Source organism: Amycolatopsis sp. NPDC098790 (assembly GCF_044759945.1).
GTDB lineage: Bacteria > Actinomycetota > Actinomycetes > Mycobacteriales > Pseudonocardiaceae > Amycolatopsis.
Genome location: NZ_JBIWAI010000007.1, coordinates 394592 through 593488, shown reverse-complemented (window position 1 = coordinate 593488; position 198897 = coordinate 394592). Strand labels below are relative to the sequence as shown.

Annotated in this window: 191 protein-coding genes (1 of these 191 running past the window's edge); 105 read left to right on the top strand and 86 right to left on the bottom strand. The window is 70.7% G+C overall.

The genetic code is table 11. The features are described 5' to 3' along the window. The coding region (locus tag ACIQWX_RS43580) for a cyclic nucleotide-binding domain-containing protein (RefSeq protein WP_400884323.1) at positions 1-722 on the bottom strand (722 nt) is incomplete at its 3' end. A 404-nt stretch (positions 723-1126) separates the two neighbouring features. Between ACIQWX_RS43580 and ACIQWX_RS43575 the strand changes: the two genes are divergently transcribed. The 3 genes from ACIQWX_RS43575 to ACIQWX_RS43565 all read left to right on the top strand — a co-directional run bounded on the left by ACIQWX_RS43575 (position 1127) and on the right by ACIQWX_RS43565 (position 4878). Next, positions 1127-1891, top strand: coding sequence for a hypothetical protein (locus ACIQWX_RS43575; RefSeq protein WP_400884321.1), 765 nt, complete (start codon positions 1127-1129; stop codon positions 1889-1891). Beyond that, positions 1888-3135 (top strand): DUF6923 family protein, encoded by a 1248-nt coding sequence (locus tag ACIQWX_RS43570; protein WP_400884319.1) that lies wholly within the window; start codon positions 1888-1890, stop codon positions 3133-3135. Before ACIQWX_RS43575 ends, ACIQWX_RS43570 begins: the two co-directional genes overlap by 4 nt. 180 nt (positions 3136-3315) lie before the next feature. Further along, positions 3316-4878: an esterase-like activity of phytase family protein gene (locus tag ACIQWX_RS43565; RefSeq protein WP_400884317.1), complete on the top strand. Its 1563-nt coding sequence runs from the start codon at positions 3316-3318 to the stop codon at positions 4876-4878. Here the strand turns inward: ACIQWX_RS43565 and ACIQWX_RS43560 are convergent. Then, positions 4875-5891, bottom strand: a complete 1017-nt coding sequence (locus ACIQWX_RS43560) for an autoinducer 2 ABC transporter substrate-binding protein (RefSeq protein WP_400884315.1) — start codon at positions 5889-5891, stop codon at positions 4875-4877. The two genes, ACIQWX_RS43565 and ACIQWX_RS43560, sit on opposite strands and share 4 nt — an antisense overlap. 252 nt (positions 5892-6143) lie before the next feature. On the opposite strand from ACIQWX_RS43560, the gene ACIQWX_RS43555 reads away from it, so the two are divergent. Next, complete coding sequence (locus ACIQWX_RS43555; protein ID WP_400884314.1) at positions 6144-6596, top strand: DUF4396 domain-containing protein; 453 nt, start codon at positions 6144-6146, stop codon at positions 6594-6596. 27 nt (positions 6597-6623) lie between these two features. Here ACIQWX_RS43555 and ACIQWX_RS43550 read toward each other — a convergent pair whose 3' ends face one another. The 4 genes from ACIQWX_RS43550 to ACIQWX_RS43535 all read right to left on the bottom strand — a co-directional run bounded on the left by ACIQWX_RS43550 (position 6624) and on the right by ACIQWX_RS43535 (position 13727). Continuing rightward, on the bottom strand, positions 6624-7859 hold the full coding sequence (locus tag ACIQWX_RS43550) for a glucuronyl hydrolase (protein WP_400884312.1): 1236 nt from the start codon (positions 7857-7859) through the stop codon (positions 6624-6626). A 104-nt stretch (positions 7860-7963) separates the two neighbouring features. Beyond that, positions 7964-9352: an FAD-binding oxidoreductase gene (locus ACIQWX_RS43545; RefSeq protein ID WP_400884310.1), complete on the bottom strand. Its 1389-nt coding sequence runs from the start codon at positions 9350-9352 to the stop codon at positions 7964-7966. Positions 9353-9524: 172 nt separating this feature from the next. Beyond that, entirely contained in the window at positions 9525-10739 is a 1215-nt protein-coding gene (locus ACIQWX_RS43540) for a hypothetical protein (RefSeq protein ID WP_400884308.1), read from the bottom strand. 108 nt (positions 10740-10847) lie between these two features. Beyond that, positions 10848-13727: a BTAD domain-containing putative transcriptional regulator gene (locus tag ACIQWX_RS43535; protein WP_400884306.1), complete on the bottom strand. Its 2880-nt coding sequence runs from the start codon at positions 13725-13727 to the stop codon at positions 10848-10850. Positions 13728-13839: 112 nt separating this feature from the next. Here ACIQWX_RS43535 and ACIQWX_RS43530 point away from each other — a divergent pair, with 112 nt between their 5' ends. The 4 genes from ACIQWX_RS43530 to ACIQWX_RS43515 all read left to right on the top strand — a co-directional run bounded on the left by ACIQWX_RS43530 (position 13840) and on the right by ACIQWX_RS43515 (position 18532). Beyond that, positions 13840-14496 carry a hypothetical protein gene (locus tag ACIQWX_RS43530; protein WP_400884304.1) on the top strand — a complete coding sequence of 219 codons (657 nt, stop codon included), beginning with the start codon at positions 13840-13842 and terminating at the stop codon, positions 14494-14496. 31 nt (positions 14497-14527) lie between these two features. After that, entirely contained in the window at positions 14528-16099 is a 1572-nt protein-coding gene (locus ACIQWX_RS43525) for an alkaline phosphatase D family protein (RefSeq protein WP_400884302.1), read from the top strand. 24 nt (positions 16100-16123) lie between these two features. After that, positions 16124-16750 (top strand): TetR family transcriptional regulator, encoded by a 627-nt coding sequence (locus tag ACIQWX_RS43520; RefSeq protein ID WP_400884300.1) that lies wholly within the window; start codon positions 16124-16126, stop codon positions 16748-16750. Between the two features lie 300 nt (positions 16751-17050). Continuing rightward, positions 17051-18532, top strand: a complete 1482-nt coding sequence (locus tag ACIQWX_RS43515) for a glycoside hydrolase family 28 protein (protein WP_400884299.1) — start codon at positions 17051-17053, stop codon at positions 18530-18532. Between the two features lie 55 nt (positions 18533-18587). On the opposite strand, the gene ACIQWX_RS43510 is transcribed toward ACIQWX_RS43515, so the two are convergent. Then, positions 18588-19760: a glycoside hydrolase family 105 protein gene (locus ACIQWX_RS43510; RefSeq protein ID WP_400884298.1), complete on the bottom strand. Its 1173-nt coding sequence runs from the start codon at positions 19758-19760 to the stop codon at positions 18588-18590. 395 nt (positions 19761-20155) lie between these two features. Here ACIQWX_RS43510 and ACIQWX_RS43505 point away from each other — a divergent pair, with 395 nt between their 5' ends. Then, positions 20156-21928 (top strand): discoidin domain-containing protein, encoded by a 1773-nt coding sequence (locus ACIQWX_RS43505; RefSeq protein WP_400884296.1) that lies wholly within the window; start codon positions 20156-20158, stop codon positions 21926-21928. Here the strand turns inward: ACIQWX_RS43505 and ACIQWX_RS43500 are convergent. Next, on the bottom strand, positions 21907-23139 hold the full coding sequence (locus ACIQWX_RS43500; protein ID WP_400884294.1) for an MGH1-like glycoside hydrolase domain-containing protein: 1233 nt from the start codon (positions 23137-23139) through the stop codon (positions 21907-21909). The two genes, ACIQWX_RS43505 and ACIQWX_RS43500, sit on opposite strands and share 22 nt — an antisense overlap. A 58-nt stretch (positions 23140-23197) precedes the next feature. Here ACIQWX_RS43500 and ACIQWX_RS43495 point away from each other — a divergent pair, with 58 nt between their 5' ends. Together ACIQWX_RS43495 and ACIQWX_RS43490 are read left to right on the top strand one after the other, a co-directional pair. Beyond that, positions 23198-24334: an ROK family protein gene (locus ACIQWX_RS43495; RefSeq protein WP_400884293.1), complete on the top strand. Its 1137-nt coding sequence runs from the start codon at positions 23198-23200 to the stop codon at positions 24332-24334. A 303-nt stretch (positions 24335-24637) separates the two neighbouring features. After that, positions 24638-26569, top strand: a complete 1932-nt coding sequence (locus ACIQWX_RS43490; protein ID WP_400884291.1) for a protease pro-enzyme activation domain-containing protein — start codon at positions 24638-24640, stop codon at positions 26567-26569. A gap of 58 nt (positions 26570-26627) precedes the next feature. Here the strand turns inward: ACIQWX_RS43490 and ACIQWX_RS43485 are convergent, their stop codons facing one another. Beyond that, on the bottom strand, positions 26628-28169 hold the full coding sequence (locus ACIQWX_RS43485; protein WP_400884361.1) for a sensor histidine kinase: 1542 nt from the start codon (positions 28167-28169) through the stop codon (positions 26628-26630). Positions 28170-28317: 148 nt separating this feature from the next. Between ACIQWX_RS43485 and ACIQWX_RS43480 the strand changes: the two genes are divergently transcribed. From ACIQWX_RS43480 to ACIQWX_RS43470, 3 genes are read left to right on the top strand one after another with little or no spacing between them, the layout of a single operon-like run. Continuing rightward, positions 28318-29679, top strand: coding sequence for a purine-cytosine permease family protein (locus ACIQWX_RS43480; RefSeq protein WP_400884290.1), 1362 nt, complete (start codon positions 28318-28320; stop codon positions 29677-29679). Between the two features lie 44 nt (positions 29680-29723). Then, positions 29724-30395 carry an SDR family NAD(P)-dependent oxidoreductase gene (locus ACIQWX_RS43475; protein ID WP_400884289.1) on the top strand — a complete coding sequence of 224 codons (672 nt, stop codon included), beginning with the start codon at positions 29724-29726 and terminating at the stop codon, positions 30393-30395. Then, positions 30392-31378 (top strand): S-adenosylmethionine:tRNA ribosyltransferase-isomerase, encoded by a 987-nt coding sequence (locus tag ACIQWX_RS43470; RefSeq protein WP_400884287.1) that lies wholly within the window; start codon positions 30392-30394, stop codon positions 31376-31378. The genes ACIQWX_RS43475 and ACIQWX_RS43470 overlap by 4 nt, the downstream gene beginning before the upstream one ends. Before the next feature lie 912 nt (positions 31379-32290). On the opposite strand, the gene ACIQWX_RS43465 is transcribed toward ACIQWX_RS43470, so the two are convergent. Both ACIQWX_RS43465 and ACIQWX_RS43460 read right to left on the bottom strand, forming a co-directional pair. Continuing rightward, on the bottom strand, positions 32291-32674 hold the full coding sequence (locus ACIQWX_RS43465; RefSeq protein ID WP_400884285.1) for a hypothetical protein: 384 nt from the start codon (positions 32672-32674) through the stop codon (positions 32291-32293). A 27-nt stretch (positions 32675-32701) separates the two neighbouring features. Next, positions 32702-33112 (bottom strand): hypothetical protein, encoded by a 411-nt coding sequence (locus ACIQWX_RS43460; RefSeq protein ID WP_400884284.1) that lies wholly within the window; start codon positions 33110-33112, stop codon positions 32702-32704. A gap of 183 nt (positions 33113-33295) precedes the next feature. Between ACIQWX_RS43460 and ACIQWX_RS43455 the strand changes: the two genes are divergently transcribed. The 6 genes from ACIQWX_RS43455 (at position 33296) to ACIQWX_RS43430 (ending at position 38800) form a co-directional block, all read left to right on the top strand. After that, a complete protein-coding gene (locus tag ACIQWX_RS43455; protein WP_400884282.1) occupies positions 33296-34357 on the top strand; it encodes an ABC transporter substrate-binding protein in 1062 nt (353 codons plus the stop codon). A 13-nt stretch (positions 34358-34370) separates the two neighbouring features. Next, on the top strand, positions 34371-35162 hold the full coding sequence (locus ACIQWX_RS43450) for an ABC transporter ATP-binding protein (protein ID WP_400884280.1): 792 nt from the start codon (positions 34371-34373) through the stop codon (positions 35160-35162). Continuing rightward, positions 35149-36033 carry an ABC transporter permease gene (locus ACIQWX_RS43445; protein WP_400884279.1) on the top strand — a complete coding sequence of 295 codons (885 nt, stop codon included), beginning with the start codon at positions 35149-35151 and terminating at the stop codon, positions 36031-36033. The genes ACIQWX_RS43450 and ACIQWX_RS43445 overlap by 14 nt, the downstream gene beginning before the upstream one ends. Before the next feature lie 548 nt (positions 36034-36581). Then, the gene (locus ACIQWX_RS43440; protein WP_400884277.1) at positions 36582-36947 is read left to right on the top strand and encodes a DUF1761 domain-containing protein; all 366 of its coding nucleotides are present in this window, start codon (positions 36582-36584) and stop codon (positions 36945-36947) included. After that, complete coding sequence (locus tag ACIQWX_RS43435) at positions 36944-37759, top strand: SMP-30/gluconolactonase/LRE family protein (RefSeq protein ID WP_400884276.1); 816 nt, start codon at positions 36944-36946, stop codon at positions 37757-37759. The genes ACIQWX_RS43440 and ACIQWX_RS43435 overlap by 4 nt, the downstream gene beginning before the upstream one ends. Positions 37760-37858: 99 nt before the next feature. After that, entirely contained in the window at positions 37859-38800 is a 942-nt protein-coding gene (locus ACIQWX_RS43430) for an acyl-ACP desaturase (RefSeq protein WP_400884275.1), read from the top strand. Between the two features lie 148 nt (positions 38801-38948). On the opposite strand, the gene ACIQWX_RS43425 is transcribed toward ACIQWX_RS43430, so the two are convergent. Next, positions 38949-40514, bottom strand: coding sequence for a DEAD/DEAH box helicase (locus ACIQWX_RS43425; RefSeq protein WP_400884273.1), 1566 nt, complete (start codon positions 40512-40514; stop codon positions 38949-38951). Between the two features lie 235 nt (positions 40515-40749). Between ACIQWX_RS43425 and ACIQWX_RS43420 the strand changes: the two genes are divergently transcribed. The 5 genes from ACIQWX_RS43420 to ACIQWX_RS43400 are packed head-to-tail and all read left to right on the top strand — an operon-like array spanning position 40750 to position 44728. Beyond that, positions 40750-42456: an acyl-CoA dehydrogenase gene (locus ACIQWX_RS43420; protein WP_400884272.1), complete on the top strand. Its 1707-nt coding sequence runs from the start codon at positions 40750-40752 to the stop codon at positions 42454-42456. Then, on the top strand, positions 42456-42902 hold the full coding sequence (locus ACIQWX_RS43415; RefSeq protein ID WP_400884270.1) for a nitroreductase family deazaflavin-dependent oxidoreductase: 447 nt from the start codon (positions 42456-42458) through the stop codon (positions 42900-42902). Before ACIQWX_RS43420 ends, ACIQWX_RS43415 begins: the two co-directional genes overlap by 1 nt. Further along, complete coding sequence (locus ACIQWX_RS43410; RefSeq protein ID WP_400884269.1) at positions 42899-43669, top strand: 2-keto-4-pentenoate hydratase; 771 nt, start codon at positions 42899-42901, stop codon at positions 43667-43669. Before ACIQWX_RS43415 ends, ACIQWX_RS43410 begins: the two co-directional genes overlap by 4 nt. A 29-nt stretch (positions 43670-43698) precedes the next feature. Beyond that, on the top strand, positions 43699-44310 hold the full coding sequence (locus tag ACIQWX_RS43405; protein WP_400884267.1) for a VOC family protein: 612 nt from the start codon (positions 43699-43701) through the stop codon (positions 44308-44310). Between the two features lie 4 nt (positions 44311-44314). Then, entirely contained in the window at positions 44315-44728 is a 414-nt protein-coding gene (locus ACIQWX_RS43400; protein WP_400884265.1) for a hypothetical protein, read from the top strand. Here the strand turns inward: ACIQWX_RS43400 and ACIQWX_RS43395 are convergent. After that, positions 44664-45608, bottom strand: coding sequence for a helix-turn-helix domain-containing protein (locus ACIQWX_RS43395; protein ID WP_400884264.1), 945 nt, complete (start codon positions 45606-45608; stop codon positions 44664-44666). The two genes, ACIQWX_RS43400 and ACIQWX_RS43395, sit on opposite strands and share 65 nt — an antisense overlap. A gap of 117 nt (positions 45609-45725) precedes the next feature. Between ACIQWX_RS43395 and ACIQWX_RS43390 the strand changes: the two genes are divergently transcribed. Continuing rightward, entirely contained in the window at positions 45726-47180 is a 1455-nt protein-coding gene (locus ACIQWX_RS43390) for a benzaldehyde dehydrogenase (RefSeq protein ID WP_400884263.1), read from the top strand. 353 nt (positions 47181-47533) lie between these two features. Here the strand turns inward: ACIQWX_RS43390 and ACIQWX_RS43385 are convergent, their stop codons facing one another. Further along, complete coding sequence (locus ACIQWX_RS43385) at positions 47534-49918, bottom strand: Tex family protein (protein ID WP_400884261.1); 2385 nt, start codon at positions 49916-49918, stop codon at positions 47534-47536. 145 nt (positions 49919-50063) lie between these two features. Here ACIQWX_RS43385 and ACIQWX_RS43380 point away from each other — a divergent pair, with 145 nt between their 5' ends. Beyond that, entirely contained in the window at positions 50064-51539 is a 1476-nt protein-coding gene (locus ACIQWX_RS43380) for a chitinase (RefSeq protein ID WP_400884259.1), read from the top strand. A 55-nt stretch (positions 51540-51594) separates the two neighbouring features. On the opposite strand, the gene ACIQWX_RS43375 is transcribed toward ACIQWX_RS43380, so the two are convergent. The 3 genes from ACIQWX_RS43375 to ACIQWX_RS43365 form a co-directional block, all read right to left on the bottom strand. Next, on the bottom strand, positions 51595-53253 hold the full coding sequence (locus tag ACIQWX_RS43375) for a GMC family oxidoreductase N-terminal domain-containing protein (RefSeq protein ID WP_400884257.1): 1659 nt from the start codon (positions 53251-53253) through the stop codon (positions 51595-51597). After that, on the bottom strand, positions 53253-54713 hold the full coding sequence (locus ACIQWX_RS43370; protein WP_400884255.1) for a flavin-containing monooxygenase: 1461 nt from the start codon (positions 54711-54713) through the stop codon (positions 53253-53255). Before ACIQWX_RS43370 ends, ACIQWX_RS43375 begins: the two co-directional genes overlap by 1 nt. Positions 54714-54788: 75 nt before the next feature. Beyond that, the gene (locus ACIQWX_RS43365; protein WP_400884253.1) at positions 54789-55883 is read right to left on the bottom strand and encodes a winged helix DNA-binding domain-containing protein; all 1095 of its coding nucleotides are present in this window, start codon (positions 55881-55883) and stop codon (positions 54789-54791) included. Positions 55884-55962: 79 nt separating this feature from the next. Between ACIQWX_RS43365 and ACIQWX_RS43360 the strand changes: the two genes are divergently transcribed. Next, on the top strand, positions 55963-57018 hold the full coding sequence (locus tag ACIQWX_RS43360; RefSeq protein ID WP_400884251.1) for an AraC family transcriptional regulator: 1056 nt from the start codon (positions 55963-55965) through the stop codon (positions 57016-57018). Here ACIQWX_RS43360 and ACIQWX_RS43355 read toward each other — a convergent pair. Continuing rightward, positions 56939-57610 carry a TetR/AcrR family transcriptional regulator gene (locus ACIQWX_RS43355; RefSeq protein WP_400884249.1) on the bottom strand — a complete coding sequence of 224 codons (672 nt, stop codon included), beginning with the start codon at positions 57608-57610 and terminating at the stop codon, positions 56939-56941. The two genes, ACIQWX_RS43360 and ACIQWX_RS43355, sit on opposite strands and share 80 nt — an antisense overlap. Before the next feature lie 171 nt (positions 57611-57781). Between ACIQWX_RS43355 and ACIQWX_RS43350 the strand changes: the two genes are divergently transcribed. Further along, positions 57782-58093: a hypothetical protein gene (locus tag ACIQWX_RS43350; RefSeq protein ID WP_086675235.1), complete on the top strand. Its 312-nt coding sequence runs from the start codon at positions 57782-57784 to the stop codon at positions 58091-58093. A gap of 9 nt (positions 58094-58102) precedes the next feature. Next, positions 58103-59344 carry a pentapeptide repeat-containing protein gene (locus tag ACIQWX_RS43345; RefSeq protein ID WP_400884247.1) on the top strand — a complete coding sequence of 414 codons (1242 nt, stop codon included), beginning with the start codon at positions 58103-58105 and terminating at the stop codon, positions 59342-59344. On the opposite strand, the gene ACIQWX_RS43340 is transcribed toward ACIQWX_RS43345, so the two are convergent. The 3 genes from ACIQWX_RS43340 to paaI are packed head-to-tail and all read right to left on the bottom strand — an operon-like array spanning position 59333 to position 61619. Further along, on the bottom strand, positions 59333-59932 hold the full coding sequence (locus ACIQWX_RS43340) for a TetR/AcrR family transcriptional regulator (protein ID WP_400884245.1): 600 nt from the start codon (positions 59930-59932) through the stop codon (positions 59333-59335). The two genes, ACIQWX_RS43345 and ACIQWX_RS43340, sit on opposite strands and share 12 nt — an antisense overlap. Next, positions 59929-61206 carry a phenylacetate--CoA ligase PaaK gene (gene paaK / locus ACIQWX_RS43335; protein WP_400884243.1) on the bottom strand — a complete coding sequence of 426 codons (1278 nt, stop codon included), beginning with the start codon at positions 61204-61206 and terminating at the stop codon, positions 59929-59931. Before paaK ends, ACIQWX_RS43340 begins: the two co-directional genes overlap by 4 nt. 2 nt (positions 61207-61208) lie before the next feature. After that, the gene (paaI, locus tag ACIQWX_RS43330; RefSeq protein ID WP_400884241.1) at positions 61209-61619 is read right to left on the bottom strand and encodes a hydroxyphenylacetyl-CoA thioesterase PaaI; all 411 of its coding nucleotides are present in this window, start codon (positions 61617-61619) and stop codon (positions 61209-61211) included. 166 nt (positions 61620-61785) lie between these two features. Here paaI and paaZ point away from each other — a divergent pair, with 166 nt between their 5' ends. From paaZ to paaE, 6 genes are read left to right on the top strand one after another with little or no spacing between them, the layout of a single operon-like run. Continuing rightward, on the top strand, positions 61786-63816 hold the full coding sequence (gene paaZ / locus ACIQWX_RS43325) for a phenylacetic acid degradation bifunctional protein PaaZ (RefSeq protein WP_400884239.1): 2031 nt from the start codon (positions 61786-61788) through the stop codon (positions 63814-63816). Continuing rightward, positions 63813-64745: a 1,2-phenylacetyl-CoA epoxidase subunit PaaA gene (paaA, locus tag ACIQWX_RS43320; protein ID WP_400884237.1), complete on the top strand. Its 933-nt coding sequence runs from the start codon at positions 63813-63815 to the stop codon at positions 64743-64745. The genes paaZ and paaA overlap by 4 nt, the downstream gene beginning before the upstream one ends. A gap of 38 nt (positions 64746-64783) precedes the next feature. Then, positions 64784-65098, top strand: coding sequence for a 1,2-phenylacetyl-CoA epoxidase subunit PaaB (gene paaB / locus ACIQWX_RS43315; protein ID WP_400884359.1), 315 nt, complete (start codon positions 64784-64786; stop codon positions 65096-65098). Further along, the gene (gene paaC, locus ACIQWX_RS43310; RefSeq protein ID WP_400884235.1) at positions 65095-65952 is read left to right on the top strand and encodes a 1,2-phenylacetyl-CoA epoxidase subunit PaaC; all 858 of its coding nucleotides are present in this window, start codon (positions 65095-65097) and stop codon (positions 65950-65952) included. Before paaB ends, paaC begins: the two co-directional genes overlap by 4 nt. After that, entirely contained in the window at positions 65946-66434 is a 489-nt protein-coding gene (paaD, locus tag ACIQWX_RS43305; RefSeq protein ID WP_400884233.1) for a 1,2-phenylacetyl-CoA epoxidase subunit PaaD, read from the top strand. The genes paaC and paaD overlap by 7 nt, the downstream gene beginning before the upstream one ends. A 1-nt stretch (position 66435) precedes the next feature. Next, positions 66436-67485, top strand: coding sequence for a 1,2-phenylacetyl-CoA epoxidase subunit PaaE (gene paaE, locus ACIQWX_RS43300; RefSeq protein ID WP_400884230.1), 1050 nt, complete (start codon positions 66436-66438; stop codon positions 67483-67485). On the opposite strand, the gene ACIQWX_RS43295 is transcribed toward paaE, so the two are convergent. From ACIQWX_RS43295 to ccrA, 4 genes are all read right to left on the bottom strand, one after another. Then, positions 67486-68601, bottom strand: a complete 1116-nt coding sequence (locus ACIQWX_RS43295; protein WP_400884228.1) for an adenylate/guanylate cyclase domain-containing protein — start codon at positions 68599-68601, stop codon at positions 67486-67488. Between the two features lie 4 nt (positions 68602-68605). Beyond that, complete coding sequence (locus ACIQWX_RS43290) at positions 68606-69058, bottom strand: universal stress protein (protein ID WP_400884226.1); 453 nt, start codon at positions 69056-69058, stop codon at positions 68606-68608. 93 nt (positions 69059-69151) lie between these two features. Beyond that, positions 69152-70327 (bottom strand): chromosome segregation protein, encoded by a 1176-nt coding sequence (locus tag ACIQWX_RS43285; RefSeq protein WP_400884358.1) that lies wholly within the window; start codon positions 70325-70327, stop codon positions 69152-69154. Between the two features lie 173 nt (positions 70328-70500). Beyond that, the gene (gene ccrA / locus ACIQWX_RS43280; RefSeq protein WP_400884224.1) at positions 70501-71841 is read right to left on the bottom strand and encodes a crotonyl-CoA carboxylase/reductase; all 1341 of its coding nucleotides are present in this window, start codon (positions 71839-71841) and stop codon (positions 70501-70503) included. A gap of 204 nt (positions 71842-72045) precedes the next feature. On the opposite strand from ccrA, the gene ACIQWX_RS43275 reads away from it, so the two are divergent. Together ACIQWX_RS43275 and ACIQWX_RS43270 are read left to right on the top strand one after the other, a co-directional pair. Beyond that, positions 72046-72414 (top strand): SPW repeat protein, encoded by a 369-nt coding sequence (locus tag ACIQWX_RS43275; RefSeq protein ID WP_400884222.1) that lies wholly within the window; start codon positions 72046-72048, stop codon positions 72412-72414. Positions 72415-72431: 17 nt separating this feature from the next. After that, complete coding sequence (locus ACIQWX_RS43270) at positions 72432-73001, top strand: TetR/AcrR family transcriptional regulator (protein ID WP_400884220.1); 570 nt, start codon at positions 72432-72434, stop codon at positions 72999-73001. Between the two features lie 69 nt (positions 73002-73070). Here the strand turns inward: ACIQWX_RS43270 and mce are convergent, their stop codons facing one another. Next, positions 73071-73526 (bottom strand): methylmalonyl-CoA epimerase, encoded by a 456-nt coding sequence (mce, locus tag ACIQWX_RS43265; RefSeq protein ID WP_400884218.1) that lies wholly within the window; start codon positions 73524-73526, stop codon positions 73071-73073. Between the two features lie 137 nt (positions 73527-73663). Between mce and ACIQWX_RS43260 the strand changes: the two genes are divergently transcribed. The 3 genes from ACIQWX_RS43260 (at position 73664) to ACIQWX_RS43250 (ending at position 76948) form a co-directional block, all read left to right on the top strand. After that, positions 73664-74851, top strand: coding sequence for an acetyl-CoA C-acetyltransferase (locus ACIQWX_RS43260; RefSeq protein WP_400884216.1), 1188 nt, complete (start codon positions 73664-73666; stop codon positions 74849-74851). Beyond that, positions 74852-75817: a methylmalonyl Co-A mutase-associated GTPase MeaB gene (gene meaB / locus ACIQWX_RS43255; protein WP_400884214.1), complete on the top strand. Its 966-nt coding sequence runs from the start codon at positions 74852-74854 to the stop codon at positions 75815-75817. 405 nt (positions 75818-76222) lie between these two features. Then, positions 76223-76948: a peptidylprolyl isomerase gene (locus tag ACIQWX_RS43250; RefSeq protein WP_400884212.1), complete on the top strand. Its 726-nt coding sequence runs from the start codon at positions 76223-76225 to the stop codon at positions 76946-76948. Positions 76949-76998: 50 nt separating this feature from the next. Here the strand turns inward: ACIQWX_RS43250 and ACIQWX_RS43245 are convergent, their stop codons facing one another. Then, positions 76999-78369 carry a PLP-dependent aminotransferase family protein gene (locus ACIQWX_RS43245; RefSeq protein ID WP_400884210.1) on the bottom strand — a complete coding sequence of 457 codons (1371 nt, stop codon included), beginning with the start codon at positions 78367-78369 and terminating at the stop codon, positions 76999-77001. 46 nt (positions 78370-78415) lie between these two features. On the opposite strand from ACIQWX_RS43245, the gene ACIQWX_RS43240 reads away from it, so the two are divergent. Together ACIQWX_RS43240 and ACIQWX_RS43235 are read left to right on the top strand one after the other, a co-directional pair. Further along, positions 78416-78877 carry a carboxymuconolactone decarboxylase family protein gene (locus ACIQWX_RS43240; RefSeq protein ID WP_400884208.1) on the top strand — a complete coding sequence of 154 codons (462 nt, stop codon included), beginning with the start codon at positions 78416-78418 and terminating at the stop codon, positions 78875-78877. Beyond that, positions 78874-79611 (top strand): isocitrate lyase/phosphoenolpyruvate mutase family protein, encoded by a 738-nt coding sequence (locus ACIQWX_RS43235; protein WP_400884206.1) that lies wholly within the window; start codon positions 78874-78876, stop codon positions 79609-79611. The genes ACIQWX_RS43240 and ACIQWX_RS43235 overlap by 4 nt, the downstream gene beginning before the upstream one ends. Positions 79612-79675: 64 nt before the next feature. Here ACIQWX_RS43235 and ACIQWX_RS43230 read toward each other — a convergent pair whose 3' ends face one another. From ACIQWX_RS43230 to ACIQWX_RS43175, 12 genes are all read right to left on the bottom strand, one after another. Continuing rightward, positions 79676-81286: a cation acetate symporter gene (locus tag ACIQWX_RS43230; protein ID WP_400884204.1), complete on the bottom strand. Its 1611-nt coding sequence runs from the start codon at positions 81284-81286 to the stop codon at positions 79676-79678. Then, on the bottom strand, positions 81283-81633 hold the full coding sequence (locus ACIQWX_RS43225; RefSeq protein WP_400884202.1) for a DUF485 domain-containing protein: 351 nt from the start codon (positions 81631-81633) through the stop codon (positions 81283-81285). Before ACIQWX_RS43225 ends, ACIQWX_RS43230 begins: the two co-directional genes overlap by 4 nt. A gap of 70 nt (positions 81634-81703) precedes the next feature. After that, entirely contained in the window at positions 81704-83428 is a 1725-nt protein-coding gene (locus ACIQWX_RS43220) for a cation acetate symporter (protein WP_400884200.1), read from the bottom strand. After that, positions 83428-83778, bottom strand: coding sequence for a hypothetical protein (locus ACIQWX_RS43215; protein ID WP_400884198.1), 351 nt, complete (start codon positions 83776-83778; stop codon positions 83428-83430). The genes ACIQWX_RS43220 and ACIQWX_RS43215 overlap by 1 nt, the downstream gene beginning before the upstream one ends. Next, complete coding sequence (locus tag ACIQWX_RS43210) at positions 83775-84527, bottom strand: LytR/AlgR family response regulator transcription factor (RefSeq protein WP_400884196.1); 753 nt, start codon at positions 84525-84527, stop codon at positions 83775-83777. Before ACIQWX_RS43210 ends, ACIQWX_RS43215 begins: the two co-directional genes overlap by 4 nt. Beyond that, complete coding sequence (locus ACIQWX_RS43205) at positions 84524-85570, bottom strand: sensor histidine kinase (protein ID WP_400884357.1); 1047 nt, start codon at positions 85568-85570, stop codon at positions 84524-84526. The genes ACIQWX_RS43210 and ACIQWX_RS43205 overlap by 4 nt, the downstream gene beginning before the upstream one ends. A gap of 51 nt (positions 85571-85621) precedes the next feature. Then, the gene (locus ACIQWX_RS43200) at positions 85622-86317 is read right to left on the bottom strand and encodes a hypothetical protein (RefSeq protein ID WP_400884194.1); all 696 of its coding nucleotides are present in this window, start codon (positions 86315-86317) and stop codon (positions 85622-85624) included. 200 nt (positions 86318-86517) lie between these two features. Continuing rightward, positions 86518-87516, bottom strand: coding sequence for an ABC transporter substrate-binding protein (locus ACIQWX_RS43195; RefSeq protein WP_400884193.1), 999 nt, complete (start codon positions 87514-87516; stop codon positions 86518-86520). 27 nt (positions 87517-87543) lie between these two features. After that, entirely contained in the window at positions 87544-88587 is a 1044-nt protein-coding gene (locus tag ACIQWX_RS43190) for an ABC transporter permease (RefSeq protein ID WP_400884192.1), read from the bottom strand. Then, positions 88584-89348, bottom strand: coding sequence for an ATP-binding cassette domain-containing protein (locus ACIQWX_RS43185; RefSeq protein WP_400884191.1), 765 nt, complete (start codon positions 89346-89348; stop codon positions 88584-88586). Before ACIQWX_RS43185 ends, ACIQWX_RS43190 begins: the two co-directional genes overlap by 4 nt. Then, complete coding sequence (locus tag ACIQWX_RS43180) at positions 89345-90382, bottom strand: class I mannose-6-phosphate isomerase (protein WP_400884189.1); 1038 nt, start codon at positions 90380-90382, stop codon at positions 89345-89347. The genes ACIQWX_RS43185 and ACIQWX_RS43180 overlap by 4 nt, the downstream gene beginning before the upstream one ends. Further along, positions 90379-91362 carry a LacI family DNA-binding transcriptional regulator gene (locus tag ACIQWX_RS43175; RefSeq protein WP_086673103.1) on the bottom strand — a complete coding sequence of 328 codons (984 nt, stop codon included), beginning with the start codon at positions 91360-91362 and terminating at the stop codon, positions 90379-90381. The genes ACIQWX_RS43180 and ACIQWX_RS43175 overlap by 4 nt, the downstream gene beginning before the upstream one ends. A gap of 304 nt (positions 91363-91666) precedes the next feature. On the opposite strand from ACIQWX_RS43175, the gene ACIQWX_RS43170 reads away from it, so the two are divergent. The 3 genes from ACIQWX_RS43170 to ACIQWX_RS43160 all read left to right on the top strand — a co-directional run bounded on the left by ACIQWX_RS43170 (position 91667) and on the right by ACIQWX_RS43160 (position 98020). Continuing rightward, a complete protein-coding gene (locus ACIQWX_RS43170) occupies positions 91667-94891 on the top strand; it encodes a GH92 family glycosyl hydrolase (protein ID WP_400884355.1) in 3225 nt (1074 codons plus the stop codon). A gap of 68 nt (positions 94892-94959) precedes the next feature. Beyond that, on the top strand, positions 94960-97347 hold the full coding sequence (locus ACIQWX_RS43165; RefSeq protein ID WP_400884187.1) for a GH92 family glycosyl hydrolase: 2388 nt from the start codon (positions 94960-94962) through the stop codon (positions 97345-97347). 307 nt (positions 97348-97654) lie between these two features. Then, positions 97655-98020 (top strand): DUF3817 domain-containing protein, encoded by a 366-nt coding sequence (locus ACIQWX_RS43160; protein WP_323337431.1) that lies wholly within the window; start codon positions 97655-97657, stop codon positions 98018-98020. 45 nt (positions 98021-98065) lie between these two features. Here the strand turns inward: ACIQWX_RS43160 and ACIQWX_RS43155 are convergent, their stop codons facing one another. Then, positions 98066-98566 (bottom strand): MarR family winged helix-turn-helix transcriptional regulator, encoded by a 501-nt coding sequence (locus ACIQWX_RS43155; protein WP_400884185.1) that lies wholly within the window; start codon positions 98564-98566, stop codon positions 98066-98068. A gap of 78 nt (positions 98567-98644) precedes the next feature. Here ACIQWX_RS43155 and ACIQWX_RS43150 point away from each other — a divergent pair, with 78 nt between their 5' ends. Continuing rightward, positions 98645-98950, top strand: coding sequence for an MTH1187 family thiamine-binding protein (locus ACIQWX_RS43150; protein ID WP_400884184.1), 306 nt, complete (start codon positions 98645-98647; stop codon positions 98948-98950). Positions 98951-98993: 43 nt separating this feature from the next. Here ACIQWX_RS43150 and ACIQWX_RS43145 read toward each other — a convergent pair whose 3' ends face one another. Further along, on the bottom strand, positions 98994-99401 hold the full coding sequence (locus tag ACIQWX_RS43145; RefSeq protein WP_400884182.1) for a hypothetical protein: 408 nt from the start codon (positions 99399-99401) through the stop codon (positions 98994-98996). A 94-nt stretch (positions 99402-99495) separates the two neighbouring features. Between ACIQWX_RS43145 and ACIQWX_RS43140 the strand changes: the two genes are divergently transcribed. Then, entirely contained in the window at positions 99496-100470 is a 975-nt protein-coding gene (locus ACIQWX_RS43140; RefSeq protein ID WP_400884180.1) for a tetratricopeptide repeat protein, read from the top strand. A gap of 44 nt (positions 100471-100514) precedes the next feature. On the opposite strand, the gene ACIQWX_RS43135 is transcribed toward ACIQWX_RS43140, so the two are convergent. Next, the gene (locus ACIQWX_RS43135; RefSeq protein ID WP_400884178.1) at positions 100515-101156 is read right to left on the bottom strand and encodes a class I SAM-dependent methyltransferase; all 642 of its coding nucleotides are present in this window, start codon (positions 101154-101156) and stop codon (positions 100515-100517) included. Positions 101157-101174: 18 nt separating this feature from the next. Continuing rightward, entirely contained in the window at positions 101175-102608 is a 1434-nt protein-coding gene (locus ACIQWX_RS43130; RefSeq protein ID WP_400884354.1) for a neutral zinc metallopeptidase, read from the bottom strand. Between the two features lie 130 nt (positions 102609-102738). On the opposite strand from ACIQWX_RS43130, the gene glgP reads away from it, so the two are divergent. Beyond that, positions 102739-105267 carry an alpha-glucan family phosphorylase gene (gene glgP, locus ACIQWX_RS43125; RefSeq protein ID WP_400884176.1) on the top strand — a complete coding sequence of 843 codons (2529 nt, stop codon included), beginning with the start codon at positions 102739-102741 and terminating at the stop codon, positions 105265-105267. A 35-nt stretch (positions 105268-105302) separates the two neighbouring features. Here glgP and ACIQWX_RS43120 read toward each other — a convergent pair whose 3' ends face one another. Further along, positions 105303-105485, bottom strand: coding sequence for a hypothetical protein (locus ACIQWX_RS43120; RefSeq protein ID WP_400884174.1), 183 nt, complete (start codon positions 105483-105485; stop codon positions 105303-105305). Between the two features lie 308 nt (positions 105486-105793). Here ACIQWX_RS43120 and ACIQWX_RS43115 point away from each other — a divergent pair, with 308 nt between their 5' ends. From ACIQWX_RS43115 to ACIQWX_RS43100, 4 genes are all read left to right on the top strand, one after another. Then, positions 105794-106651 (top strand): hypothetical protein, encoded by an 858-nt coding sequence (locus ACIQWX_RS43115; RefSeq protein ID WP_400884172.1) that lies wholly within the window; start codon positions 105794-105796, stop codon positions 106649-106651. Between the two features lie 19 nt (positions 106652-106670). Beyond that, a complete protein-coding gene (locus ACIQWX_RS43110; protein ID WP_400884171.1) occupies positions 106671-106982 on the top strand; it encodes a hypothetical protein in 312 nt (103 codons plus the stop codon). A gap of 11 nt (positions 106983-106993) precedes the next feature. Continuing rightward, complete coding sequence (locus tag ACIQWX_RS43105; protein ID WP_400884170.1) at positions 106994-107536, top strand: putative T7SS-secreted protein; 543 nt, start codon at positions 106994-106996, stop codon at positions 107534-107536. Positions 107537-107599: 63 nt separating this feature from the next. After that, positions 107600-108586 carry an LLM class F420-dependent oxidoreductase gene (locus ACIQWX_RS43100; protein WP_400884168.1) on the top strand — a complete coding sequence of 329 codons (987 nt, stop codon included), beginning with the start codon at positions 107600-107602 and terminating at the stop codon, positions 108584-108586. A gap of 142 nt (positions 108587-108728) precedes the next feature. Here the strand turns inward: ACIQWX_RS43100 and ACIQWX_RS43095 are convergent, their stop codons facing one another. Further along, entirely contained in the window at positions 108729-109124 is a 396-nt protein-coding gene (locus ACIQWX_RS43095) for a rhodanese-like domain-containing protein (protein WP_400884167.1), read from the bottom strand. Beyond that, positions 109121-109666: a cysteine dioxygenase gene (locus ACIQWX_RS43090; RefSeq protein WP_400884166.1), complete on the bottom strand. Its 546-nt coding sequence runs from the start codon at positions 109664-109666 to the stop codon at positions 109121-109123. Before ACIQWX_RS43090 ends, ACIQWX_RS43095 begins: the two co-directional genes overlap by 4 nt. A 312-nt stretch (positions 109667-109978) precedes the next feature. Between ACIQWX_RS43090 and ACIQWX_RS43085 the strand changes: the two genes are divergently transcribed. From ACIQWX_RS43085 to ACIQWX_RS43055, 7 genes are all read left to right on the top strand, one after another. Further along, complete coding sequence (locus tag ACIQWX_RS43085; RefSeq protein ID WP_400884164.1) at positions 109979-110800, top strand: ABC transporter ATP-binding protein; 822 nt, start codon at positions 109979-109981, stop codon at positions 110798-110800. A 55-nt stretch (positions 110801-110855) separates the two neighbouring features. Beyond that, complete coding sequence (locus ACIQWX_RS43080) at positions 110856-111635, top strand: enoyl-CoA hydratase/isomerase family protein (protein ID WP_400884162.1); 780 nt, start codon at positions 110856-110858, stop codon at positions 111633-111635. Between the two features lie 4 nt (positions 111636-111639). After that, positions 111640-112605 carry a class I SAM-dependent methyltransferase gene (locus ACIQWX_RS43075; RefSeq protein ID WP_354808154.1) on the top strand — a complete coding sequence of 322 codons (966 nt, stop codon included), beginning with the start codon at positions 111640-111642 and terminating at the stop codon, positions 112603-112605. Between the two features lies 1 nt (position 112606). Then, on the top strand, positions 112607-113767 hold the full coding sequence (locus tag ACIQWX_RS43070; protein WP_400884160.1) for a class I SAM-dependent methyltransferase: 1161 nt from the start codon (positions 112607-112609) through the stop codon (positions 113765-113767). Positions 113768-113849: 82 nt separating this feature from the next. Further along, a complete protein-coding gene (locus tag ACIQWX_RS43065) occupies positions 113850-114614 on the top strand; it encodes an HAD family acid phosphatase (RefSeq protein ID WP_400884158.1) in 765 nt (254 codons plus the stop codon). Between the two features lie 62 nt (positions 114615-114676). Next, on the top strand, positions 114677-115057 hold the full coding sequence (locus ACIQWX_RS43060; RefSeq protein WP_400884156.1) for a DUF427 domain-containing protein: 381 nt from the start codon (positions 114677-114679) through the stop codon (positions 115055-115057). A gap of 1 nt (position 115058) precedes the next feature. Beyond that, positions 115059-115904, top strand: a complete 846-nt coding sequence (locus tag ACIQWX_RS43055) for a LysR family transcriptional regulator (RefSeq protein WP_400884352.1) — start codon at positions 115059-115061, stop codon at positions 115902-115904. A gap of 1 nt (position 115905) precedes the next feature. Here ACIQWX_RS43055 and ACIQWX_RS43050 read toward each other — a convergent pair whose 3' ends face one another. Then, a complete protein-coding gene (locus ACIQWX_RS43050; RefSeq protein ID WP_400884155.1) occupies positions 115906-116568 on the bottom strand; it encodes a YdcF family protein in 663 nt (220 codons plus the stop codon). Between the two features lie 10 nt (positions 116569-116578). After that, positions 116579-117346, bottom strand: coding sequence for a GntR family transcriptional regulator (locus ACIQWX_RS43045; RefSeq protein ID WP_400884153.1), 768 nt, complete (start codon positions 117344-117346; stop codon positions 116579-116581). A 140-nt stretch (positions 117347-117486) separates the two neighbouring features. Here ACIQWX_RS43045 and ACIQWX_RS43040 point away from each other — a divergent pair, with 140 nt between their 5' ends. Both ACIQWX_RS43040 and ACIQWX_RS43035 read left to right on the top strand, forming a co-directional pair. After that, positions 117487-117765 carry a hypothetical protein gene (locus ACIQWX_RS43040; RefSeq protein ID WP_400884151.1) on the top strand — a complete coding sequence of 93 codons (279 nt, stop codon included), beginning with the start codon at positions 117487-117489 and terminating at the stop codon, positions 117763-117765. Next, entirely contained in the window at positions 117762-118028 is a 267-nt protein-coding gene (locus ACIQWX_RS43035; RefSeq protein WP_400884351.1) for an AMED_5909 family protein, read from the top strand. Before ACIQWX_RS43040 ends, ACIQWX_RS43035 begins: the two co-directional genes overlap by 4 nt. A gap of 62 nt (positions 118029-118090) precedes the next feature. On the opposite strand, the gene ACIQWX_RS43030 is transcribed toward ACIQWX_RS43035, so the two are convergent. After that, on the bottom strand, positions 118091-118906 hold the full coding sequence (locus tag ACIQWX_RS43030) for a chitinase (RefSeq protein ID WP_400884149.1): 816 nt from the start codon (positions 118904-118906) through the stop codon (positions 118091-118093). A 285-nt stretch (positions 118907-119191) separates the two neighbouring features. On the opposite strand from ACIQWX_RS43030, the gene ACIQWX_RS43025 reads away from it, so the two are divergent. Beyond that, on the top strand, positions 119192-119722 hold the full coding sequence (locus ACIQWX_RS43025) for a GNAT family N-acetyltransferase (protein ID WP_400884148.1): 531 nt from the start codon (positions 119192-119194) through the stop codon (positions 119720-119722). 411 nt (positions 119723-120133) lie between these two features. Here the strand turns inward: ACIQWX_RS43025 and ACIQWX_RS43020 are convergent, their stop codons facing one another. Genes ACIQWX_RS43020 through ACIQWX_RS43010 form a run of 3 tightly spaced genes read right to left on the bottom strand, consistent with a single transcriptional unit; the run spans position 120134 to position 122630 of the window. Then, positions 120134-121573 carry an FAD-dependent monooxygenase gene (locus ACIQWX_RS43020; RefSeq protein ID WP_400884147.1) on the bottom strand — a complete coding sequence of 480 codons (1440 nt, stop codon included), beginning with the start codon at positions 121571-121573 and terminating at the stop codon, positions 120134-120136. A gap of 11 nt (positions 121574-121584) precedes the next feature. Then, on the bottom strand, positions 121585-122160 hold the full coding sequence (locus tag ACIQWX_RS43015) for a PadR family transcriptional regulator (protein WP_400884145.1): 576 nt from the start codon (positions 122158-122160) through the stop codon (positions 121585-121587). A 41-nt stretch (positions 122161-122201) separates the two neighbouring features. After that, positions 122202-122630 carry a MarR family winged helix-turn-helix transcriptional regulator gene (locus ACIQWX_RS43010; RefSeq protein ID WP_400884143.1) on the bottom strand — a complete coding sequence of 143 codons (429 nt, stop codon included), beginning with the start codon at positions 122628-122630 and terminating at the stop codon, positions 122202-122204. A gap of 41 nt (positions 122631-122671) precedes the next feature. On the opposite strand from ACIQWX_RS43010, the gene ACIQWX_RS43005 reads away from it, so the two are divergent. After that, positions 122672-123010, top strand: a complete 339-nt coding sequence (locus tag ACIQWX_RS43005) for an antibiotic biosynthesis monooxygenase family protein (protein WP_400884142.1) — start codon at positions 122672-122674, stop codon at positions 123008-123010. A 2-nt stretch (positions 123011-123012) separates the two neighbouring features. On the opposite strand, the gene ACIQWX_RS43000 is transcribed toward ACIQWX_RS43005, so the two are convergent. The 3 genes from ACIQWX_RS43000 to ACIQWX_RS42990 are packed head-to-tail and all read right to left on the bottom strand — an operon-like array spanning position 123013 to position 125470. Beyond that, positions 123013-123807 (bottom strand): hypothetical protein, encoded by a 795-nt coding sequence (locus ACIQWX_RS43000; protein ID WP_400884141.1) that lies wholly within the window; start codon positions 123805-123807, stop codon positions 123013-123015. Between the two features lie 59 nt (positions 123808-123866). Beyond that, a complete protein-coding gene (locus ACIQWX_RS42995) occupies positions 123867-125075 on the bottom strand; it encodes an RNA polymerase sigma factor (RefSeq protein WP_400884139.1) in 1209 nt (402 codons plus the stop codon). After that, positions 125075-125470: a YciI family protein gene (locus ACIQWX_RS42990; RefSeq protein ID WP_400884138.1), complete on the bottom strand. Its 396-nt coding sequence runs from the start codon at positions 125468-125470 to the stop codon at positions 125075-125077. The genes ACIQWX_RS42995 and ACIQWX_RS42990 overlap by 1 nt, the downstream gene beginning before the upstream one ends. A 111-nt stretch (positions 125471-125581) precedes the next feature. Here ACIQWX_RS42990 and ACIQWX_RS42985 point away from each other — a divergent pair, with 111 nt between their 5' ends. Next, positions 125582-126733: an MFS transporter gene (locus ACIQWX_RS42985; protein WP_400884137.1), complete on the top strand. Its 1152-nt coding sequence runs from the start codon at positions 125582-125584 to the stop codon at positions 126731-126733. On the opposite strand, the gene ACIQWX_RS42980 is transcribed toward ACIQWX_RS42985, so the two are convergent. Next, complete coding sequence (locus ACIQWX_RS42980) at positions 126723-127517, bottom strand: helix-turn-helix transcriptional regulator (protein WP_400884136.1); 795 nt, start codon at positions 127515-127517, stop codon at positions 126723-126725. The genes ACIQWX_RS42985 and ACIQWX_RS42980 overlap by 11 nt on opposite strands. Positions 127518-127595: 78 nt before the next feature. Between ACIQWX_RS42980 and ACIQWX_RS42975 the strand changes: the two genes are divergently transcribed. Beyond that, positions 127596-128447 (top strand): NAD(P)H-binding protein, encoded by an 852-nt coding sequence (locus tag ACIQWX_RS42975; protein ID WP_400884134.1) that lies wholly within the window; start codon positions 127596-127598, stop codon positions 128445-128447. Here ACIQWX_RS42975 and ACIQWX_RS42970 read toward each other — a convergent pair. Then, the gene (locus tag ACIQWX_RS42970; protein WP_400884133.1) at positions 128437-129069 is read right to left on the bottom strand and encodes a winged helix-turn-helix transcriptional regulator; all 633 of its coding nucleotides are present in this window, start codon (positions 129067-129069) and stop codon (positions 128437-128439) included. The genes ACIQWX_RS42975 and ACIQWX_RS42970 overlap by 11 nt on opposite strands. 60 nt (positions 129070-129129) lie before the next feature. Here ACIQWX_RS42970 and ACIQWX_RS42965 point away from each other — a divergent pair, with 60 nt between their 5' ends. After that, positions 129130-129498, top strand: coding sequence for a VOC family protein (locus ACIQWX_RS42965; protein WP_400884131.1), 369 nt, complete (start codon positions 129130-129132; stop codon positions 129496-129498). A gap of 1 nt (position 129499) precedes the next feature. Here the strand turns inward: ACIQWX_RS42965 and ACIQWX_RS42960 are convergent, their stop codons facing one another. Next, a complete protein-coding gene (locus ACIQWX_RS42960) occupies positions 129500-129871 on the bottom strand; it encodes a winged helix-turn-helix transcriptional regulator (RefSeq protein WP_400884130.1) in 372 nt (123 codons plus the stop codon). Positions 129872-129969: 98 nt separating this feature from the next. Between ACIQWX_RS42960 and ACIQWX_RS42955 the strand changes: the two genes are divergently transcribed. Then, complete coding sequence (locus tag ACIQWX_RS42955) at positions 129970-130803, top strand: alpha/beta fold hydrolase (protein ID WP_400884128.1); 834 nt, start codon at positions 129970-129972, stop codon at positions 130801-130803. A gap of 64 nt (positions 130804-130867) precedes the next feature. On the opposite strand, the gene ACIQWX_RS42950 is transcribed toward ACIQWX_RS42955, so the two are convergent. The 6 genes from ACIQWX_RS42950 to ACIQWX_RS42925 all read right to left on the bottom strand — a co-directional run bounded on the left by ACIQWX_RS42950 (position 130868) and on the right by ACIQWX_RS42925 (position 135331). After that, positions 130868-132007: an RNA polymerase sigma factor gene (locus ACIQWX_RS42950; RefSeq protein WP_400884127.1), complete on the bottom strand. Its 1140-nt coding sequence runs from the start codon at positions 132005-132007 to the stop codon at positions 130868-130870. 2 nt (positions 132008-132009) lie between these two features. Continuing rightward, positions 132010-132204 (bottom strand): hypothetical protein, encoded by a 195-nt coding sequence (locus ACIQWX_RS42945; protein ID WP_400884125.1) that lies wholly within the window; start codon positions 132202-132204, stop codon positions 132010-132012. A gap of 11 nt (positions 132205-132215) precedes the next feature. After that, positions 132216-132713 carry a pyridoxamine 5'-phosphate oxidase family protein gene (locus ACIQWX_RS42940; protein ID WP_400884123.1) on the bottom strand — a complete coding sequence of 166 codons (498 nt, stop codon included), beginning with the start codon at positions 132711-132713 and terminating at the stop codon, positions 132216-132218. Between the two features lie 4 nt (positions 132714-132717). Next, entirely contained in the window at positions 132718-133125 is a 408-nt protein-coding gene (locus ACIQWX_RS42935) for a YciI family protein (protein WP_400884121.1), read from the bottom strand. Between the two features lie 98 nt (positions 133126-133223). Beyond that, positions 133224-134372 (bottom strand): NlpC/P60 family protein, encoded by a 1149-nt coding sequence (locus ACIQWX_RS42930; protein WP_400884119.1) that lies wholly within the window; start codon positions 134370-134372, stop codon positions 133224-133226. Beyond that, on the bottom strand, positions 134369-135331 hold the full coding sequence (locus ACIQWX_RS42925) for a nucleoside hydrolase (RefSeq protein WP_400884118.1): 963 nt from the start codon (positions 135329-135331) through the stop codon (positions 134369-134371). Before ACIQWX_RS42925 ends, ACIQWX_RS42930 begins: the two co-directional genes overlap by 4 nt. Positions 135332-135384: 53 nt before the next feature. On the opposite strand from ACIQWX_RS42925, the gene ACIQWX_RS42920 reads away from it, so the two are divergent. Then, complete coding sequence (locus tag ACIQWX_RS42920; protein WP_400884116.1) at positions 135385-136137, top strand: acyltransferase; 753 nt, start codon at positions 135385-135387, stop codon at positions 136135-136137. Between the two features lie 79 nt (positions 136138-136216). Here the strand turns inward: ACIQWX_RS42920 and ACIQWX_RS42915 are convergent, their stop codons facing one another. Then, entirely contained in the window at positions 136217-137542 is a 1326-nt protein-coding gene (locus ACIQWX_RS42915) for an APC family permease (protein WP_400884115.1), read from the bottom strand. Next, positions 137539-138414 (bottom strand): carbon-nitrogen hydrolase family protein, encoded by an 876-nt coding sequence (locus ACIQWX_RS42910; protein ID WP_400884113.1) that lies wholly within the window; start codon positions 138412-138414, stop codon positions 137539-137541. The genes ACIQWX_RS42915 and ACIQWX_RS42910 overlap by 4 nt, the downstream gene beginning before the upstream one ends. A 75-nt stretch (positions 138415-138489) precedes the next feature. Between ACIQWX_RS42910 and ACIQWX_RS42905 the strand changes: the two genes are divergently transcribed. Together ACIQWX_RS42905 and ACIQWX_RS42900 are read left to right on the top strand one after the other, a co-directional pair. Beyond that, the gene (locus ACIQWX_RS42905; RefSeq protein ID WP_400884111.1) at positions 138490-139194 is read left to right on the top strand and encodes a FadR/GntR family transcriptional regulator; all 705 of its coding nucleotides are present in this window, start codon (positions 138490-138492) and stop codon (positions 139192-139194) included. 600 nt (positions 139195-139794) lie between these two features. Continuing rightward, positions 139795-141168, top strand: coding sequence for an alpha/beta fold hydrolase (locus tag ACIQWX_RS42900; protein ID WP_400884109.1), 1374 nt, complete (start codon positions 139795-139797; stop codon positions 141166-141168). A gap of 1 nt (position 141169) precedes the next feature. On the opposite strand, the gene ACIQWX_RS42895 is transcribed toward ACIQWX_RS42900, so the two are convergent. Both ACIQWX_RS42895 and ilvA read right to left on the bottom strand, forming a co-directional pair. Beyond that, positions 141170-141736 (bottom strand): NADAR family protein, encoded by a 567-nt coding sequence (locus tag ACIQWX_RS42895; protein WP_400884108.1) that lies wholly within the window; start codon positions 141734-141736, stop codon positions 141170-141172. Positions 141737-141756: 20 nt separating this feature from the next. Then, positions 141757-143013 carry a threonine ammonia-lyase IlvA gene (gene ilvA / locus ACIQWX_RS42890; protein WP_400884106.1) on the bottom strand — a complete coding sequence of 419 codons (1257 nt, stop codon included), beginning with the start codon at positions 143011-143013 and terminating at the stop codon, positions 141757-141759. Positions 143014-143102: 89 nt separating this feature from the next. Between ilvA and ACIQWX_RS42885 the strand changes: the two genes are divergently transcribed. Both ACIQWX_RS42885 and ACIQWX_RS42880 read left to right on the top strand, forming a co-directional pair. Continuing rightward, positions 143103-143588, top strand: coding sequence for a SigE family RNA polymerase sigma factor (locus tag ACIQWX_RS42885; RefSeq protein ID WP_400884104.1), 486 nt, complete (start codon positions 143103-143105; stop codon positions 143586-143588). After that, positions 143585-144571, top strand: a complete 987-nt coding sequence (locus ACIQWX_RS42880) for a hypothetical protein (RefSeq protein ID WP_400884102.1) — start codon at positions 143585-143587, stop codon at positions 144569-144571. The genes ACIQWX_RS42885 and ACIQWX_RS42880 overlap by 4 nt, the downstream gene beginning before the upstream one ends. On the opposite strand, the gene ACIQWX_RS42875 is transcribed toward ACIQWX_RS42880, so the two are convergent. Beyond that, the gene (locus ACIQWX_RS42875; protein ID WP_400884100.1) at positions 144561-145985 is read right to left on the bottom strand and encodes a short-chain fatty acyl-CoA regulator family protein; all 1425 of its coding nucleotides are present in this window, start codon (positions 145983-145985) and stop codon (positions 144561-144563) included. The genes ACIQWX_RS42880 and ACIQWX_RS42875 overlap by 11 nt on opposite strands. A 228-nt stretch (positions 145986-146213) precedes the next feature. On the opposite strand from ACIQWX_RS42875, the gene aceA reads away from it, so the two are divergent. Both aceA and aceB read left to right on the top strand, forming a co-directional pair. Beyond that, entirely contained in the window at positions 146214-147494 is a 1281-nt protein-coding gene (gene aceA, locus ACIQWX_RS42870; protein ID WP_400884098.1) for an isocitrate lyase, read from the top strand. Positions 147495-147588: 94 nt separating this feature from the next. After that, complete coding sequence (aceB, locus tag ACIQWX_RS42865; RefSeq protein ID WP_400884096.1) at positions 147589-149196, top strand: malate synthase A; 1608 nt, start codon at positions 147589-147591, stop codon at positions 149194-149196. Positions 149197-149352: 156 nt separating this feature from the next. On the opposite strand, the gene ACIQWX_RS42860 is transcribed toward aceB, so the two are convergent. Further along, on the bottom strand, positions 149353-152895 hold the full coding sequence (locus tag ACIQWX_RS42860; RefSeq protein ID WP_400884094.1) for a S8 family peptidase: 3543 nt from the start codon (positions 152893-152895) through the stop codon (positions 149353-149355). Between the two features lie 137 nt (positions 152896-153032). On the opposite strand from ACIQWX_RS42860, the gene ACIQWX_RS42855 reads away from it, so the two are divergent. Then, positions 153033-153524 carry a SigE family RNA polymerase sigma factor gene (locus ACIQWX_RS42855; RefSeq protein ID WP_400884093.1) on the top strand — a complete coding sequence of 164 codons (492 nt, stop codon included), beginning with the start codon at positions 153033-153035 and terminating at the stop codon, positions 153522-153524. Between the two features lie 11 nt (positions 153525-153535). Then, on the top strand, positions 153536-154393 hold the full coding sequence (locus tag ACIQWX_RS42850) for a hypothetical protein (protein WP_400884092.1): 858 nt from the start codon (positions 153536-153538) through the stop codon (positions 154391-154393). On the opposite strand, the gene ACIQWX_RS42845 is transcribed toward ACIQWX_RS42850, so the two are convergent. Next, a complete protein-coding gene (locus ACIQWX_RS42845; RefSeq protein WP_400884090.1) occupies positions 154384-154914 on the bottom strand; it encodes a TetR/AcrR family transcriptional regulator in 531 nt (176 codons plus the stop codon). The two genes, ACIQWX_RS42850 and ACIQWX_RS42845, sit on opposite strands and share 10 nt — an antisense overlap. Positions 154915-154996: 82 nt before the next feature. Here ACIQWX_RS42845 and ACIQWX_RS42840 point away from each other — a divergent pair, with 82 nt between their 5' ends. The 3 genes from ACIQWX_RS42840 (at position 154997) to ACIQWX_RS42830 (ending at position 156540) form a co-directional block, all read left to right on the top strand. Further along, positions 154997-155455 carry a nuclear transport factor 2 family protein gene (locus tag ACIQWX_RS42840; RefSeq protein WP_400884089.1) on the top strand — a complete coding sequence of 153 codons (459 nt, stop codon included), beginning with the start codon at positions 154997-154999 and terminating at the stop codon, positions 155453-155455. 57 nt (positions 155456-155512) lie between these two features. Further along, entirely contained in the window at positions 155513-156292 is a 780-nt protein-coding gene (locus ACIQWX_RS42835; protein WP_400884087.1) for a class I SAM-dependent methyltransferase, read from the top strand. Between the two features lie 119 nt (positions 156293-156411). Further along, positions 156412-156540 (top strand): hypothetical protein, encoded by a 129-nt coding sequence (locus ACIQWX_RS42830; protein ID WP_400884086.1) that lies wholly within the window; start codon positions 156412-156414, stop codon positions 156538-156540. A gap of 59 nt (positions 156541-156599) precedes the next feature. On the opposite strand, the gene ACIQWX_RS42825 is transcribed toward ACIQWX_RS42830, so the two are convergent. Then, a complete protein-coding gene (locus ACIQWX_RS42825) occupies positions 156600-157877 on the bottom strand; it encodes a glycosyltransferase family 4 protein (protein ID WP_400884085.1) in 1278 nt (425 codons plus the stop codon). A gap of 125 nt (positions 157878-158002) precedes the next feature. On the opposite strand from ACIQWX_RS42825, the gene ACIQWX_RS42820 reads away from it, so the two are divergent. After that, positions 158003-159766: a glycoside hydrolase family 2 protein gene (locus ACIQWX_RS42820; protein WP_400884083.1), complete on the top strand. Its 1764-nt coding sequence runs from the start codon at positions 158003-158005 to the stop codon at positions 159764-159766. A gap of 25 nt (positions 159767-159791) precedes the next feature. On the opposite strand, the gene ACIQWX_RS42815 is transcribed toward ACIQWX_RS42820, so the two are convergent. Further along, positions 159792-160907, bottom strand: coding sequence for an ROK family protein (locus tag ACIQWX_RS42815; protein WP_400884082.1), 1116 nt, complete (start codon positions 160905-160907; stop codon positions 159792-159794). Between the two features lie 89 nt (positions 160908-160996). Between ACIQWX_RS42815 and ACIQWX_RS42810 the strand changes: the two genes are divergently transcribed. Continuing rightward, complete coding sequence (locus ACIQWX_RS42810; RefSeq protein ID WP_400884080.1) at positions 160997-162226, top strand: YbiU family protein; 1230 nt, start codon at positions 160997-160999, stop codon at positions 162224-162226. A gap of 39 nt (positions 162227-162265) precedes the next feature. On the opposite strand, the gene ACIQWX_RS42805 is transcribed toward ACIQWX_RS42810, so the two are convergent. Genes ACIQWX_RS42805 through ACIQWX_RS42795 form a run of 3 tightly spaced genes read right to left on the bottom strand, consistent with a single transcriptional unit; the run spans position 162266 to position 165040 of the window. After that, the gene (locus ACIQWX_RS42805; RefSeq protein ID WP_400884079.1) at positions 162266-162754 is read right to left on the bottom strand and encodes a glutathione peroxidase; all 489 of its coding nucleotides are present in this window, start codon (positions 162752-162754) and stop codon (positions 162266-162268) included. Between the two features lie 10 nt (positions 162755-162764). Next, positions 162765-164270 carry a 1,4-alpha-glucan branching protein domain-containing protein gene (locus ACIQWX_RS42800; RefSeq protein WP_400884077.1) on the bottom strand — a complete coding sequence of 502 codons (1506 nt, stop codon included), beginning with the start codon at positions 164268-164270 and terminating at the stop codon, positions 162765-162767. Then, positions 164267-165040 carry a methyltransferase domain-containing protein gene (locus ACIQWX_RS42795; protein WP_400884075.1) on the bottom strand — a complete coding sequence of 258 codons (774 nt, stop codon included), beginning with the start codon at positions 165038-165040 and terminating at the stop codon, positions 164267-164269. Before ACIQWX_RS42795 ends, ACIQWX_RS42800 begins: the two co-directional genes overlap by 4 nt. Before the next feature lie 53 nt (positions 165041-165093). On the opposite strand from ACIQWX_RS42795, the gene ACIQWX_RS42790 reads away from it, so the two are divergent. Further along, entirely contained in the window at positions 165094-165519 is a 426-nt protein-coding gene (locus ACIQWX_RS42790; protein WP_400884073.1) for a hypothetical protein, read from the top strand. On the opposite strand, the gene ACIQWX_RS42785 is transcribed toward ACIQWX_RS42790, so the two are convergent. Next, positions 165497-166342 (bottom strand): DegV family protein, encoded by an 846-nt coding sequence (locus ACIQWX_RS42785; protein WP_400884072.1) that lies wholly within the window; start codon positions 166340-166342, stop codon positions 165497-165499. The two genes, ACIQWX_RS42790 and ACIQWX_RS42785, sit on opposite strands and share 23 nt — an antisense overlap. Before the next feature lie 243 nt (positions 166343-166585). On the opposite strand from ACIQWX_RS42785, the gene ACIQWX_RS42780 reads away from it, so the two are divergent. The 4 genes from ACIQWX_RS42780 to ACIQWX_RS42765 all read left to right on the top strand — a co-directional run bounded on the left by ACIQWX_RS42780 (position 166586) and on the right by ACIQWX_RS42765 (position 170180). Next, positions 166586-167371: an electron transfer flavoprotein subunit beta/FixA family protein gene (locus ACIQWX_RS42780; protein WP_400884071.1), complete on the top strand. Its 786-nt coding sequence runs from the start codon at positions 166586-166588 to the stop codon at positions 167369-167371. 28 nt (positions 167372-167399) lie between these two features. Beyond that, entirely contained in the window at positions 167400-168359 is a 960-nt protein-coding gene (locus tag ACIQWX_RS42775) for an electron transfer flavoprotein subunit alpha/FixB family protein (protein ID WP_400884069.1), read from the top strand. Positions 168360-168516: 157 nt separating this feature from the next. Then, entirely contained in the window at positions 168517-169299 is a 783-nt protein-coding gene (locus ACIQWX_RS42770; protein WP_400884067.1) for a GNAT family N-acetyltransferase, read from the top strand. Continuing rightward, complete coding sequence (locus ACIQWX_RS42765; RefSeq protein ID WP_400884065.1) at positions 169296-170180, top strand: lysophospholipid acyltransferase family protein; 885 nt, start codon at positions 169296-169298, stop codon at positions 170178-170180. Before ACIQWX_RS42770 ends, ACIQWX_RS42765 begins: the two co-directional genes overlap by 4 nt. A 403-nt stretch (positions 170181-170583) precedes the next feature. Here the strand turns inward: ACIQWX_RS42765 and ACIQWX_RS42760 are convergent, their stop codons facing one another. Further along, positions 170584-171486: an NADP-dependent oxidoreductase gene (locus ACIQWX_RS42760; protein ID WP_400884064.1), complete on the bottom strand. Its 903-nt coding sequence runs from the start codon at positions 171484-171486 to the stop codon at positions 170584-170586. Positions 171487-171635: 149 nt separating this feature from the next. Between ACIQWX_RS42760 and ACIQWX_RS42755 the strand changes: the two genes are divergently transcribed. The 4 genes from ACIQWX_RS42755 (at position 171636) to mnmA (ending at position 176688) form a co-directional block, all read left to right on the top strand. Continuing rightward, a complete protein-coding gene (locus ACIQWX_RS42755) occupies positions 171636-172919 on the top strand; it encodes a LuxR C-terminal-related transcriptional regulator (RefSeq protein ID WP_400884062.1) in 1284 nt (427 codons plus the stop codon). Between the two features lie 44 nt (positions 172920-172963). Beyond that, complete coding sequence (locus ACIQWX_RS42750) at positions 172964-174331, top strand: MFS transporter (RefSeq protein ID WP_400884061.1); 1368 nt, start codon at positions 172964-172966, stop codon at positions 174329-174331. A 64-nt stretch (positions 174332-174395) separates the two neighbouring features. Next, positions 174396-175592: a cysteine desulfurase family protein gene (locus ACIQWX_RS42745; RefSeq protein ID WP_400884059.1), complete on the top strand. Its 1197-nt coding sequence runs from the start codon at positions 174396-174398 to the stop codon at positions 175590-175592. Positions 175593-175596: 4 nt separating this feature from the next. After that, the gene (gene mnmA, locus ACIQWX_RS42740) at positions 175597-176688 is read left to right on the top strand and encodes a tRNA 2-thiouridine(34) synthase MnmA (protein WP_400884057.1); all 1092 of its coding nucleotides are present in this window, start codon (positions 175597-175599) and stop codon (positions 176686-176688) included. Positions 176689-176695: 7 nt separating this feature from the next. Here mnmA and ACIQWX_RS42735 read toward each other — a convergent pair whose 3' ends face one another. The 5 genes from ACIQWX_RS42735 to ACIQWX_RS42715 form a co-directional block, all read right to left on the bottom strand. Continuing rightward, the gene (locus tag ACIQWX_RS42735) at positions 176696-177976 is read right to left on the bottom strand and encodes a DUF222 domain-containing protein (RefSeq protein WP_400884055.1); all 1281 of its coding nucleotides are present in this window, start codon (positions 177974-177976) and stop codon (positions 176696-176698) included. Positions 177977-178204: 228 nt separating this feature from the next. Beyond that, positions 178205-178657, bottom strand: coding sequence for a GNAT family N-acetyltransferase (locus tag ACIQWX_RS42730; RefSeq protein ID WP_400884054.1), 453 nt, complete (start codon positions 178655-178657; stop codon positions 178205-178207). Between the two features lie 10 nt (positions 178658-178667). Beyond that, a complete protein-coding gene (locus ACIQWX_RS42725; RefSeq protein ID WP_400884052.1) occupies positions 178668-179069 on the bottom strand; it encodes a GNAT family N-acetyltransferase in 402 nt (133 codons plus the stop codon). Positions 179070-179148: 79 nt separating this feature from the next. Continuing rightward, positions 179149-180192, bottom strand: coding sequence for an MBL fold metallo-hydrolase (locus ACIQWX_RS42720; protein WP_400884050.1), 1044 nt, complete (start codon positions 180190-180192; stop codon positions 179149-179151). Between the two features lie 104 nt (positions 180193-180296). Then, the gene (locus tag ACIQWX_RS42715; RefSeq protein WP_400884048.1) at positions 180297-181121 is read right to left on the bottom strand and encodes a phospholipid scramblase-related protein; all 825 of its coding nucleotides are present in this window, start codon (positions 181119-181121) and stop codon (positions 180297-180299) included. A gap of 134 nt (positions 181122-181255) precedes the next feature. Here ACIQWX_RS42715 and ACIQWX_RS42710 point away from each other — a divergent pair, with 134 nt between their 5' ends. The 4 genes from ACIQWX_RS42710 to ACIQWX_RS42695 all read left to right on the top strand — a co-directional run bounded on the left by ACIQWX_RS42710 (position 181256) and on the right by ACIQWX_RS42695 (position 185734). After that, a complete protein-coding gene (locus ACIQWX_RS42710; RefSeq protein WP_400884046.1) occupies positions 181256-182293 on the top strand; it encodes a methionine synthase in 1038 nt (345 codons plus the stop codon). Positions 182294-182377: 84 nt separating this feature from the next. After that, the gene (locus ACIQWX_RS42705) at positions 182378-183076 is read left to right on the top strand and encodes a hypothetical protein (RefSeq protein ID WP_400884044.1); all 699 of its coding nucleotides are present in this window, start codon (positions 182378-182380) and stop codon (positions 183074-183076) included. 11 nt (positions 183077-183087) lie between these two features. After that, positions 183088-185247, top strand: coding sequence for an NAD-dependent DNA ligase LigA (gene ligA, locus ACIQWX_RS42700; protein ID WP_400884043.1), 2160 nt, complete (start codon positions 183088-183090; stop codon positions 185245-185247). Beyond that, positions 185240-185734, top strand: a complete 495-nt coding sequence (locus ACIQWX_RS42695) for a GNAT family N-acetyltransferase (protein WP_400884041.1) — start codon at positions 185240-185242, stop codon at positions 185732-185734. The genes ligA and ACIQWX_RS42695 overlap by 8 nt, the downstream gene beginning before the upstream one ends. 31 nt (positions 185735-185765) lie before the next feature. On the opposite strand, the gene ACIQWX_RS42690 is transcribed toward ACIQWX_RS42695, so the two are convergent. Next, positions 185766-186419, bottom strand: coding sequence for an amino acid-binding protein (locus tag ACIQWX_RS42690; RefSeq protein ID WP_167379908.1), 654 nt, complete (start codon positions 186417-186419; stop codon positions 185766-185768). Positions 186420-186654: 235 nt separating this feature from the next. Here ACIQWX_RS42690 and gatC point away from each other — a divergent pair, with 235 nt between their 5' ends. From gatC to ACIQWX_RS42650, 8 genes are all read left to right on the top strand, one after another. Continuing rightward, on the top strand, positions 186655-186954 hold the full coding sequence (gene gatC, locus ACIQWX_RS42685; protein WP_400884039.1) for an Asp-tRNA(Asn)/Glu-tRNA(Gln) amidotransferase subunit GatC: 300 nt from the start codon (positions 186655-186657) through the stop codon (positions 186952-186954). Next, positions 186951-188468, top strand: a complete 1518-nt coding sequence (gene gatA, locus ACIQWX_RS42680) for an Asp-tRNA(Asn)/Glu-tRNA(Gln) amidotransferase subunit GatA (RefSeq protein ID WP_400884037.1) — start codon at positions 186951-186953, stop codon at positions 188466-188468. Before gatC ends, gatA begins: the two co-directional genes overlap by 4 nt. Next, the gene (gene gatB / locus ACIQWX_RS42675) at positions 188465-189970 is read left to right on the top strand and encodes an Asp-tRNA(Asn)/Glu-tRNA(Gln) amidotransferase subunit GatB (protein ID WP_400884035.1); all 1506 of its coding nucleotides are present in this window, start codon (positions 188465-188467) and stop codon (positions 189968-189970) included. The genes gatA and gatB overlap by 4 nt, the downstream gene beginning before the upstream one ends. Positions 189971-189973: 3 nt before the next feature. Then, positions 189974-190504 (top strand): hypothetical protein, encoded by a 531-nt coding sequence (locus tag ACIQWX_RS42670; RefSeq protein ID WP_400884033.1) that lies wholly within the window; start codon positions 189974-189976, stop codon positions 190502-190504. Between the two features lie 497 nt (positions 190505-191001). Then, positions 191002-192075, top strand: a complete 1074-nt coding sequence (locus tag ACIQWX_RS42665) for a Gfo/Idh/MocA family protein (protein ID WP_400884031.1) — start codon at positions 191002-191004, stop codon at positions 192073-192075. Beyond that, a complete protein-coding gene (locus ACIQWX_RS42660; protein ID WP_400884030.1) occupies positions 192072-192992 on the top strand; it encodes a PmoA family protein in 921 nt (306 codons plus the stop codon). The genes ACIQWX_RS42665 and ACIQWX_RS42660 overlap by 4 nt, the downstream gene beginning before the upstream one ends. Further along, complete coding sequence (locus tag ACIQWX_RS42655) at positions 192989-193705, top strand: cupin (protein ID WP_400884028.1); 717 nt, start codon at positions 192989-192991, stop codon at positions 193703-193705. The genes ACIQWX_RS42660 and ACIQWX_RS42655 overlap by 4 nt, the downstream gene beginning before the upstream one ends. Then, the gene (locus ACIQWX_RS42650; RefSeq protein WP_400884027.1) at positions 193702-194844 is read left to right on the top strand and encodes a Gfo/Idh/MocA family protein; all 1143 of its coding nucleotides are present in this window, start codon (positions 193702-193704) and stop codon (positions 194842-194844) included. The genes ACIQWX_RS42655 and ACIQWX_RS42650 overlap by 4 nt, the downstream gene beginning before the upstream one ends. A gap of 33 nt (positions 194845-194877) precedes the next feature. Here ACIQWX_RS42650 and ACIQWX_RS42645 read toward each other — a convergent pair whose 3' ends face one another. Further along, on the bottom strand, positions 194878-196086 hold the full coding sequence (locus ACIQWX_RS42645; protein ID WP_400884026.1) for a PQQ-dependent sugar dehydrogenase: 1209 nt from the start codon (positions 196084-196086) through the stop codon (positions 194878-194880). Positions 196087-196151: 65 nt separating this feature from the next. Between ACIQWX_RS42645 and ACIQWX_RS42640 the strand changes: the two genes are divergently transcribed. After that, positions 196152-197060 (top strand): 2-hydroxyacid dehydrogenase, encoded by a 909-nt coding sequence (locus ACIQWX_RS42640; RefSeq protein WP_400884024.1) that lies wholly within the window; start codon positions 196152-196154, stop codon positions 197058-197060. Between the two features lie 37 nt (positions 197061-197097). Further along, a complete protein-coding gene (locus ACIQWX_RS42635; protein ID WP_400884022.1) occupies positions 197098-197673 on the top strand; it encodes a DoxX family membrane protein in 576 nt (191 codons plus the stop codon). Positions 197674-198308: 635 nt separating this feature from the next. Here ACIQWX_RS42635 and ilvD read toward each other — a convergent pair. Then, a protein-coding gene (gene ilvD, locus ACIQWX_RS42630; RefSeq protein ID WP_400884020.1) for a dihydroxy-acid dehydratase crosses the window boundary here: on the bottom strand, positions 198309-198897 show its 3' portion. It continues 1256 nt past the right edge of the window; only the last 589 of its 1845 coding nucleotides appear in the window; its start codon lies beyond the right edge, outside the window; its stop codon occupies positions 198309-198311.

The window sequence follows — 198897 nt, the reverse complement described above, 5'->3', positions numbered from 1 at the left end:
GTGCCGGGCAGGGTGGGTTCGCCGTCGTGGCCGGAGGCGAGGGAGATTTCGGCTTCGCCGTGGTCGTTGCGGGCGTTCGAGCCGCCGGCGACGAAGGCGTCCAGGTGGGCTTGCAGGGTGTCGGAGCGGGAGAGGACGTCGTCGAAGGCGTCGCGGGGCAGGGACAGGACGGTGCAGGTGGTGACGGCTTTGGCGGTGAATTCCCAGATCCCGTCGGAGCGGATCAACGTCGTTTCGCCGAAGTAGTCGCCGTCGGCGAGGGTGCCCAGGACGGTCTGGTCGCCGTAGGCGCCGGTGCCGACTTTGGTGATCTTGCCGTGGGCGATGAGGAAGACCTGGTCGGCTTGGGAGCCGAATTCGACGAGGGCGTCGCCGGGGTCGTATTCGTGCTGGGTGAAGCGGGCGGCGAGTTCGGTGAGGACGTCTTCGTCGTCGTAGCCGCGCAGGGGGGCGAGTTCGCCGAGTTCGGGTGGGATGACGCGGACCTCGGCGCCGGTGGTGGTGAAGGTGACGCGGCCGTCGCCGACGGAGTAGGAGAGGCGGCGGTTGACGCGGTAGGCGCCGCCGGACACTTCGACCCAGGGCAGCACTTTGAGCAGCCAGCGGGAGGAGATGCCCTGCATCTGGGGGACCGACTTGGTCGTGGTGGCCAGGGTCCGGGCCGCGGCCCGGCCGAGGCTCTGCGGTGCCTGGTCGGTGTCCACCGGGTCGGTGACGGTCACAGCGAAAACCACCCCATCATTCGGAAGCCGAGATTGCCCGGGACTTGGCAACGAAGAATCAACATAGCAACGGCGTCCGCGCGCACAATGACACGATCGGGTCCCGCGGGAGAATCACCTGTTCGACCTTCGGCCATTTCGGACACCGCGTTCGCGCTGACCGTCACCCGCGGTTCGCAGACGTCACCCGGTAGAGAAGTTGCCCTGCTCGTAAGGGGATCGATGGTCGCTCCGGGGAGCGGTGCCGGCCGTCGGACCACCGTCGAACTGGGCCGAACCGGCGATAACCGCGACGCGGGTGAGGCCACTCGGATGAATCGAACAATACCCGGTTGTCCGGCCGGAAATGGGTGCACTAACTTGACCTTCCCGGCGGTGAATGCCCCGGCGTGGAAAGGACGTGGATGAACATCTTCGTGGCCGGCGGGCTCTGGGTGGCCGGCGCGGCCCTCGTCGGGGGCGTGATCGCGTACCTGGTCCGCCGGTTCGGCTGGGACGAGGGGCGGCCCGACAACAACGACGCGGCGGGCCAGGTGTTCACCATCGTCGGCGGGCTGCACGCGGTGCTGGTCGCGTTCGTGCTCATCTCGCTGTTCGACTCGGTCGGTTCGGCGACCCAGGACGCGCAGACCGAAGCGGACAGCCTGGTCGCGGCGACGTGGGCGGCCGACGCCCTGCCCGCCGAGACCAAGGACCGCGTGCACCAGCTCGCCGTCGCCTACGCGCGGACCGTCGAACAGCAGGAATGGCCGCGGCTGGCCGACGGCGGCGAGATCGCCGCCACGGGCTGGACGCAGCTGGACCAGATGCGCCAGGCCGTCGCGGCCGCCGAAGTCGACGGCGACTGGGCGATCGACCGCAAGACCGAGGCGAGCAACCAGCTCTGGTCGGTCTACCAAGCCCGCACGCAGCGGCTGAACAGCGCCGGTGGCGGCGGGGTCGGCGCGGTCGTCTGGTTCGCGCTGATCCTCGGCAGCCTGATCACCGCGATCCTGCTGCCCAACCTGTTCGGCGGCACGCGGCTGGCGGCGCACGTCATCATCGTTTCGACGCTGGCCGGCACGATCACGTTGCTGCTGTTCGCGATCTACCAGCTGCAGAACCCGTTCAGCGGCGGCGCGAAGGTGCCGCCGGAGGCGTTCACCGGCGCGCTGGACCGGCTGGCTTGACCGGCACGCGGGCCCGCTGGGCGGCGATGCTCGGCGCGGCGGCGGCGGTCTCGGCGGTGCTGGCGGCCACGGGCTGGCTGGCACCGTCACGGCAGCCGGCCGCCCAGGAGCCGCGCGGCTGCACGATCCTGCAGGCCGAGAACGAACGCGACGGCGCGCCGACGACGTTGCGGCTGCTGTCCCTGCCCGACGGGACCACGAAACGCTTGACCCAGGCCGGGTACTGGATCAACGCGATGGGGTATTCGGCGTCGCAGGACGTCGTCTACGGCGTCGCCGACGGAACGCGCCGGGGCCGCTACGACCACGGCGCGCACGCGGTGCGGATCGACGCGTCGGGCGAGGTGACGGACCTCGGCGTGGTCGGCCGCGCGGGCGCGCAGCGTCCGGTGTGGAGCCAGGTGACGGGTGCGACGGCGGGCGCGATCGCCGGGAACCGCTGGTACGTCCGGCAGGACAGCGATCTGTACACAGTGGACGTCGACCCGGCGTCGGCGGACTACGTGCGGGTGACTCACCGGACCCCGCTGCGGCCGGTGTCGCTCGCGGTGGGCGTGGACGACTTCGCGTACGACCCGGCTTCCGGTCTGCTGTACGGGGTGTCGACGACTTCGCTCGGCGACAGTTCGGTGGTGACGGTGAACCCGGCGACGGGGAAGGTCGTGGTGGTGCCGGACCTGCGGTTCCCGCGCGGGGGAGCGTACGGGTCGGTGGTGCTGACGCCGGACGTGATCTACGCGACGGCCAACCGGGCGGGCCGCCGGAGCGTGACGTACGAGCTGCCCCGGGACGGCTCGGGCCCGGCGGTCGAGGTGTCGACCGGACCGGCGCTGGTCAGCGGCGACGCGGCGGGGTGCTTCGTCGAGCCGCCCCCACCGCCGCCTCCCACGACCAGCTCGGAGACGCCGACTCCGACCACCACGCCGCCGCCGTCCACCTCGAGCACACCGCCGCCGGAGCCGCCACCGCCGTCGCAGCCGCCGCCGGTGGAGCAACCCGCGGTGGTCGCCCCGACCCCGACACCCACGCCGGAGGCGGCTCCGGTCCCGGCGCCGAAGGTCGTGGAGCCGCCACCGCCGTCCGCACCGCCGTCGAAGAAGCGTGTGCAGCCGACGGAGGAACCGGAGCCGGTGGTCCAGGACACGGGCGTGCGGACGCAGGAGAAACGCCGCTGGGGCTTGACGGCGCTGATCCTGGTCCTGGGTGGCGGCGCGGCAATGGCCCACGGCCGCCGGCACCGCTGACCCAGACTCGTCGTGAGTGAGAAACAGGGTTAGAACCCTGTTTCTCACTCACGACCAGCCGCGGCAGACCTGCCCGCGCAACCGTTAACGTCCCGGACTCCTCGAAGCCGTCCACCGTCCACTTCGGGCACGGAGACTCCTCCTCCGGCGCGGTCCACGTGCCGGAGGAGGAGAAACGGGATGAAGCGGGTAACGATCGCCCTGGTCGCCGGGGTGCTGGCGCTGCCACTGGCCGCCGGGCCGGCGGCGGCTCACGACCGGGGGCCGCGGGCGAAGGACGACCACCTTCGCGCCCACGCCGGGCGAACCCTGACCGCGGACGTGCTCCGCAACGACCGCGGCACCGCCGTCGTCCGGCACACCGCCGCCGCGCACGGGACCGTCGACCTCGACGCCGCCGGCAACCTCCGCTACACCCCGGCCCCGGGCTTCACCGGCCGGGATTCGTTCACCTACACCGTTTCCGACGCCGTGAAGCTCTACCCGACGAATCTCGAGCCGCTCGCCACCATCGGCGGCGTGGCGATCAAGGGCGGCGCGTACGGCTCCGCGCTCACCCCGGTCCCCGGCGAACGCGACGAGTTCTACGGCCTCACCGACCGCGGCCCCAACGTCGACGCGCCCGACGGCGGCAAGATCGAACCGCTGCCCGCCTTCACCCCGGCCATCGGGAAGTTCCGGCTCCGCGACGGGAAAGCCGTGCTGGAGAAGACCATCCCGCTGCGCGCCGCCGACGGCACCCCGTACAACGGCCAGGTCAGCCCGCTCGCCGACACCGGCGAGAAGATCGTCGACCTGAACGGCAACGTCCTGCCGAAGTCCGCGAACGGCTACGACTCCGAAGGCCTCGTCGCCCAGCGCGACGGCACCTTCTGGGTCTCCGACGAGTACGGCCCGTTCATCACCCACTTCGGCCGTGACGGCCGCGCGATCGAGCGTCTCTCGCCCTACGACGGCTCGCTGCCGGCCGAGCTCAAGTACCGCGTGCCGAACAAGGGCATGGAAGGCCTCGCGCTGACCCCCGACGGCCGGACGCTCGTCGGCGTCATGCAGTCCGCGCTGCAGCAGCCCGACCTGACGAAGAAGCCGGGCAACGTCACCACGCTGCGGATCGTCACCGTCGACCTGCGCACGCGCGCCACCCACGAGTACCTCTACCTGCTCGACGACCCGGACACCACGGGCACGGCGGTCAGCGAGATCACCGCGCTCTCGGCGACGCGCTTCCTCGTCGACGAACGCGACGGCAAGGCGGAACCGGGCGCGTACAAGAAGCTGTACGAGATCGACCTGACCGGCGCCACCGACGTCGGCCCACGCGCCGCGGGCTACGACGCCGTCAAGGGCGGCGTGCTGGTCGGCGGCAAGAGCATCGACGCCTACGTCGGCAAGGACACCACGGCCGAGGCGACGACGGCCCTCGCCGCCGCCGGGATCAAGCCGGTGGGCAAGAAGCTGTACCTGGACCTCGGCGCCCTCGTCACCGGCCTCGACCCGACCGGCGGCTTCTTCGGGCACGACAAGGTCGAAGGCGTCGCGACGACCGACGGCGGCCGCACGCTCGTGATCAGCAACGACAACGACTTCGGCATCGACGGCGTCACGAACGCGGCCCCGCCGTACGCGCTGCACCCGAAGACGCTGCCGGACGGCCGTCAGGACGACGGCGAGTACCTCGCGGTCGACACGACCAAGCTCCCGGCGGCGACGAGCACCGCGACGGTGACGATCGACGTGCGCTAGTACTTGAACTGGTCGACGTTGTCGGCGGTGATGAGCAGCGGATCGCCCAGCAGGACGGTCTTCGACGCGGCGTCGTACTTCACCGCCGGCAACTCCAGGCTCACCTTGTTGACCGGCTGGAGCGGCTTGCCGTCGGCGACCTGCTTGGCCGTCCACGCGGTCAGGTAGCCCAGCGACTCGACGTTCCACAGCACCGACTGCGAGCACGAGCCGTCGAGCAGGTACGGCTTGATCGCCTGCGGCGTACCGACGCCGACGGTGAACACCTGCCCGATCTTCTGCTGCTCGCGCACAGCCCTCGCGACGCCGGGCGCGGACGTCGTGCACTCGCCGACCAGTCCGGTGAGCGACGGGTGGCGGACCATCAGCTCCTTGGCGAGCTCCGTCGCGGTGTTCTCGTCCTCGCCCGCGTACAGCGTCTCGACGAGCCGGGCGTCCGGGTAGTGCTCGGCCGCGTACTCCTTCTGCACCGCGATCCAGGCGTTGAGGTTCGCCGCGGCCGGCCCGCACGAGACGATCGCGTACTCGCCGGTGCCGCCGGTCCGCTTCAACAGCGCGTCGGTGAGCGCGGCGCCGATGCCCTCGGCGCTGGCCTGGTTGACGAACACCTCACGCTGCGTGCCCGGCGCGTCGGTGTCCGAGGTGAGCACGTGGATGCCCTTCGCGCGCGCCTCGGCGATCACCGGCGCGAGCGCGGCGGGGTCGTTCGGCGCGACGACGATGACGTCGACCTTCTTGGCGATCAGATCGCGCACGATGCCGACCTGGGCATCGGGGTCGACGGTCTTCGGGCCGACCGAGGACCACTGCACGCCCAGCTGCTTCGCCGCTTCGAGGCCACCGGTGTTCATGGCCTGGAAGTAGGGGATGCCGTCGACCTTCGGCACGAAGGCGATCCGCGTCGGCGCCGACGCGGGTGCGCTGCCCAGCTGTTCCGAGCAGCCCCCGAGCGCGAGCGCCGCACCCAGCAGCAGCGTCGCGACCAGCCGGAACGTCTTCGTCGGCCCTCGCATCCCCACCCATTCCTCAGGACTTTCGATCGGTCTGCGCACGGTGGAGACCAAGGGGGAAGGTAGGGCCCCGGGTAACGCTGGTCAACGGGATGTGCGCAAAGGGTTACGGAAGTGAGTTCTACCTTGTGGATTCCTGGCGGAAGTTAGCTGGTCCGGCGGTAGCGGCTACCCACGGTGACGCACGGTTCGTCGTTCCGTGTCTGTGGCGCGCGAGACACGCGCCAGATACCCCGCAGGGGTATAGTCGCCGGCATGAGCGAACAGCACGGAGCTTCGTGGGCGACGGCGATCCAGGCGACCCTGCACTGCCTGACCGGCTGTGCGATCGGGGAAGTCCTCGGCATGGTGCTCGGCACGGCGTTCGGCCTGCACAACGCGGCGACCGTCGTCCTGTCGATCGTCCTCGCGTTCGTCTTCGGCTACGGCCTGACCATGCGGGGCGTGCTGACGTCGGGGCTGGCCCTCGCGGCCGCCTTCAAGGTCGCGCTGGCCGCGGACACCGTGTCGATCGCCGTCATGGAACTGATCGACAACACGGTCGTCGTGGCGATCCCCGGGGCGATGGACGCCGGGCTGGCCAGTTTCCTTTTCTGGCTGGCGCTGGTCCTGTCGCTGGCGATCGCGTTCGTCGTCACCGTGCCGGTGAACAAGTGGATGATCGGGCGCGGCCTCGGCCACGCGAAGGTGCACGCGCACCACCACTAGGGGAGGTGGCGGCCTCCCCTCGGTGGGTCAGACGCTCGACAGGTCGACGGCCCGGTCGACCTTCGACCGGTCGAGCACCCGCAGGATGCCTTCCAGCAGGTAGTAGTCGGCGTAGGGGAGCGACACCTCGATGCCGTCCTCGGCCGGCCGGTTGCGGGTGCAGCGCGCGACGCTCGCCTCGGCCCGCGCCGACTTCGCCGTCAGGCACGTCTGCGAGATCGCCGAGAGGATCCGCAGCGCGGCGTCGCGGTACTGCGCGCGGTGCGTGATCTCCGCGAGGTCGAGCAGGCCGCACGCCATGATGACCCCGGCGGACGCGTCCTTGATGTCGTTCGGTGCCTGCGGCGCGAAGTAATCCCACACCGGCACGTGGTCCGACGTCAGGTGCGACAACGCGAAGTCCGCCAGGCGCCGGGCCGTGGTCAGGAACTCCTTGTCGCCGGTGCGGCGGTGGATGGTCGTGAAGCCGTAGATACCCCACGCCTGCCCGCGCGACCAGCACGACGTCGGGCTGTAGCCCTGCACCGTGTTCGGCCCGATCGGCGCGCCGGTGACCGGGTCGAAGTCGAAGACGTGCGGGGTCGACCCGTCCGGGCGGAGGAACGCGCGCTGTGCGGTCTTCGCGTGCGCCACGGCGATCTCGAGGTACTGCGGATCCTGAGTCTGCTTGCTCGCGAACGCCAGCAGGTCGAGGTTCATCATCGTGTCCATGATGACCCGGCCCGCGTTGTTCGGGTCGCTCAGCGCACCCCAGGCGCGGATGAACTTCCCGGCCGGGTTGTACCGCTTGATCAGCGACGACGCGGCCTGCACCGCGCCCGCCTTCCACTTCTCGTCGCCGGTGAGCCGGTACGCGGTCACCCACGACGGGTAGAAGAGGAAACCGAGGTCGTGCGTGCTGGTGTCGTTCTGGCGCGGCGCGAGCTTTTCCGCGGACGCCAGCGCGAGCGTCTTGAATTGCTCGTCACCGCTGTGCAGCCAGGCCAGCCACAACTGGCCGGGCCAGAATCCGCCGACCCAGTCGCCATTCTGCGAATAGGTCCATTTTTCGAACTTCGTACCGACCGGGAACGCGGTGACGCCGGGCGCCACCGCGCGGAGCTTGGCGACCGCGTAATCGGCCGCTTGGCGGAGCGTCCGGGCGACCGATGCCTGGTCGGAGGCGTCGAGGGGGGCCGCCGAGGCGACCGTGGAAGTGCTGGCGCTCGCCGCCACCGCGGCACCGGCCGCGGTGGTCAGCAGGGTTCTCCGGGTAACGCTCACAGGTGACCGCCATTCCGTGTGGGGAAATGCTCCGGGTTCCCGGAAGTTTTCCACAACGGACTGGCGCTTGTACACCCGGCGGATAGTCGTTCAAGGTTGTGAATTCATGTCCCGGTGGGCGGGATATTCGCATTGTGGTGGAACACGTTTCCGGGGTCGTACGCCGTCTTGATCCGCCGCAGCCGCGCGTACTTCTCCGCGCCGTACGACGTCCGGACGCGGTCCTGCTCGTACTCCGCCATGAAGTTGACGTACCCGCCGGTGTTGCCCGAGTGCGGCACCAGCGCCGACCAGAACGCCCGCGTCCACGCGCGGTCCGCGGCGTGCAGCTGCGCGGTCGGCGCGACCGCAGCGATCCCGAACACGAAACCGTCCTCGCGGGCGCCGCCGAACGCCGTCGCGTCGTCGGCCACCGCGGAGAACGCGCCCCGGACCGGGAACACCGGCACCAGCGACAGCGGCGACGACTTCCCGGGCAGGTGCGCGGCGACGACGTCGAGCACGTCGTCGGAAAGCTCGTTGAGGTACAACGACTTCTCGTACGCGTAGAGCCCGCGCGGCGCACCGTCGTCGAGCATCTTCTGCAGCTCGGTGTACGGGATCGGGGTGACCAGCTCGAAGAGCGCGGGCCGCCCGTCCCGGATCCGCGCGACGAGCTCGGCGTGCCGCTCCGGGCCGTCGAACCCGGCGACCATCAGCGCCACCCCGGGCGCGCCGTGGTGCTCGGCCGGCACGAAGGGCGCCGGCGGGGCGTTCAGGCCGGCGAGCATCGCTCCGGTGCCGTCGGGCAGCGAGGCCAGGACGTCGCGCGCGAACCGCAGCGCCGCCGGGGCGTCGTCGAGGGGCCAGAAGAACATGCCCAGCTCGACCAGCGGCCCGACCGGGTGCAGCCGGAACTCGAACTCGGTGACGACGCCGAAGTTGCCGCCGCCGCCCCGCAGCGCCCAGAAGAGGTCCGGGTGCTCGGTTTCGGACGCGCGCAGAACCCGGCCATCCGCGGTGACGACCTCGGCCGAGAGCAGGTTGTCGATCGAAAGCCCGTGCCGGGAGGTCAGCCAGCCGAACCCGCCGCCGAGGGTGAGCCCGCCGACGCCGGTGTCGCTGACCGTGCCGCCCGGGGTCGCCAGGCCGTGCTCCTGGGTCGCCGCGTCGAGCTCGGCCCAGGTCGCGCCGCCGCCGACGCGGGCCGTGCGGGCGCCGGTGTCGACCTCGATGGTGCGCAGCGCGCCGAGGTCGATCAGCAGGGCGCCGTCCGCCACGGCCGCGCCGCCGAAGTTGTGCCCGCCACCGCGGACGGTGACGTCCAGGCCGGTTTCGCGGGCGTGGGCCAGTGCCGCCGCGACGTCGTCGGGGCCGGCGACGCGGACGATCAGCGCGGGCCGCCGGTCGATCTCGCCGTTCCAGACGCGGCGCGCCTCTTCGTAGCCGTCGTCGCCGTCGTGCCGCACGGTGCCCCGGATGCGCTGGCCGAACGTATCGCTGATCGTCGTCATCGGCCCAGTGTCACCGGGCGTGGCGGCCGGCGGCGGGGCTGCCCGCGCGGCCTTCGGGGCGGCACCGGACGCGCGAAAGGGCGAAGGCCCGGCGGGGGACGCCGGGCCTTCGCGGAGTCGCGGGATGAGGGCAGTCAACCACGCGACGCTGGGGGCTCGCTCGAGCCGCGGTTCAGCAGTGCGGCGCGACGGGTGCGTCGGAGCCGGTCTGCAGGTAGGTGTCGGACACGTAGTGGCCGGGGCCGATCCGGTCCCAGATGGTGCTGGTGCCGAACGTGCCGGTGACGCTGTCACCGTCCACATAGCACTCGATGGTCACCTTGGCGTAGTTCGCCGCGAGCCCCTTGATGGCGGCCGAGGTGCTGGCGCTCGCCCGGACGTTCATCGGGTCGCCGGCGGTCTTCACCGTGCCGGTCGGGCCGGTGCCGGTCCACAGGTAGGTGACGTTCACGTAGCCGTTGTCCGACATGCCGAGGCCGTCCCAGAACACGCCGTCGGCGAGGTCGATGCCCGCCGGGTTCTGCACCGTGCGGCCGGAGTCGTCCTTCTTGTTGTTGTAGCCCTGCAGGTACGCGGCCTGCGCTTCGGGCGTGCCCTGCGGCAGGTCCTTGAACTCCGAGCGGACCGACGCCGGGTTCCAGTAGTCGTCGCGCTCGTTCCACGGGCCGATCTCCCACACCGGCGCGTACTCGCACTTGCTGCCGTCGGTGCGGCACACCTTCGCGGTGTAGTTGCCGGTGCCCTTGGGGGACACGGACTTCCCGGAGGGGAAGGAGACGAAGTGGTCGTGGCTCGTGATGACGTGGCCGTTGGCGGTGGTGCCGCCGACGAGGCCCTCGCGGGTGCCGTAGACCTTGTACGTCAACGCGGTCGTGGCGGCGAGCGCGTTCACCTGCGCGGTGCTGGCCGCGCTCAGCGAGAGGCCGCGGACGGACGGGCGGACGCCATCGGTGTCGCTGTGCAGGCCGACGCGCACCTGCACGGAGCTGACGCTGGTCTTGAACGCGGTCCCGGCGGGCGTCCACTCGGTCCAGTCGTCGGCGCCGGTGCGGCCGCGGACGTCGACCTCGACCGAGGTGCCCTTCGGCGTATCGGCGGTCAGCTGCGCGTCGACGCGGTTCGCCGGCGTGCCGAGCGCGTGCTCGGCGGTGACGAGGCTGCCTTCGCTGCCCGCGAAGACCCGCGCGGTTCTGTGCCACGCGGCGTCGGCCAGGGTCAGCGTCCCGCCCGCGCCGACGACGTTGACGTCATCGCTGTCCACAGTGGACAGGTTGGCGGTCCAGCTGGAGCTGGTCGCGGCCTGGGCGGGTGCTCCGGCCAGCGCCGTCACCGCCCCGGCGGCCAGGACCGCCGCGGTCACGCGGCCGGCCTTCTTGATCCGGATCATCCCCGGTTCTCCTCTCGCACTCGTTCACTCGAACGTGGCGAAAGACTGACTGGGTGGCGTACATGATCCGTACAAGCAGGACGCGGTGCCCTTGTGCGAGCGCTCAGCTCAGGCCGAAAGCTCCCGCCAGATGGCCAAAGCCCGCTCCGAGTAGTCCCGGGACCGCTCCGGTTGCGAAAGCGCCCGGTGCAGCTCACCGAGCAGCTGCGAGACCTCGGCCTCCGACCGCCGGTCCCCGTTGCGCCGGTGCACGGACAACGAGTTCACCAGCAGCAGCTGCGCGTGCGCGAAGTCCCCGCTGTGCAGGCACAGCTCCCCGAGGTTCTGGTTGGCGTACCCCACGCAGTGGTCGTCACCCAGCTCGGTGAAGATCGCGATCGCCTGGTCGACGTGCTCGCGGGCCGCGGCCAGGTTGCCCTGGTGCTGGAACAGCAACCCCAGCCTCTTGTACGCGTGGGCCTCGCGGTGGCGGTCGCCGATCGCCGCCGACAGCTCCAGTGCGTCGGTGAACCAGCGCTTCGCCGCCGCGTAGCAGCCTCGCGACATCCAGACCGCTCCCGCGCCCAGGCGCGCCACCGCTTCGCCGTTCGGGTCGCCTTCCTCCGCGAACAGCTTCAGCGCCTCGTGGCAGTGATCGAGCGCCAAGCCGTCTTCGCCGTCGATGCGCAGGATCGTGGCCAGCCCGGTCAACGCGATCGCCACGCCCTGGGCGTCGCCGACCCGCTCGAACAGCGCCTTCGACTCCTCGAACGCCACCCGCGATTCGGCGTATTCGTCCTGGTAGAGCAGGTACTGGCCGAGGTTGCGCTGGACGATCGCCTCCGCGCGCAGCGATCCGGTCCGGCGGGCTGCCTCCAACGCGATCGTGTGCGTGCTGTGCCAGTCGTCCTGATGCCCACGCAGGTCGAAGTACGGCGTCAACGCCGACGCCAGCTGCCACGCGAGGTCGTCGAAGCCGTGCGAAGCGGCCAGCGAAACCGCCGCGACACTCGTGTTCCGCTCGGCCGCGAACCACGCCGCCGGGTCGTCCGGCAGCACGTCGGCCGGTACCTCCGGACGCGGCAGCTCGTCGTCGCAGTACATCCCGAAGAAGTGCAACGGCATCCGGCGCGCGGCTTCCAGGGCCAGCGCCAGGTACCCCTCCAGAACCCGCCGAAGCCCGGCGCGCGTCTTCGCCGCGTCACTCTGCTCCGCCAGCTCCACCGCGTACACGCGCAAGAGATCGTGCAGCCGGTACCGCGGCTGCCCGGCCGAATCCGAGCCGACCAGCTCGACGAGGTGCCCGTCGACCAGCACGTCGAGGACGTCTTCGGCGTCCCGGCGGCCCAGCACCGCCGCGACCGCCCACGGCGGGAACTGGACCGGCCCCAGCAGGCCGAGCCCGCGGAACGCCGTCGCCGCCGACATCGGCAGCAGGTCGTACGACAGCGTCACGCTCGCGCGGACGGCGAGGTCGCCGACGCGCAGTTCGTCGAGCCGCCGGTGCTCGTCGCGCAGGCGGTCGGCCAGCAGCCGCAGCGTCCAGCCCGGCCGGTGCGTCAGCTTCGCGCCCGCCACCCGGATCGCCAGCGGCAGGTGCCCGCACTGGCGCAGGATCGCCGCCGCGCTCTCGGGTTCGGCCGCCACCCGCCCGGCGCCGACGATGCCCTCCAGCAGCCGCGCGCCTTCGTCCTCCGGCAGCAGGTCGACGTCGACCGGCGTCGCCCCGGCGAGCCCGGGCAGCCGGATCCGGCTGGTCACCAGCACCGCGCACGCCCCGGCGCCCGGCAGCAGCGGACGCACCTGGGCGGCGCTGCCGGCGTCGTCGAGCACGACGCACATCCGCCGCCCGGCCAGCCGCGACCGCAGCAGCGCCGAGCGTTCCGCCGGTTCGCGCGGCAGGCCGGCGTCCGGGATGCCCAGCGCCCGCAGCAGTTCGGCGAGCACGCCCATCGGCGCGCGCGGCGACGACGACGTCCCGGCCAGGTCGACGTGCAGCTGCCCGTCGGGGAAGTCGTCGCGGACCGCGTGCGCGACCCGCACGGCGACCGCCGACTTCCCGACGCCGGGCGCGCCGGAGAGCACGACGACGGCGGGCGTGCCCGAGTCCGCGCGCTCGCGCAGCAGGCCGACGACTTCGCGCAGCACGTCGTCGCGGCCGGTGAAGTCCGGCAGGTCCAGCGGCAGCTGGCAGACCGGGACGAACTCCGCCGGACGTGCGGCGGGAGCCGGTTCGGACACCAGGGTCGCCCGCAGTTCGCGCAGCCGCGCGCCCGGTTCGGCGTCGAGCTCTTCGCGCAGGACGCGCTCGGCGGATTCGTACGCCTCGACGGCGTCCGCGGTCCGCCCGGCCGCGCGCAACGCGACGATCAGCTGCGCCCACAGCTCTTCGCGCAGCGGGTGCTCGGTGACCAGCCCGCGCAGCTCCGCGACGGCCTCACCGCAGCGGCCGAGGTCGATCCGCGCCCGCAGGCGCTGTTCCTGCACGGACAGGCGGAGCTCAGCGAGCCGGGCGACGGTCGCGCCCCAGCTGTGGTCGTGCGGCAGTCCTTCGAGGACTTCGCCGCGCCACAGCGCGTCGGCCCGGTCGAGCAGCTTGAGAGCGCTCTCGGCGTCGGCGCGGTCGAGCGCTTCCTGCGCTTCGCCCGCCAAGGCCGTGAAGGCGAGGTGGTCCAGTTCTTCCGGCGACGCGGTCAGCAGGTAGCCGGACGCGCGGCTGCTGATCCGGTCGCCCAGGCCGGGGTCGATCTCGGCGAACCGTCTTCGCAGCGAATGGACGTACGTGCGGATGTTCGCCGCGGCCGACCGCGGTGCCGACTCCGGCCACAGCACCTCGACCAGCACGTCGGCGGACACGACGACGTTCGGCTGCAGCGCCAGCGCGGCCAGCAGCAGCCGGGGCTTCGGCCCGCCGAGCGGGATCACCCGCCCGGAAGCGGTGACCTCCAGCGGTCCGAGGACGCGGATGGTAAGCGAGGTGGCCTCAACCTGCCCGATGAGTTCCCCCATAACCGGATGCTATGGCCCGTTCGACCCCACGGGCTAGATCCATTCGGAGTGTCTGCCCGGGCTGGTCGGCGCTTTGTACGAGTCGTGTACGAGCCCCGGTCACGCTCCCGCCATGAAGCGTTCGAACCTCCGGCGTATGGCCGGCTTAGGGGTCGTGCTCGCGACGGCCGGCGCGCTCGCGGTGGGCGGCGCGCTCGAGGCGTCGGCTGCCGCGACCGGCACCGTCAAGACCGCCGGTGACCCCCTCAACGTCCGCCGGGCGCCCACCGCGAGCGCCACGGCCGTCAAGACCGTCGCGAACGGCGCGTCCGTGACCATCGACTGCCAGACCAACGGTGCTTCGGTGACCGGGACCTACGGCACGAGCACGTTGTGGGACTACGTGCCCGCGCTCGGCGGGTACATCTCGGACACCTACGTCTACACCGGCTCCGACCAGCGGATCGCGCCCGACTGCGGGGTCGGCTCGGGCAGCGGCCAGTGCGCGGACGCGTGCGCGGGGGAGGGCCAGTACCGCTCGTCCGACTCGCACTTCCTGGTCTACGACACCAACGCCGACGGCTACTCCGCCGTCGTCGCGTACTGGCTCAAGGGCGGCGCCGGGCCGTTCTACGTCTGGAACTCCACCGGTGAGGGCACGAAGGTCGACAAGGCCGTGAGCGTCCCGCACGGCGGCTGGGTCTTCTACAAGGTCTGCGTCGCCAACTACACGACCGCCAAGCCGGACCTGAAGTCCTGCAGCGACGGCATCACCGACTTCGCGGCCTGACCGCGTCTCCCTTCCCGAAAGGCTTTCCGACATGGTTGACCTCAACCGGCGCAAGGTGCTGCTCGGCGGGCTCGCCGCGGTCACCGCCACCGCGGCGTCGGCCGCGCTACCGTCCTGGGCGAACGCCCGCACCACCGCGGCCGCTCCTGCCATCCACGACCCCTTCCAGCTCGGCGTCGCCTCCGGCGATCCGCTCCCCGACAGCGTGGTGCTGTGGACGAGACTCGCGCCGGCGCCGCTCAACCCGGACGGCTTCGGCGGCATGCCGGACGCGACCTACGCGGTCGACTGGGAGATCGCGAACGACGAGGCGTTCACCTCGATCGTCCAGACCGGCCAGGCGAGCGCGGTCCGCGCGGCCGCGCACAGCGTCCACATCGAACCGGTGGGCCTGCAGCCCGCGCGGGAGTACTTCTACCGCTTCAAGACCGGCGGCTACATCTCGCCGGTCGGCCGGACGCGCACCGCGCCCGCCGCCGGGGCCGCGGTCAACCAGCTCAAGTACTGCTTCAGCTCCTGCCAGCACTGGGAGGAGGGCTACTACCACGCGTACAAGGGCATCGTGGCCGACGACCCGGACCTGGTGCTGTTCCTCGGCGACTACATCTACGAGAAGAAGTCGGGCCGCACGGCGAAGGAGCGCAACCCGCGCAGCCTGGCCTTCACCGAGGACGTGACGACGCTGGCGCAGTACCGCGCCCGGCACGCCCAGCACAAGACCGACGCCGACCTGCAGGCCGCGCACGCGATCGCGCCGTGGATCGTGGTGTTCGACGACCACGAAGTGATGAACAACTGGAACGGCACCACTTCGCCGGCCACCGCCGCGCGCAAGGCCGCCGGGTTCCAGGCCTTCTACGAGAACACCCCGATCCGCTCGACGGCGAAGCCGAACGGCTCGTCGATCCAGCTGTACCGCCAGTTCGTCTGGGGCAACCTGGCCCGCTTCCACATGCTCGACACGCGCCAGTACCGCAGCGCCCAGGTCGCCGACCCCTCCGGCGACGCCGGGCCGGCCTGCACGGACATGCGCAGCACCTCGCGCAGCATCCTCGGCAGCACCGAGGAAGCCTGGCTGCTCAAGCAGTTCGAAGCGCACCCGACCACGTGGGACTTCCTCGGCCAGCAGGTCTTCTTCGCCACGCGCGACGGCGACGGCAACAAGGCCACCTGCGAAAGCCCCGACTCCTGGCAGGGCTACGAGGCCTCCCGAAACCGGATCCAGCAGGGCTGGGTCGACCGCAAGGTCGCCAACCCGGTCGTGCTCACCGGCGACGTCCACCGGCACTGGGCGGCCGACCTGCGGCTGGACTACTTCGACCACAGCGACCCGGTCATCGGCTCCGAGCTGGTCACGACGTCGGTCACGAGCAACAGCGACACCGCGAGCCCGCCGAGCTCGACCTGGTACGCGAACAACCCGCACGTCAAGTACTGCAAGGGCGAGCGCGGCTACGTCCGCGTCACGACCACGCCGTCGCAGACGCGGGCGGACTTCATGACGACGTCCGACACCAGCGTGTACGACCCCGCGTCGGTGGTGATCAAGAACGATCGCAGCTACGTAGTGCAAGCGGGGAAGCCCGGGCTCCAGCAGGTCTGAAGCGGTTCCGCTACGCTGCGTGACGTGACCGAAGAACTGGGCCTGCGGGAGCGCAAGAAGCTCCGCACGCGGGCGGCGATCTCGACGGCGGCGATCGCGCTCTTCCTGGAGCGCGGGTTCGACGCCGTCGGGGTCGCCGAGGTGGCTCGGGTGGCCGAAGTGTCCAAACGGACCCTCTTCGCCTACTTCCCGTCCAAGGAGGACCTGGTGCTGCACCGGTTCGCCGACCACGAGACCGACGCGGCGGACGTCGTCCGCGCGCGCCGGGCGGGGCAGGGTGCGCTGTCGGCCCTGCGGGAGGCGTTCCTGCGGGGACTCGAAGAGCGGTCGCCGATCACGGGCCTCTGCGACGAGCCCGCGGTGCTCGAGGTGTTCCGGCTGGTGACCGGCACGCCGGCGCTGGTCGCGCGGCTGGCGGAGTTCACCTCCGCCGGGGAAGCGGCGCTGGCCGCCGCGCTCGCCGACGCCGGCGTCCCGCCGCTCGACGCCGCGCTGGCCGCGGCGCAGATCGCGGCGGTCCGCCGGACCCTCGCGACGGCGAACATGGACGCGGTCGCCGCCGGCGTCCCGGCCGCCCGGCGGCACCCGGAGGCCGTCGCGGCGGCCGAACGGGCGTTCCACCTGCTGACGTCCGGCCTAGGGTTCGCCTGAGCCGCCCGGATCATGCCGAATTCATGGTCCGGACCATGACGAATGCACGTTTTCGCCGGGCCCGGCGAAGGTAGACTGCGAAAATCCCGAAAGGACGCCGGCGCCGGCCCCGGTGTCCCCACCGCTTTCCGTCCACACGAACACCGGGGGGACCCGCGTCCGACTGGGGGTGGCGCGGGTCCCCCGGGCCTCGCGGAAACGGTTTTCCGGCGATCTTGACACCCCGCTCGCGGCGCTCGTAGGCTGAGTGCTCCGCCGTCATGCCGAGCTTTCCTCGAATCCATGACAAGGCGGTTCCCCGTGAAAAGATTCCTGCTGATCTCGTGCGCGGTGGCGGGACTGGTGGTGGCCGGCGCCGGCGTCACCACGGCCGCACCCGGCGGCGTTTACGACGTCAAGGACTACGGTGCCAAGGGAAACGGGTCGGCGAACGATTCCGGCGCCGTCGACAAGGCGATCACGGCCGCGAACGCGGCGGGCGGCGGCACGGTCCGGTTCACCGCGGGCACCTACAAGTCGGCCAACACCGTCCACCTGAAGAGCAACGTGACGATCCAGCTCGACGCGGGCGCGACGATCACGGGGTCGAGCGCGGACAGTTACGACAAGCCCGAGTCCAACCCGAACGACGACTACCAGGACTACGGCCACAGCCATTTCCACAACGCGATGTTCTTCGGCGACAAGCTGACGAACATCGCGTTCACCGGCGCCGGCACGATCGACGGCGGCGGCAACCTCATCACCGGCAACCCGAAGTCCGGCGAGGCCGACAAGATCCTGTCGCTCACCCGGTGTGACGGGCTCACGCTGTCCGGGATCAAGCTGCGCCGCGGCGGGCACTTCGCGGCGCTGATCAACGGGTGCACCAACGTCGTCTCCGACCACCTGACGATCGACACGGCGAGCGACCGCGACGGCTGGAACATCATCAGCACGACGAACGTCACGATCACCAACGCGACCATCGCGGCGAACGACGACGCCCTCGTGTTCAAGAGCGATTACGCGCTCGGGGCGAAACTGCCGAACGGGAACGTGACGGTGACCGGAGCGAAACTGTCGGCGGTGTGCTGCAACGCACTGATGTTCGGGTCCGAGACCTGCGGTGACTTCACCGGTTACCAGTTCTCGGACATCACGATCACCGGTGCGCACAAATCGGGTCTCGGCATCGTTTCGATGGACGGCGCGAAGATTTCCGACGTGCACTACCGCGACATCACGATGTCCGGCACGTACTCGCCGATCATGATGAAGATCGGCACGCGCAAGCGGTGCGGGAACAAGCCGGGGGTCGGCTCGATCAGCGGCATCACCTTCGACAACGTCACCGGCACGCACACGGGCACGAACTTCAGCCCGACGATCTGGGGCGCGGACAGCGGTCACCGCGTCTCCGACGTGACGTTCACCGGCGTCCACCTGACCGTCCCGGGCGGCAACGGCACGATGGGCACGGGCGTGCCGAGCAACGACGCGACCGACTACAACCCGAAGAGCATCGGCACGCGGCCGTCGTACGGCTGGTACCTGCACTACGCGTCGGGCATCAAGTTCGTCGACAGCTCGGTCGAATTCGGAAAGGACGACGGCCGCCCGGCGAGCATCGTGAACAACAGCTCGGACATCACGTTCGACCGCTTCACGGCGGAGAAGGGCAGCAAGAGCCCGTTCGACGTCGGCTTCCAGACGGTGGCGGGCTACTGCGTCAAGGACTCGGCGACGACGTCGGGTTCGGCCCTGCGGGTCAACACGTCGGGGTCCAGCTCGAACTGCTGACACGAAGGGGCCCCGGCTCGCGAGCCGGGGCCCCTCCTGCGGCGCGCCTGCGTGGTCAGTGCGAATACTGCTCGTTCATGATCAGGAACGCGCCCAAGCCGTGGAAGTCGTTCGTCTTGCGGGCCCGGGCGTAGTAGTAGGACAGGTCGCCGACGTTCGTGCCCTCGCCGATGTCGGTGATGTTCGTCAGCCCGTCCGAGCCGACGGACACCTTCTTCAGCACGCCGGCGTACCCCTTGTCCGCCACCGCTTGGTACGACGACGGCAGGTAGCCGCGTTGCACGCCGCGGGCCATCGTGAACGTGTACATCGACGACGCCGACGTCTCCAGCCAGTTCTTCGAGTCGCCGCCGCGGTCGACGACCTGGTACCAGCGGCCGGTCGACGCGTCCTGGTAGCGCTGGTAGCCCGCGGCCAGGAACCGCACGATCTCGATCAGCGCGGGCCGTCGCGGGTGGTTCGCCGGGAGCACCTCGAGGATGTCGATCGCCGCCATCCCGAACCAGCCGATCGCGCGTGCCCAGTGGTACTTCGAGTGGTGGCCGGCGCCGGAGGCCCACGACTCGGAGCCGTCCTCGTCGTAGGCGTGGTACAGCAGGCCTTTCGCCGGTTCCCGCAGGTGGCTGAAGTAGACGACGAGGTTCTTCGCCGACTCCTCGAAGCAGTAGCCGCCGTCGTCGAACGCCGCGCCGTAGAGCGCGAGGAACGGCTGGGCCATGTAGACGCCGTCGCCCCACAGCTGGCCGACCTTGCTCGTGGCGTGGAACATGCCGCCGTCGGACGTCCGGGGGTAGGCGGGGAAGCGCTTGCGCAGCTGGTCGGCCGCCGTCTTGTACTTCTTGCGGCCCGTCTCGGCGAACAGCAGCGGCAGCATCTGGCACGAGCGCATCGAGTCGAGGTTGGTGAAGCTGTTGGAGATCCCGCTGTCGGTGATGAAGCGGTCGTACCAAGCGACGATGTAGTCGAGGTACTTCTCCTCGCCGGTGCGCTTGTAGAAGAGGTACTGGCCGTAGAGGTACAGCCCGAGGGTGTAGCCCCAGCCGCCGATCTTGTCCGGCGTGTAGCGCTTCATCGTCGAGTCGATGACGGCGCGGGACCAGTCCGGCGGCGCCTCGCCGATCGGGACGGCCGCGCGCGCGACGGGACCCGTCGCGGCGAGGGCGCCCAGTGCGCCCAGGGTGCCGGCCAGGACCGCGCGCCGGGTCGGGCGCGGGGGGTGCTCGGACATGCGACGTCCTTTCGTGCACGGGCCCCGGTGAGCGGGCAGTTCCACGGGGGCACCTCCGTCGAAGGTGCCCCCGCGGAGAAGGTGGCCGGGATGCCGATCCGCCGTCCGTCGGCATCCCGACCGGCTCTGGGGGTGGGGCGCGGCGTGCTGCCCTGGTCGCCGGAGCGGTGGGGGAGAGCGAAAGCGCTCTCAGGGGGAAACATCTACTCGCCCCCGGGACGTCGAGTCAAGAGAGATCGGATCTCTCGTTTCATATATCAGATATTTAACCCGATCGGCCGTAGTGGTGATGTACCGGCCGCTGGGACTGCGGGAAAAGGTCGGATCTCAGTATTGACCGGGCCTTCGAACCAGGAGTACACCACCGGGTGGACCAGACCACTTGGAGGTCGCTGATGTCAGCCCGTTCCCTGCGCCGCGTCTTCGCCGCTTGTGCTTCGCTGCTGGTCGTCGCCGGGCTCCTCGCGGCGCCGGCGGCGGCCGATCTGCGGAAACCTTCCCAGCAGTGGTTGCGCGACAGCCAGGCGGGCCTGTTCCTGCACTGGGGCATGCGCACGTCACCCGGCTACACCAGTTGCAGCGCCTGGGAAAAGGCGATCACCGACGGCGGGTGGAGTCCCGCCTACTGGGTCACCGAGGCCAAGAAGCTGCACGCGTCCTACCTCGTGCTGGCGTCGTTCCACAGCCGGCTCGGCTACTCGCGGGCGTGGCCGTCGAAGATCCCGGGCAGCTGCACCACCAAGCGGGACTTCCTCGGCGAGCTGGTCGCGGCGGCGAAAGCCCAGGGGCTCAAGGTCATCCTGTACATGACCAACGACGCCCAGTGGCACGACGAGGGCGGCCACGAGTGGCTGGACTCGGCCGGCTACTCGAAGTACAAGGGCAAGACCGTGGACCTCGACAGCCAGGACGGCTTCGGCCAGTTCAGCTACGACAACTTCTTCGAGGTCATGAAGAACTACCCGGACCTCGGCGGGTTCTGGATCGACAACGACAACGCGTACTGGGAGTCCCACGACCTGTACCGGCAGATCTACCAGCAGCGGCCGGACTACTTGCTGAGCAACAACAACGAAGACACGCCGATCATGGACACGATCAGCAACGAGCAGAAGACCGGCATGACCCCGGCGTACGACTACCCGCAGGCGACGTACACGGCGATGCCCCGGCTCACCGAGGCGTGCTTCAAGCTTCCCGACACCGGCTCGTGGTGGTACGGCGGCTCCAACTCGGCGGTGAACAAGGCGCTCAACATCGGACGTCTGGTGACGAACTCGGGGTCGTCGATCAAGTCCCTGATGGCCGAAACGGCGATGGTGAACGGGAAGTTCCCGTCGAACCAGGAGGCGTTCAACAACTTCGCCGCGGGATTCCTCGGTGGGATCTGGGAGTCGCTCGGCGGCACGGAAGGAGCCGGCTACATGTACGGCGGCATGCAGCCGGGTTTCTGGAACGACGGCGGCCACGGCGTCATCACGATCAAGGGTGCGACGCAGTACGTGCACGTCCTGACCAAGCCGTCAGGCAGCACGCTGAAGATCCGCGACAACGGTTACCGCGTCTCGAAGGTGACGAACTTGCGCACGGGTGCGGCGATCTCGTTCAGTCAGGGCAGCGGCAACCTGACCTTGACGGGACTGTCCGGATGGGACACCTACGACACGGTCTTCAAGGTCGAGGCGGCCGGCCGCACGGGTGTGTACGACCCGAAGACCGTGACGCTCAAGGCGAGCGCGTCCGCAAGTGGCCATAGTGGACAGTCGGCAAGCGACGGCGACTACCTGACGTACTTCGACAACAACAAGACCTTGCCGGTGAACCTGGACTACGACCTCGGGTCGGCGAAGAAGGTCCAGTACCTCGGCCTGAACCAGCGTGAGGACTCGGTCAGCTACGCCCGGTCGGACGGCGAGCAGTCAGCGCGGATCAAGGCGTACAAGGTGTACGTGTCGGCCGACGGCAAGAACTGGGGAAGCGCGGTGAAGTCCGGGACGCTCCCGAGCCACCGAGGAGTCCAGTTCGTCGACCTGACCACGGTGACGGCTCGCTACGTCCGCTTGCAGGTGACGAGCACGTACGCGGCATCGAGCGACAGCACGCGGTACAAGCGCCTGCGGATCGACGAGACGTGGGTGGGTTCGGACTACGCCACCGCGGCGGGCTGAGCCAGCAGGTCCAGCGTCAGCGCCGCGGTCCAGCCGAACGACCGGGCACCGTGCCCGGCACCGGTCAGCGGGTCCACGTACTCGGCGAAGTCCGTCCGCAGCGCGGTTTCGACGAGGTCGGCTCCCAGCCGCGATGCCAGGGCGTGTTCGCCGTGGTGCAGCAGCCCTTGCCGGACGAGCCAGCCGACGTTCGCCCACGACGGGCCGCGCCAGTAGCGGCCCGGGTCGAACGTCGGCGCGGTCAGGTCGTGGCTCGGGACGCCGTGCACGCGCCCGAGCCGGAAGCGCGGCCCGGTGGCCGTCGCCAGCAGGGCCGGGGCGACGGCCAGGTCGGGCAGCAGCAGCGGCAGCAGGCCAGCGCACGTGTACTCCGGCAATCGCGCGCCGGTGCGGACGTCGCGGGCGAAGAAGAAGTCGTTGTCCCACAACGTTTCCTGCATGGCCTTCGCCACGCGCGCGGCGGACTCGCGGTGCGTGGCGGCGGCTGCGGGCAGATCCAGCGTGTCGGCGATTTCGGCCAGCGCCAGCTCGGCGTCGGCCAGCAGCGCGTTGAAGCCCGGGTCCTCGACGGCGAACTCGCCGAAGCCCGTGTAGCCGCGGTCCCGGTAGTCCGTCGCGAGCCGGACGTACCGGCCGTAGTCCTCGTCGCTCGGCCGGTCCGCGGCGGCGCCGTGTTCGAGGTCGCGGCGGACGAACCCGGTCGACGGCGTGACGCGCGAGAGCGGCCCGTCCCAGGCCGGGCTGTTGTCCATTCCGGACTCCCACGGGTGCACGATCGCCGCGAGCCCGCGCCCGCCGGCGTCCCGGTGCGTTCGCAGGTACTCGTGCCAGGCCCGCAGTTTCGGGTACAGCGTGGCGAGAAAGGTGCGATCGGGCTCGGCCGCGTGCACGGCGAGCACGGCCCGCGCGTGCACCGGCGGCTGAATGAGCCCCGACGTCCGCCCGGCGCGCCAGAACGCGGGGCCGGGGAAGTAGGCGTCGGCCGGGGTGTCGGGGTTGAAGAGGATGTGCGGGACGCGGCCGTCGCGCCACTGCGCGGAGAAGAGGGTGAGCAGCTCGCGCCGGGCCCGGGCAGGTGCGGAGTGGCGCAGGCCGATCGCGATGAACGCCGAGTCCCAGCTCCACTGGTGCGGGTAGAGCGAGCGCGAAGGCACGGTCGACGAGCCGAGCCAGTTGCCGTCCAGGACCGCCGCGGCTCGTGTTACGTCCATATGTCCAATCTATCTCCGACTTGTGTATTGTCAATGGACAAAAGTGCGGGAGGGCAGGATGTCGGCGAGTGCGGGTGAGCTGCTGCAGCTGGTCCGAAGCGAGCGGGCGACCACCCGGAAAGCGCTCCTGACCAGCACGGGCCTGTCCCGCACGACGCTCACGGCCCGGCTGGACCAGCTCCTCGGCGCGGGCTTGCTGACCGAAGGCGGCTACGAGGATTCGACGGGCGGCCGCCCGGCAAGGCAGCTCCGGTTCGACGACGGGCACGCGGTGGTCCTGGCGGCAAGCATCGACACGATGCACGCGGAGGCGGCGGTGACCGACCTGGCGGGCCGCCGGCTGGCCCACCGCGCGGGCGAGTTGCGGGTCGCCGATGGTCCGGAAGTGGTGCTCGGGCGGACCGCGGAGTGGTTCGAAGCGATGCTCGCCGAGGTCGGACGGCCGGTGTGCGGCATCGGCATCTCCGTACCAGGCCCGGTAGAACCCGGCCGAACCCACGTCAACCAACCCCCGATCATGCCCGGCTGGGACGGCTACCCCATCGACACCCACCTCCGAGCGCACATCGACGCCCCGGTCCTGGTCGACAACGACGCCAACCTGATGGCCCTCGGCGAGCATCGCGCCCACCACCCGGACTGCGCCGCGCTCGTCGTCGTCAAAGCCTCCACCGGGATCGGTGCCGGCCTGGTCATCGGCGGCGAGGTCTACCGCGGCATCGACGGCGGCGCCGGCGACATCGGGCACGTCCGCCTGCCGGACCATCCCGAAGCGCGTTGCCTCTGCGGCTCGACGGGCTGCCTCGCCGCGGTCGCCGGCGGGGGTGCGCTCGCCGCGCGGCTGACCGACCTGGGCCTGCCGACGACGTCCGGCTCGGGCGTCCGCGAGCGGATCCTGGCCGGCGAACCGGCGGCCGTGCGCTTGGCCGAGGAAGCCGGGCGGCAGGTCGGCGAAGTGCTGGCGACGCTCGTCTGTGTGGTCAACCCGGGCGTCCTCGTGGTGGCCGGCGACCTGGCCGAACCGCATTTCGTCGCCGGCGTGCGGGAAGTGCTCTACCGGCGGGCGCTGCCGCGGTCGACGCGGAACCTCCGCGTCGAAATCGGCGGACGCGGCGAAGCGCTCGGCGGCGCGGTGGCGATGGTCGTCGAATCGGTGTTCTCCGCGGCGGCGGTGGATCGGCGACTGGGAGCGTGACGGCCGAACTGCCGTCACCCCTCGACTGTCCGGTGTGGACGGAGCACCCTACTTTGGTAGGTGGCAGGAGGCGAACCCGCGTGTTCCGCGATACGGACATGAATCGGACTTACCTCGCATACAATCTCATTCCTCGCGTAATACGAGCGACAAATCGGATTTCCGTACCACGCGCCGGAGCACGTGAATTCGCGACCAGATAACGGTTCCGCAAGCACTTCCCCGCGAGCGGAACACCGATCTAGTCTCGTCCGGTGTTCCAGGCCCATTTTCTGGGGGCCGCTTTCGAAGAGGGAGATTTCTGTGCGAAGAAGCTCCACCCTGCTCCTTTCGCTCGCGGTGGTGGGCGGCCTGACCGGCGCCCTGCCGGCCACGGCGTCCGCGCAGGGGCGTCAGGACATTCCGCAGTCGCACCCGTTGTGGGCGAACGCGCAGGCGAAGGTCGCCGACACGGCGCCCGCGTCGAAGCTGAGCTTCCGGGTCTACCTGAACCAGCGCGACAACGCCGGTGCCGAGGCGCTGGCCCAGGCCGTGTCCGATCCGGACAGCAAGACCTACCGCCAGTACCTCAGCCCCGACCAGGTGCGTGACCGCTTCGCCGCCAGCGACGCCACCGTCAACGCCGTCAAGTCGTGGCTGACCGGCAACGGCTTCAGCATCGGCGACGTCCCGTCGAACCGCGCCTACGTCGAGGCCACCGGCACCGCCGACCAGACGCAGAAGGCGTTCGCCGTCAAGCTGGCCAAGTACAAGGTCAAGGGCCAGACCCTCCGGGCCGCCGACAAGAACCTGTCGGTGCCGGCGAACCTGGCGAACGACGTCCTCGGCGTCGTCGGCGTCGACCAGGCGACCAACCTGTTCAAGCCCGACCACGCGACCGGCTCCGCGACGCCGGCCGACGTCCCGCCCGGCCCCGGTTTCCGCAACGCGAAGCCGTGCAGTGCCTACTACGGCGAGAAGATCGACACCACCGATCCCGCCTACAACGGCAAGCACCTGCCGTACGCGCCTTGCGGCTACACCCCGGCGCAGCTGCGCTCGGCCTACGGCGTCGACAAGGTCGGCGCGGACGGCAAGGGCACCACGATCGCCATCGTGGACGCCTTCGCCTCGCCGACCATCTACGCCGACGCGAGCACGTACGCCAAGAAGAACGACCCGGCACACCCGCTGAAGCAGAGCCAGTTCAAGCAGCACGTCTTCCCGGCGAACCCGGTCCTCGAGCCGCCGGACCAGTGCGACGCGGCGGGCTGGTACGGCGAGGAAACCCTCGACGTCGAGGCCGCCCACGGTCTCGCGCCGGGCGCCGACATCCTGTACGTCGGCGGGGAGTCCTGTGAGGACAACGCCCTCGACGTGGCGCTGAACTACGTGATCGCCGGCCACAAGGCCGACATCGTGTCGAACTCCTACGGCGACACCGGCGAAGACATCCCGGCCGACGAGGTCAAGGTGTTCAACCAGATCTCGCTGCAGGCGGTCCTCGAGGGCATCGGCGTCTACTTCTCCTCAGGCGACAACGGTGACGAGGTCCTGCGCCTCGGCACGCCGTCGCCGGACTTCTCCGCCTCGGCGCCGTGGATCACCGCGGTCGGCGGCACGTCCATCGCGATCGGCAAGGACGGCAAGCGGATCTTCGAGACCGGCTGGGAGACCAGCAAGTCCTCGCTGGCAGGCGGCGTCTACGGCCCCGCGGCCTACACCAGCGGTTCCGGTGGCGGCACGAGCCGGCTGTTCGCGCAGCCCTTCTACCAGAAGGGTGTCGTCCCGGACGCGCTGGCGAAGAAGAACCAGACCGGCAACAACAAGGGCCGGGTCGTCCCCGACATCTCCGCGATCGGTGACCCGAACACCGGCTTCCTGGTCGGCCAGACGCAGACCTTCCCGGACGGCGCCTACTACGACCAGTACCGGATCGGCGGCACGAGCCTCGCGTCGCCGGTGTTCGCCGGCATCATGGCGGTGGCCGACAGCTTCGACCACTTCCACCACGGCTTCATCAACCCCGTGATCTACAAGCTGACCTCCCGGACTCCGGCGATCAGCGACGTGAAGCACGTGGACGCCGCCGTGGAGCGCGTCGACTACGCCAACTCGGTCGACGCTTCGGACGGTCTGCTCACCTCGGTGCGCACGCTCGACTACCAGGGCCTGACCATCCACACCACCCCCGGCTACGACGACGTGACGGGTCTCGGCACGCCCAACGGGCTGCTGTTCCTGCTGCTCGTCTAGTTCAAAATCCGTGAAGGCCTCCTCGCCGGTTTGCCCGGTGAGGGGGCCTTCACGGCGTTCAGGGCCCCAGCGGGATGACCGCGCTCACCGCCGTGCCGCCGTCACCGCTGACCACGGCGAGTTCGCCGCCCAGCGCTTGGACGCGGTCGCGCAGCCCCGTCAGGCCGCTGCCGCCCTCGATGTCCGCGCCGCCGACACCGGTGTCGGTGACCGCCACCCGCAGCTCGGCGCCCTCGACGGCGATCCGCACGTTCACGTGGTCGGTCTGCGCGTGCTTCAGCGCGTTCGTCAGCGCCTCCGACGTCACGAAGTACGCCGTCGCCTCGACCGCCGAGTCCAGCCGGGGCACCGTGCCGACGGTCAGGGCCACCTCCATCGGGATCCGGTCGGCCAGCGACCGGACCGCCGCGACCAGCCCCGCCTCGGTGAGGATCGCCGGGCGGATGCCGCGGGCCAGCTCGCGCAGCTCGGTGATCGCCGTCTGCAGCTCGTCGACCGTGCCGGACAGCAGCGCCCGGACCTCGGTGGGCAGAGCCGGGCCGTACCGGCGACCGGCCATCCGCAGCAGCAGCACGACGCTGACCAGCCGCTGCTGGGCGCCGTCGTGCAGGTCGCGCTCCAACCGGCGGCGCTCCTCGTCGCCGGCCGCGACGAGCCGGGCGCGCGACGCCCGCACCTCGGCCAGCCGCTGCTCCAGCTCCGCGGTGAGCCGCTGGTTGTCGAGCACCAGCCCGGCGGCCGCGTTGAGCGCGTCGATCGAACGGCTGTCCTTCCACACCTCGTCGTCCTGCACCAGCGCCGCCAGCCCGGTGCCGTCGCGCTCCAGCAGCAGCCGGATCATCTCGGCGTTGCCGACGCGGGCACGCAGCACGCCGGCCAGGAACGCCAGCGGCCACAGGCAGAACAGCACCCGGTAGACCTGCAGCAGCGGCTCCGACAGCGGGTGGCCGTCGCCGAGCGCGGTGCCGGTGCCGGACGCGAGCGCGCCGAACAGCGCGATCGCGATCACCGGGGACAGCAGCCGCCGCTGCGGCAGCTGCCCGGTCAGCCACCGGTAGAGGAGCACGACGATCACGCCGGCGCTGATCACCGTCGCCGCGAGCTCCAGCACGCGGTCGGCGAGCAGGCCGCTCGCCGGGTCGGCCGAGACCGCCAGCAGGTCGCGCGGGTCGTCGCTGACCAGCAGCCCGAGCACGCCCAGCGCGAACACCACCAGGTAGGCCGAGGCGACGAGCAGCCGTTCCCACCGCGACCGGAGCCTGCCGTGCGGGAACGCGAGCACGAGGTGCGCGATCACCGGGCTGGACGCGGTCCGCAGCGGCACGGCGATCGTGTACAGCACCGGGCTGCGCGTGAACTGCAGGTCTTCGAGGAACACCGCGATCCCGGCGAGCGCGATGAGCACGCCGATCGGGTTGGCCGGGCGCCGCACGTGCGCGACCGCGCCGGCGAGCAGGAACAGGAACCCGGTCGCGGTGCTGAGCGCCGTGTCGAGCGTGGAGTGGCTGCCTTCGCCCGCTTTCAAGGTCAACGCCGTGACGCCGAGCGCGAAACCAGCCGCCAGCAGGCCGGTCATCGCCAGTGTCCGCGGATGCTGCACCACGCAACCCTCCCGGTGTGCCTCGCCGGGCAATCCTGGCGGGTGTGGGGGCTGTCCGGCAGCGGCTAACCGTGATTCGCCCGTTCGGGCCGTCGCGTTACACCACGCGGGCGCGCTTTAGGGTGATCCGCGGACGGGAGGTGCGCACATGAGCGGACTGGGCGCGGAGGTCTTCGGCGGGCGGATGCCCACCGGCGGCCGTGACCTGGCGATCGAGACCCACGGCATCAAGCCGGTGCCGGAGGGCAACCGGTTCGGGCGCCCGTGGCGCCTCTTCAGCGTGTGGTTCGCGCCGAACCTGACGATGACCGCGGTGTTCACCGGCACGCTCGCCGCGTCGCTCGGCCTCGGGTTCTGGACCGGCCTGGCCGCGATGCTCGCCGGCACCGTGCTGGGGTCGCTGCCGGTGGCGTACCTGTCGACCTGGGGGCCGCGCACCGGCACCGGCCAGCTGCCACTGGCCCGGCTGCCCTTCGGCGGCGGGGTGGTGCTGCCGGGGCTTGTCCAGTGGCTCGGCTCGATCGCCTGGGACGCGCTGGTCGGCCTGTTCGGCGGCGAGGCCCTCGCGGAGCTGACCGGGCTGCCGTTCTGGGCCGCGGTGCTGATCGTGCTGGTGCTGCAGTGCGCGCTCGGCGTGTTCGGCTACGCGCTGATCCACCGCGTGCAGGCGGTGATGAGCGTGCTGCTGGTGCTGGCGTTCGCCGCGCTGGCCGTGAAGGTCCTTTCCGGACACCCGATCGCCGCGGCGAACACGGCGTCGGGCGCCGACCTGGCCGGCGGGGTCGTCCTGTTCACGACGATCACGTTGTCGCTGGCGATCTCCTGGGCGCCGTACGCGTCGGACTTCAGCCGTTACCTGCCCGTTTCGACGTCGTCGCGGTCGGTGTTCTGGGCAACGCTGCTCGGCCTGGTGGCGTCGTACGCGATCGGCGAAGGCCTCGGGCTCGCGCTGGGGTCGTCGCTGGGCGACCAGACGGCGGCGGGCGTCGCGCACCTGCTGGGCGGCGGTTTCCTGGGCGCGCTGGCGCTGGCGGTGATCGCGCTGGCGGCGGTGTCGTCGAACGCGATGAACGACTACAGCGGTTCGCTCGCCCTGCAGACGGTCGGCGTCCGGCTGCGGCGCCCGGTGTCGGCGGTGGTCGTCACGGTGCTGGCGTTCGCGCTGATCCTCTGGATGCACAGCGGCGACCTGTCGGCGAAGTTCGAGAACGTCCTGCTGTTCGTGAGCTACTGGATCCCGCCGTTCCTCGGCGTGGTCGTCCCGGACTGGCTCGCGCGCACCCGCGGCGGGCGACGCGTGGACGTGCTGGCGTCGACGTCCGCGCGGCCGTGGGCGGCGCTGGTGGCATTCGTGGTGGGGTTCGGCGCGGCGGTGCCGTTCATGAACACGTCCCTCTACACGGGACCGGTCGCGGCGGCGCTGCACGGCGCGGACCTCGCGTACTACGTCGGGCTCGTCGTTTCGCTGGCAGCGTACTTCCTGCTCCGGCCGCGCGTTGACCTCAAGTAATGTAGAGGGTTGACGATGGTGTGGTACCCCTCGAAGGAGGAACCATGCCAACCGCACTCGTCACCGGAGCATCCGCGGGCCTGGGCCGAGCCCTCGCCGCCGCGTTGGTGAGTCGCAAGTGGACGGTCGTCGGCGACGGCCGTGACGCTGCTGCTCTTTCGGCTGCCGCCCGGGAGATCGGCTTCGCGGCCGTTCCCGGCGACGTCGCCGACCCGGCCCACCGCGCGTCACTCGCCGACGCGTGTCCATCGCTCGACCTGCTCGTCAACAACGCGAGTTCCCTGGGTGCCAGCCCATTGCCGGCTCTTTCGGGCTATCCCTTGCCGGAACTGGAAAACGTCTACCGCGTCAACGTTTTCGCGCCGCTGGCGTTGACGCAGCTCCTGTTGCCCGCGTTGACGTTCGCGCGGGGCACGATCATCGACGTCAGTTCGGACGCGGCGGTCGAAGCGTACGAGGGCTGGGGAGGTTACGGCTCGTCGAAGGCGGCGCTCGACCAGGTGACGGCGGTGCTGGGCGCGGAGAACCCGGAGCTGGCGGTGTACGCGGTCGACCCGGGCGACCTGCGCACGGAGATGCACCAGCGAGCGTTCCCGGGCGAGGACATCTCGGACCGCCCGCTGCCGTCATCGGCGGTCCCGGCGTTCTTGAGGTTGCTGGACGAACGCCCCCCGAGCGGCCGCTACCGCGCGTCGGACCTCCTGGTGGCGGCATGAACATCCGGTTCGACCTGCCGGCGGAGTTGTCGGCATCGGCCCCACCGGAGTCCCGGGGCATCGCGCGCGACGGCGTCCGCTTGCTGGTGGCGTCGCCTTCGGGAGTCCACCATTCGGTGTTCTCGTCGTTGGGCTCGTTCTTGCGGCCGGGCGACCTGCTGGTGGTGAACACGTCGGCAACGCTGCCGGCCGCGGTGGACGGCGTCCGGGACGGACGTCCGATCGCGGTCCACTTTTCGACATCGCTCGACGACGGTTCGTGGATCGTCGAGCTGCGCACACCCGACGGCCCGCTGCTGGACGGCCGCGTCGGAGAACTGGTGTCCCTGCCGGGCGGCGCGTCACTGACGTTGCTCTCACCGGACTCCCGGCGGCTGTGGCGGGCGAAGGTGTCAGAGCCGGTCCCGGGCTTCTTGGCGACGGAGGGCCGCCCGATCCGCTACGGGTACGTGCCGCGAGAGTGGCCGTTGTCGGATTACCAGACGGTGTTCGCCCGAGAGCCGGGAAGCGCGGAGATGCCCTCGGCGGCGCGGCCGTTCACGGCGTCGTCGGTGACGCGGCTGGTCACGGACGGGGTGCTGTTCGCGCCGCTGGTGCTGCACACGGGGGTGTCGTCGCCGGGGGCGGGCGAGCCACCGCAGGCGGAGAGGTACCGGGTGCCGGCTCCGACGTCGGCGCTGGTGTCGTGGGTCCGGTCCCGGGGTGGCCGGGTGATCGCGGTGGGCACAACGGCGGCCCGGGCATTGGAGTCGGCCTTTGACGGCCCGGCTTCCGGATGGACTGACCTGGTACTGGGGCCGGAGAGACCGGCGCGGGTGGTGGACGGAATCGTGACGGGGCTGCACGCGCCGGAGGCATCGCATTTGTCGTTGCTGGAGGCGGTGGTGGGCGGGGAGCTGGTCCAGCACGCTTACGACGCGGCGGTGGAGCGCCGGTACCTGTGGCACGAGTTCGGCGACGTGTCTTTGCTGTTGCGCCGCTGACTGCTGCGCCGTTGCCTGTTGTGCCGCTGACCCCGCCGCCGCCCACACAAGACCCCGCCCTCCCTGGGGGCCTGCCCGCTTCCAGCGTATCGGGGTGGTCGGACGAAAACCCAGGCTGAAACCGCAGCTTGGGCGGGCTCATCCACATCACGCCCGGGCTGTGGACAACTCGCAACCCGCTGGCGGGCCGACGCGTTTCCGCGGAGCCCGCCGGTGGGCTCGCGTTTCCGCGGAACCCGATCGCAGGTCGCCGCGTTCCCGAGGAACCTGCTGGTGGGCCGACGCGTTTCCGTCGAACCTGTTGGCGGGCCGTCGCGTATCCGGAAAACCCGTTGGTAGTCCGGCGCATGCCCCGGAACCGGCTGGTCGGCGGACGCGTTTCCCCAAAGCCCGCTGGTGGGCCGACGCGTTTCCGCCGAGCCTGCTGGCGGGCCGCCGCGTTTCCGCAAAGCCTGCTGGCTGGCCGCCGCGTTTCAGCGGCCTGACTCCGGGCCGCCGAGCGCCACCGCGAGCGCAGCAGTCTCGCGACCGCCGCCGCCCACTCGAGACCGTGCCCTCCCTGGCAGGGCTCCCGCAGGGCTCCGGCAAAGTCGCGGGGCAGGCCACCATCCGCCGGTGACCGGCTCGCTGGATGTCGTGAATGACTCATTCAGGGCTTGGGAAGTCCTGAATGAGTCATTCAGGACGTCGGCGGAGCCGCAGCAGTCCCGCGACCGCCGCCGCCCACGAGACCCCGCCCGTGAGACCCCGCCCGTGAGACCCCGCCCGTGAGACCCCGCCCGTGAGACCCCGCCCTCCCTGGGGGCCTGCCCCGCTTCCAGCGTATCGGGGTGGTCCGACGAAAACCCCGGCTGAAACCACAGCCCGGGCGGGCTCATCCACATCACGCCCGGGCTGTGGACAACTCGACACCTAGTTCCCGACCTCCGACCGCCGCCGCGACCGGAACAACCCGAACCCGGCCACCACGGCGATCCCCACCCCGACCCCGGTGACCACCGAAGCCACCAAACTCGCGGTAGCGGTCGCCAACCCGAAAGCCCCACCCAGGTAAACCGGAATGCTCACCGCCACCGGCAACCAGTTCCGCAGCGCGAAAGCCCGGTCCGACGCCACCCAGAGCACCAGCGTCACCGCCGCCCCGGTCAGCACCGGGATCGCCCACACCACCAGGCTCGTCACCGCGTCCATGCCGAGTGACCTGAACCACTCGAACGTCGCCTGGCCCATCCCGATGAACAGCACGACCAGCGCCACGCGGACGCCGGTGGCTCCCTGGCCCCGTCGGCTCGTCATGTTTCCTCCCGTTTCGGTCGGTCACTCCTACCACGTTCGGGTGACAGGGGAGGTTGCCTCCGTGCGCCGGACGGTTCGCCACCGCATCGCCGCGACCAGCAGGAAGATCACCAGCGGGACTGCCGTGAAGACGAGCACGAAAGTGTGACCCCTGGAGGCCGACCCGGTGACCAGGCCGCCCAGCCCGAGGACGGTGGACGGGGCCGCCAGGCCGAGCAGCGGGACCGCCAGGCGGGCCGGGCGCTTCCCCGTCCGCCACCAGTACAGGAAGCCGCCTGCCAGGCCGAGGAGGGTCAGGCCGGTGACCAGCACCACAGCCGGCCACTCGCCCAGCCCGAGCGTGCTCAGCCAGTCGGCCCCGATCGGCCCGAGCGCGCAGCCCGCCCACACCGCGAACGACACCAGGACCACGAGCCGGATCTCGGCGACCGTCTTCATCCGTTCCCCCTCTTCAAGTCGTCGCGAGCATCACGCGCGAGCGGGCCGGATGGTTGCTATAGGCGCACCCCGAGACCGATGTCAAGGAATCTCAGCCGATTTCCCGGGATGCGGATGGCTATGCGCCTGAGTGGGTGACCGTGCGAACCTCGCCCCGACACCGACCCGAAAGGCGACGCCGACGTGCGCACCCACCACAGAACCCGCTTCCTGGCCTCGGCGCTGGCCGCCCTGACCACCGTGGGCGTGCTCGCGGGCTGTTCCCGCGCCGCGGAGAACACCGCCACCCCGGCCGCGAACCAGGGGTCCGCCACCGAGGTGCGGCTCGGCTTCTTCCCGAACGTCACCCACGCGCCCGCGCTGATCGGTGTCAAGAAGGACTTCTTCAAGAACGAGCTGGGCTCGACCAAGCTCACCACCCAGACCTTCAACGCCGGCCCCGAAGAGGTCAACGCGCTGCTCGGCGGCTCGCTCGACATCGCCTACATCGGCTCCGGCCCGGCGATCAACGCCTTCACCAAGTCCAAGGGCACCATCCAGCTGATCTCGGGCGCCGTCTCGGGCGGCGCGCAGCTCGTCGTCAAGCCGGACATCACCAGCGTCGACCAGCTCAAGGGCAAGACCATCGCCACACCGCAGCTGGCCAACACCCAGGACGTCGCGCTCAAGAAGTTCCTGGCCGGCAAGCAGCTGACCGACCAGGTCAAGATCACCAACCTGGACAACTCCAAGACGCTCGACGCCTTCAAGAAGGGCGAGCTCGACGGCGGCTGGCTGCCCGAGCCGTGGTCGTCGCGGCTGGTGCTCGACGCCGGCGCGAAGGTCCTGGTCGACGAGAAGGACCTCTGGCCGGGCGGGCGCTTCCCGACGACCGTCGTCATCGTGCGCAGCGAGTTCCTGCAGCAGCACCCGGACACCGTCAAGGCGGTGCTCAAGGGCCAGCTCGCCGCGATCGACTGGGCGAAGGCCAACCCCGCGGAGGCGAAGACCGTCGTCAACGGCGCCCTCAAGGAGCTCGCCGGCAGCAGCCTGAGCCAGGGCGTCATCGACCGCGCGTTCTCCAACATCGAGCTGACCACCGACCCGATCCCGGCCGAGTTCCCGCAGCTCGCGCAGGACTCGGTGACGGCGGGCGTGGTCAAGTCGGCGGTCGCGCTCAAGGGCTTCGCCGACTTCGGCCCGCTCAACGACGTTCTCAAGGAGAAGAACCAGCCCGCCGTGAACGCGCCCGAACTCGCCAAGTGAGAGGCAGCCAGCGATGACCACGACCCTCCCGACCGGCCGGGGCAGCTTCACCGGCGCGACCGCGGTCCGGCTCGACGGCGTCCGCAAGGCGTTCGGCCCGGCCGGCCGGGCGGTCGTCGCGCTCGACGGCGTCGACCTCACCGTCGCGCCCGGCGAGTTCGTCTGCCTCCTCGGCGCGTCCGGCTGCGGCAAGAGCACGCTGCTGAACCTGGTGGCGGGGCTCGACGCGCCGTCGGCGGGGGAGATCACGCTGAACACGTCGCGGCCCGCGGTCATGTTCCAGGAGGCCGCGCTGATGCCGTGGCTGACCGCGGCCCGCAACGTCGAGCTGCCGCTGCGGCTGGCCGGCTTCGGGCGCGCCGAGCGTCGCGAAAAGGCCGCCGAGCTGCTGGAACTGGTCCGGTTGAACGGCGCGGGCGGCAAGCGGCCGCACGAGCTGTCCGGCGGGATGCGCCAGCGCGTCGCGCTGGCCCGCGCGCTGGCCGCGACCCTGCGCGTCGGCGGCGACCCGGAGCAGGCGCTGCTGCTGATGGACGAGCCGTTCGCCGCGCTCGACGCCATCACCCGCGACGTCCTGCAGGGCGAGCTGCTGCGCGTCTACCGCAGCACCGGCACGTCGGTGCTGTTCGTGACCCACGACGTGCGCGAGGCCGTGCGGCTCGGGCAGCGCGTGGTGCTCCTGTCGTCGCGGCCGGGCCGGGTCGTGCGCGAGTGGACGGACGTGCCGCTGGCCGACGCCGAAGAGCTGACCGAAGAGATCACCGGGCACCTGCGAGAGGTGATCAGCACCCATGCCGCAGCTTGACCGGCCCGCCGAGGCCGAGCTCGACGCGGTCGGCGCCGGACTGGACTCGCTCGACGCCCCGGTCGGCGAGCGCCGCCCGAGCTTCTGGAAGCGCTTCGCCTGGGGCTTCCTGCCCCCGGTGCTCGCGCTGGTCCTGCTGGTGGTCGTCTGGCAGGTCCTCTGGGCGGCGGCGTTCTGGTCGGAGGCGCAGCTCCCGGCGCCGCTCGCGGTGTGGGACGAGTTCTGGAGCCGCGTCGTCAGCGGTGAGGTGTTCGGCTTCGTCTGGACGTCGGTCCACCGCGCGGCGCTCGGCTTCTTCGCCGGGGTGCTGATCGGGACGCCGCTCGGCCTGATCGTGGCCAAGGTCCGCGTGGTCCGGGCGGCGCTCGGGCCGCTGCTGACGGGGCTGCAGAGCCTGCCGTCGGTGGCGTGGGTGCCGGCGGCGATCCTGTGGTTCGGCATCAACGACGCGGCGATCTACTTCGTGGTGCTGCTGGGGTCGGTGCCGTCGATCGCGAACGGCCTGGTGTCCGGCATCGACCAGATCCCCCCGATCCTGCCGAGGGTGGGCCAGGTGATGGGCGCGAACCGCCTGTCGTCGGCGCGCCACATCCTGCTCCCGGCGGCGCTGCCGGGGTTCTTGGCGGGGTTGAAGCAAGGGTGGGCGTTCTCGTGGCGCTCGCTGATGGCGGCGGAGCTGATCGCGTTGTCGCCGCAGCTGGGTGTCGGGCTCGGGGCGTACCTGAACCAGGGGTCGTCGCTGAACAGCATCGAGACGGTGATCGCGGCGATCTTCTTGATCCTGCTGGTCGGGATCGGGATCGAGCTGCTGGTGTTCCGCCCGTTGGAGCGCGCGGTGCTGCGGGCACGCGGGCTGACGTCGTCGCTGTAGTTATCCACATCGGGTCCAGTTGTCCACAGATTTCGCGACGCGCCGTTTTCGCAGGTCAGAACCGATAGACTGGAGCAGGGCCGTCCCCCGGGATCGGGTGGGGGCTGTCTTGGTCCCGGCTGGGGGCGATTTCCAGGCCGGCGGTCCCGCCGAACGTCTTGAATGAGTCATTCAGGTCGTCGGAGGTCCTGAATGACTCATTCAAGACGCTTTGACTTCGCTTCGGCGACCCGGAACGCCGACTTCGCCGAGCCCCTGCGACCGGATGCGGTGACCGGCTCTTTCACGACATCCAGGTCAGGCCGCAACGACTTTGCCGGAGCCTTGAGGGATCAGCTGGGGACCGTCCTGGTCCCGGCCGAGGCGCTTCCGGGCCGGCGGGGCGACCCGCGCCCCGGTGAACCGGGTCCCTTGCCTGCCCACTCCGCGAACGGCCGATGCAGGCCGCCCTACCAAGCTGACTAGGTCAAAAAATCTTCGCCCCGACTGTCGAAGCCGCAACTTCAGCCTCGACGTCCCCTTCGAAACCCGACGAAGGGAGATCGACGATGGTTCTCGCAATACTGGTGGCGTCCGTGGCAGCGTTCATCGTGAGCTCGATCTGGTACACGCTGTTCGGAAAGACCTGGGCCCAGCTCAGCGCGGCAGGCGCCGCGGCTCGGCCGTCCCCCTGGCGGATGGGCGCGGAATTCGGCCGGACGCTCGCGCTCGTGGTGGTGTTCGCGGTCCTGGCTGCGGCGACCTCGTGGCCGCTGCTCGGCCTCGCGGTGCTGGTCTGGGCCGGCTTCCCCGTGGTGATCCTGGCCGGCTCGGTGCTGCACGAGCGCGTCCCGGTGCGGCTGGCCGCCTTGCACGCCGGTGACTGGCTGGCCAAGATCTCCGTGGTGGCCCTGGTCCTGGGGGTGTGGCGATGACGTCCGTTCTGCTCGAAGGCATTGCCTTCGGCGAGTCTCCGCGCTGGCACGACGGCCGGCTCTGGTTCGCCGACTGGCTCGCGCACGAAATCGTCGCCGTCACCCCCGGCGGGCAGCGCGAGATCGTCTTCGTCGCGGACTTCCCCACCATGCCGATGTGCTTCGGCTTCCTCGACGGCGACCCGCTCGTCGTGTCCTCGGAAGACGGCTTGCTGCTGCGGCTCGCGGAGTCCGGCGTGAAAATCCACGCCGACCTGGGCGGGCGCGGGTTCAACGAGATCGTCGTCGCGCGCGACGGCGGCTGCTACGTCAACGGCGGCGGCTTCGACCTGATGGCGGGCGAGGAGTACCGGCCCGGCGCGATCCTGCACGTCACGCCGTCCGGCGAGACGCGCCGCGTGGCCGGCGACATCGCCTTCGGCAACGGCATGGCCCTGACCCCGGACGGCTCGACGCTGATCGTCGCCGAGTCCTACGCGCACCGGCTCACGGCGTTCACCGTGCTCCCGGACGGCGGTCTCGCGGACCGCCGCGTGTGGGCCGACCTCGGCGACGGCGTGCCCGACGGCATCGCGCTCGACGCCTCCGGCGCGGTCTGGGTGTCGGACGTCCCCCACCGGTCGTGCACGCGGGTCCGCGCCGGGGGAGAGGTCCTCGACCGGCTCGAATTCGACCACGGCTGCTTCGCCTGCGCGTTGAGCGACGACACGTTGTACCTGGTCACGCAGGAGTGGCGCGGCCTCGACGGCGTCGGCGGGGAGCGGACCGGGCGGGTCCTGGCGCATCCGGTCGAAACCGGGCGCGCCCGGTGACGCCGGTCACGGAACGATGCCCGGCCGGTGTTCGTTGACGGTACCTACGGCACCGTAACTTACGGTCGCGTAGCCCCGAGTCCCCGGAAGGACGTGCGCATGACCGTCTCCGAGAGCACCGCGTTGATGTACGAGCTCGAGGGGACGGTCGAGGAGAACCTCAACCGCCACCTCGCCGCCGCCCAGGAGTGGATGCCGCACGAATTCGTGCCCTGGAGCGAAGGCCGGAACTTCGCCGACCTGGGCGGTGAGGCGTGGGACCCGGAGCAGTCGCGGGTGACGCCCATCGCGCGGACCGCGCTCGAGGTCAACCTGCTGACCGAGGACAACCTGCCGAGCTACCACCGCGAGATCGAGCGCGCCTTCGGCCGCGACGGCGCCTGGGGCACCTGGGTGCACCGCTGGACGGCGGAGGAGGGCAGGCACGGCATCTGCATCCGCGACTACCTGCTGGTGACGCGGGCGGTCGACCCCGTCGAGCTCGAGCGCATGCGGATGGCGACGATGCAGGCCGGGTACGAGACGGAGGACAAGCCGCTGCTGCGGGTCTGCGCGTACGTGTCGTTCCAGGAGCTCGCGACGCGGCTGTCGCACCGCAACACCGGCCGCTACACGCAGGACCCGCTGGCGGAGAAGCTGCTGACCCGCGTGTCCACGGACGAGAACCTGCACATGGTCTTCTACCGCAACCTGGTGAAGGCGGCGTTCGAGATCGCCCCGGACGCGACGATGCGCGCGATCACCGACGAGGTCCTGGACTTCGCGATGCCCGGCGCGGTCATCCCTAGCTTCGCCCGCAAGGCCGCGCTGATCGCCAAGGCCGGCATCTACGACCTGCGCATCCACCACGACGACGTGGTGCAGCCCCTGCTGCGGTACTGGAAGGTGTTCGACCGGACGGGCTTCGGCGAGGTCGGCGAGACGGCCCGCGAGGAGCTGGCGGCGTTCCTCAAGGGGCTGAACACCCAGGCCGCGCGCTTCGAGGAGCGGCGCGACGCCGCGGCCGCCCGCGCCGCCGCTCGCGGGATCCCGGCGGTCTGACGGCCCCGGCTCGCCCCGCGTGTCTTGAATGACTCATTCAGGACTTCGGAGGTCTTGAATGACTCATTTAAGACCTTTGAGCCGGGTGGTGGACGGAGAAGGCCGCCCCGGAGCGATTTCCGGAGCGGCCTTGTGCCGAGTCGAAGGATCAGCGGCCGGTGCGGCGCGAGCCGGCCCGGGTGCCCGACGAGAACGCCGCGGCGCCGCCCGAACGGTTGCCCGTCGCCGGGGCGCCCGAGCGCCGGGCGCCACCGCCGCCGGCGGCACCACCCGAGCGTCGAGACCCGCCCGAAGCGGGGGCCTCCGACCGGCGGGAGCCGCCCGAAGCCGGAGCGCCCGATCGGCGGGTGCCACCGGAAGCCGCGCCGCCCGAGCGGCGCGAACCCCCCGAAGCCCCACCGGACCGCGGCTGCTCCTCGCGCCGCGTCCGGGCCTGCTGGCCACCGCGGTTCTCCTTCGGTGCCGCACCGCGCCGGCCACGACCCGCGCCCGGCGCCGCACCCGAAGCCGTCACCTTCTTCGGCCGGTTGTCCACCGCCGGCGCCTTCGAGAACGTCCGCTCGCCCGGTGCCAGCTCCGCCAGCAGCGGGTGCCCCGGGGCGAGCTGCGTGGTCGTCGGCTTGATGCCGGCCTTGCGCGTCAGGTCGCGCACGTCGCGGACCTGCGCGTCCGTCATCAGCGTCACGACCGTGCCCGACGCACCCGCGCGCGCCGTGCGGCCCGAACGGTGCAGGTACGCCTTGTGCTCCACCGGCGGGTCCGCGTGGATGACCAGCCGGACGTCGTCGACGTGGATGCCGCGCGCCGCGATGTCCGTCGCCACCAGCGTGCGAGCCGTCCCCGACGAGAACGCTTCGAGGTTGCGCGTCCGCGCGTTCTGACCCAGGTTGCCGTGCAGTTCCACCGCCGGCACGCCCGACGCGACCAGCTTGCGCGTCAGCGCCTTCGCGCGGCTCTTCGTCCGCGTGAACACCAGCGTGCGGCCCGGCGCCGCCGTCAGGTCGACCAGCACCGGCAGCCGGTGGGTCTCCTCGAGGTGCAGGACGTGGTGCTCCATCGTCGACACCGGCGACTGGGCCGAGTCGACGCTGTGCGTGACCGGGTCGCTCATGAACCGCTTGACCAGCACGTAGACGCCGTTGTCCAGCGTCGCCGAGAACAGCAGCCGCTGCCCGCGCGACGGCGTCGCGTCCATGATCCGCCGCACCTCGGGCAGGAAGCCCAGGTCGGCCATGTGGTCGGCCTCGTCCAGCACGGTGATTTCGATGGCGTCGAGCTTCACGTGCCCGGAGCGCATGTGGTCGGCGAGCCGGCCGGGGCAGGCGACGACGATGTCGACGCCGTCACGCAGCCGCGTGATCTGCGGGTTCGCGCTGACCCCGCCGAAGATCGTGGTCGTCTTGAGGCCCAGCGGCTTCGCCAGCGGCAGGATCGACGCTTCGATCTGCGTCGCGAGTTCACGGGTCGGCGCGAGGATCAGCGCGCGGGGGCGCCCCGGCTTGCGGCGCGTCGGGCCCGCGGCGAGGCGGGCCAGCACGGGCAGGACGAAGCCGTAGGTCTTGCCGGAGCCGGTCCGGCCGCGGCCGAGCACGTCGCGCCCGGCGAGGGTGTGCGGCAGGGTCGCCGCCTGGATGGGGAACGGCTCGGTGACGCCCTGGGTGGCCAGCGCGGCCACGAGCGGGGTCGGCAGGCCGAGTTCAGCGAAAGTGCTCATAAGTGCGTGCGGGCGCGCGAAACGCCCTGGTCTCCATAACCTGAGAAGGGTTGTCCTGCCCGGCGCAGACCTACTTGCGGCCGCGGCGCGTGGTAGTCGACAACAGCAGCGGGCCGAGGCAGAACTGAGCGGCCCGCATGATCAGTGTACCGAACGAGGGTGACATACCCCCAGTGAGATTGCCCGCACCTAGGGGTCTTGCTAAGTTACCCGTCGGTAATCGAGGAGGACGACCATGCTGCTGAACCCGCGCGACTACGACCCGGCGCACTTCGACGCCGAGACGCGGCGCCTGCTGCGCGCCACCATCGACTGGTTCGAGCAGCGCGGCAAGGCGAAGCTGACCGAGGACTACCACAACCGCGTCTTCTACGCGGACTTCCTCGAGTTCGCGGGCAAGGAAGGCCTGTTCTCGACGTTCCTGACGCCGTCGGCGAACGCGGGCGGCAACCCGGACAAGCGCTGGGACACCGCCCGCGTCGCCGCGCTGTCGGAAATCCTCGGGTTCTACGGCTTGAACTACTGGTACCCGTGGCAGGTCACGATCCTCGGCCTCGGCCCGGTGTGGCAGAGCGGCAACGCGGAAGCCCGTGAGCGCGCGGCGGCCGCCCTCGACGCCGGCGGCGTCGGCGCGTTCGGACTGTCCGAAAAGGACCACGGCGCCGACATCTACTCGTCGGACCTGGTGCTCACCAAGGACGGCGACGGCTACCGCGCCACCGGCTCGAAGTACTACATCGGCAACGGCAACTGCGCGCGCACGGTGTCCGTCTTCGGCCGCATCGACGGCGTGGACGGCCCCGACCAGTACGTCTTCTTCTACGCGGATTCCGAGCACCCGAACTACCACGTCGTGAAGAACGTGGTGCCGTCGCAGATGTACGTCGCCGAGTTCCGGCTCGAGGACTACCCCGTGCGTGCCGAAGACATCCTGCACGTCGGCGCCGAAGCCTTCAGCGCCGCGCTGAACACCGTCAACATCGGCAAGTTCAACCTCTGCTTCGGCGGCATCGGCATGGCGACGCACTCGCTGTACGAAGCCATCACGCACGCGCACAACCGCGTCCTCTACGGCAAGCCCGTGACGGACTTCCCGCACGTGCGCCGCGAGTTCGTCGAGGCCTACGCGCGGCTGACCGCGATGAAGCTGTTCTCCGACCGCGCCGTCGACTACTTCCGCAGCGCGAACGCCGAAGACCGCCGCTACCTGCTCTTCAACCCGATCACCAAGATGAAGGTGACCACCGAGGCGCAGAAAGTTATCGGCCTGGTCGCCGACGTCGTCGCGGCCAAGGGCTTCGAGGCCGACACCTACCTCGCGATGTCCAAGAACGACATCGACGGCCTGCCGAAGCTCGAAGGCACGGTGGCGGTGAACCTCGCGCTGATCGCGAAGTTCATGCCCGCGTACCTGTTCGCGCCGCAGGAGTACGCGCCGGTGCCGACGCGCACCGACGCCGCGGACGACGAGTTCCTCTTCCGCCAGGGCCCGGCGCGCGGCCTGTCGAAGGTCCGCTTCCACGACTGGAAGACCGCGTACGCGCAAGGACAGCACATCCCGAACGTCGCGCTGTTCACCGAGCAGGCGGGCTACCTGGTCAAGCTGCTCACGGAAGCGGCGCCGGACGAGGCCCAGCAGGCCGACCTCGACTTCGGGCTCGCGCTGACCGAGCTGTTCACGCTCATCGTGTACGGCCAGCTCGTCCTGGAGCAGGCGCGGATCACCGGCCTGGACGACGAGGTCGTCGACCAGATCTTCGCGGTGCTGGTCCAGGACTTCAGCGCGGCGGCGGTGGACCTGAACGGCAAGGCGAGCTCGACCGACGCCCAGCAGGCGATCGCACTGGCCGCGCTGCGCAAGCCGGTCGTGGACGCCGAGCGCTTCGAAAACGTCTGGACGCGGGTCCGGGCGCTGTCCGGGGTCTACGCTATGCACCCGTGATGGCCAGGAAGTACCGGCTGGGCGTGACGCGGAAAGCCGCGAACGTCGTCGTGAAGGCGTTGCTGGCGCGCGGGCTCCCCGTCACGGGGAGCACCGGGTTCCTGCTGACGACGCGCGGGCGCCGCAGCGGCGCCGACCGGACCACGCCGGTCAACGTCCTCGAGGTCGGCGGCGACCGCTGGCTCGTCTCGCCGTACGGACAGGTCGGCTGGGTGCACAACCTGCGCGCCGACCCGGCCGCCCGGCTGTGGCGCGGCCGCCGGCGCGAGACGTGGGAGGTCGAGGAGGCCGACGCCGCGACGGCCGGCCCGGTGCTGCGCGCGTACGTCCGCAAGATCCCGGTCACGGCGCCGTTCTTCGACGCGAAGCTCGGCGACTCCGCCGATGCCTTCGCCGCGGAAGCCGATCGACACCCGGTCTTCCGGTTGGCAAGATCACGAGTGTGAACCGAGAGCGGGCGGCGGAGCTGATCTGGGACGCGTGGCAGACCGGCAAGCGCCTCGACGGACTGCCCGAGGACGCCCGCCCGCGCGACGCGGCCGAGGGCATGGCCGCCCAGGCCGCGCTCGCCGAACTGGCCGGGCCCGTGTCCGGCTGGAAGATCGCCGCGACCACCGCGTACGCGCGGCAGTACCTCGACGTCCCCGGCCCGCTGCCGGGCGTGATGTTCGAGCGGTTCCACCACGTCGAGGGTTCGCTCGTGCCCGCCGACACGATGACCATGGGCGTCGCCGAACCCGAGTTCGCCTTCCGGCTCAAGGCCGACCCGGGGTTGTCGCCGTCGCTGACCGCGGTGCTCGACGCCGTCGACACGATGTTCCTCGCGCTCGAAATGCCGGACAGCCGCTACACCGACCACCAGCACGCGGGCGGCCCGCAGCTGCTGGCCGACGTCGCCTGCGCGGGCCGGTTCGTCGAAGGACGGCCGGTGCTGGGCTGGCGCGACCTCGACCTGCCGCGGCAGCCGGTCGTCCTGCACGCCGACGGCGAGGAGTTCTCGCGCGGCAGCGGCAGCCTGGTGCTCGGCGACCCGCGGCTGGCGCTGCACTGGCTGGCGATGGACCTGAGCCGCCACGGCCGGTCCCTGCGCCCGGGCGACGTCGTGACGACCGGGACGGCGACCCCGCCGTGCCCGATCCACGCCGGCGGCCACGTGGTCGCGGACTTCGGGGCGCTGGGCAGCGTCGAGGTGCGGTTCGCCGGGGGAGGGTAATTCGGCGGTCGGCGGGCTATCGTCGGCGCGTGGGCGAGCGCGGCAGGCCACGGCACCCCGACCGGCTGACCCCCGCCGAGTGGCGGGTGGTCGACGCGGTCCGCCACGGCCTGACCAACGCCGAAATCGCGCGGCGGCGCGGCACCAGCCGCGACGCGGTCAAGTTCCACGTGGGCAACGCGGTCCGCAAGCTCGGCCTGACCGGGCGCGCCCAGCTGCGCGAGTGGCGCGGCGCCCCGGCGGACAGCGCGCTCGGCCGGGCTTCCGAGGAGGAACCGATGCTGGGACCGATCGGGCAGGTTTCGCGAACGGTGAGCGACCTCGGCCGCGCGAAGGCGTTCTACGGCGACGTCCTCGGCCTCCCGCACCTCTACACGTTCGGGGACTTGGCGTTCTACGACTGCGACGGCGTCCGCTTGTTCCTGACCGCGGGCGAGCCGAAGGGCACGGAGTCGGTGCTCTACTTCCGCGTCCCGGACATCGACGCGGCGTACGACGCGCTGCGGGCGAAGGGTGTCGAGTTCCTCGGCGCCCCGCACCTGATCTTCCGCCACGAGTCCGGGGTGGAGGAGTGGATGGCGTTCTTCACCGACCCCGACGGCCACGCCACCGCGATCATGAGCCAGGTATCGCTAGAGTGACCGGGTGCTGACGTTCCGTGCCGGGTTCCTCGTGCTCGCCGCGGTCGTCCTGCTGCTCGACGCGGGCTTCTGGTGGTTCGCGCACGCTCAGCACCGGACGACCGCGCGAATCGGCTTCCTGGTGGCGTTCGTGCTGCTGCTGGCCCTGCTCGCGGCGGCGGCGGGCCTGGTGCGCTGGGAGGTGGCGGCGCCGTTGGGAGCGGCATCGACATCGGGCTTGTTCATCGTCGGCGCGGCGGCGATCTTCAGCGTGGGCATCGGATTTCTGCTGACAGCGGTGGTCGGCGCGGCCCTCGTGCGACGGCTGGTGCTCGACGCGTCCCCGGCGGGCTGGCGCGGCGGGACGTGGCTGATCAGCGGGTCGGCGGCGGTGGTGCCGGCGGCGTTGTTCGCGGTGGGGCTGGCCGCGCTGCGCTGAGCCGGTACTCCGACGGGCTCGTGCCGAACTCGGCGCGGAACGCGCGGCTGAAGTGGGCGGCGTCGACGAAGCACCAGCGCGCGGCGATCGCGGCGACGCTCCGGGTGGCCAGCAGCGGGTCCCGCAGGTCGCGGCGGACGGCGTCGAGGCGCAGCCGCCGGATGTGGTCGGCGACCGTCACCGGTTCGCCTTCGAAGAGCCGGCTCAGCGTGCGGGGCGACATCCCGTGCGCGGCCGCGACGGTCGCCCGGGACAGCCGCGGGTCCGCCAGGTGCCGTTCGACGTAGGCGAGCACGCGCTCGCGCAGGACGTCCGGGACGTCGTCGACGCCGATCCGGTCGCCGAGCGTGCCGGCGAGGAGGCTGAGGCCGGCGTCGCCGAGGCGGGCCGCCGACGGGTCGTGGAGGTGGGAGCCCTGCGCGACCGACGCCGTCACGAAGTCGGCGAAGACCGCGCCGGGTCCGGTCGCGGCCGGGAAGGCGTGTTCCATGGCGCGGCCGACCGGCAGGCGCAGGACGGCGCGCGGGAACGCCATCACCGCGGACGTCCACTCGTCTTCGAGCCGCAGCGCGTACGGGCGGCCGGTGTCGTAGAGCGCGAGCTGCCCGGGTTCGACGACGATCTCGCGGTCGTCCTGCACGACGGTCGCGCGGCCGCGCACCTGCACGCACACCTTGAGCAGGTCCGAGGGCGCGCGCCGGACGGTCGCGGCGGACCGGCGGACGACCTGCGGCGTGCCCGAGACGGTGAAGACGTGGACGTCGCCGAGGGGCGTCGCGACGACCTCGCCGGCGGGCTCGGAGGCGTCGAGGCGCTCGGGGACCAGGTCCCGGAAGGCACCGCCCAGCCGGGCGCGCCACGCTTCGCCGCGGTGGTACACGGGCGCCTCCGGTCGTCGCTGACCCGATCAGGCTAGCACCGTGACCCGCGGAATCAACGCGCCCGACAGCGCTCCCACCAGGCTGGACGCAACGTTTTCGACGATGCGGGAGGAAGCATGCTGGACGACGTCGACTGGCGCGGCAAGGTTTATTCGGGCGGCTGGGTGCCCGCGCACGGCGGGACGATCCCGGTGACCGAACCGGCCACCGGCGAGGTGCTGGCGGAGGTCGGCCTGGCCGACGCGCAGGACATCGACCACGCGGTGACGCGGGCGGCGGCCGCGCAGCCGGCCTGGGCCGGGACGCCGGGCCCGGAGCGCGCGGCGCTGATCCGGCGCGTCGCGCGGCTGCTGGAGGACAACCGGGCCGAGTTCGAGCTCTGGCTGGTCCGCGAGGGCGGGGCGATCCCGCCGAAGGCCGCGTTCGAGGTCGACCTGGTGCTGGCGGAGCTGTGGGAGGCGGCGGCGCTGCCGACGCAGCCGTGGGGCCACCTGCTCCCGACGAGCGAGGCCGGCCGCGAGAGCATCGCGCGCCGCGTCCCGCTCGGTGTGGTGGGGGTGATCAGCCCGTGGAACTTCCCGCAGATCCTGTCGATGCGCGCGGTGGCGCCGGCACTGGCGCTGGGCAACGCGGTGGTGCTGAAGCCGGACGTCAACACGGCGGTCGCGGGCGGAACGCTGATCGCGCGCCTCTTCGAAGCGGCGGGGCTGCCGGCCGGCCTCCTGCACGTGCTGCCGGGTGACGCGCCCGCCGGGGCGGCGTTGACGGAGCACCCCGGGGTGGCGGCGATTTCGTTCACGGGCTCGACGGCGGTGGGACGTCGCGTGGGCGAAGCGGCGGGCCGGACGTTGAAGCGGGTGAGCCTGGAGCTGGGCGGCAACAACGCACTGGTGATCCTGGACGACGCGGACCTGGAGGCGGCGAGCTCGGCGGGAGCGTGGGGAGCGTTCCTCCACCAGGGCCAGGTGTGCATGACGGCGGGGCGCCACATCGTCCTGGAGTCGGTGGCGGACGAGTACATCGACCGGCTGGCGGCGAGGGCGGCGAAGCTGCCGGTGGGTGATCCGTACCGCGCCGAGGTCGCCCTGGGGCCGTTGATCAACGAGAAGCAGTTGTCCAATGTGGACCGGATCGTGTCGTCGACGGTGGCGGAAGGTGCATCGGTCCGGGCGGGCGGAACTCACTCGGAGTTGTTCTACCAGCCGACGGTCCTGGCCGACGTGACGACGTCGATGCCGGCGTTCCGGGAAGAGATCTTCGGCCCGGTGGCCCCGGTCGTGGTGGTCGCTTCCGAAGAAGAGGCGGTCACGGTGGCCAACGACTCGGAGTACGGCCTGGTGGCGGCGATCCAGACGGGTTCGGTCGACCGGGGACGAGCGTTCGCCGCACGCTTGAAGACGGGGATCGTGCACGTGAACGACCAGACGTTGAACAACGACGCGTTCGCGCCCTTCGGCGGAACGGGAGCGTCGGGCAACGGAACCAGGTTCGGTTCGGCGCACAGCTGGGACGAGTTCACGCAGTGGCAGTGGGTGACGTCGCGGGAGCAGGCCCACGGCTTCCCGTTCTGACAGTTCTGACCGTTCAGACAGCGAAGCCCCCCGGGAGTGGCCCCGCCACTCCCAGGGGGCTGTCCCTGGTCCAGTTTACCAACGCCGGCCGACAAAACCGGCCCACGAGCCGATCAGAGGCGCAGTTGTCCACAACTCGGCACCACTGTGGACAACGACGCCCGCAACCGCCCTACCTGGGACAACGAACTCCGCGACCGTCCCACTGTGGACAACGACCCCCGCGGCAGTTCTACGTGGGATAACGGACCCCGCAGCCGTTCTGCCTGGGACAGCGGACCCGCGACCGTCCTACGGGGGACAGCGGACGCCGCGACTGTCCTACGTAGGACAACGAATCCCGCAAAACCGTCCTACTTGCCGAACCCCGCCCGCCGCAAGGCATCGGCCATCGACCCACTAGCCGCGGAGTTCCCCCCACGGTCCCGGCCACCACCACGCCGATCGCCCCCACCAGAGCCACCCGAGCCGCCGCGACGCTGACCACCACCACCGCCGCCCTGCTGACCGCGATCACGGCCACCGCCACCACCGCCGCCACGCGACGACGGGGCACCCGGCTCGTCATCCAACCGCAGCGTCAGCGAAATCCGCTTCCGCGGCACATCGACATCCAGCACCTTGACCTTCACGATGTCCCCGGGCTTCACAACCTCCCGCGGATCCTTCACGAAATTCTTCGACAGAGCCGAAACGTGCGCCAACCCATCCTGGTGCACCCCGACGTCGATGAACGCCCCGAAGGCCGCCACGTTCGTCACGACACCCTCGAGCCGCATCCCCGGCTTCAGGTCGCCGATCTTGTCGACACCCTCCGCGAACGTCGCCGTCTTGAAGGCCGGGCGGGGGTCGCGGCCCGGCTTGTCCAGCTCGGCCAGGATGTCCGTCACCGTCGGCAACCCGAACGTCTCGTCGACGAAGTCACCGGGCCGCAGCGACGACAGCGTTCGCGTGTTGCCGATCAGCGAGCGCAGGTCCGTGCCCGTCGAAGACAGGATCCGCCGGACCACCGGGTACGCCTCCGGGTGCACCGACGACGAGTCCAGCGGGTCGTCGCCGTCCGGGATGCGCAGGAAGCCCGCGCACTGCTCGAACGCCTTCGGGCCCAGCCGCGCGACCTCCTTCAGCGCCGTGCGGGAGCGGAACGGCCCGTTCGTGTCGCGGTGGGAGACGATGTTCTCCGCCAGCCCCGTCGTGATGCCCGAAACCCGCGTCAGCAGCGGCGCCGAAGCCGTGTTCACGTCCACGCCGACCGCGTTCACGCAGTCCTCGACCACCGCGTCCAGCGAGCGCGACAGCGACACCTCGGACAGGTCGTGCTGGTACTGCCCGACGCCGATCGACTTCGGGTCGATCTTCACCAGCTCCGCCAGCGGGTCCTGCAGCCGGCGCGCGATCGAGACCGCGCCGCGCAGCGAGACGTCCATGTTCGGCAGCTCCTGCGAAGCGAACGCCGACGCCGAGTACACCGAAGCGCCCGCCTCGGACACGACCGCCTTCGTCAGGTTCAGCGACGGGTGCTTCTTGATCAGCTCCTGCGCGAGCTTGTCCGTCTCGCGCGACGCCGTCCCGTTGCCGATCGAGATCAGGTCCACCTTGTGCCGCGCGCACAGCGCCGCCAGCTCGGCGATCGACTGGTCCCACTTGTTCGCCGGCTGGTGCGGGTAGATGACGTGGGTGTCGACGACCTTGCCGGTCGCGTCCACGACGGCCACCTTGACGCCGGTGCGGAAGCCCGGGTCGAGGCCCATCGTCGCGCGCGTGCCGGCCGGCGCCGCGAGCAGCAGGTCGCGCAGGTTGGACGCGAACACGCGCACGGCGTCGTCCTCGGCCGCCTGGCGCAGCCGCATCCGCAGGTCGATGCCCAGGTGCAGGAGGATCTTGGTGCGCCACGCCCAGCGCACGGTGTCGCCGAGCCACTTGTCGCCCGGGCGCCCCTGCTGGGTGATGCCGAACTTCGCCGCGATGCGCGCCTCGTAGTCCGTCGGCCCGACCTGCGGCTCGTCGGTGGGCTCGTCCGGCGACATCGTGAGGTCGAGGACCTCCTCCTTCTCGCCGCGCAGCATCGCGAGGATCCGGTGCGAGGGGAGCTTCGTGTACGGCTCGGAGAAGTCGAAGTAGTCGGAGAACTTGGTGCCCTCGTCCTCCTTGCCCGACCGGACCTTGGCGACCAGGTGGCCCTGGCCCCACATCTTCTCCCGCAGGTCACCGATGAGGTCGGCGTCCTCGGCGAAGCGCTCGACGAGGATCGCGCGGGCGCCGTCGAGCGCCGCCTGCGCGTCCGCGACGCCCTTGTCCGCGTCGACGAACACCGCCGCGGCGGCCTGCGGATCCGTCGAAGGGTCGTTCAGCAGGCCGTCGGCCAGCGGCTCGAGACCCGCTTCGCGCGCGATCATCGCCTTCGTGCGGCGCTTCGGCTTGTACGGGAGGTAGATGTCCTCCAGCCGCGACTTCGTGTCCGCGGCGAGGATCGACGCCTCGAGGGCGTCGTCGAGCTTGCCCTGGCTCCGGATGGACTCGAGGACGGCGAGCCGTCGCTCGTCGAGTTCCCGCAGGTAGCGCAGCCGCTCCTCGAGCGTGCGCAGCTGCGCGTCGTCGAGCATGCCGGTGACTTCCTTGCGGTAGCGCGCGATGAAGGGGACGGTCGACCCGCCGTCGAGCAGGTCGACGGCGGCCTTGACCTGTCCTTCGCGCACGCCCAGTTCTTCGGCGATCTTCTGCTCGACCGACACGCTCACTGCAACACGCTCCTGCTTCGCCTGGTTCCGATCGTCTCATTCTGCCGTTTCCGCCACCCCGACTTTCGGATGGGGCTCCTTGACAATCAGATTGGTCTAGTCCATTTTGTGGTGACCTGCCTCACCACCGTCGTGGAGGTCGCCCGTGGTCCCCAAGGTCCGGCTAGCCCTGCTTTCCCTACTTTCCGTGGTCGCGCTGAGTCTCGGCGTGACGTTCGTCCTCGCCGGCAACGCCGCGGCGGCGAACATCCTGGCCAACCCGGGCTTCGAGTCCGGCACCTCGGGCTGGACGTGCACCGCCACGCCGACCGCGGTCAGCACCCCGGTGCACGGCGGCAGCCGCGCGCTGAGCGCGACGCCGACGTCGTCGGACAACGCGCAGTGCTCGCAGACACTCAGCGTGTCGGCGAACACGGCGTACAAGCTGTCGGCGTGGGTCCAGGGCAGCTACGTCTACCTGGGCGTTTCCGGCTCGGCGACGACCAGCACGTGGACGCCGGGCGCGAGCGGCTACCAGCAGCTGTCGCTGAGCTTCACGACCGGCGCGAGCACGTCGCTGACGGTGTACCTGCACGGCTGGTACGGCCAGCCGACGTACTACGCCGACGACGTCAGCCTCGACGGCCCGGGCACCCCGCCGCCGACGACGCCGACCACGCCCACCACCCCGACGACGCCCCCGACCACCACCACTCCGCCGACGACGACCACGACGCCGCCCACGCAGGGTGACCTGCCGAAGCACGTCCTGACCGGCTACTGGCAGAACTTCTACAACGGCGCCAAGGCGCTGAAGCTGGCCGACGTCCCGACGAAGTACAACATCATCGCGGTGTCGTTCGCGGACGCCACGGGCACGCCGGGCGCGGTGAGCTTCACGCTCGACTCGGGGCTGTCTTCGCAGCTCGGCGGCTACACGGACGCGCAGTTCAAGGCGGACGTCAAGACGGTCCAGGCGCGCGGCCAGAAGGTCATCATCTCGGTCGGCGGCCAGAACGGCACGATCAGCGTCGGCGACTCGAACTCGGCGAACAACTTCGCGAACTCGATCAAGTCGCTGATCTCGAACTACGGCTTCGACGGCGTCGACATCGACCTCGAGAACGGCATCAACGCCACCTACATGGGCCAGGCGCTGCGCAGCATCTACAACGGCGGCGGCAAGGTCATCACGATGGCGCCGCAGACGATCGACATGCAGTCCACCCAGGGTGGCTACTTCCAGCTGGCGCTGGGCATCAAGGACATCCTGACGGTCGTCAACATGCAGTACTACAACTCCGGCACGATGCTGGGCTGCAACGGCAGCGTGTACGCCCAGGGCACGGTCGACTTCCTGACGGCGCTGGCGTGCATCCAGCTCCAGGGCGGCCTGCGCGCGGACCAGGTGGGCCTGGGCCTCCCGGCGTCCTCGCAGGCGGCCGGCGGCGGGTACCAGGCGCCGTCGAACACGGTGTCGGCGCTGAACTGCCTGGCTCGCGGAACGTCGTGCGGCTCGTTCAAGCCGTCGACGACGTACCCGTCGATCCGCGGCGCGATGACGTGGTCGATCAACTGGGACGCGTCGAACGGGTACGCGTTCGCCAACACGGTCTCCGCGGGGCTCGCGGGCCTGCCGTGACCGGCCGCTGAAGGAAGGCCCTCCCGGAAGCGCGGCCGGGAGGCCTCTTCATGCGCTAAACCGGCGTGATCGGCAACCTCAACGCGCCCGGCGCCTCCGACGGCACCACCGGGTTCTTCGGCGCCACCGGCGCCACCCGCTGGTACGGCGACCCCAGCGCCGGCCGTGGATCCGCCTCCCCGGTATTCGGCCAAAACGCCATCGCCCGCTCGGCCTGCGCCGTGATCGTCAACGACGGGTTCACGCCCAGGTTCGCCGTGATCGCCGACCCGTCCACCACGTGCAGCCCGGGATACCCGTACACCCGCTGAAAAGGATCGATCACCCCCGACGAGGCCGAGTCCCCGATGGTGCAGCCGCCGATGAAGTGGCCCGTGATCGGGATGTTCGCCATGTCCGTCCACGCGCCTTGCGGCAAACCGCCGATCTTCGCCGCCACCCGGCGCGTCACCTCGTGGCCCGCCGGGATCCACGATGGTGACGGCGCGCCCGCACCCTGGCGCGTCGTCATCCGGCGGCCGAACAGCCCTCGCTTCGTGTACGTCGTCACGGAATTGTCCAGCGTCTGCATCACCAGCAGCCCGATCATCCGCTCCGACCACCGGCGCGGGTTGTGGATGCGCAGCAGCTGACGACGCTGCCGCCACAGTTCACGCAACCCCAGTACCCACCGGCGGCGGCCCGGCGAACCGTCTACCAGCACCGTCGCCATCAGCCCCATCACGTTGCTGCCGCGCCCGTACCGCACCGGTTCGACGTGCGTGACGGCGTCCGGGTGGATCGACGACGTGATCGCGACCCCGCGCGTGTAGTCCGTGTCCGATCGCAGCGACCGCGCCGCCAGCACGGCTTCCGAGTTCGTCCGGGCCAGCAGTCCCAGCCGCGGGGAAATCAGCGGCAACGTCCCGGTGTCCCGCATGCGGTGCAGCAACCGCTGGGTTCCCAGCGCGGCCGCGGAAAACACCACCTGCGTCGCCGTGAAAGTCCGGCGGGAAACGCCGCCGGTCCGCCGCGTGTCGACCGCGTACCCGCCGGGAATCGGCCGGACGGACACCGCGGTGGTCAACGGGTGCACCACCGCACCCGCCTGTTCCGCCAGGTACAGGTAGTTCTTCACGGTCGTGTTCTTCGCCCCGACCCGGCACCCGGTCATGCACTCGCCGCACAGCGTGCAGGACGACCGCAGGGGACCGGCGCCGCCGAAGAACGGGTCCACTCCGGACTGTCCGAAGTAGACGCCGACCGGTGTGCGACGGTACGTGTGCCCGATTCCCATGTCCTCGGCCACTTCGGACAGCACCCGGTCCGCGGGCGTCGTCGCCGGGTTCTCGACCACGCCCAGCATGCGCTTCGCCTGGTCGTAGTACGGCGCCAGCTCGTCCTTCCAGTCCGTGATGTGCGCCCACTGCGGGTCTTCGTAGAACTTGTCCGGGGGCTCGTACAGCGTGTTCGCGTACACCAGCGAACCGCCGCCGACGCCGGAGCCGCTCATCACGAACGTGTTCTTCAGCAACGTCAGCCGCTGGATGCCGAAGCAGCCCAGCGCGGGCGCCCACAGGTACTTGCGCAGCCGCCACGACGTCTTCGCGAACTCGTCGTCGGCGAACCGGCGGCCGGTCTCCAGCACGCCGACGCGGTAGCCCTTCTCGGTCAGCCGCAGCGCCGTGACGCTGCCGCCGAACCCGGACCCGATGACCAGCACGTCGTAGTCCATCACGCCACCACCCGGTAGTCGCCCACATCGAGCCGCCGGGTGCGGCGGTCGTACTCGGTGACCAGGCCCGGCCAGTTCGTCGTCACCCGGCCGTCGGCCTGGCGGTACCAGCTGGTGCACGCGCTCCACACGCTGTGGCCGAGCCGCTGCTGCACCTCGGCGTCGTACCGTTCCTCGACCTCCGGCTTCACGTCCACATAGGACACACCGGGTCGCGCGAGCTGTTCCACCGCCTGGCGGATGTAGCGCGCCTGGCGCTCGATCATGTAGATGATGGACCCGGCGCCGAGGTTGGTGTTGGGCCCGTAGACGCAGAACATGTTCGGGAACCCGGGCACGGCCATGCCGAGGTAGGCCCGCGCGCCGCCGGCCCACTCGTCCTGCAGCGACCGCCCGTCGAGGCCGGTCACCTTCATCTTGCCGAGGAACTCCGTCGCGGCGAACCCGGTGCCGTAGACCACGACGTCCGCTTCCAGCTCGGTCCCGTCTTCGACGCGCACGCCCTTTTCGGTGAGCGACGAGATCCGCCGCGTCTCGACGTCGACGTTCGGCTGCGCCAGCGCGGGCAGGTAGTCGTTGGTGAACAGGATCCGCTTGCAGCCCAGGGGATAGGCCGGCTTCAGCTTCGCGCGCAGCTCGGGATCCTTGATGTGGCGGCGGCGCAGCTGCGCGGTCCGCAGCTCGAACATCTTTGCCAGCACGGGGTGCTTGGTCATCGCGTAGGTCGCGTACTCGGCGAGCAGGAAGATCCGGAGCCGGCCGAGCAGCTGCGTGGGCGGCAGGTGCTCGAACAGCCAGTGCTGCCACCGCCGGTAGGTCGGGTCGGACTTCGCCATGACGTACGGCGGCGTGCGCTGGAAGACCGTGACGTGCTGCGCGTGCTTGCGCAGTTCGGGCACGAACTGGACGGCGCTGGCCCCGGTCCCGATGACGGCGACGCGCTTGCCGGTCAGCTCGACGCCGTGGTCCCAGCGCGCGGAGTGGAACGCGTCGCCGGCGAAGCTTTCACGGTCGGGGATGTCCGGCAGCACCGGCCGCGACAGCTGCCCGACGGCCGGGACGAAAACGTTGGCTTCGTACGTTCCACCCGTGGTTTCGACGCGCCAGACACCGCGTCCGGCGTCGAACGCGGCCGCGGTGACCTCGGTCCGGTACCGGATGTGCCGTTCGAGGCCGTACTTGGCGATGACGCCGCGCAGGTAGGCCAGGATGTCCGGCTGGTGCGAGAACCGCTTCGGCCACCGCGGGTTCGGCTCGAAGGAGTACGAGTACAGCGGCGACGGGATGTCGCACGCGGCGCCGGGGTAGGTGTTGTCCCGCCAGACGCCGCCGGCCTCGGCCGCGCTCTCCAGGATCGTGAAGTCGGTGAACCCGGCGCGCTTCAGCTCGACCGCCGTCCCGATGCCGCCGAACCCGGTGCCCACGATCAGCACCGACGGCCCCTTCGCCGAACTACTCATGAAGGAAAAGCTACGCAGCGGGGGCCTGTGACAACAGGCCACGAACGGTCACCCGATCGAGAATTCCGGCCAGCCTCACTCCGGGGCCAGGATCCGCACCTCCCGCGTCTCCGCGGCCGGCTCGGCCCATTCGACGAGCCGCCCGGCCGCGCTCTCCAACGCCCCGAGATCGCGCTTCGGCAGCTTCTCGAACGGCGACAGCACGACCACCGCCGTCTTCTTCGACTTCGTGATCTCCCAGAACCCCCGCACCTGGCCGCCGACCAGCAGGGTGCCCTTGACCAGGCCGTTGTGGGTGATCACGCGCTTGCGGTACTCGTCGGAGATCACCCGCGTCCGGTCGGCGAACGACAGGATCATCTGGTCGAACGGCCCGAGCAGCCGCGGCGGCGCCGGGACGTCCTCGTCCGGCACCGTCAGCTCCGGCAGGTCGAGCAGCTCGCGGCCGTCCGGGTCGCGGTAGCGCCGCAAGTCCATCGACGCGGCCACCTCGCCCAGCCGCGTGATGCCCGCCCACGCCTGCACGTCCGCCACCGTCGCCGGCCCGAACGCGCGCAGGTACCGCTCGATCAGCGAAGCGGGCGACGGCTCCGGCAGCGGCTCGCCGACCCACTCGTCGAGGCACGCGTACGTCGTCTGGCCGGCCTTGCCCCAGATCGCGCGTGGCGGAATCTGAACGAGCGGCAGTCGGCCGCGTGCCAAGTGGGTCAAGGACGCCGGGGGGACGTCCCAGCGTTTCGCCAGTTCGGCGCCGAGTGCCGTGCTCGACAACGGCGCTTCGGAAAGCAGCTCGCGCGCCGCGGACGCGACCTCGGCGTGGTCGAGGGAGGCCAGCGCGCTCGCGTGCTGCGTGTTCTGCTTCAGGTCACGCTCGTAGAGCACCTGGACGACGGGCCGCCACGCCAGGGCGTCGGCCGCCGTCACGAGGTGGACCGTGCCGCGCATCAGCGCGATCCGCACGACCTGCCGGCTCTCCAGCAACCCGGAAAGCTCGGCGGGCCGGAACCCCGGCAACCGCGACCAGAGCGCGAAGTACGGCGGGAACGGCGCCTGCGCCTGCAGTCCGGCCAGGTGCTCCACGGCGTCCAACGCGGACATCTTGACGCGGCGCAGCAGCAGCTGGCGCTCCAGCGTCGCGCGGTTCAGGGCCCGCCTGCTCAACGTCTCCACGCCGTCACCCTAACGATCACCCCGGACAATTCCGGTCCTCGATTCGACGCGCGAACGGCCGTCATCCATACTTCCGGCCATGGCCGAGCTCGCCGCGCCCGCCGTCGGGGACTGGGACTTCCCGCGCGGCACCGCGAGCATCGAGCTGATGACCCGGTTCGCGGCCGACCGCGGCCTGCCCGCCGAACAGCTCCTGGCCGCGACGACGCTCTCCCCGGAACTGCTCGCCGACCCCTCGGTGCAGGTCGACGCGCGGCAGGAGCTGGCCGTCGTCCGCGCGCTGGCCGAGCTGGACGGTGCGGACGCGACGGCCCTCGCGCTCGGGCGCCGCTACCGCGTCAGCACCTTCGGCATCTTCGGGTTCGCCTGCATCAGCAGCCCGACGCTGCGCGACGCGATGCTGTTCGCCCTGCGCTACTTCGACCTCAGCTTCGCCTTCTGCATCCCGCACGTCGAGCTGGCGGGCGGGAAGCTGACGCTGGAGCTCGACGACAGCCGCGTGCCCGCCGACGTCGCCCGGTTCCTCGTGCTGCGCGACCTGGCGGCGATCTTCTCGGTCATGCACGACCTCCTGCCGGAGATCACGCTGGAGGACCTGAGCTTCCGGCATGAGCCGTCCACAGTGGACGGCTACGAGCGGGCGTTCGGCCTGCTGCCGAGGTTCGGCGCCGACGCCTGCCGCGCGACTCTAGACCCGGCGTTGCTGGCCCTCCCGCTGCCGCAGGCCAACGACCAGACCGTCGCCCTGTGTGCCGCGCAGTGCGAAGCGCTCGTCGCGCGCAAACGCCGGCGTTCGGGCATTTCGCAGCAGGTCCGCGAGCGCCTGGTGCGGCTCGGCGGCGTCGACGCGGGGATGGACGAGATCGCCCGCCAGCTGACGCTCAGCACGCGCACGCTGCGGCGGCGCCTGAGCGAAGCCGGCACCAGCTACCGCGCGCTCGTCGACGAGGTCCGCCAGACGCTGGCCGAGGAGCTGCTCGACACGGGCGTCCTGTCCGTCGAGGACGTCGCGTACCGGCTGGGTTACGCCGAGGCGTCGAGCTTCATCTACGCGTTCAAGCGGTGGACCGGGATGACCCCGGCCGCGTTCGCGCGGCGCTTCCGGGCCGCTCGGCAAGCACCGCCGGGTAGGTGAGCTTCAGCAGGTTGAGGATCGAATCGGTGAGGAAGGTGCGCAGTGCCGCGCGGTCGAGCGTGCCGCGGATCAGCCATTCGCGCGACGCGGCCCGCAGCAGCCCGCCGAACGACCGGATCATCGCGCGCAGCTCGTCGCGCCCCTCGGTGACGTCGGTCATCAGCGCGGCTTCCAGGACGCGGTCGGCGGCGACCTCGTCGGCCTCCAGCATGATCCGCTCGATCTCGGGGTCGCGGCCCGCCGACTCCGGGCCGATGACGGTCAGCCAGGCGTCGCGGTTGCGGTCCACGACGTCGATCCAGCGTTCGACGCCGATCGCCAGCCGTTCCTCCATCGTGGTGTCCGGCAGCGCTTCGGTGACCGGCGCCGGCACGATCATCAGCTGCCGCACCACTTCCAGGTACAGCTCGCGCTTGCCCCCGAAGTAGTGGTTGATGAGCGGGCGCGCGACCCCGGCGGCCTCGGCGATGTCCGAAGTGGACACCGACGCGTAGCTGCCGGCGCCGAACAGCCGCCGGGCGGCGGCGAGGATCTCCGCCCGCCGTTCGGCCGGTTCGAGGCGGCGCCGCCGCGGCCGCGTCCCACTGGTCATCCGCCCAGCCTCGCCGGGGATCGGCACGCTGTCAACAAGCAGTTGACCCGTCGTCAAAAGCTCCGTTTCGCGCGGGACACCGTCGTTACGCAACCGGAACAACCCGCCGGTAACTCCCCGGCGTCCGGATGCGACGAGACGGCAGGGACCCGCGACCGGGGGTAGGAGCAGATGACCGAAGAAGACGCGCCGATCCGGCCGGCCGGACGCTGGGTGAGCGTCCGCCTGCAGCATCGCCACGTCAGCTTCGACGAGGGTTTCGAGCCGGACGAGCCCCTCCCGGACGGCGACTGCGCGGACGAGGGATCGCTGTCGTACTCGGGAATAGTGATCACGGGCTACGACGAGGGGTCGAAGGTGTCCGAGCGCTGGATCCCGCTGGGGGTGGACCCGTCCGAAGCGGACGACGAGCGGTTGATCGGCCAGCTGCGCGACGCCTTGCTTTGGCAAGCGGGGCGCCCGCCCCAGGTGGCCGACGACTAAATTGGCCGGGTGACGCCTTCCCACGGCGAAGTCGCCGAACCCGGGCCGGAGGGGCGTCCACGCCCCGAACGGCCGTACCCCGTGCTCTCGAACCGGGCCATCACGCTCTTCCTGATCGGGCTGATCGGGCTGATCGTCCTCGGCATCGGCCTGGCTGTGGTTCTGCTGCTGCTCTTCGGCGACGGCAAGCACACCGACCAGCTCGACGCGGTCAAGACGGCGGGAACGATCGTCCTCGGGACCGGCGGCGCGGCCGCTCTCTGGCTGGCTGCTCGCCGTCAGAGGACTGGCGAGATCGCCTTGAACCAGAAGCACGTCGACCAGGTGGCGACGGACCGGGCGTTCGAGTTCCAGCGGCAGATCGCCGAGCAGAACCGGCTGCACCTGGAACGCGTCGCCGCCGCTACGGAGCACGACGCGGCCGAGCGGCGCCTGACCGACCTGTACGTGAAGGCCGTGGAGCAACTGGGGTCGGACAAGGCGGCGGTGAGGCAAGGCGGTTTGTACGCCCTCGAACGCGTGGCACAGGACAACGTCGCGCAGCGCCAGACCATCGTCGAAGTGTTTTGCGCCTACCTCCGGGCACCTTTCGACGCGGCTCGCGTGGAGCTGGTGCGAGGGTCACTCGCTCCCGGGGCGAAGCCGCCATACCGGATGAGACCCAACCCGAGGGTGAACCAGGCGGGAGCCGAAGAGTTCGTGGCCGAGCTGGAAGTACGGCTCACCGCGCAGCGGCTGTTGGCGAAGCACCTCAGAAAGCCTGACGCGTCGGTTCCGGACACCTCGGCGGCAGCCCATCGCTTCTGGCCGGACACGGACATCGACCTGCGGGGTGCCACGCTCATCGGCTTCGACTTCAGGGACTGTCACGTCGGAAGTGCCGTCTTCGATCAGGCGACGTTCGTCGACATGGCCGTGTTCCGCGAGGTGGTGTTCCGTGACAACTCCAGCTTCGTAGGAGCGCGGTTCGACTCGGTCCTGTTCGACGAAACGTCGTTCGTCGGGCGAACGTGGTTCTTCGAGTGCAGGTTTCGAGGAGACGCCTACTTCACCCGCGCCCGGTTCCTGGGAGGTGCGTCCTTTTCACGGTGTGACTTCCGGGGCGCCACGAGCTTTTCCGCCGCCGAGTTCGAAGACGAGTCCTACTTCACCGATGCGAAAGTCGCTGGATCGGCCACCTTCGAAGGGGTCGATCCGACCCACTTCCAGGACGCCGAAGCGTTCCTTCCGAGCGGCGACTCACCGTCCTGACCCGGTGCGCAAACCCTCGAAAGCCACCTTGCACACCGCGTCCGCCACCTCGGTCGCCGCCGAGCCGCGGCGCGGTTTGTACCACTCGATCAGCGAGTTCACCATGCCGAAGATCAGCCGCGCGGTCACCGACGGGTCGACGTCCGGCCGGATGTCGCCCTCCGCCTCCGCCTGCTTCACCAAGTCCGTCACCAGCCGGTCGAACTCACGCCGCCGGGCCAGCGCCGCCCGTTCCACCTTCGTGTTGCCGCGCACGCGCAGCAGCAGCGTCACGAACGGCAGGCGGTCCGCCAGCACCAGCACGCTGCCGCGCACCAGGTGCTCCAGCCGGTCGATCGCGCGCCCGTCCAGCTGGTCGGTCGACGCCGCTACCTCGAACAGCCCGTCCAGCGCCCGGTCCACCGCCAGCCGCAGCAGTTCCTCCTTGCTCGGCACGTGGTGGTAGATCGCCGACTTCGTGATGCCGAGCTTGCGGGACAGGTCCTCCATGCTCGTGCCGTCGTAGCCGCGCTCGTTGAACAGCTTCACCGCCACCTGCAGCAGCGATTCCAGGTCGTAGCCCGGGCGCCCGCGGCGCGGGGCCGTCACAGCTGCTCTCGCTGGTCGATGATCCGGCGCATCTTGCCCATGGACCGCTCCAGGGTGTCCGGCTCGACGACCTCCACCGACACGGTCACGCCGACGCCGTCCTTCACCTGTGAAACCAGCGAAGCGGCGGCGTCCTCGCGAGAAGCGGCCGAAGCGTCGTGACGCGCCTCCACCCGCACGGTCAAGTGGTCGAGCCGCCCGCGCGTGGACCGGACGAGCTGGAAGTGCGGGCTCAGCCCGTCCGTCCGCAGCACGATCTCCTCGATCTGCGTCGGGAAGACGTTGACCCCGCGCAGGATGATCAGGTCGTCGGTGCGGCCGGTGACCTTGTCCATCCGCCGGAACGCCGGCCGCGCGGTGCCGGGGCGCAACGCCGTCAGGTCGCGCGTGCGGTAGCGGATGATCGGCAGCGCCTGCTTGGTCAGCGACGTGAACAGCAGCTCACCGGTTTCCCCGCTGCCGAGGACCTCCTCGGAGTACGGGTCGATCACCTCGGGGTAGAAGTGGTCCTCCCAGATGTGCAGGCCGTCCTTCGTTTCGACGCACTCCTGCGCGACACCCGGCCCCATCACCTCCGACAGCCCGTAGATGTCGACGGCGTCGAGCGCGAACCGCTCCTCGATCTCCGCGCGCATCTGCTCGGTCCACGGCTCGGCGCCGAAGATGCCCACCTTCAGGGACGACGAACGCGGGTCGACGCCCTGGCGCTCGAACTCGTCGAGCAGCGTCAGCATGTACGACGGCGTGACCATGATGATCTCGGGCTTGAAGTCGGTGATCAGCTGCACCTGCCGCGCCGTCATGCCGCCGGACGCCGGGATCACCGTGCAGCCCAGCTTTTCCGCGCCGTAGTGCGCGCCGAGCCCGCCGGTGAACAGGCCGTACCCGTAGGCGACGTGCACCTTGTGCCCCGGCCGGCCGCCGGCCGCGTGGATCGACCGGGCCATCACGGTCGCCCAGGTGTCGATGTCCCGCTCGGTGTAGCCGACGACGGTGGCCTTGCCGGTCGTGCCGCTGGAGGCGTGGATGCGCCGCACCTGGTCCTGCGGCACGGCGAACATCCCGAACGGGTAGTTCTCGCGCAGGTCCTGCTTGGTGGTGAACGGGAACTTCGCCAGGTCGGCGAGTTCCTTGCAGTCGTCCGGGTGGACGCCGGCGTCGTCGAACTTCCGCGTGTAGGCGGGCACGTTCGCGTAGGCGTGCCGGAGTGTCCACTGCAGACGTTCCAGCTGGAGGGCGGCCAGCTCGTCCGCGCCGATGTTCGCCTCGATCATGGTCAGTCCCGTTTCGCGGAGAGGACGCGGCTGCGGCCGCGGAATTCGGCGACGACCTCGGGCCCGTCGGGGGTCTCCCGGTGCACGGTGACGTCGTAGATGCCGTTGCGGCCGTAGCGGGTGCGCTCGGTGGCCGTGGCGACCAGGTGGTCGCCGAGCTTGCCGGCGGCGACGAAGGAGATTTCGGCGCCCGAGGCGACGGTCACCGGGCCGTGGGTGTTGCAGGCGCAGGCGAACGTCGTGTCGGCCAGCAGGAAGACGTACCCGCCGTGGGCGATGTCGTGGCCGTTGACCATCTCGCGCGTGATCGTCATGGTCGCCACGGCCCGGCCCTCGCTCGCTTCGACCAGCTCGATCCCGAGCGCGCGCGAGGCCTCGTCGGCGGCGAACATGGTGTGCGCGGCGTTGGTCATGTACTCGCTCTCCAGACTGACCGAATGGACGGTCACCTCGCGGTGCCGCTCAGTAAAGGCAGTGCTCCGGGCCGGTGTCAAGCGCCGCCCCCTTCCGATCTTCGGGCTCGGCGGCTACCATGCGATTAACTGAACGTCCGGTAGGTAATTCGGCGAGAGGGACCTGATGGCACTGCTGCGCAGCTACGTCTCCGGGAGCTGGCACACGGCGGCGGACGAGGGTGTCCCGCTGCACGACGCGGCCACGGGCGAGGAGGTCGCCCGGATCTCGTCGAAGGGCGTCGACTTCGCGGGCGCGCTGGAGTACGGCCGCCGCGTGGGCGGTCCGGCGCTGCGCGAGCTGACGTTCCACCAGCGCGCGGCCCTGCTGAAGGCCCTGGCCTCGCACCTGCGCGAGCACCGTGAGGAGCTGTACGCCCTCTCGGCGAGGACCGGCGCCACGCTCGGTGACTCGAAGTTCGACATCGACGGCGGCATCGGCGTCCTGTTCAGCTACGCCTCGAAGGGCAAGCGCGAGCTGCCCAACGACACCGTCTACGTCGAGGGCAACGTCGAGCCGCTGTCGCGTGGGGGCACGTTCGTCGCCCAGCACATCGCGACGCCGCTGCGGGGCGTGGCCGTGCAGATCAACGCGTTCAACTTCCCGGTGTGGGGCCCGCTCGAGAAGTTCGCGCCCGCGTTCCTCGCCGGCGTCCCGAGCCTGGTCAAGCCGGCCAGCTCGACGGCCTACCTGACCGCGCGGCTGGTCGAGCTGATCGTCGAATCCGGCATCCTGCCCGAGGGCTCGCTGCAGTTCGTCGCCGGCAGCGTCGGCGACCTGCTGGACCACGTCACCGCGCAGGACCTGGTGTCCTTCACCGGCTCGGCGTCGACGGCGCAGAAGCTGCGCGCGCACCCGGCGATCATCCGCAACGCCGTCCGCTTCAACGCCGAAGCCGACTCGCTGAACTGCTCGATCCTGGGCCCGGACGCGGTGCGCGGGACCACCGAGTTCGACCTGTTCGTCAAGCAGCTGACCACTGAAATGACAGTGAAGGCGGGCCAGAAGTGCACGGCCATCCGCCGCGCGTTCGTCCCCGCTGAGCTGCTCGACGACGTCGCTTCCGCCGCGTCCGAGCGGCTCGCGAAGGTGACGGTCGGCAACCCGGCGTCCGAAGGCGTCCGGATGGGCGCGCTGGCCAGCCTGGAGCAGCGCGAGGAGGTCCGGCGGTCGCTGAAGGCGCTGCTGGACGCCGGCAGCGTCGTCTTCGGCGACCCGGAAAACGTCGAGGTCGTCGACGCCGACGCCGAGCGCGGCGCGTTCATCTCGCCGGTGCTGCTCAAGGCCGACCCCGAACGCACCGAGCCGCACGAGGTCGAGGCGTTCGGCCCGGTCTCGACGCTGCTGCCGTACACGTCCACCGAGCAGGTCGTCGACTTCGCCGCGCGCGGCGGCGGCAGCCTGGCCGGGTCCGTGGTCAGCGCCGACCAGGAGTTCGTCCGCGAGGTCGTCCTCGGCGCGGCGCCCTTCCACGGCCGCCTGCTGGTGCTGGACGCCGACGACGCCAAGGAGTCGACGGGCCACGGCTCGCCGATGCCGCAGCTGGTCCACGGCGGCCCCGGCCGCGCGGGCGGCGGCGAGGAGATGGGCGGCGTCCGCGGCGTGCTGCACCACATGCAGCGCACCGCCGTGCAGGGCTCGCCCGCGGTGCTGTCCGCGGTGACCGGCCGCTGGGTCACCGGCGCGCCGCGCGCGCAAGGTGACGTCCACCCGTTCCGCAAGTCGCTGGCCGAGCTGCGCATCGGCGACTCGGTGACGGCCGGGCCGCGCACGGTTTCGCAGGCCGACGTCGACCACTTCGCCGAGTTCACCGGCGACACGTTCTACGCCCACACCGACCCCGAGGCGGCGGCCGCGAACCCGCTGTTCGGCGGGATCGTCGCGCACGGCTACCTGGTCGTCTCGTTCGCCGCGGGCCTGTTCGTCTCGCCCGAGCCGGGCCCGGTGCTGGCCAACTACGGCCTGGAGAACCTGCGGTTCCTGACGCCGGTCAAGGTCGGCGACTCGCTGACCGTGACGTTGACCGCCAAGCAGATCACCCCGCGGATCGACCAGGAGTACGGCGAGGTCCGCTGGGACGCCGACGTCACCAACGCCGAGGGCGAGTCCGTCGCCAAGTACGACGTCCTGACGCTCGTGTCGAAGGAGCAGCCGTGACCGCCACCGTCTCGCTGGAAGAGCACTTCGAGCACACCATCGAGCGCGACCAGCGCATCGAGCCGCGCGACTGGGTGCCCGAGGGCTACCGCAAGACGATGATCCGGCAGATCGCGCAGCACGCGCACTCGGAGATCATCGGCATGCAGCCGGAGGGCAACTGGATCACGCGGGCGCCGTCGCTGCGGCGCAAGGCGATCCTGCTGGCCAAGGTCCAGGACGAGGCCGGCCACGGCCTCTACCTGTACTCGGCGGCGGCGACGCTGGGTGCCGACCGCGCGGACTTGACCGACAAGCTGATCACCGGCAAGCAGAAGTACTCGTCGATCTTCAACTACCCGACGCTGACCTTCGCCGACGTCGGCGTGATCGGCTGGCTGGTCGACGGCGCGGCGATCTGCAACCAGGTGCCGCTGTGCCGGTCGTCGTACGGGCCGTACGCGCGGGCGATGATCCGGATCTGCAAGGAGGAGTCGTTCCACCAGCGGCAGGGCTACGAGCTGCTGATGACGATGATGAAGGGGACTCCGCAGCAGCGTGAGATGGTCCAGGAGGCCGTGAACCGCTGGTGGTGGCCGTCGCTGATGATGTTCGGGCCGCCGGACGCCGATTCGCCGAACACCGCGCAGTCGATGGCGTGGAAGGTCAAGCGCCACACCAACGACGAGCTGCGGCAGCGGTTCGTGGACATGTCGGTGCCGCAGGCTTCCGCGCTGGGAGTCACGTTCCCGGACCCGGACCTTCGCTGGAACGCCGAGCGCGGGCACTACGACTTCGGCGCGGTCGACTGGGACGAGTTCAAGAACGTGCTGAAGGGCAACGGCCCGTGCAACGCGTCGCGGATCGAGCACCGGCGTCGCGCGCACGAGGACGGCGCGTGGGTGCGTGAAGCCGCCGTGGCGCACGCCGGGAAGAAGGAGCGCAAGTGAGCGAGCTGACGGCCGAAGGCGGCCACGGCGCCGTCCCGCTGGAGGGCGTCCCCGCCGAGCCGGGTCCGGTCAAGCACGACTGGCCGCTGTACGAGGTGTTCGTGCGCGGCAAGCGCGGGCTGAACCACGTGCACGTCGGCTCGCTGCACGCGGCCGACGACCAGATGGCGCTGCACCACGCGCGCGACCTCTACACGCGCCGCAACGAGGGCGTGTCGATCTGGGTCGTGCGGGCGGCGGACATCACGGCGTCCTCGCCGGACGAGAAGGACCCGTTCTTCGCGCCGAGCGGCGACAAGGTCTACCGGCACCCGACGTTCTACGACATCCCCGAGGAGGTGCCGCACATATGAGTTTCGACAACGTCTACGAGTCGCTGACCGAGGAGAACGACGCGCGCTGGGCGTTCGGCACCGGCTTCGAGGACCCGCTGTCCGGAGTGGACACTTCGGTGCCGTCCGGTGTGGACGGTGCCGCCTTGGCCGCGTACTGCCTGATGCTGGGCGACGACGCGCTGATCTTCTCCCACCGGCTGCAGGAGTGGTGCACGAACGCACCCGAGCTGGAGGACGAGGTCGCGCTCGCGAACATCGCCCTCGACCTGCTCGGTCAGGCGCGCTTGCTGCTGGCGCGGGCCGGCAAGGCCGACGGCTCTTCGCGTACCGAGGACTCGTTCGCTTTTCTGCGCGCGGAGAACGAGTTCCGCAACGTCCGGCTCGCGGAGCTGGGCGGCGGCCACTTCGGGCACCTGATTGCGCGGCTGTTCGTGTTCTCGACGTGGCGCCTCGCGCTGCTGCAGCGTTTGGTGTCCTCTGTGGACCCGGTGCTGGCGGCCATCGCGGACAAGGGCGTCAAGGAGGTGACCTACCACCGCGACTACGCGGCGCAGTGGCTGGTCCGCCTCGGCGACGGGACGCCGCTGTCGCACTCGCGGATGCAGGAGGGGCTGGACGCGGTCTGGCCGTACGTCGGGGAGCTGTTCCGCACGCACCCGCTCGAGCTGGTGGACGCGGCTTCGCTGCGGCCCGAGTTCGACGAGGTGCTGGACCAGGCGCTTTCCGCGGCTACTCTGGTTCGTCCCACTGCCGGCGAGCTGGCCGGCGTCTCGGGCCGCACGGGCCGCGACGGCGTCCACACCGAGCAGATGGGGTTCCTGCTGGCGGAGCTGCAGAGCGTCGCCCGCGCGATGCCGGACGCGAAATGGTGACGGCGGAAGCGGTCGCGGCCACGGTCACCGACCCGGAGCTGCCGATGCTGACCCTGGCGGACCTGGGTGTGCTGCGCTCGGTGTCGGAGTCGGACGGCCGCGTGGTCGTGGCGATCACGCCGACGTACACGGGCTGCCCGGCGATGGACACCATGCGCGACGACCTGGAGCACGCGCTGGTGTCGGCGGGCTACGCGGACGTCGAGATCCGGACGCAGCTGACGCCGGCGTGGACGTCGGACTGGATTTCGGCTTCCGGGCGCCAGAAGCTGGCCGAGGCCGGCATCGCGCCCCCGGGTGCGGCGCCGCGGCGGTCGGGTCCGATCCCGCTGACGTTGTCGGCGCCGGTCGCCCGGGTTTCTTGTCCGTTGTGCGGCTCTTTCGACACGGAGGAGCAGTCCCGCTTCGGCGCGACGGCGTGCAAGGCGCTGCGGCGCTGCCGGTCGTGCTCCGAGCCGTTCGAACACGTCAAGGAGATCTGAGGTGGCGTTCCACCCCCTGAAGGTCGCGGGCGTCACGCGCTTGTGCGACGACGCGGTCGCGGTGACGTTCGACGTGCCTTCGTCGTTGGCATCGGAGTACGACTTCAAGCCGGGCCAGTCGTTGACGTTGCGCCGCTCGATCGACGGCCGCGACGAGCGCAGGTCGTACTCGATCTGCGCCCCGGCGGGAGCGGCGCCTCGCGTGGGCGTCCGCTTGGTCCCGGACGGCTTGTTTTCGTCGTGGCTGGTCAACGAGGTCCGCCCGGGCGACACGATCGAGGTGGCGACCCCGACGGGCTCGTTCACCCCGGATCTGTCGTCGGGTGGCCACCACGTGCTGATCGCGGCGGGTTCGGGCATCACACCGGTGCTGTCGATCGTGTCGTCGCTGCTATGTTCGTCTGAGGCCACGGTTACGGTTCTGTACGGAAACCGCCGCACGGACACGGTGATGTTCGCGGACGAGCTGGCGGACTTGAAGGACCGCGCGCCCTCGCGCTTGGAGCTGATCCACGTGCTGTCGCGCGAGCCCCGCGAGGCAGAGCTGTTCACGGGGCGCCTGAACGTGCCGAAGCTGCGTTCGTTGTTCTCCTCCTTGGTGCCGGTGTCCTCAGTGGACCACTGGTGGCTGTGCGGCCCGTTCGAGATGGTTTCGGGCGCCCAGGAATTGCTGACGTCGTTGGACGTGCCCCGGTCGCGGATCCACCAGGAGCTGTTCTACGTGGACACTCCGCCCGCACCGGTTGCGCATGTGGACGCGGCGGTGGCGGGGGAGTCGTCGGAGGTCCAGGTGGTGCTGGACGGCCGTTCGTCGACGATGACGTTGCCGCGGACGTCCTCGGTGCTGGACGGGGCGCAGAAGTTCCGCCCGGATCTGCCGTTCGCGTGCAAGGGCGGGGTGTGCGGGACATGCCGGGCGCGCGTGACGGACGGGAAGGTCGACCTTCGGCGGAACTTCGCGTTGGAGGAGTCGGAGGTGGAGGCGGGGTTCGTGCTCACATGTCAGTCGTACCCGGTCTCGGAGACAGTCACGGTCGACTTCGACGCCTGATCAGCGGATGCGCCCTCGCCGACGGCGGCGGGGGCGTGGCTCGGTCTCCGCCTCGACCGTTGCGTCCGACGGGCCGGCCTCCGTCAACCCCAGCATCTCCGCCGCCAGTTGCTGGGAGCTTGCGAACATCCCCGTCGGCGCCTCACTCGCTCGCCGCAAAGCCGCCGGGCGCAACCTGTTGTATCCCCGGACCGTCACCGGCCGGCGCATGCGCAGCTCGTACGCCTTCTCCTCCGCAAGCTCCGAAGCCAGCTCCCGGTCCACCAAGATCGTCCCCGGGCGGGCCACCGACGTCAGGCGCGCCGCCAAGTTGACCACCGATCCGTACACGTCGCCGAAGCGGGACAGGATCCGGCCGGACGCCATGCCCGCTCGGACCGCCGGGAGGCTGTCGTCCGCCGATGTCCGCTCGGTCAGCGCCAGGGCGATCTCCGCCGCGTCGACCGGTGCGTCCGCGACGAACAGGACCTCGTCGCCGATCATCTTCACCACTCGGCCGTGGTGGTCGGCGATCACCTCCGTCGCCAGCGTCTCGAACGCGTCCAGGACCCGGCTCAGCTCCTCCTCGTCGATCTGGCGGGTCAACCGCGTGTAGCCCACCATGTCGACGAACCCGACCACCTCGGTGCGCGCCTCGACGTGGTCGCCCGCGGCCGCGAACGCCCGGCCCGCGTACGCCGCCAAGTGCCTGCGCCAGACGAAGTTCTGGACCTGCTCGAGCTCCGGCAGCAGCCGGTCGACCAGGCGCGCCACCTGGCGCTCGTTGCGGCCCAGCTCCGGCTGCTCGCGGATCAGCTCCCACAGCATGTCGACCTGCCACTCGGCCAGCCGCGACAGGTGCTGGCCGAGCGCGCGCGTCACCGACACCTCGATGCTCGGGTCGATCAGTCCCGACTGGACCAGCTGGTCGGCCGTCCGCATCGCCTCGACGTCGGCGTCGGTGAAGACGACCTCGTCGTCGCGGACCGTCGCGAACCCCAGCGCGCGCCAAAGCCGGCGTGACCGTTCTTCGGGCACGCCGGCCTTTTCGGCCACTTCGAGCCGGGTGTACTTCCGCCTGCCGCCGAGCAGGACGCGTTCGAGCCGCTGCTGGAGCTCCTCGCTCGGGTCGGTCACCGGCTCAGGTCGTGTGGACGATCAGCACGTCCACGCCGGACTTGCGCGCCACCTCCGACGGCACCGAGCCCAGGATCCGGCCGGCGATCGTGTTCAGCCCGCGGTTGCCGACCACCAGCAGGTCGGCCTCGCGCTCGTGCACGACCTTGCGCAGCGAGTCGACCGGGTCGCCCTTCACCGCGATCGTGTCGATCTTCTCCGCGCCCGCCTTCGTCGCCCGGTCACGCGCCGACTGCAGCGTGTCCTCGGCCGGCGCCGAGCCGACGACCTGGTACGCCTCGTCGCCGAGGACGTCCTGGGCCTTGTCGACGTCGGACTTGCTGGCCGGGTAGAACGCACACGCGATGACGAGCGTGGCGCCCGCGTCGCCGGCCACCGCCGCCGCGCGCTCCACCGCCGCGAACGAGGACTCCGAGCCGTCCGTGCCCACCACCACGGTCCGATATGCCGCACCCATGCGCAAAACCTCCAGGTGATCCCGCGTGAGCAGGGACGATAGCCGGTCGGTTCCGACCGCGCAGGCTCGTCCGCGCCCGTGTCGGGTGGAAGGTTACTCGCCAGTCGCTTTCTGCGCTCCGCTCGCCCGCGGAGCGGGCTTCGGCGCGGGCTTGGGAGCCGGTTTGGGGGCCTGCTTCGGCTTCGGGACGTCGGACGCCTTGATCCGGATCGTCTCCTCGACGCCGCCCACCGGCGCCGTCTTCCCGGTGTCGGCCTTCAGGTCTTCCGCCTTCAGGTCAGCCGTGACGTCCGCGGGGACCTTGACCTCGTCGCCGAGGACGGTGTGCGCCTCGGCCAGCACCGCGCGCGCGGCGCGGACCTGCTCGGCCAGCCCGCCGCGCACCTTGCGCAGGCTGTCGACGCGCTCGTTGGCCTGGGTGATCCGCCGGTTCGACTCCTCGGTCGCCGTCGTCACGCGGCGCCGTGCCTCGTCGGCGGCCTCCGCGAGCCGGGCGTTCGCCTCGGTGATCGAGTCCTGACGGCGCTTGTTCGCCTCCGCGACGGACTCGCGCTGACGGCGTTCGATGTCCGCCTTCGCGGCCTTCTCCTCTTCGAGGACCTTCGCGCGGATGTCGGCGGCGTCCTGCGTCGCCTCCTGGACGCGACGCGCGGCCTCGGCCTTGCTCGCGGCCTCCTGCTCGGCCAGCACGCGCATCGCCTCGGTGCGGCGCGAGGCCATCGCGATCTCGAAGTCCTCTTCGACCTTCGTGCGGCGGTCCGACGACTCGGTGTCGAGCCGGTTGCGCTCGGCCTCGGCTTCGTCGGTGATCTTCTTGGCCTCCGCGCGGGCGTCCTCGAGCACCTTGCGGTGCTCCGCCTCCATCTCCTTGCGGCGCAGGTCGAGCTCGGTGAGCAGCTGCTCGTAGCGGGCGCGCATGGCGCTCGCGTCCGTCTCGGCCTTGGCCCGGATGTGGCCGGCCTCGGCCTCGGCGCGGGCCCGCGTGTCGGCGGACTCGTCCTGCGCGAGGCGCAGCATCCGCTGCAGCCGTTCGGAGAGGCCTTCGACGCTCGTCGGCGGCTGGGCGAGCCGGTCGACCTGCCCGCGCAGGTCCGCGATCTCGCCGCGCGCGATCTCCAGCTGCCGGGCCAGGTCGCCCGCCTGCGCGATGGCCGCGTCCCGGTCGGCGGTGAGCATCTTGAGGTCGGCGTCCAGCCGTTCGAGGTGCTCGTCGACCTGCGCTCGGCTGTACCCGCGCTTCGCCACGTCGAAGCCGGCTCCCAGCGGCACAAGCTCCCGTTCATCGCCAAGGCTCATGCGCCTACCGTAGTCGCAGCCGGGTCACGGAAGGGTGAGCACCCGTACGGTGCGCCGAACGTGCCGTCTGCTGCGGCGGGAGGAACTGGCCCGAACGGGCCGGACCCCGGCGCTTTTCGACACCGGGTCCGGCCCGCCGGCGCGGCTCAGGCGCCGCGGAAGGCGTTGATCCCCTCGATGTGCTTCGCGCGCTTCTCTTCGTCGCGGACGCCGAGGCCCTCCTGCGGCGCGAGCGCGAGCACGCCGACCTTGCCCTGGTGGGCGTTGCGGTGGACGTCCAGCGCGGCCTGCCCGGTCTCTTCGAGCGAGTACGTCTTCGACAGCGTCGGGTGGATCAGGCCCTTCGCGATCAGCCGGTTCGCCTCCCACGACTCGCGGTAGTTCGCGAAGTGGGAGCCGATGATCCGCTTGAGGTTCATCCACAGGTAGCGGTTGTCGTACTGGTGCATGTAACCCGAGGTCGACGCGCACGTGACGATCGTGCCGCCCTTGCGCGCGGCGTAGACGGACGCGCCGAACGTCTCGCGGCCCGGGTGCTCGAACACGATGTCCGGGTCGTCGCCGCCGGTCAGCTCGCGGATCTTCGCGCCGAAGCGCTGCCACTCCTTCGGATCCTGCTCGGTGTCGCTCTTCCAGAACTTGTAGTCCTCGGCGCTGCGGTCGATGATCAGCTCGGCGCCGAGCTTGCGGCAGATCGCGGCCTTCTCCGGGCTGGAGACGACGCAGACGGGGATCGCGCCGCCGTTGAGCGCGTACTGCGTCGCGTAGGAGCCGAGGCCGCCGGAAGCGCCCCAGATCAGGACGACGTCACCCTGCTTCATGTCCGCGCCGTTGCGCGAGACGAGCTGGCGGTAGGCGGTCGAGTTGACCAGGCCGGGGGAGGCGGCTTCCTCCCAGGTCAGGTGGTCCGGCTTCGGCATCAGCTGGTTGGCCTTGACCAGCGCGACCTCGGCGAGCCCGCCGAAGTTCGTCTCGAAGCCCCAGATCCGCTGCTCGGTGTCGAGCATCGTGTCGTTGTGGCCGTCCGGGCCTTCGAGCTCGACGTTCAGGCAGTGCGCGACGACCTCGTCGCCCGGCTTCCAGTTGTGCACGCCGACGCCGGTCCGCAGCACGACGCCGGACAGGTCGGACCCGACGACGTGGTAGGGCAGGTCGTGCCGCTTGGCCAGCGGCGAGAGCTTCCCGTACTTTTTCAGGAACTTGAACGTGGGGATCGGTTCGAAGATCGACGTCCACACGGTGTTGTAGTTGATGGCGCTCGCCATCACGGCGACCAGCGCCTCGCCCGGGCCCAGCTCGGGGACGGGGACGTCGTCGACGTGCAGCGACTTGCGCGGGTCCTTGTCCCGGCTCTCGAGGCCCTCGAACATGTCGACCTCGTCGGCGTGCACGGTCACCCCGCGGTAGCTCTCGGGCACGGGCAACGACCCGACCGCGGCGGAGTCGCCGTTCAGGATGGCCTGCTGAATCTCGCCGAGCTGCGTCATCGGTTCCTCCGCGAAGTGGGGGTCAACGGCGTTGGCGGCAGAAATTACTCGCCGGTAACTCGCGGACACAACTGTACGAGACGGAGGGCACGATTACACGCCGAACTGTGACCGATCAGTCTTGACCGGCTGGCCAGTCAAGCGGATCATCGGCTTTGGGTACACCCACCCGACCAGCAGTTTCACCGACGGAGGTGAGCACGAATGAGTGAAGTCTCTACGCGCGCATGGACCCGGCCGCACGATTGGGCCGAGGTCGTCATCGGGGTGGTCGCCGCTCTTTCACCCCTTTGGCTGAGCACGGACACGACCGCGATGTGGACGATGGTCATCTTGGGCGCCTTGATCGCACTCGACGGCCTGGTTTCGCTGGCGATGCCGGGCATGGTCTACGGCGAAGGCATCCAGATCGCGCTCGGCGTGCTGCTGTTCATCGCGCCGTGGGTGATGGGGTACACCGAGTTCAACGGCGCTTCCTGGACGTCCTGGGTCGCCGGGGTGCTGACGGTCATCGCCGGCGCGGCAGCCATGCCGGTCGCGAACGCCGCGCACCGCACCGCCGGCCAGCACTGACGCCGCAGGAGGCACGCATGACCGAGGATTCGGCGAAGGAGCGCATCCTCTGCGCCGCCGAGGCGCTCTTCGCCGAGTCCGGCTTCGACGCCACCCCGACCTCCCGCATCGCGGAGCAGGCCGGGGTGCCGAAGGGGCTGGTGCACTACTACTTCCGGCACAAGGCGGACCTGCTCACCGCGCTCGTCGAGCGGCTGCCCGACGAGCGCATCGAGCCGGCCGTGGTCGTCGTCCCCGGCGACCTGGCGGGCAGCCTGCGGCGGCTCGTCCGCGAACTCGACCACCGCTTCAGCCGGTCGCTCGGGCTCTCGCACCTGCTGTGGCGCGAAGCCGACACCCACCACGTCGTCCGCGACGCACTGCACGAGCGCTTCCAGGTGCTCGTGCGGCAGGTCCGCGCGGTGATCCTGGCGGCAACGGGCGGCGTGCTGCCGCCCGCGGACGTCGACCGCGCATCGGGCCTGCTGGCCCGCGCGGTCAGCCACCGCCACGCGACGGCCCGCCATTCGGACGACGACCTGCCCGCGGAGTTCGACGGCGAGTTGACGTTCATCGCCGACGCCCTCGCGGCGAAGACGCCGGCTTAGCCCGGCAGGCGCTTTGTCACCGGCGTGCGGTGCGCGCGCCCTGGAGTTGTTGCGCCCGAACGGGTCGCGTCAGTGCGCGGGGCCGTTCTTGGCCGGCTCGACCAGCTCCACCAGGACGCCGCCCGCGTCCTTTGGGTGGACGAAGTTCACCCGGCTGTTGGACGTGCCGCGCTTTGCCGACTCGTACAGCAGGCGCAGGCCCTGGTCGCGCAGGGCGGCCGCCGCCGCGTCCACATCGGACACGCGGTACGCCAGCTGTTGCAGGCCCGGGCCGCTCTTGGCCAGGAACTTGCCGATCGCCGAGTCGTCGCGCAGGGGGGCCAGCAGCTGGATCTGCGTCTCCGTGCCCGCCGTGCCGGGTGCGCGCAGCATCGCCTCGCGCACCCCCTGTTCTTCGTTCACCTCCTCGTGCGCCACTTCCAGGCCGAAGTGCGTGCGGTGGAACTCGATGGCCGCGTCCAGGTCCGGGACCGCGATGCCGACGTGGTCGATGGCCGTCACGAACGGCCGCAGGGCGTCATTCATGGAGGCAGGATAGGGCGCTCCCCTCCGGCGTCGACCCCGATTCTTCGCGTGCCCCGCCTCACACTGGCTCCATCAAGAAGCCCACCCTCCGGGTATGGTCGGAAAAACTGCCCATGCGCCGAAGCTTGGAGGACGCCGTGTCCGGTTCCGTGATCCTGGGTGCCGCCCGTACACCGATCGGGCGCCTGCTCGGATCCCTCAAGGACTTCACGGGGGCACAGCTGGGCGGGGTCGCGATCAAGGCGGCCCTCGAACGCGCCGGGGTCGCCCCGGACGCGGTGCAGTACACGATCATGGGCCAGGTGCTGACCGCCGGCGCCGGCCAGATCCCGGCGCGCCAGGCGGCAGTCGCCGCGGGCATCCCGATGAGCGTGCCCGCGCTGACGATCAACAAGGTCTGCCTCTCCGGCCTCGACGCCATCGCGCTCGCCGACCAGCTCATCCGGGCCGGCGAGTTCGACCTCGTCGTCGCCGGCGGCCAGGAGTCGATGACCCAGGCGCCGCACCTGCTGCCGAAGTCCCGCTCCGGCTTCAAGTACGGCGACACCACCCTCGTCGACCACATGGCCTACGACGGTCTCTTCTGCGCCTTCGACCAGGTCGCCATGGGCGCCTCGACGGAGAAGTACAACTCCCGCTACGGCGTCACCCGCGAGCAGCAGGACGCGTTCTCCGCCCGCTCCCACCAGCGCGCCGCCGAGGCGATCAAGAACGGCTACTTCGCCGACGAGATCGCGCCGGTCTCGATCCCGCAGCGCAAGGGCGACCCGGTCGTCTTCGACACCGACGAGGGCGTCCGCGCCGACACCACCACCGAAGGCCTCGGGAAGCTGCGCCCCGCCTTCGCCTCCGACGGCACCATCACCGCGGGCTCGGCGTCGCAGATCTCCGACGGCGCCGCCGCGGTCGTCGTCGCCAGCAAGGCCAAGGCCGAGGAGCTCGGCCTGACGCCGCTCGCCGAGATCGGCGCGCACGGCGTCGTTTCCGGGCCGGACGCGAGCCTGCACGAGCAGCCGTCGAACGCGATCCTCGCCGCGCTGGCGAAGGCGAAGCTCGGCGCCGACGCGCTCGACCTCGTCGAGATCAACGAGGCCTTCGCCGCCGTCGGCCTGGTTTCGACCGAGAAGCTCGGCCTCGACCCGGAGAAGGTCAACGTCAACGGCGGTGCCATCGCGCTCGGGCACCCGATCGGCGCTTCCGGTGCCCGCCTCGCCGTGCACCTCATCCACGAGCTGCGCCGCCGCGGTGGCGGGCTCGGCGCGGCCGCGCTGTGCGGTGGCGGTGGCCAGGGCGACGCCCTCCTGCTGCGGGTGCCCTCCGCGTAAGTGGCCGGTGAACTCGACCTCGACGACCTGGTCGGCCGCGCGCGGGACGGGCAGCACCGTGCCGTCGCGCGGCTGCTGTCGCTCGTCGAGGACGCCCATCCCCGCGTCGCCGAGATCGCGCGGGCGCTGACCCCGCACACCGGGCGCGCCCGGGTCGTCGGGCTGACCGGTCCGCCGGGTGTCGGCAAGTCGACCTCGACGTCGGCGCTGCTCACCGCGTTGCGCGCGGAGGGCAAGCGGGTCGGGGTGCTCGCCGTCGACCCGTCTTCGCCGTTTTCGGGCGGAGCGCTGCTCGGCGACCGGATCCGGATGACCGAGCACGCCACCGATCCCGGCGTGTTCATCCGCTCGATGGCCACGCGCGGGCACCTCGGCGGGCTGTCGTGGGCGACCCCGCAGGCGGTGCGCGTGCTCGACGCCGCCGGCTTCGACGTGGTGCTGATCGAGACCGTCGGCGTCGGACAGTCCGAAGTGGACGTCGTGAAGCTGGCCGACACCACGGTGGTGCTGCTCGCACCGGGGATGGGCGATGGGATCCAGGCCGCGAAGGCCGGGGTGCTGGAGATCGCCGACGTCTTCGTCGTGAACAAGGCCGACCGCGAGGGCGCCGACGCGACGGTGCACGACCTCAAGCAGATGATCTCCCTGGCGCGCCGCGAGATCCGGGGCGCGAGCTGGCGCCAGCCGATCGTGCGGACCGTCGCGGCGAAGGGCGAGGGCGTCGACGAGGTGGTGGCGGCGCTGGCCGCGCACCACGACTGGCTGGTGGCGCACGACGAACTGGCCCGGCGCCGGATCGCGCGGGCCCGCGACGAGGTCGAGGCCATCGCCGTGCGGCGGTTGCGGGCCGAATTGGCGGACCTGCGGGGCGGGGGGCGGCTGGCGGGGGTCGCCGAGCGGGTGGTGGCGCGGGAGCTCGACCCGTTCGCCGCCGCCGATGAGCTGATCGCGGACCTGCGCGGCTGAGGTTTCGCCGCGCGGGGGCAGGTTGGAGGGGCGGACCCGCGGCGCTGGCGCCCCGGGGCGTGGGAGTCGAAGGGTTGTGCGATCGCGGATTCGCGGGCGCGGCAAGAGCCTGAAACCGTGCTGCAAGGCAGGCTGCCGGACTGCCACCGCGATCCCGAGCAGCAGTGAAAACGCCGTCGCCGCAACGGTTCTTCGACGGTGTGCCATGACTTCCCCCTTCTCGGTGCGGCGGGTTCGCCGCGTGATCCACATCCTGCGCCGGGGGTCCGACAATTTCCGGGGTGTCGGCCCTTCGATTCACCCGATGGGCTGACAGGGGCGACTTTCGCCGGTTATTCCTGTCGGTGCCGGGCCCTAGACTGCGGAACGCTCCGGAACCGGGCGATCACTGGGAGGGCGTGCAGGATGAAGAAGACACTCGTCACCGCGCTGGCGGCCGGCGCGTTGTTCGTGGCGGGCACCGGCGTCGCCGCCGCGGCCGACGCACCACCGCCGAAGACGACGCACGGGCCGTGCCAGTACACGGAAACGCCGGACGAGCCGGCCGCGCGGCCGGTGCCGCTGCCGCCCGACCCGCGGCACACGCCGAGCCGCGGGAAGGTGGACGTCGCGGTCCCGACCAGCCAGGGCGCGCTGCCGCTGACGCTCGACCGCGCGAAGGCGCCGTGCACGGTGCAGAGCTTCCTGCACCTGGCGCGCCACCGGTTCTACGACCACACGGTGTGCCACCGGCTGACCGCTTACCCGACGCTGAAGGTCCTGCAGTGCGGCGACCCGAGCGCGACCGGCGAGGGCGGCCCGGGGTACAAGTACAAGGACGAGCTGCCGGTGGACCTGCCGCCGGCGCCGACCGATCCGACCGGTGCACGGCGGGTGTACGCGCGCGGGTTGCTGGCGATGGCCAATGCCGGGCCGGACACCAATGGTTCGCAGTTCTTCGTCGTGTACGGCGATTCCGCGCTGCGGCCGAACTACACGGTGTTCGGGACGGTCGGGGCCCAAGGGCTGAAGACGCTGGATCGCGTGGCCGCCGGGGGGATTCAGCCGACCGCGGAGGATCCCGCGCCGGTTGACGGGACGCCGGTGCTGCGGACGGAACTGATCCGGGTTCGGCCTGGCTGCTGGTTCTGATGGTGACCCGCGGGCCGCTCCGGTGGGGCGGCCCGCGGGACAGCCGGGGATCAGGCGGTGATCTCCCACAGCGCCTCGACCAACGTCTGGGTCGCGCCGGCGAACGCGTGCTTGGGTGTGGCCGCGTAGCCGACGATCAACCCTCCCGGGCGCTCGTCGCCCATCCAATACCCGTCCAACCCCTCGATGCCGATCGCGCGGCGGCGGCAGGCTGCCAGCGCCGTTGCCTCCGATGGGCCCTCCGGCGGCAGCATCAACAGCAGGTGCAGCCCCGCCGCGATGCCCTGCGGCCGGACCGAGTCCGGCAACGCCGCCAGGAGCCGCTCGCGGCGGGAGCGGTACTCCGCCCTGCTTCGGCGGACGTGCTGGTCGTACGCCCCTGAGTCGATCAGCTCCGCCAACGCCAACTGGTTCAGCAGCGCCGGGCGTGAGCCGCTGTCCGCCATGGCCGCGCGGACCGGCTCCACCAATGACCTCGGCAACACCAGCCAAGCGAGCCGCAAGGCGGGCGCGAGGGTCTTGCTCGCCGTGCCCGCGTACACCACCCTCTCCGGGGCCAACGCCTGCAGCGCTCCGACCTGCTGGCGGTCGAAGCGGAACTCGCCGTCGTAGTCGTCCTCCAGCACGACCGCTCCGGAGCGGGTCAAGGCCGCTCGGCGGTGCGGGGCCAGCGTTACGCCCGTGGGGTACTGGTGCGCCGCCGTCACCACCACCGCCGGACTGTCCAAAGAGGACACGTCGAGGCCGTGCTCGTCCACCGGTACCCCGACCACCCGGGGACCCTGCGCCGCCGCGATCGAGCGGTACATCCCCAGCGACGGGTTCTCGAACGCCATCTCGCGCACACCCAAGGAGAACAACGCCCGGGACAGCACCGCGATCGCGTGCGAATACCCGTGGCACACCACGATCCGCGCCGGGTCGGCGACCACCCCGCGGGCTCGCGCGAGATACCCCGCGAGCGTGTCACGCAGCTCCGGCGCGCCCAGTTCCGACTCGTAGCCGAACGCCGATGCCGGCGTCCGCAGCAGGGCGCGGCGGGTCGCGGTGATCCACGCCTGGCGCGGGAACGCCGTCAGGTCCGGGCGGCCCGGCCGCAGGTCCCAGCGCGGTGCCGGGTCGCGCGGTGCCTGCCGAGGAGCGGACTGGGGCAGCGAACCCGCCGTCGCCACGCGGGTCGGCGCTCCCTGGGTCGTGCGCAGGTAGCCCTCGGCGGCCAGGTCGGCGTACACGCGCGTCACCGTTCCACGCGCGACACCCAGGTCGGACGCCAGCGCGCGGGTCGACGGGACCGTCGCGTCCGGCTGCCAGCGGCCCTCGCGGATCGCCGTCCGGATCGCGTCGGCGAGGCCGCTCCGGCCGGTCGACGGCTCCCAGCCGAGGTGGACGTCGAGGCCGGAACTGGACCACGAATCTGCCATGTCACTGGACCATACCCGTGGACCAGTTCGGGCTAGCGTGGACACCATGACGAAGCGAATCGGACTCGGGCAGGCGCCCGAGCTCTACCAGGCGATGGCGAACCTGCAGGCCGAGGTCAACAAGGCCGGGGCGAACGCCGGCCTCGACCCCAAGCTCCTCGAACTGGTGAAGACCCGCGCGTCCCAGATCAACGGCTGCGCGTACTGCCTCGACATGCACTCCCGCGACGCCCTCGAGCTGGGCGAGTCGCCGCGGCGGCTGTTCGTGCTCGACGGCTGGCGCGAGACCGACCTCTTCACCGAGCAGGAGCAGGCCGCCCTCGCCCTCACCGAGGCGATGACCAAGCTGTCCGCGACCCAGACCGTCCCCGACGACGTCTACGAAGAGGCCGCCCGGGTGTTCAGCGAGGAGCAGTACCGCGCGGTCGCGTGGGAGGTCATCGCGATCAACAGCTGGAACCGGATGACCATCACCAGCCACACGCCGCTCCCGAAGCGCGACTCGTGACGGCCGCCGCGCTCAAGGCGCTGCACGTCCCCGGCAAGCCGCTGATCCTGCCGAACGCGTGGGACGCCGACACGGCCAAGCTCGTCGAAGCCGCCGGGTTCCCGGTCGTGGCGACCAGCTCGGTCGCCGTGGCGTCCGCGCTCGGCTTCCCGGACGGCGAACAGGCGCCGGTCGACGAGATGTTCGCGGCGGCGGGACGCATCGCGAAAGCCGTGAGCATCCCGGTGACCGTCGACGCCGAGGCGGGCTACGGCCTGTCCGGCGCCGAGCTGGCCGGACGGCTGGCCGACGCCGGCGCGGTCGGCTGCAACTTCGAGGACACCGACCACGCCACCGGCGGGGTGCGGCCGGTCGCCGAGCAGGCGGAGCGGATCGCCGCCCTGCGTGACGCGGCGGGTGACGGCCTGGTGATCAACGCCCGGGTCGACTCCTTCCGCGGTGTCGACCCGAAGGACCACCTCGCCGACGGGGTCGCCAGGGCGAAGGCGTACCTCGAGGCGGGCGCGGACTGCGTCTACCCGATCCACCTGCGCACCCCCGAGGTGCTCGCGGCGTTCGTGCAGGGCGTCGGCGGCGCCGTCAACGCGCCGGCGTGGCCGGGCAGCCCGGGCCTCGGCGGCCTCGCCGAACTGGGGGTGGCGAGGATTTCGCTGGGCGGCGGGCTCTGGCAGTACGTCCGCAAGCACCTGGAAACCACGCTCGCGGGCGTCGCCGAAGGAAAACTGCCCTACTGATGGCCGAAGGCCGCCGCGAGGGGATCGGGAACACCCTCGCGACGGCCCTTCGGGGTCGGTGAGACTAGTGAGCTACGGCCTTCTCGGCACCCGCACCCGTCAAGGAGCGGACCTCCATCTCGGCGTACTTCTTCTCGTCGTGCTCCTTCGACAGGACCGTGCCCAGCCAGCCCAGGATGAACGCGGCCGGGATCGAGACGATGCCGGGGTTGCTCAGCGGGAACCAGGCGAAGTCCACGGTCTTGATCATCGACGTGCTCTTGCCGGACACCGCCGGCGAGAACACGATCAGCACGATCGTGATGGCCAGGCCGCCGTAGATCGACCACAGCGCGCCCTGGGTGTTGAACCGCTTCCAGAACAGCGAGTAGAGGATCGTCGGCAGGTTCGCCGACGCCGCGACCGCGAAGGCCAGCGCCACCAGGAAGGCGACGTTCTGCCCGTTGGCCAGGATGCCGCCGCCGATGGCGAGGGCGCCGATGACCACCGCGGTGATCCGGGCGACCTTGACCTCGGAGTCCGGCGACGTCTTGCCGCGCTTGACGACGTTCGCGTAGACGTCGTGGGCGAAGGACGCCGACGCCGTGATCGTCAGGCCGGCGACCACCGCGAGGATCGTCGCGAACGCGACCGCGGAGATCAGGCCCAGCAGCACCGGCCCGCCGAGCTCCAGAGCCAGCAGCGGCGCCGCGGAGTTGACCCCGCCCGGTGCCTTCTTGATCGTGTCCGGTCCGACCAGCGCGCCGGCGCCGTAGCCCAGCACCAGCGTGAACAGGTAGAACACGCCGATCAGCACGATCGCCCAGACGACCGAGCGACGCGCGTCGCGGGCCGTCGGCACGGTGTAGAAGCGCATCAGGACGTGCGGCAGACCGGCGGTGCCCAGCACCAGCGCGATGCCGAGGGAGAAGAAGTCCAGTTTGGACGTTCCGGTGGCGCCGTACTGCTTGCCCGGGCCGAGCAGCGTCTCGCCGGCCTTGCCCGCCTTGTCGACGGCGGCCTGCAGCAGGCTGGAGAAGTTGAAGTTGTACTTGCCCAGCACCCACAGGGTGATCACGAGCGCGCCGACGATCAGCAGCGCGGCCTTGATGATCTGCACCCAGGTGGTGCCCTTCATACCGCCGATCAGGACGTAGGCGATCATGATGATGCCGACCACGGCGATCACGATGGCCTGCGCGCCACCGCCTTCGACGCCGAGCAGCAGCGCGACGAGACCGCCCGCGCCGGCCATCTGCGCCAGCAGGTAGAAGAACGACACGGCCAGCGTCGACGTCGCGGCCGCGGCCCGCACCGGGCGCTGCTTCATCCGGAACGCCAGGACGTCGCCCATCGTGAACTTGCCGGTGTTGCGCAGCAGTTCCGCGACCAGCAGCAGCGCGACGAGCCACGCCACGAGGAAGCCGATCGAGTACAGGAAGCCGTCGTAACCGTTGATGGCGATCGCGCCGGCGATGCCGAGGAACGACGCCGCCGACAGGTAGTCACCCGAGATCGCGATGCCGTTCTGCGGGCCGGTGAAGGCGCGCCCGGCGGCGTAGTAGTCCGACGCCGTCTTCGTGTTGCGGCTGGCGCGGAACACGATCACCAGCGTGATGACCACGAACGCGGCGAAGATGAGGATGTTCAGGAGCGGGTTGCTGCCTTCCACCCCCGCGGCGATGTCGAAGTTCATGCCTGCTCCTTCTCGATGTCCTCACGGATCTTCTCCGCGACCGGGTCGAGCTTCCGGTTGGCGTACCGGACGTAGAGGCCGGTGATGACGAACGTCGAGACGAACTGCAGCAGGCCGAAGATCAGGCCGACGTTGATGTTGCCGAAGACCTTCGTGCTCATGAAGCCGTGCGCGTAGTCCGCGAGGAGCACGTACAGCAGGTACCAGAGGAGGAAGACCGCCGTCATCGGGAAGACGAACTTCCGCAGGCGGCTGCGCAGCTCACGGAACTCGGTGCTCTCGTGTGCCTTCTCCCAGATGGTCTCTGACGTGTCCGGGGGGCCGCCGCCGGTGTCCGTCGTGCTCATCGCTGCTCCTCGCGACGCTGCGGAAAGTGACGTGCGACACCGTAGGGAGCGTGAGGTGCGAGTGAAAGATTCAGCGGTTCAACAGCCTCGCCAGACGACGAACGGTTGACGAACGGTCGCGCGGCCCTGCCGAACGGGGTTCGTCCAGGTGCAGGCGGAGCATCGCCGCCGTCGACCAGGCGGGTGGCCTGCCGCGCAGGGAGACCAACGCCATTGCGCCGAATGCCAGCGGTACCGACCAGGGTGCCGGTTGCTGCACCAAGATCGCCACCCAGCCGTGCAGGTCCGGGCCGGCGAGGGCGAACAGGATCGAGCCGGACGACGCGACGAGCCCGGTCAGCACCCCGGCGATCCCGCCGGCCGCCGTCAGCCGCGGCCACCAGATACCGAGCACGAGCAGCGGGCAGAACGTCGACGCGGCGACGGTGAAGCCCCACGTGACGAGCACTCCGGCGTCGAGCTCGGCCGAGCGCAGCGCGAGCAGCACCATGATCGCGGCGACGCCGAACACCGCGATCCGCAGCCGGCGCAGGCCACCGGGGACGAGGTCGTGCGCGATCGCGCCGGACATCACCAGCAGCAGCCCGAGAGACGTCGCCAGGAACGCGGCGAACGCGCCCGCCGTCAGCAACGCCGTGAAGAGCCCGCCGGCCCAGCCACTGTCCACTTGGTACGGCAGCGCGACGACGACCGTGTCCGTCGCGCCCGAAAGATAGAGCCCGGGAACGAGAACCCGGCCGAGGACGCCGTAGACGCCGGGGAAGAGGTAGAAGACGCCGAGCAGCGCGACGGTGATCGCGGCGGTGCGGCGCGCGGCGCGGCCGTCCGGGCTGGTGTGGAAGCGCATGAGCACGTGCGGCAGGCCCATCGTGCCGAGCATGGTCGCGATGAGCACCGCCCACGTGCCGAGCAGCGGGTAGCCCTCGTCGCCGAGGTCGAGCAGCGGCCGCTGCCAGTCGTGCCCGCCGAGCGGCGCGCCGCCGCGGACGGCCGGGACCGCCGCACCCGAGCCGAACACGACGTCGTCCTGGCTGTGCGCGGTGAACTCGCCCGGCGGCAAGGTCCGCGGGACGCCGTTGACGCGCACCGCGGTCGGCTCGCGGATCTCCATGGTGACGTCGACTTCGAACCGCACTGGCGTTTCGCGCGCGAAGTGCGTGAACTCGACGGGGTGCAGGGCGTCGGCCCGGTTGACCGCGCCGGCCTGCAGCACCAGCCAGATCGCGGGGATGAGGAACAGCAACAGCTTCAGCACGAACTGGAACGCCTGCACGTACGTCGCCGCGCGCATCCCGCCGAGCGCGAGGGTGACGCTGACCGCGGCGCCGGCCAGCACCACGCCGACCCAGTACGGCGTGCCGCCGACCGCGGTGAGCACCAGGCCCGCGGTGCGGAACTGCGGGACGACGTAGATGGTGCCGATCACCAGGACGACCACCGCGGCCAGGCGGCGCAGGGCGGGGGAGTTGAGGCGGGCTTCGGCGAAGTCGGGGACGGTCAGCGCGCCCGACCGGCGCATCGGCGCGGCGACCAGGACGAGCATCGCGATGTAGCCGGCGGTGAAGCCGACCGGGTACCAGAGAGCGCCGATGCCGTCCTTGACGACGAGTCCGGCGACGCCCAGGAACGAGGCGGCGGACAGGTATTCGCCCGAGACGGCGGCCGAGTTGACCAGCGGCGAGATCCGGCGGGACGCGACGAGGAAGTCCGACGTCGTGCGCATGGCGGCGACCCCGCGGACGCCGATGAGCAGCGTCACGAGCACGACGGGGGCGACGGCGAGCGCGACGCCCACTAGTCGTCGTCCTCGAGGCGTTCGGCGCGGCGCAGCTGCCAGCGGGCCAGGACGGCCATCGCGGGGTAGGGGAGGACCGCGATCATCAGCCAGGACACCGGGATGCCCAGCAGCCGCACGGTGTCCAGGCCCGGGAAGATCGCGAAGAGGCCGGGCAGGCCGAGGAGGAGGGCGAACATCAGGACCAAGGCGGGGATGCCGCGACGCCGTTGCGCGCGGTAGAGGGCGGTGGCGCGCTGGGTGTCGCTCGCGGGGAGTCGCGGCTGGCGCCACCGGTGACGCGACCGGCGGCGCGCGTGGGCGAGACGGGTCTGCGGGCTCGTGACGGCGACCCGCCGGATCTTGCTCATCGCTGACCCGGTCCGAGCTGACCGCGCTGCGCGGCCTCCAGCAACCGATCGCGCAAGTCGCGCGCGTGCCGGCGGCTGACCGGGACGTCGCCCGCCTCCGTGTGCGCCAAGAGCCCGCCCGCGCTGTCGCTGCGCAGCTCAAGCACCGCGCCCACCGACAGCAGGAACCCGCGGTGGACCCGGCTGAACCCCGTGCCCTCCCAGTACTCCTCCAGCCGCGAGATCGGCATCCGCACCAGGTGGACGCCGCCGCGTGTGTGCAGCCGGACGTAGTCGCCGTGGGCCTCCACGAACAGGACGTCGTCGCGGCGGACGTACCGCGTGCGGCCGCCCGACTCCACCGGCAGCGCCGCCATCGCGTCCGGGGTCGGCCGGGACGCCGGGGTCGCCATCCGCAGCACCTTCGCCAGCGCCGCCGACAGCCGTTCGGCGCGGACCGGCTTCAACAGGTAGTCCACCGCGCCGATGCCGTACGCCGCCACCGCGTGGCCGTCGTGCGCGGTCACGAACACGATCACCGGCGGCTCGCTCAGCCGAGCCAGCAACGACGCCAGTTCGAGCCCGTCGAGGCCCGGCATCGAAATGTCCAGGAACACCGCGTCGAAGCGGTCCGCCTGAAGCAGCTTCAACGCCTTCAGCGCGTCACCCGCGCCGACGACTTCGCCGACTTCCGGCGCTTCGCGCAACAACCGGCACAGCTCGTCCAACGCGGGTGGCAGGTCGTCGACGGCGAGGACGCGCAGGCTCACGGCAGCACCCCCGGCTGGAACCGCGGCACCCGCACGATCACGCGGGTACCCGCGTCGACCTCGGTTTCGACCGTCAGCCCGTACCAGGCGCCGTAGACGTCCCGCAGCCGTCTGTCCACATTGGCCAGTCCGAGCCCGGCCGGGTCGTCTTCGCCGGTGCGCCCGGCCAGGATGTCCGCCGCGCGCGCCGGGTCCATGCCGACCCCGTCGTCCTCGACGAAGATCACGCAGTCGTTCCCTTCCGCCTGGCCGTGCACCTGGACCAGGCCGGTGCCCGAGCGCGGCTCGATGCCGTGCCGGATCGCGTTCTCCACCAACGGTTCCAGCACGAGGTACGGCACCGCAACGGCGAGGATCTCCGGCGCGACCCGCACCTGGACGCGCAGCCGTTCGCCGAGCACCGCCCGCTGCAGCGCCAGGTACGTCTCGATCGCGCGGAACTCCTCGGCGACCACCGTGTACTCGCCGTGCCGCGCCAGGCTGTAGCGCGTGTAGTCGGCGAAGTCGAGCATCAGGTCGCGAGCGCGGTCGGGGTCCGAACGCACCAGCGACGCGATGACCGTCAGCGCGTTGTAGACGAAGTGCGGGGACATTTCGGCCCGCAACGCCCGCAGTTCGGCCTGCGCCGCCTGGTCCGCCGACGCCTCGAGCCGCCCGCGTTCGAGGGCCTGCACGACGAGGTCCGCCGCCTGGGCCGCGACGGCGTCCCGGACGTCGCCGACGACCAGCAGCGCGCCGGCCAGCTCGTCGCGGACGTGCAGCGGCAGCACGAGGACGTCGTCGGCGGAGCCGGGTTCTTCGGTGTGGAGCACGCCGTCGAGCACCGTCGCGACGACCGCGTCCGGCCCGGGGCGCCCCGACCACAGCAGCGAGCCGGACAGGTCGGTGAGCCCCAGCCCGGGGAAGCCGAACAGGCGCCGCAGGCCGTGCGCGGCGCGGCGGGCGCGGGTGCCCGAGAGGCCGTCGCGCAGGTCGTCGGTGATCCGGCGGGCGGCGGCGAGCACCGGCACCGGGTCGGCGCGGGACGCCGCGCGCAGGTGCACGGTCAACGGGCCTCCCCTCGGCGACGGTGTCCAGGGCAGTAGATCCTACGGCTACGCGGGGCCCTCCCGGTCGGCCAGCACCTGGGCGTGGCGGCGGAAGCGGCGCCAGGTCCGGTAGTCGTCGAGCGCCGTGACGTCGCCGAGCAGGCTCGTGTTCGCCGGGTACGGCCGGTCGGGCAGCGCGATCCAGCCGGTCGTCCGGGTCTCCTTGACCGCGACGGGCACCGGCCGGAACGTCGTCGGGTCGAGGCCGTCGCTGTGCCGGACGACCTCCTCGAAGAACCAGGACGACGTGATCAGCCCCAGCACGCCGGGCGACGCCTTGAGCGCCTTCTTCAGCGGCGCCGCGTCCAGGAGCCGGAACGCGTGGTTGATCGCCGGCGCGGTCACGCCGTGGTCGTCGAAGGCGACCTCGCCCGCGTGCAGCGCCATCCGGAGCCGGATCCGGGCGCCGGCGTGGTGGGTCAGGTTGTGCCGGTGCAGCGCCACGGCGAGCGCGTTGGGCAGGAACTCGACGAAGAGCCCCTTCGGGATCTGTGGTGGAGCGAGGACGAAGACGCCGTCGCCGCAGTCGTCGCTCCGGCAGGCTGCCCAGGGGACGCCCGCGTCGTCGAACGCCCGGCCGAGCGCGCGGTAGAGCCCGCCGCGCATCGCCAGGCGGTCCGGTGTGGTCCTGCGTTGGTCGCCGTAGCCCTCGACGTCCACGGCGAAAATCGTCCGGTGTATGGCCGGCCGCTCGTAGTTCATCGCACCCTCCCTGCGATCATGCATGTGTAAATGCATGTGCAGATGAGTGTGACGGGGGACACCCGCGCGGGGGAACGGCTCGTGCGGTGAGCGGTGCCCCCGCCGCGGTGACCGGTGGTGAGCGATCACCGGCGGTGAAACACCTGGTCAGAACCCCTGCGGGCGGTGCGCACACCACCCGCAGGGATCTGACGGACGGGTCAGCAGGACTGCTTGTAGAAGTACTGCGAGTTGGCGTCCATGTCCGCCTTGGTGATCGAGTGCAGCTCCGCGGTGAGGTTCCGCGTCACCGGCTTGCCCTCGATGGCCGCGACGGCCTGCTGGACGCCCTGGGTGCCGATCGAGGCCGGGTCCTGGGCGATGAGCGCCTGGTACTGGCCGTTCTTCAGGCCCTCGACCTCCGACGGGCTGGCGTCGAAGCCGATCAGGTTGACCGCGCCGACCTTGCCCGCGTTGCGCAGGCCGGTCGCCGCGCCTTCACCGGTGTTGAGGTTGGTCGCGAAGACGCCGATGAGGTCCGGCGTGGACGACAGGGCCGCTGTCACCTTGGCCGCGGCCTGCTCCGGCTCGTTCTGGGTGAACTGGACGCCGATCGACTTGAGGTTCGGGGTGTTCTTCAGCTCGTCTTCGAAGCCCTTGGCGCGCGCGGCGGTCGTGGACGTGCCGGCGATCGTGTCGAGGACCAGCACCGAGCCGCTCTTGCCGGCGGCGAGCTTCGCCATCGTCTGGGCCGCGAGCTTGCCGCCCGAAGCGTTGTCGGAGGAGACGGACGACGCGGCGACGCTCGTGTCCTTCAGCGACGTGTCGACCTCGACGATCTTCGCCCCGCGCGCCTTGACCTGCTGGATCGGCGCGAGCATCGCCGTGTCGTCGGTCGGGGCGATGAGCAGCCCCGCCGGCGGGTTGGAGCCGAGGGCGTTGACGAGCTGGGTCTGCATCGCCGCGTCGAACTTCTGCGGCGCCTGCGTGGTCAGCTCGTAGCCGAGCTTCTTCGCTTCGGCCTCGGCGCCGCACTGCAGCGAGATGTAGAACGGCTCGGCCTGCACGCCCGGGATGAGCGCCAGCTTCTTCGAGCCTGCCGAGTTGGCCTGGCTGTCGCCGGACCCGGTCTGGCCGACCGTGCCGGACCCGCAGGCGGTGAGCAGCGCCGCCGCGGAGACCACGGCACCCATGGCGGTGAGAGTCTTGGTCAGCTTCATAAGCACCTCTTTGTACTTAGGGGGAACTCAGCGGGAGTTGCGTTGACGGCGGCGCCGCTGGTCGAACCAGACGGCGGCGATCAGGACCGCGCCGACGGCGATCATCTGCCAGAAGTCCTGGACGTGGGTGATGTTGAAGCCCTTCTTCAGCACCGCCGGGATGAACACGCCGATCACCGTGCCCAGTACCGTGCCGACGCCGCCGAAGAGGCTCGTTCCGCCCATCACGACCGCGGCGATCGCGTTGAGGTTGTCGGTGGTGTGCGCCGAGATCGTGGTCGACGCGTAGTACGCCAGCGAGAGGAAGCCGGCGATCCCGGCCAGGAAGCCCGTCAGCGTGTACACCTTCAGCAGGTGCGCGGTGACGCCGATGCCCGCGCGTCGCGCGCCTTCGGCGTTGGAGCCGACCGCGTAGGTGTAGCGGCCGAACTTCGTGGTGTGCAGCAGCCACGCGCCGATCAAGGTGATCACCACGGCGACGATGACCAGGTTCGGCACCACGCCGAACGAGGTGCCGTAGCCGAGGGTCTGGTTGAGTGCCAAGGGGATGCTGCGCACGTCCGAGCCGTTGTTGAGCAGGTAGGCCGAGCCGAGTGCGGCGCCCATGGTGCCGAGGGTGACGATCAGCGGCGGGATCCCCGCCACCGCGATGAGGAAGCCGTTGATCAGGCCCCACACCGTCCCGGCGACGACCGCGGCGACGAGGCCGACGGTGATGACGCCCCAGCCCGCGTTCGACGCGTTGCCGCCGGACATCGCCTCCATCACCTTGCCCGCGACCATGCCGGAGAAGATCAGCACCGACCCGACGGACAGGTCGATGCCGGAGGTGATGATCACGAACGTCATCCCGACCGACAGCACGAGCAGCACCGCGGTCTCGATGAGCAGCGTCTGGAAGGTGAACAGGGTCGCGAACTCGCCGGGGGCGATCGCGCTGAACACGACGATCAGCGCCACCAGGACCAGCGCGATCCAGAACGTGTTGGCGCCGACCAGCCGCTTGCCGAGCGGCCGCTTGCCGAAGCCGGCGTCCGGTGCTTGCTGGATGTCCTTCGCAGGCGCGGTCACGCGGCCTCCTCCTGCACGAGTGCGCCGGTCATCGCGGCGACGAGGTCTTCGAGCTTCGTGTCCGACCCGGTGAACCGGGCGACGCGCTTGCCGAGCCGCAGCACCTCGACGCGGTCGGCGACCGACAGCACCTCGGGCATGTTGTGGCTGATCAGCACGACGGCGATGCCCTTGTCGCGCACCTTCTTGATGACGTCGAGCACGCGCTCGCGCTGCACGACGCCGAGTGCCGCGGTCGGCTCGTCCATGAACACGACCTTCGACGCCCACACGACCGACCGCGCGACCGCGACGCTCTGGCGCTGCCCGCCGGACAGCGAGCCGATCGGGACGTCGGTGCTCTGCAGCGTCACGCCGAGGCGCTGGAACTCTTCGATCGCCTGCCGCCGCATCTCGGCTTTGTCCAGCATGCCGAGCTTGCCGAGGATGCCCTTGCGGTGGATCTCGCGGCCGAGGAAGAGGTTGGCCGCCGGGTCGAGCTCCGGCGCGACGGCGAGGTCCTGGTAGACGGTTTCGATGCCCATCCGCCGGGCCGTGGTGGGGGAGTCGAAGTGCACTTCCTTGCCGTCGAGCAGGATCTTCCCCGACGTCGGCTGCTCCGCGCCGGAGAGGCACTTGACCAGGGTGGACTTGCCGGCGCCGTTGTCGCCGATCAGCGCCGTCACCTCGCCTGCGCGCGCCTGGAAAGACGCGCCGCGCAGGGCTTCGACGGATCCGTAGTGCTTGGTCAGGTCGACCGCGTCCAGGAGGATTTCGCTCATCCGTGCCTCTCTTCCGGCGCCGGCGGACGGCAGCGGACCACCGTCGCCGTGCCGGACAGCTCGGTCTGGCCGGCGTCGAACGGGACGACGTAGGTGTCGCCCTTCGCCAGCGCGTGCTCGCCGCCGTGCTCGGTGCGCAGGGTGCCTTCGCCGTCGAGGACGACGAGCACCGCGAAGGACGGATCGAGTGACAACGTTGTCACCTCGTCCGTCCGCAGCTGATCGGCTCGGAAGAACCGCTCCGATCCGCCGGCCAGCAGGTCCACAGTGGACGCCTGGTCGCCCGCGGTGCGCTTGATGATCGTCTCGAGGCGCTCGGCGTCCCAGCCGGACGTGTCCAGCGCTTCGATCGCGGTGTCGAAGCCGATCCCGAGGTGGCCCTTTTCCGGGGACGCGAGGAAGTCCCGCCACTCGATCGTCAGCGAAAAGTCCGTCGGCTGCTGCAGTTCGACGACGAAGACTCCCTCACCGATCGCGTGCGGCAGGCCGGCCGGGATGTAGACGGTGTCGCCGGCGGTCACCGGGACGCTGTTCAGCGCGCCCAGCATCGACGGCACGTCCTGCTCCCGCGTCCACTCCGACACGGTCGCCTTCGACAGCGTCTCCTTGAAGCCCGGGTAGACGCGCGGGTCGTCGCCGTACGTGCCGACCACGATCCACGCCTCGGTCTTGCCGAAGTGCGAGTCGAAGTGCTGCTTGGCGAACGCGTCGTCCGGGTGGAAGTGCACGGGCAGCCGCTGGCCCGCGTCGAGCAGCTTGACCAGCAGCCCGGTCGACGTCCCGAGCGCCTCGACGTGCTTCGCGCCGAGCCAGCCGTTCGGGTTCGCGACGACGGCGTCGCGCAGCCACGCGCCGCTGGGCAGCCGGGTCAGGCCGTTGGTGTCCTGGCCGAACATGGTGCTCACCGACGCGACCCAGTCCTCCGGGCCGAACTTCTTGTCCGACGACGCCCCGCGCAGGTTGGCGATGGCGTCGCCCCCGCGGTAGAACTGCGGCGGCTGGTTGGCCGGGAGCCGGATGGGTTCGAGGGTCACGGGGCGACCTCACCGGAACCGCGGGCGACGAGATGCACGGGCAGGACTACCTTTCTGGGCGGGGACTGATCTCCTTGGACGCGCGCGAAGAGCAGCTCGGCCGCGGCGTGGCCGAGCGCGCTCACGTCGTGCGCGACGACGGTGACCGGCGGGTCGAGCAGGTCCGCCAGCTCGAAGTCGTCGAAGCCGACCATCGCCGGGCGGTACTCGGCGTGGGCCAGCGCGCGCAGCAGGTGCACGGCGACCCGGTTGTTGCCCGCGATCACGGCGGTGGCCGCGTCCGGGCCGTGCAGCAGCCGCTTGACCGCGTCGCCGATGCCCTCCTGCGTCGGCGTCCGCATGGAGACCAGCGACTCGTCGTAGGAGATGCCGTTGCGGACGCAGCCCTCGCGGAACCCGCGCAGGCGCTCGGCCGCGGTGAAGATGTCGGGGCTGTCGCCGAGGAACGCGATCCGCCGGTGGCCGTGCTTGGCCAGGTGCGTGACCGCCTCGATGGTGCCGCCGAGGTTGTCGACCAGCACAGTGTCGGCGACGATGTCACCGGCCGGGCGGTCGATGAACACGACCGGCGTGCCCGCGCGCATCTCCGGCACCAGGTAGCCGTGCTGCAGCCCGGCCGGGACGACGAGGATGCCGTCCACCCGCCGCGCGCAGAACTCCAGCACGAGCTCGCGCTCGCGGTCGGAGTTCTCCTCGGACGAGCCGGTGAGCACCTGGCGCCCGAACGACGTCGCGATGCGCTCGACCGCGCGGTTCAGCTCGGAGTAGAAGGGGTTGCCGACGTCCTCGACGATCAGCCCGATGGTGCCGGTCGTCGACCCGCGGCGCAGGTTGCGCGCGCCCAGGTTGCGCCGGAACCCCAGCTGCTCGATGGCCGCCATGACCCGCTCGGCGGTGTCCGGGTGCACGGCCGGTTCGTCGTTGACCACACGCGAGACGGTCTTGATGCTCACGCCCGCCAGCCGCGCCACGTCGCTCATGGTGGCGCGCCTGCTCGCGGTGCGCGGGGCACCGTCCCGGTCGCGGCCGGGAGGAGACAACGTTGTCATAGTGACCGGGATTGAACGCCACCCGTCGGTGGCTTGTCAACGCTTCACGCGCGAATTGTGCCGATTCGGCTACCGACGTCGTAGGTCAGACGGCTGATCATGCTGTCCCGAAGTGGACAGGTCTTGACGCGACCCTTGACTGTCTGGTGAGCCGCTGCCCAAGGTTGCCCCGTTCGACCGACTGCGCGACAAGGTTGTCATTTCGGTCGCGCTGACGAGGTGAGAGGCGATGGCCATGGCGCGATTGCGCTTAAGAGCCGGTTTGACCTTTTTGGCATTGGCGGTCACGGCAGCGGTGGCTCCCGCTGTCCCCGCCGCGGCAGCTCAGAGCACCGATTTCGCGAAGTGGGTCAACCCCTTCGTGGGCACCCGTCCGGGTGGCGCGGACCACGGCACCGGGGGCGGTGCCGGCAACACGTTCCCGGGTGCGGTGGCGCCGTTCGGAATGGTCCAGTGGAGCCCGGACACGGTGAAATCCCAGCCCGGTGGGTACTTCTACGACGACAACGCCCTCACGGGGTTCAGCCTGACGCACCTTTCGGGCGCGGGCTGTTCGACCTATCAGGACATCCCGTTCATCCCTTATGTCGGTGAAGTGACGACTTCCCCGGCGACCGACCCGTCGCACTACACGTCGAAGTTCTCGCACGCCAACGAACACGCGACCGCGGGCGCCTACGACGTCACCCTCGACAGTGGAGCGAAGGTCGAGCTGAGCGCGACCCAGCGCACCGGCTCGGCGCGGCTGACCTACCCGGCGGGCGCGTCCTCGACGCTGCTGGTCAACACCTCCGGCTCGGTCAACGGCACCGACGACGCGTCGATCACCATCGGCAAGGACACCATCAGCGGCTGGGCCACGAGCGGCCGCTTCTGCGGGGCCCAGAACAGCTACCGCGTCTACTTCTCGGCCAAGTTCGACACGCCGTTCGCGTCCATCGGCACGTGGAAGAACGGCGCCGTGACGCCGAACAAGGCCGCGGAAACCGGCGGTGCCAAGGCTAAGGTCGCGCAGCCCAACGGCGTGAACGCGTCGATCGCGCGCACCGCCACGGCCAAGCAGCAGAACACCACGGTCAGCGGTCCGGGCAGCGGCGGGTACGTCACTTTCGCCAACCTCAACGGCGCCCAGGTGAACGTCCAGGTCGGACTGTCCTTCGTGTCCGTCGACGGCGCGAAGGCCAACCTCAAGGCGGAGAACACCGGCAAGTCGTTCGACAAGGTGGCCGCGGGCGCGCGCAAGGCGTGGAACGACCAGCTCGGCAAGATCGCCGTCACCGGCGGCTCGGACGCCGACCTGACGACGTTCTACACCTCGCTGTACCACTCGCTGATCCAGCCGAACGTCTTCTCCGATGTGGACGGTCAGTACATCGGGTTCGACGGCCGGATCCACAAGGCCGACAAGGGCCACGCGATGTACACGAACTTCTCCGGCTGGGACATCTACCGCTCGGAGATCCCGCTGCTGGCGACGATCGACCCGAAGGAGACTTCGGACATCGTCCGGTCGATGATGGCCTACGCCGAGCAGGGCGGCTCGTGGGACCGCTGGACGGTCGCGAACGACTACACCGGCGTGATGAACGGCGACCCGTACCACATCATCGTCTCCAGCGCGTACGCGTTCGGGGCGCGTGACTTCGACGCCCAGAAGGCGTTGCTGCTCATGATCAAGGGCGCCACCCAGCCGACGCAGGGCTACACCGAGCGGCCGGGCCTCGACGACTACCAGAAGCTCGGTTACGTGCCGGGCGCCGGCGCGGACACCCTTGAATACACCAGCGCCGACTTCTCCATCGCCCAGTTCGCGAAGCGGCTCGGCGACAGCGCGACGTACACGACGTTCATGAAGCGCGCCCAGAACTGGCAGAACCTCTACAACCCGGGCACCGGCCACCTGCAGCCGCGCAACGCGGACGGCTCGTTCTCCGGCACCTACGACCCCGCCAGCTCGCAGGGCTGGGTCGAGGGCAACGGCGCGCAGTACGAGTGGATGGTGCCCTACGACCTTGGCGGCGTCGTGACGGCGTTCGGCGGCAACACCGCGACGCAGTCCCGTTTGGACACGTTCTTCACCGACCTGAACGCGGGCACGCAGGAGCCGTACGCCTTCATGGGCAACGAGCCGAACTCCAACGCGCCGTACGTGTACTCGTACGCGGGCGCGCCGGCCAAGACCCAGGGGATCGTGCACCGCTCGATGGACGAGCTGTACAACCCGAACCCCGAAGGCCTGATCGGCAACGACGACCTCGGCCAGATGTCGGCCTGGTACGTCTGGTCGGCGCTCGGCATCTACCCGGAGATCCCGGGCCGCGCCGAGACGCTGCTCGTCACCCCGCGCTTCGAGCACGCCGTGCTCACCACCGGCGCGGGCAAGAAGATCACGATCAACGCGCCGGGCACCGGCGACTACGTGGGCAGCTTGAAGGTCAACGGCGGCGCGGCCGCGAAGGCGTGGCTGCCGGAGGCGCTGATCTCCAGCGGTGGCACGCTCGACTACACGCGGTCCGCCACGGCGACCGCGTGGGGCAGCGCGGCGGCCGACGCACCGCCGTCGTTCCGCGAGCAGGAGAAGCCGAGCCTGTCCTTTGTGGACCCGGCCCGCGCGGTGACGCCCGCGGGGGCGACGTCCCAGGCGTCCGTGGGTGTCCAGGACCTTTCGGGTGTCGCCCGGACCTGGACCTACAGCGCTGGAAGCGTCGACGGGATCACGCTGACCCCGGCGACGGGCACCATCGCGGTGCCCGCGGCGGGCAAGGCCCAGGCGGAGCTGACGGTTTCAGTCCCGGCCGGCCTGGCCGACGGCGCCCGTCGCATCCCGGTGACGTTCTCCGCACCGGGCGTGGCTTCGTCGCAGGCGGTGCTGACGGTGCTGGTGGCGCAGCCGAACAGCTGGCTGGCCACGGTGAACAACGCCGGCATCTCCCCGGACTCGAACTCGGGCGCGGCGAACTTCGACGGCGGTGGCTGGAGCTACTCGGCCGACGCGCTGGCCGCGGCCGGGGCGACCGCCGGCGGGACCATCACCAGTGACGGCATCAAGTTCACCTGGCCGTCGTTCCCGGCCGGCGACCCGGACAACGTCGTCGCCGGCGGCCAGACGGTGAACGTCAGTGGCTCCGGACGCCTGGCGCTGCTCGGCTCGGCGTCGAACGGCAATGCGTCCGGCACGCTGACGGTGACCTACACCGACGGCAGCAAGTCCACCGCGACCATCGGGTTCTCCGACTGGACCCTCGGTGGCGGCGGCGCGCAACCGGCGTTCGGCAACCGGATCGTGCTGTCCACGCCGTACCGCAACGCTTCGGGCAGCGACCCGCAGCAGATCCGCACGATGGTGTTCGGCACCAACCCGATCACCCTCGACGCGGGCAAGACCGTGGCGAGCGTGACGCTGCCGGACAACGTCAGCGGCGGGGCGCTCCACGTGTTCGCCATCGGTATCGGCGCGTAAGTGATCCACCTGTGAAAGGCCGCCCGCCCCGCGCGGGGCGGCCTTTCCCTTTCTCTGGAAGGCTTTCCATGAAACGCAAGGTCCTGGCGGGCGCGCTGGCGCTCGCCGTGGTGGCGACGGGGGTGAGCCCCGCCGTCGCCTCAGCTTCAAGTGGAGACGCCCTTGACGCCGTCAACACGTTCATCGGCACGCAGGACGAGGGCAACACGTACCCGGGCGCCTCGGCGCCGTTCGGGATGACGCAGGTCAGCCCGATCACCTCGCACTACGCCGGCTACCGCTACACCGACACCGCGATCCGCGGCTTCGGGCACTTCTTCCTGTCCGGCGCGGGCTGCTGGGAGCAGGGCGGCCTCGTCTCGACGCTGCCGACCACCGGCGAAATCGGTCCAGGTAAGGCGTTCGACACCACGGAAGCGTCCACTTTCGACCAGAAGCTCTACGCGGCGCCGTTCACCCACGACGGCGAAGTCGGCAAGCCCGGCTACTACAAGGTCCACCTGACCGGCTACGGCGGCGTCGACGTCGAGACGACCGCCGCTACCCGCGCGGGTGTCGAGCGGTACACCTTCGCGAAGTCCGGTGACGCCAACGTCTTCGTCAACGTCGGGCAGGCCAACGACAAGGAACCCGTCACCGGCAGCAGCATCCGGATCGTCGACGACCGGACCGTCGAGGGAACCGTGGAGTCGCAGGCGTTCTGCGGCGGCAAGGCCTACACGACGTACTTCACGACGAAGTTCGACAAGCCGTTCAAGTCCTCGGGCACGTGGTCGCCGGACGGCGGGACCCCGGGCAGCCGCTCTTCCCAGGGCGGCGCCGGACTGCGTGGCGCCTGGCTGTCCTTCGGCGGGCAGAGCCAGGTCACCGCGACCACCGCGATCTCCCAGGTGGACGCGCAGGGCGCGCGGCTCAACCTGGCGTCGGAGAAGATCCGGTCGTTCGACGCGGCCAAGGACGCGGTCCAGCGCACCTGGCGCCACGAGTTGTCCACTGTGGACATCAAGGGCGGCTCGACCGACGACCGCACGGTCTTCTACACCTCGCTGTACCACACGTTGCTGCAGCCGCTGACGGCGAACGACGCCGACGGCCGCTACTACGGCTTCGACAAGAAGATCCACCGCGCGGTGGGCTGGACCTACTACGACTTCTTCTCGTTGTGGGACACCTACCGCTCGCAGAACCAGCTCCTGGCGCTGCTGCGGCCCAGCCGGGCCAAGGACATCGCCAAGAGCATCCTCGCCATCCACGACCAGGGCGGCTGGCTGCCGCGGTGGGCGTACGCGAGCCAGGAGACGAACACGATGACCGGCGACCCGGTCACCCCGTTCCTGGTCGACCTCTGGCGGTTCGGCGCGTTGTCGGGCGAAGAGGTGCACGCCTACCAGGCGCTCCTGCAGAACTCGACGCAGATCCCGCCGGCGTCGTCGCCGTTCCAGGGCCGCTCGGGCAACGCCAGCTACCAGGCCGACGGGTTCGTCCAGTACGACCCGAACTTCCCGAAGAAGGGGCAGGACACCGACCCCAACCACGGCGCGTCGGCCACCTTGGAGTACGCGCTCGGTGACTGTTCGCTGTCGGTCATGGCCGCCGCGCTCGGCAAGAAGGCCGATGCCGCCGCGCTCAAGGCGAAGGGCCGGACCTACCGGACGCTGTGGGACGAAACGCAGACCGACCGCGGCTTCACCGGCTTCTTCCGGCCGAAGGTCGCGGGCGGCGACTGGTTCAGCCCCGCCGGCGAGCCGTACAGCCCGCAGAGCCAGGACGGCTTCCACGAGGGCACGGCCTGGCAGTACCAGTGGCTGGTCCAGCAGGACGTGCCCGGGCTCGTCGACCGGATGGGCGGCCCGGCGGCCACCGGCAAGCGCCTCGACGACTTCTTCGCCTACGACGAACTCGTCAAGGACCCGGCGACGGCGGTCCGCGAGAACTGGGTCGTCGGCCCGTACGACTACTACGACCAGTTCCGCTACAACCCGAACAACGAGCCCGACCTGCACTCGCCGTGGATGTACGCGCTCACCGGCCAGCCGGCGAAGACGTCGGCGGTCGTGCGGGCAGCGCACACGCTGTTCACCAACGCGCCCAACGGCGTCACCGGGAACGACGACCTCGGCACCATGTCGGCCTGGTACGTCTTCAGCGCTCTTGGTCTCTACCCGGCCGTCCCGGGGACTGGGAACTTCGTGCTGAACGCGCCGCGGTTCGCCAAGTCCGTGCTGCACCTGGAGAACGGGCGCGACGTCACGGTCAAGGCACCCGGTGCGGACGGCTCGAAGCTGCAGTACGTCTCGGGCCTCGAGGTGGACTCGCGGGCGAGTGACCGCGTCTACGTCAACGTGGACCAGTTGAAGCGCGGCGCGACGCTCGACTTCCGCCTGACCGCCGACGCCGCGGCGGCGACGTGGGGGACGTCACCCGCGTCCACCCCGGTTTCGCCCTGCGCGCAGTAGACAAAGGACGCTCACGACCGTGGTCCAGACCACAACGGACCACGGTCGTGAGCAGGGTCACGGGCCCCGGTGTTCCCGTGAGGGCCGTCACGCCTCACACTGGTACCAGCACGTCCGACAGCGCCGTTGACGTCCACAGGCAGTCCGTCTTGGACGGCGAGGCTTATTTTGGTTAGGCCGCCCCGCCCCACAGGCATACCGTTGCTCAACACGGATGTCATGGGGCGGCCGACGGCAGAATAAGCCTCGGTGCGTCGGACGTTTGTTGTGTCAGTACCAACGTGGTGAGACCCCACAGGAGGAAGAAGTGTCCAGCAAGGCCGCTCTAGTTTTCCGCGTGGCCGCAGTCGCCGAAGCCCTTTCCTGGGCGGCGCTGCTTGTCGGGATGTTCCTCAAGTACGTCGTCCACTCCTCCGGTGAGGGCGGCGTGCCCGTCATCGGCATGGTGCACGGCGTGATCTTCGTCCTCTACGTGGTCGTCTCCCTGTCCGTGGCGAAGCCGCTCGGCTGGCGCCCGAAGACGCTGGTCCTCGCCCTGCTCGCGAGCATTCCGCCGCTGTTCACGTGGCTGTTCGAGAAGTGGGCGCTGCGCAACGGCAAGCTCGACGGCCCGCAGCGGCTGTCCCACGGTGGTGTCGGCCTGTTCCAGGTGCAGGAACCCGTCGCCGCCTGATCCCGGCATGTGAGAAAGGCCCGCACACCGCGTGCGGGCCTTTTTCTATTCGGTGAAGTCCCCGGCCGCGCGGCGGACCTTCGTCAGCAGGTCGGTGAGCTGCTCGGTCTGCCGGTCGGTCAGCCCCGTGAGCCCGAAGCCGATGTCGTTGACGGCGACGGTCGCGGACTCGCGGCGCTTGCGGCCTTCGTCGGTGATCTCGACGAGCGTCGTGCGCCGGTCGGTCGGGTGCGGGACGCGCTTCACGAGCCCGTCCTTCTCCAGCCGGTCGACTATGTTGGTGACACTGGTGGGGTGCAGCTGGAGCCGTTCGCCCATCACCCGCATCGGCAGGCTGGCGCTGCGGGCGAAGGTGAGCAGCACCAGTGCTTCGTACCGGGCGAAGGTCAGGCCGTGCGGCTTGAGCGCGCCGTCCACCGCGGACTGGATGATCTGCTGGACGCGCATCACGCCGGTGACCGCGGCCATGGTGCCGGAGGGCCCGATCCGGGCCTCCCAGAGCTGTGCCGCGCGGGCGATCGGGTCGAACGGCAGCGGACGGTTCATGACACGCGAAGTTACCAGCGGGTACCGGCGGGTGTCGCACGACCGGCGGAAAGAACACCGAAGAAGGGACTTCCGAACATGATCGTCGCGTTCAGCGTCAGCCCGTCCGGGGGCGAGCCCGACGGCGGGGTGAGCGAGGCCGTCGCCCGCGCCGTCAAGGTGGTCCGGGAATCGGGCCTGCCCAACTCGACCAACGCGATGTTCACGAACATCGAAGGCGAGTGGGACGAGGTCATGGACGTCGTCAAGCGCGCGGTCGAGGCCGCGGGGGAGGGGTCGGCCCGCGTCGGCCTGGTCCTGAAAGCGGACATCCGCCCCGGCTTCACCGACCAGCTCGAGGCCAAGGTGGACCGCGTCGAAGCCCACCTGCGCGACGGCTCGTGAGTGAGAAACAGTGTTCTAACCCGGTTTCCCACTCACGAGGGGGCTACGGGAGTGGCGGGGTGAAGGCGACCGTCCAGCGGCCGTCTTCGCTCGTCACCGTCAGCGGGTAGCTGAACGGCCTGCCGTCGCCGAGCTCGCCGGTGATCGTCGCGCGGGCCGGGGCCGCCGCGTCCGGGCCGAGCTCCACGTGGACGTCGTGGACGCCGTGGTCGGCCAGCACCGCGACGTAGTCCTTGGCGAAGTCGTCGCCGCCGGAGCCCGGGTAGTCGAGCAGGTCGCCGAACGCGTCCGGGTCGTGCGTGCCGAGTGCCGCGGCGAGCTTGTCGCGCAGCTCGGTGGGCGAGGCCGCGCCCGGGTCCGGTTCGTGGACGATGAGCAGCGTCACCGCGCCGATCCAGACGACGGCGGCCGCGATGGACAGGCCCACCTTCACGTCACGCCGGATGTGCACCGGCCGAGCCTGCCCCACGCGGCGCCGTCCTGCCAAGCGGACCGGCCGGGGCACCCGGTGAAACTCCTCCGGCGCGCGTGCCAGGATGGAGGGCGTGACACAGCCACGCGGATCTGCAGCGAAGTCAGCGGCCCTGTCCGCCGCCCTCTCCGGCGCGGTCGACCTGTCCGCGCTCAAGGCCCGCGCCGAATCGGCGCAGAGGCAGCCGGCCCTGTCGGCCGGCCCGCCCGGGGCGGACGGCCCGCCGAAGCCCGCGTCGGGCGGCGCCGTGATCGATGTCACCGAGGCCACCTTCCAGGCCGAGGTCGTGGAGCGGTCCCTGCGCCAGCTGGTGGTCGTCGACCTGTGGGCCGAGTGGTGCGGCCCGTGCAAGCAGCTGTCCCCGGTGCTGGAGCGGATGGCCGGCGAGTCCGGTGGCGCGTGGGTCGTCGCGAAGGTCGACGTCGACGCGAACCCGCGCATCGCGCAGCTGTTCGGCGCGCAGTCCATCCCGACGATCGTCGCCATCGCCGGCGGCCAGCCGGTCGACGCCTTCTCCGGCGCGCTGCCCGAGCCCGAGATCCGCAAGTGGATCAACGCGCTGCTCGACGCCCTGCGCGACAAGCTGCCGGCGATCGCCGAGGCCGAAGCGGGCGGCGCGGGGCCGATCGAGGAGCCCGAAGACCCGCGCTTCACCGAGGCGGAAGAGGCCTTCGAACGCGGTGACTTCGCCGGCGCGCAGGCCGCCTACGAGCGCATCCTCGACGTCGAGCCGGCCAACGAGCTGGCGAAGAACGCGCTGGCCCAGGTCAAGTTCACCGCCCGCGCCGAGAACGCGGACCCCGACGCCCGCGCGAAGGCCGACGCCGACCCGTCCGACCTGGCGGCCCAGCTCGACGCGGCCGACCTGGAGATCGCGTCGAACGACGTCGAGGCGGGCTTCAAGCGCCTGATCGACGCGGTCCGCCGCACGGCGGGTGACGACCGCAACAAGGTCCGCGAGCACCTGGTCGCGCTGTTCGACCTCTTCGACCCGGCCGACGACCGCGTCATGAAGGCCCGCCGCGACCTGGCGAGCGCCCTCTTCTAGACCGCATGGGAAAGGCCCCCACCGCGGTGGGGGCCTTTCCATGCTCAGGCGTGGCTGCGCGCGAAGACGACGGCTCCCGGGACGTCCTCGTCCGGCCCGATGACCAGTTCGGCCTCGATCGTGAACCCCGCGTCACGCAGCCAGCCCGCGATCCTGCCCGGCGGGCGGTGGTGACTGTCCACGTCGACCGGGCGACCCGTGTAGCCCTCGGACGTGTGCTCTGTCCCGTCACCGACGTGAAAGCCGACCAGCAGCGGGCCGCCCGGCCGCAACACCCGGCGGAACTGCTCGAAGACGCCGGGCACGGCGTGGTCGGGCACGTGGATGACGGACCAGAACGCGAGCACGCCGGCGACCGAACCGTCGGCCAGGTCGAGGTCGGTCATCGACCCGACCTCGAACCGCAGGCCGGGGTGGTCGCGCCGCGCGAGGGCGATCATCTCGGGCGAGAGGTCGATGCCGAACGCGTCCACGCCGAGCTCGTGGAGGTGGCCGGTGACGTAGCCCGGCCCGCAGCCGACGTCGGCGACCGGCCCGCCGCCGGCGCCGTGCACCGACTCGGCGAACAACGCCAGGCTCGCGCGCAGGTAGGGCCGCCCATCGAGCAGCCCGCGCACCTTCTCGAGGTAGCCGGGGGCGTCGGTGTCGTACGAGGAGCGGGTGTCCGACAGCCACTTGTCGGCCATGGGCGACGTCACCCCCCCTCAGGCGTACTGCTTGGAGCAGACCGACGAGCCTTCGAGGTAGCCGCGCCGCAGGGACTCGACGCGGTCGAAACCGCTGTCCGGGCGCTTCCCGTTGACGTCCGCCGAGATCAGGCTCTCCGGCTGCAGCAGGTCCGCGATGGCCTCGTCGAGGTCGCCCGCCGAGAGCCGCAGGTCGCCGGGCCGGTTCGTGAACGCCGCCCACGCGCCGACCAGGCACGCCGTCCGCAGGCCCGCGTTCGCGTTGTCGATCGACGCGCCGACGCCCTTCTGGATGCCCAGCGCGTACCGCGAAGCGACCTCCGAGAACGCGGCGAAGTCGCCCATGCCGCCCGGGTCCTCGCCCTTCATCTCGGCCTCGCGGTCGATCGGCTGCGCCAGCTGCGAGAGCTTCGAAAGATCGATGGCCACCGTGTTGTCGTCCGGGCAGTACGACGCCGGCGGCGTGGTCTGGCAGCTGCCGCCGTCGCTGATCTCCGGCGCGGCCACCCCGGCGCCCTTGAACGCCTCGTCGAGGCTCTTCTTCAGCAGCTCGACGGCCTGGTCGTTGAACTTCGCATCGCCCTTGCCCTTGTCGCCGGCGTCGAACGGGCGCTCGGTCAGCCGGGCCTTGACGTTCTCGGTGTTCATCGCCGCGCACTCCTTGGGGCCCTTCTCGAACCCGGTCTGGAACGCGAAGGTGCGGTCGAACGCCGTGCCGTGCGCGCCGCGGTCGGCGCCGCTGGTGCCCGCCTGGTCCCGGATCAGGAACATCGCCGCCATGACCTGGTTCAGGCCCTCGGACGTCGACACCTGGTAGTACTTGCTCTTGTTCTCGGCGACCCACCGGAAGTACCCGCCGGCGAAGCAGTCGGCCTGCTGCTCCTTCACCACGGTCGGGGTGCTCTTGGTCATGTTGGCCTTGTCGCCGAGCCGGTACTGGACGGCGTGGCCGAACTCGTGCGCCAGCACGACGACCACGGACATCGGCCCGAACCGCTGGCGCAGCATCGGCAGCAGCACGCCGCGGTCCCACGCGACCGAGTCGTCGACCGAGCAGTAGAACGCATTCACGAGCTTCTTCACGCTGCCGCAGCCGGTCTTCTCGGTGTCGGTCTGCGAGTCGTAGGACAGCAGCGACTTCACCGGCTCGAACTGCTGGCCGAAGTCGGCGGGCAGGTGCTCGTTCCAGTACGTCTGGACGTCGTCGATCGCGGCGGTGGCGAGCTTGTCGTCTTCACCGCCGTCGGCGTTCTTGACGTCGATGCCCGGCGTCGGCGCGTCCGGCTTGAGGCCGCTCTCGAAGTGGGTCACCGGCAGCCCGGCGACCGATCCCGCACCGGTGTCCTTGCTCGGGTCGCCGTTCGCGCCGCCCTTGTCGTTGCACCCGCTGACGGCCACCGCCGCGACGGCCAGCAACGCGACCAGCGCGCGCCGTCCTCCCCCTGGGATCATCTTCGTCACTCGCTCTCGTGCCCCGGTACCCGACGGGCAGGACCATACCCAGGGCATACGCCGGGCGTGCACGTTATCCCCGAACTACTCCCTGCGCAGGCGGAGCCCCGGCCCGATATCGTCGCTTCCCATGCGTGCAGTCCGCCGGTTCACCGTTCGCGCCAGCCTCCCGGAGTCCCTGTCCGGTCTCGGCGCGCTGGCCACCAACCTGCGCTGGACCTGGCACCCGCCGACCCGCGACCTGTTCGCGTCGATGGACGCCGAGCTGTTCAACGCCGTGCGCGACCCGCTGCGGATGCTGACCGCGCTGCCGCCGGACCGGCTCGACGAGCTGGCCGTCGACGACGACTTCCTCGCGCGGGCCCGGGAAGCGGCCGCGGACCTGGAGAACTACCTGTCCGAGCCGCGCTGGTACCAGCAGCGCGACGACGCGGAGCTGCCGCCGGCGGTGGCCTACTTCTCGATGGAGTTCGGCGTCACCGAAGCCCTGCCGAACTACTCCGGCGGCCTCGGCGTGCTGGCCGGCGACCACCTCAAGGCCGCGTCCGACCTGGGCGTGCCGATGGTCGGCGTCGGGCTGCTCTACCGCAACGGCTACTTCCGGCAGTCGCTGTCGCTGGACGGCTGGCAGGTCGAGCACTACCCGGTGATCGACCCGAACGCGTTCCCCCTGGAGCTGCTTACTGCGGGCGGGCGGCCGGTGCTGATCGGCGTCGCCATGCCGGGCGGGCGCGAGCTGTGCGCGCAGATCTGGCAGGCCCGCGTCGGCCGGGTGCCGCTGCTGCTGCTCGACACCGACACCGAGGCCAACGACGAGGACCTGCGCGGCGTCACCGACCGGCTCTACGGCGGCGACGCCGACCACCGGCTGCGGCAGGAGATCCTGGCCGGCATCGGCGGGTTCCGCGCGGTCCGCAAGTACTGCGAGATCACCGGCCACCCGCAGCCCATGGTGTTCCACACGAACGAGGGACACGCGGGCTTCCTGGGGCTGGAACGCGCCCGCGAGATCGTCCAGGCCGACGGGCTCGCGTTCGACGAGGCCATGCCCGCCGTCCGCGCCGGGACGCTGTTCACCACGCACACCCCGGTGAGCGCGGGCATCGACCGGTTCCCGGTCGACCTGGTCCAGCGCTACTTCGCCGACGGCAGGCTCGTCCCGGACATCGACCCGCGCCGCGTGCTCGCGCTCGGCGCCGAGGACAACCCCGGGCTGTTCAACATGGCGCACATGGGCCTGCGGCTGGCGCAGCGCGCGAACGGCGTCTCGCAGCTGCACGGGCGCGTCACGCGCAAGATGTTCTCGCGGCTGTGGCCCGGGTTCGACCACGACGAGGTGCCGATCTCGTCGGTGACCAACGGCGTCCACGGGCCGACGTGGGTGGCGCGCGAGCTGAGCACGCTGCTCGGCCGCGAGTGGGGCCTCGACGTCGGTGAGGGCCCGCTGCGCGACGGCGTCTCCGACGCGCAGCTGTGGGGCCTGCGGCGTGACCTGCGCGAGAAGCTGGTCCACGAGGTCCGGCGCCGGGTGCGGGCGGCGTGGCTGCAGCGCGGCGCGTCCCCGCTGGAGCTGGGCTGGGTGGACTCGGTGTTCGACCCGGACGTCCTGACGGTCGGGTTCGCCCGCCGCGTCCCGACGTACAAGCGGCTGACGCTGATGCTGCGCGACCCCGAGCGGCTGCGCACGCTGCTGCTGCACGAGGACCGCCCGATCCAGGTGGTCGTCGCGGGCAAGTCGCACCCGGCCGACGAGAACGGCAAGCAGCTCATCCAGCAGATCGTCCGGTTCGTCGACGGCGCGGACGTCCGGCACCGGATCGTCTTCCTGCCGGACTACGACATGTCGATGGCGCGGTACCTCTACCGCGGCTGCGACGTCTGGCTGAACAACCCGGTGCGGCCCCTGGAGGCGTGCGGGACGTCCGGGATGAAGTCGGCGCTGAACGGCGGGCTCAACCTGTCGATCCGCGACGGCTGGTGGGACGAGTGCTACGACGGCAGCAACGGCTGGGCGATCCCGACCGCCGACGGCGTCACCGACCCCCTGCGCCGCGACGACCTCGAGGCGGCGGCGCTGTACGAGCTGCTCGGCCAGCAGATCGCGCCGCTGTTCTACGACCGCTCAGACGGCGGCGTCCCGACCGGCTGGCTGTCGATGGTGTGGCACACCCTAGAAACGCTCGGCCCGCGGGTCCAGGCGTCCCGGATGGTCCGCGAGTACGTGGACAACGGCTACCTGCCGGCGTCCCGCATGGTGGCGGCCGCAACGGGCGACGGTTACCGCGGCGCGCTGTCGCTGGCGGACTACCGCACCAAGCTGGAGGTGTCCTGGCCCCGGCTGCGCATCTTCGACTCGGAACTGCTGATCGAGGCGGCCGAGCCCCTGGTGGTCGGCACCGAGGTGACGATCCGGGCCCGCATCGACCTGGCCGGCCTCGATGCGTCCGAAGTGGACATCCAGGCGGTGGTCGGCCGGGTCGGCGACGACGACGAGCTGCGCGACGCGGTGACGGTCCCGATGACGGCGGACGGCATCGGCGCGTTCGCGGCCCGGCTGAAGCTGCCGCGGCCGGGGTCGATCGGGTACACCGTGCGGGTGCTGCCGAAGCACGGGTTGCTGGCCGCGCCGGCCGAACTGGCCCGCGTCGTCCTGGCCTGACACCGCCCCGCACCGGGGCGGCCTCAGCCGGTGGTTCACCGGTGTGCGCCGGTGCAACAGCAGGTGCCCGATCGCCGGCACCCGGTATCGACGCGCGGTGGTTCGCGGCGCACCCCGTCGTGCCGGTGCCTGGACCACCACGTGGTGGCCATCGTGGCGGTCAGGCCGCCCGCCAGGAAGGCGAGCACCGTGACGAGGACGATCAGCGTGTTCTCCATGGTTTCTCCCGGTTCCAGGCCGCATTCATCGCGGGTCCTGAAAGCTACGGTAAGCACGGGCCGTCATTCCGAGCCCGCGATCAGCGCTTTCGGTCAGAAATACGTCATCGAACGGACGTACGGTTTGTCGTGACCGAAAAACTCGTCACGGCGAAACCGGCCGGGTGTTGGCCCGGAACTGTCCAAAACTTGGCAAAAGCGCAGGACAGAGCGGTTCACCCGCCCTGTCCGTGGAATCGAACAGGCGGTGCGCAAAAGGCGAAACGGTCCTTTATGATGTTCACTCCAATGAGGGTTCAGGGGGGACCATGATCGGCACAGCTCAGCCCGGGAACGGCGGCGCGCCCCACACCGCCGCGGTCGGCCGTGCCGCCGACGCCGCCGCGAGTCTGCAGAAGGGGGACGGGGTCCGGCGCCTCGACCTCCACGGCGATCTGGGCCCGGACCTGCGACGAATCTGGCACATCGCCGATGACGACCCGCCGTCCCGCGTGGCCGCGATCGTGTTCCTGCGGCTCGAAGCCGTCCTCGACCGGTTGAACCGGTCGAAGCTCGAGACGATCGTCCGGACCGCGTACAACACGGGTACCCGCCCGCTCGCCGGCAACAAAGGCGATCGGTTGACGAGCCTGCCCGACGGCCCTTCGCCGCGGACGTGCGATCGGCGGCTGGAGCCGTTCCAGAGGCTGCTCGAGAAAAGCCTGGGCGGTCCCCAGCCGGAGCTCGACCCGGATGAACTCCGCCGGGCGGAACGCCGGTTCGAACCGCACGCGGCGGTCGCGGAATCCGACGCACGCGAAAGCAGCCCGACCTCGCTCAGCGTTCCACGGAGCGAGGTCGACCATTTCCTCCGCTCGTTCGCGGTCCATTCCTGGTGCGCGCCCGCCGGCCGGGACGGCGACGCGGTGACCGTCGCCCTCGGGGCGCGGGGGTCCTGGGTCTGCGTCTTCGACACCCCGGCCAGGTTGGCCGGCTACCGCGCGGCCACGGGAGCCCCGTGGCCGGCCGAGATCGTCCGCAAAGGACGCGAACTGGTGGGAACCGCCCTCCTCCGGCCCGAACCCGCCGGCATCCTCGTCAACCCGAGCGACCGGCGAGGTACCGGAACAGCCGAGTCGCTCGCCTTGCCCCCCTCCGTGCTCGCCGGGCTGATCACCGTCCGCTGACGACAAGGACCATCGACCAATGAACGGCTTCGAAGCCGATCCGATCCTGCTGCGCGCCGCCGCGAGCCGGGTCCGCGAGCTGGCGGGCGAGTCCGCCGGCCGAGCTGCCTTGCGGTATTCGGCGCGGCCGGAACTCGTCGGGGACGTGTTGCTGGCAACGGCGCTGAAGGACTTGCAACGGGCTTCGTCCGCCGCGGCCGAGGTGCTCCTGAGCGACGCCGACGGGCTCGGTGAACGGCTCGAGCTGGCCGCCCGTCGCTACGTGGATTACCAGGACGACGTCCGCGACCGGCTCGACCGGATCGCGCGCGGCCTCCGTGCGGCAGGCTGAGCGGGGCGGACATGACAGCGGACCAGACGTGGTCGATCGGGACGATCAAGCTGCTGCGGGACGAGGCGATCCGGCTCGCCGACATCGCGGCCATGCTCGACGAACTGGCTTCCGACCTGCGGTCGGTGGTGCCCGAAAGCTGGGCCGGCCGGGCGGCCAACGCCTACGTAGAGCTGCGGGACCGGCTGGTCAAGCAGTGCCTGACGGGCACGGCGGCTTACGAAGCGGCGGCCGGAGCCGCCGACGACTACGTCGAGATCCTCGCCGAGTTGGAAAGGCGGCGGCGCTACGAGACCGCGTCCGACGCCCTCGCCCGGCTGGAGCAGCAGCGGGTCGAGGCCGCCGGGCGCCTGGAAGCGGCGTGGCGGGCGGCAACGGAGGAGTTCGAGGCGATCCGCACGGTGTTGCCCGAGCCCGTCAGCCCGCAGGCGCGGCCGGTGACCAGGGCGCTGGCTGCCGGACACCAGGAGGTGCGCGTGCCCCGATTCGGAGATCCGCAGTACGTGCAGGACCTCTCCGACGCCGTCCTGGAGTACTTCGGGCGACCGGCCTGACCTGGAGTTGCTCCAGGCCGAAATCGCTGCGCACAAGGGCTTCGGCGGCGTTAGGTTGGACGCATGCGCTTCGGAATGTTCGTCCCGCAGGGCTGGCGGCTCGACCTCGCCGGCATCGATCCCGCGGACCACTGGAAGACCATGCTCGGCCTCGCGAAGCACGCGGAAGCCGGGCCCTTCGAATCGATCTGGGTCTACGACCACTTCCACACCGTGCCCGTCCCGACCGAGGAGGCCACGCACGAGGCCTGGTCGCTGATCTCGGCGTTCGCCGCCGCGACGGAGACCGTGCGGCTCGGGCAGATGTGCACCTGCATGGGGTACCGCAACCCGGCCTACCTCGCGAAGGTCGCCGCCACCGCCGACACGATCTCCGGCGGCCGCGTCGAGATGGGCATCGGCGCCGGCTGGTACGAGCACGAGTGGCGGGCCTACGGCTACGGCTTCCCGGGCGCCGGCGAGCGGCTCGGCCAGCTCGACGAGGGCGTGCAGATCATGCGCGACCTCTGGACGACGGGAACGTCCACACTGGACGGCAAGCACTACAAGACGGACGGTGCCATCCTGCGTCCGCTGCCGCCGCAGGACGGCGGCATCCCGCTGTGGATCGCCGGTGGCGGCGAGAAGAAGACGCTCAAGATCGCCGCGAAGTACGCGAAGTACACGAACTTCGCCGGCGACCCCGAGACGTTCACCCGCAAGTCGGAGATCCTGGCGCAGCACTGCAAGGACGTCGGGACCGACTTCGACGCGATCGTCCGCTCGGTCAACCACAACGTGGTCATCGGGGAGACGGAGAAGGACGTCCAGGACAAGCTGGCCTGGCTGAAGTCCCACCTCGACAAGTACGCGCCGGCGGACGCGGCGGAGCGGTGGCACGGCGTCTTCGTGAACAGCCCCACCACCGGCACGCCCGAGCAGGTCACCGAAAAGCTCGCCGCGCTGGGTGAGCTGGGCATGTCCTACGCGATCTTCAACTTCCCGGAAGCCGCGTACGACCGCTCCGGCATCGACCTGTTCACCGAGAAGGTCGCGCCCGCGCTGGCCTGACGTCCGGCGAGGTTGTCCACAGCCACGCCCGGATGTGGACAACCCGGCTCCTGCCACGGCTTTTCCCGGGTTTTGTCGGTGCCCCCCGATACGATGGAACCGGGGACGCCCCCCTGGGAGTGGCGGGGGCTGCCCGGGCCCCTTACGGCACCGCGGGACTGCCGCCGGTCTGCACGGGCAGGCCGGCGGCAGCCCAAGCGCGGAACCCGCCTTCGAGGTCCGTCGCGTTCGGCAACCCCAGCCGCTGCAGATCAGCGGCCGCCAAGCTCGACGAGTAACCCTCGTTGCACAAAACAACCACCGTCGAATCAGCCGTCACGCCAGGCAGCTTCCACTCGCTGTCCGGCGCCAGCCGCCACTCCAGGTGGATCCGCTCGACGACCACCGCGCCCGGGATCTCGCCCTCGGCCTCGCGGTTCCGATGCGGCCGGATGTCGACGAGCAGCGCACCCGCCTCCTGCAGCTCGAGGGCCCGCGAAGGCGCCACCCGGTCCAAGCCGGACCGCGCGGCGGACAGGAACGAATCGATGGCGCTCATCCGTGGACGATAGCGGGCAGCGGCGGGATCTCGGCCGGGACGTCGGCGAGCGTTTCGTACTCGCGCGTCGGGACCAGCGGCGGCGAGTACGCGTGGATGCTCGCCGCGGGCGCGTCGCCGATGCCGGTCACCTGGTGGGCGCGCCCCGCGCCGAAGCCGATGCCTTCGCCGGCGACGTGCGTGCGCCGCCGGATCGGGCCGCCGGGGTAGCGGTACTCCTCGCCCAGCTCGCCCTGCAGGACGGTGAACGAGCCGGACGCGCCGCCGTGGTCGTGCGGCTTGGTGTGCTGGCCGGGCAGCCACGACAGCAGCCACAGCTCGACGCCGTCGGTCAGCGCCAGCCGGGCCCACCAGCGGCGGTCCTCGTCGAACCGCAGGATGTCCTTGACGCTCGACGTCAGCTCGGTGGTCACGGTGGCGGTGAGGTCCGCCAGCTCACGCGGTGTCCACAACAGCCGCGAGGGGTGCAGCAGCTGGGGCAGCAGCGGGTCGGTCAGCTGCGGGTGGATCTCGACGGCGGGACGGACGAGGGAAGTGGTCAACGCGGGTGCTCCTCGGACGCGAAGGGAGATCAGGACGCGAGGTAGCGCGGCACCGCACGAAGGATCAGCGAAGCCGCGCCCGCGTACACCCGGCCGAAGCGACGAGGAGCAGGTCGATCGCACGACGGCGCCAGAACGAGCCCCGGGTGACCGGGGTGGCGTGCACGTCGGCTGACATGGTGGCGATCCTGCCACAACGGCGTGGCGCGCGGCACTTCCGGTGTGCGGCGTTCCACTTCGTGGACGCGCTCCGACCTGCCGGTTCGCCCTCTCACCCGGGCGGGTGCGCACGCGCGCGCGACGGCAGACAGAATGGGCCTCGTGAGCGAGCCGATCCAGCCCAGCGAACTTGACGACCTCGTGGTCCGGATGGCCGGTGTCGGCGTCCGCCGCGGGACCAACGACCTCCTCGCCGGCCTCGACTGGTCCGTGGAACTCGACGAGCGCTGGGTGGTGCTCGGCCCGAACGGCGCGGGCAAGACCACCCTGCTGCGCCTCGCCGCGGCCGAGCTGCACCCGACGACCGGCGAGGTCGACCTGCTCGGCGAGCGCATCGGCCGGGTCAACATCTTCGACCTGCGCCCGCGCATCGGCTTCACGTCGGCGGCGATCGCCCAGCGCGTGCCGGGCGACGAGCTCGTCAAGGACGTCGTGGTCAGCGCCGGCTACGCGGTGCTCGGCCGCTGGCGTGAGGAATACGACACCCTCGACACCGCCCGCGCGACCGAGCTGCTCGAAGCGATGGGCATCGGCAACCTGGCCGAGCGCACGTTCGGCACGCTGTCCGAGGGCGAGCGCAAGCGCGCGCTGATCGCCCGGTCGCTGATGACCGACCCGGAGCTGCTGCTGCTCGACGAGCCCGCCGCCGGGCTCGACCTGGGCGGCCGCGAAGACCTGGTCGCGCGGCTGTCCGACCTGGCGATGGACCCCGACGCGCCGGCCCTGGTGCTGGTCACCCACCACGTCGAGGAGATCCCGCCGGGGTTCACCCACGCGCTGCTCCTGCGCGACGGCCACGCCGTGGTCGCCGGCCTGGTCGACGACGTCATCACCAGCGAAAACCTGTCGAAGACGTTCGATCAGGACCTCGTGCTGGAGCGCTCCGGCGATCGCTTCTTCGCCCACCGTCGCTAAGGTGTGGCTTACCGACCGGTAGCCTGCTGGCACCCGTTCAACGAGGAGGAGTGACGTGGGAGAGTTCGTAACCCTCGAGGTCAAGGACGGGGTCGGCACGATCCGGCTGGACCGGCCGCCGGTCAACGCCCTGAACGCCCAGGTCACCGCCGAACTCGCGGAGCTGGCGAAGGAGGCCACCGAACGCGACGACGTCCGCGCGGTGATCCTCTACGGCGGCGAGAAGACCTTCGCGGGCGGCGCGGACATCAAGGAGATGGCCACCCGCACCTACCCGGAGATCGCCAAGTTCGGCGCGAACCTCACCGGCACCCTCGCGGCCATCGCGAACATCCCGAAGCCGGTCGTCGCGGCCATCACCGGGTACGCCCTCGGCGGCGGCCTCGAACTGGCGCTGACCGCGGACTGGCGCGTCGCCGGCGACAACGTCAAGGTCGGCCAGCCGGAGATCCAGCTCGGCGTCATCCCCGGCGCGGGCGGCACCCAGCGCCTGGCGCGGCTGATCGGGCCGAGCAAGACCAAGGACATCGTCTACACCGGACGGTTCGTCAAGGCCGAAGAGGCGCTGCGGCTGGGGATCGTGGACCAGGTCGTCGCGCCCGACGACGTCTACGCGGCCGCGCACAAGTGGGCGGCGCAGTTCGCCAATGGCCCGGCCGTGGCGCTGCGCGCGGCCAAGGCGGCCATCGACGGCGGTCTCGACGTGGACCTCCCGAACGCGCTCAAGCTCGAATCGCACCTGTTCGCCGCGCTGTGGGCGACCGAAGACCAGAAGAACGGCATGAAGTCGTTCATCGAAAACGGGCCCGGCAAGGCCACTTTCGAAGGGAAATGACGCCTTGACCGACGTGAACGACCCGGCCCCGAACCCGCACGCCACCGCGGAAGAGGTCCAGGCGGCCTACGCCGACCCGAAGCTCGCGAACGTGCTCTACCACGACTGGGAAGCCGGCACCTACGACGAGAAGTGGTCGATCTCGTACGACGAGCGCTGCATCTCCTACGCCACCGACGTGTTCAACGCCGTCGCGGGCGAGGACGGCCAGCCCTACCAGCACGCGATGGAGCTGGGCAGCGGCACCGGCTTCTTCCTGCTGAACCTGATGCAGGGCGGCGTCGCCAAGAAGGGCTCGGTCACCGACCTCTCGCCCGGCATGGTCCAGGTCGCGCTGCGCAACGCGGAAAAGCTCGGCCTCGACGTCGACGGCCGGGTCGCCGACGCCGAGCGGATCCCGTACGAGGACAACACGTTCGACCTCGTCGTCGGGCACGCGGTGCTGCACCACATCCCGGACGTCCAGGCGGCGTTCCGCGAGGTGCTGCGCGTGCTCAAGCCGGGCGGCCGGTTCGTCTTCGCGGGCGAGCCGACCAAGGTGGGCGACTTCTACGCGCGCAAGCTCGGCCAGTTCACGTGGTTCCTGACGACCCGCGTGACGAAACTGCCGGTGCTGAGCGGCTGGCGCCGCCCGCAGTCCGAATTGGACGAATCGTCCCGCGCGGCGGCCTTGGAGGCCGTGGTCGACATCCACACGTTCGACCCGTCGGAGCTGGAGTCGTGGGCTCGCGGCGCCGGCGCGCAGGACGTCCACGCGGTCACCGAGGAGTTCGCCGCGGCACTGGCCGGCTGGCCGATCCGGACGTTCGAAGCCGCCGTGCCGCAGGAGAAGCTGACCGTGCGCTGGCGCCTGTTCGCCTACCACCTGTGGCTGCGGCTGTCCGCTGTGGACAAGAAGGTGCTGTCGAAGATCCTGCCGCGCGAGCTGTTCTACAACGTGATGATCACCGGGACCAAGCGGCCGTCCTGAGTTGGGTTACCCGTTCAGCCTCGGCGACGTCGCCTACCTGCGCTCCGACGCGGGTGTGGCGGCGCTCGCCGAGGTTTCTTCGCTGCCGCTGGCCGACCGGATCGCTTCTGTCGCGGCCGTCCGTCGTCTGGTCGGCGAGGAGCACGCGGCCGCGGTGCTGGAAACCGTGCTGCTGCGCCGGAAAGCCGTGTCCAAAGTAGACGCCGATGGCTGGCTGTTCACTTCGGACGCGCTTCAGCAGGCGAGCGCCACGCCGGTCGCGCGCCACCGAGCGGCCCGGCTGGCGGGTCTCGACGTCCACGACGTCACGTGTTCCGTGGGCGCCGACCTCGTCGAAATCGCGCGGGTGGCGCGGCGCGCGCTCGGGTCCGATCTGGACTCCGTGCGGCTGGAAATGGCGCGGCACAACGGAACCGCGGCCGGTGTCGCGTTCGGACTCGTCCGCGCCGACGCGCTGCGTCCGGTCAGCCGCGCCGCGGTCGTCGTCGCGGATCCGGCCCGGCGGGATTCCGCCGGAAGGCGGGCCTGGAAACCCGCCGACTTCGCGCCACCCCTGGACGGCCTGGTCGAGGCCTACCCGGGGCGCGCGCTGTCGGTGAAGTGCGCGCCCGGTCTCGACTTCGCGCTCACGCCGTGGGCGGACGAGGTCGAACTGGTGTCCCTGGACGGCCAGGTTCGCGAATCCTGCCTCTGGCGCGGTCTCGGCGACGGCGTCACGCGGCGGGCGACCGTGCTGCGTTCGGACGGGACACAGTGGACGGTCACCGACGACGAACCGGACGAACTGCCCACCAGGGAACCGGGGGAGTGGATCGTCGACCCCGACGGCGCCGTCGTCCGGGCCGGCCTGGTCCGCCACTACGCGGCGCGGCACGGGTTGTGGCAGCTGGACGAACGCATCGCGTACCTGACCGGTGACACCCCGCCGCCGGGGGTGCGGGCGTTCCGCGTCCTCGAACACGGGCCGTACACCGAGAAGGCGCTGAAGGCCGTCCTCAAGAAGCACGACGTCGGACGGCTGGAAATCCTCGTGCGCGGTCTCGACGTCGACCCGGACGCGTTGCGGCGGCGGCTGAAACCCCGTGGTGGCGCCGAAGCTTCGGTGGTGCTGACGCGGATCGGGCGGTCACCGGTGGCGTTCCTCTGCCGCGCCGAAAGGTGAACGGAAACTTTCGAGGGGTGGAACTCCCGGTGAACGTGACGTAGGTTCCCCGGGTCGTCAAAGTTCCACTGGAGGGTTCGCCGTGTCCGGAAAATGGTCAAGTCTCGTCAAGCTCGCCGCCGCCGCGGCCATCGGCGCCACCGTCGCCTCGGGGGCGACCGCGCTCGCCGGGTCGGACGACGCGACCGCCGCCCGCTCGAAGGAGCCGGCCAACATCGGCCAGGTCAAGACCGACGTCAAGGCCTACTACGGCGACTACCTCGACGCCGCGGGCAAGCACCACTACTCCGAGACCAGCCGGTTCGCGAAGGACAGCAACCGCGTCGTCTCCGACGCCAAGCACTACCTGCAGCAGCAGCTGGGCCGCGTCAAGAACCCGGCGATCGTGCTCGACGTCGACGACACCTCCGAGATCACCTACGGCTGGGAGGCCGACAACGACTTCGGGTTCGACCTGGTCAAGCAGCAGCAGGCGATCGACAACGGCACGTTCGTCGCCAACAAGCCGGTGCTGGAGCTGGCCAACTGGGCCGTGCAGCACGGCGTCAAGCTGTACTTCCTGACCGGCCGCAACGAGCTGCAGGGCCCGCAGTCGCTGAAGAACCTGGCCAACGAGGGCTACCCGGCGCCGGCGGGCGCGTTCTTCAAGCCGAAGGTGACCGCGCCGGACTACCTGCCGTGCGGACTGACGTGCAACACCGTCCAGTACAAGTCGGGCACGCGGGCCCACATCGAGGCGACCGGCGCGAAGATCGTCCTCAACGTCGGTGACCAGTTCAGCGACCTCGAGGGCGGCCACGCGCTGCGCCCGGTCAAGCTGCCGAACCCGATGTACTACCTGCCCTGAGCCGGAATAACGGCCGGGCCCGGGGTGCTGCTCCTGGTACACGATTCTCTCGAGGAGCTGACATGCCGGAGAAGAAGGTGCTGGTCCCGGGCCCGGACCACCCGATCACCGTCGAGCCGACCAAGGCGCGCGTGGTGGTCAAGGCGGGCGGGCGCGTCATCGCGGACAGCCGCAACGCGTTCACGCTGCAGGAATCCACGTACCCGGCGGTCCAGTACATCCCGCTGGCCGACGTCGATTCGGCGGTGCTGGAGCGGACCGACCACGAGACGTACTGCCCGTACAAGGGCGAAGCGAGCTACTACTCGCTCAACGCGGGCGAGGTGAAGGGCGAGAACGCGGTCTGGACGTACGAGAAGCCGTACGACGCGGTCGCGCCGATCAAGGACCACGTCGCGTTCTACCCGAACGTCGTGGACTCGATCGAGCTGGTCGAGGACTGAGCTGGACCTCGACCTGCTGCGAACGTTCCTGGCCGTCCACCGGGCGGGTTCGCTGACGGGCGCGGCGCCGTCGCTGGGACTGTCCCAGCCGACGGTGACCGCGCAGGTCAGGGCCCTGGAGGAGGAGCTCGGGCAGCAGCTGTTCGTCCGCCGGGCGAGGGGCGTGACCCCGACCTCGGCGGCCGACGAGCTGGCCGCCCGCATCGCCCCGCACGTGGACGCGCTTTCCGCGGTTTCGCTGGGCCCGGCCGACCCGTTCGCGACACCGGTGCACTTGGCGGGGCCGGCCGAGCTGACGACGGTGCGGGTGCTGCCGGCGTTGTCGGGCCTGGTCTCGGCGGGGTTGCGGTTGCGGGTGACGTTCGGCCTGGCCGAGGACCTGCTGGCGGGCCTTTCGCAGCGCCGGTTCGACTTGGTGGTCTCGACGATCCGCCCCCGCGGCCGAGGCCTGACGGCAACCCCGCTGACGGACGAGGAGTTCGTGTTGGTGGGGCCGCGCGGTTTCACCGGCGACCCCCGTTCGGCGCCGTTGGTGGCTTACGCGGAGGACCTGCCGATCATCCGCCGCTATTGGCGATCGGTGCTGGGCGTGCGGCCACCGCCCGGGCCCGCGGTCGTCGTCCCGGATCTGCGTGGGGTGTTGGCGAGCGTGCTGGCCGGGTTCGGGGTGAGCGTGCTGCCGCGGTACTTGTGCGCGGCGGAGCTGGCCGCGGGTTCGCTGGTGGCGTTGCTCGAACCGGAGGAGCCACCGATCAACACGCTGTTCGTGGTGACCCGAGCGGAGCCCTGCCGGGCGGGGCCCGCGGCAGTACGGGACGCACTGCTCGCGGACGCCGCCCGCTGGTGAATCAAATGAGCCGCGCCGTGTATCCCGCCGATACCAGCCGGTCGTACGCTTCGCGCACCCGTTCCGGCATCTCCTGCGGGATCGCGAACCCCTTTTCGGCGTAGACGTCGATCCGCTGGGTGTCGCCGACGAGCATGGTGATGACGCGGTCGGCGTCCCCGATCGCCAAGACGTACTCGTCGAGCGGCAAAGCGAGCGACGCACAGGTGACGGTGACCTCCGGCCAGAGCTTCCGGCAGGTCGCGTAGGCGCGCCTTTGTTGGTACGGCCTTGAGATCAGGACGATCGAGCCGACCTCGATGTCGTGCTCGGCAAGTACTTTCCGCGTGAAAGTGATGTTCTCGCCGGTGTTCCGCGCGTGGGGTTCGACGAGGATCGCGTCCGGCGGCACGCCCGCTTCGATGGCGTGTTCGCGGTAGTGCACGGCTTCGCCGCGAGGGAACCGGTCGATCGTCGTCGGGGCGTTCGCGCCGGTGAACACGACGAGGGGGACCAAGCCGTTTTCGAAGAGCTCGACCGCGCAGGTGGCAACTCCGAGGTCGTGACTCCCGAGGCCGATACCCACGTCCGCGGGCCGCGGTTCGTGGTGCAGGTCGTGGTAGTCCCAGAGCGTTTCGACGTCCGCGCGAAGCGAGTCGGGCAGGGACGCGGTGCGCGCGGGCATCCACTCTCCGTCAGTCGGGGATTTTGAAGGTGTACGTCCACGAGAACTTGCCGGCGGCGTGCACTCCACGGGCGAACTCGACGACACGTCCGTCGCTGGTCAAGGTACGTCGGTGCAGGACCACGACCGGTTCTCCGGCCGGGAGGCGGAGCTGGTCGGCTTCATCGGGGGTGGGCATGCGCGCGTGAACGGTCTCGGTCATGGTGTCGGGCTCGAGCCCTTGAAGGGTGAGGATCAGGAACCCGCCGCCGCGACCGGCAGGGCCGGGCGCCGGATCGAGGAGGCGAGTGCCTTCGACATCGGCGGGCCGGTAGTAGCTGCTCAGCGTGTGGGTCGGCTGACCGGCATCCGTCACCAGCCGAGCACGCTCGTACACCGGCGAGCCCACCGCCACGCCGAGCGCCTCTGCGACCTCCGGGTCGGCTTCGACCCTGGTGACTGTCTGAGTTTGGTCTGTCGGCTTCCAGTCTCGGCCGGAAACTTCACGATCGGCGGCGAAGGCGACGACGTCGCCGTACTTCCACTTGCTTTTGGCGTACCGCTCCGTGCCCAGCCGCTTCAGCGGTGGCCGCGCGCGGACGACGGTGCCGCGCCTGCGGACCGGGGTGACCAGTCCCTCGGCCTCGAGGACGCCGATCGCCTTCCGGACGGTGTTGACGTTCACGCCGAACTCGGTGGCCAGCTCGTGTTGCTTGGGCAAGGTCGTGTCCGGCGCGTAGTCACCGCGCTGGATGGCATCTCGCAGGGTGCCTGCCAGTTCGCGGTAGCCGATGCTCACACGCCTTCTCCTTCACCCGCCGACGCGAATAACGCTATCTCTAGCGACCTGAGGCGGTCCGTCTGGCACGTTAGAGCTACTTCTATTGACCGAGCCCTTGAGGAGTGCGTAGAGCGTCGAGCCGAGGGGGGTGGAGGGCGATGGAGGCAACCAAGGCGTCGCGCTGGATGGGTGTGACGTGGAGAGTCCGCGCCGACGATTCGGTGTCGGTGGAGGAAACCGGTCCCGGGCGGGAGTGCCCGCCGGTGCTGGTGGTGGCTGGGGCGACCGCTGCGGTGTCGTTGGCGGTGCCTCACGCACGAGAAGAGTGGACAGGCTGTGTGGCGTTCCTTCTCCGGCTTCGGGACGGCGTCGAGGAACTCGCAGAGACTTTGGCGAGCCGTGCGGCTGATCCGGAGGACTGCGATGAGCGGCGCTGAGGAGCATTGGCCTCGGACAACTGCGTGAGGCTCACGTCGATGCCTGCGAGCGGATGCCGGCTCAGGCGGCGCCGGCGCAGGTCTGGGTGGAGTTCCGGCGAGCGAACGCGCGGATGTACCGCGCGATCGCCGATCTCGATCGCGGCCACCACCACGAGGCGCTGTACTGGTTCGGCCGGGAGCTTCGCGAGGTCGAGCGGCTCACCGCGAAGGCGGAGTGGAAATCCGACTACGGACGAGAAGGAGTACCTCCTCGGGCTTGAGCGCCGGGCGGGGCCCGCGGCAGTACGGGACGCACTGCTCGCGGACGCCGCCCGCTGGTGACTCAGCCCGTGTACCCGGCGAAGATCTTCGCGAACTCGTAGGGCGACTGCGGCACGTTGGTGCACTTGTAGAGCGCGCCGGTGCACGCGTTCGCGTCGCGGCCGGCCTCCCAGAACGACAGCATGCCCAGGTGGACCGTCTTCGCGAACGCCACAAGCGCCTTCGCGTCCTTCTGGTAGAAGATTTCGTTCTGCGAGTCGTTGACGCCGATCATCGGGGTCACGCCGACCTTCTTCCACGCCGCAGCGTCGCTCAGCCCGTACAGCGACTTCAGCTGCGCCTGCGTCGCCTTGGCCGCGGAAATCGCTTTCGCGCCCTGGTCGCCCGCGCCCTGGTAGTAGTCCATCGCCATGATGTTGACGAGGTCGAGGTTCACCCCGGCGTCCTTGGCCGACTTGACGACGTTGAGGCCGTCGGCGGTGAGCCCGCTCGGCAGCACCGGCAGCGTCAGCGAGATCTTCAGGCCGGGGTTGTTGTTCTGCAGCGTCTTCAGCGCCTGCGACCGGCGGGCGATCGTCGTCGGGTCGGCGATGGCCGCGCCTTCGATGTCGAAGTCGGCGTACTTGAGGCCGTACGCCTTGACGACGGCGTCGTACTCGGCGGCGACCTGTGCGGACGTACTGCACGCCTGCGCCAGTTCGATGCCGGACGCGCCGCCGAAGGAGATCTTGACGTCGCCGCCGCCGTTGCGGATCTTGGTGATCTCGTCCTTCTGCCAGGCCGTGCGCGGGTCGTAGGCGCCGAACCAGCTGGCTTTGCAGCCGTAGGAGTTGACGAAGGCGAGTGTGAAGCCCTTGATGCCGCTCGCGGCGGACATCCCGGACAAGCTGGGCGATGGCCACGCGCCCATGTCGACGTAGGGCCCGACGGGGATCGGCGACCCGGCGGCGGCCTCGGCGGGGCGCCGAGCCCGGTGCTCACGAGCGCGAGGCCGGCCAACCCGGCCAGCAGGGAACGAAGACGCATGGTGGAACCTCCACGACGACGAGCGCGGCGGCGGGGACTTCCTGACATGATTGGTATAGACCATTAATCTTGGTGTGGACCATCGGCCGAACGGGCTACCCCGGTGACGGGCGGTGACGCGCCTAGACTCCCGCTGGTGCTGATCACCACGGAACGGCTCACGCTGCACGAGTGGGCCGAGGAGTACTTCGACGACTTGTTCGCACTGGCCCAGCTCCCGGAGACGGTCCGGTACGTGGGCACGGGCGAGCCGTGGACCCGCGAGTACACGCTCGCCAAGCACCAGGCGACGCTGGCGCACTGGGCATCTCACGGGTTCGGCTGGTTCGCGGTATCGGCATCACCGGGCTCGTTCGACGGCGTGGTATCGCTGGTGAGCCGCAGCGCCACGGAGTCCGGCTTGGGGTCGCCGGCGGTGGAAATGGGCTGGTGGATCGCCCCATCGGGCTGGGGCCGCGGCTACGCGACGGAAGCGACGGCGGCGGTGCGCGACCACGTGTTTTCGTCCGGCTTCGCCGACCGGCTGCTGGCGGTGTACGAACCGGCGAACAAGGCGTCGGCGCGGGTGGTGGAGAAGCTGGGTTTTCAGCCGCACAGCAGGTTCACGCTGGAGGGTCGGGTCGAGCAGCGGGCGGTCCTGGACCGAGCTGTCCACAACCTCGGCTGATTGTGGACAGCTCGGGCGTTCGCCGTCCGAAAACGGGGTTTTGTCACAGGCCGCCGGTAGACTGGACCAAGGGACGCCCCCCAAGGGAAGGGCGGGGGGCGCCGCCGATCCAGCGGGCGCGGCCCACGGCGGGCTTGCCTACGAGTGCCCGGTTTCGGTGCCGGGGCGGATGGTCTGGAAATTCATCGAGGCTGGTGGCCGGTGGCAGCCCATCGCTCTCGGCTCTCCCGCACGGGTTCGCCGGGTGCCGATCCGGCCGGCCGACTCCCGCATTGCGCGCCACCGCCGGCGGATCCTGAGTATCAGCGCCGTCGTGAGGAAGAGCGCGATCGGGAACGCCCAAAGCAGCCACGGCCAGTAGCCAGTAGCGTCCCCAGGTCCCGTCCAAGGGGTGCGCGCACGACGCCTGAATCAGGCCGGCGCTGGAACCGCGACGTCGCCGATCCAGCGGTCCACCGCTTCCGCCAACCCCTCCTCATCCGCACCGGAAGTCACCCAAGCCACATGACCATCCGGCCGCAGCAACACCGCACCAACGTCCGAAATGGACGGACCCTCCGCGGCGACCACCTCAACCGCACCCGACCAACCCGCGAAAGCCCCGGCGAAGTCCACCAACACGAACCGCCCCGAACGCAGCAACGCAGCCAGATGCGTCTCCCGCCCATCCACCACCAACGGCACGTCCGGCGCCAACCGCCCCATCCAAGGGTGCCCACCCGGCTCGTAACACGCGTCCAACCCCGTGATGATCTCCGCCAGTGCCCGGTTCCCCGCCGGATGCACGGCCACCCGTCGCATCAAGTCGGCGAGCGGCTCGTCGCCAGCCTCCTCCAATGCCACCTGCGCCCGCGTGTTCGCCAAGATCCGCGACCCCGCCGCGTGCCGCTCGGTGTGGTACGTGTCCAGCAGGCCGGGAGGTGCCGTCCCCAGCACCGTCGCCGCCAGCTTCCAGCCCAGGTTGAACGCGTCGTCGAGGGCCACGTTCACCCCGATCGCCCCCGCCGGTGGGTGGATGTGTGCCGCGTCGCCTGCCAGGAGCACCCGGCCTTCGCGGTAGCTCGATGCCAAGCGCGCCGCGTCGCCGAAGCGGGTCAGCCAGCGCGGTGCGCGCAGCTCGACGTGGCGGCCCAGCACCTCGTCCACCTGCGCCTGGAGCCGTTCGAGTGTCACCGGCGCATACTTGTCGGCCGGCGGGTCGTCCTCGCGGACCACGATCCGCACGTACCCCGGCCTCGGAATCACGAACAGTGTGCGGCCGTCCGGTCCGGCCGAAACCCCGTACGGCAGCTCGCATTCGACGTCGCCGAGCAGCGCGTACCAGCGCGCGTCGACGCCCGGGAAGTCGATCCCCGCCTGCTTGCGGACCGTGCTGCGCCCGCCGTCGCACCCCACCAGGAACCGCGCCGTGATCGTGCGGCCGAATTGTCCATTGTGGACGACGCTGGAAACGCTTTCCGGCGACTGCGTGAACGACCGCAGCTCGTGCCCCCGCAGGATTTCGACGCCGAGGTCGGTGGCCCACCCCTCCAGCACCTCCTCGACGCGGGTCTGCGGGATCCCCAGCGAGAACGGGTGGTCGGTGGCCGCGCCGGCGAGCAGCAACGGTCCGGGCAGGCCGGTGGCCGGCGCGTGCGGAACCTGGTGCCCTTCGGCGACCAAACCCTCGGCCAGCCCGCGGCGGGCCAGCAGGTCCAGCGACCGCGAGTTGAGGTTGAAGCCGCGGCAATACGGTGGCCGTGAAGGATGGCGTTCGACGATGGTGGTCCGGACGCCCGCCAGTGCGAGCTCCGCGGCGACCAACAGGCCGGCGGGGCCGGCGCCGGCGACGAGGACGTCGGTTTCGAGCATTTCTGTTCCCCTCAGAAGTTTTCCGGCCACGGCAGCGAGCCGGCGCGGATTTCGGCGGCGGTGGCGCGGGCCCAGTCGAGCTCCGCCTGCCACGCGTGCCGGACGAACTCGACCTCGATCATGAACAGCCGCGGCGCGCCCTTGCCGACGGTTTCGTCGAGCGCGGTGTTCGCGCCGTCGATGCGCTCGGCGAGGTGGCGGGCGCGTTCCTCGAGCGCGTCGGCCGCGCGCTCCGGGCCGAGCGCGCCGAGGTAGCTCACCGCCGCGACGAACTTCGGGTACTCCGCGACCGGCTTGCGGACCAGCTCGTCCAGCCAGGCGACGAACTCCTGGCGCCCGAGCTCGGTGTGCGCGTAGACGGTCCGCTCCGGCCGGTTCCCCTCCCGGACCGTCTCGACGGGCTCGATCCAGCGGTGCTTCGCCAGCGACTCCACGGTGTCGTAAAGCGACCCCGGGTTGATCTTGAAGCTGCTGTCCTTGTAGCGCTCGCGCAGGGTGGACGCCATTTCGTACGGGTGCATCGGGCGTTCCAGCAGCAAGCCCAGCAGGGCCAGCGCGAGCGTGTTGCGGATCTTGCGTGGTGGCACTAGTCGCTCCCTATTACTCGGAACCGACTATACGAGGTTCGTCAAGTCAGGTTGGCGACGCAGGTGTGCAGCAGGTCCGCCAGGTAGCGCCGCTGATCGCGCGACAAGGTGCCGAGCATTTCCTCCTCGGCCTCGGCGACCAGCTCGTCGGCCGAGCGCAGCTTCGTGCGCCCGGACGCGGTCAGGGCCACCGGTCGCGCCCGGCCCGTGCTCGCCTGCTCGGCGACGGTGACCAGGCCTGCCGACCGCAGTCCGCCCAAGACGTCCCGCAGCGACTGGCGCGTCACGAACGTGATCCGCGCGAGTTCGGCCGACGACGCTCCGGGGTGCTCGTCGAGTGCGCGCAGCACGGCGTACTGCGACATCGACAGCTCCAGCGGTCGCAGGCGGTCGGTGCAGGCCTGGTTCAGCGCCTGCTGGGCGCGTTTGAGCAGGTAGCCGGGCCGGTAGCCGGTCGGGGCTTGACTCATGACAGGAACCTTACACATACTGGGCATGTAAGGAACCTGACATGGGAGGAACCATGGCGACCACGACGATCGACCCGGACGCGAACCTGGCGACCCTGATCAACGTCTTCACCGTCGACCCCGCGCACCAGCAGGAGCTGGTCGAGGTGCTGGTCACGGCGACCGAAGACGTGATGCGGCACCGGCCCGGCTTCGTCGCGGCCAACATCCACGCCGGCGTCGAGGGCACCCGCGTCGTCAACTACGCCCAGTGGGAGAGCGCGGACGCGTTCCGCGCGATGCTCGCCGCCCCGGAGTGCCAGGAGCACATGAAGGCGGCGCTGGCGCTCGCGAAGGCCAATCCGCAGCTGTACACCGTCGAGTCGGTGCACCACATCTGACGTCAGCGCACGTCGAGCGCGGTCACCCCGGAGACGTACCGGCCGCCCTTGACGTCGCCCAGCGGGACGAGCCGCGGCAGGTCGAGCGGCACCCCGTCCTCCACTGTGGACAACAGGAGCGGACGCCCGCCGGTCCGCTCCTCGGCGAGTGTGACGGCGGCGCCGTAGCCGTCCGAGCCGACGGCGACCACGGCCGTATCCGCGCGCGGCACCACGCCGGCGATCCGCAGCACGAGCGCCAGCGATGGCCCGGTCTCCGTGTGCGTCTGCTGCCCGGTCCCCGACGCGAACGACGCCGTCACCGTCCGGGACGGCAGGTGCGCCAGCAGCGCCGGCGGCAGCGTGACCGATCGGCGCCCGGTCGTGATCCGCAGCGCGCGCCCGGCGGTCGTCGCGGCGGAAACGGCGACCCGCACCCGCCGGACGTCCCGGACGCTGCGGCTGCGGTCCCGATCACCCGGGACGACCAGGTCGATCCCGTGGTCCGTGGTCAGCACCGCGGGGTGGTTCCCGAACGCCGGATCCAGCTCCGCCAGCGCGAACGTCACCGCTCGGTGCGCCGATCCGGTCACGGTCACCGTCACGCGCAGCGCGGTGTTCTTCCCGGGCGGCAGCACCGGCGCCGCGGCGGCGACGAGCGTGTTCAGGTCGCCGCCGAGCGCCTTCAGCTGCGAAGCGGTGTACGACGCCGGGGCGGCGACGGCGCCGTCGACCGAGACGGTCCGGGTCGACGCGTCCGCCGGGGCGACGGTCCCCGCCAGCAACGCGGCGGACAGGGCGAGCACGCGGAGCAGCATCCGGCCTCCTCGAATCCGCAAGTGCGGTGCGAACACCGAATTCTAGCCCGATGAGCGGGTCAAGTCCGCGACTTTTCCCGCAGCCGTGCGGCTCGCGTCAGGAGGTACCGCTGTTCCGGCGTGTTCGTCGTTCGCGCGGCCGCGGCGTCGTAGTGCCGGACGGCGGCGCCGACGTCCCCGGCCAGTTCCAGCAGGTGCGCGCGGACGGCGTCGAGCCGGTGCCCGGTCAGCTCCAGCGTCTCCAGCAGCGCGAGCCCGGCCGCGGGGCCCTCCACCATCGCCGTCGCGATCGCGCGGTTGAGCGTCACCACCGGGTTGTCCGTCAGCCGCTCCAGCAGCCGGTACGTCGAAAGGATGCGGCCCCAGTCGGTGTCCTCGACGCGTGGCGCGATGTCGTGCGCGGCGGCGATCGCGGCCTGCAGCCGGTACTCGCCCGCGTCGCCGAGCGCGAGCGCCTCGGTGACCAGCGCGACGCCCTCGCGGATCTGCCCGCGGTCCCACTTCGTCCGGTCCTGCTCGGCCAGCGGCACCAGCTCGCCGGACGGCCCGGTCCGCGCCGGGCGCCGCGCGTCCGTGAGCAGCATCAGCGCCAGCAGTCCGGTGACCTCGCCGTCGGCCGGCAGCACCGCGTGCAGCAGCCGCGTCAGCCGGATCGCCTCGCCCGACAGCTCGGTCCGGTGCAGGCGGCCGCCCGCGCTGCTCGTGTAGCCCTCGTTGAACACCAGGTAGAGCACGTGCAGCACGGACCGCAGCCGCGTGTCGCGCTCGTCGTCGGCGGGCAGCCGGAACGGGACGTCCGACGCCTTGATCCGCGCCTTCGCCCGGCTGATCCGCTGGGCCATCGTCGCTTCCGGGACCAGGAACGCCCCCGCGATCTCGGCCGTGGTCAGGCCGCCGACCGCGCGCAGCGTCAGCGCGATCGCCGACGCCGGCGTCAGCGCCGGGTGGCAGCACAGGAACAGCAGGACGAGGGTGTCGTCGCGATCCGGGACATCGGCCGGCGGCGGTTCCAGCGCCGCCGCGTCCTCCCGGCGGCGCCGGGCCTGCTCGCTGCGGAGCTGATCGGTCAGCCGGTTCACCGCGGCCTGGATCAGCCACCCGCGCGGGTTGTCCGGCAGGCCGTCGGACGGCCAGTGCCGCGCGGCCGCGAGCAGCGCCTCCTGCACGGCGTCCTCCGCGGCGTCGAAGTCGCGGAAGCGCCGCGCGACGACGCCGAGGACCTGCGGCGCGAGCGTCCGCAGCAGGTCCTCGACCTCCTCGCGCGCCATCAGGCCGGGGCGCTCATCACCTGGCGGACCTCGATCGGCTGCCGGATCGGCACGCCACCCGGCCCGGGTGCGGCTGACGCCTTCGCGGCGATCTCCAGCGCGCGCTCCTCGCTCTCGACGTCGATCACCCAGTAGCCGGCCAGCAGTTCCTTGCCCTCCGGGTACGGCCCGTCGGTGACGACGGGGCTGGTCCGGCCGTCGGAGACGACCGTCTTCGCCAGGTCGGGCCCGGCCAGGCCCTGGGCGTCGACGAGCTCGCCCTTGTCGCGCAGTTCGGCGTCGAGCGCGTGCTGGAAGTCGATGTGCGCGCGGATGTCCTCCGGCGGCCATTCGCCCATCGGCAGGTCGCAGCCCTCGGCCGCGGTGTAGCTCATCAGCAGCATGTACTTCGCCATGATCGGCTCCTTCCCGCGCCCCGGTGGCGCGTTCACGGGAAAGGACGGAGCCCGGCCCGCGGTCTCTACATGGTTCGCCGATTTTCTCGAAGATCAGGATAATCGCGGAACGTGACTGGGGAACTGAAGCGCGCGCGTCTGGGCGTCTCGGTGGTCTTCGCCGTCTGCGGTGCGGCGTTCGCGACGTGGCTGGCGCGAGTGCCGGCGGTGCAGGAGCAGCTGGGACTCACCACGGGACAGCTGGCCACGGGCTTGTTCGGCCTCGCCTTCGGGTCGGTGGTCGCCCTGCTCGGCGCGGGGGCGCTGCTCACCCGGATCGGCAGCCGCGCGGCGGTCGTGCTCGGCGCGGCCGTGCTGTGCGGCGGCCTGCCGCTGGTGGCGTTCGCCTGGTCGGCGCCGGTGTTCGTGGCCGCGCTGGTCGTGCTCGGCGTAGGCAACAGCCTGCTCGACGTCGCGATGAACGCGCACGCGGCCCGCGTCGAGGAGGGCTACGGGCGGCCGATCTTCGCCGGCTTCCACGCGTTCTGGAACATCGGCGGCCTCGCGGGCTCCGGCGTCGACGCGCTGATGGAGGCCCTGCACGTCCCGGTTTCGGTGCACTTCCCGATCGCGGGTGCGGTGTTGCTGTCCCTCGCGCTGTGGGGCCGGGCGCTCTTCCTGACCGGAGCCGACCGCGGCCAAGGCGACGCGGCGTTCGCGTGGCCGAGCCGGGCGCTGGTGCCGCTGGGCGTGATCGCGTTCTGCGGGTTCGTCGCCGAGGGCGCGGTCAACAGCTGGAGCGCGGTGTACCTGGCGGACGTCACGGGCGCAACGCCCGCGCTCGCCTCCCTCGGCTACTTCGCGTTCTCCGGGACGATGATCGCGGTCCGCCTGGTCGCCGACCGCATCGTGGGCCGCGTGGGCGCGGTGCGGTTCGTCCGCGTCGCGACCACGGTCGCGGTGCTCGGGTTCGCCGTGGTCCTTTTCGCGCCGTGGCCGGTGGCGGTGATCGCCGGCTTCGCGGTGGTAGGGCTCGGCGTGGCCGGGATCGTGCCGATCGCGTGGAGCGTGGCGAGCCGCAAGCAGGCGGACGCGCCGGGCCGCGCGGTGGCGGCGGTCGCCGCGTGCGGGTACCTGGGGTTCCTGGTCGAGCCGGTGCTGGTGGGCGCGCTGGCGACCCGGATCGGGCTGCACTGGGCGTTGTCGTCGGCGGTCGTGGTGACCTTCGGCATCCTGTTCCTGGCGCCGTCGCTGCGGGTCCGTGAAGGTGCGCTCACGCGCTGAGCAGCCGTTTCAGCCCTTCCGCCGACGGCGTTCCCGGAGCCGCTGTGTAGACGAGAAGCCGGTGTTCGTGCCCGGGGACGGCCAGGATTTCGCAGTCGAGCTCGAGCGGGCCGACGACCGGGTGGACGGTCCGCTTGGTCAGCGTCCGCTGCACGACGACCTCCCGGTCCGCCCACAGCCGGGCGAACTCCGGGCTCTCGGCTTTCAAGTCGTCGACGAGCGCCGCCACCGCGGGATCGGCCGGGTAGCGCCCGCTCGCGCGCAGGTCCGCGACGCACAGCCGGGCCAGCTCGAGGCGGTTGCCGGTGATCGCGTCGCCGGTGTCGAACAGCCGCCGCAGCCGGTTGCGCCGCCGCGGTGGCCACGTGGCCGGGTCGCCGATCAGCGCGACCAGCATCCGGTTCCAGGCCACCAGGTCGTAGCCCGCGTCGATCACCATCGCCGGCACTTCGCCGAGCCGGTCGAGCAGCCGCAGGACGTTCCCGGGCACCGGCCGCGGCGCGGGCGCGGGAGCCGGTCGTGCCAGCCGCAGCAGGTACGCGTGTTCGTCGCCGGTCAGCCGCAGCGCGCGGCCGAGCGCGGTGAGGACCTGCTCCGACGGCTGCGGCCCGCGGCCCTGTTCGAGCCGCACGTAGTAGTCGACGGAGATCCCGGCCAGCAGCGCGACTTCCGTGCGTCGCAATCCCGGCGTTTGCCGCCGCGGGCCGGGCGCCAGGCCGACGTCGGCCGGCTGCAGCCGCGCCCGCCGGCTGCGCAGGAACCCGCCCAGCTCCACCCTGTCCACGGTGCCATCATCGCCCCGCGCCGGGGTGGTACCGGCAGTGCCTACCCCGGTTCGTGCCTCGACGGCGAGCCTGAACGCATGACGATCTTGGTGACCGGCGCCCGCGGGAACGTCGCCCGCGCGCTGGTGGAACAACTACTGCGAGACGGACACGAGGTCCGGGCGGCCGGCCGCGACCCCGGCACGACCCGGCTGCCCGGCGGGGTCGAGGTGGTCGCGGCCGACCTGGCCCGGTCCGCGAACTGGGACGCGGCTCTCGACGGCGTCACGAAGGTGTTCCTCTACGCGGGCACCGCCGGCCTGGACGGGTTCCTGTCCCGGGCGAGCGGCCTCGCGCAGGTCGTGGTGCTGTCCGCCTTGGGCGCGGATCCCGCGTCGGAGGACGCCATCACCCGCGCCCACGGCGAAGCCGAGCAGGCCGTGCGCGACTCGGGACTTCCGTGGACGTTCCTGCGGCCCGGCGGGTTCGCGGCCAACCGGCTGCTGTGGGCGGACTCCGTCCGCGCCGGCGTCGTACGCGACCCCTTCCCGGACTCGCATTCGGCGTTGATCCACGAAGCCGACATCGCCGCCGTCGCCGCTCGCGCGTTGACGTCGTCCGGGCACCTCGGCGCGACGTACTCGCTGACCGGGCCCGAGTCGCTCACCGTGCGGCAGCAGGCAGCGGTGCTCGGCGGGGTGACCGGAGCGCCGGTCCGCGTGGAAACCCAGGACCTCGACGACTACCGCCGGGAGCTGACCGCGGCCTTCGCGGCCCGTGGGCTCGGCAGCGTCGGGTCCGCCTCGGTGATCGAAGCTCGGATCCGGCGTCTGGCGGCTTTGGTGGACCGGCCGCAGGCGACGACGGAGACGGTCCGGGACGTCACCGGCAGGCCGGCGCGGAGCTTTGCCGAGTGGGCCGCCGAGCACGCCGCCGCGTTCACGCGCTGAGCGTTTCGCGCAGGAGCCGGCGGACGGCTTTCCGGTCGCCGTCGACCGTCACCCGGCCGTCGGCGATCGCCGCGTCCAGGTCGGACGGGACTTCGAGCAGGGCGTTGAACGTCACCGGGTCGGTCCGGATCGTCGCGTCCGGCGCGGCGGGCTCGCCCGGCTCGACCGTCAGCCGTCCCGGTTCGGTGCGGACCGTCCACACGCGACTGTCCAGCTCGACGCGGTGGCACGCGGCCGACCGCGGGCGGGCGAAGCCGCGGAGGAACAACAGCACGGACGTGGTGCCCAGGTGCGCCGACGGCGGCAGGGAGAGCCGGGAGCCCCACGCGCCCAGCGCGAGCACGATCGGCTCCAGCTCGCGGCCCCAGTCCGTCAGCTCGTAGACCGTCGAGGCCGCCGGGGGCGGCAGCTTCCGGCGCGCGACGACGCCGTGTCCTTCCAGCTCGCGCAGCCGGTCGGTGACCAGGTTCGAGCTGGCGCCCGGCAGCGCGCGGCGGACGTCGGAGAAGCGTTGCGGCCCGAGCAGCAGCTCGCGCACGACGAGCAGCGCCCAGCGTTCCCCGACGACGTCCAGCGCGCGGGCGATGGTGCAGGCGTCTCCGTAGCTGCGGCTCGTCGGCATGGTCGTAATCTACAACTTGGAGGTTGTTTTTAACAACTTCGACGGCGTACGGTGGCCGCCATGGGAAATCCGGTCGTGCACTTCGAGATCATCGGTACCGACCCGGCGCGGCTGCGCGAGTACTACGGCGAGCTGTTCGGCTGGGAGTACGACACGTCGGGGCCGGTGTCGGCCGAGGTGTCGGAAGCGGGCAACTACGGCTTCGTGGAGACGGACGGCATCCCGGGCGGCGTCGGCGGCGGGGCGGCCTACGAAAGCCACGTGGTGTTCTACGTGGGCGTCCCGGACGTCGAGGCCGCGCTGGCCGACGCCGAACGCCTCGGCGGGACCCGCCGGATGGGCCCGGACCGCGCGCCGGGGCGGGACCTGGTCGTCGCCCACTTCACCGACCCGCAGGGCAACTTGATCGGCCTCGCCGGCCCTGCCTGAGTCACTCCCGCGCGGCCGCGTTGGCGCGGTCGATCGCCGCCATGTTCTCCTCGGCCCAGTTCCGCAGCGCCGCCAAGGGGACCTCCAGCGACCGGCCCAGGTCGGTCAGCCGGTAGTGGACCTTCGGCGGCACCGTCGGCTCGACGCGGCGAGCGACCAGGCCGTCGTTCGTCAGCGAGCGCAACGTCACCGACAGCATCTTCTGCGAGACCCCCGGCATCCGCCGTTGCAGCTCGGCGAACCGCACCTCGCGCGGGTCCGCCTCGGCCAGCACCTTGACCGCCATCGACGTCCACTTCGTGCCGATCCGGTCGAGCAGCCGGCGCGTCGGGCACGCCGGGTCGAACAGGTCGCCGCGCGGGGAGGGGGTCACCTGGAGCTCACCACCTGTCGGGAAAGTGCCGTCTTGGCCGGGGCCGACGAGTTACCTACGGTTTTCTGGTAACCAATGGTAACTGCCCTGGGAGAGACATGCTGCGGGTGAACGGCATCGACGTCGGCGTCACGGTCACCGGGGAAGGGCCGGCCGTCCTGCTGCTGCACGGCTTCCCGCACACCCGGCGGCTGTGGGCCGAAGTCGTCCCCCGGCTGGCGCGGCGCCACCGCGTCATCGCGCCGGACCTGCGCGGGCTCGGCGAGTCGGAGCGTCCGCCCGGCGGCTACGACGCGGGCACCCTCGCCGCCGACGCCGAAGCGCTCCTCGACGCGCTGGACGAGCCGTCGGCGGCCGTCGTCGGCATCGACGCCGGCGCGCCACCCGCGTTCCTCCTGGCCATGCGACGCCCCGGGCGCGTCCGCCGGCTCGTCCTGATGGAGTCGCTGCTGGGCCGCCTTCCCGGCGCCGAGGACTTCCTGGCGGGCGGCCCGCCGTGGTGGTTCGGGTTCCACACCGTCCCGGGACTCGCCGAGACCGTCCTGCGCGGACACGAAGGCGAGTACGTCGACTGGTTCCTCAACGCGGGTACGCGAGGCCGCGGAGTGCCGCGCGAGATCCGTGACCACTTCGTCGCGGCGTACACCGGGCGCGACGCCCTGCGTGCGGCGTTCGAGCACTACCGCGCGATGCCGGTCAGCGCCGGGCAGATCGCCGACGCCGTCGCGACGGGACGGCTCACGGTGCCCACGATGGCGATCGGCGCCCACCCGGTGGGCGACGCGCTCGCCCGCCAGCTGCGGCCCGTCGCCGACGACCTGGTGAGCCACCTCGTCGAGGACTGCGGCCACATCATCCCGCTCGACCGGCCGGAGGCGTTGCTCGAGCTGTTGGAGCCGTTCCTTGCCGAAAAAACGACACGGGCGTCGTGAAGGTTCGGAGCCGGGGAAGCGGTGTGGCTGAGCATCGCGGCCCGCCCGCCGATCCCCGCCCGCGTCAGCCGCGCAGGCGGGTGTTGAGCCGCGCCGCCTGCCGCGTCAAGTGGTCGCGCTCGGCGAAGTTCGGTACCTTTCCGGCCGCCTCCGAGTACAACCGCGCGGCCGTCACCAGGTCGCCGTCGCGCTCGTGGAGGTACGCCGCCACCGCCGTGTGCCGGGGCAGCGTGTCGTCGACCTCGGCAAGCGCCGCGAGCCCCGCGCGCGGTCCGTCCGCTTCACCGACCGCGACCGCGCGGTTCAGCCGCACGACCGGGCTGTCGGTCAGCTTCGCCAGCTCGTCGTACCACTCGACGATCTGCACCCAGTCGGTCTCGGCGGCCGTGGGCGCGTCGGCGTGCAGGGCCGCGATCGCCGCCTGGGCCTGGAACTCGCCCAGCCGGTCGCGGGCGAGCGCCGCCTGCAGGATCTCGACGCCCTCCGCGATCGCCGTCGTGTCCCACCGGCCGCGGTCCTGCTCGGCGAGCGGCACCAGGCTGCCGTCCGCCGCGGTCCGGCCGGCGCGCCGCGCGTGGTGCAGCAGCATCAGCGCGAGCAGCCCGGCGACCTCCGGGTGGTCGATCGCGGCCGCGAGCTGCCGGGTCAGCCGGATGGCCTCGGCGGCCAGGTCGACGTCGCCGGAGTACCCCTCGTTGAAGACGAGGTAGAGCACCCGCAGCACGGTCGCGACGTCGCCGGGCTGGTCGAACCGCACCTGCCCGACCGTCCGCTTGGCCCGGCTGATCCGTTGCGCCATGGTCGTTTCGGGGACCAGGTAGGCCTGCGCGATCTGGCGCGTGGTCAGCCCACCGACGGCGCGCAGCGTCAGCGCGACCGCCGAAGACGGCGTCAACGACGGGTGCGCGCACAAGAAGTACAGCTGGAGCGTGTCGTCCACAGTCGACACCGGGCCCGGCTCGACGTCGACGACGTCCTCGCGCCGACGTCGAGCGCTGTCCGAGCGGGCCGCGTCGAGGAACTTGCGCCACGCCACGGTGACCAGCCAGCCCTTCGGGTCGCGCGGCGGATCGGCAGGCCAGACGCGCAGGGCCTCCACCACCGCGTCCTGCACGGCGTCCTCCGCCGACGCGAAGTCGGCCCCGCGCCGGACGACGACCCCGAGCACCTGCGGCGTCAGGCTGCGGAGCAGGACCTCGTCCACGCTCACCCGACCTTTTCGGCCAGCTCGAACAGGATGTGCCGGATGCCGGGCGCGCCCGGGTCGCCCGCCGGACCCGACGGCGTCCGGTAGCGGATCAGTTCGAGGCAGCCGGCGCCGTCCGGGGTCCACGTCATCGCGATGTCCGAGCGGACCCCGTCGACGACACCGATGTGTTCGAGCCGCGGAAAGCTCCCCATGGTTTCCCCTCTCAGACGGACTGGCGCTCGTCGCGCCGGCGGACGAGTTCCTCGACGGCGGACGGCAGCGTCGTCTCGAAGTCGATCAGCTTCGCCCAGGTCGGCGTCACCACGATGCGGACCATGCCGTCGTAGAGCGACCGCACGCCCGCTTCCCACTCCACCCGCTGCTCGGGCGTCATCTCGTAGGTGCCGTTGAACTGCAGGTACTCCTCCGGGATGCCCTCGACGACGTCCAGCTCGGCCGTGCCGCGGATGAGCAGCACCTTCGGCGGGTGCACCTCGGTGTCGACGGTCAGGGCGACCGCCGGGTTGCGGCGCAGCGCCGCCAGCTTCGGCGCGTTCGTCGACGTGCACAGGACGATCCGCGAGCCGTTCCAGGTGAACCCGATCGGGACCACGCGGGGAGTGCCGTCGAGGGCGGTGTAGGCCAGCCGGGTCAGGTCGCGGGCCAGCAGCTCCCGGCTGTACGGGCGGTTCAGGACCTCGTCGATGGCGTTCTGGTGCACGGCGTCACTCCGTGATGGTGGTCGCCGGGCCCCAGAACGGACGCAGCTCCAGCCACTCCCCGACCGGCTTGCCGCCCGCACCCGGGGCGGCCGACAGCTCCGCGGCCAGCTCCAGGGCTCGCTCGTAGCTGTCGACGTCGATGATCGACCAGCCGGCGATGAGGTCCTTCGTCTCCGCGAACGGGCCGTCGGTCACCGGCGGGCGGCCCTCGCCGTCGAACCGGACCCAGGTGCCCTGCGGGGCCAGCGCGCGGTGCTCGACGAACTCGCCGGTCTCCTCGAGCCGCTTCCCGAAGTCCTCCATGTACTTGATGTGGGCCGAGATCTCCTCCGGCGTCCACTGGTCCATGGGCACGTCGTTGACCGAAGCCGGGGCGCCTCGGTAGTGCTTCAGCAGCAGGTACTTGGGCATCGTCGTTCTCCTCGGTGCGGGTGCGGCCCATTTTGGCCGCGTTCGCACCGGGGACGCAGCCGGTCGCGCGTTCTCGACATCGCCGCCGGAGAAACTTTTCAGGCGGTCGGGCGGCCCGCTCCGGCGTAGTCGTCGCCGTCGCGGCGGTAGGAGTGGACCTGCACCGCCTGGCCGGTCTGCGGCGCGTCGATCATCTGCTGGTTGCCGATGTAGAGGCCGACGTGGTGGATCTTCGTCGCCGGTTCGCCGTAGAAGATCAGGTCGCCGAGCTGCGGATCGGTCACGTGCTGAACGCTGCGGAACTGCGTGTCGGCCGTGCGCATCAGCTTGACGCCGGCGCTGCCGTACGCCGCCGTCGTCAGGCCGGAGCAGTCGAAGCCCGGGTCGTTGCCGCCGGTGCCGTTGCCACCCCAGATGTAGGGGAGGCCGATCTTGTCGATGGCGAAGTTGACCGCGCTCAGCACCGCCGGGTTCGGCGCGGCCGAGCCCTGGCCGACCGTGCCGTAGACGTTCACCGTCGCCAGCGTCCGGTGCAGGAACAACGGCGCCGACTGCAGCTTCGCGACCGCGTCCCACCACGGCTGGCCCTGCGACAGGTCGGTCCCGCCGTCGCACAGCGCGCGTCCGGTGGTCAGCGCGGCGTCGTCGATGTTCTGGACATCGGGCTTCCCGCCCGCGTAGCTCGCCTGGTACTTCGCCCAGAGTGCGGGGGAGAGCTGCATCGGCCCGGCGGCGTTCGGCGTCGAGACGACCTTGTTGTAGAAGTCGCGCACCTCGATCGTGCCGAGCGGCTTGTCGAGCACGCCGGTGGTGCCGACCTGCCCACCCTGCGCCCGGCCGTGGTCCGTGGTCACTTTTCCGACCGCGGCGAGCGTCACCCAGGAGAGGTGGCAGCCGGGGATGTCCTTGCCGATCTTCGTCGTCGCCTTCGCGTAGCCGACCATCGCGCGCAGCGGGACGTCGAGCCACTGGCTGGTCTTGGACGCCCAGGCGTCGAATTCGCTCGCTTCCGGCACCTTCGGCGGCGCGGACGTCGTCGTCTGCGGCGACGTGGTCGTTTTCGCGACAGACGGCGCCGGCGTGCTGGTCGCGGCCGCGTTCGTCGTCTCCTGCTGCTGCTTCGGCGCGAACTGGACGCCGACCACGAGCGCGGCGGCGACCACGACCACGGCGGCCACCACGACGGCGGCTCTCCGGCGACGCGGCTCGGTCTTTTCGTCGGACACGACCTCGGGCTCTTCGCTCACCGTGCGGCCCCGGTCAGCCGGTCGAGGACGAAGCCGCGCAGGCCGTCGAGGTCGGTGTCCATCGCGACCTCGATCGGGCGGCCGGGGGTGAACTGCGGATCTTCTTCGCCGAGATTTCGCCGGTCGACGAGCGTCTGCCCGCGTGCCGGCCCGAGCCCGCAGTCGACGTCGACGCGGTAGGTCTCGGTGTGCAGGATCCCGGGCGAAATCGCCTCGGCGACCGCGACGGCGTCGTGCATGACCATCCGGTCTTCGCCGAACACGCGCGTGTAGTGCTGCCGGTAGGTCGAGGTGAGGCCTTCGAGGGTGGCACCGACCGGCCCCGACGCCGCGAGCTTGGCCAGCCACTCGCCGTCGACGGCGCAGCGGTGCGTGAGGTCGAGCGGGACGAGCACGATCGGGACGTCCTCCTCGACCAGCACCCGGCGGGCCGACTCGGGGTCGCTCCAGATGTTGAACTCGGCGGCGGTGGTGCTGTTGCCGAACGTCACGCCACCGCCCATGATCACCAGCCGCCCGATCTTCGCCGCCGCGCCCGGGTGGGCCGCGAACAGGGCGGCGATGTTGGTCAACGGCCCGATCGGGGCGATGGTCACCGGCTCGTCCGACGCTTCGAGGATGTCCAGCATGAGGCGGACGGCGTCGCGCTCTTCGAGCGGGCGCGTCGCCTCGGGCAGTGTGTAGGAGTGGCCCGAGAGGCCGTCGCCGCCGTGGACCTCCTTGGCGTCGCGTGGCTTCGAATAGACCAGCGGCCGGCTCGCCCCGGCGGCCACCGGCACGTCGGCGCGGCCGAACAGCTCCAGCAGCCGGCGCGCGTTCGACGTCGTGCGGTCGAGGGGGACGTTGCCGAAAACCGACGTCACGCCGAGCAGGTCGACGTCCGGGGACAGCGCCGCCAGCGCGATCGCCAGCGCGTCGTCGACGCCCGGGTCGGTGTCGATGATCAGCTTCGTGCCCATCCACGCTCCCCTTGCCTGTGAACCCGTCCCGCACACAGGTTACGGTCACTCGCATGACGTCGATGTGGGGTGCGCCCGCGCTGTCGCGGGTGCGGGCCTGGCGCCGCGCCCGGCAGGACCCGCGGCAGGCGAAGTTCCTGACTGCCGACTCGCTGCGCTGGGTGCTGCGCAACCGCGCGTACACGCCCTGGTACCTGGTCAGGTACTACCGGCTGCTCAAGTTCCGGCTCGCGAACCCGCACATCATCCTGCGCGGGATGCTCTTCCTCGGGAAGAACGTGGAGATCCACTGCCGGCCGGGCTACGGGCGGCTGGAGATCGGCCGCTGGGTCCACATCGGCGACGGCAACGCGATCCGCTGCCACGAGGGCTCGCTGCGGATCGGCGACAAGTCGGTGTTCGGCCGCCAGAACGTGATCAACTGCTACCTCGACATCGAGCTCGGCGCGGCCACGCTGGTCGCCGACTGGGTGTACATCTGTGACTTCGACCACGTCATTTCGGACATCCACGTCCCGATCAAGGACCAGGGCATCGTGAAGTCGCCGGTCCGCATCGGACCGGACACGTGGCTGGGTACGAAGGTCAGCGTGCTGAAGGGCACCCGCATCGGCCGCGGCTCGGTGCTGGGCGCGCACGCGGTCGTCCGTGGTGACATCCCGGACTACTCGATCGCGGTCGGCGCGCCCGCCCGGGTCGTGCGTAACCGCGAAGAGGACTACGCGGCCGACGCGGCTCGTCGCGAGGCCGTCGCCGACATGGCGCGGAAGGCGAACAAGGCGCTGCAGAAGACTCTGGAGCAGTAGAGCTACTCAGGTCTCTCGTCGCTTTCCGGACAGCTCTCCCTGAGTGGGGGAGTTCCGCGAGGTGACCGTGTCGGCTGACCTACTCCTCGAACGTCATCTCCGGCGGCGGCCGCCGGAAGCCGCGGGTGATCGCCGCGAGGACGACGATGCCGATCGCCAGCCACACCAGGCCGAAGACCAGCGCGATCCCGTCGAGGTTGACCAGTAGCCACAAATCGACCACGGCGCCGACCACCGGGAAGACCACCCAGGTCAGCACGCGTTTCCCGGTCCGGTCGCGCAGCCACGTCGCCAGCACGCTGACGTTGACGAACGTGAACGCGGTGAACGCGCCGAAGTTGATGAACGACGTCGACGTGCTGACGTCCAGCGTCAGCGCGACCAACCCGACGACGCCGGTCAGGACGATGCCGAACACCGGCGTCGCGAACCGCGGCTGCAATTTGCCGAAGACGCGCGGCAGCACGCCGTCGCGGCCCATGGCGAACATCAGCCGCGACGCGCTCGCCTGCGCGGCGATCCCCGACGCGAACTGCGCGACCACCAGGCCGGCGAGGAAGAAGGACGCGAAGAGGTTGCCGCCGATCGTGGTCGCGATTTCGAACGCGGCGGACGACTCGTCGGTGAACGCGCTGCCCGGGTGCGCGAGCTGGGTGAAGTAGGCGAGCACGACGAAGATGCCGCCGCCGATCAGCGCGGTCAGCAGGATGGCGCGGGGGATCGTCCGGCGCGGTTCGGTCGTCTCCTCGGTCAACGTCGTCACGGCGTCGAAGCCGAGGAACGAGTACGTCGCGAGCGCGGCGCCGCCGGAGATCGTGCCCAGCGTGCTGCCGGGGTGGAAGAACGGCTGCGTGCTGGCCAGCGAGCCACCGACGTGCAGCACCTGTTTGACCGAAAGGACGACGAAGAAGCCGATGACCAGGATCTGGAAGGCCATGAGGACGAAGTTGGCCTTTTCGGCGATCTTGATGCCGAGCACGTTGAGGATCGTCGTCACCGCGATGAAAGTGATCAACCAGATCCAATTGGGCACGGCGGGGAACTCGGCCGAGAGGTAGGCGCCGCCGATCAGCCAGATCACCATCGGCAGGAAGAAGTAGTCGAGCAGCACCGCCCACCCGACGAGGAACCCGGCGCGGGCGTCGACCGATTTCCGGACATAGGTGTAGGCCGAGCCGGCGACGGGGTGGGTGGCGGCCATCTTCCCGTAGCTCGCGGCGGTGAACAGCATCGCGACGAGGGCGAGCAGGTACGCCGAGGGCACCGTGCCGTCGGTCGTCGTCGCGACGATGCCGAAGGTGCCGAGCACGATCAGCGGAGCCATGTAGGCGAGCCCGAAGAGGACGACGCCGGGCAGGCCGAGCCGGCGCTGCAGGGTGGCCGGGGCCGCGCCCGTGGTGGTCATCGGTCGTCTCCTTCTCGTGGGCTCCAGCGGTCCGGGTCGATCCGGCCCTGGTAGAGCGGCAGCTGCAGGGGAGCGTCGGCGGGGGTGAACTGCGCCCAGACGCGGTTGGTGCCGGCGGTCCCGTCACGGCGGACGCGCGCGACCTCGTCGAGGTCGATGGTGTGGGCGAGGACGCCGTGGTCGTTTCCCGGCAACGCGCCGAGGACGTCACCCTCGGGCCCGACGAGCAGGCTGTCGCCCATGCCGACGGGGCCTGCCGTGTTCACGCTGGCGACGAACACCTGGTTGACGATGGCGTTCGCCCGCGCCAGGACGAGCTCCTGCGCGCGGTCCGGGGTGGTGGTCTGGACGGGGTTGAGCACGAGCTCGGCACCCATCCAGGCGAGGTGGCGGGTCACCTCGGGGAACCAGGCGTCGTAGCAGATGGAGAACCCGACGCGGCCGGCGTCGGCCAGGTCGGCGACGACGAACCGGTCGCCGGGGTCGTACGGCTCGTGCGGCCGCCAGGGGAAGACCTTCCGGTACCAGCCGGCCAGCTCGCCTCGCGGGGAGAAGACCAGGGCGGTGTTGAACAGCTCGCCGTGGTCGCCTTCTTCGCAGACGGTGCCGGGCGCGAGCCAGATCCCGAGGTCGCCGGCCAGCTCGGCGAGTTCCGTGGTCCGTTTTCCGTGCAACGGCTGGGCGGCTTCGCGGAGCTGTCGCGTCCGCTCGTCGCCTTCGCCGTCGACGCCGCAGAGGTGCAGCTCGGGGAAGGCGGCCAGCCGCGTGTCCGGAAACCGGCGAAGGACCGCTTCGACCTCGCCCGCGAACCCGCCGTCCCCGACGGGTCGGGGCGGCGCTTGCACGAGGGCGATCGGCAGTGGTCGCGGCATGGACGAAAAATAGTCCATCTTGAACACTTAAACAAGAGTGCTCAAGATGAGCAGTTTGTGCGGTACGGTCGTTTCATGGCGACGGCAGACCTGAGCGCCCCGGCCCTGACCGGCATCCGGCGGTTGTCCGCATTGGACACCGTCCGCGCGCGCATCGCGCTCGCGGTGGAGCTAGGCCTGCTGAAGCCGGGCGAGCGCCTGCCGGCGAACGCCGAGATCGCGCGGGCGCTGGGCGTCGCGGAGATCACGGTGCGAAGAGCGCTGGAGTCTCTGGTCGGCGACGGCCTGATCGAACGCCGCCGCGGCCGGGGCGGCGGAACATCGGTGGCCGCGAACCCACCGACGGAGCGAGTCCGCGAGGTCGGCGCCTACCGCGAGTCGGCGGCGGAGGTTCGTGACCTGATCGACCACCGCATGGTCTTGGAGTCGGGCATGGTCCAATTGGTGGCGAAGAGGTCACCGGACCTGCCCCGCCTGCGCACGTTGGTCGCGCGCATGGACACGGCGAAGGGCTGGGCGGAGTTCCACGAGCTGGATGCGGAGTTCCACCGAACGGTGGCGGCCCCGGGCCCGGCCGCGGCGGTCGCGCAGTACGAGGTGGTGCTGGCTGAGCTGTACCGGTTCTACTTGCCGTACCCGCTGGAGAAGCTGCGCGAGTCGAACCGCGACCACACAAAGCTGGTGAAGGCGCTGGGCTCAGGCGACCCGGACGCGGCGGCCCGGGTGACGAGAAAGCACGTGCGCGGCCTGCACCAGACGATGTTCGTCGGCCTCGGCTGAGCAGTAGCCAAGAATCGACAACGTCCTGGTCAGCGGGGTGACGCGGCGTTGGCCGGAAAGTGACCACGGTTCGTGCCGGCGATGGTTAGGAGTCGGCGACGGCCTCGCGGCTCGGGTCGCGGGCGTGCCGGGGCCTGGCGTGATGCTGGTCGGGTAGTGACCATGGCTCGCGCCGACGTTGGTCGGAAGTCGGCCACGATTCCGCCGCCCGGTTGCGGGTCTGCCGGGGTTCGATGTGGCGTGGGTCGGGAAGCGACCACGGCTCGCGCCGGCGATGGTCGGTAGGCGGCGACGGCCGCGCGGCGCGCGTCTGCCGGCGCGCGGCGCGGTGTTGGTCGGGAAGTGACCATGGCCGTTAGTCGACGGTGGCTGGTAGTCGGCCACGGTTTCGTGGCTCGAGTCGCGGAGCCCCTGCCGAAGCCCGGCGGGACGCTGGTCGGAAAGTGACCATGGCTCGCGCGGGCAGGCGATGGTCGGACATCGACTACGACTCGGCCGCCCCACCAGCGTCTGTCAGCTGAGCTCGGTCCCGGCCGTTCGGCGGTGACCATCGGCTGATCGGCCGATCTCCCGGAACGCCCGCCCCGGCAGCCTGAGGCCATGTCGATCACCCGGTTCGCCGTCCCGTTGCTCGCCGCCGTGGCGCTGGTGCCCGCTGTCCCGGCCGTCGCCGTCGCGGGCGGTGGGCTCTCCTGGCAGCTCTGCTCCGCCGTCGCGAAGGGCTGGGACTCCGACGATCGGCGCACCGAGTGCGCTCTCGTGGCCGTCCCGCTCGACTACGCCGACCCGCGTGGTCCGAAAATCGACATCGCCGTCAGCCGGGTCGAGGCGACCGGTTCGAAAACCGGCGCTGTCCTGCTGAATCCCGGTGGCCCCGGCCAGTCCGGCCTGACCATGCCGCGCACCATCGCCGACAGTCGCGCCGGCGGTATCGGCACCCACCACGACCTCATCGGGTTCGATCCGCGCGGCGTCGGCTATAGCGCCGATCTGCCGTGCGCCGTCGACTTCCCGGAGCCCGAGCCCGACAAGGACAAGGCCCGCGAAGCCGCCGAGCGAGCGGCCGCCGCGAGACAGGCGTGCGTCGACGCCCACCCCGCCTTCGTCCGAAACCTGACCACGCCGACCATCGCCCGGGACATGGACCTGATCCGGCAAGCCCTCGGCGAAGACAAGATCGGCTACTACGGCGTCTCCTGGGGCACCGCGCTCGGCGCGCAGTACCGGTCGCTCTTCGACGACCACGTCGACAAGATGCTGCTCGACTCCGTCATGCCGCCCGAGCTGAGTGTCACCGAAATGGATGACGACCAGGCGACCGCCGGCGAGAACACCTTCCACGAGTTCGCGTCGTGGATCGCCCGCTACGACGGCGTCTACCACTTCGGGACCACCGAACCCGTCGTCGCGAAAGCCCTGCTCGACCTGCGCGACCGGCACGGCGCCACCGTCAACGGCATGCTCGCCAACCCGCGGCGCGAATGGCCCGGCCTGGCGAAGCAGCTCGCCGCCATCCGCGACGGCGGCGCAGCCGAGAAGATGACCACGATGAGCTGGGACGGCGAGCCGCAAGCGTTCAACCACTTCCAGCAGACGGCCCTGCTCTGCAACGAGTCGCCGAGCCCGCGGGACTTCGACACCGTCTGGCAGCACCGTCTGGATCGGATGGCCCGGCTCCCCGTCGCCGGCGGCTACGGCCTCTACGAGCAGCTCTGCATCGGCTGGCCACTGGCCGCGCGGCCGTGGTCGTTCGAAAAAGGGACAAGCCCGCTGCAGCTCGTCGGCCACCTCTACGAGCCGGTCACGCCCATCGGCTGGGCGCTGCGGATGCAGCAGAAAATCGGCGGCACCCTCATGATCGTCGAGGACGACGTCCACGGCTCGCTGTCCTCGCTGCCCTGCGCCGACGCCGCTGTCACTTTCTTCGACACGGGCCGGACGACGGCGAAGTCCTGCCCCGGCGCACCGGTGTGACTCAGCGGGCCCGCAGCTGGTCGCGGACCTCCATCAGCGCGAAGCCGAGCAGGTTCAGCCCGCGCCAGTAGTCCGGCTTGGTCGCGTTCTTCTCCTCGCGCGCAAGACCGGAGCCCCACACGAGGTCCTTCTTGGACGCCTCGACGAGCACCGCGTCGCCGGTGCCGAGCAGGAACCGGCGCAGGTCGCGGTGGGCCTTGAACTTGGCCAGGTTGCCGTCGACGACGATGTCGAACCGGTGCCGCTCCCACGTCGACGCCTCGAAGCCGGCGACCTCGCGGCCGAGCACCTTCGCCGTCTTCGGGTCAGGGGTCTGCCGGATCAGCTCGGCCTTCTCGACGTCGCCGAACAGCAGCGCCTTGCCCGCCATCATGTAGTGCTCGGCGGTCGGGTACTCGACGCCGTCGGCCTCGAACGGGTCGACCCACCACTGGCTCAGGCAGCTCGCCGTGACCCGGCCCGCTTTCGAGGGCGCGTGCCCGTAGAACAGCAGGTATTCGGGCTCCGCACCCTCGTGGACCTTTTCGCGCAACGCCTCGACACTGCGGACACCGTCGACCTTCACCATCCGCCTAGTGGACCACGCGGTCAGAGCAGGAAGTGGAACAGGGGGCTGCCCGGCTCGATCCGCTCGACCTGCAACGGGCTCGCGTCCATCCTCGCCAGCAGCCCGGGGAGGTCGGCCGGCCGGGCGATTTCGATGCCGACCAGCGCCGGGCCCATCTCGCGGTTGGTGCGCTTGACGTACTCGAAGCGCGTGATGTCGTCCTCGGGCCCGAGCACCTGCTCGAGGAACCGCCGCAGCGCGCCCGGCTCCTGCGGGAACCCGACCAGGAAGTAGTGCTTCAGCCCCTCGTGCATCAGCGAGCGTTCGAGGATCTCGCTGTAGCGGCTGACGTCGTTGTTTCCGCCGGAGACCACGACGACGACCGTCTGCCCCGGCTCGACCTGGACCACCGAGCCGAGCGACGCCGCGGCGAGCGCGCCCGCGGGTTCGGCGATGATGCCGTCGGACTGGTACATCGCGAGCATCTCGGTGCAGATCGCGCCCTCGGCGACCGCGGTCAGCTCGGCGCCGCTCTCGCGGATCAGCGGGTAGGTGACCGCGCCCGCCTTGCGCACCGCGGCGCCGTCGACGAACGAGTCCAGCTCGGGCAGCCGCACCGGGTGCCCGGCCGAAAGGGCGGCCGCCATGCACGCCGCGCCCGCCGGTTCGACGCCGACGACCCGGACGTCCGGGTGGCGTTCGCGCAGCCAGCTGCCGACGCCGGCGAGCAGCCCGCCGCCGCCGACCGGGACGACCACGACGTCCGGCACGAACCCGAGCTGCTCGATGACCTCCAAGGCGACCGTGCCCTGGCCGGCGACCGTGCGGACGTCGTCGAACGCCGGCACGAGCGTCGCGCCGGTGCGCTGGGCGTCCTCGTTGGCCGCGGCGAAGGCGTCTTCGTACGTCTCGCCGACGACGATGACCTCGATGTGCGCGCCACCGAGCGTCGCGATCCGCTCGCGCTTCTGCCGCGGCGTGGTGCCCGGGACGTACACGCGGCCGTCGGCGCCGAGGCGGCGGCACGCGTAAGCGACGCCCTGGGCGTGGTTCCCGGCGCTGGCGCAGACGACCCCGAGCGCGCGGGTCGGCTCGTCGAGCTGGACGATGAAGTTGTACGCGCCGCGGATCTTGTACGACCGGACGGTCTGCAGGTCCTCGCGCTTCACCCAGACCTGGGCGTCCACCCGGGACGACAGCCGCGCGCTGGGCTCCAGCGGCGTGCGGGTCACCACCCCGGCCAGCCGCTCGGCGGCCTTCTCGATGGTCGCCGCGGTCACCGTGTCGATGTCGTGCACCCTGCTGAATCTACGACTCGCGCGTGCCGGGCAACCGCCCGGGCCTCCGGGCGCATCAAAGGGGTGACGAACAGGACAAGGGGGCGCCGGTGGACGACTTCACCGAGTACGTGACCGCACGGTCGGGCTGGTTCCGCAAGGTCGCGTACCTGCTCTGCGGCGACTGGCACCGGGCCGACGACCTGGTCCAGACGGCGATCACCCGGCTCTACGCGAGCTGGCCGCGGGCCGCGCGGGCGGACAACCTCGACGGCTACGCGCGCCGGACGCTGGTCAACGTCTACCTGGCCGAACAGCGGACGTCGTGGTGGCGGCGGGTGAACCTGGGCGACACCGGCGAGCAGCCCGCGCCGATCGCGGACGTCGAAGCGGCGCTCGACCTGCGGGCCGCGCTGGACCGGCTGCCCGCCCGCCAGCGCGCGACCGTCGTCCTCCGCTACTTCGGCGACCTTTCGGTCGCAGACACCGCACGGGCGCTGGCCTGCTCCGAAGGCACCGTCAAGAGCCAGACCGCGAAGGCCGTGGAAACGCTGCGCGAGCTGCTGGGCGACCCCATCCGGGAGGGACGAGCATGACCGACCACGAGCTGGCCACCAAGCTGAAGGAACTCGCCGACGCGCCCGCGCCGCCGCCCCGGATCGACCTCGACCGCGCCCGCCGGAACGGGGGACGCCGTCGTCGCGCGCGGACCACGGCGCTGGTCGTGGGTTGTGCCGCGGTGGTGACGGCGGCGGGCCTGACGGCCGTATCGGTCTTCCAGCCCACGCCACCGCCCGCACCGCCGGCCGTCCTGCCGCAGCCCGCTCCCGTCGCGCCGGCACCGGCGCCGACGGACAACCCGCTGGTCGCGAAGGCGAGCTTCGGCTGGCTGCCGGAGGAGGTCAAGGGCATCGAGTACGCCGCCGGCGGACACGGCGACACGGTTCTGGCCATCGGCCGCGGCGACCTGGCCCCGATGATCTGGCTGTCGGTCTACGACCGCGAACCCGCCGCACCGCGCGACCTGAGCGGCACACCGCACCAGGTCCCGCAGAAGGTCGGCGGCCGCGACGGCCACTGGATCACGGCCGACGCGAACGACCCGCTCAACCACGGCGACAGCTACCTGCGCTGGCCGACCCCGGACGGCCGGTGGGCCCAGCTGCACACCTACTACCTGGCCCGCCCCGACCTGCAGCAGGTGCTGGTGCGGGTGGCGAGCGAGGTGACCGTCGGACCCAAGCCGGTGCCGCTACCGCTGCACATCAGCAGCCTCCCGCCGTCCTTCCGCCTGTCCGACGCCTACACGTCGCGGCGACCGGACCAGGACGGCGTCCCGTGGCGGCTGGTGCTGCAGTACTCGGCGAACGGCGCGCTGGTGACGATCAACGTCGGACCGCCGGGCGCCCCGACGGACGGCCTCGGCGAGCCTCGGTGCGTCACGGAAAACGGGCTGAAGGCGTGCGTCGGGATCGACCAGCCGAAGGCCGCGGGCATCACGTCGCAGGAGCTGCTGAACCGGCTCACGCTGCTCGGTCCGGACGAGTCGAAGTGGACGACGCACGTCATCAGCCCTTAGGCACCGCCGGATAGGGGACGAAAGTGCTGGTGTTCTCGTCGACGGTGAGCTGCTTGCCGATCGTCGGGAACGCGCGCTGGGAGCAGGCCGGCCGTTCGCAGACTTTGCAGCCCATCCCGATGGGCGTCGCGGCGGCCGGCTCGTCCAGGTCGAGCCCGGTCGAGTAGACGAGCCGCCCCGCGTGGCGGAGTTCGCAGCCCAGGCCCACCGTGAACGTCTTGCCCGGGCTGCCGTACCCGCCGATGTTGCGCGACACCGTGCGCGCGATCCAGAAGTAGCTCTTGCCGTCCGGCAGCGTCGCGATCTGCGTCAGGATCTTCCCCGGCTGGGTGAACGCCTCGTAGATGTTCCACAGTGGACAGGCGCCGCCGACCCGGGAGAAGTGGAAGCCCGCCGCGGACTGGCGCTTCGACATGTTCCCCGCCCGGTCCACGCGCACGAACGAGAACGGCACCCCGCGCTGCTTCGGCCGTTGCAACGTCGACAGGCGGTGGCACACGGTCTCGAAGCCGACGCCGTAGTGGTCGCACAGCCGCTCGATGTCGTACCGGAACCGCTCGGCCGTGGCCAGGAACGGTCCATAAGGGAGGATCAGCGCCCCCGCGAAGTAGTTCGCCAGGCCGACGCGGGCCAGCGAGCGCGCGGCCGGTCCGGAGAACGCCCACGAGTCGGCCAGCTCGGTGATCAGGTCGTCGTACTCGAGCAACGCGATCTGCGAAGCCATGCGAAACGCCTGCTGCCCGACCCGCAGGCTGGGCGCCAGCCGCAGCACGCGCGTCACCGGCTCGTAGCGGTGCTGCTGACCGGCGGACTCGTCGATCCCGTCGCTGGTCACCTCGACGCCGTAGCGCTGCCAGAGCCGTTCCTTCAGCGCGCCGAGCACCTGGCCGCGCTGCAGCGGGATGTCAGCGGCCATCTTCTCGGCGCGTTCGTCCAGCTCGGCGACGTAGTTCTCGCGCTCGTAGAAGAAGTCGCGGACCTCCTCGTGCGGCAGCGGCGCCGCCGCGCTCCCGTGCAGGCCCAGGCCGTTTTCCGTGGTCAGCGCGGCCGTGCTCTCGACGGCGTTGCGGTAGCTGCGGTGCAGCTTGACCAGTGCCTGCGCGATCGCCGGCAGGTTCGTCGCCAGCTCGTTCAGCTCGCCGGTGGTGACGTCGACGCCGAGGACCTCGTCGAGCAGGGCTTCCTTGACGTCGGCGACCAGCCGGGACGTGTCGTTGTTGGCGAAGAACTCCGTGTCGACGCCGAACGCCTGCGTGATCCGCAGCAGCACGGGCACGGTCAGCGGGCGCGAGTTGTGCTCGATCTGGTTGAGGTAGCTGGGTGAGATCTCCAGCACACGAGCGAGGTCGGCCTGGCTCATCGCCCGGCTTTCGCGCAGATGGCGCAACCGCGCTCCGGCGAAAGTCTTCTCCATTCTTGCCCACCTCTCCGGAAGGTTTCCGGTCCTGAACGGTTACGTGAACGGTCAAGAACGCGGATTTTCGATCAGATGCGAACCCGGCGATTCGCAACCTTTGCAAAGAGCGTACGTACGCTTCACATAAATTGGCAAGTTGGCCAACTGGACCGGGTTTTCCCAGCTGTGCGAGGGTCGGATCAGGCAAGGCGAGCAATCGCAAACTTCGCAACACCGGGAGAACCGATGACGGAACAGGCCAAGCAGGCGGCCGCGGAGCTGGCGGCGCAGTGGGCGAACGACCCCCGCTGGGCGGGCGTGCAGCGCTCCTACTCGGCCGAAGACGTGATCAAGCTGCGCGGCAGCGTCGTCGAGGAGCACACCCTGGCCCGCCGCGGCGCGGAGAAGCTGTGGGACCTGCTGCACACCGAGGACTACATCCACGCGCTGGGTGCGCTGACCGGTAACCAGGCCGTCCAGCAGGTCCGCGCGGGTCTGCAGGCGATCTACCTGTCCGGCTGGCAGGTCGCGGCCGACGCCAACCTGTCCGGCCAGACCTACCCGGACCAGAGCCTCTACCCGGCCAACTCGGTGCCGGCCGTGGTCCGCCGCATCAACAACGCGCTGGGCCGCGCCGACCAGATCAACTGGGCCGAGGGCAACACCGACATCGACTGGTTCGCCCCCATCGTCGCCGACGCGGAGGCCGGCTTCGGTGGCCCGCTCAACGCGTTCGAGCTGATGAAGGGCATGATCGCCGCCGGCGCGGCGGGCGTGCACTGGGAAGACCAGCTCGCGTCCGAGAAGAAGTGCGGCCACCTCGGCGGCAAGGTCCTCATCCCGACCAAGCAGCACGAGCGCACGCTGAACGCCGCGCGGCTCGCGTCCGACGTGCTGAACGTGCCGACCCTGGTCGTCGCCCGCACCGACGCGCAGGCCGCGACGCTGCTGACCAGCGACGTCGACGAGCGCGACCAGCAGTTCCTCACCGGCGGCCGGACCGCCGAGGGCTTCTACGAGGTCCGCAACGGCATCGAGCCCTGCATCGAGCGCGGCCTGGCCTACAGCCAGTACGCCGACCTGCTCTGGATGGAGACCTCGGAGCCCGACCTCGAGGTGGCGCGCAAGTACGCCGAGGCCATCAAGGCGAAGTTCCCGGACCAGATGCTGGCCTACAACTGCTCGCCGTCGTTCAACTGGAAGAAGCACCTGGACGACGCGACGATCGCGAAGTTCCAGCGCGAGCTCGGCCACATGGGCTACAAGTTCCAGTTCATCACCCTCGCCGGCTTCCACGCGCTGAACTACTCGATGTTCGACCTGGCGCACGGCTACGCCCGCGAAGGCATGACCGCCTACGTCGACCTGCAGGAGCGCGAGTTCTCCTCGGAGAGCCGCGGCTACACCGCCACCAAGCACCAGCGCGAGGTCGGCACCGGCTACTTCGACAACGTCGCGACGGCGCTGAACCCGGAGAGCTCGACCACCGCGCTCAAGGGCTCCACCGAAGAAGCCCAGTTCCACTGATCCCGGCCGCGGCCTGACGGCGGCACCCCCCTCCCGCCGTCAGGCCGCGTCCCTCCCTTCTTCTCCTTCCCTGCACAGCTCGTGGAGGCACCCCATGGTTGATCGGCTGAACTACCGCATCGAGGTCACCGGGCCGGTCGAGGGCCGGTTCGCGGAGATCCTGACCCCGGCGGCACTCGACTTCCTGGCCAAGCTGGACAACACGTTCGCCGGCCGCCGGCGCGAGCTGCTCGACGCCCGCCGCGTGCGGCGCGAGGAACTGCAGTCCGGGGAGAAGCCGCTCGGCTTCCTGCCCGGGACGCGCCGGATCCGCGAGGACCGGTCGTGGCAGGTCGCCCCGACGGCGCCGGGCCTGGAGGACCGCCGCGTCGAGATCACCGGCCCGACCGACCGCAAGATGACGGTCAACGCGCTGAACTCCGGCGCCAAGGTCTGGCTGGCGGACTTCGAAGACGCGACGTCGCCGACGTGGCACAACGTCATCGACGGCCAGATCAACCTCTACGACGCGATCCGCCGCAACATCGACTTCACGACCGATGCGGGCAAGCGCTACACCATCGGCGACGACCCGGCGACGATCGTCGCGCGCCCGCGCGGCTGGCACCTGGTGGAGAAGCACATCCGCATCGACGGCCGTCCGGTTTCGGCGAGCCTGGTCGACTTCGGCCTGTACTTCTTCCACAACGCGCGCCAGCTGCTCGCCCGCGGCGTCGGCCCGTACTTCTACCTGCCGAAGCTGGAGAACCACCTCGAAGCGCGGCTGTGGAACGACGTCTTCCTGATGGCGCAACGCGAACTCGGCGTCCCGCGCGGCACGATCCGCGCCACCGTGCTGATCGAGACGATCACCGCCGCGTTCGAGATGGACGAGATCCTCTACGAGCTGCGCGAGCACGCCGCGGGCCTGAACGCCGGCCGCTGGGACTACATCTTCAGCCTCATCAAGAACTTCGCCGCGCACGGCGCCGACTTCGTGCTGCCGGACCGCGCGCAGGTCACGATGACCGTGCCGTTCATGCGTGCCTACACCGAACTGCTCGTGAGCACCTGCCACCAGCGCGGCGCGCACGCCATCGGCGGCATGGCCGCGTTCATCCCGAGCAAGGACCCGTCGGTCAACGAGATCGCCGCCGAAAAGGTCCGCGCCGACAAGGAACGCGAGGCCGGCGACGGGTTCGACGGCTCCTGGGTCGCGCACCCCGGTCTGGTCCCGATCTGCCGCGAGGTCTTCGACGGCGTGCTCGGCGGCTGGCCCAACCAGCTCGGCAAGCTGCGCGAAGACGTCCACGTCACCGCCGAGGACCTGCTGGACGTGGCGAGCGCCGGCGGCGAGGTCACCGAAGCGGGCGTGCGCGCGAACATCAACGTCGCGCTGCGGTACGTCGACGCATGGCTGCGCGGCACCGGCGCGGCGGCGATCCACAACCTGATGGAGGACGCGGCCACCGCGGAAATCGCGCGGTGCCAGGTCTGGCAGTGGATCCGCAACGGTACGAAGCTCGAGGACGGCACCGCGCTGACCCGCGAGCTGGCGGTCGAGTTCCTGGACGACGAGCTGGCGTCGGTGCGCGCGGAACTCGGGTCGGAGAACCGCCTTGGCGACGCGTACGAAATCTTCACCGAAACCGCGCTGGGGGAGAAGCTGCCGAGCTTCCTCACCACGGGTGCCTACGCGCGGTACCTCACGGACGCCCGGTAGCAGGGCTCTGTTCGATGTGCTCTCAGCGGTAACGAGTGCTTCGAGCGGCCGGCCGCCCCTACCTGACGAGGGGCGGCCGGATTCCACACTGTTGGGATGGTGTGGGTCCGGACTGACCCGGCGACGGTGGCTCCCCGTCGCCGGGTCAGTTCACGTTCAGCCCACCGCGTAGGCGCGGATCACGGTCTGCCGCACGGTGTTCCCGTCGTCGTCGGCCGCGCTCGCCCGGAGTGAGACGAACCCGCTCGCCGGGTGCCGGACCACGATCGTCCAGTGGTCACCGGTCTTCAGGGCCGGCGCCGGCTGCCAAGTCTGTCCGTCGTTTGTGGACGTTTCGACGGACAGTGTGCGTCCGCTCCGCTCCACGAACGCCGGGAACGTGAAGACGCGGTTGCCCGGTGCGCGGTTGCGGACATCGACCGCGGGATCGAACCGGACGGTGAGAAGCGGCAATGCTTTGCCGTCCGCGGCGGCCGACGATCGGAACGTCCACTCCGCCGTGACGTCCGTCCACAGTGGCCACCAGTCGGCGTGCCGGTGGACGTCCGCGGTCAGCCGGTACGCGCCGTCGGCGTCCGGCACCGGGATCGTCGCCTGCGCCGGCGCTCCCGACGGCTCGACGGGGATCGCGACGCCGTCCCTTGAGAGCGTTATGGAACCCGGCTCCCCGAAATCGGGGGTACGCGGGCGTCCGGCGGCGTCGCCGAACATCGGCAGCCACACGTCGAAGACGCCGTCCTTGCGCCACGCCCACGGCCGCGGCTGCTCACCCGAGTGCGTCACGGTCAGCCCGCGCAGTGATGGCCCGGCGACCGCCTTGTTCCAGGCCAGCCGGTACTTCCGGCCCGCTTCGACGTCGAGGTCCTCGGTCATTTCGCCGCGCAACCCGGACGTCCACACCGCGTCCCACTTGCCGGGGGAGTAGTACTCGACGCGTTCCTGTTGCGCGGCAACGGGTTCGGTGTATCCGTACCCGACCAGCCTGCCGAAGAACTCGTGCCCGGCGACGTACCGGACCTGGCCGGGCGCGCCGTCGTGGTAGGCCGTGCGCACCTCGGCGAGATCGCGGGTCTTCGGCCGCTGCACGCGGGAAGCGCTTACCTGCCCTTCGACGCCGTCGGCGAGTTCGTAGCGGGATTCCGGCGACGGCCGGCTGACGACCGTCGCCGATGCGCCGCCCTCCTTCGCCAGCTCGGTGAACCGCTGCCCGGTGACGCTCTGCCCGCTCCAGATCACCGGCAGGGTCAGCGCCGGCAACTGGCCGCCGAGGACCGTGGTCGCGGCCGCGTCGCCGGACAGGGCCACCATGCCGAGCTTCGCGCCGGCCTTTTCGACGTCCGCCAACCGTCGATAGGCCTCGTCGATCGGGATGCCCACCGGGAACCGGACGACGACGAGCTTGCCGCGGGCGTCGATCTTCGCGAGCTCTTCGGGCGTGCCGGCGCCGCCGGACACAACCGGAAGCGTGCTGGTTCCGGCCGGCGCGGCCGACTCCAGCCAGACGCCCCGGACGGCGAACGGCTGCCCGTCGTCGGCGGTCAGCTCCAGGTCGGGCTGGGTGGCCCGGCGCGTCTGGCTGAAGGCGAAGGTCGGCGACGAGGTGCCCGGGACGGTCGCGGCGAACGCTTCCTGGAAGCGCGGGTCGAGGTCGAACCCGCTGGAGAAGACGCACGCGCAGGCCGTGATCCGGCTCAGCCGCTGGACGGCGTGGGTGCCGCCACGCGCGGCCGGGTTGTCCGGCTCGAGCGACACGGGCCGGCCGTCGCGGGCGTCAAGCGTTTGCGTGACGGCGTGGTCGAGAAGCAGTTCGGGGTGGGTGATGAAGCTGTACGACGGTTCCTGGCCCGGCTGCGGCGTTTCGATGACGCTGTTGACGACGTAACGGCCGCGCGGCAGCCGGAACGTGCCCGGCTCGCCCTGGGTGAGCGCGCCGCTGTCGAGGTCGACGATCGTCACCGGCGGGTAGCCCGTCGGTGTCCACGGCTTCCCGTCGCGGTTCACGAGACCGACGGTGAGGTCGTACGTCTCGTCCTCTTGCCTGAGCGACAACGCAGTCCGGGTGCTGACGCCGTCACCGCGCGCGGTGAGGATGCCGGAGAAGGTGCCCGGGTGCCCGTCCCGCGCGGAGAAAGTCAGTTCGACGGGGGTGCTGCCGCCCGCGGGCACGGTCACGCTCGCCGGGAAGGTGAGGCCCTCGACGGACGACTCGAGCGTCAACGTCACCGGCTTCGCGCCCGAGTTGTACCAGGTCACGGCGGCGCTCTTGGCGGTTCCGCGGTTGGGCCAGGGGAGGAACACCGAGGCGCTGCCGGTGGCCGTGACGGTCGTGGTCGTCGCGCGGGCGACGTCGACGCGGCCGGTGCCGACCGCGGCCGGGCCCGCGTCGACCGGCGCGGCGGTGCTGGTGAGGGCCGCCTTCAGCCGGTCGGCGGTCCAGTCGGGGTGTTGCTGGGCGAGGATCGCCGCCGAACCCGCCACGTGCGGCGACGCCATCGACGTGCCGTCCAGCTCCTGGTAGCCGCCGCCGGGCCACGCCGCCGTGATCGACTCGCCGGGCGCCGCGACGTCCGGCTTGGCCGCGCCGTCGCCGATCCGCGGTCCCCGGCTGGAGAACGGGCTGAGGACGTCCTTTTTGGACACTGCGGCCACGGCGAGCGCGGCGTCGGCCGCTGCCGGCGTCGCGACGGACTCGTCCTGCCCGAAGTTGCCCGCGGCGACGACGAAGAGCGTGCCGTACTGGCGTGACAAGGTGTTCACGGCTTGGGACACGGGGTCGGTCCCGTCGGACGGCCCGCCGCCGAGGCTCATGTTCACGACGCGGGCGTGCGCTTCGGTCACCGCCCACTGCATGCCGGCGAGGATCTGGTCGAAGGTTCCGTTGCCGGCGTCGTCGAGGACCTTGCCGACGGCGAGCGTGGCGTCGGGCGCCACACCTCGGTACTTCGCGCCGGAGCCGGCGATCGTCGACGCGACGTGCGTGCCGTGGCCCGCGCCGTCTTCGACGCTGCCCTTGCCGGTGAAGTCCTTGCTCCGCGCCACGTGGCCGGCGAGATCCGGGTGCCCGGCGTCGATCCCCGTGTCGAGCACGGCGACCTCGACGCCGCGGCCGGTCAGGCCCGCCTGCCACGCCGCGGGCGCGCCGATCTGCGGCACGCTCTGGTCGAGGGTGGCGTGCACCTTCGCGTTCAGCCACACCTTCGTGGTGCCCGCCGCGAGCGTCGCGGGTTCCGTCGCGAGCCGGTTCCAGAACGCCGCGGCGCTTGATTTCGGCTCGTCGAGGGCGGTGTAGCCGAGCGCGGACGGCCGCGCGGCGACGCCGGTCCGGGCCGCGATCGCCGGCCCCGCCTGGCGGACCAGCAACGGCACGTGCGGTGTCCGGGCGTCGTCGTAGCCCTGGCGCAGCAGGCCAGTCACGTTGAACAACTGCTCGTCGAGCCGTCCGGAGCGGACCAGGCCGGCGGCGTCGCCGGGCAGGACGTAGGCGTCGCCGCGGCGCGTGTACTGCTGGAACGGCACCGGCCGGTCCCGGCGGGCGGGCAGCACTCGCACGTCCGCGCCGCTGACGAGCACCTGGTCACCGGTGACGAGCGTGATCCGGCTGGGCGTCACGGGTGGTTCGCCTGCGGCCGCGGCGGCCGGCGCGGTGAGCACGGTCGCGGCCAAGGTCACCGCGAAGAGCGCGATGAGTGGTCGTTTCATGGGATGTTTCCTCACTGTCGTGGGTCCCTCGGCTGGAGGAACGGCTCCCGCGCGCCCGCGGGTTGCCCGGATCTCGAAGCAACCCCGGTGCGCCCCGGTCCCGTTGAGGTAGGTGTGGGGGCGACGAGGAGGAACGCGTGAAACGGTCGGAAGAGGCGGGGTTCCGCGACTACGTCACGGCCCGGATGGACGTCCTGCGGCGGACGGCCTTCCTGCTGTGCCGGGACTGGCACCTCGCCGACGACCTGGTGTCGATCACGATCGGCAAGCTGTACCGGCACTGGCCGCGGGCGCGGCGGATGGCGCACGTCGACGCGTACGTGCGCCGGATCCTGGTGCGGACGTGGCTGGACGAGAAGGCCCGGGCGTGGCGGCGCGAGGAACCGGCGGAGACGCTGCCGGAACCAGCCGTGCTGCCCGGCGACGACGTCGTCGAACGGCTCGGCCTGCTGGAGCTGCTCGACGCGCTGCCGCCGCGGCGCCGGGCCGCGGTGGTGCTGCGCTACTACTGCGACCTGTCGGTCGAAGAGACCGCCGAGATCCTTGATTGTTCGCCCGGAACCGTCAAGAGCCAGACCGCGCGCGGGCTCGACTCGCTGCGCGCGCTGGTCGCCGCGAGCCGGAGCTGAAGGAGGGACCGATGAGCAAGGAACAGTTCGACGCGGCGATCGGCGTCGTGCCGGTGTCCACAGTGGACGTCGAGGCGGTGCTGGACCGCGAACGCCGTCGCGCGCGGGTGGCGATTCCCTGGATGACCGCGGGAGCGGGCGTGGCGGCGGTGGCCGTCGGCGCGGCTTTCGTTTTCGCACCCGGCGATCCGGTTCTGGTGCCGGGCAGTGCGCCTTCTGCACCGGTGTCGCCCTCACCGGATCCGTGCGCCGTCAGTCCCTACCCGCCGCAGACCGGCGCGCCGATCCCGGAGAAGGCGGACGTCGCGGCGAACCGGCTCAGCGGTGTGCTCACCGCCGCCGTCCAGCAGCGGGTCGCGGCCGGGACGAAGCTGCAGCCGCATGCCCAAGGCGAGTACCCGAAGGGGACGCAGCACGGCCCGCTGGGCTTCTACCACGTGTTTTCCGCGCAGGTCGCGTACGAAGGTTCGTGCAGCGGCGGCGAGGACTACTTCATGGCCGCGGCGACGACAGCAGGCCCGGCGGGCAAGGGCAACGTCTGGGCGATCGTCACCCGGCTCGGCGGCAACGCCACGCCGGCCACCGAGTGCGGCAAGCCGCCCGTGGACACACAGCAGTCCTGCGGGCGGAAGACCGGGCCGCACGGCGAGACGATCGTCGAGGAAACGCTCAGCTCTCCGGGATACGCGACAGCCAATCGGACGAACGTCACCAAACCCGACGGCACTGGCGTCATGGTGGAGGCGCAGAACGTCGCCGACGACGCCAAACAGCGTCACCCGGACGGGCCGGACATGCCGGCGCCGCCGCTGAGCCTCGCCCAGCTGACCGACATCGCGCTCGACGCGGGGCTGACGCTCTACCCCTGATCGAGGAGGACTTTCGCGGCGTCACGGGCCGTGGTCGCTTCGCCCGGGTTGCCGGTGATCGCGGCGAGCACGGTCGCGCCTTCGACCAGCGAAAACAGCTGGTCGGCGAGGGTTTGGTCGGCTACGAGACCACGCAGGTAGGCCCGCAGCCGGTCCTTGTGGTCGCGGATCGCCGCCGCGACACCCGGTGCCGGTTCGCCGAACTCGCCGAACGAGTTGATGAACGCGCAGCCGCGGAAGCCGGGCTCGGAAAACCAGTCCCGCAGCCAGTCGAACACGGCGAGCGGGTCGTCGCCGCGGGCGTGGACGAATTCGCGCAACGACGCCCGCCACCGCTCGTCGCGGCGCCGGAGGTAGGCCTCGACCAGGTCGTTCTTCGCCGGGAAGGTCCGGTAGAGCCGTTTGAGCGAGACGCCCGAGCGCGCGCGGACGGCGTCCATCCCGACCGCCTGGACGCCGTGGGCGTAGAAGAGCTCCTCGGCGGCCTCGAGCAACCGGTCGGTCGCCTCCGTGGGGGTCATGTCACCTGCCTCTGGTGCGGAGAATGAGCGTTCTCTAGACTACCGGAGAACGCACGTTCTCCACGTCTTCGAAGGAGTGCTCATGAGCCCGCGTCCGCCGTTCCCGCCGTTCGACGAGGACACCGCCCGTCAGAAGGTCCAGGCCGCCGAGGACGCGTGGAACACCCGCGACCCCTCGCGGGTCTCGTTGGCGTACACCGAGGACTCGGTGTGGCGGAATCGCGACCAGCACGTCGTCGGCCGGGCGGAGATAGTCAGGTTCCTGACGGCTAAATGGGAGCGCGAACTGGACTACGCGTTGCGCAAGGAGCTGTGGGGCTTCCGCGGCAACCGCATCGGCGTCCGGTTCCAATACGAGTCCCGCAACGCCGAGGGGCAGTGGTTCCGCAGCTACGGCAACGAGCTGTGGGAGTTCAGCGACGAAGGCCTGATGCGGCGGCGCGAGGCGAGCATCAACGACGTGCCGATCGACGAGTCGGACCGCCGGATCTTCGGCCCGCGCCCGGAGTCCGAGCACGGCGTCCTGCTGCCGGTCTTCTGAGTCCGCTTTGCGCGTAATCGCCCTTGGCCGGCTGCCGCCGTGGGCATGCTCGGGGCCATGACGGCACCGGCGTTCGGCGGCGAAGTGAGCGAGTTCTACCAGCGGTTCCGCCGCGGCTACCCGCCGGCGGTGGCGGACGCGCTGACGACGTCGTTCGCGCTGACCCGTGACGACGTCGTGCTCGACCTCGGCTGCGGCACCGGCCAGCTCACCCGGGCCTTGGCGCCCCGGGTGGGCGCGGTCCTCGGCATGGACCCGGAACCGGCGATGCTCGCCCAGGCCCGCCAGGCGACGTCGTCGCCGAACGTGAGCTGGCTCCTGGGCGCGGACGGAGACATCGAGGCGCTGACCCCGGTCGTCGGCCCGGGCCGGCTGGCCGCGGTGACGGTGGCCCAGGCGTTGCACTGGATGGACCACGAGCGCCTGTTCACGACGGCGCGGCCGTTGCTGCGCCCGGGTGGCGGCGTCGCGGTGGTGACGAACGGCGAGCCGCTCTGGCTGCAGGACGCGGCGTGGTCGTCGGCGCTGCGAGAGGTGCTGTCGTCGTTTTTGGGGACACCGCTGCACCGGACGTGCGGCACGGACCCGGCGAGCCAGTCGCGCTACGCGGACGCCCTCTCCGCCGCGGGGTACGCGGTCGATTCCCAGGTCATCTCCTACGACGCGGTGGTGAGCGTCGAGGAGATCGTCGGTGGCGTTTTTTCGGCCATGAGCCCGTCGCAGCTACCGGCGGCCGACGAGCGCCCGGCGTTCACCGAGCGCGTCCGGCGGGCGTTGTCGCCGTTCGGACCACTGCGCGAGCAGGTCCGGGTCCGCGTCCTGACGGGAACCCGCTGACCGGTCACGCAAGGCGAATGCGTACTGGCCCGTACAGTTCCGCTTATTGTTTCCCCGGGAACCGGCGCGGATGCTCGCTGCCAGGCGCGCCCCTGCGCCGGCCAGCTCGAGGAGTCCCCATGACCAGCAGGTTGAGAGCCGTCGTCGCCACCGTCTTCGTCGTGTTGTCGTTTTCCTTCGGTGCCGTGGTCACAGCGGCCACGCCCACCGCGGCCGGTCCGGACTGCGTCCGCCCCTGCCACTTCTGAGCGGGCCGCTACCTACAGTTCGGGCCTTCGTCGGTCGTTGTCGAAAAGGTGACCACGACCTACAGCTCCGGCACCCCGGCGGCGACGGGCTCGAAGGCGTTCCCGGTCGCGATCTTCGGCCGCGGCAGCTCCACCGGCTCGCCCGGCTTCGCCCGCCGGTAGACCGCGGCGGTCGCCTCCGCGATCCGGCCCCAGTCGAAGTCCGCGGCCAGCCGCGACTGCGCCGCCCGCGCCCGCTCGGCCGCCGCGTCGGCGTCACCGAGCACCGCCGTCACGGCGTTGGCCAATTCCGCGACATCGCCCGGGCTGAACGCGAGCCCGGTCTCGCCGTGCACGACGACCTCGCCGAGCCCGCCCGCCGTCGACGCCACCAGCGGCGCCTTCGCGGCCGCCGCCTCCAGAGCGACGATACCGAACGGCTCGTACCGGCTGGGCAGCACGACCGCGTCGGCCGCCGCCAGCGCCGCGCGCAGGTCGCGGTCGGACAGGTGCCCGACGAAGTCGACGGCCCGCCGCACCCGCAGCTTCCGCGACTGTTCGACCAGCTCGTCGAAGTGTCGTCCTTTTCCGGCAACGACCACGCGCGTCCCCGGGTGACGTCGTCGGATGCGGGGGAGCGCGGCGAGCAGGTCCTGCACGCCCTTCTCCCACTCGAGTCGTCCGAAATAGAGCAACAGCGGCGCACCGGCCGGGCTGTAGACCTCGCGGGCGCGCGCGATCTCGTCCGCGGGCACCTGCCAGCCGCGTTCCTCGATGCCGTTGTGGATCACCGTGACGTCCTCGGCCTCGACCTCGAAGAGGTGCGCGACCTCACGGCGCATGGCCTGGGAGCACGTGATCAGCGCGTCGGCCCGGTTGGCCAGCCACCACTCGACCGAGTGAACTTGCTGGTTCAGCGGGTGCGACAGCCAGCCGGAGTGGCGCCCGGCCTCGGTCGCGTGGATCGTGCCGACCAACGGCACCCGCGCGGCCTCGGCGATCGCGATGGCCGGGTGCGCGACCAGCCAGTCGTGCGCGTGCACGACATCGGGCTGCCAGCCGCGCAGCAAGTCCTGCGCCGCGCGGATCATGGCGTGCCCCATGGCCAGCGTCCAGGCGACGAGGTCGCGTTCGAACGTGACGTGCATCGGGTCCTCGGCAACCCGGATGATCCGCACGCCCTCGACGACTCGGTCGGTGCGCGGGTGCGTCCCGGCGTCGGTGCCCGCGGCGTGCCGGCAGAGGACGACGACCTCGTGGCCCTGCCGGGCCAGGTGCGTGGCGAGCGCGTGTACGTGCCGCGCCAGGCCACCGATGGCCACTGGCGGGTACTCCCAGGACAGCATCAGCACACGCATGGGCAGAGGTTACTCGCGAGTCGGGACGCCCCGGCGGCGCCCGTGCCAGCCGACCGGCCAGCGCCATCGGCGAATGTGAGCCGACTCACTGGCGGACCCGCCGATCTCTGCCACCATCGGCGGGGATGACTGCACCGGAGGACACCGGCTGGCGCCGGCTCGACCCGCCCTTGACCACCCCGTGGACCGGCGAGGCCGGTCCGGACAACGCCCTGCCCGAGTACCCGCGGCCCCAGCTGACCCGGCCGCGCTGGCTGAACCTCAACGGCGTCTGGGAGTACGCGGGCTGGCCGTCGTCGCCGGACGAACCACGGCCGTCCGGGTACGCGGAGCGCATCCTGGTCCCGTTCCCGCCGGAATCGGCGTTGTCCGGAATCGGACGACGCGACGAGGTCCTCTGGTACCGGCGCTTGGTCGAAATTCCGCCGGACTGGCGTGACCAGCGGATCCTCCTGCACTTCGGCGCGGTCGACCAGACGGCGAAGGTGTGGGTCAACAACCAGCTCGTCGCGACGCACGAAGGCGGCTACACGGCGTTCAGCGCGGACATCACCGACGTCCTGCGCGCGTCGGGGCCGCAAGAGCTGACCGTCCGGGCCGAGGACCGCACCGACATCGAGCCCTTCCCGGTCGGCAAGCAGCGCAACGCGCCCGGCGGGATCTGCTACACGGCGTCGTCCGGAATCTGGCAGACGGTGTGGCTCGAGCCGGTGCCCCAGTCCCGCATTGAACGACTTGATCTTACCCCAGACCTCACCGGCGTGACGGTGTTCCCCCAGGTCACCGGCGGCTCGGAGGTCGTTGTCGTCGTTTCGACCACGGACGGCGAGGTCGCACGGGGCTCGGGCGCGGCGGGGACGTCGGTGCGCGTGGACGTTCCCGAACCACACCTCTGGACCCCGGACGACCCGCACCTCTACACGCTGCGCGTCCAGCTGCTCGATCGGCACGGCGCGGTCCTGGACGAAGTCGGCAGCTACGCCGGCCTCCGGACGATCGGCCTGCTCCCGGACTCCGAAGGCCGCCCGCGGATCGCGCTCAACGACCGTCCGACGTTCCTCCACGGCCCACTCGACCAGGGCTACTGGCCGGACGGCATCTCGACCGCGCCCACCGACGACGCCCTGCGCTTCGACCTCGAAAAGACCAAGGAGCTGGGCTTCAACTTCGTCCGCAAACACGTCAAGGTCGAGCCGGCGCGCTGGTACTACTGGGCCGACACCCTGGGCTTGGTCGTCTGGCAGGACATGCCCTCGCTGACGGTGTCGTTCGACGGCCCACCCGGCATCGCGCCGGACCCCGTCCCGCGAGCGCGTGAGCTGTTCGAAGCGGAATTGATCACAATGATCACTCAGCTACGGGCGGTGCCGTCGATCGTCGGCTGGGTGCCGTTCAACGAGGGCTGGGGCGAGTACGACACGGCCCGTGTCGCGGAATTGGTCAAAGCGCTCGACCCGACCCGGCTGGTGATCGCGAACAGCGGGGTCAACTGCTGCTTCTCCCGCCCCGACACCGGCGCGGGCGACGTCTACGACGACCACACCTACGTAGGCCCGGGGGAGCCGGCGGTGACCGACGGCCGGGCGGTTGTCGACGGCGAGTACGGCGGGCTCGGCCTCGTCTTGGAGGACCACCGCTGGCCCGGGCCGCCGAACGCGTACGAAATGACGCCGACTCGAGAACGGCTCACCGAGCGCTACGCGGAGGTCAGCGCGGCCCTGGAGCGGGTGGTGGCCGAGCGAGGTCTGTCCGGCGCGGTCTACACCCAGACGACCGATGTCGAAAACGAGGTCAACGGCCTGCTGACGTACGACCGCCGGGTGGTCAAGGTCGACGCGGAAGTGGTCGCGAAGTGCGTCCGAGCGGTGATCGACGCCGGCTCGGCCTGAGGAGACCGGCGACGCGGGGGTGTGGTCAGCTTTCGGCCACGGCCTTGAGCAGGGCGTCTCGTCCGTGGTCGAGAGCCGACAACAGCGCGCCGCGCAGGGCGGCCGAGTCGGTCACCGTGCCGGCCTCCACTCGGATCGGCCCGGGTGTCGCCGCCCGGACCGTTCGCCGGATTTCGGCCACAAGACCTGGCCGGCTCCCCGCCGGACCGCCCAGCAGCACAAGGTCGGGATCGACGATCGTGCAGATGGCGGCGACGGCCCGCCCGAGCGTCGCGCCGAGCAGCCGTAGCCGTTCGGCGGCCACGGCGTCGCCGTCCGCCTGGTCGAGCGTGGTCAAAATTGCGTCGACGTCCAGCGAAGGCGCGTCCGACCTGCCGAAACCCTGGTCGGCGAGCGCCGAGGCAAGGGTGGTCCCGGAGCTGTCCAGGTACCCGATCTCGCCCGCGAGCCCGTGCGAGCCCCGCACGAGCTGGTTGCCGACATAAAGACTGACGCCGAGCCCGGCGCCGACGTAGACGTAAGCAAAGCTCTTCGCCTCCCGCGCGGCGCCCTCGCGGCGCTCGGCGAGCGCGGAGAAGTTGACGTCGTTGTCCAGCAGGACGTCGCGCCCGATGTCCCCGGCTCGGAGCCGTCCCTCGGGGAACGGCGACCCCGGCAGCTCGACGACCTCGTGCGTGACAGGGTCGACCGGATTGGCCACCGAGATCGCGATCGCCCGTACCGGTCCCGCCCCGGCGCCGCCCGCCGCGGCCACGGCGTCCCGGACCGCGGCGGTCATCGGCCGGTCGTCCGGCGGGTGGTGGCCGGTGGTCAGGACCGTCCCGGTCAGGTCGGTCGTCACCGTCCGGATGCCCTGCTGGTTGACCTCCGCGGCGACGACCCGGCCGGCGTCGGCGGCCAGCTCGTAGAAGGTCGCGATGCGACCACGGCGGCCCGTCTGGTCGGTGCCGGTGGCCCGCAGCGCGCCCGCTGTCTCCAGACGACGGACCGACTCGGAGATCGTCGGCTTCGAGATCCCGGTGGTCGCGGCGAGCTCCGCGCGCGTGGTCCGTTCATGGACGAAAACGTGGTCGAGCACCGCGCGGTCGGTCATGGCCCGCAGCATCGCCAGGCGCGGAAGCGGCCGTTCGGGGTCGGACATCGCACCTCTTGTGGCGGGAGACAGTCGGGGGTTACCGTAGCCGGGCCATTCTAGTAAGGAGTCCTAACCAAAGATCGCGAGGGACACCGATGACGACCACAGAGCTGCCCGCGAACATGTCCGAGGCCGTCTCGCGGACCAAGCACGAACTGCGCGCCCGGATCGGCGACGTCGCCGGCGCGTTCGCCGGAGTCCGCGATCAAATGCGGCGCGAAGTCGACGCCGTCGCCGCCGACCCGGACGCCTTCCCTGTCGTCCGTTATCGGGACATAGCCGCCGACGCCGTGCCGCAGCGCACGCTCGACGCCGTCCGGCGCCGCGGCTGCGCCGTCGTCAAAGGCACCTTCGCGCGCGAAACGGCCGAAACCTGGGACTCCGAACTGGCCGCGTACCTCGACGACAACGACTTCGCCGGGACCTACCAAGGGCCGGCCGACGACGTCTTCGCCGGTCTCGCGTCGAGCCAGCCGCAGATCTACCCGGTCTACTGGTCGAAGCCGCAGATCCAGGCCCGCCAGCACGAGCACATGGTCGCCGTCCGGCGGTTCCTCAACTCCTTCTGGCGGCACGAGTCCGAGGGCCGCGTCTGGTTCGACCCCGATCGCGACACGGCCTACCCCGACCGCATCCGGCGCCGTCCGCCCGGCTCGGCGTCGCTCGGCCTGTCCGCGCACACCGACTCCGGCTCGGTCGAACGCTGGCTGCTGCCCGCCTACCAGCAGGTCTTCCGCCACGTTTTCGCCGGAAACTGGCAACAGTACGACCCGTGGGACGGCGCCTACCGCACCGAAGTGGACGAATACCCGTCGACCGTCATGTGCTCGGCCTTCCGCACCTTCCAGGGCTGGACGGCGTTGTCGGAAATGCGACAAGGCGACGGCGTCCTGCACGTCGTGCCGATCCCGTCGGCGATGGCGTACGTCTTGCTTCGCGCGCTCCAGGATGACATCCCCGACGACGACCTCTGCGGCGCGGCCAACGGCCAGGCGTTGCCGGTGAACGACAAATACCACGACGACCTGCTGCCGGCGCTGACCTCGATCCCCGACATCGAGCCGGGCGACACGGTCTGGTGGCACGGTGACGTCATCCACGCGGTCGCCGATGGCACCAACCCGGACCGCTGGGGCGACGTCATGTACATCCCGGCGAGCCCGCACTGCCCGAAGAACGCGGCCTACGCCGAGAAGTGCGGCCGCGCGTTCCTGACCGGCGCGAGCCCGGGCGACTTCGCGCCGGAGGACTACGAAGTGAACTGGACCGGCCGGGCCACGGTCGACGATCTCACCGCCGTCGGCCGAGATCAGCTCGGCCTGTGAACGGCGCCGCGCCGGGCCCGAAAGCCCGGCGCGGCCGGCTCACGCCGGGAGAGCGGCCTCGATGGCTTTGACGACCTGCTCGTCCTCGGGCTCGGTCCGCGGCCGGAACCGCGCGAGGACCTCGCCGTCGGCGCCGACCAGGAACTTCTCGAAGTTCCACTGGACGTCGCCGGTCTCGCCGTCGGCGTCGGCCGTCTTGGTCAGTTCCGCGTATAGGGGGTGGCGGTCGTCGCCGTTGACGTCGATCTTCTCGAACAGCGGGAACGTGACGCCGTAGGTCGTCGAGCAGAACGTCTGGATCTCCTCCGCGCTGCCCGGCTCCTGCCCCGCGAACTGGTTGCACGGAAAACCGACCACGGAGAAGCCCTGGCCGCCGAAGCGCTCCTGAAGCCGCTCGAGGCCGGAGTACTGCGGGGTCAGGCCGCACTTCGACGCGACGTTGACCACGAGAAGCGCCTTGCCCGCGAGCGAGCCCAGCGAGCTGTCCTGCCCGTCGAGGGTCTTGACCGGAATTTCGTGGATCCCCATGAAGGTCCCTTCAGTCGTGCTTCAGCGCCCGGGCGTCGAGGTGCCCGAACGGTCCGTCGTCGGCGCGGTAGGCCGCGGCCAGCTGTCCGGCCCGCGCGCGGTCGCCGCGTCGCAGCAAATCGGCCAACGCGTCGAAGCGCTCGGTGTGGACCGCCGCGCGACGACGCGCGTAGTCCGCGGCCGAGTCCTTGGTGACCATGAACGCCCAGTCACTCTCCAGGGCCAGCATCGCCTCGACCACGGCCTGGTCGGCGACGGTGTCGCGGGCCGTGGTCGTCAAACCGGCAACGAGGTCCAGCAGCCGCCGCTGCAGCGCCGTGTTGGCCTCGACCATGTCCTTGACCTGCTCGCCGTCCCAGACGCGCCAGTCCTTGCCCGATCCCCACGACGACGCGGGCAGGTCGAGCGGCTCGCCGACGAGACCCGCGTCGAGCGCGCCCTTCAGCGTCGTCACCCGGACGCCGGCCTCGGGCAGCGCGCGAAGCACGCCTTCGAGCCACGCCGGGCCTTCGTGCCACCAGTGGCCGAACAGCTCCGTGTCGTACGCGGCGACCACGAGCGCCTCACGCCCGTGTTGTGCCTTCAGCGAACGCAGCCGCGTGACCACCGTGTCGACGAAGTCCTTGACGTGCAGCCCCAGCACGTCCGCGGCCAGCGACGGGTCGTACGGCGCCTTGTCCACCGGCTTGACCGTCTTGCCCGTGACGCGCGATGCCTTGAGCCCGACCTCGTGCGCCCAGGTGTGGAAGTCGCGGTAGGCCGCGTGGCCGGGGTAGCCGGCCTTCGGCGACCAGACGCGGTAGGTGACCTCGAGGTCTCGTCCGAAAGCGACCACGTCGCTGCCGCCGACCGGCCGAGCCGCCCACGTCTCGCCGCGCAGCGACGGCCCGTCGACCATGAACCGCCGCACGCCCGCGGCCGCGTAGTCGTTTTCCATACCAGGCGCGTAGCCGCACTCCGGCGCCCAAATCCCCTCGGGCCGGGAGCCGATCCGCAGCGCCGTGTCGGCGAGACCCGCGGTCAGCGCGAACTCGCGCACCCGCGGGTCCAGCAACGGCTGGAACGGGTGGGCCAGGGGCCCGCCGAGCAGCTCGATCGTCGAATTGTCGACCAACGAACGAAGGATCGGCGAGAAGCCGTGCCGCCAGCGTGACCCCAGCTCCTCGGCCGCGCGGACCGCGGTCCGGTGCTCGGCCGCGGCCAGCTCGCGCAAGGTCGGATCGCCCCGCCACAGCGTCGACGCGTGCTGGGCGCGCAACTGCCAGTGGCCGAGCCAGTCGTGGAACGCGCGGATGCTGTACGGGTCGTCGAGCTGCGCGGCGAGCACCGGCGTCACGCCCAGCGTCAGCACGTCCTGGCGGCCTTCGGCGGCGAAGCGTTCCAGCAGGTCGACCATCGGCAGGTAGGAATGCGCCCACGCCTGGTAGAGCCATTCCTCGCCGACCGGCCAGCTCCCGTGGTGCGGCAGCCACGGCAGGTGGCTGTGCAGAACCAGGCAGAAGGTGCCTTCGTTCATCGGCGCACCGCCACGGCGACCAGGTCGAGGCTGGCGTCGAGGTCGTCGCCGTGGACGGCGAAGCCCGTGGCCTCGATCGCGGCGACGTCGGCGAGCAGCTGCGCCGGCCACACGGCCTGGCCGGGCAGCGAGCCCATGACTACGTCGAGCTGGGCGTCGATGATCGAGCCGCCGTACCGCTCGTCGAGCGCGCGGACCGACGAGCCGTGGTGCAGGCCGTGGAGGGTCTCCACGTCGAATCCAGCGTCGGTGAGCAGGCCCGCCAGCTCGGCCGGCGCCAGCTCACGCGTGTGGAACGGGTTCAGCGGCGTGTCGCTGTCCGGGGTGAAAGTCAGCCGGTTGGGGGTCGTGACCAAAAGCCGACCACCCGGCTTCAGCACCCGGTGGCACTCGGCGAGGAACCCGGCCTGATCCCACAGGTGCTCGATGACCTGAAAATTGGCCACGACGTCGACCGCGCCGTCCGGGACCGGCAGGAACGCCAGGTTCGCCCGCGCGACCGCGACGTCGGGGTAGCGGCGGGCGACGTGCTCGGTGGTCGGCACGTCGTAGTCCAGCGCGAGCACCCGGCGGGCCGTCGTCGCGAAGAGGCTCGCGCCGTAGCCCTCGCCGCAGCCGGCTTCGAGCACCGTCGCGTCCGCGCAGTGGGGGAGCAGGGCGAGGTACGCGGCCTCGTGGCGGCGGAACCAGTAGTTCTCCTCGGCGATGCCGGGGACGGTCCGTTCGCCGGTCAGGTGCAGCGCCTCGGCCCGGGTGGCTGGGGTGGTCACCTCCGCGACCCTAGCGGGTGTCACGTCCGGCCCCGCCGTCTCGTTCCGTGGTCATGCAACGGACAATCACCCGCGTTCTGCTCGTCCTCTTCGGCCTCGTCGAGCTCGCGATCGGACTGTGGTCACTTATCGCACCAACCGGCTTCTACCAGGACTTTCCCGGCATTCGCACGGGCTGGGTCTCGATGGACGGCCCCTTCAACGAGCACCTGCTGCGCGACTTCGGCGGCCTCAACCTGGCGCTCGCGGCGACGCTGATCGGCGCCGCCGTGATCGGCACCACAGCCGTGGCGAGGCTGGCGGCGGTCGCCGCCTTGCTCTTCGGCGTGCCGCACTTCTTCTACCACCTCGGGCACGTGTCGCACTTCGAGACGATCGACCAGGTGCTCATCATCGGGTTGACCGGGCTCAGCGCGCTGGTGCCGCTGGTGCTCCTGGCGATTCCCGGCCGCCGGGTCAGTACACCGGCGACACCGTGATGCCGAGCGCGCCGGGGCCGAGGTGCGCGCCGATGACCGTGCTCGCTTCGACGACCATGCTCTCGGCCATCGCCGGCACCCGGCGTTCGATCTGCCTGCCGATCTCGAGCTCGTGGTCGCTGGCGCCGAACCGGGTGACGGCGATGTCGGCGCGGAAACCGCCGGACTTCTTGACCGCGAGGTCGACCATCTTGGCCAGCGCCCGGCGCGTGCCGGGGACGCGGGCCAGTGGCGCGACCTCGCCGTCCTTGACCGTGAGCAGCGGCTTGATCGAAAACGCCGTGCCGAGCATCGCCTGCGCGGTGCCGATCCGCCCGCCGCGGCGGAGGTACTCCAGCGTGTCGACGTAGATGAATTCGGTGCTCGTGAAGCAGCGGCGTTCGGCGGCTTCGATGACCCGGGCGGCGTCCGCGCCCGCCGCCGCCGCCCGGGCCGCGGACACCGCGGCGAACCCGAGGCTCATCCCGGTGGTGCGGCTGTCCAGGACGTGCACCGGGATGCGGACCTGCTGGGCGGCCTCCCGGGCCGCGCGGACGGTGTCGGACATGCGGCCGGAGATGTGGATGCTGACGATCGCGGTCGCGCCTGACGCGGCCGCTTCCTGGTAGGTCCAGAAGAACGCCCCCGGGTCCGGGGGCGAAGTGGTCAGGACCTGCCCGGCTCTCAGCGCGTCGATCACGTCGCCGCGGTCGAAGCGGTTTTCGGCGTCGAAGTGACCACCCAGGTTCAGCTGGATCTGGACGACTCCGATGGCCCAGCGGGAAGCGACGAGGTCGGGCAGGCAGGAGCTCGAGTCGGTGATGACGGCGATGCGCGCGGGCATGGTGGGGGAGGTTAATGCCTGACACCCACTGCGAGTAGGCCGTGGTTGGTCCGATTGGACGAACGGCAGTTCGGGTGGGGTAACCGGTCGATTACCGGGACGATGGTCCCATTAGATTGCGCATCCAGGTGAAAGGCGTCACCTCGGCGGGTGCTGCGCGCCGATCCGCCCTAATCTACCGGCCAGTAGAGCACTGTCCCGTGGTCGACCGCGGGCCACGAACCGGGAGGTCGAAGCAGACCCATGACCAACATCGTCGTCCTGGTCAAGCAGGTACCGGACACCTACTCGGAGCGGAAGCTCAACGGGTCCGACCACACCCTTGACCGCGAATCCGCCGACGCCGTGCTCGACGAGATCAACGAGAAGGCCGTCGAAGAGGCGCTGAAGATCAAGGAAGCCGGCGAGGGCGAGGTCACCGTGATCTCGGTGGGCCCGGACCGCGCGACCGACGCCATCCGCAAGGCGCTGTCCATGGGCGCCGACAAGGCCATCCACGTCTCCGACGAGGCGCTGCACGGCTCCGACGCGATCGCCACCGCCAAGGTGCTCGCCGCCGCGATCGGCAAGGTCGAAGGCTACGACCTGATCATCGCCGGCAACGAGTCCTCCGACGGCCGCGGCGGCGCCGTCCCCGCGATCCTCGCCGAGCTGCTCGGCCTGCCGCAGGTCACCTACGCCCGTGAGGTCACCGTCGACGGCACGACCATCAAGGCCGTCCGCGAGACCGAGGACGGTCTCACCCGCCTCGAGGCGACCCTGCCCGCGGTGGTGAGCGTCGGCGAGAAGATCAACGAGCCGCGCTACCCGTCCTTCAAGGGTATCATGGCCGCGAAGAAGAAGCCGGTCGAGACGTTCACCATCGCCGACCTGGGCGTCGACGCGGGCGAGGTCGGCCTCGGCAACGCGTGGTCCACCGTGACCGAATCCTCGCCGAAGCCGCCGCGCACCGCCGGCGAGAAGGTCGAAGACGAGGGCGACGGCGGCACCAAGGTCGCCGAGTACCTGGTCGGCCAGAAGCTCATCTGACAACGGCTCTTCGAGGAGGAACAAGAACATGGCTGAAGTACTCGTCCTCGTCGACCACGTCGACGGTGAGGTCAAGAAGGTCACGCTCGAGCTGCTGACCGCCGCCCGCGCGCTCGGTGAGCCGTCGGCCGTCGTCGTCGGCCCGACCGGGACCGCCGCCAAGGCGAAGCAGGCGCTGGCGTCGCACGGCGCCGCCAAGGTTTATGTCGCGGAAGGCGACGACGCCGCGAACTACCTGGTCACGCCCAAGGTGGACGTGCTCGCCGCGCTCGCGCAGCAGGCGTCCCCGGCCGCCGTGCTCGTCACCGCCAGCGGTGAGGGCAAGGAGGTCGCCGCCCGCCTGGCCGTGCGCCTGGGCTCCGGCCTGATCTACGACGCCGTGGGCGTCAACGGCGACGGCGTCATCGACCAGTCCATCTTCGGTGGCGCGTTCTCGGTCAAGTCGAAGTCCGCGAAGGGCGCGCCGGTCGTCTCCATCCGCCCGGGTGCGGTCGAGGCCGAGCCGGCCGAGGGTGCGGCGGCCGAGGAGACCGTCGAGATCCCCGCCGTCGACGCGGCGAAGGCCACCAAGATCACCGGCGTCGAGCCGGTGACCGGCGGTGACCGTCCGGAACTCACCGAGGCCTCGATCGTGGTCTCCGGTGGCCGCGGTGTCGGCTCGGCGGAGAAGTTCGACGTCGTCGAGAAGCTGGCCGACTCGCTCGGCGCGGCTGTCGGCGCTTCGCGTGCCGCGGTCGACTCCGGCTACTACCCGGCGCAGTTCCAGGTGGGCCAGACCGGCAAGACCGTGTCGCCGCAGCTGTACATCGCGCTCGGCATCTCCGGCGCGATCCAGCACCGCGCCGGCATGCAGACGTCGAAGACGATCATCGCCGTCAACAAGGACCCGGAGGCGCCGATCTTCGAGATCGCCGACTTCGGCATCGTCGGCGACCTGTTCAACGTCGCGCCGCAGCTGACCGAAGCGGTCGAGAAGCGCAAGAGCTGATTGCCTGTTCGAAGGGCCTTCCGGGACTTCCCGGAAGGCCCTTCGTGCGTTTTCGGGACCTGAGAGGAGCCTGAGAACCCGCCATTAACTGAACGTGCACTAATCGGTCATCGGATGGCACTCTCCGCGGCTTCCAACGCGCAGGTACACCTTGACCATGACGACGTCACAGCTCCTCGTCAGCACTGATCAGGCGGGTGCCGACCTCCCCGCGGACGCTCCCCGGTACTCCCTTCTCGTCGCTCACGCGAACGAAGAAGTGGTCGCCGCGCAGAAGTTGCGTCACCGGGTTTTCGCCGAGGAGATGGGCGCGCGGCTGCACTCGCCGGTCGCCGGTCTCGACGTCGACGAGTTCGACGAGTTCTGCGACCACCTCGTGGTCCGCGACGACAACACGGGCGAAATCGTCGGCACCTACCGGATGCTGCCGCCGGACCGCGCCGCCCAGGCCGGGAAGCTCTACGCGGACAGCGAGTTCGACCTGAGCGCCCTCGACGCCCTGCGTCCGTCCCTGGTCGAAACCGGCCGGTCGTGCGTGCACCCGGACCACCGCAGCGGCGCCGTCGTCAGCCTGGTCTGGGCCGGGATCGCGCGGTACATGCTGCTGTCCGGCCACCGCTACCTCGCCGGCTGCGCGTCGGTTCCGCTGGTCGACGGCGGATCCTTCGCCGCCGGCGTGTGGGACGTCCTGCGCGCCAAGCACTACTCGGACGAGGCCACGCGCGTCTCGCCGCTCATCCCGTGGGACGCGTCGGAGATCGACCGTCCCGACCGCTCGATCCTGCCGCCGCTGATCAAGGGCTACGTCCGGCTCGGCGCCAAGGCCTACGGCCCGCCCGCGCTCGACGCCGACTTCGGTGTCGCGGACTTCTTCGTCGTGCTGGACCTGCACAACGTCGACGAGCGGTACCTGAAGTTCTTCCTCGGGGTTCAGGTATGAGCCACGCGTACATGCCGACGTCGCCGTGCGGCGACGGCTGCCTGACCGACGGGGACCCCGTGGTCGGTTTTCCGCGACGCGTCCTGCGCGTCACCGCAGCGGTCCTGGTCGTTTTTTCGGCGATGCTGACGGCGCCCCTGCTGCTGGTTTCGTGGGGCCGCGAGTACCGGCTCCGGCTGATCTTCCGCAGCGTGCTGCGCGCGTTCGGCGTCCGCCTGGACATCCGGGGCGGCGGCGACTTCCTGACCGCGCCGGCCGGGCGTGGCGCGCTGGTGGTCAACAACCACATCTCGTGGCTGGACATCGTCGCGATCAACGCGCTGCGGCCGATGCGCGCGCTGGCCAAGAAGGAGATCGCGGGCTGGCCGGTACTGGGCGGGCTGGTCCGCCGCGGCGGCAGCATCTTCCTCGACCGCGAACGGCTGACGACGCTGCCGGCCACGATGGCGTCGCTGGCCGACGCGCTGCGGACGGGGTCGCTGGTAAGCGTGACCCCCGAAGGAACGACGTGGTGCGGCCTGGCGTCCGGTCGATTTACGACCGCGACGTTCCAGGCGGCGATCGACGGCGGTGTCCCGGTCCGCCCGATCGCGCTGCGATACCGCCTGGCCGACGGCCGCGAGACGAGCCGCCCCGCGTTCATCGGGCCGGAGTCGCTGATCGCGTCGCTGCGCCGGGTCGCGGCGTTGCGCGGGCTGGTGCTCGAGGTCCACATCTGCCCGGAAATCGCCCCGGGCCGCGCGGAGAACCGCCGCGAACTGGCGGCGCTGGCCGAGGCGGCCGTCCATTCGGCACTGGGAACGGTGCAGATCCCGGCCCAGCAGCGGCGCCGGACGCCGCGTCCTCAGCCGGTCACATTGGCTTCGCCTCCCGCGAAGTGATCCGGGCCCTGTCGCCGCGATCCGGCGACAGGCCCGGGTTGGGAGGCATTGCGGTTTTGCGCGGGCCTGTCGTCGTGATCCGATGACAGGCCCGTTCGCCTTTTCGCGCCGAGTCCGGCTGAGTCTCGCTTTGCCGGCTGATGTCGACCCGACCCGTTCGGTCGGCCTGGCCAGTCCAGGCCCGGTCCGGCGTGGCTTGAACCGACGGCCTCGCCCCGGCGGCCCGGCCCGGACCGGCTGGCCCGGACCGGCTGGCCCAGACCGGCTGGTTCGGCTCGGTCAACCCGGCTGGCTCGGCCCATCCAGCCAACGCGACCTGCCGAGATCGCCCAGCCGGCTCGGCGCGCCAAATCTGACCGGCCGATCGGGCGCGCCGTCCACGAAGGCGCGCCGGCCCGCCCGTTCAGCCGATGGCGAGCGTGAGCTTCCCGCCGGGGTGGCCGTCCTCGCTCTCGATCTGCGCGGCGGCAGCGTCCTCGAGTGCGTAGCTCTTGCCCTGCGCGATCCGGACCCCGCGGTCGGTCACCCAGCTGGCGATCCCGGTCAGCACCTCCCGCGTCTGCTCACCACCGCTCGAAAACGGGATGCCCAGCTCGAAGGCGGCCCCGTCGGCGATGGTGACGATCCGGTCCTTCGTGCCCCGCAGCGCGACCGACCCGGGCAGCACCCCGTGCCCGGCAGCGTCGAACACGGCGTCCACCGATCCGGGCGCGGCCTCGCGGACACGCTCCTCCCAGCCGTCGCCGTAGAGGACCGGCACGACCCCCAGCGACTTCAGGTCGTCGAGGTTCCGGCTGCCGGCGGTCCCGATGACGGTGACGCCCTGCGCGACGGCCACCTGCGCGGCGAAGCGCCCGACCGTGCCACTGGCGCCGTGCACCAGCAACGTCTCGCCTTCGCGGACCTCAAGCAGCCCGAGGACGCGGAGCGCGGTCTCGCCGGCGACCGGCAGCGCCGCCGCGTCCGCCCACGAAATGCCGGCGGGCTTGGGCGCGAGCGTCTTCGCCAGCGCGTACTCGGCGTAGGCGCCGGTTTCGGACCAGCCGAACACCTCGTCGCCGACGGCGAAGTCCGCGCCCTCGCCGACGGCGTCGACGACACCAGCGACCTCGAGACCGGGGGTGTGCGGGAAGGGCACCTGAAAGTTCTGCTGCATGAAGCCGTTGCGGATCTTCCAGTCGATCGGGTTGATCCCAGCGGCCCGGATGGCCAGCCGCACCTGCCCCGGGCCGGGTTCCGGCACCGGGACCTCGGACAGCTGCAGGACGTCCGGCCCGCCGTAGGCGGAGAAGGTGATCGCTCGCATGGGTTCTCTGCGCTCCTCGAGTTGAGACTTCGAATGTCCTCCCCAACGAGTCAACTCGCGTGGTATTCCGGCCGAACCACCCGGACGAGCAGTGTTCACTAGCCGGACGAGCAGGCCGCCACACCGTCGTCGCGCCTACTTTGGACGGCATGGATGCTTCGTGGTCGGATCCGCGACACGTGCTGGACGTCGTCGAACGGCTCCTGTCGGCGCCGCGGCCCCACCTGCTCGGCCAGTTTTCCGTCGAACTGGGCGAGCTGATTCCGCACCACGCGGTCGCCATGCAGACCGGGGACTGCCCGCGCAGCCCGTTGAAGGTCGTCGGCGACCAGACGATCGCCCAAGCCGTGACGAGCGTCGAGCTGCAACGGCTGGTCGACCGCAGCGAGCCGGGCAAGGCCCTGGTGATCGACGGCGTACTGGGCGGCGTCGAGCGCCGTCTCGTCCTGTTTTCGTCGATGCCGACCGTCGGCAAGGGCGCCGTGCTGGCCGTGGTGCCGGCGGCGGGCGAACTGCCGACGGCCGAGCTGGAGCTGGCCGCGCAGCTGTGGCACATCTTGAGCACGGACGCGGGCCAGCGCGCGCTCGACCCGGGCCCGGCTGTCCTGGCCAGCAACCTCGCGGCGGCCACCGCGCGAGCCCAGGCGATCACGGACCTCGGCCAGACCCACGCGGCGACGCTCACCACGCTTCTGGCGGTACTGCGCACGGGACGACTTTCCGACGCCGTCGCCCGCCGCACGGCAGCCGACCTGGCCCGCGACGCGTTGCTCGAGTTGAAGGGCGTCGTCGATCGCGACCAAGCTCTGTCCGAGGAACGGACAGCCGCGGCGTTCGCCCTGCTCAGGACGCAACTGGCCGACCTGGTCCGCCACACCGACGTCGACGTCGACCTCGTCGACCCGGTCGGTGAGGCCTCGCTTCCGCAGGACATCGCCCACACGGCGCGGACGATGACCCGAGGCCTGGTGCTCGCGGCCTTGGACCGCCCGGCGACCAAGCGGCTGCGGGCGTCGTGGCGGCTGGACGGCGCGGTGTTGCGCATCACAGTCCGCGACGACAGTCCCGAAGTCGCCGACGCGATCCCAGCCCGCGGCCTGACCGAGCGGCTCACGGCCCTCGGCGGCCACTGGGAAGTCGACGCGGTGCCCGGCTGGGGGACGACGGTCACCGCGGTCCTCCCGCTGGGCGTCGCCGAGCCGCCGGAGCTGCGACCCCTCGACCGGCTCAACCCGCGCGAGGTCGAGGTCCTGACGGGGATTTCGCAGGGCCTGCGCAACCGGCAGATCGCCGAACAGCTGCAGCTCAGCGAGCACACGGTGAAGTTCCACGTCCGGAATATTTTGGACAAACTGGACGTGAGCTCCCGTGGCGAGGCCGCCGCCCTGGCCCGCGACCTGCGTCTGGAGCCGGTGGCACACCGCACGGCCTGAACCGGCTTGACCTCCAGCGGGCTGGAGGTTGCACGCTGCTGATCATGGCCTCGACGCTCGACTCCACGCCCGGTCGCCGCAGCGTGCTGTGGACCCCGGAGCACCGTCTGACCACGATCGCGCTGCTGCTGGTGGTCACGTTGGTCGCGTTCGAGAACATGGGCGTCGCGACGGCGATGCCGACCCTGGTCGCCGACCTCCACGGCCTGTCGCTGTATTCGTGGCCGTTCACGATTTTCTTGATTTCGAGCGTGGTCGCGACGGTGCTGTCGGGCCGGATAGGCGACCGCCGCGGCCCGGCGCCGGCGTTGCTGGCGGGACCGGTGCTGTTCGCGGCGGGCTTGGTCGTCGCGGGGACGGCGACCGGGATGCCGACGTTCCTCCTCGGCCGCGCGCTGCAGGGCTTCGGCTCGGGGCTGTTGCTGGTCTCGGTCTCGTTGCTGATCGCGTTGACGTTCACCGACCAGGAGCGCCCGGTGATCTACGCGGCGAACGCGGCGGCCTGGGTCCTGCCGGCGGTGATCGGGCCCTCCCTGGCCGGCGTGGTGACGGTCGGCATCGGCTGGCGCTGGGTGTTCCTCGGCCTGGTCCCGCTGGTGGTGATCGGCGTGGCGATGCTGGTGGTGGTCGTCCGCCGACTGCCTGCCCACTTGCCGTCTGCGGGCGGCCGCCGCGCGGGCGTGGTCCAGGCGATCATCGCGGCTCTCGGCGTCGCGGCGTTGACGTGGGCGGCTCAGCACCAGTCGCTGCTGGCCCTCGTCTACGGCACGGCGGGTCTCGTGGCCCTGGGCTACGCGCTCCGGACGCTGCTCCCGACCGGAACGCTGACCTCCCGCCCCGGCCTTCCGACAGTGGTTGCGTCCCGCGCCCTGATCGCCGGCGCGTACGCCGGGATGGAGGCGTACCTGCCCCTGACGATGACGGCGGTCCACGGCTACAGCCCAGCCCTCGCAGGCCTGCCGCTGACCATCACGGCGCTGGGCTGGTCCGCGGCGTCGGCAGCACAAGGCCGGTACCTGAACTGGTCCCGCGAGGCATCGCTGCGTACAGGGTTCTGGCTGGTCGCGGCCGGGTTGGTCTGCTTCGGCCTGGTGTCTCAACCATGGTTCCCCGCCTGGCCGGCGTTCGTGGCCTGCGCGGTCGGCGGCGCCGGCATGGGGATCGCGATGCCCGCCATCTCCGTCCTCCTGCTCCGCTACTCACCCGAGGGCGAACGTGGCTTCAACACATCGGCGGTGCAGCTGGCCGACTGGGTGGGGTCGGCGCTGCTCATCGGCCTGGGCGGTGTCCTGCTCAGCGTGGTCGGTTCGGTCCTCGACCCATCGCCGGCGATGGCCCTGCTCACGACGGCCTTGGTGGCCCTCGCGCTGCTGGGCGCCCGGCTGACCGGACGCTGGCCGTCGAAGGTGTGACAGCCCACTTCCAGGGCCAGGGTGGGCTTCGTCACGCGGTGGAGCGGACTACCCTGAAGGAGCGATGACCTATCTCGACCACGCGGCGACCACTCCGATGTTGCCCGAAGCCGTAGCGGCGATGACCGAGGCGCTGTCCAACGTGGGCAACGCCTCCGCGCTGCACTCTTCGGGCCGCCGCGCTCGCCGGATGGTCGAGGAAGCCCGCGAAACCATCGCCGACGCCCTCGGCGCTCGCCCCTCCGAGGTGATCTTCACCGGCGGCGGCACCGAGAGCGACAACCTCGCGCTCAAGGGCATCTACTGGGCCCGCCAGGACGAGCAAGAGCAGCGTCGTCGCATTCTGTGCGGGGCGGCGGAGCACCACGCCGTACTCGACACCGTCGAATGGCTCGAATCGCACTGCGGCGCCGAGATCACGCTGCTGGAAGTCGACAGCCAGGGTCGAGTCTCGCCGGACGTTCTCCGTGCCGCCATCGCCGCGGATCCCGAGGCCGTCGCGCTGGTGACGGTGATGTGGGCCAACAACGAGGTCGGCACGATCAATCCGATCGCCGAGCTGGCAGCGGTCTGCGCGGAGTTCGATATCCCGCTCCACACCGACGCCGTGCAGGCCGTCGGCGCCGTACCAGTCGATTTCGCGGCTAGCGGTGCCGCCGCACTCACGTTGACCGGGCACAAGCTCGGCGGCCCGTTCGGCGTGGGTGCGCTCCTGCTTGGTCGCGACGTGACCTGCGTACCGTTGTTGCACGGCGGAGGCCAGGAGCGCAGCGTCCGCTCCGGCACGCTCGATGTCCCGGCGATCGTCGGGTTCGCGGCTGCGGTCCAAGCCAGCGTTGCGACCCGAGCCGAGTACGCCAAGCGTGTCGAGGAGCTTCGAGACGGACTCATCGAAGTTGTCCAGCGCGAGGTACCGGACGCCATTCTCAATGGCGGCGATGGCGAGCGGCTGCCGGGCCACGCTCACTTCACGTTCCCCGGCTGCGCCGGGGACAGCCTCTTGATGCTGCTGGACGCCAAGGGCATCGAGTGCTCGACAGGCTCCGCGTGCACGGCCGGCGTCGCCCAGCCGAGCCACGTGCTGCTCGCCATGGGCGCCGATCCAGCGGCGGCCCGAGGCTCTCTCCGATTTTCCCTCGGCCACACGTCCACTGCCGCGGACGTCGAGGCCGTCGCCGCCGAGATCGGCGGAGTCGTCACGCGCGCACGACAGGCCGGCCTGGCCGGAATGCGCAAGCAGACCCAGAAGCAAGAGGTGTAAGGCAATGCGGGTTTTGGCCGCGATGAGCGGAGGAGTGGACTCGGCGGTCGCCGCCGCGCGTGCGGTCGACGCCGGGCACGACGTCGTCGGCGTGCACCTGGCGCTGTCGGCCAAACCGGGCACCTTGCGGACCGGTTCACGTGGGTGCTGCACGATCGAGGACTCGCATGACGCACGGCGGGCCGCCGACATCCTCGGAATCCCCTTCTACATCTGGGATTTCGCGGAGCGATTCACCGAAGAGGTCGTTGAAACCTTCGTCGGCGAATACGCTGCCGGACGCACGCCGAATCCGTGCGTCACCTGCAACGAGAAGATCAAGTTCGAGGCTCTTCTCGAGAAGGCGATGGCACTCGGCTTCGACGCGGTCGCGACAGGCCACTACGCGCGCCTTTCCGTGGTGAACGGCGTGCCGGAGTTGCGCCGCAGCGCGGACAGCGGCAAGGACCAGTCCTACGTGCTGGCTTCTCTCACCTCCGAGCAGCTCAGTCACGCCATGTTCCCGTTGGGCGGTTCGTGGAAGACCGAGGTCCGGGCGGAAGCCGAGCGGCGCGGTCTGTCCGTCGCCAACAAGCCTGACAGCCACGACATCTGCTTCATCCCGGACGGCGACACCAAGAAGTTCTTGGAAGACCGACTGGGTCAGCGTCCTGGCGAGCTCGTGGACGCGGAGACCGGCGCCGTGCTCGGCCGGCACACCGGAGTGCACGGATTCACCGTCGGACAGCGCAAGGGCCTTGGGATTGAGGCTCCCGCGCCCGACGGTCGTCCTCGTTACGTCCTTTCGCTCGAGCCGGTTTCGGGCTCCGTCAAGGTCGGTTCCGCCAACGGGCTCGGAGTCAAGGTGATCGAGGCCGATCGCGCCATCTGGCCCAGCGGCGAACCGCTGAACGAGCCGACCGAATGCGTGGTGCAGGTCAGGGCCCATGGAGGCATCGTTGACGCGGTCGCCGACGTGGACTCCGAGGCGATGACTCTGCATCTGCGCGAACCCTTGCGCGGGGTAGCCCCGGGCCAGGTCGTCGTGCTCTACCGGCCGGATGCCGAAGGTGGGGACGTCGTCCTGGGCAGCGCGAAGATCTCCGGTACGCGCTGACCGTCGGTCATTGCCGTGGCTTCTTGCGGCTGCGATTCGCTCGCCGTCCGCCGGAGTGAATCGATGGCGGCTCGGTTGAGTGCACCCGGCCGGCTGGTGTCGCGACGTTCACCGTGCCGTCCGGCGTGACTTCGTAGTCCCAGCCCGGCTGGCTCTTCAGCCTGCGGTGCCGCGTGCAGTACGTGACGGGCTGATCCACGGCTTCATCGGATTGGCCGTGCGCCCGAGTCGGTTCTACCCCGCAGTTCTGCGCGGGGCGGGTGCATCCGGGCTGCCGGCACTCGCGGTCCCGGACTCGGATGAACTCGTCGTGGGCCGGTCCGAGGGGATATCGCGTCGGCGACAGCTCGATGACCTGGCCGTTGCGCGGATCGGTGAGGACCCGCCGGATCGTCGTGTCGGATCCGCTGATGATGCGACGGGCCACTGACGCAGCGATGGGTCCGCGGCCGGCCAGCGCCGCGGGCAAATCGTTCATGCCGAGGTAGGTCGCCAGGTCGACGTGCAGGAACACCTCGGCGCGACCGTTCGAGCCACCCGTTCCGCTGAGCAGCAGGTCCATGGCCACGTCGGCGCGGAGCTGATCCAGCGTTCGAGACTCCTCGGGCGTCTTCAACGCTCGAGCGGCCCGATCGATGCGTGTGTATGCCGCAGTCGCCTTCTCGGTGGGTACGTTGTTGACGGACAGGCTGGTCACGCCGGTGTCCTGGTGGTGCAGGGCCAGCCGTCGCTCGACGAGGCTCCGGTCGGTGCGTTGCGCCGCGCCTTCCGGATCCACCTTCGCGGCCGCGTAGGCCGCGGCTCGACGGACTTGGGTGGCGTTGCGTCCCGGCACGCGGCTTTCGAGATTCGCATCGACGAGGCGTACGTGGTCTCTGGAGAGCCACGCCGTCGCATCCGTGACCTTCATGGCGCGGTACAGGTCGAGCCGGCCGTCGTCCATGAGGTTGAGCATCCGGGGAAGCCGGGCGATCAGTGCGTTCGCCGCCGAGACTATGGTGCCGGCGCGGTGTTCCGTTATGGAGAGCGCCAAAGCCACTTCCGAAGCGGCGCTGGGCGCCCGTCTCCGGCGCACGCTTAGATTCGCGATCGCCCGTAGCTGAAGCGCTTGCAGCTTGGAGATCTCGGCGTCGGTGTGACGGATCAGGTCGATGACTTGTTCGTCTTTCATGCGCTGCAACGTCTCCGGGTCGGTACGGGCCGTCCTCAGTACGAACGGAAGCTTGTCGCGGGTGTTCCGGGGATCGGTCGCAGGAGCGAGTTTGCGGAGTGGTTGGGAAGATGCCATGAACGCGACCGTACGGGGGCAGGCAAGGAATGTCACCGAGGTTCAGAGGAATGGGTGACAAGCGTAGCGAACGGTCCTTTCGCGCCCTTTGCGGCTTGACTTTCTGCCGACTGTTTCGAGATGGTCGCGTGTGCGGATGTGTGTCGCTGGCGTGTGTGAGGGGCTTTCGATAGGAGTATGTCTAATGTGGACAAATGCGGTGATCTTTTGTGGCAACGTATTCGGCGCTCAGAGCTTGAGCTTGAAGCCGGTGTGGCTTGCGACGAAACCGAGACGCTCGTAGAACCGGTGCGCGTCGGTCCTCGCGACGTCCGAGGTGAGCTGGACGAGGGCGCATCCGCGTCGTCGAGACTCGTCGATCGCCCAGCGCACGAGATTCGCCCCGAGTCCGGATCCCCGGTGGTCGGTGTGAATCCTGACGGCTTCGATCTGACCGCGAAGCGCACCGCGCCTGGCGAGACCGGGAATGATCGTCAGCTGCAGCGTCCCGACCGTTTCGTCATTAAACGTCACGACGGCGAGGAACTGGTTCGGGTCGGCGTCGATGTCCGCGAAGGCTCGCTGGTAAGGCTCGAGATCGTCGGGATCGTCCCGGGTCGCGCCGAGTTGGTCGTCTGCCAGCATGCGCACGATCGCGCCGATGTCGTCACGCCGTGCCCTGCGGATGCTGTAGTCGGTCACGGCGCCAGTATCACAGGACGCGGGTGAATCCTTGATAGCTGTGCTCGAAGCCGAAGCGCGCGTAGAAGTCTCGCAAGTCCGCGCGTGCAAGGCCGGAGTCGAGGTGGATGCGGCTGCAACCTCGGCGGCGGGCTTCGTCGATCCCCCAGGTCAGAAGCGCGCTGGTCACTCCGCGTCGAGCGGCGCGGATGCCTTCGAGCAGACCGCGGTTGGCGCCTTCCCACATGAGCCCTCGCAACACCGTCAGTTGCGCAGTGCCGACAACACCGTTGTCGTCTTCGGCGACCACCAGCGTGACGTGCGAGGTGTTCATGAGTTCGCGAAGCGCGGCTGTCAGCGGCTCGCCCGGTGCGCCGAACAAGCGCCCAAGCGCCTCGATGTCCGAAGCCCGGGCTCGTCTGATGACATCCATTACGCCCAGTATGCAGGAAGCCGGTCGTGGGCAGTAATTTGCCACGACGCGACTACGCCTGGTACTGATGCGATGGTGCTCAGGTTGTCGTGTAGTGGCGGACGCCGTCGACGGACTGAGCGGCCAGCTTGCCCTGGGACACCAAGAGATCGAGGTGTGCCGCGGTCTCGAGAACCGCGAGCATCTGGTTGAACGAGTCCATTTCGGACAGTCTGCGGTTGCGGCGAGTCCAGCCGATCCGATGCGCGGCCTCGTACGCCGTGCTCGCACCGGCTGTGATCTGGGCGCCGATCGTCTCGAGGCGTTGCCGGTGATGGTCCAGAAGTTCGTCGACCCTTGTGTGCACGCTTTCGGACACCGGACCGTGTGCGGGAAGCATGCGTCGATCCGGCATCGCCCGTACCAGGCGCAGCGAGTCGATGAAGTCGTTGAGCGGTAGTTCGACCGGCACGGGCTGGAAGCCGATCGAGGGCGTGATGTGCGGCAGGACGTGGTCGCCCGAAAACAGCAGATCGGCGGTGTCGTCGACGAACACGACATGGCCGGCCGTGTGCCCGGGAGTGGCGACGACGTCGAACTGACGGCCGGGCAGGATCGGGCGTGGTCCCGGCGTCAACCACTCGTCGGGCGCTTCCCAGAGGTCGGCCTCGGTGTGCCGGCGGTTCGTCCCGAACTCGCGGGCCAGGGCTTCGACGACTTCGCCGGCGCCCGCCTGGCGCAACAGATCGACTTGAGCTTCCATCGGCAACCGGTCGGGGTTGCCGGAAGCCTTGAGTGACGGCTCTTCGTCCTGTCCCAGGGCGATCTTCGAGCCGAATTCGCGCCGAAGGACGACCGCCTGCGAATAGTGGTCACGGTGAACGTGGGTCACGAGGAACTCGCTGACGTCGGCGAGTTCTGCACCGATACCACCGAGTGCGTTCGCGAGTTGTTGTCGCGCGACGGTCAACGCCCAGCCGGAGTCGACCAAGACCAGCTTCTCGCCATCGGTGACCGCGTAGACGTTGACCGCACGAAGAGCGTCGTTGGGCAAGGGCAACGGGATCCGGTAGACGCCGGTCGAGACCTCGTAGATTCCGAGCTCGGTCCAGTTCCTGTCGCTGCTTTCCGGCAACGGTTCCACGGTGACCTCCGTCCCGGCGAGACTGCGGCGTCCCGGCCTTCATTCACCCTGAGCCGTGCCGGGCCCGCTGTCCACCGGGAGAAGCTGAGACGCCGGTCACTCGCTCAGTCGGTGTCCTGCTTCAAGGCGGTGTCGATCGTGAGGGCCGCCGCGACCACCATGCTGGCGAGCGGATCCGGTAGCGGCTGTGGGATCTCGACGACGTAGTTGTCGGCGGTCGTGAAGGCGGCTTTGAGAAATCCGCCCCACGTCTTGGTCACCCGGGCGACCTCGGTGCCGGCGTGGTCGCGGATCGAGAAGTTCCAGGCGCGCCAGTTCTCGGCGAAGATCCCGCCGACCGAGTGGCCGTCCACGACGAAGCCGAAACGGATCTTGCCGAAGACGTTCTCCTGGACGATCTCGCCGATCGGGGTCTCATCGGCGCGCGTGACCAGGAACCGTGATTTGAACACCTTGGCGGGACGGGTCACCTTGAGCACGGTGCTGTGGTTGGCGTCCCGGACCTCGAACTTGTGCGTCAGGAACTGGTCGTAGTTCGTCAGCAGCCGGATCGCCTTCTTCAGCGTGCTCTGGCCGACCTCTACAACTCCGCCGAGCCGGTTGCCGTTCTGGTCGAAGACGCCGAACTCGTTGGCCATCTCGATCAGCTTGGCGCGCTGGTTGACCACCAGGACCGGCTCGGTGAACAGCGTCCCGCCGCCCGTGCGCGCAGCGCCTCGGCCGCGTGTCGCGCGGTTGACCTGGTTCTGGATCCGCGACGGATCGTGAGCCCGCTCGATGTCCAGCTCGATTGGCTCGGAGTCGCTCGGTGGCGGCGCCTGGTAGGCCGGTCGGGTGTTGGGCGTCCAGGCATGGCCGTCCCACCAACGGTGCAGACGGGGGTCCCGCGCGTCGGGGTACCAGCCCGGTTGCGGTGGCGAACTCGTCATGGCGGGTGAGCCTATCCGCGCGGACCGCGTCACGGTGCCGGTAAAGGCAATTGCGGCGTATGTCTGCCTCGGGACGGCTCGGCGCGGTAGCCCGGTCGGCGCCGCCGGTGGGTGGTCGACCAGAATCGGACGTCGTGAGTGAGCGAGTTTGGCCCAGTGGTGCCGCGACGGCGATCGGTTCGATGCCGGGTACCGACCCCGCGGAAGCCGCGGCGATCGTGTTCGGCGAGCTGCCGGACTTCCCGCACCTGCCGGAGTTGCCTGCCCGTGGCGTCGGCGCGGACATGCTCGGCCGGACCGCGGCGCTGCTGGTGGACCTGGCCGTCGACGTCGTGCCGAGCGGCTACCGCGTCGTGGCGCGGCCGGGACACGAGCACCGCCGGGCCGTCGACCTGCTGCGCTGGGACCTCGATGCCGTGCAGGAGGCGCGGGAGAAGGCCGGAGCCACCCCGCCGGTCTTCAAGGTCCAGCTGGCCGGGCCGTGGACGCTCGGTGCCGGGATCGAGCTGCCCCGCGGCCACCGGGTGCTCACCGACCGCGGTGCGCTGCGCGACTTCACGTCCTCGCTCCTGGATGGGCTCACCGGCCACGTCGCCGAGGTTCAGGCCAGGACGGGCGCGCCCGTGGTCGTCCAGTTGGACGAGCCGTCGCTGCCCGCGGTGCTGGCCGGTGGTCTGTCGACGCCGTCCGGCTATGGGAACGTCGCCGCGGTGCCGGAGCCCGAGGCGCGTGACCTGCTCGCGACGATGATCGAAGGCGTGAAGGCGATCACTGGCCGGCCGGTGATCCTGCACTGTTGCGCCGCGAAACCGCCGCTCGGCCTGCTGCGCGAGGCCGGTGCGGACGCCCTGGCCTTCGACCTCGCCGCGCTCGATGGCGCATCCGCCGCGTTCCTCGACGAGATCGGCGAAGTCTGGGACGGCGGGGCGACCTTGTTCCTCGGCGCGGTCCCGTCGACGGCGCCCGCCTCTCCGCCGTCCCTGAAGGATGTCGGCGAGCCGGCGTTCCGGCTGGCGGACAGGCTCGGCTTCAACCGCAGCGTCCTCGCCGAACGCGCGGTGCCGACCCCCGCCTGTGGCCTCGCCGGAGCGACGCCGGAGTGGATGCGCCGCGCCCTCTCGCTGACGCGTGACCTCGGCAAGGCATTCGTCGAGCCGCCGGAAGGCTGGTGACGGAATCCGGCAACTCGCCGACGTCCGCGTCGCCGGGCCAGTAGCGTGGCGGCGTAGCCGATCGAACGAGGACCACTCCTGACCATGCGCCTGTTCCGCCGCAAGAACGCCGACCCGCCCGACCCGCGCACCGCGTGGCCCGAGCAGCACGTGCCGGACGACCCGGCGGCCGCGGCGGAGGCGTTCTGGCAGGGCTGGTACGACTTGCTGCCGATGGTCAGTGCGGCGCTCGGCGAGGGCGAGCCGCACCGGGTCGAGCACGAGCTCTGCCAGCTGGTCGAGGCGCTGCACCCGCGGCTGCACTTCTCGCTCGAACGTGGTCGTCGATCGATCTACGCCCTGGTCGTGACGGGGCAGGAGGACCCCGAGCTGCGGCCGTTCACCGACGCATGGCGCGCTGCTGCCCCGCCGGACGACGCGATCTGGGAGTACCACGACTCGGTCCCGCCCGTGCCCGACCCGACCGAGGTCACCGTCAACCTGGGCGGGCACCGGATCGCGCTGGCCGACGTCCGGGTCGTCGCGCAGGTCGACGAGAACGAGCACGTCGTTGACGTCGCCGTCTTCCACCCGGGCTTCGCGGACCTCGACGACGCCGCGCGCCGGACCATGACGTTCCTGCCGCTCGACGCGACATTGGGTGAACGGCTCGCCGCCGAACGACTACGGCGCGTGGAGACCGCGGCGACCGAGCCGGCGGGTGCGATCACCCTTCTGGAGTTCCGTGAACTGGTCCGCGGGCTGGACGCCGGCGAGCACGAAAATGTCGGACCCCCCGACTAGGGTTACCACCCGTGAGCAGCACCGAACTTCCCCAGGACCCGGTCGCCGCCGAGGACGTCACCGATGTCCCGGCCGACGTGCGCGAGCGGCACGGAGCCCTCGCGGAGGAACTGCGCAACCACCAGTTCCGCTACTACGTCCTGGACTCGCCGATCATCTCCGACGGGCAGTTCGACGAGCTCCTGGGTGAGCTGCAGCGGATCGAGGACGAGTACCCGGGCCTGGTCACGCCGGAATCGCCGACCCAGCGCGTCGGTGGCACGTTCTCGACCGAATTCACCGCGCACGACCACCTCGAGCGCATGCTCAGCCTGGACAACGTCTTCGACAAGGACGAGTTCCTGGCGTGGTGCGAGCGCGTCGAGAAGGAGGTCGGGGAGACCGAGTTCCTGGCCGAGCTGAAGATCGACGGCCTGGCGATCAACCTCTTGTACGAAAACGGCCACCTGACCCGCGCGCTCACCCGGGGTGACGGCCGCACGGGCGAAGACGTCACGCTGAACATGCGCACGCTCGACCAGGTGCCCGAGACGCTCACCGGCACCGACGAGTTCCCGGTGCCGGCCCTGGTCGAGGTGCGCGGCGAGGTCTACTTCCGCGTCGAGGACTTCCTCGAGCTGAACGCGAAGATGGTCGAAGCGGGTAAGCCGCCGTACGCGAACCCGCGCAACACCGCGGCCGGTTCGTTGCGGCAGAAAGACCCGAAGATCACTCGTGAACGTCGGCTGCGGCTGATTTGCCACGGCCTCGGCAAGCGCGACGGCTTCGAGCCGCAGCGTCAGTCGGAGGCGTACGACGCGCTGGCCGCGTGGGGCCTGCCGGTGTCGCCGCACAGCAAGGTCCTAACGACCGCCGAGGAACTCACCGAGCACATCACCTATTGGGGTGAACATCGGCACGACGCCGAGCACGAGATCGACGGCGTCGTCATCAAGGTCGACCGGGTGGCGCTGCAGCGTCGGCTGGGCACGACGTCGCGGGCCCCGCGGTGGGCGATCGCGTACAAGTACCCGCCGGAAGAGGCCATCACGACATTGCTGGACATCCAGGTCAACGTCGGGCGCACCGGACGGGTGACCCCGTTCGCGGTCACCGAGCCGGTCAAGGTCGCGGGGTCGACCGTCGCGCGGGCCACCCTCCACAACCAGGAGGAGGTCAAGCGCAAGGGCGTGCTGATCGGCGACCGGATCGTCATCCGCAAGGCCGGCGACGTCATCCCCGAAGTTCTCGGACCGGTGGTCGACGCGCGTACCGGCGACGAGCGCGAATTCGTCATGCCGACGCACTGCCCGGCCTGTGGCACCGAGCTCGCGTACCAGAAGGAAGGCGACAAGGACATTCGCTGTCCGAACAGCCGCTTCTGCCCCGCGCAGCTGAGGGAACGGCTCTTCAGCCTGGCCGGGCGCGGCGCGTTCGACATCGAGGTGCTCGGGTACGAGGCGGCGAACGCGCTGCTTGACGCGCGCGTGGTCGCCGACGAGGGCGACATCTTCGACCTCGACGAAGACAGCCTCGCCGAGGTCGAGCTGTTCCGGACCAAGGCAGGCGAGTTGTCGGCGAACGCGCGAAAGCTGCTCGCGAACCTCGACGTGGCCAAAGATCGACCACTGTGGAAGGTGCTGGTCGCTTTGTCGATCCGGCACGTCGGCCCGACAGCGGCGCAGGCGCTCGCCCGCGAGTTCGGCTCGATCGAACGTATCGAGCAGGCCACCGAGGAGGAGCTGGCGGACGTCGACGGCGTCGGTCCGACCATCGCTCACGCCACGCAGGAGTGGTTCGAGGTCGGCTGGCACCGGGAGATCGTCGAAAAATGGCGACGCGCCGGCGTGCGGATGGAAGAGGAGCGCGACGAGTCGATCCCGCGCAACCTCGAGGGTCTGTCGATCGTGGTGACGGGGTCGCTCGACGGCTTCTCCCGCGACGAGGCCAAAGAAGTCATCATGGCTCGCGGCGGCAAGGCGGCCGGGTCGGTCTCGAAGAAGACCGCGTTCGTCGTCGTGGGGGATTCGCCTGGTTCGAAATACGACAAGGCCGTGCAGATGAAGGTGCCGGTGCTGGACGAAGGCGGTTTCCGCGTCCTGCTGGAGCAGGGGCCCGAGGCGGCGCAGGAGGTGGCGCTGCCGGCCGGCGACGAGACCGCCGAAGACGATTCTGGGGAGACGGATGAGTGATGTCGAGATCCGGCCACCGCGGCCCGAGGAGTACGCCGCGGCGGGCGAGGTCACGGTGCAGGCCTACGACGTCGACGGTCACCTGGCCGGCGACGTCGGGTACGACGCGGAGCTGCGGGACATCGCGCGGCGGGTCGAGCTGGCCGAGGTGCTCGTCGCCGTCGATGCGACGGGGGAGGTGCTCGGCACGGTGACCGTCGTGCGGCCAGGGTCGCCGTATGCCGAGATTTCACGTCCCGGCGAGCTGGAGTTCCGGATGCTCGCCGTGGCGCCGTCGGCGCGTGGGCGGGGCATCGGCGAGGCGCTCACCCGGGCCGTGCTCGACCGCGCGCGGGCGCTGGACATCCGCGAGGTCGTGCTGAGCAGCCTCGAGGGGATGCGCAGCGCCCATCGGCTCTACGAGCGCCTCGGGTTCGTCCGCCTGGCCGAGCGGGACTGGCGGCCGTACCCGCACATCAGCCTGATCGCCTACCGAATCGACGTCTGACCTGGGCGTTGCCGAAAGTCGGCAACGCGCCTCAGCCGTCGAGGACGACCGCGACGATCCCGGCGAGGTGGGCGAGCCGGGCGACCTCGGCGGCGCGGAAGGCCGGTCCGCCCGGTCGCGCGACCAGGAGCGCCTTGCCCGGCTTGCCGAGCGGCGTCGCCGCCAACTCGGTGCCGAGCTCCTTCCACGTCTCCGGGATCCAGGCTTCTTCGCCGTCGAGCACCGTCGCGCGCTCGAGCGGCAGCCACGGCAGGTCGGTGATCGGCGTCTCGGGCGCGGCGCTCGACGACGCCAGCCGGAGCGCGCCCGTCTCCGAGTGTTCGACGATCATCGCCCAGCCGGCGCGCACGATGCGGGGCACGCCCTCGGCCAGGATGTCGAGGCCGGACTTCGGCTGCGCGGCGATCTCTTCGACGAGTTCGAGCTCGCGGTGCGTGTCCAGCACGCCTGCGTACGGGCGGACCGCGTCCACTTCGACACCTTCGACGCTTTCCGCCGCCGTGATGAGCGCGTCGGGCAGACGACCGGACGGGAGCTCGACCACGAGGTCGTCCACCGCCACTCCGGTTCCCCGCTCGACGACGTCCACGCTGAGGATGTCGGCGCCCACCGTGCCGAGCGCCGTGGCGACCGCGCCGAGGGTCCCCGGGCTGTCCGGAAGGATGACCCGGATCAGGAACGACACCACGCGCCCCTCTCGCCTCTGGCGTCCCAGCCTTGCCGTGGGACGCTCGATGCCGGTCGCCGATTGTGACAGACCCACCCGGTCCGCGGGCTTGCTGTCCGCCGGGCGGGAGTCGAGCGTCGCCGGACGGCACCCGGCCTGCGCCGGGCGTAACCCAGTCGAGTCCGCCCGCGCCGTCACCATAGACTTGCAGCTTCCGAGACAACCCGCACAGCACAACCCGGGAGTCACCCGCGTGCCCAACATTTCCCGAGACGAGGTCGCGCACCTCGCGAAGCTGGCCAGGCTGGCCGTGACCGACGACGAGCTCGACGTCTTCGCCGGCCAGCTCGACCAGATCCTGGACTCGGTGGCCAAGGTGAGCGAGGTCGCCGCCGCCGACGTGCCGCCGACGTCGCACGCCGTGCCGCTGACGAACGTCTTCCGGCAGGACGTCGTCCGTCCCGGGCTCACGCAGCAGCAGGCGCTGGCCGGTGCGCCGGCCGCCGAGGACGGGCGTTTCCGGGTGCCGCGGATTCTGGGGGAAGAGCAGTGACCGAGCTCATCAAGCTGACCGCCGCGGAGCTGGCGGACAAGATCCACGCGCGCGAGGTGTCCGCGGTCGAGGTCACGCAGGCCCACCTGGACCGGATCGCCGAGGTCGACGACCACGTCCACGCGTTCCTGCACGTCGACACCGAGGGCGCACTGGCCGCGGCCAAGGCCGTCGACGAGGGCATCGCCGGGGGCGGCGCGCCCGCGTCGGCGCTGGCCGGCGTGCCGCTCGCGCTGAAGGACGTCCTCACCACCGAGGGCATCCCGACGACCTGTGGTTCGAAAACGCTCGAAGGCTGGATCCCGCCGTACGACGCGACCGTGACGCGCAAGCTGCGCGAGGCCGGCGTCGTGATCCTCGGCAAGACGAACATGGACGAGTTCGCCATGGGCTCGTCGACCGAAAACTCGGCGTACGGCCCCACGCACAACCCGTGGGACCACGCCCGCATCCCGGGCGGGTCGGGCGGTGGCTCGTCGGCGTCGATCGCGGCGTTCGAAGCCGCCATCGCCATCGGCACCGACACCGGTGGCTCGATCCGGCAGCCCGGGTCCGTCACCGGCACCGTCGGGGTCAAGCCGACCTACGGCGGCGTGTCGCGGTACGGCCTCGTCGCTTTTTCGTCGTCGCTCGACCAGGCCGGTCCCTGCGCGCGGACGGTGCTCGACGCCGCCCTGCTGCACGAGGTCATCGCCGGGCACGACCCGCTCGACGCGACCTCGATCGACGCGCCGGTGCCGCCGGTGGTCGCCGCCGCCCGTCAGGGCATGACCGGTGACCTCAAGGGCGTCAAGGTCGGCGTCGTGAAGGAGTTCGGCGGCGACGGCTACCAGCCGGGCGTCGAGCGGTCGTTCCACGCCGCGGTCGAGCAGCTGCGTGCGCTCGGGGCCGAGGTCGTCGAGGTCTCTTGCCCGCATTTCGTCTACGCGCTGCCCGCGTACTACCTGATCGCGCCGAGCGAGTGCTCGTCGAACCTCGCCCGGTTCGACGCCATGCGCTACGGCCTGCGCGTCGCCGACGACGGCACGCACAGCGCCGAAGAGGTCATGTCGCTGACCCGCGAGAAGGGCTTCGGCGCCGAGGTCAAGCGGCGCATCATGCTGGGCACCTACGCGTTGTCGTCCGGCTACTACGACGCCTACTACGGCTCGGCGCAGAAGGTGCGCACGCTGATCACGCGTGACTTCGCGGCCGCGTTCGAAAAGGTCGATGTCCTCGTTTCGCCCACGACGCCGACCACGGCGTTCAAGATCGGCGAGCGCGTGGACGACCCGATGGCGATGTACCTTGCCGACCTGTGCACGATCCCGTCGAACCTGGCCGGCAACGCCGCCATGAGCGTGCCGAGTGGTCTTTCCGAGGACGACGGCCTGCCGGTCGGCCTGCAGATCATGGCCCCGGCGCTCGCCGACGACCGGCTCTACCGGGTCGGCGCCGCCTACGAGGCCGCCCGCGACGCCGCTGCCGGCGGGGCGCTCATCCACAAGGTCCCGGAGCTGGGAGGAACGAAGTGACTGCCGTGGCCGAGTTGATGGACTACGCCGACGTCATCGAACGCTTCAACCCCGTCCTCGGGCTCGAAGTGCACGTCGAGCTGAACACGAACACGAAGATGTTCTGCGGCTGCCCGAACGAGTTCGGCGGCGAGCCGAACACGAAGGTCTGCCCGACCTGCCTCGGCCTGCCCGGGGCGCTGCCGGTCGTCAACGGCAAGGCCGTCGAGGGCGCGATCCGGATCGGCCTGGCGCTGAACTGCGAGATCGCCGAGTGGTGCCGGTTCGCCCGGAAGAATTACTTCTACCCGGACATGCCGAAGAACTTCCAGACGTCGCAGTACGACGAGCCGATCGCGTTCAACGGCTACCTCGACGTCACGCTCGACGACGGCGAAGTCGTACGCGTCGAGATCGAGCGCGCGCACATGGAGGAGGACACCGGCAAGTCGCTGCACGTCGGTGGCGCCACCGGCCGGATCCACGGTGCCGAGCACTCGCTGCTCGACTACAACCGGGCCGGCGTGCCGTTGATCGAAATCGTGACGAAGCCGATCGAGGGCACCGGCGAGCGGGCACCCGAGGTCGCGCGCGCGTACGTGTCGGCGTTGCGCGACCTGCTCCGCGCGCTCGACGTGTCCGACGTCCGGATGGACCAGGGCTCGCTGCGGTGCGACGCGAACGTGTCGCTGATGGCGAAGGACGCGACCGAGTTCGGGACGCGGACGGAGACGAAAAACGTCAACTCGCTGCGCAGTGTCGAACGGGCCGTTCGCTACGAGATGACGCGGCAGGCGGCGATCCTCGCCGAGGGCGGTTCGATCAAGCAGGAGACGCGGCACTTCCAGGAGGCCGACGGCTCCACGTCGTCGGGCCGAACCAAGGAGACCGCCGAGGACTACCGGTACTTCCCGGAGCCCGACCTGGTCCCGATCGCGCCGTCGCGCGAGTGGGTCGAACAGCTGCGCGGCACGCTGCCGGAGATGCCGTCCGAGCGGCGGAAGCGGATCCAGCAGGAGTGGTCACTTTCCGACGAAGCCCTGCGTGACCTGCTGAACGTCGGTGCCGTCGACCTCGTCGCGGCCACGGTCGAGGCCGGCGCTTCGCCGGACGAGGCGCGTGGCTGGTGGGTCAACACCCTGGCTCAGGAGGCGAACACCCGCGAGGTCGAGCTGGCCGACCTGGCGATCACGCCGAAGCAGGTGGCCGAGGTCATCGGGCTGGTTTCGTCGGGTGAACTGACGAACAAGCTGGCCAAGGAGGTCGTCCAGGGCGTGCTCGCCGGCGAGGGCGAGCCGCGCGAGGTCGTCGAGAAGCGCGGGCTGAAGGTCGTCTCGGACGACTCCGCGCTGTTGTCGGCGATCGACGACGCCCTGGCCGCGCAGCCGGACGTCGCGGACAAGATCCGCGGCGGCAAGGTGGCCGCGGCAGGCGCGATCGTCGGCGCGGTCATGAAGGCGACCAAGGGCCAGGCCGACGCCAAGCGGGTCCGCGAGCTGATCATCGAACGCGTCGGTTCCTGACCGTTGTCGTTTTCCGTCAAGAGCGTCACCTGGCGCGAGTGGCTCGGCCTGGCGGCCGGGCTGCTCGCGCTGGGCTCGACGTTCCTCCCGTGGACGACCCTGAGCACGAACAAGCCGGACATCGAGGTCGTGCTGTCGTCGTTGCCGCAGGGTGACGTCGTCCGGGACGCGTGGAATTCGAGCTTCTTCGCGTGGTGCCCGCCGCTGGCGCTGGTGCTGGCCGGGGTGGTCGTGGTCGTTTTCGGACGAATCCGGAAGGCGCGGATCAGCGGGCTGCCGCACCTGTGGCTGGTGGTCGCCGCGGCGGCGCTGCTGCTGATGGCGATCGGCTGGTTCACGCTGGACTGGGAGTTCGACGAGGACCAGCGCGGCATCTTCGACGCCGCCGGGATCGCCATCGGCGCCGGGTCCGGGCGGTTTCTCGGCGTGCTGGCCGCGCTGGTGTCGGGCGTCGCCGCTTTCTTGGACATGCGGGCGGCGCGGGCCGAAAGCAGGCAGCCGCGTAAGAGCCACCCTCGGAGCAAGAGCCGCTGACCGGTTTTCGGCGGCCCGGTGTCCGGGTTTGCTGCTCGGGTGGCTGAGTCGTCCGTTCCGGTTGTGGGCTCGTGGTGACAACGTTGACATCGATGGTGGCCGTTGCATGAGAAAGCGCTTTCTGAGACGGTCGAGGCGGAGGTCGCCGAAGGCTGCGGGTGGCCAACGGGAGTCGTCGGCGACCGGGAAATCCGTGACGGTGTGGTGCTGTGCCGCAGCGGAATGGCTCAGCAGTAACGAGGCACGGGCGGCGAGGTGCGGAGCCCGCCGTTGAGCGGGGCGATGTTCGGAGGTAGCCGCGCGAAGGCGACGGTCTGCGGTAGTTCCGCGCGGGTGCGACGAGGTTGGGAGGCAGTCGCGCGAGGGCGGTGGTGTGCGGCCGTGGGTGCGGCGAGGTGTGAGGAGAAGCCGCACAACTGCGCGGGGGCGACGGCGGTCGTGCGGGTGTTGCGGGTGTTCTCGGGCGCGTTGGTCGGGCTGTGGAGGGAGGTTCCAAGTTGGCCGTAGGAAAGCGCTTGCGAGCTGCCATCGTCGGGGCTGGGGCTATCGCCGGCAGCCATCGGGCCGCCTTCCAAGCCCACCAGGACGCTGTCGATCTAGTAGCCGTCGCGGATGTCGATGAAGCTCGGGCCGTCGCCTTCTGTGCGGCGACCGAGCAAGCCAAGCCCTATCGGGATCTCGACACCTTGCTCGCCGAGCAGGAACCTGCCCTCGTCTCGATCTGTACGCCTCCCGGGCTGCACGTCGAACAGACCAAACAAGCGCTCGCGAGCGGCGCCTGGGTCTGGTGCGAGAAGCCGCCTTGCCGTTCGCTCGCCGAATACGACGACATGACCTCCGTGGAACGGGACGGCGGCCCGTACGTCTCCTTCGTCTACCAGCAGCGATCCGGCTCGGCCGCCGCTCACTTCCGGAATCTGCTCGGCAAAGGTGAGCTCGGCCGTCCTCTGGTCGCCCATTGTCAGACCACCTGGTACCGCGACCACGCCTACTACGCGGTCCCGTGGAGGGGACGGTGGGCCACCGAAGGCGGCGGACCAGCCATGGGCCACGGCATCCACCAGATGGATGTCCTCCTCCACCTCCTGGCCGGCGATGCGAACGAGTGGGCCGAAGTCCAGGCCATGACCGCGCGGCTCGTGCACGACGTCGAGACCGAGGACGTCTCCACCGCACTCGTCCGGTTCGAATCCGGGGCGCTGGCCACCGTCGTCAACAGCGTCCTCTCGCCCGATGAAGTCAGCCGGATCCGGATCGACTGCGAACGCGCCACCGTCGAGCTCACGCACCTCTACGGCCACGTTGCCGAAAATTGGCGATACGCCCTCGCACCGCAGGTCGGGCCGATCGGGACCGAGCCGAAAGAGGATGTCGGCAGCTCGCACGCCGCCGCGTTGACGCCGGTTCTCGACGCCTTCCGGGCCGGGCAGCGGCCGCCCTGCAGCGGGGCCGACGGGCGGCGGGTGCTCGAGTTTGTCGCCGCCCTCTACAAGGCCGCCGCCACCGGGCGCGCCGTGCGGCGGGGCGAGATCGGGCCCGGGGATCCCTTCTACGCGGGGATGGCCGGATGAGCGCGGACATCACCGTCACGCACCGGCACGGCGACCGCGTGGTCGTCGAGGCGGGCGGGGTGCCGCTCATGTCCTACGTCTACAAGCCCGACCCCGTCGCCTACGAGTCGCGCAAGCCCTACACCCACCCGCTGCGCACCCTGCGCGGGCGGCGCGTCAGCGGGTACCGGCCCGCCGACCACCGGTGGCACAAGGGGCTGCAGATGACGTCGAGCCACCTCTCCGGCCAGAACTTCTGGGGTGGCCACACCTACGTCCCCGGCCATTGGTACCAGGACCTGCCCGACCGCATCGGCTCGATGCGGCACGACGGGTTCGCCGGCTTCACCGTCGGTGGCGACCGCCTGACCTTCACCCAACGGCTCACCTGGGTGACCAACCGCGGCGAGGAATGGGCACGCGAGCGGCGCGACATCGTCGTCCACTCCGTCGAGCCCGGCGAGGGCGCCTGGGCCATCGACTGGGGCATCGAGCTGACCAACGTCCGCGACGCGCCGCTCGTGTTCGGCAGCCCGACCACGGCCGGCCGTGAGCGGGCCGGGTACACCGGGCTGCACTGGCGGGGCCCGCGCGACTTCAGCGGCGGCCGCGTCCTCGGCCCGGGCGACCTCGATGGCGACGACATGATGGGCGCCCAAGCGCCGTGGCTCGCCTTCGTCGGCGAGCACGACGACGTCGACGCCCACTCGACGCTCGTCTTCGCGCATTCGCCGGAAAACGACCACGCGATCCACGAGTCGCACTGGTTCGTCCGTTCCCAGGACACGCCCATGGTGGCCTTCTCGTGGGCGTTCTTCGAAGAGTTCGCCTTGGCACCGGGGGAGAGCTTCACCTACCGCTACCGGGTCGTCGTCGCCGATGGAGCGTGGGACCGCGATCGGGTGACCGACTACCTCGACAGGCACGGATGGTCATGAACGAATTCACACTTCCAGGTGGAATCGGTATTTCGCACTTACGCGCCTACGAATGGGAGGCCGAGGATGGTGTCCTCGGTGGAAGCCCACACGTCCACCTCGCTTGCACCGAGGCCTATGTCGTCACGGCCGGGCACGGCGCCGTCCACACGCTGAGCACCGGCGGCTATGCGGAGACGCCGCTCGAGGCCGGCGTGATCGCGTGGTTCGCGCCGGGGACCGTCCACCGGATGGTTCAGGGCGGTGGTTTGCGCGTCACCGTCCTCATGCAGAACAGCGGCCTGCCCGAGGCCGGGGACGCCGTCTTCACGTTCCCGGCCGACGTGCTCGCCGACCCGGCCGCGTACGCCGAGGCCGCCGCGTTGCCGAAAACCGACCACGCTGCCAAAAGGCGCCGTGACCTGGCCGTTCGTGGCTACTTGCCGCTGCGCGAGGCGCTGCAGGACGGCGATCCGGAGCCGTTGCGGGCGTTCCACCGGGCGGCCGTCGCGCTCGTGTTGCCGAAAATCGGAGACTGGGTACCGCGCTGGCAGGCCGGGGCCCTGAAGGCCGCTGAACTGACCGGCGCGCACCTCAAGGCCCTTGCCGACGGCGACGGGAGCTACCTCGAACAGTCGGGTGTCCGGGTCGCGACGCCGTCGAACCCGGACAGCTTCGGCATGTGCGGGCGTCGCACGGAATACGACATCGACCAGGAAGGCCGTCAGCGATGAACCAGAAGAGCATCGGAGTGCTGCTCAACGGGGTCACCGGCCGGATGGGCTACCGGCAGCACCTGCTCCGGTCGGTGCTGGCGATCCGCGAGCAGGGCGGCGTCGAACTGCCGGACGGCACCCGCCTCCAGCTTGAGCCGATCCTCGCCGGCCGCAACGCGGCGAAGCTTCGCGAACTGGCCGAAAGACATGGCCTGACCGCGTGGACGACCGACGTCGACTCGGCACTCGGTGAAGTGGGGATCTACTTCGACGCGCAGCTGACGTCGGCGCGCGAACCTTCGGTGCGGGCGGCGATCGCCGCGGGCAAGCACGTCTACGCCGAGAAGCCCCTTGCCGAAAAACTGACATCGGCGCTGGAGCTGGCCGGTCTCGCGCGGGACGCGGGGATTTGTCACGGAGTCGTCCACGACAAGCTCTTCCTGCCCGGCCTGCGGAAACTGCGGCGGCTGGTCGACGGCGGGTTCTTCGGACGCATCCTCTCGGTGCGCGGCGAGTTCGGCTACTGGGTCTTCGAGGGCGACTGGCAGGAGGCGCAGCGCCCGAGCTGGAACTACCGCGCCGAGGACGGCGGCGGGATCGTGCTCGACATGTTCTGCCACTGGAACTACGTCCTCGAGGACCTCTTCGGCCGCGTCGAGGCCGTGACCGCGAAAGCGACAACGCACATCCCGCGTCGGTGGGACGAGCAGGGCGACGCGTACGCGGCGACGGCCGACGACGCCGCGTACGGCATCTTCGAGCTCGAGTCGGGGGCCATCGCGCAGATCAACTCGTCGTGGTCGACGCGAGTCTTCCGCGACGAACTCGTCGAGTTCCAGGTCGACGGCACCGAGGGCAGCGCCGTGGCCGGTTTGCGACGATGCCGCGTCCAGCACCGCTCGGCGACGCCGAAGCCCGTCTGGAACCCGGACCTGCCGGCCACCGAACCCTTCCGCGACCAGTGGCAGGAGGTCCCGGACAACGCCGAGTTCGACAACGGCTTCAAGGCCCAGTGGGAGGAGTTCGTCCGGGACGTGGTCGCCGGACGACCACACCGCTACGACTTCTTCTCGGCCGCGCGCGGGCTGCAGCTCGCCGAGGCCGGGCTGACGTCGTCGGCGGAAGGGCGCCGCGTGGAACTCAAGCCGCTGAGCTGACGGCCGTGGTCGCGAATCGGCAAAACGGGGACGTCAGTCCTTGCCGTTGCCGCCGCCGGAGGTCGCCGGGGTGATCAGGACGACGCGGTCGTCGCTCGACACCGGTGTGCCGCCGTCCTTGTTGACCGTGCCGGCCACGGCCAGCTGCGGGTTGATCATGCTCATACCGGCCAGCCGCCCGAACGTCTCCGGCGGCTTGCCGGTCTTGCCGTCGAGGCTCACCGACGGCTTGCCGCTGATCGCGCCGTCCGCCGTCACCGGCAGGTTCTGGAAGTTCCCGGCCAGCGATGTGGCGACGCCGAGGAGGCCGTTCGCGTCGACGAAATCCGCGCAACCGGCGACGCCGGGCTTGTCCGTCCACGTCCACGCCGGCGTCGTCAGCGGCTGCCCGGCCTGCACGCGGTAGAGGGCGTCCTTGTCGGCGAGCCGGTCGGTGACCCAGACGCGGCCGCCGTCGGCGGAGGTGCACAGCCCGCCCGGTGCGTGCAGCCCGGCCGCCACGACCAGGGAACCGTTCGGGTTGCCCGCCGCGGCCTTGCCGGACGTGTCGATCCGCAGCACCTTCCCGGCCAGCGAGTTCGGGTCCGCGGCGGCGCTCGGGTTGCCGCCGTCGCCGGTCGCGACCAGCAGCGCGCCGCGGTTGTCGGCGCTGATCGTGCCGCGGTTGCCGGTCGCGCCCTTCGGGATGCCCGTGAGGACGGGCTTGGCCGCCTGGCCCTTGGCGAAGCGCACGACGCGGTTGTCGGTCGCCGTGGTCACATAAGCGAACACGAGCTGGTCCTCGACGTACGACGGCGACAGCGCGAGGCCGGTCAGGCCGCCGTCGCCGGCCGCCTGGACGTCGAGCTTCGCGAAGTCCGTGGCGTCCTTGCCCGCGGTCGCGAGCAGCACGCGGCCGCTCTTGCGCTCGCCCGCCAGGGCGCTCGGCGTGGAGCCGTCGCCCGGCAGGCCGGCCACCGCCGCGACGGTGTCCAGGCAGGTCGCGATGACCGCCGGGTCGAAGTCCTTGCAGCCCTGCGGCGGCGGGACGGGCGTGGCCGACTGGCCGGGACGTACCTGCTTGCCGTCGCCGCCGGAGTCGGCGCCGGGGCCCTGGACCTCGGGCGGCGACTCGGGGCTGGGCACGGGCGCCGGGCTGAACGTCTGGCCCGCCGCGGTGTCGTCGAACCGCGCGCACCCGGCGGGCAGCAGGACGCCGCAAGCCAAGATCGCCAGCAGGGCCGGCCGGTACCGAGTGCGCATGATTCCCCAGCCTAGGGGCCGCCGCGTGAACCATGGGTGAGTACTCCTGGATTACGTTGGGGATCATGACACTGACCGTGCTGGTCCCCGACGACGAGGGCATGTCCGTGCTCGCCGAGGTGCCGCGGGTCCTGCCCGTGCGCTACCAGTGGGGCGAGACCGTGCCGCAGGAAGCCGCGAAGGCCGAGGTGCTGATCCCGGGCAAGCACCCGCCGGGCGAGGAGCTGTGGCGCACGCTGCCGAACCTGAAGCTGATCCAGCTGCTGTCCGCCGGCGCCGAGGACTGGGTCGGCAAGGTGCCCGACGGCGTCCTGCTCTCGACGTGCCGGGGCGCGCACGGCGGGAGCACCGCCGAGTGGGTCGTCGCCGCGCTGCTGTCGATGTACCGGAAGCTGGACGTCTTCGGCGCGGCGCAGCGCGAGGGCCGGTGGGAGCGGCAGAGCACCGACACGCTGCAGGGCAAGCGCGTGCTCGTCGTCGGCGCCGGTGATCTCGGGCAGCACCTGCGGCGGCGGCTCGAGCCGTTCGACGCGCGGTGCACGATGGTCGGGATGACCGCGCGGGAGGGCGTGCACGGGGTGAAGGAGCTGCCGTCGCTGCTCGGGCTCCACGACGTCGTCGTGCTGATGGTGCCGCTGACCTCGCGCACCCGCGGGATGGTCGACGCGGCGTTCCTCGCCGAGATGCGCGACGGGGCGGTGCTGGTCAACGTGGCGCGCGGTGCCGTCGTCGTCACCGACGCGTTGGTCGCCGAATTGACCACGGGACGGTTGCGCGCCGCGCTCGACGTCACCGATCCCGAGCCGCCGCCTCCGGGGCACCCGCTGTGGACGGCGCCGGGGCTGCTGCTGACGCCGCACGTCGGCGGGGCCGTGCGCGGGGTGCGGGGGCGGTCGTACGCCGTCGCGGCGGCCGAGATCGCGCGGTACGCCGGGGGTGAGCTGCCGGACAACCTGGTCCACGGCGAGTACTGAGCTCGCCAGGCCGCCGCGGATCCCCTACCCTTCGCGCGTGAGCAGTGGAGACGACTTTTCGCAGCAGCCCACCAGCCTCCTGTCGGACGTCGAGGACGACCGCGCCGACGACACCCCACGCCAGGGCGGGCTGGGCCTCGGCCTGCTGATCCTGCGGGTGGGGCTCGGCGCGACGATGGGTGCGCACGGGCTGCAGCACCTGTTCGGCCTGTTCGGCGGGCCGGGCGTCGGCGGGTTCGCGCGGGTGCTGGAGACGTTCGGGTACCACAAGCAAACGACGCTGCTGTCGTGGATCACCGGGATCGTCGAGCTGGGCGGCGGGGTGCTGGTGGTCGTCGGGCTGTTCACGCCGCTGGCCGCGGCGGGGCTGCTCGGGGTCGCGGCGAACGCGGTGTACGCGAAGGTGCACGGCGGGTTCTTCGAGCAGCAGGGGCAGGGGTTCGAGTTCGAGCTACTGCTCGGGATGTCGGCGTTGAGCTTGCTGTTCACCGGGGCGGGGCCGATTTCGCTGGAGCGGAACACGCCGTGGCGGAAGCGGCCGTTGCCGCTGGGGCTGGTTTCGCTGCTGCTGGCCGCGGCGGCGGCCGTGGTGGTCATCGTTTTGACGCGGTAGGGGCTGGGGACAACTCGGGGATGTGGCTCGGGGCTGGGGACAACTTCGGCTCGGGCGCCTGGAACTGTCGGTGGTCGCCGGTAGCGTTGAAACCGGGGGGCCCCTCCCGGGGGCGGCTCGCGGGCTGGGGACAACTCGGCGTTGCGGGCCGGGGTTGTGGACAACTCCGCTGCGGGCGTCCGGAATTGTCGGTGGGTGCCGGTAACGTTGAAGCCGGGGGTCCCCCTCGCGGCCTGGGGCGGGATTGCCGGGAAAATCCGGGGCGGAAGAACGCCGAAAGGCTGCTTCGGAAGCGGAACGCCGAGGGGCTGCTCCGGAAGGTTGCTGGAAAGCCTCCGCGGGAAGGGTCGCTCCGGAGGCGAAAACGCCGAGAGGCTTCCCCGGAAGGACGCTGAAAGGCCGCCCCAGCAGCGAGCGCCGGAAGGCATCCGGAGGAGCGCCAAAAGGCCGCCCGGGAAGAACGCCGACAGACCCCGGAGGAACGCCGAAAGGGCGCCCCGGAGGAACGCCGACAGCCCCGCAGGAGCGCCGGAAGGCCTCCGGAGGAGCGCCGAAGGGCGGCCCCCAAAAAAATGCCGAAAGGCCGCCCCGCAAGCGGGACGGCCTTTCGGACTCGAGCCGGACCTAACTGAGGCTTACTTGTTCACGTCGCGGACCGCGCCCGTGTCCGCGGATGTTGCCATTCGCGCGTACGCGCGCAAAGCCGCCGTCACGGGGCGCTGGCGCTCCTTCGGCTGCCACGGCCTCTCGGACGCCTCCATCTTCGAACGCCGCTCTGCCAGCACCTCCGCGTCCACCAGCAGCTCCAGCCGGCGCTCGTGGATGTCCAAGAGGATCCGGTCGCCGTTCTCCACCAGGCCGATCAAGCCGCCCGCCGCGGCCTCCGGGGAGATGTGGCCCACCGAGATGCCCGATGAGCCGCCCGAGAAGCGGCCGTCCGTAATCAGGGCGCACTTCTTGCCCAGGCCCGAGCCCTTCAAGAACGCCGTCGGGTGCAGCATCTCCTGCATGCCCGGGCCGCCCGCCGGGCCCTCGTAGCGGATCACCAGGACCTCGCCCGGCTGGATCTCCTTCTTGAGGATCGCCGACACCGCCTCCTCCTGGCTCTCCAGCACCCGGGCCGGGCCCTCGAAGTGCCACAGGTCCTCGTCGATGCCCGCGGCCTTGATCACCGCGCCGTTCTCCGCGAGGTTGCCGCGCAGGATCGCCAGGCCGCCGTCCTTC

Bases quoted from the DNA above. Each gene is read 5' to 3' on its own strand.
- ACIQWX_RS43575 (WP_400884321.1), top strand. From the start codon at position 1,127: ATGAACATCTTCGTGGCCGGCGGGCTCTGGGTGGCCGGCGCGGCCCTC.
- ACIQWX_RS43565 (WP_400884317.1), top strand. From the start codon at position 3,316: ATGAAGCGGGTAACGATCGCCCTGGTCGCCGGGGTGCTGGCGCTGCCA.
- ACIQWX_RS43560 (WP_400884315.1), bottom strand. From the start codon at position 5,891: ATGCGAGGGCCGACGAAGACGTTCCGGCTGGTCGCGACGCTGCTGCTG.
- ACIQWX_RS43555 (WP_400884314.1), top strand. From the start codon at position 6,144: ATGAGCGAACAGCACGGAGCTTCGTGGGCGACGGCGATCCAGGCGACC.
- ACIQWX_RS43545 (WP_400884310.1), bottom strand. From the start codon at position 9,352: ATGACGACGATCAGCGATACGTTCGGCCAGCGCATCCGGGGCACCGTG.
- ACIQWX_RS43540 (WP_400884308.1), bottom strand. From the start codon at position 10,739: ATGATCCGGATCAAGAAGGCCGGCCGCGTGACCGCGGCGGTCCTGGCC.
- ACIQWX_RS43535 (WP_400884306.1), bottom strand. From the start codon at position 13,727: ATGGGGGAACTCATCGGGCAGGTTGAGGCCACCTCGCTTACCATCCGC.
- ACIQWX_RS43530 (WP_400884304.1), top strand. From the start codon at position 13,840: ATGAAGCGTTCGAACCTCCGGCGTATGGCCGGCTTAGGGGTCGTGCTC.
- ACIQWX_RS43525 (WP_400884302.1), top strand. From the start codon at position 14,528: ATGGTTGACCTCAACCGGCGCAAGGTGCTGCTCGGCGGGCTCGCCGCG.
- ACIQWX_RS43510 (WP_400884298.1), bottom strand. From the start codon at position 19,760: ATGTCCGAGCACCCCCCGCGCCCGACCCGGCGCGCGGTCCTGGCCGGC.
- ACIQWX_RS43505 (WP_400884296.1), top strand. From the start codon at position 20,156: ATGTCAGCCCGTTCCCTGCGCCGCGTCTTCGCCGCTTGTGCTTCGCTG.
- ACIQWX_RS43500 (WP_400884294.1), bottom strand. From the start codon at position 23,139: ATGGACGTAACACGAGCCGCGGCGGTCCTGGACGGCAACTGGCTCGGC.
- ACIQWX_RS43495 (WP_400884293.1), top strand. From the start codon at position 23,198: ATGTCGGCGAGTGCGGGTGAGCTGCTGCAGCTGGTCCGAAGCGAGCGG.
- ACIQWX_RS43480 (WP_400884290.1), top strand. From the start codon at position 28,318: ATGAGCGGACTGGGCGCGGAGGTCTTCGGCGGGCGGATGCCCACCGGC.
- ACIQWX_RS43475 (WP_400884289.1), top strand. From the start codon at position 29,724: ATGCCAACCGCACTCGTCACCGGAGCATCCGCGGGCCTGGGCCGAGCC.
- ACIQWX_RS43470 (WP_400884287.1), top strand. From the start codon at position 30,392: ATGAACATCCGGTTCGACCTGCCGGCGGAGTTGTCGGCATCGGCCCCA.
- ACIQWX_RS43465 (WP_400884285.1), bottom strand. From the start codon at position 32,674: ATGACGAGCCGACGGGGCCAGGGAGCCACCGGCGTCCGCGTGGCGCTG.
- ACIQWX_RS43460 (WP_400884284.1), bottom strand. From the start codon at position 33,112: ATGAAGACGGTCGCCGAGATCCGGCTCGTGGTCCTGGTGTCGTTCGCG.
- ACIQWX_RS43450 (WP_400884280.1), top strand. From the start codon at position 34,371: ATGACCACGACCCTCCCGACCGGCCGGGGCAGCTTCACCGGCGCGACC.
- ACIQWX_RS43445 (WP_400884279.1), top strand. From the start codon at position 35,149: ATGCCGCAGCTTGACCGGCCCGCCGAGGCCGAGCTCGACGCGGTCGGC.
- ACIQWX_RS43440 (WP_400884277.1), top strand. From the start codon at position 36,582: ATGGTTCTCGCAATACTGGTGGCGTCCGTGGCAGCGTTCATCGTGAGC.
- ACIQWX_RS43435 (WP_400884276.1), top strand. From the start codon at position 36,944: ATGACGTCCGTTCTGCTCGAAGGCATTGCCTTCGGCGAGTCTCCGCGC.
- ACIQWX_RS43430 (WP_400884275.1), top strand. From the start codon at position 37,859: ATGACCGTCTCCGAGAGCACCGCGTTGATGTACGAGCTCGAGGGGACG.
- ACIQWX_RS43425 (WP_400884273.1), bottom strand. From the start codon at position 40,514: ATGAGCACTTTCGCTGAACTCGGCCTGCCGACCCCGCTCGTGGCCGCG.
- ACIQWX_RS43420 (WP_400884272.1), top strand. From the start codon at position 40,750: ATGCTGCTGAACCCGCGCGACTACGACCCGGCGCACTTCGACGCCGAG.
- ACIQWX_RS43415 (WP_400884270.1), top strand. From the start codon at position 42,456: ATGGCCAGGAAGTACCGGCTGGGCGTGACGCGGAAAGCCGCGAACGTC.
- ACIQWX_RS43390 (WP_400884263.1), top strand. From the start codon at position 45,726: ATGCTGGACGACGTCGACTGGCGCGGCAAGGTTTATTCGGGCGGCTGG.
- ACIQWX_RS43375 (WP_400884257.1), bottom strand. From the start codon at position 53,253: ATGGACTACGACGTGCTGGTCATCGGGTCCGGGTTCGGCGGCAGCGTC.
- ACIQWX_RS43370 (WP_400884255.1), bottom strand. From the start codon at position 54,713: ATGAGTAGTTCGGCGAAGGGGCCGTCGGTGCTGATCGTGGGCACCGGG.
- ACIQWX_RS43360 (WP_400884251.1), top strand. From the start codon at position 55,963: ATGGCCGAGCTCGCCGCGCCCGCCGTCGGGGACTGGGACTTCCCGCGC.
- ACIQWX_RS43355 (WP_400884249.1), bottom strand. From the start codon at position 57,610: ATGACCAGTGGGACGCGGCCGCGGCGGCGCCGCCTCGAACCGGCCGAA.
- ACIQWX_RS43350 (WP_086675235.1), top strand. From the start codon at position 57,782: ATGACCGAAGAAGACGCGCCGATCCGGCCGGCCGGACGCTGGGTGAGC.
- paaK (WP_400884243.1), bottom strand. From the start codon at position 61,206: ATGATCGAGGCGAACATCGGCGCGGACGAGCTGGCCGCCCTCCAGCTG.
- paaI (WP_400884241.1), bottom strand. From the start codon at position 61,619: ATGACCAACGCCGCGCACACCATGTTCGCCGCCGACGAGGCCTCGCGC.
- paaZ (WP_400884239.1), top strand. From the start codon at position 61,786: ATGGCACTGCTGCGCAGCTACGTCTCCGGGAGCTGGCACACGGCGGCG.
- paaC (WP_400884235.1), top strand. From the start codon at position 65,095: ATGAGTTTCGACAACGTCTACGAGTCGCTGACCGAGGAGAACGACGCG.
- paaD (WP_400884233.1), top strand. From the start codon at position 65,946: ATGGTGACGGCGGAAGCGGTCGCGGCCACGGTCACCGACCCGGAGCTG.
- ACIQWX_RS43290 (WP_400884226.1), bottom strand. From the start codon at position 69,058: ATGGGTGCGGCATATCGGACCGTGGTGGTGGGCACGGACGGCTCGGAG.
- ccrA (WP_400884224.1), bottom strand. From the start codon at position 71,841: ATGACGCAGCTCGGCGAGATTCAGCAGGCCATCCTGAACGGCGACTCC.
- ACIQWX_RS43275 (WP_400884222.1), top strand. From the start codon at position 72,046: ATGAGTGAAGTCTCTACGCGCGCATGGACCCGGCCGCACGATTGGGCC.
- ACIQWX_RS43270 (WP_400884220.1), top strand. From the start codon at position 72,432: ATGACCGAGGATTCGGCGAAGGAGCGCATCCTCTGCGCCGCCGAGGCG.
- mce (WP_400884218.1), bottom strand. From the start codon at position 73,526: ATGAATGACGCCCTGCGGCCGTTCGTGACGGCCATCGACCACGTCGGC.
- ACIQWX_RS43250 (WP_400884212.1), top strand. From the start codon at position 76,223: ATGAAGAAGACACTCGTCACCGCGCTGGCGGCCGGCGCGTTGTTCGTG.
- ACIQWX_RS43245 (WP_400884210.1), bottom strand. From the start codon at position 78,369: ATGGCAGATTCGTGGTCCAGTTCCGGCCTCGACGTCCACCTCGGCTGG.
- ACIQWX_RS43240 (WP_400884208.1), top strand. From the start codon at position 78,416: ATGACGAAGCGAATCGGACTCGGGCAGGCGCCCGAGCTCTACCAGGCG.
- ACIQWX_RS43230 (WP_400884204.1), bottom strand. From the start codon at position 81,286: ATGAACTTCGACATCGCCGCGGGGGTGGAAGGCAGCAACCCGCTCCTG.
- ACIQWX_RS43225 (WP_400884202.1), bottom strand. From the start codon at position 81,633: ATGAGCACGACGGACACCGGCGGCGGCCCCCCGGACACGTCAGAGACC.
- ACIQWX_RS43215 (WP_400884198.1), bottom strand. From the start codon at position 83,778: ATGAGCAAGATCCGGCGGGTCGCCGTCACGAGCCCGCAGACCCGTCTC.
- ACIQWX_RS43200 (WP_400884194.1), bottom strand. From the start codon at position 86,317: ATGAACTACGAGCGGCCGGCCATACACCGGACGATTTTCGCCGTGGAC.
- ACIQWX_RS43195 (WP_400884193.1), bottom strand. From the start codon at position 87,516: ATGAAGCTGACCAAGACTCTCACCGCCATGGGTGCCGTGGTCTCCGCG.
- ACIQWX_RS43185 (WP_400884191.1), bottom strand. From the start codon at position 89,348: ATGAGCGAAATCCTCCTGGACGCGGTCGACCTGACCAAGCACTACGGA.
- ACIQWX_RS43175 (WP_086673103.1), bottom strand. From the start codon at position 91,362: ATGAGCGACGTGGCGCGGCTGGCGGGCGTGAGCATCAAGACCGTCTCG.
- ACIQWX_RS43170 (WP_400884355.1), top strand. From the start codon at position 91,667: ATGGCGCGATTGCGCTTAAGAGCCGGTTTGACCTTTTTGGCATTGGCG.
- ACIQWX_RS43165 (WP_400884187.1), top strand. From the start codon at position 94,960: ATGAAACGCAAGGTCCTGGCGGGCGCGCTGGCGCTCGCCGTGGTGGCG.
- ACIQWX_RS43155 (WP_400884185.1), bottom strand. From the start codon at position 98,566: ATGAACCGTCCGCTGCCGTTCGACCCGATCGCCCGCGCGGCACAGCTC.
- ACIQWX_RS43150 (WP_400884184.1), top strand. From the start codon at position 98,645: ATGATCGTCGCGTTCAGCGTCAGCCCGTCCGGGGGCGAGCCCGACGGC.
- ACIQWX_RS43135 (WP_400884178.1), bottom strand. From the start codon at position 101,156: ATGGCCGACAAGTGGCTGTCGGACACCCGCTCCTCGTACGACACCGAC.
- ACIQWX_RS43130 (WP_400884354.1), bottom strand. From the start codon at position 102,608: ATGATCCCAGGGGGAGGACGGCGCGCGCTGGTCGCGTTGCTGGCCGTC.
- glgP (WP_400884176.1), top strand. From the start codon at position 102,739: ATGCGTGCAGTCCGCCGGTTCACCGTTCGCGCCAGCCTCCCGGAGTCC.
- ACIQWX_RS43120 (WP_400884174.1), bottom strand. From the start codon at position 105,485: ATGGAGAACACGCTGATCGTCCTCGTCACGGTGCTCGCCTTCCTGGCG.
- ACIQWX_RS43115 (WP_400884172.1), top strand. From the start codon at position 105,794: ATGATCGGCACAGCTCAGCCCGGGAACGGCGGCGCGCCCCACACCGCC.
- ACIQWX_RS43110 (WP_400884171.1), top strand. From the start codon at position 106,671: ATGAACGGCTTCGAAGCCGATCCGATCCTGCTGCGCGCCGCCGCGAGC.
- ACIQWX_RS43105 (WP_400884170.1), top strand. From the start codon at position 106,994: ATGACAGCGGACCAGACGTGGTCGATCGGGACGATCAAGCTGCTGCGG.
- ACIQWX_RS43100 (WP_400884168.1), top strand. From the start codon at position 107,600: ATGCGCTTCGGAATGTTCGTCCCGCAGGGCTGGCGGCTCGACCTCGCC.
- ACIQWX_RS43095 (WP_400884167.1), bottom strand. From the start codon at position 109,124: ATGAGCGCCATCGATTCGTTCCTGTCCGCCGCGCGGTCCGGCTTGGAC.
- ACIQWX_RS43085 (WP_400884164.1), top strand. From the start codon at position 109,979: ATGGGCCTCGTGAGCGAGCCGATCCAGCCCAGCGAACTTGACGACCTC.
- ACIQWX_RS43060 (WP_400884156.1), top strand. From the start codon at position 114,677: ATGCCGGAGAAGAAGGTGCTGGTCCCGGGCCCGGACCACCCGATCACC.
- ACIQWX_RS43050 (WP_400884155.1), bottom strand. From the start codon at position 116,568: ATGCCCGCGCGCACCGCGTCCCTGCCCGACTCGCTTCGCGCGGACGTC.
- ACIQWX_RS43040 (WP_400884151.1), top strand. From the start codon at position 117,487: ATGGAGGCAACCAAGGCGTCGCGCTGGATGGGTGTGACGTGGAGAGTC.
- ACIQWX_RS43030 (WP_400884149.1), bottom strand. From the start codon at position 118,906: ATGTCCGCCGCGAGCGGCATCAAGGGCTTCACACTCGCCTTCGTCAAC.
- ACIQWX_RS43020 (WP_400884147.1), bottom strand. From the start codon at position 121,573: ATGCTCGAAACCGACGTCCTCGTCGCCGGCGCCGGCCCCGCCGGCCTG.
- ACIQWX_RS43010 (WP_400884143.1), bottom strand. From the start codon at position 122,630: ATGAGTCAAGCCCCGACCGGCTACCGGCCCGGCTACCTGCTCAAACGC.
- ACIQWX_RS43005 (WP_400884142.1), top strand. From the start codon at position 122,672: ATGGGAGGAACCATGGCGACCACGACGATCGACCCGGACGCGAACCTG.
- ACIQWX_RS43000 (WP_400884141.1), bottom strand. From the start codon at position 123,807: ATGCTGCTCCGCGTGCTCGCCCTGTCCGCCGCGTTGCTGGCGGGGACC.
- ACIQWX_RS42995 (WP_400884139.1), bottom strand. From the start codon at position 125,075: ATGGCGCGCGAGGAGGTCGAGGACCTGCTGCGGACGCTCGCGCCGCAG.
- ACIQWX_RS42990 (WP_400884138.1), bottom strand. From the start codon at position 125,470: ATGGCGAAGTACATGCTGCTGATGAGCTACACCGCGGCCGAGGGCTGC.
- ACIQWX_RS42975 (WP_400884134.1), top strand. From the start codon at position 127,596: ATGACGATCTTGGTGACCGGCGCCCGCGGGAACGTCGCCCGCGCGCTG.
- ACIQWX_RS42970 (WP_400884133.1), bottom strand. From the start codon at position 129,069: ATGCCGACGAGCCGCAGCTACGGAGACGCCTGCACCATCGCCCGCGCG.
- ACIQWX_RS42965 (WP_400884131.1), top strand. From the start codon at position 129,130: ATGGGAAATCCGGTCGTGCACTTCGAGATCATCGGTACCGACCCGGCG.
- ACIQWX_RS42955 (WP_400884128.1), top strand. From the start codon at position 129,970: ATGCTGCGGGTGAACGGCATCGACGTCGGCGTCACGGTCACCGGGGAA.
- ACIQWX_RS42945 (WP_400884125.1), bottom strand. From the start codon at position 132,204: ATGGGGAGCTTTCCGCGGCTCGAACACATCGGTGTCGTCGACGGGGTC.
- ACIQWX_RS42935 (WP_400884121.1), bottom strand. From the start codon at position 133,125: ATGCCCAAGTACCTGCTGCTGAAGCACTACCGAGGCGCCCCGGCTTCG.
- ACIQWX_RS42925 (WP_400884118.1), bottom strand. From the start codon at position 135,331: ATGGGCACGAAGCTGATCATCGACACCGACCCGGGCGTCGACGACGCG.
- ACIQWX_RS42920 (WP_400884116.1), top strand. From the start codon at position 135,385: ATGACGTCGATGTGGGGTGCGCCCGCGCTGTCGCGGGTGCGGGCCTGG.
- ACIQWX_RS42915 (WP_400884115.1), bottom strand. From the start codon at position 137,542: ATGACCACCACGGGCGCGGCCCCGGCCACCCTGCAGCGCCGGCTCGGC.
- ACIQWX_RS42910 (WP_400884113.1), bottom strand. From the start codon at position 138,414: ATGCCGCGACCACTGCCGATCGCCCTCGTGCAAGCGCCGCCCCGACCC.
- ACIQWX_RS42905 (WP_400884111.1), top strand. From the start codon at position 138,490: ATGGCGACGGCAGACCTGAGCGCCCCGGCCCTGACCGGCATCCGGCGG.
- ACIQWX_RS42900 (WP_400884109.1), top strand. From the start codon at position 139,795: ATGTCGATCACCCGGTTCGCCGTCCCGTTGCTCGCCGCCGTGGCGCTG.
- ACIQWX_RS42895 (WP_400884108.1), bottom strand. From the start codon at position 141,736: ATGGTGAAGGTCGACGGTGTCCGCAGTGTCGAGGCGTTGCGCGAAAAG.
- ACIQWX_RS42880 (WP_400884102.1), top strand. From the start codon at position 143,585: ATGACCGACCACGAGCTGGCCACCAAGCTGAAGGAACTCGCCGACGCG.
- ACIQWX_RS42875 (WP_400884100.1), bottom strand. From the start codon at position 145,985: ATGGAGAAGACTTTCGCCGGAGCGCGGTTGCGCCATCTGCGCGAAAGC.
- aceA (WP_400884098.1), top strand. From the start codon at position 146,214: ATGACGGAACAGGCCAAGCAGGCGGCCGCGGAGCTGGCGGCGCAGTGG.
- aceB (WP_400884096.1), top strand. From the start codon at position 147,589: ATGGTTGATCGGCTGAACTACCGCATCGAGGTCACCGGGCCGGTCGAG.
- ACIQWX_RS42860 (WP_400884094.1), bottom strand. From the start codon at position 152,895: ATGAAACGACCACTCATCGCGCTCTTCGCGGTGACCTTGGCCGCGACC.
- ACIQWX_RS42850 (WP_400884092.1), top strand. From the start codon at position 153,536: ATGAGCAAGGAACAGTTCGACGCGGCGATCGGCGTCGTGCCGGTGTCC.
- ACIQWX_RS42845 (WP_400884090.1), bottom strand. From the start codon at position 154,914: ATGACCCCCACGGAGGCGACCGACCGGTTGCTCGAGGCCGCCGAGGAG.
- ACIQWX_RS42840 (WP_400884089.1), top strand. From the start codon at position 154,997: ATGAGCCCGCGTCCGCCGTTCCCGCCGTTCGACGAGGACACCGCCCGT.
- ACIQWX_RS42835 (WP_400884087.1), top strand. From the start codon at position 155,513: ATGACGGCACCGGCGTTCGGCGGCGAAGTGAGCGAGTTCTACCAGCGG.
- ACIQWX_RS42830 (WP_400884086.1), top strand. From the start codon at position 156,412: ATGACCAGCAGGTTGAGAGCCGTCGTCGCCACCGTCTTCGTCGTGTTG.
- ACIQWX_RS42825 (WP_400884085.1), bottom strand. From the start codon at position 157,877: ATGCGTGTGCTGATGCTGTCCTGGGAGTACCCGCCAGTGGCCATCGGT.
- ACIQWX_RS42820 (WP_400884083.1), top strand. From the start codon at position 158,003: ATGACTGCACCGGAGGACACCGGCTGGCGCCGGCTCGACCCGCCCTTG.
- ACIQWX_RS42815 (WP_400884082.1), bottom strand. From the start codon at position 160,907: ATGTCCGACCCCGAACGGCCGCTTCCGCGCCTGGCGATGCTGCGGGCC.
- ACIQWX_RS42810 (WP_400884080.1), top strand. From the start codon at position 160,997: ATGACGACCACAGAGCTGCCCGCGAACATGTCCGAGGCCGTCTCGCGG.
- ACIQWX_RS42805 (WP_400884079.1), bottom strand. From the start codon at position 162,754: ATGGGGATCCACGAAATTCCGGTCAAGACCCTCGACGGGCAGGACAGC.
- ACIQWX_RS42800 (WP_400884077.1), bottom strand. From the start codon at position 164,270: ATGAACGAAGGCACCTTCTGCCTGGTTCTGCACAGCCACCTGCCGTGG.
- ACIQWX_RS42790 (WP_400884073.1), top strand. From the start codon at position 165,094: ATGCAACGGACAATCACCCGCGTTCTGCTCGTCCTCTTCGGCCTCGTC.
- ACIQWX_RS42785 (WP_400884072.1), bottom strand. From the start codon at position 166,342: ATGCCCGCGCGCATCGCCGTCATCACCGACTCGAGCTCCTGCCTGCCC.
- ACIQWX_RS42780 (WP_400884071.1), top strand. From the start codon at position 166,586: ATGACCAACATCGTCGTCCTGGTCAAGCAGGTACCGGACACCTACTCG.
- ACIQWX_RS42775 (WP_400884069.1), top strand. From the start codon at position 167,400: ATGGCTGAAGTACTCGTCCTCGTCGACCACGTCGACGGTGAGGTCAAG.
- ACIQWX_RS42770 (WP_400884067.1), top strand. From the start codon at position 168,517: ATGACGACGTCACAGCTCCTCGTCAGCACTGATCAGGCGGGTGCCGAC.
- ACIQWX_RS42765 (WP_400884065.1), top strand. From the start codon at position 169,296: ATGAGCCACGCGTACATGCCGACGTCGCCGTGCGGCGACGGCTGCCTG.
- ACIQWX_RS42760 (WP_400884064.1), bottom strand. From the start codon at position 171,486: ATGCGAGCGATCACCTTCTCCGCCTACGGCGGGCCGGACGTCCTGCAG.
- ACIQWX_RS42755 (WP_400884062.1), top strand. From the start codon at position 171,636: ATGGATGCTTCGTGGTCGGATCCGCGACACGTGCTGGACGTCGTCGAA.
- ACIQWX_RS42750 (WP_400884061.1), top strand. From the start codon at position 172,964: ATGGCCTCGACGCTCGACTCCACGCCCGGTCGCCGCAGCGTGCTGTGG.
- ACIQWX_RS42745 (WP_400884059.1), top strand. From the start codon at position 174,396: ATGACCTATCTCGACCACGCGGCGACCACTCCGATGTTGCCCGAAGCC.
- mnmA (WP_400884057.1), top strand. From the start codon at position 175,597: ATGCGGGTTTTGGCCGCGATGAGCGGAGGAGTGGACTCGGCGGTCGCC.
- ACIQWX_RS42735 (WP_400884055.1), bottom strand. From the start codon at position 177,976: ATGGCATCTTCCCAACCACTCCGCAAACTCGCTCCTGCGACCGATCCC.
- ACIQWX_RS42725 (WP_400884052.1), bottom strand. From the start codon at position 179,069: ATGGATGTCATCAGACGAGCCCGGGCTTCGGACATCGAGGCGCTTGGG.
- ACIQWX_RS42715 (WP_400884048.1), bottom strand. From the start codon at position 181,121: ATGACGAGTTCGCCACCGCAACCGGGCTGGTACCCCGACGCGCGGGAC.
- ACIQWX_RS42705 (WP_400884044.1), top strand. From the start codon at position 182,378: ATGCGCCTGTTCCGCCGCAAGAACGCCGACCCGCCCGACCCGCGCACC.
- ACIQWX_RS42695 (WP_400884041.1), top strand. From the start codon at position 185,240: ATGAGTGATGTCGAGATCCGGCCACCGCGGCCCGAGGAGTACGCCGCG.
- ACIQWX_RS42660 (WP_400884030.1), top strand. From the start codon at position 192,072: ATGAGCGCGGACATCACCGTCACGCACCGGCACGGCGACCGCGTGGTC.
- ACIQWX_RS42655 (WP_400884028.1), top strand. From the start codon at position 192,989: ATGAACGAATTCACACTTCCAGGTGGAATCGGTATTTCGCACTTACGC.
- ACIQWX_RS42650 (WP_400884027.1), top strand. From the start codon at position 193,702: ATGAACCAGAAGAGCATCGGAGTGCTGCTCAACGGGGTCACCGGCCGG.
- ACIQWX_RS42645 (WP_400884026.1), bottom strand. From the start codon at position 196,086: ATGCGCACTCGGTACCGGCCGGCCCTGCTGGCGATCTTGGCTTGCGGC.
- ACIQWX_RS42640 (WP_400884024.1), top strand. From the start codon at position 196,152: ATGACACTGACCGTGCTGGTCCCCGACGACGAGGGCATGTCCGTGCTC.